The sequence below is a fragment of the Lacrimispora xylanolytica genome (genome assembly GCF_026723765.1).
Lineage (GTDB): Bacteria > Bacillota > Clostridia > Lachnospirales > Lachnospiraceae > Lacrimispora > Lacrimispora xylanolytica.
On sequence record NZ_CP113524.1, the window covers coordinates 1,953,086 to 2,183,771 of the forward strand.

The 230,686-nt window shown below is 41.4% G+C and carries 223 protein-coding genes, 5 tRNA genes, 2 other RNA genes, 3 pseudogenes, 2 riboswitches and 2 other annotated features (2 of these 237 cut by a window edge); of the genes and pseudogenes, 196 read left to right on the plus strand and 37 right to left on the minus strand.

Going from position 1 to position 230,686, the window contains the following annotated elements; translation table 11 throughout:
- From sigE to rsiV, 3 genes are all read left to right on the plus strand, one after another.
- On the plus strand, positions 1 to 6 hold the end of the coding sequence (gene sigE, locus OW255_RS09150) for an RNA polymerase sporulation sigma factor SigE (RefSeq protein ID WP_024836216.1). It extends 735 nt beyond the left edge of the window; 6 of the gene's 741 nt are visible here — the last part of the coding sequence; its start codon lies beyond the left edge, outside the window; its stop codon occupies positions 4 to 6.
- A 111-nt stretch (positions 7 to 117) separates the two neighbouring features.
- Positions 118 to 597, plus strand: a complete 480-nt coding sequence (locus OW255_RS09155) for an RNA polymerase sigma factor (RefSeq protein WP_268116402.1) — start codon at positions 118 to 120, stop codon at positions 595 to 597.
- Between the two features lie 16 nt (positions 598 to 613).
- Positions 614 to 1,480, plus strand: coding sequence for an anti-sigma-V factor RsiV (gene rsiV, locus OW255_RS09160; protein WP_268116403.1), 867 nt, complete (start codon positions 614 to 616; stop codon positions 1,478 to 1,480).
- A gap of 56 nt (positions 1,481 to 1,536) precedes the next feature.
- On the opposite strand, the gene sigG is transcribed toward rsiV, so the two are convergent.
- Entirely contained in the window at positions 1,537 to 2,313 is a 777-nt protein-coding gene (gene sigG, locus OW255_RS09165; protein ID WP_024836213.1) for an RNA polymerase sporulation sigma factor SigG, read from the minus strand.
- A gap of 99 nt (positions 2,314 to 2,412) precedes the next feature.
- Entirely contained in the window at positions 2,413 to 3,189 is a 777-nt protein-coding gene (locus tag OW255_RS09170) for a type III pantothenate kinase (RefSeq protein ID WP_268116404.1), read from the minus strand.
- A gap of 84 nt (positions 3,190 to 3,273) precedes the next feature.
- Here OW255_RS09170 and coaBC point away from each other — a divergent pair, with 84 nt between their 5' ends.
- The 19 genes from coaBC to nrdG all read left to right on the plus strand — a co-directional run bounded on the left by coaBC (position 3,274) and on the right by nrdG (position 23,465).
- Positions 3,274 to 4,461, plus strand: a complete 1,188-nt coding sequence (gene coaBC / locus OW255_RS09175) for a bifunctional phosphopantothenoylcysteine decarboxylase/phosphopantothenate--cysteine ligase CoaBC (RefSeq protein ID WP_268116405.1) — start codon at positions 3,274 to 3,276, stop codon at positions 4,459 to 4,461.
- A gap of 95 nt (positions 4,462 to 4,556) precedes the next feature.
- A complete protein-coding gene (locus tag OW255_RS09180) occupies positions 4,557 to 6,146 on the plus strand; it encodes a peptide chain release factor 3 (RefSeq protein ID WP_268116406.1) in 1,590 nt (529 codons plus the stop codon).
- A 24-nt stretch (positions 6,147 to 6,170) separates the two neighbouring features.
- Positions 6,171 to 6,623 carry a GatB/YqeY domain-containing protein gene (locus OW255_RS09185; protein WP_024836210.1) on the plus strand — a complete coding sequence of 151 codons (453 nt, stop codon included), beginning with the start codon at positions 6,171 to 6,173 and terminating at the stop codon, positions 6,621 to 6,623.
- Between the two features lie 16 nt (positions 6,624 to 6,639).
- Positions 6,640 to 8,043 carry a Sapep family Mn(2+)-dependent dipeptidase gene (locus OW255_RS09190; RefSeq protein WP_268116407.1) on the plus strand — a complete coding sequence of 468 codons (1,404 nt, stop codon included), beginning with the start codon at positions 6,640 to 6,642 and terminating at the stop codon, positions 8,041 to 8,043.
- 338 nt (positions 8,044 to 8,381) lie between these two features.
- Positions 8,382 to 9,398 carry a methionine ABC transporter ATP-binding protein gene (locus OW255_RS09195; protein ID WP_268116408.1) on the plus strand — a complete coding sequence of 339 codons (1,017 nt, stop codon included), beginning with the start codon at positions 8,382 to 8,384 and terminating at the stop codon, positions 9,396 to 9,398.
- Complete coding sequence (locus OW255_RS09200) at positions 9,395 to 10,060, plus strand: methionine ABC transporter permease (RefSeq protein WP_024836207.1); 666 nt, start codon at positions 9,395 to 9,397, stop codon at positions 10,058 to 10,060. Before OW255_RS09195 ends, OW255_RS09200 begins: the two co-directional genes overlap by 4 nt.
- Before the next feature lie 46 nt (positions 10,061 to 10,106).
- Positions 10,107 to 11,003, plus strand: coding sequence for a MetQ/NlpA family ABC transporter substrate-binding protein (locus OW255_RS09205; RefSeq protein WP_024836206.1), 897 nt, complete (start codon positions 10,107 to 10,109; stop codon positions 11,001 to 11,003).
- A 150-nt stretch (positions 11,004 to 11,153) separates the two neighbouring features.
- On the plus strand, positions 11,154 to 11,549 hold the full coding sequence (locus OW255_RS09210; RefSeq protein ID WP_024836205.1) for a DUF4190 domain-containing protein: 396 nt from the start codon (positions 11,154 to 11,156) through the stop codon (positions 11,547 to 11,549).
- The gene (locus OW255_RS09215; RefSeq protein WP_268116409.1) at positions 11,549 to 12,367 is read left to right on the plus strand and encodes a DUF975 family protein; all 819 of its coding nucleotides are present in this window, start codon (positions 11,549 to 11,551) and stop codon (positions 12,365 to 12,367) included. The genes OW255_RS09210 and OW255_RS09215 overlap by 1 nt, the downstream gene beginning before the upstream one ends.
- Before the next feature lie 71 nt (positions 12,368 to 12,438).
- The gene (locus OW255_RS09220) at positions 12,439 to 12,699 is read left to right on the plus strand and encodes a PRC-barrel domain-containing protein (RefSeq protein ID WP_024836203.1); all 261 of its coding nucleotides are present in this window, start codon (positions 12,439 to 12,441) and stop codon (positions 12,697 to 12,699) included.
- An 83-nt stretch (positions 12,700 to 12,782) separates the two neighbouring features.
- Entirely contained in the window at positions 12,783 to 13,235 is a 453-nt protein-coding gene (gene nrdR, locus OW255_RS09225; protein ID WP_024836202.1) for a transcriptional regulator NrdR, read from the plus strand.
- A 7-nt stretch (positions 13,236 to 13,242) separates the two neighbouring features.
- Complete coding sequence (locus OW255_RS09230) at positions 13,243 to 13,752, plus strand: YqeG family HAD IIIA-type phosphatase (protein WP_024836201.1); 510 nt, start codon at positions 13,243 to 13,245, stop codon at positions 13,750 to 13,752.
- 119 nt (positions 13,753 to 13,871) lie between these two features.
- Positions 13,872 to 14,300, plus strand: coding sequence for a type II 3-dehydroquinate dehydratase (gene aroQ / locus OW255_RS09235; RefSeq protein ID WP_024836200.1), 429 nt, complete (start codon positions 13,872 to 13,874; stop codon positions 14,298 to 14,300).
- A gap of 112 nt (positions 14,301 to 14,412) precedes the next feature.
- Positions 14,413 to 14,970, plus strand: a complete 558-nt coding sequence (gene efp, locus OW255_RS09240; RefSeq protein WP_024836199.1) for an elongation factor P — start codon at positions 14,413 to 14,415, stop codon at positions 14,968 to 14,970.
- 145 nt (positions 14,971 to 15,115) lie between these two features.
- On the plus strand, positions 15,116 to 16,885 hold the full coding sequence (gene argS, locus OW255_RS09245; protein WP_268116410.1) for an arginine--tRNA ligase: 1,770 nt from the start codon (positions 15,116 to 15,118) through the stop codon (positions 16,883 to 16,885).
- Positions 16,886 to 16,908: 23 nt separating this feature from the next.
- The gene (locus OW255_RS09250; RefSeq protein ID WP_024836197.1) at positions 16,909 to 20,058 is read left to right on the plus strand and encodes a DEAD/DEAH box helicase; all 3,150 of its coding nucleotides are present in this window, start codon (positions 16,909 to 16,911) and stop codon (positions 20,056 to 20,058) included.
- Between the two features lie 14 nt (positions 20,059 to 20,072).
- Positions 20,073 to 20,693, plus strand: a complete 621-nt coding sequence (locus tag OW255_RS09255; RefSeq protein ID WP_268116411.1) for a flavodoxin family protein — start codon at positions 20,073 to 20,075, stop codon at positions 20,691 to 20,693.
- A 113-nt stretch (positions 20,694 to 20,806) separates the two neighbouring features.
- Positions 20,807 to 22,936, plus strand: coding sequence for an anaerobic ribonucleoside-triphosphate reductase (nrdD, locus tag OW255_RS09260; protein ID WP_035317977.1), 2,130 nt, complete (start codon positions 20,807 to 20,809; stop codon positions 22,934 to 22,936).
- 10 nt (positions 22,937 to 22,946) lie between these two features.
- On the plus strand, positions 22,947 to 23,465 hold the full coding sequence (gene nrdG / locus OW255_RS09265; protein WP_268116412.1) for an anaerobic ribonucleoside-triphosphate reductase activating protein: 519 nt from the start codon (positions 22,947 to 22,949) through the stop codon (positions 23,463 to 23,465).
- A gap of 67 nt (positions 23,466 to 23,532) precedes the next feature.
- Here the strand turns inward: nrdG and OW255_RS09270 are convergent, their stop codons facing one another.
- A complete protein-coding gene (locus OW255_RS09270; RefSeq protein WP_024836193.1) occupies positions 23,533 to 24,960 on the minus strand; it encodes an MATE family efflux transporter in 1,428 nt (475 codons plus the stop codon).
- 184 nt (positions 24,961 to 25,144) lie between these two features.
- On the opposite strand from OW255_RS09270, the gene OW255_RS09275 reads away from it, so the two are divergent.
- The 8 genes from OW255_RS09275 (at position 25,145) to OW255_RS09310 (ending at position 34,364) form a co-directional block, all read left to right on the plus strand.
- Positions 25,145 to 25,825: a YoaK family protein gene (locus tag OW255_RS09275; protein WP_024836192.1), complete on the plus strand. Its 681-nt coding sequence runs from the start codon at positions 25,145 to 25,147 to the stop codon at positions 25,823 to 25,825.
- Between the two features lie 95 nt (positions 25,826 to 25,920).
- Complete coding sequence (locus OW255_RS09280; protein WP_024836191.1) at positions 25,921 to 26,490, plus strand: TetR/AcrR family transcriptional regulator C-terminal domain-containing protein; 570 nt, start codon at positions 25,921 to 25,923, stop codon at positions 26,488 to 26,490.
- Positions 26,491 to 26,653: 163 nt separating this feature from the next.
- Positions 26,654 to 27,802 carry a lactaldehyde reductase gene (fucO, locus tag OW255_RS09285; protein ID WP_024836190.1) on the plus strand — a complete coding sequence of 383 codons (1,149 nt, stop codon included), beginning with the start codon at positions 26,654 to 26,656 and terminating at the stop codon, positions 27,800 to 27,802.
- A 185-nt stretch (positions 27,803 to 27,987) separates the two neighbouring features.
- A complete protein-coding gene (locus tag OW255_RS09290; protein WP_268116413.1) occupies positions 27,988 to 29,388 on the plus strand; it encodes an MATE family efflux transporter in 1,401 nt (466 codons plus the stop codon).
- A gap of 164 nt (positions 29,389 to 29,552) precedes the next feature.
- The gene (locus OW255_RS09295; RefSeq protein WP_268116414.1) at positions 29,553 to 30,623 is read left to right on the plus strand and encodes a branched-chain amino acid aminotransferase; all 1,071 of its coding nucleotides are present in this window, start codon (positions 29,553 to 29,555) and stop codon (positions 30,621 to 30,623) included.
- A 77-nt stretch (positions 30,624 to 30,700) separates the two neighbouring features.
- Positions 30,701 to 31,612, plus strand: coding sequence for an AEC family transporter (locus OW255_RS09300; RefSeq protein ID WP_268116415.1), 912 nt, complete (start codon positions 30,701 to 30,703; stop codon positions 31,610 to 31,612).
- 67 nt (positions 31,613 to 31,679) lie between these two features.
- Positions 31,680 to 31,895: a binding site (T-box leader), on the plus strand.
- Positions 31,896 to 31,967: 72 nt separating this feature from the next.
- A complete protein-coding gene (thrS, locus tag OW255_RS09305) occupies positions 31,968 to 33,929 on the plus strand; it encodes a threonine--tRNA ligase (RefSeq protein WP_268116416.1) in 1,962 nt (653 codons plus the stop codon).
- A 120-nt stretch (positions 33,930 to 34,049) separates the two neighbouring features.
- Complete coding sequence (locus OW255_RS09310) at positions 34,050 to 34,364, plus strand: DUF1540 domain-containing protein (protein WP_024836185.1); 315 nt, start codon at positions 34,050 to 34,052, stop codon at positions 34,362 to 34,364.
- A gap of 43 nt (positions 34,365 to 34,407) precedes the next feature.
- Here the strand turns inward: OW255_RS09310 and OW255_RS09315 are convergent, their stop codons facing one another.
- On the minus strand, positions 34,408 to 34,821 hold the full coding sequence (locus tag OW255_RS09315; RefSeq protein ID WP_268116417.1) for an EamA family transporter: 414 nt from the start codon (positions 34,819 to 34,821) through the stop codon (positions 34,408 to 34,410).
- 375 nt (positions 34,822 to 35,196) lie between these two features.
- On the opposite strand from OW255_RS09315, the gene infC reads away from it, so the two are divergent.
- Genes infC through rplT form a run of 3 tightly spaced genes read left to right on the plus strand, consistent with a single transcriptional unit; the run spans position 35,197 to position 36,302 of the window.
- Positions 35,197 to 35,691, plus strand: a complete 495-nt coding sequence (infC, locus tag OW255_RS09320; RefSeq protein WP_024836183.1) for a translation initiation factor IF-3 — start codon at positions 35,197 to 35,199, stop codon at positions 35,689 to 35,691.
- A gap of 27 nt (positions 35,692 to 35,718) precedes the next feature.
- Positions 35,719 to 35,916 (plus strand): 50S ribosomal protein L35, encoded by a 198-nt coding sequence (gene rpmI, locus OW255_RS09325; protein ID WP_024836182.1) that lies wholly within the window; start codon positions 35,719 to 35,721, stop codon positions 35,914 to 35,916.
- 29 nt (positions 35,917 to 35,945) lie between these two features.
- Positions 35,946 to 36,302, plus strand: coding sequence for a 50S ribosomal protein L20 (gene rplT / locus OW255_RS09330; protein WP_024836181.1), 357 nt, complete (start codon positions 35,946 to 35,948; stop codon positions 36,300 to 36,302).
- Positions 36,303 to 36,600: 298 nt separating this feature from the next.
- On the opposite strand, the gene OW255_RS09335 is transcribed toward rplT, so the two are convergent.
- Both OW255_RS09335 and OW255_RS09340 read right to left on the minus strand, forming a co-directional pair.
- Positions 36,601 to 37,158 carry an SOS response-associated peptidase gene (locus OW255_RS09335; protein WP_268116418.1) on the minus strand — a complete coding sequence of 186 codons (558 nt, stop codon included), beginning with the start codon at positions 37,156 to 37,158 and terminating at the stop codon, positions 36,601 to 36,603.
- Positions 37,159 to 37,356: 198 nt separating this feature from the next.
- Positions 37,357 to 37,677 (minus strand): DMT family transporter, encoded by a 321-nt coding sequence (locus OW255_RS09340; RefSeq protein ID WP_268116419.1) that lies wholly within the window; start codon positions 37,675 to 37,677, stop codon positions 37,357 to 37,359.
- Between the two features lie 323 nt (positions 37,678 to 38,000).
- Here OW255_RS09340 and OW255_RS09345 point away from each other — a divergent pair, with 323 nt between their 5' ends.
- Entirely contained in the window at positions 38,001 to 38,900 is a 900-nt protein-coding gene (locus OW255_RS09345) for an SDR family oxidoreductase (RefSeq protein ID WP_268116420.1), read from the plus strand.
- 154 nt (positions 38,901 to 39,054) lie between these two features.
- Here OW255_RS09345 and OW255_RS09350 read toward each other — a convergent pair whose 3' ends face one another.
- A complete protein-coding gene (locus tag OW255_RS09350; RefSeq protein WP_024836175.1) occupies positions 39,055 to 39,357 on the minus strand; it encodes a hypothetical protein in 303 nt (100 codons plus the stop codon).
- A 246-nt stretch (positions 39,358 to 39,603) separates the two neighbouring features.
- Here OW255_RS09350 and OW255_RS09355 point away from each other — a divergent pair, with 246 nt between their 5' ends.
- A complete protein-coding gene (locus OW255_RS09355) occupies positions 39,604 to 39,831 on the plus strand; it encodes a hypothetical protein (protein WP_268116421.1) in 228 nt (75 codons plus the stop codon).
- A gap of 149 nt (positions 39,832 to 39,980) precedes the next feature.
- On the opposite strand, the gene OW255_RS09360 is transcribed toward OW255_RS09355, so the two are convergent.
- Positions 39,981 to 40,053, minus strand: a tRNA-Asn gene (locus OW255_RS09360).
- A gap of 52 nt (positions 40,054 to 40,105) precedes the next feature.
- A tRNA-Leu gene (locus OW255_RS09365) sits at positions 40,106 to 40,189 on the minus strand.
- Between the two features lie 158 nt (positions 40,190 to 40,347).
- On the opposite strand from OW255_RS09365, the gene OW255_RS09370 reads away from it, so the two are divergent.
- From OW255_RS09370 to OW255_RS09380, 3 genes are all read left to right on the plus strand, one after another.
- Positions 40,348 to 40,431 (plus strand) — tRNA-Leu (locus tag OW255_RS09370).
- A gap of 47 nt (positions 40,432 to 40,478) precedes the next feature.
- Positions 40,479 to 40,562: transfer RNA gene (locus OW255_RS09375), tRNA-Leu, on the plus strand.
- Between the two features lie 142 nt (positions 40,563 to 40,704).
- Positions 40,705 to 40,788 (plus strand) — tRNA-Leu (locus tag OW255_RS09380).
- 41 nt (positions 40,789 to 40,829) lie between these two features.
- On the opposite strand, the gene OW255_RS09385 is transcribed toward OW255_RS09380, so the two are convergent.
- Positions 40,830 to 42,470 (minus strand): sensor domain-containing diguanylate cyclase, encoded by a 1,641-nt coding sequence (locus OW255_RS09385; protein ID WP_024836173.1) that lies wholly within the window; start codon positions 42,468 to 42,470, stop codon positions 40,830 to 40,832.
- 182 nt (positions 42,471 to 42,652) lie between these two features.
- Complete coding sequence (locus tag OW255_RS09390) at positions 42,653 to 43,870, minus strand: 6-phosphofructokinase (RefSeq protein ID WP_268116422.1); 1,218 nt, start codon at positions 43,868 to 43,870, stop codon at positions 42,653 to 42,655.
- Positions 43,871 to 44,026: 156 nt separating this feature from the next.
- Between OW255_RS09390 and OW255_RS09395 the strand changes: the two genes are divergently transcribed.
- Both OW255_RS09395 and OW255_RS09400 read left to right on the plus strand, forming a co-directional pair.
- Positions 44,027 to 44,185 carry a hypothetical protein gene (locus OW255_RS09395; protein WP_155857725.1) on the plus strand — a complete coding sequence of 53 codons (159 nt, stop codon included), beginning with the start codon at positions 44,027 to 44,029 and terminating at the stop codon, positions 44,183 to 44,185.
- A gap of 614 nt (positions 44,186 to 44,799) precedes the next feature.
- The gene (locus OW255_RS09400) at positions 44,800 to 45,099 is read left to right on the plus strand and encodes a beta barrel domain-containing protein (RefSeq protein ID WP_268116423.1); all 300 of its coding nucleotides are present in this window, start codon (positions 44,800 to 44,802) and stop codon (positions 45,097 to 45,099) included.
- 147 nt (positions 45,100 to 45,246) lie between these two features.
- Here OW255_RS09400 and OW255_RS09405 read toward each other — a convergent pair whose 3' ends face one another.
- Together OW255_RS09405 and OW255_RS09410 are read right to left on the minus strand one after the other, a co-directional pair.
- Positions 45,247 to 45,465 (minus strand): heavy metal transporter, encoded by a 219-nt coding sequence (locus OW255_RS09405; RefSeq protein ID WP_024836170.1) that lies wholly within the window; start codon positions 45,463 to 45,465, stop codon positions 45,247 to 45,249.
- A 54-nt stretch (positions 45,466 to 45,519) separates the two neighbouring features.
- Positions 45,520 to 45,672, minus strand: a complete 153-nt coding sequence (locus OW255_RS09410) for a CPC_1213 family protein (RefSeq protein WP_197029651.1) — start codon at positions 45,670 to 45,672, stop codon at positions 45,520 to 45,522.
- A 336-nt stretch (positions 45,673 to 46,008) separates the two neighbouring features.
- Between OW255_RS09410 and OW255_RS09415 the strand changes: the two genes are divergently transcribed.
- Together OW255_RS09415 and OW255_RS09420 are read left to right on the plus strand one after the other, a co-directional pair.
- Positions 46,009 to 46,620 (plus strand): DJ-1/PfpI family protein, encoded by a 612-nt coding sequence (locus OW255_RS09415; protein WP_024836169.1) that lies wholly within the window; start codon positions 46,009 to 46,011, stop codon positions 46,618 to 46,620.
- A 79-nt stretch (positions 46,621 to 46,699) separates the two neighbouring features.
- Complete coding sequence (locus OW255_RS09420; RefSeq protein WP_024836168.1) at positions 46,700 to 47,221, plus strand: GNAT family N-acetyltransferase; 522 nt, start codon at positions 46,700 to 46,702, stop codon at positions 47,219 to 47,221.
- 116 nt (positions 47,222 to 47,337) lie between these two features.
- Here the strand turns inward: OW255_RS09420 and OW255_RS09425 are convergent, their stop codons facing one another.
- Positions 47,338 to 47,835, minus strand: a complete 498-nt coding sequence (locus OW255_RS09425; protein WP_024836167.1) for an Rrf2 family transcriptional regulator — start codon at positions 47,833 to 47,835, stop codon at positions 47,338 to 47,340.
- A 171-nt stretch (positions 47,836 to 48,006) separates the two neighbouring features.
- On the opposite strand from OW255_RS09425, the gene OW255_RS09430 reads away from it, so the two are divergent.
- From OW255_RS09430 to OW255_RS09480, 11 genes are all read left to right on the plus strand, one after another.
- On the plus strand, positions 48,007 to 48,378 hold the full coding sequence (locus OW255_RS09430; RefSeq protein WP_024836166.1) for a pyridoxamine 5'-phosphate oxidase family protein: 372 nt from the start codon (positions 48,007 to 48,009) through the stop codon (positions 48,376 to 48,378).
- A 14-nt stretch (positions 48,379 to 48,392) separates the two neighbouring features.
- Entirely contained in the window at positions 48,393 to 48,569 is a 177-nt protein-coding gene (locus OW255_RS09435; protein WP_081752290.1) for an indolepyruvate ferredoxin oxidoreductase subunit alpha, read from the plus strand.
- A 203-nt stretch (positions 48,570 to 48,772) separates the two neighbouring features.
- Positions 48,773 to 49,096, plus strand: coding sequence for a glutaredoxin (locus OW255_RS09440; protein WP_024836165.1), 324 nt, complete (start codon positions 48,773 to 48,775; stop codon positions 49,094 to 49,096).
- A 566-nt stretch (positions 49,097 to 49,662) separates the two neighbouring features.
- A complete protein-coding gene (locus OW255_RS09445) occupies positions 49,663 to 50,025 on the plus strand; it encodes a hypothetical protein (protein ID WP_024836164.1) in 363 nt (120 codons plus the stop codon).
- A gap of 24 nt (positions 50,026 to 50,049) precedes the next feature.
- The gene (locus tag OW255_RS09450; RefSeq protein ID WP_268116424.1) at positions 50,050 to 50,511 is read left to right on the plus strand and encodes a VOC family protein; all 462 of its coding nucleotides are present in this window, start codon (positions 50,050 to 50,052) and stop codon (positions 50,509 to 50,511) included.
- Positions 50,512 to 50,536: 25 nt separating this feature from the next.
- The gene (locus OW255_RS09455; protein ID WP_024836162.1) at positions 50,537 to 50,926 is read left to right on the plus strand and encodes a hypothetical protein; all 390 of its coding nucleotides are present in this window, start codon (positions 50,537 to 50,539) and stop codon (positions 50,924 to 50,926) included.
- Positions 50,927 to 50,961: 35 nt separating this feature from the next.
- Entirely contained in the window at positions 50,962 to 51,729 is a 768-nt protein-coding gene (locus tag OW255_RS09460; protein ID WP_024836161.1) for a GNAT family N-acetyltransferase, read from the plus strand.
- Between the two features lie 165 nt (positions 51,730 to 51,894).
- Positions 51,895 to 52,338, plus strand: a complete 444-nt coding sequence (locus tag OW255_RS09465) for a GNAT family N-acetyltransferase (protein WP_268116425.1) — start codon at positions 51,895 to 51,897, stop codon at positions 52,336 to 52,338.
- 29 nt (positions 52,339 to 52,367) lie between these two features.
- Positions 52,368 to 52,790 (plus strand): GNAT family N-acetyltransferase, encoded by a 423-nt coding sequence (locus OW255_RS09470; protein ID WP_268116426.1) that lies wholly within the window; start codon positions 52,368 to 52,370, stop codon positions 52,788 to 52,790.
- A gap of 72 nt (positions 52,791 to 52,862) precedes the next feature.
- A complete protein-coding gene (locus tag OW255_RS09475) occupies positions 52,863 to 53,456 on the plus strand; it encodes a DUF1349 domain-containing protein (protein ID WP_268116427.1) in 594 nt (197 codons plus the stop codon).
- A gap of 95 nt (positions 53,457 to 53,551) precedes the next feature.
- The gene (locus tag OW255_RS09480; RefSeq protein WP_268116428.1) at positions 53,552 to 53,755 is read left to right on the plus strand and encodes a holin; all 204 of its coding nucleotides are present in this window, start codon (positions 53,552 to 53,554) and stop codon (positions 53,753 to 53,755) included.
- 66 nt (positions 53,756 to 53,821) lie between these two features.
- Here OW255_RS09480 and OW255_RS09485 read toward each other — a convergent pair whose 3' ends face one another.
- Both OW255_RS09485 and OW255_RS09490 read right to left on the minus strand, forming a co-directional pair.
- Complete coding sequence (locus tag OW255_RS09485) at positions 53,822 to 54,133, minus strand: hypothetical protein (RefSeq protein ID WP_026890762.1); 312 nt, start codon at positions 54,131 to 54,133, stop codon at positions 53,822 to 53,824.
- A 12-nt stretch (positions 54,134 to 54,145) separates the two neighbouring features.
- On the minus strand, positions 54,146 to 55,408 hold the full coding sequence (locus OW255_RS09490; RefSeq protein ID WP_268116429.1) for a Y-family DNA polymerase: 1,263 nt from the start codon (positions 55,406 to 55,408) through the stop codon (positions 54,146 to 54,148).
- Between the two features lie 258 nt (positions 55,409 to 55,666).
- On the opposite strand from OW255_RS09490, the gene OW255_RS09495 reads away from it, so the two are divergent.
- The 15 genes and pseudogenes from OW255_RS09495 (at position 55,667) to OW255_RS09565 (ending at position 73,115) form a co-directional block, all read left to right on the plus strand.
- Positions 55,667 to 56,662 carry a LacI family DNA-binding transcriptional regulator gene (locus OW255_RS09495; RefSeq protein ID WP_268116430.1) on the plus strand — a complete coding sequence of 332 codons (996 nt, stop codon included), beginning with the start codon at positions 55,667 to 55,669 and terminating at the stop codon, positions 56,660 to 56,662.
- 129 nt (positions 56,663 to 56,791) lie between these two features.
- The gene (gene malQ, locus OW255_RS09500; protein WP_268116431.1) at positions 56,792 to 58,243 is read left to right on the plus strand and encodes a 4-alpha-glucanotransferase; all 1,452 of its coding nucleotides are present in this window, start codon (positions 56,792 to 56,794) and stop codon (positions 58,241 to 58,243) included.
- A gap of 112 nt (positions 58,244 to 58,355) precedes the next feature.
- Complete coding sequence (locus OW255_RS09505) at positions 58,356 to 60,605, plus strand: glycogen/starch/alpha-glucan phosphorylase (protein WP_268116432.1); 2,250 nt, start codon at positions 58,356 to 58,358, stop codon at positions 60,603 to 60,605.
- A 109-nt stretch (positions 60,606 to 60,714) separates the two neighbouring features.
- On the plus strand, positions 60,715 to 61,995 hold the full coding sequence (locus OW255_RS09510) for an extracellular solute-binding protein (RefSeq protein ID WP_268116433.1): 1,281 nt from the start codon (positions 60,715 to 60,717) through the stop codon (positions 61,993 to 61,995).
- 46 nt (positions 61,996 to 62,041) lie between these two features.
- Positions 62,042 to 63,436 (plus strand): carbohydrate ABC transporter permease, encoded by a 1,395-nt coding sequence (locus tag OW255_RS09515; RefSeq protein WP_268116434.1) that lies wholly within the window; start codon positions 62,042 to 62,044, stop codon positions 63,434 to 63,436.
- Entirely contained in the window at positions 63,436 to 64,308 is an 873-nt protein-coding gene (locus OW255_RS09520) for a sugar ABC transporter permease (protein ID WP_268116435.1), read from the plus strand. The genes OW255_RS09515 and OW255_RS09520 overlap by 1 nt, the downstream gene beginning before the upstream one ends.
- Positions 64,309 to 64,348: 40 nt before the next feature.
- Entirely contained in the window at positions 64,349 to 66,337 is a 1,989-nt protein-coding gene (locus OW255_RS09525) for an amylo-alpha-1,6-glucosidase (protein ID WP_268116436.1), read from the plus strand.
- A gap of 20 nt (positions 66,338 to 66,357) precedes the next feature.
- Complete coding sequence (locus OW255_RS09530) at positions 66,358 to 67,977, plus strand: glycoside hydrolase family 13 protein (protein ID WP_268116437.1); 1,620 nt, start codon at positions 66,358 to 66,360, stop codon at positions 67,975 to 67,977.
- Between the two features lie 49 nt (positions 67,978 to 68,026).
- The gene (locus tag OW255_RS09535; RefSeq protein WP_268116438.1) at positions 68,027 to 69,700 is read left to right on the plus strand and encodes a glycoside hydrolase family 13 protein; all 1,674 of its coding nucleotides are present in this window, start codon (positions 68,027 to 68,029) and stop codon (positions 69,698 to 69,700) included.
- A gap of 156 nt (positions 69,701 to 69,856) precedes the next feature.
- A pseudogene (locus tag OW255_RS20975) lies at positions 69,857 to 69,952 on the plus strand (rubredoxin-like domain-containing protein); the annotation flags it as partial.
- 432 nt (positions 69,953 to 70,384) lie between these two features.
- A complete protein-coding gene (locus OW255_RS09545) occupies positions 70,385 to 70,783 on the plus strand; it encodes a VOC family protein (RefSeq protein ID WP_268116440.1) in 399 nt (132 codons plus the stop codon).
- Between the two features lie 83 nt (positions 70,784 to 70,866).
- Complete coding sequence (locus OW255_RS09550; protein ID WP_024836144.1) at positions 70,867 to 71,586, plus strand: GntR family transcriptional regulator; 720 nt, start codon at positions 70,867 to 70,869, stop codon at positions 71,584 to 71,586.
- 15 nt (positions 71,587 to 71,601) lie between these two features.
- Positions 71,602 to 72,435 carry a sulfite exporter TauE/SafE family protein gene (locus OW255_RS09555; protein ID WP_268116441.1) on the plus strand — a complete coding sequence of 278 codons (834 nt, stop codon included), beginning with the start codon at positions 71,602 to 71,604 and terminating at the stop codon, positions 72,433 to 72,435.
- Positions 72,432 to 72,803, plus strand: coding sequence for a DUF1634 domain-containing protein (locus tag OW255_RS09560; protein WP_268116442.1), 372 nt, complete (start codon positions 72,432 to 72,434; stop codon positions 72,801 to 72,803). The genes OW255_RS09555 and OW255_RS09560 overlap by 4 nt, the downstream gene beginning before the upstream one ends.
- A 72-nt stretch (positions 72,804 to 72,875) precedes the next feature.
- The gene (locus OW255_RS09565; RefSeq protein WP_026890755.1) at positions 72,876 to 73,115 is read left to right on the plus strand and encodes a CDGSH iron-sulfur domain-containing protein; all 240 of its coding nucleotides are present in this window, start codon (positions 72,876 to 72,878) and stop codon (positions 73,113 to 73,115) included.
- Positions 73,116 to 73,187: 72 nt separating this feature from the next.
- Here the strand turns inward: OW255_RS09565 and OW255_RS09570 are convergent, their stop codons facing one another.
- Positions 73,188 to 74,117: a ketopantoate reductase family protein gene (locus tag OW255_RS09570; RefSeq protein WP_268116443.1), complete on the minus strand. Its 930-nt coding sequence runs from the start codon at positions 74,115 to 74,117 to the stop codon at positions 73,188 to 73,190.
- Between the two features lie 143 nt (positions 74,118 to 74,260).
- On the opposite strand from OW255_RS09570, the gene OW255_RS09575 reads away from it, so the two are divergent.
- The 3 genes from OW255_RS09575 to mscL all read left to right on the plus strand — a co-directional run bounded on the left by OW255_RS09575 (position 74,261) and on the right by mscL (position 76,378).
- Complete coding sequence (locus OW255_RS09575) at positions 74,261 to 75,154, plus strand: LysR family transcriptional regulator (RefSeq protein ID WP_024836139.1); 894 nt, start codon at positions 74,261 to 74,263, stop codon at positions 75,152 to 75,154.
- 109 nt (positions 75,155 to 75,263) lie between these two features.
- Positions 75,264 to 75,674 carry a GNAT family N-acetyltransferase gene (locus tag OW255_RS09580; RefSeq protein ID WP_024836138.1) on the plus strand — a complete coding sequence of 137 codons (411 nt, stop codon included), beginning with the start codon at positions 75,264 to 75,266 and terminating at the stop codon, positions 75,672 to 75,674.
- Positions 75,675 to 75,802: 128 nt separating this feature from the next.
- Positions 75,803 to 76,378 carry a large conductance mechanosensitive channel protein MscL gene (gene mscL / locus OW255_RS09585; protein ID WP_268116444.1) on the plus strand — a complete coding sequence of 192 codons (576 nt, stop codon included), beginning with the start codon at positions 75,803 to 75,805 and terminating at the stop codon, positions 76,376 to 76,378.
- Positions 76,379 to 76,452: 74 nt separating this feature from the next.
- Here mscL and OW255_RS09590 read toward each other — a convergent pair whose 3' ends face one another.
- A complete protein-coding gene (locus OW255_RS09590; RefSeq protein ID WP_024836136.1) occupies positions 76,453 to 78,129 on the minus strand; it encodes a S8 family peptidase in 1,677 nt (558 codons plus the stop codon).
- 170 nt (positions 78,130 to 78,299) lie between these two features.
- Here OW255_RS09590 and OW255_RS09595 point away from each other — a divergent pair, with 170 nt between their 5' ends.
- The 8 genes from OW255_RS09595 to hslO all read left to right on the plus strand — a co-directional run bounded on the left by OW255_RS09595 (position 78,300) and on the right by hslO (position 84,362).
- Complete coding sequence (locus tag OW255_RS09595; RefSeq protein WP_024836135.1) at positions 78,300 to 79,973, plus strand: S8 family peptidase; 1,674 nt, start codon at positions 78,300 to 78,302, stop codon at positions 79,971 to 79,973.
- 310 nt (positions 79,974 to 80,283) lie between these two features.
- Positions 80,284 to 80,514 (plus strand): hypothetical protein, encoded by a 231-nt coding sequence (locus OW255_RS09600; RefSeq protein WP_268116445.1) that lies wholly within the window; start codon positions 80,284 to 80,286, stop codon positions 80,512 to 80,514.
- A gap of 236 nt (positions 80,515 to 80,750) precedes the next feature.
- Positions 80,751 to 80,987: a hypothetical protein gene (locus OW255_RS09605; protein ID WP_268116446.1), complete on the plus strand. Its 237-nt coding sequence runs from the start codon at positions 80,751 to 80,753 to the stop codon at positions 80,985 to 80,987.
- A gap of 228 nt (positions 80,988 to 81,215) precedes the next feature.
- Positions 81,216 to 81,419 carry a DUF4160 domain-containing protein gene (locus OW255_RS20980; RefSeq protein WP_334308257.1) on the plus strand — a complete coding sequence of 68 codons (204 nt, stop codon included), beginning with the start codon at positions 81,216 to 81,218 and terminating at the stop codon, positions 81,417 to 81,419.
- A gap of 11 nt (positions 81,420 to 81,430) precedes the next feature.
- Positions 81,431 to 81,715, plus strand: a complete 285-nt coding sequence (locus OW255_RS09615) for a DUF2442 domain-containing protein (protein WP_268116447.1) — start codon at positions 81,431 to 81,433, stop codon at positions 81,713 to 81,715.
- A 387-nt stretch (positions 81,716 to 82,102) separates the two neighbouring features.
- Entirely contained in the window at positions 82,103 to 82,612 is a 510-nt protein-coding gene (locus OW255_RS09620; protein ID WP_268116448.1) for an SEC-C metal-binding domain-containing protein, read from the plus strand.
- 108 nt (positions 82,613 to 82,720) lie between these two features.
- Positions 82,721 to 83,479 (plus strand): class I SAM-dependent DNA methyltransferase, encoded by a 759-nt coding sequence (locus tag OW255_RS09625; RefSeq protein WP_024836129.1) that lies wholly within the window; start codon positions 82,721 to 82,723, stop codon positions 83,477 to 83,479.
- A 1-nt stretch (position 83,480) separates the two neighbouring features.
- A complete protein-coding gene (hslO, locus tag OW255_RS09630; RefSeq protein ID WP_268116449.1) occupies positions 83,481 to 84,362 on the plus strand; it encodes an Hsp33 family molecular chaperone HslO in 882 nt (293 codons plus the stop codon).
- Between the two features lie 123 nt (positions 84,363 to 84,485).
- Here the strand turns inward: hslO and OW255_RS09635 are convergent, their stop codons facing one another.
- Positions 84,486 to 84,683: a cold-shock protein gene (locus OW255_RS09635; protein ID WP_024836127.1), complete on the minus strand. Its 198-nt coding sequence runs from the start codon at positions 84,681 to 84,683 to the stop codon at positions 84,486 to 84,488.
- A 213-nt stretch (positions 84,684 to 84,896) separates the two neighbouring features.
- Between OW255_RS09635 and OW255_RS09640 the strand changes: the two genes are divergently transcribed.
- On the plus strand, positions 84,897 to 85,442 hold the full coding sequence (locus tag OW255_RS09640) for a DUF5662 family protein (protein ID WP_268116450.1): 546 nt from the start codon (positions 84,897 to 84,899) through the stop codon (positions 85,440 to 85,442).
- A gap of 200 nt (positions 85,443 to 85,642) precedes the next feature.
- On the plus strand, positions 85,643 to 86,452 hold the full coding sequence (locus tag OW255_RS09645) for an AraC family transcriptional regulator (RefSeq protein ID WP_268116451.1): 810 nt from the start codon (positions 85,643 to 85,645) through the stop codon (positions 86,450 to 86,452).
- A 1-nt stretch (position 86,453) separates the two neighbouring features.
- Here the strand turns inward: OW255_RS09645 and OW255_RS09650 are convergent, their stop codons facing one another.
- On the minus strand, positions 86,454 to 87,548 hold the full coding sequence (locus OW255_RS09650; protein ID WP_268116452.1) for a ribonuclease H-like domain-containing protein: 1,095 nt from the start codon (positions 87,546 to 87,548) through the stop codon (positions 86,454 to 86,456).
- A 162-nt stretch (positions 87,549 to 87,710) separates the two neighbouring features.
- Between OW255_RS09650 and ruvA the strand changes: the two genes are divergently transcribed.
- The 7 genes from ruvA (at position 87,711) to OW255_RS09685 (ending at position 95,347) form a co-directional block, all read left to right on the plus strand.
- Entirely contained in the window at positions 87,711 to 88,316 is a 606-nt protein-coding gene (gene ruvA, locus OW255_RS09655) for a Holliday junction branch migration protein RuvA (RefSeq protein ID WP_268116594.1), read from the plus strand.
- A gap of 20 nt (positions 88,317 to 88,336) precedes the next feature.
- A complete protein-coding gene (gene ruvB / locus OW255_RS09660; RefSeq protein WP_268116453.1) occupies positions 88,337 to 89,335 on the plus strand; it encodes a Holliday junction branch migration DNA helicase RuvB in 999 nt (332 codons plus the stop codon).
- Between the two features lie 81 nt (positions 89,336 to 89,416).
- Positions 89,417 to 89,764 carry a cell division protein ZapA gene (locus OW255_RS09665; RefSeq protein WP_268116454.1) on the plus strand — a complete coding sequence of 116 codons (348 nt, stop codon included), beginning with the start codon at positions 89,417 to 89,419 and terminating at the stop codon, positions 89,762 to 89,764.
- 120 nt (positions 89,765 to 89,884) lie between these two features.
- Complete coding sequence (locus OW255_RS09670; RefSeq protein WP_268116595.1) at positions 89,885 to 92,017, plus strand: U32 family peptidase; 2,133 nt, start codon at positions 89,885 to 89,887, stop codon at positions 92,015 to 92,017.
- A gap of 7 nt (positions 92,018 to 92,024) precedes the next feature.
- Positions 92,025 to 93,344 carry an FtsW/RodA/SpoVE family cell cycle protein gene (locus tag OW255_RS09675; RefSeq protein WP_268116455.1) on the plus strand — a complete coding sequence of 440 codons (1,320 nt, stop codon included), beginning with the start codon at positions 92,025 to 92,027 and terminating at the stop codon, positions 93,342 to 93,344.
- Positions 93,334 to 94,758: a peptidoglycan D,D-transpeptidase FtsI family protein gene (locus OW255_RS09680; RefSeq protein ID WP_268116456.1), complete on the plus strand. Its 1,425-nt coding sequence runs from the start codon at positions 93,334 to 93,336 to the stop codon at positions 94,756 to 94,758. The genes OW255_RS09675 and OW255_RS09680 overlap by 11 nt, the downstream gene beginning before the upstream one ends.
- Before the next feature lie 136 nt (positions 94,759 to 94,894).
- Entirely contained in the window at positions 94,895 to 95,347 is a 453-nt protein-coding gene (locus OW255_RS09685; RefSeq protein ID WP_002603763.1) for an NUDIX hydrolase, read from the plus strand.
- A gap of 70 nt (positions 95,348 to 95,417) precedes the next feature.
- On the opposite strand, the gene OW255_RS09690 is transcribed toward OW255_RS09685, so the two are convergent.
- Positions 95,418 to 96,239: a chemotaxis protein CheW gene (locus OW255_RS09690; RefSeq protein WP_268116457.1), complete on the minus strand. Its 822-nt coding sequence runs from the start codon at positions 96,237 to 96,239 to the stop codon at positions 95,418 to 95,420.
- Between the two features lie 183 nt (positions 96,240 to 96,422).
- Between OW255_RS09690 and OW255_RS09695 the strand changes: the two genes are divergently transcribed.
- From OW255_RS09695 to cysK, 5 genes are all read left to right on the plus strand, one after another.
- Positions 96,423 to 96,920 carry a macro domain-containing protein gene (locus tag OW255_RS09695; protein WP_024836116.1) on the plus strand — a complete coding sequence of 166 codons (498 nt, stop codon included), beginning with the start codon at positions 96,423 to 96,425 and terminating at the stop codon, positions 96,918 to 96,920.
- Between the two features lie 24 nt (positions 96,921 to 96,944).
- Positions 96,945 to 97,178 (plus strand): hypothetical protein, encoded by a 234-nt coding sequence (locus OW255_RS09700; protein WP_268116458.1) that lies wholly within the window; start codon positions 96,945 to 96,947, stop codon positions 97,176 to 97,178.
- 34 nt (positions 97,179 to 97,212) lie between these two features.
- Entirely contained in the window at positions 97,213 to 98,289 is a 1,077-nt protein-coding gene (locus OW255_RS09705) for a 5'-3' exonuclease (protein ID WP_268116459.1), read from the plus strand.
- A gap of 80 nt (positions 98,290 to 98,369) precedes the next feature.
- Positions 98,370 to 99,866: a carboxypeptidase M32 gene (locus OW255_RS09710; protein WP_268116460.1), complete on the plus strand. Its 1,497-nt coding sequence runs from the start codon at positions 98,370 to 98,372 to the stop codon at positions 99,864 to 99,866.
- A gap of 38 nt (positions 99,867 to 99,904) precedes the next feature.
- Positions 99,905 to 100,834: a cysteine synthase A gene (gene cysK / locus OW255_RS09715; protein WP_268116461.1), complete on the plus strand. Its 930-nt coding sequence runs from the start codon at positions 99,905 to 99,907 to the stop codon at positions 100,832 to 100,834.
- A 53-nt stretch (positions 100,835 to 100,887) separates the two neighbouring features.
- Here cysK and OW255_RS09720 read toward each other — a convergent pair whose 3' ends face one another.
- The gene (locus OW255_RS09720; RefSeq protein WP_268116462.1) at positions 100,888 to 101,724 is read right to left on the minus strand and encodes a YihY/virulence factor BrkB family protein; all 837 of its coding nucleotides are present in this window, start codon (positions 101,722 to 101,724) and stop codon (positions 100,888 to 100,890) included.
- A gap of 190 nt (positions 101,725 to 101,914) precedes the next feature.
- Between OW255_RS09720 and OW255_RS09725 the strand changes: the two genes are divergently transcribed.
- Complete coding sequence (locus OW255_RS09725; protein WP_268116463.1) at positions 101,915 to 102,808, plus strand: SPL family radical SAM protein; 894 nt, start codon at positions 101,915 to 101,917, stop codon at positions 102,806 to 102,808.
- Here the strand turns inward: OW255_RS09725 and OW255_RS09730 are convergent.
- Entirely contained in the window at positions 102,805 to 103,689 is an 885-nt protein-coding gene (locus tag OW255_RS09730; RefSeq protein WP_268116464.1) for a LysR family transcriptional regulator, read from the minus strand. The genes OW255_RS09725 and OW255_RS09730 overlap by 4 nt on opposite strands.
- A 122-nt stretch (positions 103,690 to 103,811) precedes the next feature.
- Here OW255_RS09730 and OW255_RS09735 point away from each other — a divergent pair, with 122 nt between their 5' ends.
- The 9 genes from OW255_RS09735 to OW255_RS09775 all read left to right on the plus strand — a co-directional run bounded on the left by OW255_RS09735 (position 103,812) and on the right by OW255_RS09775 (position 111,951).
- Positions 103,812 to 105,542: an ABC transporter ATP-binding protein gene (locus OW255_RS09735; protein ID WP_024836108.1), complete on the plus strand. Its 1,731-nt coding sequence runs from the start codon at positions 103,812 to 103,814 to the stop codon at positions 105,540 to 105,542.
- A 1-nt stretch (position 105,543) separates the two neighbouring features.
- Entirely contained in the window at positions 105,544 to 107,292 is a 1,749-nt protein-coding gene (locus OW255_RS09740; protein WP_024836107.1) for an ABC transporter ATP-binding protein, read from the plus strand.
- Between the two features lie 144 nt (positions 107,293 to 107,436).
- Positions 107,437 to 108,225 carry a LytR/AlgR family response regulator transcription factor gene (locus OW255_RS09745; protein ID WP_268116465.1) on the plus strand — a complete coding sequence of 263 codons (789 nt, stop codon included), beginning with the start codon at positions 107,437 to 107,439 and terminating at the stop codon, positions 108,223 to 108,225.
- Positions 108,215 to 109,531, plus strand: coding sequence for a sensor histidine kinase (locus tag OW255_RS09750; protein WP_024836105.1), 1,317 nt, complete (start codon positions 108,215 to 108,217; stop codon positions 109,529 to 109,531). The genes OW255_RS09745 and OW255_RS09750 overlap by 11 nt, the downstream gene beginning before the upstream one ends.
- Before the next feature lie 102 nt (positions 109,532 to 109,633).
- Positions 109,634 to 109,795 carry a cyclic lactone autoinducer peptide gene (locus tag OW255_RS09755; RefSeq protein WP_081752288.1) on the plus strand — a complete coding sequence of 54 codons (162 nt, stop codon included), beginning with the start codon at positions 109,634 to 109,636 and terminating at the stop codon, positions 109,793 to 109,795.
- Complete coding sequence (locus tag OW255_RS09760) at positions 109,795 to 110,376, plus strand: accessory gene regulator ArgB-like protein (RefSeq protein WP_024836104.1); 582 nt, start codon at positions 109,795 to 109,797, stop codon at positions 110,374 to 110,376. Before OW255_RS09755 ends, OW255_RS09760 begins: the two co-directional genes overlap by 1 nt.
- Positions 110,377 to 110,628: 252 nt before the next feature.
- Complete coding sequence (locus OW255_RS09765; protein ID WP_024836103.1) at positions 110,629 to 111,099, plus strand: hypothetical protein; 471 nt, start codon at positions 110,629 to 110,631, stop codon at positions 111,097 to 111,099.
- 22 nt (positions 111,100 to 111,121) lie between these two features.
- Positions 111,122 to 111,712, plus strand: a complete 591-nt coding sequence (locus tag OW255_RS09770; protein WP_024836102.1) for a hypothetical protein — start codon at positions 111,122 to 111,124, stop codon at positions 111,710 to 111,712.
- 44 nt (positions 111,713 to 111,756) lie between these two features.
- A complete protein-coding gene (locus OW255_RS09775) occupies positions 111,757 to 111,951 on the plus strand; it encodes a hypothetical protein (protein ID WP_155857724.1) in 195 nt (64 codons plus the stop codon).
- Between the two features lie 167 nt (positions 111,952 to 112,118).
- On the opposite strand, the gene OW255_RS09780 is transcribed toward OW255_RS09775, so the two are convergent.
- The gene (locus OW255_RS09780) at positions 112,119 to 112,358 is read right to left on the minus strand and encodes a transcriptional regulator (RefSeq protein WP_442913791.1); all 240 of its coding nucleotides are present in this window, start codon (positions 112,356 to 112,358) and stop codon (positions 112,119 to 112,121) included.
- Between the two features lie 457 nt (positions 112,359 to 112,815).
- Between OW255_RS09780 and OW255_RS09785 the strand changes: the two genes are divergently transcribed.
- The 19 genes from OW255_RS09785 (at position 112,816) to OW255_RS09875 (ending at position 137,732) form a co-directional block, all read left to right on the plus strand.
- A complete protein-coding gene (locus OW255_RS09785; RefSeq protein WP_268116466.1) occupies positions 112,816 to 114,888 on the plus strand; it encodes a methyl-accepting chemotaxis protein in 2,073 nt (690 codons plus the stop codon).
- Between the two features lie 120 nt (positions 114,889 to 115,008).
- Positions 115,009 to 115,256: a binding site (T-box leader), on the plus strand.
- Positions 115,257 to 115,331: 75 nt separating this feature from the next.
- A complete protein-coding gene (gene pheS, locus OW255_RS09790) occupies positions 115,332 to 116,351 on the plus strand; it encodes a phenylalanine--tRNA ligase subunit alpha (RefSeq protein WP_024836098.1) in 1,020 nt (339 codons plus the stop codon).
- A gap of 22 nt (positions 116,352 to 116,373) precedes the next feature.
- On the plus strand, positions 116,374 to 118,794 hold the full coding sequence (pheT, locus tag OW255_RS09795; protein WP_268116467.1) for a phenylalanine--tRNA ligase subunit beta: 2,421 nt from the start codon (positions 116,374 to 116,376) through the stop codon (positions 118,792 to 118,794).
- A 133-nt stretch (positions 118,795 to 118,927) separates the two neighbouring features.
- Positions 118,928 to 120,112, plus strand: a complete 1,185-nt coding sequence (locus tag OW255_RS09800; RefSeq protein ID WP_268116468.1) for a phosphopyruvate hydratase family protein — start codon at positions 118,928 to 118,930, stop codon at positions 120,110 to 120,112.
- 75 nt (positions 120,113 to 120,187) lie between these two features.
- Entirely contained in the window at positions 120,188 to 120,421 is a 234-nt protein-coding gene (gene secG, locus OW255_RS09805) for a preprotein translocase subunit SecG (protein ID WP_024836095.1), read from the plus strand.
- 153 nt (positions 120,422 to 120,574) lie between these two features.
- Positions 120,575 to 122,674 (plus strand): ribonuclease R, encoded by a 2,100-nt coding sequence (gene rnr, locus OW255_RS09810; RefSeq protein ID WP_334308258.1) that lies wholly within the window; start codon positions 120,575 to 120,577, stop codon positions 122,672 to 122,674.
- 156 nt (positions 122,675 to 122,830) lie between these two features.
- Complete coding sequence (locus OW255_RS09815) at positions 122,831 to 123,991, plus strand: PucR family transcriptional regulator (RefSeq protein ID WP_268116470.1); 1,161 nt, start codon at positions 122,831 to 122,833, stop codon at positions 123,989 to 123,991.
- A gap of 263 nt (positions 123,992 to 124,254) precedes the next feature.
- The gene (locus OW255_RS09820; RefSeq protein ID WP_268116471.1) at positions 124,255 to 125,589 is read left to right on the plus strand and encodes an aminotransferase class III-fold pyridoxal phosphate-dependent enzyme; all 1,335 of its coding nucleotides are present in this window, start codon (positions 124,255 to 124,257) and stop codon (positions 125,587 to 125,589) included.
- 14 nt (positions 125,590 to 125,603) lie between these two features.
- Positions 125,604 to 126,755 (plus strand): iron-containing alcohol dehydrogenase, encoded by a 1,152-nt coding sequence (locus OW255_RS09825; protein WP_268116472.1) that lies wholly within the window; start codon positions 125,604 to 125,606, stop codon positions 126,753 to 126,755.
- Between the two features lie 88 nt (positions 126,756 to 126,843).
- A complete protein-coding gene (locus tag OW255_RS09830) occupies positions 126,844 to 127,671 on the plus strand; it encodes an ABC transporter ATP-binding protein (protein ID WP_024836091.1) in 828 nt (275 codons plus the stop codon).
- Positions 127,672 to 127,673: 2 nt separating this feature from the next.
- Complete coding sequence (locus tag OW255_RS09835) at positions 127,674 to 128,486, plus strand: ABC transporter permease (protein ID WP_268116473.1); 813 nt, start codon at positions 127,674 to 127,676, stop codon at positions 128,484 to 128,486.
- A gap of 11 nt (positions 128,487 to 128,497) precedes the next feature.
- Positions 128,498 to 129,307 carry an ABC transporter permease gene (locus OW255_RS09840; RefSeq protein ID WP_268116474.1) on the plus strand — a complete coding sequence of 270 codons (810 nt, stop codon included), beginning with the start codon at positions 128,498 to 128,500 and terminating at the stop codon, positions 129,305 to 129,307.
- Between the two features lie 26 nt (positions 129,308 to 129,333).
- Entirely contained in the window at positions 129,334 to 130,512 is a 1,179-nt protein-coding gene (locus OW255_RS09845) for an ABC transporter substrate-binding protein (RefSeq protein WP_268116475.1), read from the plus strand.
- Between the two features lie 58 nt (positions 130,513 to 130,570).
- Entirely contained in the window at positions 130,571 to 131,950 is a 1,380-nt protein-coding gene (hydA, locus tag OW255_RS09850; RefSeq protein ID WP_268116476.1) for a dihydropyrimidinase, read from the plus strand.
- Positions 131,951 to 131,954: 4 nt separating this feature from the next.
- Positions 131,955 to 133,475 (plus strand): NAD-dependent dihydropyrimidine dehydrogenase subunit PreA, encoded by a 1,521-nt coding sequence (preA, locus tag OW255_RS09855; protein ID WP_268116477.1) that lies wholly within the window; start codon positions 131,955 to 131,957, stop codon positions 133,473 to 133,475.
- A gap of 22 nt (positions 133,476 to 133,497) precedes the next feature.
- Positions 133,498 to 134,724 (plus strand): Zn-dependent hydrolase, encoded by a 1,227-nt coding sequence (locus tag OW255_RS09860; protein ID WP_268116478.1) that lies wholly within the window; start codon positions 133,498 to 133,500, stop codon positions 134,722 to 134,724.
- Between the two features lie 143 nt (positions 134,725 to 134,867).
- A complete protein-coding gene (gene smpB / locus OW255_RS09865) occupies positions 134,868 to 135,332 on the plus strand; it encodes an SsrA-binding protein SmpB (protein WP_024836084.1) in 465 nt (154 codons plus the stop codon).
- A 314-nt stretch (positions 135,333 to 135,646) separates the two neighbouring features.
- Complete coding sequence (locus tag OW255_RS09870; protein WP_268116479.1) at positions 135,647 to 136,813, plus strand: trans-sulfuration enzyme family protein; 1,167 nt, start codon at positions 135,647 to 135,649, stop codon at positions 136,811 to 136,813.
- Position 136,814: 1 nt separating this feature from the next.
- The gene (locus OW255_RS09875; protein WP_268116480.1) at positions 136,815 to 137,732 is read left to right on the plus strand and encodes a PLP-dependent cysteine synthase family protein; all 918 of its coding nucleotides are present in this window, start codon (positions 136,815 to 136,817) and stop codon (positions 137,730 to 137,732) included.
- Positions 137,733 to 137,785: 53 nt separating this feature from the next.
- Here OW255_RS09875 and OW255_RS09880 read toward each other — a convergent pair whose 3' ends face one another.
- Positions 137,786 to 139,027 (minus strand): MFS transporter, encoded by a 1,242-nt coding sequence (locus OW255_RS09880; protein ID WP_268116481.1) that lies wholly within the window; start codon positions 139,025 to 139,027, stop codon positions 137,786 to 137,788.
- Positions 139,028 to 139,198: 171 nt separating this feature from the next.
- On the opposite strand from OW255_RS09880, the gene OW255_RS09885 reads away from it, so the two are divergent.
- From OW255_RS09885 to ilvC, 4 genes are all read left to right on the plus strand, one after another.
- Entirely contained in the window at positions 139,199 to 141,184 is a 1,986-nt protein-coding gene (locus OW255_RS09885; RefSeq protein WP_268116482.1) for a BMP family ABC transporter substrate-binding protein, read from the plus strand.
- Entirely contained in the window at positions 141,162 to 141,791 is a 630-nt protein-coding gene (locus tag OW255_RS09890; RefSeq protein WP_024836079.1) for a metallophosphoesterase family protein, read from the plus strand. Before OW255_RS09885 ends, OW255_RS09890 begins: the two co-directional genes overlap by 23 nt.
- A gap of 137 nt (positions 141,792 to 141,928) precedes the next feature.
- The gene (gene ilvN, locus OW255_RS09895) at positions 141,929 to 142,429 is read left to right on the plus strand and encodes an acetolactate synthase small subunit (protein ID WP_024836078.1); all 501 of its coding nucleotides are present in this window, start codon (positions 141,929 to 141,931) and stop codon (positions 142,427 to 142,429) included.
- A gap of 105 nt (positions 142,430 to 142,534) precedes the next feature.
- On the plus strand, positions 142,535 to 143,545 hold the full coding sequence (ilvC, locus tag OW255_RS09900; protein WP_024836077.1) for a ketol-acid reductoisomerase: 1,011 nt from the start codon (positions 142,535 to 142,537) through the stop codon (positions 143,543 to 143,545).
- A 77-nt stretch (positions 143,546 to 143,622) separates the two neighbouring features.
- On the opposite strand, the gene OW255_RS09905 is transcribed toward ilvC, so the two are convergent.
- The gene (locus OW255_RS09905) at positions 143,623 to 144,528 is read right to left on the minus strand and encodes a LysR family transcriptional regulator (protein WP_024836076.1); all 906 of its coding nucleotides are present in this window, start codon (positions 144,526 to 144,528) and stop codon (positions 143,623 to 143,625) included.
- Positions 144,529 to 144,675: 147 nt separating this feature from the next.
- Here OW255_RS09905 and leuC point away from each other — a divergent pair, with 147 nt between their 5' ends.
- The 5 genes from leuC (at position 144,676) to OW255_RS09930 (ending at position 148,816) form a co-directional block, all read left to right on the plus strand.
- On the plus strand, positions 144,676 to 145,941 hold the full coding sequence (gene leuC / locus OW255_RS09910; RefSeq protein ID WP_268116483.1) for a 3-isopropylmalate dehydratase large subunit: 1,266 nt from the start codon (positions 144,676 to 144,678) through the stop codon (positions 145,939 to 145,941).
- Between the two features lie 13 nt (positions 145,942 to 145,954).
- On the plus strand, positions 145,955 to 146,443 hold the full coding sequence (gene leuD, locus OW255_RS09915) for a 3-isopropylmalate dehydratase small subunit (RefSeq protein WP_026890697.1): 489 nt from the start codon (positions 145,955 to 145,957) through the stop codon (positions 146,441 to 146,443).
- 134 nt (positions 146,444 to 146,577) lie between these two features.
- Positions 146,578 to 147,051 carry a Cys-tRNA(Pro) deacylase gene (ybaK, locus tag OW255_RS09920; RefSeq protein ID WP_268116484.1) on the plus strand — a complete coding sequence of 158 codons (474 nt, stop codon included), beginning with the start codon at positions 146,578 to 146,580 and terminating at the stop codon, positions 147,049 to 147,051.
- A gap of 308 nt (positions 147,052 to 147,359) precedes the next feature.
- Positions 147,360 to 148,247, plus strand: a complete 888-nt coding sequence (locus tag OW255_RS09925; RefSeq protein WP_268116485.1) for a cell wall hydrolase — start codon at positions 147,360 to 147,362, stop codon at positions 148,245 to 148,247.
- A 104-nt stretch (positions 148,248 to 148,351) separates the two neighbouring features.
- Complete coding sequence (locus tag OW255_RS09930; protein WP_024836071.1) at positions 148,352 to 148,816, plus strand: NanQ anomerase/TabA/YiaL family protein; 465 nt, start codon at positions 148,352 to 148,354, stop codon at positions 148,814 to 148,816.
- Between the two features lie 47 nt (positions 148,817 to 148,863).
- Here OW255_RS09930 and OW255_RS09935 read toward each other — a convergent pair whose 3' ends face one another.
- Complete coding sequence (locus OW255_RS09935; RefSeq protein ID WP_268116486.1) at positions 148,864 to 149,829, minus strand: pectinesterase family protein; 966 nt, start codon at positions 149,827 to 149,829, stop codon at positions 148,864 to 148,866.
- A gap of 144 nt (positions 149,830 to 149,973) precedes the next feature.
- On the opposite strand from OW255_RS09935, the gene OW255_RS09940 reads away from it, so the two are divergent.
- The 22 genes from OW255_RS09940 to OW255_RS10045 all read left to right on the plus strand — a co-directional run bounded on the left by OW255_RS09940 (position 149,974) and on the right by OW255_RS10045 (position 173,666).
- Positions 149,974 to 151,668 (plus strand): phosphoenolpyruvate carboxykinase (ATP), encoded by a 1,695-nt coding sequence (locus OW255_RS09940; protein WP_268116487.1) that lies wholly within the window; start codon positions 149,974 to 149,976, stop codon positions 151,666 to 151,668.
- 12 nt (positions 151,669 to 151,680) lie between these two features.
- Entirely contained in the window at positions 151,681 to 152,325 is a 645-nt protein-coding gene (locus tag OW255_RS09945) for an HAD family hydrolase (protein ID WP_268116488.1), read from the plus strand.
- A gap of 61 nt (positions 152,326 to 152,386) precedes the next feature.
- The gene (locus tag OW255_RS09950; protein ID WP_268116489.1) at positions 152,387 to 153,157 is read left to right on the plus strand and encodes a GNAT family N-acetyltransferase; all 771 of its coding nucleotides are present in this window, start codon (positions 152,387 to 152,389) and stop codon (positions 153,155 to 153,157) included.
- A gap of 34 nt (positions 153,158 to 153,191) precedes the next feature.
- Positions 153,192 to 153,446, plus strand: a complete 255-nt coding sequence (locus OW255_RS09955) for an HPr family phosphocarrier protein (RefSeq protein WP_026890689.1) — start codon at positions 153,192 to 153,194, stop codon at positions 153,444 to 153,446.
- Positions 153,447 to 153,521: 75 nt separating this feature from the next.
- A non-coding RNA gene (ssrS, locus tag OW255_RS09960) (6S RNA) lies at positions 153,522 to 153,700 on the plus strand.
- Between the two features lie 89 nt (positions 153,701 to 153,789).
- Positions 153,790 to 156,066: a SpoIID/LytB domain-containing protein gene (locus OW255_RS09965; protein WP_268116490.1), complete on the plus strand. Its 2,277-nt coding sequence runs from the start codon at positions 153,790 to 153,792 to the stop codon at positions 156,064 to 156,066.
- A gap of 48 nt (positions 156,067 to 156,114) precedes the next feature.
- Positions 156,115 to 157,818, plus strand: coding sequence for a S8 family peptidase (locus tag OW255_RS09970; protein WP_268116491.1), 1,704 nt, complete (start codon positions 156,115 to 156,117; stop codon positions 157,816 to 157,818).
- A gap of 72 nt (positions 157,819 to 157,890) precedes the next feature.
- A complete protein-coding gene (locus tag OW255_RS09975) occupies positions 157,891 to 158,721 on the plus strand; it encodes an AraC family transcriptional regulator (RefSeq protein ID WP_268116492.1) in 831 nt (276 codons plus the stop codon).
- Between the two features lie 89 nt (positions 158,722 to 158,810).
- Positions 158,811 to 159,821 (plus strand): deoxyguanosinetriphosphate triphosphohydrolase, encoded by a 1,011-nt coding sequence (locus tag OW255_RS09980; protein WP_268116493.1) that lies wholly within the window; start codon positions 158,811 to 158,813, stop codon positions 159,819 to 159,821.
- Between the two features lie 36 nt (positions 159,822 to 159,857).
- Positions 159,858 to 161,630, plus strand: coding sequence for a DNA primase (gene dnaG / locus OW255_RS09985; RefSeq protein WP_268116494.1), 1,773 nt, complete (start codon positions 159,858 to 159,860; stop codon positions 161,628 to 161,630).
- A gap of 129 nt (positions 161,631 to 161,759) precedes the next feature.
- Positions 161,760 to 162,875, plus strand: a complete 1,116-nt coding sequence (rpoD, locus tag OW255_RS09990) for an RNA polymerase sigma factor RpoD (RefSeq protein WP_268116596.1) — start codon at positions 161,760 to 161,762, stop codon at positions 162,873 to 162,875.
- Between the two features lie 21 nt (positions 162,876 to 162,896).
- Positions 162,897 to 163,598 (plus strand): tRNA (adenine(22)-N(1))-methyltransferase, encoded by a 702-nt coding sequence (locus OW255_RS09995; RefSeq protein ID WP_268116495.1) that lies wholly within the window; start codon positions 162,897 to 162,899, stop codon positions 163,596 to 163,598.
- Positions 163,585 to 164,382, plus strand: a complete 798-nt coding sequence (locus OW255_RS10000) for a Nif3-like dinuclear metal center hexameric protein (RefSeq protein WP_268116496.1) — start codon at positions 163,585 to 163,587, stop codon at positions 164,380 to 164,382. Before OW255_RS09995 ends, OW255_RS10000 begins: the two co-directional genes overlap by 14 nt.
- Before the next feature lie 11 nt (positions 164,383 to 164,393).
- Positions 164,394 to 166,055 (plus strand): nucleoside kinase, encoded by a 1,662-nt coding sequence (locus OW255_RS10005; RefSeq protein ID WP_024836058.1) that lies wholly within the window; start codon positions 164,394 to 164,396, stop codon positions 166,053 to 166,055.
- A 47-nt stretch (positions 166,056 to 166,102) separates the two neighbouring features.
- Positions 166,103 to 166,450, plus strand: an RNA gene (gene rnpB, locus OW255_RS10010) — RNase P RNA component class A.
- Between the two features lie 199 nt (positions 166,451 to 166,649).
- Positions 166,650 to 167,690, plus strand: a complete 1,041-nt coding sequence (locus tag OW255_RS10015; protein WP_268116497.1) for a LacI family DNA-binding transcriptional regulator — start codon at positions 166,650 to 166,652, stop codon at positions 167,688 to 167,690.
- A 440-nt stretch (positions 167,691 to 168,130) separates the two neighbouring features.
- A complete protein-coding gene (locus OW255_RS10020; RefSeq protein ID WP_024836056.1) occupies positions 168,131 to 169,504 on the plus strand; it encodes an ABC transporter substrate-binding protein in 1,374 nt (457 codons plus the stop codon).
- A gap of 79 nt (positions 169,505 to 169,583) precedes the next feature.
- Complete coding sequence (locus OW255_RS10025; RefSeq protein ID WP_268116498.1) at positions 169,584 to 170,468, plus strand: carbohydrate ABC transporter permease; 885 nt, start codon at positions 169,584 to 169,586, stop codon at positions 170,466 to 170,468.
- A 1-nt stretch (position 170,469) separates the two neighbouring features.
- Positions 170,470 to 171,339, plus strand: a complete 870-nt coding sequence (locus OW255_RS10030) for a carbohydrate ABC transporter permease (protein WP_024836054.1) — start codon at positions 170,470 to 170,472, stop codon at positions 171,337 to 171,339.
- A gap of 12 nt (positions 171,340 to 171,351) precedes the next feature.
- Positions 171,352 to 172,323 (plus strand): family 43 glycosylhydrolase, encoded by a 972-nt coding sequence (locus tag OW255_RS10035; RefSeq protein WP_268116499.1) that lies wholly within the window; start codon positions 171,352 to 171,354, stop codon positions 172,321 to 172,323.
- 125 nt (positions 172,324 to 172,448) lie between these two features.
- A complete protein-coding gene (locus tag OW255_RS10040) occupies positions 172,449 to 173,117 on the plus strand; it encodes an exonuclease domain-containing protein (RefSeq protein ID WP_268116500.1) in 669 nt (222 codons plus the stop codon).
- A gap of 30 nt (positions 173,118 to 173,147) precedes the next feature.
- Positions 173,148 to 173,666, plus strand: a complete 519-nt coding sequence (locus OW255_RS10045; protein ID WP_024836051.1) for a GNAT family N-acetyltransferase — start codon at positions 173,148 to 173,150, stop codon at positions 173,664 to 173,666.
- A 74-nt stretch (positions 173,667 to 173,740) separates the two neighbouring features.
- On the opposite strand, the gene OW255_RS10050 is transcribed toward OW255_RS10045, so the two are convergent.
- Together OW255_RS10050 and pyrB are read right to left on the minus strand one after the other, a co-directional pair.
- Positions 173,741 to 174,166 carry an aspartate carbamoyltransferase regulatory subunit gene (locus tag OW255_RS10050; protein WP_024836050.1) on the minus strand — a complete coding sequence of 142 codons (426 nt, stop codon included), beginning with the start codon at positions 174,164 to 174,166 and terminating at the stop codon, positions 173,741 to 173,743.
- Positions 174,160 to 175,083 (minus strand): aspartate carbamoyltransferase, encoded by a 924-nt coding sequence (gene pyrB / locus OW255_RS10055; protein WP_026890671.1) that lies wholly within the window; start codon positions 175,081 to 175,083, stop codon positions 174,160 to 174,162. Before pyrB ends, OW255_RS10050 begins: the two co-directional genes overlap by 7 nt.
- Before the next feature lie 261 nt (positions 175,084 to 175,344).
- Here pyrB and OW255_RS10060 point away from each other — a divergent pair, with 261 nt between their 5' ends.
- From OW255_RS10060 to OW255_RS10095, 8 genes and pseudogenes are all read left to right on the plus strand, one after another.
- The gene (locus OW255_RS10060) at positions 175,345 to 176,064 is read left to right on the plus strand and encodes an ABC transporter ATP-binding protein (protein ID WP_035317963.1); all 720 of its coding nucleotides are present in this window, start codon (positions 175,345 to 175,347) and stop codon (positions 176,062 to 176,064) included.
- Complete coding sequence (locus OW255_RS10065) at positions 176,051 to 177,880, plus strand: COG1361 S-layer family protein (protein ID WP_268116501.1); 1,830 nt, start codon at positions 176,051 to 176,053, stop codon at positions 177,878 to 177,880. Before OW255_RS10060 ends, OW255_RS10065 begins: the two co-directional genes overlap by 14 nt.
- Positions 177,870 to 179,225 (plus strand): ABC transporter permease, encoded by a 1,356-nt coding sequence (locus tag OW255_RS10070; protein ID WP_268116502.1) that lies wholly within the window; start codon positions 177,870 to 177,872, stop codon positions 179,223 to 179,225. The genes OW255_RS10065 and OW255_RS10070 overlap by 11 nt, the downstream gene beginning before the upstream one ends.
- A gap of 52 nt (positions 179,226 to 179,277) precedes the next feature.
- Positions 179,278 to 179,360: riboswitch (ZMP/ZTP riboswitch) on the plus strand.
- A 53-nt stretch (positions 179,361 to 179,413) separates the two neighbouring features.
- On the plus strand, positions 179,414 to 180,127 hold the full coding sequence (locus OW255_RS10075) for an IMP cyclohydrolase (RefSeq protein ID WP_268116503.1): 714 nt from the start codon (positions 179,414 to 179,416) through the stop codon (positions 180,125 to 180,127).
- Positions 180,128 to 180,141: 14 nt separating this feature from the next.
- Entirely contained in the window at positions 180,142 to 181,320 is a 1,179-nt protein-coding gene (locus OW255_RS10080; RefSeq protein WP_024836044.1) for a phosphoribosylaminoimidazolecarboxamide formyltransferase, read from the plus strand.
- A 174-nt stretch (positions 181,321 to 181,494) separates the two neighbouring features.
- A pseudogene (locus tag OW255_RS10085) lies at positions 181,495 to 181,770 on the plus strand (sigma-70 family RNA polymerase sigma factor); the annotation flags it as partial.
- Positions 181,771 to 181,885: 115 nt separating this feature from the next.
- Positions 181,886 to 183,175, plus strand: coding sequence for a glycoside hydrolase family 27 protein (locus tag OW255_RS10090; RefSeq protein WP_268116504.1), 1,290 nt, complete (start codon positions 181,886 to 181,888; stop codon positions 183,173 to 183,175).
- A gap of 184 nt (positions 183,176 to 183,359) precedes the next feature.
- Positions 183,360 to 184,037, plus strand: a complete 678-nt coding sequence (locus OW255_RS10095; protein ID WP_268116505.1) for a cytochrome b5 domain-containing protein — start codon at positions 183,360 to 183,362, stop codon at positions 184,035 to 184,037.
- A gap of 62 nt (positions 184,038 to 184,099) precedes the next feature.
- Here the strand turns inward: OW255_RS10095 and OW255_RS10100 are convergent, their stop codons facing one another.
- Positions 184,100 to 184,273: a hypothetical protein gene (locus OW255_RS10100; RefSeq protein ID WP_155857723.1), complete on the minus strand. Its 174-nt coding sequence runs from the start codon at positions 184,271 to 184,273 to the stop codon at positions 184,100 to 184,102.
- A gap of 109 nt (positions 184,274 to 184,382) precedes the next feature.
- Between OW255_RS10100 and OW255_RS10105 the strand changes: the two genes are divergently transcribed.
- The 13 genes and pseudogenes from OW255_RS10105 (at position 184,383) to OW255_RS10165 (ending at position 198,118) form a co-directional block, all read left to right on the plus strand.
- Positions 184,383 to 186,053 (plus strand): recombinase family protein, encoded by a 1,671-nt coding sequence (locus tag OW255_RS10105; RefSeq protein ID WP_268116506.1) that lies wholly within the window; start codon positions 184,383 to 184,385, stop codon positions 186,051 to 186,053.
- Positions 186,049 to 186,381 (plus strand): annotated as a pseudogene (locus tag OW255_RS10110) (sigma factor-like helix-turn-helix DNA-binding protein); the annotation flags it as partial. The gene OW255_RS10105 and the pseudogene OW255_RS10110, both read left to right, overlap by 5 nt.
- Before the next feature lie 277 nt (positions 186,382 to 186,658).
- Positions 186,659 to 187,333, plus strand: coding sequence for a polysaccharide deacetylase family protein (locus OW255_RS10115; protein WP_268116507.1), 675 nt, complete (start codon positions 186,659 to 186,661; stop codon positions 187,331 to 187,333).
- Positions 187,334 to 187,414: 81 nt separating this feature from the next.
- The gene (locus tag OW255_RS10120; RefSeq protein ID WP_268116508.1) at positions 187,415 to 189,202 is read left to right on the plus strand and encodes a WD40/YVTN/BNR-like repeat-containing protein; all 1,788 of its coding nucleotides are present in this window, start codon (positions 187,415 to 187,417) and stop codon (positions 189,200 to 189,202) included.
- A gap of 254 nt (positions 189,203 to 189,456) precedes the next feature.
- Positions 189,457 to 189,696 carry a DUF6870 family protein gene (locus OW255_RS10125; protein ID WP_268116509.1) on the plus strand — a complete coding sequence of 80 codons (240 nt, stop codon included), beginning with the start codon at positions 189,457 to 189,459 and terminating at the stop codon, positions 189,694 to 189,696.
- Positions 189,697 to 189,831: 135 nt separating this feature from the next.
- A complete protein-coding gene (locus OW255_RS10130; RefSeq protein WP_268116510.1) occupies positions 189,832 to 191,466 on the plus strand; it encodes a recombinase family protein in 1,635 nt (544 codons plus the stop codon).
- Positions 191,450 to 193,042 carry a recombinase family protein gene (locus OW255_RS10135; protein WP_268116511.1) on the plus strand — a complete coding sequence of 531 codons (1,593 nt, stop codon included), beginning with the start codon at positions 191,450 to 191,452 and terminating at the stop codon, positions 193,040 to 193,042. The genes OW255_RS10130 and OW255_RS10135 overlap by 17 nt, the downstream gene beginning before the upstream one ends.
- A 16-nt stretch (positions 193,043 to 193,058) precedes the next feature.
- Complete coding sequence (locus tag OW255_RS10140; RefSeq protein WP_268116512.1) at positions 193,059 to 194,615, plus strand: recombinase family protein; 1,557 nt, start codon at positions 193,059 to 193,061, stop codon at positions 194,613 to 194,615.
- Positions 194,616 to 194,798: 183 nt separating this feature from the next.
- The gene (gene lepB, locus OW255_RS10145) at positions 194,799 to 195,371 is read left to right on the plus strand and encodes a signal peptidase I (protein ID WP_268116513.1); all 573 of its coding nucleotides are present in this window, start codon (positions 194,799 to 194,801) and stop codon (positions 195,369 to 195,371) included.
- A gap of 62 nt (positions 195,372 to 195,433) precedes the next feature.
- The gene (locus OW255_RS10150) at positions 195,434 to 196,054 is read left to right on the plus strand and encodes a manganese efflux pump (RefSeq protein WP_024836031.1); all 621 of its coding nucleotides are present in this window, start codon (positions 195,434 to 195,436) and stop codon (positions 196,052 to 196,054) included.
- An 84-nt stretch (positions 196,055 to 196,138) separates the two neighbouring features.
- Complete coding sequence (gene fliB, locus OW255_RS10155; RefSeq protein ID WP_268116514.1) at positions 196,139 to 197,299, plus strand: flagellin lysine-N-methylase; 1,161 nt, start codon at positions 196,139 to 196,141, stop codon at positions 197,297 to 197,299.
- Between the two features lie 11 nt (positions 197,300 to 197,310).
- On the plus strand, positions 197,311 to 197,733 hold the full coding sequence (locus tag OW255_RS10160) for a DUF2752 domain-containing protein (RefSeq protein ID WP_024836029.1): 423 nt from the start codon (positions 197,311 to 197,313) through the stop codon (positions 197,731 to 197,733).
- Positions 197,734 to 197,827: 94 nt separating this feature from the next.
- Entirely contained in the window at positions 197,828 to 198,118 is a 291-nt protein-coding gene (locus tag OW255_RS10165; RefSeq protein ID WP_268116515.1) for a hypothetical protein, read from the plus strand.
- Between the two features lie 35 nt (positions 198,119 to 198,153).
- Here OW255_RS10165 and OW255_RS10170 read toward each other — a convergent pair whose 3' ends face one another.
- The gene (locus OW255_RS10170) at positions 198,154 to 198,846 is read right to left on the minus strand and encodes an LrgB family protein (protein WP_024836027.1); all 693 of its coding nucleotides are present in this window, start codon (positions 198,844 to 198,846) and stop codon (positions 198,154 to 198,156) included.
- A complete protein-coding gene (locus tag OW255_RS10175) occupies positions 198,839 to 199,210 on the minus strand; it encodes a CidA/LrgA family protein (protein WP_268116516.1) in 372 nt (123 codons plus the stop codon). The genes OW255_RS10170 and OW255_RS10175 overlap by 8 nt, the downstream gene beginning before the upstream one ends.
- A gap of 154 nt (positions 199,211 to 199,364) precedes the next feature.
- Positions 199,365 to 199,462, plus strand: a riboswitch (THF riboswitch).
- A 63-nt stretch (positions 199,463 to 199,525) separates the two neighbouring features.
- Between OW255_RS10175 and OW255_RS10180 the strand changes: the two genes are divergently transcribed.
- From OW255_RS10180 to OW255_RS10190, 3 genes are all read left to right on the plus strand, one after another.
- Positions 199,526 to 200,098: a folate family ECF transporter S component gene (locus OW255_RS10180; protein WP_024836025.1), complete on the plus strand. Its 573-nt coding sequence runs from the start codon at positions 199,526 to 199,528 to the stop codon at positions 200,096 to 200,098.
- A 218-nt stretch (positions 200,099 to 200,316) separates the two neighbouring features.
- Positions 200,317 to 201,156, plus strand: a complete 840-nt coding sequence (locus OW255_RS10185; protein WP_268116517.1) for an Mrp/NBP35 family ATP-binding protein — start codon at positions 200,317 to 200,319, stop codon at positions 201,154 to 201,156.
- 28 nt (positions 201,157 to 201,184) lie between these two features.
- The gene (locus tag OW255_RS10190) at positions 201,185 to 201,895 is read left to right on the plus strand and encodes a GTP pyrophosphokinase (RefSeq protein ID WP_024836023.1); all 711 of its coding nucleotides are present in this window, start codon (positions 201,185 to 201,187) and stop codon (positions 201,893 to 201,895) included.
- Positions 201,896 to 201,967: 72 nt separating this feature from the next.
- Here OW255_RS10190 and OW255_RS10195 read toward each other — a convergent pair whose 3' ends face one another.
- Together OW255_RS10195 and OW255_RS10200 are read right to left on the minus strand one after the other, a co-directional pair.
- Positions 201,968 to 203,212 carry a sensor histidine kinase gene (locus OW255_RS10195; RefSeq protein ID WP_268116518.1) on the minus strand — a complete coding sequence of 415 codons (1,245 nt, stop codon included), beginning with the start codon at positions 203,210 to 203,212 and terminating at the stop codon, positions 201,968 to 201,970.
- The gene (locus OW255_RS10200) at positions 203,209 to 203,883 is read right to left on the minus strand and encodes a response regulator transcription factor (RefSeq protein ID WP_024836021.1); all 675 of its coding nucleotides are present in this window, start codon (positions 203,881 to 203,883) and stop codon (positions 203,209 to 203,211) included. The genes OW255_RS10195 and OW255_RS10200 overlap by 4 nt, the downstream gene beginning before the upstream one ends.
- Positions 203,884 to 204,112: 229 nt before the next feature.
- Here OW255_RS10200 and OW255_RS10205 point away from each other — a divergent pair, with 229 nt between their 5' ends.
- The 9 genes from OW255_RS10205 (at position 204,113) to OW255_RS10245 (ending at position 214,751) form a co-directional block, all read left to right on the plus strand.
- The gene (locus tag OW255_RS10205) at positions 204,113 to 205,204 is read left to right on the plus strand and encodes an S-layer homology domain-containing protein (RefSeq protein ID WP_268116519.1); all 1,092 of its coding nucleotides are present in this window, start codon (positions 204,113 to 204,115) and stop codon (positions 205,202 to 205,204) included.
- A 14-nt stretch (positions 205,205 to 205,218) separates the two neighbouring features.
- Positions 205,219 to 206,928, plus strand: a complete 1,710-nt coding sequence (locus tag OW255_RS10210; protein WP_268116520.1) for an HlyD family efflux transporter periplasmic adaptor subunit — start codon at positions 205,219 to 205,221, stop codon at positions 206,926 to 206,928.
- Positions 206,929 to 206,952: 24 nt separating this feature from the next.
- Entirely contained in the window at positions 206,953 to 207,660 is a 708-nt protein-coding gene (locus OW255_RS10215; protein ID WP_024836018.1) for an ABC transporter ATP-binding protein, read from the plus strand.
- Positions 207,644 to 208,822: an ABC transporter permease gene (locus OW255_RS10220; RefSeq protein ID WP_024836017.1), complete on the plus strand. Its 1,179-nt coding sequence runs from the start codon at positions 207,644 to 207,646 to the stop codon at positions 208,820 to 208,822. The genes OW255_RS10215 and OW255_RS10220 overlap by 17 nt, the downstream gene beginning before the upstream one ends.
- 127 nt (positions 208,823 to 208,949) lie before the next feature.
- Positions 208,950 to 209,942: a dipeptidase gene (locus tag OW255_RS10225; RefSeq protein WP_268116521.1), complete on the plus strand. Its 993-nt coding sequence runs from the start codon at positions 208,950 to 208,952 to the stop codon at positions 209,940 to 209,942.
- Positions 209,943 to 210,039: 97 nt separating this feature from the next.
- The gene (locus OW255_RS10230; protein ID WP_268116522.1) at positions 210,040 to 211,701 is read left to right on the plus strand and encodes a Na/Pi cotransporter family protein; all 1,662 of its coding nucleotides are present in this window, start codon (positions 210,040 to 210,042) and stop codon (positions 211,699 to 211,701) included.
- 17 nt (positions 211,702 to 211,718) lie between these two features.
- Entirely contained in the window at positions 211,719 to 212,408 is a 690-nt protein-coding gene (locus OW255_RS10235) for a response regulator transcription factor (RefSeq protein ID WP_024836014.1), read from the plus strand.
- 18 nt (positions 212,409 to 212,426) lie between these two features.
- Complete coding sequence (locus OW255_RS10240; RefSeq protein ID WP_024836013.1) at positions 212,427 to 213,827, plus strand: sensor histidine kinase; 1,401 nt, start codon at positions 212,427 to 212,429, stop codon at positions 213,825 to 213,827.
- A 36-nt stretch (positions 213,828 to 213,863) separates the two neighbouring features.
- Positions 213,864 to 214,751 (plus strand): DegV family protein, encoded by an 888-nt coding sequence (locus tag OW255_RS10245; RefSeq protein ID WP_268116523.1) that lies wholly within the window; start codon positions 213,864 to 213,866, stop codon positions 214,749 to 214,751.
- A 4-nt stretch (positions 214,752 to 214,755) separates the two neighbouring features.
- Here the strand turns inward: OW255_RS10245 and OW255_RS10250 are convergent, their stop codons facing one another.
- The gene (locus tag OW255_RS10250) at positions 214,756 to 215,106 is read right to left on the minus strand and encodes a NusG domain II-containing protein (RefSeq protein ID WP_024836011.1); all 351 of its coding nucleotides are present in this window, start codon (positions 215,104 to 215,106) and stop codon (positions 214,756 to 214,758) included.
- A gap of 177 nt (positions 215,107 to 215,283) precedes the next feature.
- Here OW255_RS10250 and OW255_RS10255 point away from each other — a divergent pair, with 177 nt between their 5' ends.
- The 8 genes from OW255_RS10255 (at position 215,284) to OW255_RS10290 (ending at position 225,004) form a co-directional block, all read left to right on the plus strand.
- Positions 215,284 to 216,840, plus strand: a complete 1,557-nt coding sequence (locus tag OW255_RS10255) for an FMN-binding protein (RefSeq protein ID WP_268116524.1) — start codon at positions 215,284 to 215,286, stop codon at positions 216,838 to 216,840.
- Between the two features lie 96 nt (positions 216,841 to 216,936).
- Complete coding sequence (locus OW255_RS10260) at positions 216,937 to 217,452, plus strand: Gx transporter family protein (protein ID WP_024836009.1); 516 nt, start codon at positions 216,937 to 216,939, stop codon at positions 217,450 to 217,452.
- Between the two features lie 85 nt (positions 217,453 to 217,537).
- Positions 217,538 to 219,055, plus strand: a complete 1,518-nt coding sequence (galT, locus tag OW255_RS10265) for a UDP-glucose--hexose-1-phosphate uridylyltransferase (protein WP_268116525.1) — start codon at positions 217,538 to 217,540, stop codon at positions 219,053 to 219,055.
- Positions 219,056 to 219,205: 150 nt separating this feature from the next.
- Complete coding sequence (locus tag OW255_RS10270) at positions 219,206 to 220,069, plus strand: YitT family protein (protein WP_024836007.1); 864 nt, start codon at positions 219,206 to 219,208, stop codon at positions 220,067 to 220,069.
- Positions 220,070 to 220,283: 214 nt separating this feature from the next.
- Entirely contained in the window at positions 220,284 to 221,318 is a 1,035-nt protein-coding gene (locus tag OW255_RS10275) for an ABC transporter substrate-binding protein (RefSeq protein ID WP_268116526.1), read from the plus strand.
- A gap of 149 nt (positions 221,319 to 221,467) precedes the next feature.
- Positions 221,468 to 222,382, plus strand: coding sequence for an ABC transporter permease (locus OW255_RS10280; protein WP_024836005.1), 915 nt, complete (start codon positions 221,468 to 221,470; stop codon positions 222,380 to 222,382).
- Positions 222,383 to 222,384: 2 nt separating this feature from the next.
- On the plus strand, positions 222,385 to 223,182 hold the full coding sequence (locus tag OW255_RS10285) for an ABC transporter ATP-binding protein (protein ID WP_024836004.1): 798 nt from the start codon (positions 222,385 to 222,387) through the stop codon (positions 223,180 to 223,182).
- A 226-nt stretch (positions 223,183 to 223,408) separates the two neighbouring features.
- On the plus strand, positions 223,409 to 225,004 hold the full coding sequence (locus tag OW255_RS10290; protein WP_268116527.1) for a C40 family peptidase: 1,596 nt from the start codon (positions 223,409 to 223,411) through the stop codon (positions 225,002 to 225,004).
- Between the two features lie 74 nt (positions 225,005 to 225,078).
- On the opposite strand, the gene OW255_RS10295 is transcribed toward OW255_RS10290, so the two are convergent.
- Both OW255_RS10295 and OW255_RS10300 read right to left on the minus strand, forming a co-directional pair.
- Complete coding sequence (locus tag OW255_RS10295) at positions 225,079 to 227,391, minus strand: hydratase (protein ID WP_024836002.1); 2,313 nt, start codon at positions 227,389 to 227,391, stop codon at positions 225,079 to 225,081.
- Positions 227,392 to 227,393: 2 nt separating this feature from the next.
- Positions 227,394 to 228,725, minus strand: coding sequence for a citrate synthase (locus OW255_RS10300; RefSeq protein WP_024836001.1), 1,332 nt, complete (start codon positions 228,723 to 228,725; stop codon positions 227,394 to 227,396).
- A 385-nt stretch (positions 228,726 to 229,110) separates the two neighbouring features.
- Between OW255_RS10300 and OW255_RS10305 the strand changes: the two genes are divergently transcribed.
- Together OW255_RS10305 and OW255_RS10310 are read left to right on the plus strand one after the other, a co-directional pair.
- Complete coding sequence (locus OW255_RS10305) at positions 229,111 to 229,836, plus strand: ClpP family protease (protein WP_197029679.1); 726 nt, start codon at positions 229,111 to 229,113, stop codon at positions 229,834 to 229,836.
- Positions 229,837 to 229,897: 61 nt separating this feature from the next.
- Positions 229,898 to 230,686 carry the 5' end (the start) of an FtsK/SpoIIIE family DNA translocase gene (locus OW255_RS10310; RefSeq protein ID WP_024835999.1) on the plus strand. 1,941 nt of this gene lie beyond the right edge of the window, so 789 of the gene's 2,730 nt are visible here — the first part of the coding sequence; the start codon lies at positions 229,898 to 229,900; its stop codon lies off the right edge, out of view.

Sequence of the window (230,686 nt, forward strand, 5' to 3'; positions counted from 1 at the left end):
GAATAATGATATAATATAGTGGGAAAGGCTCATAGGAGTCTTTCCTATTTTTGTGTGGATTGAAACTTTTTGATGAGAATATCGTCTAATAGATAGAACCTTATATAGGAGGGAAAAATGAAACAAAAGATGGAAGACGAAGCAGAGAGAATGCTTATTGACAATTATGATAAGTATTACCGGCTTGCATACAGCTATGTAAAGAATGAACAGGATGCCTTGGATATTGTTCAGGAAAGTGCCTACCGGGTGATTAGGGATCTGGACAAACTAAAGGAAAGAAAATATTTATCTACCTGGATCTATCGGATTGTCATTAATACGGCCATTGACACCTTAAGAAAAAAGAAACGGGAAACAGTAAGCTATGAGGACATAGAAATTGTTCATGAAGACCAGTACAAAGAAGAGGATCCACTTGAAATTCTAAACGTGCTGGAGGATAAGGACCGTGCACTGGTCATCTTAAAATACTTAGAGGACTGGAAATTGGAAGAAATCTCAGAGGCACTTGATATGAACGTAAGTACGGTAAAGAGCCGGCTATATCGTGCACTAAAGAAGCTTAAGGTAATACTGGAACCGGAAATGGTTTAAGAGAGGAGCCGCTACAATGGAACATAAGGATAAAAATACATTATTAAATCTAAAAGACAGCTATCATCAAATTCCTGTGCCAGATCAGGCACGTAATGCTGTATTGGAAGGAATTCAAAAAGGAAAAAAAGAAAAGAGGAATACAATTATGATGAAAATTACAAAAAGATCAGCTCTATCCGCAGCCGCCGCAGTTTCTATGATTGCTATTATGGCTAACGCCAGCCCTGTTACCGCCAACGCCATGGAAAACATCCCTGTCATCTCCGCCATTGCTAAAGTCGTAACGTTCCGCACTTTTTCTGATAACCAGAATAATTACGAAGCCCAAATTGATATTCCTAAGGTTTCTATCAATGAAAAAGATAATACCAGGGTAAACCGTTCCATAGAAGACTATGCGAATCAGCTGATAAAAGAATATGAAACCCAGGTCACTCAGGATATTGCAGGAAATGGTCATTATTCCGTGACTTCTGGATATGAAGTGGTAACGGATAACAGCAAATATTTAAGCCTGAGAATTAACACCACGGTTATTATGGCAAGTGGGGCAGAATACGTAAAAATCTTTACCATTGACAAAGGGACAGGAGAAGTGGTTTCTTTAAATCATTTATTTCGCGGAGATAACAAGATTTTAGAACATATCAGTGATAATATTAAGAGCCAGATGGCAGAGCAGATGGCAGCCGATGATTCAAAAGTCTATTATTATAACTCAGAAGAGCCAACCGAAGATTTTAAGGGATTAAAAGGAGAAGAAAGTTATTACTTTAATGAGAAAGGCGAGATTGTTATCGTTTTTGATGAATATGAAGTGGCACCGGGATATATGGGCGTCGTAGAATTTACCATACCCAAGTCAGTGACTGGATATTAATAATATGTAGGATAAGCCTGCCTTTGTCTCAAAGGTGGGCTTATGCTATGGAGGAATCAAGAAAGGTAATTTTTCATAGTCTTCAGTGCATTCTTTTCCAGACGGCTGACCTGGGCCTGGCTGATATGAATTTCTTCTGCCACCTCTGTCTGAGTCTTGCCTTCGAAAAATCTCATATCAATGATATGACGCTCCCGTTCCGGAAGCCGTCTCATTGCCTCGTTTAAGGAAATATCCTCAACCCAGTTCTCTTCCAGATTCTTCTTATCGCTGATCTGATCCATGACGAAAAGAGGGTCCCCACCGTCAGAATAAACAGGTTCATAAAGGCTCACAGGGCTTTGAATGGCATCGAGAGCATAGGTGATGTCTTCCTTGCTGACACCGATTTCCTCTGCAATTTCCATAAGGGTGGGTTCCTTTAAGTTTCTTTTCATCAAGTTTTCTTTTGCATAAATTGCTTTATAAGCGGTATCACGCAGAGAACGGCTGACACGGATCGAGTTATTATCTCGAAGATAACGCCGCACTTCCCCCAGAATCATGGGAACGGCATAGGTGGAAAACCGGACATTCTGTGTAATATCAAAATTGTCGATGGCTTTAATCAGGCCGATGCATCCAATCTGGAATAAATCGTCCACATTTTCGCTGCTGCCGGAAAATCGCTGTATGACACTGAGAACCAGTCTTAAGTTTCCTTTGATGTAATCTTCCCGGGCTTTTTTATCCCCTTCAAGTATACGCTTGAACAGAACTTCCTTCTCCTCGTTGGTGAGAAGAGGCAGTTTGGAAGTATTGACGCCGCAAATTTCTACTTTATATCCAGACATATCTTTCCCTCCGCATCATCTTTATTCTCTAAAGAAATGATGTACTCATTCGAGGGCTTTTATACGACTGCCGGATTAATTTTTATTTCCAGTTTTTGGTCACAGCGTTTCCTGATTATTTTTTTCATAAAGGATCAATAATCCTTTTAATAAAAGCGCGTCATCATAATGAATTTCATGACGGCATAACGGAACCACTGCAGATGCAAGTCCGCCGGTAGCTACGATACTGGCAGATGCATTTAATTCTTCCTCCATACGATCAATCACTCCGTCAATCATGGCAGCATTGCCGTAAAGAATCCCATTTCTCATACAGTCAATGGTGTTCTTACCGATAATCTTGGTAGGATTATTCAGACCGATGTATGGAAGCTGGGCAGCCCGGCTGCTTAAGGAATCAAGAGAGACACGAAGTCCTGGAAAAATAATGCCGCCGGTATAATTGCCTGCCTGGTCAATGACTGACATGGTGGTTGCAGTACCCATATCAATAATAATGATAGGAGATGGGTAATCCTTTAGTGCGGCAACTGCATCAACGATTAAATCACTGCCTACTGTTTTTGGATTGTCCATTTTTATATTAAGCCCTGTCTTCATTCCAGGACCAACTAAGAGCGGTGTTTTACCAGTTATCTTTTTGACCGCAGAAATCACCACTTCAGTAAGAGGCGGCACGACGGAGGAAACGATGGCACCTTCTATCTCAGAAAGAGAGTAGTGGTGAATTTCCATAATATCTTTTATGTTGACTGCATATTCCAGCTCAGTTTTTCCATGATTGGTAGTGACACGTTCTACAAAGTAAGTTCTGGTATTGTCGATACCTCCTATGACGATATTACTGTTTCCCAAATCAATGGCTAAAATCATAGAGGGAACTCCTTTCCAACTTTTTTTTCTTATGCTATACTGTAGAGTATCACATTTTAAGTCGAAACACAACGGGAGGCGCTTATGCTAAAAGGAAAAAATATCATACTGGGAGTAACAGGAAGCATCGCAGCCTATAAAATTGCATCACTTGCCAGTATGCTGATGAAACAGGGCTGCAACGTACACGTCATGATGTCACAGAATGCAACGAATTTTATAAACCCCATTACCTTTGAAACTTTAACAGGCAACAAATGCCTGGTAAATACCTTTGACCGGAATTTTCAGTATAGCGTGGAGCACGTTTCTCTGGCAAAGCTTGCGGATGTCGTCATGGTGGCACCAGCCAGTGCCAATGTGATTTCAAAGATTGCTCATGGTATGGCTGATGATATGCTTACCACCACTGTCCTTGCATGTAAGTGTAAAAAAATCATAGCACCAGCCATGAATACCAACATGTACGAAAATCCCATAGTACAGGACAACCTAAAACTCTGCGCTTCTTACGGCATGGAAATTATTGATCCAGCAGTAGGCTACTTAGCCTGCGGAGATACGGGAGCCGGAAAGATGCCGGAGCCGGAGGTGCTTTATGAATACATTGAAAAAGAAGTTACCTGTAACAAGGATTTATCCGGTAAAAAGATTCTTGTAACCGCAGGACCTACCATTGAAGCCATAGATCCTGTTCGATTTATTTCTAATCATTCTACCGGGAAGATGGGATATGCGGTTGCAAAAGCGGCGTATTTAAGAGGAACTGAGGTGACTTTGGTCACTGGAAGAACAGAGACGAAAAAGCCGCTCTTTGCAAAGGTCATTGAAGTGGAAAGTGCAAAAGAAATGTTTAATGCCGTAAAAGCCTGCCATATGGAGCAAGATGCCATCATAAAGGCAGCAGCGGTAGCAGATTACCGGCCAAAAACAGTAGGAACCGAAAAAACGAAAAAGACAGATGGAGATATGACTGTTGAACTGGAACGGACGGATGACATCTTATTGTGGCTTGGACAGCACCGAAGGGAAGGCCAGTTCCTCTGTGGTTTCTCCATGGAAACTCAGAATATGCTGGAGAATTCCAGGAAAAAGCTTGATAAGAAAAATATTGATATGATTGTAGCCAATAATTTAAAAATGGCAGGAGCTGGATTTGGCACCGATACGAATATTGTGACCCTGATCACCAGGGAGCGTGACCAGGAGTTAGAGATGATGACTAAGGATGAGGTGGCCCACCGCATTCTGGATGAGATATTCTGCCGTTAAAATAAGGTTTCTTCTATAAGAGTGAATCTTGACTTATGACTGGAATCATACTACAATAGACAAGACTTAGACGTATAATTGGAGGAACTATTTTTGTGAATATAGCGGAAGAAATAAAAAAGAGAAGAACATTTGCCATTATTTCCCACCCGGATGCCGGTAAGACCACACTGACAGAGAAGTTTTTGCTCTATGGAGGTGCGATTAATCTTGCTGGTACCGTTAAAGGAAGAAAGGGCGCAAAACATGCAGTCTCTGACTGGATGGAGATTGAAAAAGAGAGAGGTATTTCCGTCACCTCTTCCGTGCTGCAGTTTAATTACGACGGATTCTGCATTAACATTTTGGACACGCCTGGCCACCAGGATTTCTCAGAGGATACCTACCGTACTCTAATGGCGGCAGACTCTGCGGTCATGGTCATTGACGGTTCCAAAGGTGTTGAGGCACAGACCATAAAGCTGTTTAAGGTTTGTGTCATGAGACATATCCCTATTTTTACCTTTGTAAATAAGATGGACCGGGAAGCAAGAGATCCCTTTGAGCTTATGGACGAAATCGAAAACGTACTTGGTATCCGTACCTGTCCGGTCAACTGGCCCATTGGATGCGGCAGAGATTTTAAAGGCGTTTATGACCGTTATAAAGAAACCATCACAACCTTTAAGGCAACCTCGAATGGACAAAAAGAAGTGGAATCCACGGAAGTTACCTTAGGAGATGAGCGAGTGGATGCATTGATTGGTGAATCCTTCCATCGTCAGCTCATGGATGAAATTGAACTGTTAGACGGTGCCAGTGACGAGCTTGATATGGAACGGGTAAGCAGAGGTGATTTATCTCCGGTTTTCTTTGGTTCCGCACTTACAAACTTTGGTGTTGAGACATTTTTACAGCATTTCCTTCAGATGACAACTTCTCCTCTTCCAAGGCTTACGACAACTGGAGTTGTAGATCCCTTTGAAGAGGATTTCTCCGCTTTTGTTTTCAAGATTCAGGCCAATATGAACAAAGCCCACCGGGACCGTATTGCTTTTATGAGAATCGTTTCCGGCAAATTCGATGCCGGTATGGAAGTGAATCATGTTCAGGGCAATAAAAAACTTCGTCTGTCCCAGCCACAGCAGATGATGGCGCAGGACAGAAAAATCGTGGAAGAGGCGTATGCAGGCGATATTATCGGTGTCTTTGACCCCGGTATTTTCTCCATTGGAGATACTCTTTGCAAATCCGGTCAAAAGTTTGAATACGAAGGAATTCCTACCTTTGCCCCGGAGCATTTTGCCAGAGTGCGCCAGATGGATACCATGAAGCGAAAACAGTTCATCAAAGGTGTAAACCAGATCGCTCAGGAAGGTGCCATTCAGATCTTCCAGGAGTTTAACACAGGTATGGAAGAAATCATCGTAGGCGTAGTAGGAGAGCTTCAGTTCGAGGTACTTACCTATCGTCTGGAAAATGAATATAACGTGGAAGTAAGACTTGAGAAGCTTCCATATGAATATATCCGTTGGATCGAGAATAAAAATGAAATCGATGTGGCAAAGATACAGGGCACATCCGATATGAAACGAATCAAGGATTTAAAAGACAATCCACTGCTTCTTTTTGTAAACAGCTGGAGTGTTCAAATGGTACTCGAACGTAACCCAGGACTTAAGCTTTCTGAGTTTGGCCATAACTAATAAAATATTTAAGGAGGAAGTACGATGAGTAAGATTGATGAAGTAAGAGCAGCCATGGTTGAGGCAATGAAGGCAAAAGATAAGCCGAGAAAAGATGCTTTATCCATGCTTTTGTCAGCACTGAAAAATTTTGAGATTGATAAAAAGGATCATTCCCCTATCACAGAAGAAGAGGCAAATGCAGTTGTGAAGAAGGAAATCAAGCAGACCCAGGAAACCTATGAACTGGCACCTGCTGATCGGGATGACATCAGAGAAGAAGCTGCCATTCGTATCTCCATATTTAAAGAATTTGCTCCGGAGGATATGGGAGAAGATCAGATCAAAGAGATCATTCTTTCTGTTCTTGCTGAGCTTAGCATTGAAACCCCTTCACCAGCGGATAAGGGTAAGATCATGAAAGTCCTGATGCCTCTGGTAAAAGGAAAAGCTGACGGCAAGGTCGTAAATGAAGTTCTGGCAGCAATGATGAAATAAGAAAAGGGGTGTTTTTATGTATAAGAAGGAAATCGAAGAATATATAGAGGCCCATAAGCAGGAGATGCTTGACGATATCTGCACCCTGTGCCGGATCAACAGCGAAAAGATGCCTTATAAAGAAGGAATGCCTTTCGGCCCGGGAGCCTTTGAAGCCCTGACAGAAGCTTTGTCCATATCGGAATCCTATGGCTTTTCCATTAATAATTACGACAATTATGTTGGAACTGTGGATCTAAACGACAAGGAGACTCAGCTTGATATCCTGGCTCATCTTGATGTAGTTCCGGCCGGAGAAGGCTGGAAGGAAACAGAGCCATTTAATCCAATCGTTAAGAATGGAAAGCTCTTTGGCCGTGGCTCTTCTGATGATAAGGGACCTGCAGTCGCTGCTCTTTATGCCCTTAGAGCGGTAAAGGATTTAAACATCCCTCTCAGTAAAAATGTACGTTTGATTCTTGGTACAGACGAGGAATGCGGAAGCTCTGATATTGCTCACTATTATTCTGTGGAAAAAGAAGCGCCAATGACATTTTCACCAGATGGGGCTTTCCCAGTGGTGAATACAGAAAAAGGCGGTCTGGCTGGTCACTTTACGGCAGAATGGGAGGCATCGGGTGAACTTCCTAAGATTGTTAAGCTGGAAGCAGGACTTAAAGTCAATGTGGTTCCCGGTAAGGTATTTGCTACTGTTGCTGGAGTGGAAGAAGCACTGTTAAAGAAATTTGCGGATGAAACTCAGGTAACGACAGGAATTCGTTATGAGATAGAGATGATGGGAGACCAAGGTATCATAACCGCTATTGGAGAAGGCGCTCATGCATCGACTCCGGAAGAGGGGAACAACGCTTTGACCGGACTTCTCTATTACCTGTTAAAACTTCCCCTTGCAGAATGCCCACAGGTAACCATGCTTCGCAGACTTCATGATTTGATTCCTCATGGAGATACCAGTGGAAAGTCACTTGGAATCGCTATGGGAGATGAAATCTCTGGAGATTTAACGCTGGCATTCAGTTTGCTGAAAGTAACAGACACTGGACTGGAAGGAACCTTTGACAGCCGTTGTCCTATCTGCTCCAACGAAGAAAATGTTCTTCAGGTAGTAAAGAAGAATATGGAAGATAAGGGCTTTACTCTTCATAATGACTCCATGAGACCTCCTCACCATGTTGATGGAAACTCAGAGTTTGTAAAAACACTGTTACAGGTTTACGAAACATACACCGGCAGAAAAGGGGAATGCATCTCCATGGGCGGCGGTACTTATGTCCATGATCTGAAAAATGGAGTTGCGTTTGGAGCTTCCATGCCGGAAACAGACAACCGTATGCACGGAGCAGATGAATTTGCCGTTGTGGAGGAGCTTGTAGTAAGCGCCAAAATATTCGCACAGGTAATTGTAGATCTTTGCTCCTAATATAAAGTACTTTTGCCAATATTTCAAAAATAGTATTGACAAATAGCAAAAGAAAGCGTAAAATACGCCTCAGAAGTAATTCCTACTTTTACTATAGGAATCAGGGAAGGAGTAGCTGCCATGAATCATTCAGAAGCTATGCAGATGAATATGGATCGGATGAACGACATGTGTATGATGATGTGTTGTATGTCAGAGTGCGTAAAAAACCGATAATGATTTTCATTTGTATGGATTGTGATTGAATTCGCAAGAAGCAGCTAACGCGGAGATTATCAGGTCGCAAGTCTGTGCAGGACTTGCGGCCTTTTTATATCTAAAAGAAAGGAAATACACACATGCAGTCAGCAGAACCAATTATAGAGCTGGTAGGGCTTGGAAAAGAATTTCATACTTCCAGCGGTCCTATAAAGGCATTGGATGATATCAATCTCTCCATCGGACGGGGGGAGATTTTTGGAATAATCGGTTTAAGCGGAGCCGGAAAGAGTACCTTAGTCCGCTGTATTAACTATTTAGAAGTACCCACTTCAGGTACTGTACTTTTTGAAAATAAAAGTCTTACAGCCATGCGGCCAAGAGAGCAGCGTCTGGCAAGACAGTCCATGGGAATGATCTTTCAGCAGTTTAACTTACTGGCCCAGAGGAATGTCCTTCAAAATGTCTGCTTTCCCCTGGAAATAGCCGGAGTATCAAAGAAGGAAGCGGTAGACAGAGCCATGGAGCTTCTTCATATGGTCGGATTAAGTGATCGGTCAAAGGCATACCCATCTCAGCTTTCCGGTGGTCAGAAGCAGAGAGTTGCCATTGCAAGGGCCTTAGCAACGAAACCAAAGATTCTTCTTTGCGATGAAGCCACCAGTGCTCTTGATCCCAATACGACTAAATCCATTCTCGGTCTTTTAAAAGAAATCAACAAGACACTAGGAGTAACGGTGGTTGTTATCACCCATGAGATGTCAGTCATTGAAGCCATATGTGACCGAGTGGCAATCATTGACCAAAGCCACATTGCAGAGTCAGGCTGTGTCGCTGATATCTTCTCCGAGCCAAAGTCTAAGATTGGACGACAGTTGATCTTAGGAGAGGCAGCGGAACGTGTCGTTCAATTTGGAGAATCCAAAAGAGTCAGAATTACCTTTGACGGAAGATCTTCCTTTGAACCAGTTCTTTCTAATTTAATCCTGGCCTGCAAGGTTCCTGTAAATATCATACATGCGGAAACAAAGGATATTAACGGAACTGCCATGGGTCAGATGGTGATCCAGCTTCCGGAAGATGAATTAGATCAGAACCGTATCTTAAATTACTTAAAAACAGCTAAAATAACTCATGAGGAGGTGAAGGATCTATGATATTTGATGCGGCTACTTTAAGCATGCTTAAATTAGGAATTTGGGAAACACTATACATGACCTTTACCTCATCCTTTTTTGCATATTTAATCGGAATCCCTTTGGGAATCATACTTATTGTAACGGATAAAGACGGAATCTTTCCAATTCCCTGGTTTCAGAGAATCCTGGGTCTTATTATAAACCTTCTTCGTTCCGTACCATTTATTATTTTGCTGATCATGGTTCTTCCTATTACAAAGATGGTAGTAGGAACCACCCTGGGTGCAAGTGCAGTTATTCCGCCCCTTGTCATCGCTTCCGCTCCTTACGTTGCAAGAGTCGTGGAATCTTCCTTTAAAGAAGTAGATGCAGGCGTCATTGAAGCTGCAAAATCCATGGGTGCCTCACCATTACAGATTATATGGAAGGTTTTATTACCCGAAGCCAAACCGTCTTTATTGGTGGGGGCGGCCTTATCCATAACAACGATTCTCGGTTATTCCGCCATGTCAGGCTTTGTAGGCGGTGGTGGTTTAGGAGATATTGCAATCAAATACGGCTATTACCGTTATCAGACAGCAATGATGTTCGCAACCGTTGCCATTCTTGTTATCATCGTACAGATTATTCAGGAAGCTGGTATGAAGCTTTCCAGAGTCAGCGACAAAAGGATTAAGTAGTAACCGCCACAGGCGTTACCATATAAAGATCAAGGAGGAAGAAATTATGAAAAAATCATTTTACGTTCTTACCGCAGCCGTACTTTTAGCAGGTGCATTAACTGCTTGCTCTTCTGGCAAGGGATCTACTGCTACAACAGCAGCAGAGTCTAAGACAGAAGCAGCTTCTTCAGAGACAACAAAAGCAGGCGATGAAACAAAAGCAGCAGGCGATTTAGAGAAAATTGTTGTCGGTGCAACTCCTGCTCCACACGCAGAAATCTTAAATGCAGCAAAAGATATTTTAAAAGAAAAAGGTTATGAGCTGGTAGTAAAAGAGTATACCGATTACGTGCAGCCAAACCTGGCACTGGATTCCGGTGATCTGGATGCTAACTATTTTCAGCATCAGCCTTATTTAGATCAGTTCAACGAACAGAATAAGACCAATCTTGTCAGTGCAGCAGCGATTCACTATGAGCCTTTTGGTATTTATGCAGGTAAGACGAAATCCCTGGAAGAGCTGAAAGAAGGGGCACAGATTGCAGTTCCTAACGATGTTTCCAATGAAGCAAGAGCACTTCTTCTTTTGGCAGACAATGGTCTCATCGAACTTAAGGAAGGCGTAGAACTGGAAGCAACTAAGAATGATATTGTTAAAAATGAAAAGAACTTTAAGATCATTGAAGTAGAAGCAGCTCAGCTTCCACGTTCTCTTGGAGATGTTGATGTTGCAGTTATTAACGGAAACTATGCCATTGAGGCTGGTTTAAAGGTATCAGAAGCTTTAGCAGTAGAAGATGCAAAATCAGTGGCAGCAACTCGTTACAGCAATATCGTAGCAGTTCGTTCCGGCGATGAGAGCAACGAAAAGACAAAAGCGCTTGTAGAAGCACTTACAAGTGAAGAGGTAAAGAAATTCATCAATGATAAGTATGATGGAGCAGTTGTTCCTTCATTCTAAGTGTAATTATTAAAAAGAAACGAGACGCCATGAATCGGCAGCTATCTGGTTCATGGCGTTTTTTATATATAGTATGCAAATAATTGAATTTACAGATTCCTTTAATTATTGTATAATCTATATAAGATTACAAAAGGGAGTTGAAACTATATGGATCAAGAGAATCAAAAAGATTATAACAATGAACCATCAGTGGAACAAAGGGAGGATACATATCCTGATACCTTAAAGACAGAAGAACCCAGCTGGAATGCACAGAATGTCGCCCCTCAGCAAGTAAGGGCTTCTCAAAGCACCATGGCACTTGCCTCATTGGTTATGGGAATACTGAGTCTTGTCACATGCTGCTGTATTTATGGTGGCTTCATATTCGCAAGCCTTGGTATCTTGTTTGCGTTGTTATCCAGGACAGAAGACAAAATGGAAGGATATGCGAAGGCAGGTCTTATTACTTCAATCATTTCCTTTGTCCTCATGTTCTTATTACTTATGGTATATTTAGTATTAATGGCTGGAGGATATATTGACAGAGGAGGTGTATTTTAATGAAGACCACATCTGCGGAGCTTAAATTACGGGCTAGAAGAAAATTAAAAGGAAAATACCCCATAAGTATAGGGGCAGGCCTGATCATTGGAGCTATTTTATCTGTTCTTTTTACTGTGTTTATTATTTTCTCTGTTATTTTCGGCGCAACAAGTGAAAGGCTTTTTTACGATGGATTAGACTCTGGAATAGGATTTGCATTATTTCAGATTTTTACAATCCTTTTCGGTATCATATATACAGCAGTTATGGCTTTGCTAATGCCTGGTTACATAAAGATGTTTCTTAACATAACTACGGACCAGAAATATGGCATATCTGATCTGGCCTTTGCATTGAAAAATAAACCTTTGAAATTTTTAGGCATTCATCTATTGTTATTTCTTATAGGAATTATCTTAGGGATACCTTTCATGGTCGTATTTGTTGTTTCAATGATTACAGATTTTATTCCGATCATGATTGTGCTTCTATTCCTTATGTATATTGCACTTTTAGTTGGCTGCATCATGACCACTATTTATTTTTCCCAGTGCTTATTTATCCTGATTGAATCAACGGATAAAGGAGTGCTTCAATGCTTACGGGAAAGTGTAGAACTTATGAAGGGGAACAAAGGACGCTTTTTCTACATCATGTTAAGCTTTACCGGAATGATGTTGCTTGGATATGCTTCTATGGGAATTGGATTATTATGGATCATGCCTTATATTCAATGTACATTTACGGAGTTTTACCTTGACATTAAGGCAGATAAAACAGAGAGTGTACCTGTAAGTCAGGTGGATCATTCCTACGAATCCATGCAGAATTACTAAAATCATTTCTAAACCGTGTCACCTGGTTTTTGTGCGCATAGAATACACTAAGCATTGTAGGAGGTGTATCTATGCGCATTTGTGATCTTAAGGCAAAAGAAGTGATAAATATCTGTGACTGCAGACGACTGGGGTATGTGGGCGATGTGGATTTTGATATGGATACGGGGTGTCTCCTGGCGATCATTGTCCCAGGCCCAGGCTGCTTTTGCGGCTTTTTGGTAAGAGAAAAAGAGTATATCATTCCCTTCTGCGATATCAGACAGGTAGGACCGGATATTATCCTTGTAAATGTGGATCTGGATAAAGCAACGGAAAAATGCGGGATATAGTAGAAGATGGGCTTGTCAATCTGCGGAATGTAAGTTATGATATACATAATATAATACAGTCCGTAAGATAGGAGGATAGAGGCGTGAAATGTCCATTTTGCAACGAGGCAGATACTAAGGTCATTGATTCAAGACCAGCGGATGACAACAGTTCCATCAGGCGGCGCAGACAGTGCGAGAAATGCGGGAAGCGCTTTACAACTTATGAGAAGCTTGAGACCATGCCTCTCATGGTAATTAAGAAGGATCGTTCCAGAGAGGTCTATGACCGTTCGAAGATAGAGTCAGGGATTTTGCATTCCTGCCATAAGAGGCCTGTGTCATCCCAGCAGATTGATTCCATGGTCGATGAAGTGGAGCTGCAAGTTTTTAACCGGGAAGAAAAAGAAGTGGAAAGCACCGTCATTGGTGAGCTTGTGATGAAGAAGTTGCAGGAGGTCGATGAGGTGGCTTATGTACGATTTGCTTCTGTATATCGGGAATTTAAAGATGTGAATACGTTTATAGAAGAAATAGGAAAATTGTTAAAGAAGTAGGAGAGTTATGTTTAATACATTTTATCCGGACGAAGATGTGGTATCCGCATACGACATTCCTTATGAGCGCTTATATAAAAGCGGAATCCGTGGTGTGATTTTTGATATTGACAATACTTTGGTCCCTCATGGTGCACCAGCAGATGAAAGGGCAAAAAAGCTTTTTGCCCGTTTAAATGAAATCGGGCTTAAGTCTTGTCTCCTTTCCAACAACAAAGAACCAAGAGTTGCTTCCTTTGCACGTGCATCAGGAAGCACCGACTATATCTTTAAAGGAAACAAGCCTGGCATCGCTGGCTATCACAGGGCCATGAACGTAATGGGTACCAATAAGGAAACCACTATTTTTGTCGGAGATCAGCTGTTCACAGATGTTTTTGGTGCAAAAAGAGCAGGCATCTACAGTATACTGGTAAGACCCATCAATCCCAAGGAAGAAATTCAGATTGTGTTAAAGAGGTATTTGGAAGCCGTAGTCTTATTTTTTTACCATAGAGATAAGAAGAAAGTCATGTAACCATTGAAAAAAAGTCTTCTTCCGGGCTAAAAGGCAGCTTTTCGGATATAATAGAAATTGAGAATTCGCAAATGTCTGCCATTATTTTGACCGGTAGGAGGAAAGGCAGAAGAAAATCTATGAAAATTCTTGTTTTAAACGGGCCTAATATTAACTTTTTAGGGATTCGGGAAAAAGGAATCTATGGAAGTGAAGATTACAATTCCCTGGTTACCTCCCTGGAAGGGAAGGCAAAAGAGGAAGGTCATGAGCTGGAAGTCTACCAAAGTAACTATGAAGGCGGGCTCATTGACAAGATTCAGGAGGCGTATCATAACGGTACAGAGGGTATTATCATCAATCCGGGTGCGTTTACACATTATAGCTATGCACTGCGGGATGCCTTAGGATCTGTAGAGATTCCCAAAATCGAAGTTCATATATCCAATGTCCATAAAAGAGAAGAGTTCCGTCATTTGTCCGTTACAGCACCAGTGTGTACGGGACAAGTTGTCGGTCTTGGACTGAAAGGATATGCTTTGGCCATGGACTTTTTAACGGGAAGATAAGCTCTTTCTGGGGAGAAAATGGAGATATTTGCAAAAAAACGGTTGAAAATGCGTTTGTTATAGTATAGAATATAAAAGGTTAAGAAGAGAAATTCAAGGAGGAATATCATTTATGATATCAGCGGGTGATTTTAGAAACGGTATCACATTGGAGATCGATGGTACTGTTTATCAGATTATTGAGTTCCAGCACGTAAAACCTGGAAAGGGTGCTGCTTTCGTAAGAACAAAAATTAGAGATGTGGTAAACGGAGGCATCAACGAACGCACATTCCGCCCGACAGAAAAGTTTCCACAGGCAAGAATCGACAGAGTAGATATGCAGTATCTGTATGCTGATGGAGATCTTCATAATTTTATGGATACAAGTACTTACGAGCAGGTTGCATTAAGCAATGAAGTAATTGGTGATGCACTTAAGTTCGTAAAAGAGAATGAGACGGTTAAGGTATGTTCCTATAATGGTAAGGTATATTCCGTAGAGCCTCCGTTATTTGTTGAGTTAGTAATCACAGATACAGAACCAGGCTTTAAGGGTGATACCGCACAGGGCGCTACAAAACCAGCTACCGTTGAGACCGGAGCAATTGTGTATGTTCCTCTGTTTGTTGAGCAGGGTGATAAAATTAAGATTGATACACGTTCAGGTGAATATCTGTCCAGAGTTTAATCCGTATGAAAAAGGACCGGCATGCCCGGTCTTTTTTGCTATTATAACCCTTGGTACTTAGAAAAGAATTTGATTTTTAACCTTGTTTGTAATATAATTAATATTTAGCTTAGAAATTTCTGGATATAAAGGAGACTAGCAACCAATGAATAAGATTCTTGATTTGATTACGGCAGAGATGAAGGCTGCATTTGCAGATTGCGGATACGAGGAAGCCTATGCAAAGGTGACGCTGTCGAACCGCCCGGACCTTTGCGAATACCAGTGCAACGGAGCGATGGCAGCGGCCAAGGCGTTTAAAAAGAAACCTTTTGATATAGCGTCAGAAGTGGTGGCAAAGCTTGCTGGAAACAGAGTATTTGCTGCAGTAGAAGCAGTTATGCCGGGATTTATCAATTTAAAGCTTGACTCCAGCTATCTGGCAGAATATATGAATGGCATGGCTAAGGCAGACCAGTGCGGCTTAGATAAGACAGTAAATCCTTTGACCATTGTAGTGGATTACGGCGGTGCCAACGTGGCTAAGCCTCTTCACGTAGGTCATCTGCGCTCTGCAATTATTGGCGAGACCATTAAAAGAAACGGACGCTTACTGGGCCATAAGGTCATTGGTGACGTTCATCTCGGAGACTGGGGTCTTCAGATGGGACTTATCATTGAAGAATTAAGAGACAGAAAGCCGGAGCTGTCTTATTTTGATGATACTTTTGAAGGGGAATATCCAGCGGAAGCACCATTTACCATCAGCGAGCTGGAGGAAATCTATCCAGCTGCTAGTGCGAAGTCTAAGGCAGACGAGGCATTCAGCAAAAGAGCCCATGATGCTACGTTAAAGCTTCAGAATGGCTATCGTCCTTACCGTGCCATCTGGCAGCATATCATTGCTGTTTCAGTTGCTGATTTAAAGAAGAATTATGGCAATCTTAAGGTTTCCTTTGACTTGTGGAAAGGGGAGAGCCATGCAGAGCCCTACATTCCCGGATTGATTCAGGAACTGGTGGAGAAAGGGCTGGCATATGAAAGCCAGGGCGCTCTTGTAGTTGATGTCACAGAAGAGGGAGATTCCAAGGAACTGCCGCCATGTATCGTAAGAAAATCTGACGGAGCTGCACTTTACTCCACATCAGATCTTGGAACCATTATTGAAAGGGAAAAAGACATTAAGCCTGACTGGTATATTTACATTACCGATAAGCGTCAGGAGCTGCATTTTGTTCAGGTCTTCCGCGTAGCCAAGAAGGCTGGATTTGTTTCAGAAGATAAAAAGATGTCTCACCTTCCTTTTGGTACGATGAATGGCAAGGACGGAAAGCCATTTAAAACAAGAGACGGCGGTGTTATGCGACTTGAGAATCTGATTTCAGACATCTGCCAGGCTGCGTATGAAAAGATAACAGAAAACCGGACGGTTTCAGAGGAAGAAGGGAGAGAAACATCAAAGATTATCGGACTTGCTGCCTTAAAGTATGGAGATCTCTCCAACCAGGCTTCCAAGGATTATATTTTTGATATGGATCGTTTCGTATCCTTTGAAGGAAATACCGGTCCATACATTCTTTATACCATTGTCCGAATTAAATCCATTCTGGCTAGATACCAGAGCCAGGAAGAGAAGTACGAAGGAGAAGCGAAGATCCTTCCTGCAGTATCAGGTTCAGAAAAGGATTTGATGCTTCAGCTTTCCCGGTATAACGAGATCATGGAAACAAGCTTTACAGAGCTTGCTCCCCACAAGATATGCCAGTATATCTATGAATTAGCCAATGCTTTTAATCGGTTCTATCATGAGACCAAGATTATTTCCGAAGAAAACAAAGAGCGTCAGGCATCCTGGATATGCTTAATCAGTCTTACCAAAGATGTGTTAAATGAATGCATCGATGTTCTGGGTATTGAAGCACCAGAGCGTATGTAAACAGCGAACGGATGTGAGGAGCTATGAAAGTATCACATATAACGACTAACGCTTTCTGGAAGGGTGAATCAGGCGTCAAAGCAGTTGTAGAGGATCAGGGAAGAGAATATAAGGCAAGTCTCCATATCAAGGGTAGTCAGGCAATTGACTACTCTTGTTCCTGTGCCCAGGGAAATTCCTACCGGGGCATGTGCCCGCACTGTCAGGCCTTATTCCAGGCGTATAAGGAACAGGAATCAGAAAACCAGGGAAGGATTGTAACCACCTCCCAACAGGCAAGAGCGATGATTCGGGAATACACCAACCGGGAGGTTGCCCGCATTATGAGCGAAGGAGAGGGAGAGCAGGTAAAGCTTTTTGTTGCAATGATGGCTGGCCGCAGAGAGATAAAGCTTGAATTTAAACTGGGTAAAGACCGTCTGTATGTACTAAAGGACCTATCTGCATTTGTACGGGCGGTAGCCAACGGTACTTATGTGGAATATGGAAAAAACCTATCCTTTCATCACAGCGTTCAGGCATTTCAAAAAGAAAGTCAGCCGCTCCTTGAATTTGTTATGGAGGTAGTGAATACCTACTTAGAGCATCATGAACAGTTTCAGAAGGCATCCTTTACCACAAGTCCTGTGATGCGTTTTCTTACCTTAAGCCGTACCAGCATGGACCGCTTTTTCGGACTGATGAAGGGAAACCTTTTAGAAATTGAGGATCATAAGGGCCATAGCCGCCAGGTGGCGGTCACGGATAAGTCTCCGGAGCTTACGGTGACCGTAAGAAGGAGAGGCAGGGAAGGAGTGCTTGTTTCCATTCCCAAGGATTTGATGGTATTAGAAGGGGAGCGGTATTTGTATTTTGCAGATACCAAATATCTGTACTGCTGTGACCAGGAATGCAGTGAGGCACTTCTCATCTTCTTTAAACAGATGACAGAAGGGTTTGGCTCTGCCTATGAAATTGAGGTAAATAATAAAGATATGCCACTCTTCTATGAGCGGGTCTTAAAGAGAATCGCGGCATACTGTACCATTGATTCTGGAAACATAAATCTGGAGACCTTTAAGCCGGAAGAGCTTAAGGCACGTTTTGATTTTGATTCCGATGGTCCAAACAGCCTGATATTAAAGCCAACTCTGTCTTATGGAGATTATTCCTTTCAACCCGTGGAAGATGAACGTCTTCCCCGCACGGTATGCAGAGATGTCCCGGGGGAATTCAGGATCAGCCAGCTGATCACCAAATATTTTAAATACAAGGAATATGACTCCTCCTTTCCTGCCATACGAAATGACGAGGAGGCAGTTTACAGTCTTCTGACGGTGGGAATCCCGGAATTTATGGCGTTTGGAGAGGTCTATTTTTCAGAGCCATTTAAAAAGTTAAAGATACTTCCTCCTCCTAAGATATCGGTGGGGATTAAGAGTATAGGAAACTGGCTGGAGCTTAACGTTGACACGGAAGGGCTGTCAGGTTCAGAGCTAAACAAGCTTCTGGCTGAATATAGTAGAAAGAAGAAGTACTATCGTCTAAAGAGCGGAGAATTTATCAATCTGGATGACAATGGTCTTCTTTCTGTTGCAAGACTGGTCCAGGATATGTCTGTTTCTGTTTCAGAGCTTGAGAGCAGAACGTTTCGTCTGCCGGCCTACAGAGCCCTTTATCTGGATGGCATTCTAAAAGAGGGCAGCGGTATTACTCTATACCGGGATCAGCTTTATAAAGCTGTAGTCCGGGGGATGAAGTCTGTGGAAGACAGTGACTTTGAAATACCAGGATGCCTGGACCATATTTTGCGAGGATACCAAAAGACGGGATACCGTTGGCTAAAAACCCTGGATCATTATGGGTTTGGCGGCATTCTTGCAGATGACATGGGCCTTGGTAAGACCATTCAGGTCATAGCTTTGCTTCTTGATGAAAAGGAAAAGGAAGGGTCTGCCCGTTCCCTCATTGTTTGTCCGGCCTCTCTGGTGTACAACTGGGAAAATGAAATACACACATTTGGACCAGGTCTTAAGGTTCTGACAGTAACAGGAACGGCGGCTGAAAGAGAAGAGCTGTTAGCCCACTCCCATGAATATGATGTACTCATTACCTCTTATGATCTTTTAAAACGGGATGCCGTTCTTTATGAGGGCAAATCCTTTCGCTTTCAGATTATTGATGAAGCTCAGTATATTAAGAATGCTTCCACTCAGAGTGCCAAGGCGGTAAAAGGCATTGAGGCCCGCGGTCGGTTTGCACTAACAGGAACACCAATTGAAAACAGACTGTCGGAGCTTTGGAGTATTTTTGATTATCTTATGCCAGGCTTCTTATTCAGTTATCAAAGGTTTAAGAAAGAGTATGAGCTCCCTATTGTCAGGGATCAGGATGGGCAGGCACTGAAAAACCTTCATCGCCTCATTGGGCCATTTATCCTTCGAAGATTAAAAAAGGATGTACTAAAGGAGCTGCCGGATAAGCTGGAAACCGTAGTCTATTCCGCCTTTGATAAAAAACAAAAGGAGATCTACACCGCCAATGCGTACCAGCTTAAAAAAGAGCTGGAAAACATGGAGGGCAGACAGGGAAGAGACAACATACAGATTCTTGCCCAGCTTACAAGACTAAGACAGATCTGCTGCGATCCTCATCTTTGTTATGGCGATTACAGCGGAGAATCGGCCAAGCTTGAAACCTGCATTGACCTTGTGAGAAATGGAGTGGAAGGAGGCCATAAGATCCTTCTGTTCTCTCAGTTCACATCCATGCTTGAGGTCATAAGCCAGAGGCTTAAAAACGAGGGAATCCCTTATTATATTCTTACCGGGGCAACGCCTAAGGAGGAACGAATCCGAATGGTCAGCTCCTTTAAAGATGATGAGGTGCCTTTATTCCTCATTTCCTTAAAAGCAGGCGGAACAGGACTTAATCTGACAGCGGCAGATATGGTAATACACTTTGATCCCTGGTGGAACGTAGCGGCCCAGAATCAGGCCACAGACCGGGCACACCGAATGGGACAGGAAAAGCAGGTGTCAGTATTTAAGCTGATTACGAAAGGTACGATTGAGGAAAATATATTAAAGCTGCAGGAATCTAAAAAGGATCTTGCAGAACAGATTATTACAGAGGGTACCATTTCCCTGAGCAATTTAAGCAGGGATGATTTATTGGGTCTATTAAAAGAATGAAAGGATGGAGAGTCATGAACGTATTGCTGATTAATGGAAGTCCACACAAAGCAGGCTGTACAAACCGGGCACTGATGGAGGTGTCAGAATCTTTGAATAAAGAGGGAATTAAAACAGAAATCCTTCATATCGGAACAAAAGCCATTCACGGCTGCATCGCATGCGGAAAATGTGCCCAGACGGGCCGGTGCATCTTCGGGGATGACCTGGTAAATGAAATCCTTGGCAAAGTGGAAGAAATGGATGGGCTGATTGTTGGATCACCGGTTTATTATGCTTCTGCCAATGGCTCCTTATTTTCCTTGCTGGACCGTCTCTTTTTTGCAGGAAGAAAATTTGCTTTTAAGCCGGCAGCAGCAGTTGTCTCCGCCCGCAGGGCCGGCACTACGGCTACCTTCGATGCGCTGAATAAATATTTTACCATATCCCAGATGCCTGTGGTCTCATCCCGTTATTGGAACATGGTACACGGAAGAACACCTGAGGATGTGGAGCAGGATAAGGAAGGACTCCAGGTCATGAGAGACCTTGGAAAAAATATGGCGTGGCTATTAAAATCCATAGAGGCTGGAAAAGCAGCAGGAATCAGCCTTCCCGTACAAGAAGAAAAAATTTGGACAAATTTTGTTGATTAAAAGACTTAAAATCCTCTTTACTTTTTTCTCTTGTGGTGTATAATAAAAAAGCACTAGATGTTGTGCTTGAGAAATTGTGTATACAAAATATAGAAGAGGTAAAGGTGACAGGAATGATTAAGGTTCAAAAGCGTGATGGCAGAATGGCGGAATATGATAGGGCGAAAATCATAAAGGCAATCCAAAAGGCAAATGCAGAAGTAGAGCCCTCTGAGCAGGCTAGCGATGAGATGATCGATTCCATTTTGGATTTTGTGGAAGACCATGCAGAGGATGTAGTCAATGTTGAGACCATTCAGGATATGATCGAAAGCATCCTTGTAAAAAGAAACAAATACACCCTTTCCAAGAAGTATATCATATACCGTTACCAAAGAGCGCTGCTTAGAAAGGCCAATACCACGGATGAGTCTATCTTAAAGCTGATCAAAAACGAGAACAAAGAGCTTGCAGAAGAAAATTCCAATAAGAATACCATTCTGGCATCGACTCAGAGAGACTACATAGCAGGCGAAGTATCCAGGGACTTAACAAAAAGGATGCTGCTTCCTGAGAGAATTTCTCTTGCGCATGAGCAGGGAGCCATTCATTTTCATGATGCGGATTATTTCGTACAGCCCATTTTTAACTGCTGTCTGATTAACATTGGTGACATGCTGGATAACGGAACCGTAATGAACGAAAAGATGATTGAAAGCCCTAAGAGCTTTCAGGTTGCATGTACAGTCATGACTCAGATCATTGCCGCAGTTGCCAGCAACCAGTACGGTGGTCAGTCTGTAGACATCCGTCATCTTGGAAAATATTTAAGAAAAAGCAACGATAAATTCCGAAAACAGATCAAAGAAGAATTTGGAGATTCTGTTTCAAAAGAAATCGTAGAGAAGATGGCAGCTATTCGTCTGAGAGATGAACTTAGATCCGGCGTACAGACCATTCAGTATCAGATCAACACCTTGATGACGACCAATGGACAGGCGCCATTTGTTACGCTGTTTTTATGCCTGGACGATCAGGATGAGTATATCGAAGAAAATGCATTGATCGTAGAAGAGGTTCTGCGTCAAAGGCTTGAAGGAATTAAGAATGAAGCAGGAGTCTATGTGACCCCGGCTTTCCCAAAGCTCATCTATGTTCTTGATGAAAACAACTGCTTAAAAGGCGGCAGATACGATTACATTACAAAGCTTGCGGTAAGATGCTCTTCCAAGCGCATGTACCCGGATTATATCTCTGCAAAGAAGATGAGAGAATATTATGAAGGAAATGTATTCAGCTGTATGGGGTGCAGAAGCTTTTTGTCTCCATGGAAAGATGAAAACGGCAATTATAAATTTGAAGGACGATTCAATCAGGGTGTTGTGAGTCTTAATTTACCTCAGCTCGGCATACTGGCTAAGGGTGACGAGGAGATGTTCTGGAAGCTGTTAGAGGACCGCTTATCTCTGGCTTATGAAGCGCTTATGTACAGACATAAATCATTGGAAGGAACCCTCTCAGACGTAAGCCCCATTCACTGGCAGTATGGAGCCATTGCAAGGCTTAAAAAAGGAGAAACCATTGACCGCCTCTTAAAAGACGGTTACTCCACCATTTCCCTTGGGTATATCGGTCTTTATGAAACTACCAGATTGATGAAGGGACAGAGCCATACCACAAAAGAGGGAGAAGATTTTGCCCTTCGTGTTATGAACCATATGCGTGAGACTGTGGATCGTTGGAAGGAAGAGACCGGACTTGGCTTTGGCCTCTACGGAACACCAGCAGAATCTCTCTGCTACCGTTTTGCTAAAATTGACCGGGAACGGTTTGGAATCATCCCGGATGTAACGGATAAAGGCTACTATACCAACTCTTATCACGTAGATGTCAGAGAGAATATTGATGCCTTTACAAAGTTTACCTTTGAAAGCCAGTTCCAGAAGATATCATCCGGCGGTTCCATCTCTTATGTGGAAGTGCCTAACATGAGTCATAATCTGGAGGCTATGGAGGAAGTGGTCAAGTTCATCTATGATAATATTCAGTATGCGGAATTCAATACCAAGTCTGATTACTGCCAGGAGTGCGGGTTTGATGGAGAAATCATCATTAACGATGATATGGAATGGGAATGCCCTCAATGTCATAACAAGGACAAAAACCGCATGAATGTTACCAGAAGAACCTGTGGCTATCTTGGAGAGAACTTCTGGAATACTGGTAAGACCAAGGAAATCAAATCAAGAGTTCTTCATCTGTAGGAGGCCGGTCATGAAATATGCCACCATAAAGCCTACGGATGTTGCTAACGGGCCAGGAGTGAGAGTTTCCCTGTTTGTAAGCGGCTGTACCCATTACTGTGAGGGGTGCTTTAACTCTGAGGCCTGGGATTTCCAGTATGGAGAAGAATTTACAGAAGAGACAATAGAAACCATTTTGAATTACCTAAATTATGATTATATCTCTGGACTCACCCTGCTTGGGGGAGAACCTATGCACCCCAATAATCAGAAATCTCTGATTCCCCTTGTGGAACGGGTGAAGGAGCGCTATCCACAAAAGTCTGTCTGGTGTTACACTGGATATGATTTTGAACGGGATATTACAGGTGATATGTTACTTCGCCTGCCAGAGACAAGCAGACTTCTTGCCTGCTTTGATGTTATGGTAGATGGGAAATTCCAGATGGAAAACAAGGACTTAAAGCTTCGGTTTAAAGGCTCCTCAAACCAAAGAATCATTAAGGTACCTGAGTCTCTTTTAACAGGGAACATCGTAATGTGGGATTAAATGACAGGACGTGCTGCCACGGGCCAATTGGCCCGGACTGCACGTCCTGTTTTTATATAGAATAAGTTTAATGATCCATTAAGGTCTTTCTGTTGAAAGAAAAGTGGGAGAAGGTTACGTTATATTGCCTGCAGATTCTTCGTATTTCGATGATTCCGATGATAAGTGCCATTAATCCAGTGGCCGTATTGCTAAAAGCCATAACAAATCCCAGGCTGACACTTCCAAGGTCTGTAAAGTTCTGTAATATAAAAAGGACTGGCACCCGGAAAATAAATACCCTGCAGAAATTAATGGTGAGTGTGATTTTTGTCTTTCCAAAACCATATAAAAGGGCAAGGACGGAGGAATTAATTCCAAGAGGAATGGCACCGTAAGCCTCATACCGGTAAATTGAAGAAATCATGTTGCTAAATTCCACATTATCTCCAGCAAACAAGCCGCTGATCTGCTTTAAAAACAACAGGGAAAGAGACATGAGTACAGCACCCAGCATAATATTGATCAGCAGAATGCAGCCAAAAGCCTTGATTGCACGTTTCGGTTTTCCGGCACCCATGCTCTGGCTGATAATAGCAGAGCCTCCTTCCTGAAAACCCATCTGAGGCATGGTGGTAATGCCGCCAATGTTGTTGGAGATACCCAGGGCGCCTACGGTTAGAGCACTATATATGGTACTCATGGAATTAATAATGACCTTACCAAAGGAAAAGGCCATTTTCTCAATGATTACTGGAATCGATAGGACAATCATAGGTCTTGTAACCGCACGCTTTAAGCTGATACTGTGGAGGGAAAAGCCAAAGGCATTGTCCTTCTGATTGAGATTCACCATGGCGGCCGCCAAAAGAAAGCATTGGGATATAATGGTCGCAGTAGAAATCATATTGATTCCCCCGTGGAGAACGTATACAAACAATGCTGTAAGGGACAGTTTGATCGCAATAACGCCCATGTTTAAATGCAGGATTCGTTTGGAATTTCCCCGGGCCCTTTCAATGGCTATATAGACATTGTTGAAAAAGCTGATGACCATTCCAATAAGCTCCAGGCGAAAATACTGAGTCCCTTCTGATATAAAGCTTTCAGGAGTCTTTGCCAGCTTTAGAAACTGGGGAGCAGCAGGAATCAGAAAGAGAAGAATGGCCGCGCCCAAAATGCCGCACATGGCAAAGAGGCTGCTGACCCGTTTCTTTACCAGATCAAAGTCACCGGCCCCGTAAGCTTCGCTGATTTTTAAGCTGGAACCAATGGCAAGGCCGCCTCCCAAAGCGGAAAGGGTTAAGTTGATCTGAGATAAATATGCAACCGCCGAGACGGAATTGGCGCTGATATGGGCTGCCATCATGGCATCAAAGATTTTAAACAGCTGATTTAAGCTCTGGTATAAGGCCAGAGGGGCACCCACGTACAGGACGACTTTCCACATATTATCGTGTAATGCAAAATTACGGAATTTCTCATCCTTGGCGGATAAGTTTGCTTTGGGTGACATGATTTTTCTCCTTTTGTGCAATCTAATCTTATGTATGAATAAGCATATAGCATATAAAAAACAAAAGATACGAATAAAATGCTATATTTGTTTAAAACTACAGGAAATTTGTCATTTTAGAAATCCAAGTTTCTATTAAATAGGAATTGTGGTATATTAAACTTCTGAAAGGCTGGTGATACTAATGATTAAAGACTGGGTCAGGGGGCAGGTGTCAGAATCCGTTCCCACCGCATTGCTTCTTACGCTTTCCGGCGGCTTTCAGGATGCTTACACCTATTATTTCAGAGATAAGGTCTTTGCCAATGCGCAGACCGGTAATATTGTAATTCTAGGATATCATGTTATGGAAGGAGACTGGAACACAGCATTTCGATATCTTCTTCCGGTTCTTGCTTTTGTGGCTGGAATCTATGTATCGGAAATAATACGGGAGATTTTTAAGGAATATAAGTTGCTGCACTGGCGGCAGGTTGTTGTATTATTTGAAATATTCCTGCTGTTTTTAGTAGGCTTTTTCCCTCATTCCATGGATACCGCTGCCAATGTAACGATTTCCTTTGTCTGTGCCATGCAGGTGGAGACATTTCGTAAAATTAAAGGTAATGCCTATGCAAGCACCATGTGCATCGGTAATTTAAGGAGTGCCACCGAGATGCTGTTCCATTACCGCCATACAAAGAATAGAGACAGCCTGGAAAAAAGCATTCGCTATTATGTGATTATCATATTTTTCGCCATAGGAGCGGCGGCAGGCTGTTATCTCACTCCATTCTTTGCTGAAAAAACCATATGGTTTTCCTGTGGTCTGTTGATTGCAGCATTTCTTATCATGTTCATAGAAGAAAAAGGTGAAGCGGCTTAAGGGATTTTAGCCGTCAATACGTCTCCTTTCTTGTTCACAAACCACCCTCTTTATGGTAAAATAAAACATAACAGTTAGAGGACGGGAGCGGGGTTATGGTGGAGAATCTTAATAAAGGTGAGAAAACCAAATATCGTTTGGCAGATTCCGTAAAGGAGTGTATGAAGACCAGACATGTGGATAAGATCACAGTCCAGAATATTGTGGATGGCTGCGGGATGACAAGACAGACCTTCTATCGGAATTTTAAGGACAAGTATGATTTGATCAACTGGTATTTTGATAAGCTGGTGTTGCAATCCTTTGCTCAAATTGGAGTAGAAAAAACGGTTTGCGAAAGTCTTCGGGAAAAATTTGAATTTATTAAAAAAGAAAAGGTTTTCTTTACAGAGGCGTTTCGCTCTGATGATTATAACTCCTTAAAGGAGCATGATTTTGAGCTGATTATGGGCTTTTATACGGAACTGGTGGTAAGAAAGAAAAGAGAGCCCCTTTCCGAAGACATCCAGTTTCAACTAGAGATGTACTGCCGTGGGTCGGTCTATATGACAGTTAAGTGGGTATTATCCGGAATGAAGCAGAGTCCGAAAGAGATGGCCGAGAGCCTTACCGAGGCCATGCCTCCTGGTTTGGCTACCGTTTTCTTAGAAGCAGGACTGATTTAATATGTAGAAAATATACATAAAAAAAGTTACAATCCCAATAAAGTGTAACATATGTTACAAAAGTCAGGGTTTGTAACTTTTTTTTCTCTCCTTATTTTGTTAAAGTTATAACAGAAATAACCGTGTTATGAAAACGGCAAGTAATGGAAAAGGAGAGATAATTATGGCAAACAGAATCGTGTTAAATGAGACATCCTATCACGGAGCCGGAGCAATTATGGAGATTCCGGGGGAGGTAAAAAGACGGGGCTTTAAAAAGGCGTTTGTATCCTCTGATCCGGATTTAATCAAATTCCAGGTTACGTCAAAGGTTACGAAGATACTGGAAGACAACGGTTTGGATTTTGAAATATTTTCTGATATTAAGCCCAATCCCACCATTGAGAATGTAATAAATGGAGTGGAGGCCTTTAAAAAATCGGGGGCTGACTATATCATTGCCATTGGCGGAGGCTCCTCTATGGATACCTCAAAAGCCATTGGAATCATAATTGCCAATCCTGAATTCTCTGATGTAAGAAGCTTAGAAGGGGTCGCACCTACGAAAAATCCCAGCGTTCCAATTATTGCGGTACCGACCACAGCAGGTACGGCAGCAGAAGTTACCATCAACTATGTCATTACGGATGTAGAGAAAAAGCGTAAATTTGTTTGTGTAGATCCTCATGATATTCCAGTGGTTGCAGTGGTCGACCCTGATATGATGGCCACCATGCCAAAGGGACTCACAGCAGCCACCGGTATGGATGCCCTGACTCATGCCATTGAGGGCTACATCACAAAAGGGGCTAATCCCATTACAGATATGTTTAATATAAAAGCGGTTGAGCTTATTGCAAAGAGCTTACGGGGAGCGGTGGATAATTCTCCTGAGGGTCGAGAGGGTATGGCACTTGGCCAGTACATCACTGGTATGGGCTTTTCCAACTGCGGTCTTGGAATCGTACATTCCATGGCCCATGCACTTGGTGCCGTTTACGATACTCCCCACGGCGTTGGAAACGCCATCTTGCTGCCGACGGTTATGGCTTTTAATGCCAGTGAGACCGGAGAAAAATATCGGGATATCGCAAGGGCAATGGGAGTGGAGAATACAGAACAGATGACTGCTAAGGAGTACCGTGATGCAGCAGTTGAGGCGGTAAGAAAGCTTTCTGCTGATGTAGGAATACCTGCTGACTTAAAAGAAATTGTAAAGGAAGAGGATGTAAATTTCCTGGCAGAATCAGCAGTAGCAGATGCCTGTGCTCCCGGCAATCCAAGAGAAGCAAGTCTTGAGGATATTATTGGCCTCTATCAATCACTGATGTAACAGCGGACACAGCCGCCCATCGAAATAACAAAAAATCCCGGTGAAGGCATGAAAGCCAATCGGGATTTTTTTGGTATTTACTGCTAATTATAAATAATTATTAAGGTAAAATGCATGCAAAATAGATAAACGGATGATATGATAAAGGCAAAAAAAGCTGTGTGAAAAAAGAAAGGCAATGGAATATGACTGATACCAAGAATGACTTTACAAAAGGGAATATAGTGGGGAACATTTTAAAGCTGGCACTTCCGATGACACTGGCCCAGCTTATTAATGTTCTTTACAGTATCATTGACAGAATTTTTATAGGAAGAATTCCTGAAAATGCAACACTGGCACTCACTGGCCTGGGACTTTGCCTGCCGATTACCTCCATCGTAATGGCTTTTGCAAATCTGTTCGGCATGGGAGGTGCTCCCTTGTGTTCCATAGAACGAGGAAGGGGCAATGATGAGGAAGCGGAAAAAATTATGGGAAATTCCTTTGTGCTCATGCTGTTCTTTGGTGTTGTACTCACCATTCTTGGTCTGATTTTTAAAAAGCCTTTGCTTTATATGTTTGGAGCCAGTGACGCCACCTATCCTTATGCAGCTCAGTTTGCCGAAATTTATCTTTTGGGAACCATATTTGTGATGGTAGGACTTGGATTAAACAGCTTTATTAATTCACAGGGATTTGGAACCATCGGAATGATGACGGTTCTTATGGGAGCCATCGTCAATATTATCTTAGATCCCATCTTCATCTTTACCTTAGATATGGGAGTCAGGGGAGCGGCACTTGCGACTGTGATTGCCCAATTCCTTTCCGCAGTCTGGACCGTTAGATTCCTCACAGGTAAAAAGGCCATATTAAAACTGAAGTTTTCCTGCTTCCGGTTAAAGAAGCACAGGGTAAAGAGCATCGTTGGCCTTGGCATGTCCGGGTTTACCATGAATGTTACCAACAGTGTGGTGCAGGTCATGTACAATGCATCTTTACAGATGTACGGTGGAGACTTATATGTAGGCGTAATGACCATTATCAATTCCGTTCGTGAAGTAATCTCTATGCCGGTCAGGGGCCTTACCAACAGTGGTCAGCCGGTTATGGGCTATAACTATGGGGCAGAAGAATACGGAAGAGTCAAAAAAGCCATTATATTTACTTCCGTAGTCCCTATTATTTACACCACCGCCATGTGGGGAGTCGTTCATGGGTTCCCGGAATTTTTCATCCGGATATTCAACCAGGACCCTGAACTCATTCGTGCAGGAGTTCCCGCCATGCGGATTTATTATTTCGGCTTCTTTTTTATGTCGCTTCAGTTTGCCGGCCAGTCTATATTTGTGGCACTTGGCAAGGCAAGACAAGCTGTGTTCTTTTCCATTTTCAGAAAGCTCATTATTGTAGCTCCGTTAATTATTTTTCTGCCCATTATTTTTTCCAACGGAACTTCCGGTGTTTTTATGGCAGAACCAGTGTCCAATGTAATTGGAGGCGGAGCCTGCTTTATAACCATGCTTCTTACGGTCTGGAGAGAGCTTAACCGGAAAATGAAAGAAAAGGAAAAATTAAAAGAAAAAGAAATAGCTGCTGGTTAATGCCAGGATATGATTTTACTTATATAACTTAAGGTTATACTTTGGATTCCATTTCGGTAGAGCATATGTTTTGAAAAATCTTGACAGTCTGCATTTTTTGGAACATAATGATAAACAATTATAAAACTGACAGATATGCCGGATTGGGAAAGGAAGATAGTAACATGCAGAATATCAGAATCGAAAAAACAACTTGCCCGAAGGAAAAACCAGGCAATGACAACCCATTGACATTTGGTACCATTTTTACAGACCACATGTTTGAGATGGATTACGAAGAAGGGAAAGGCTGGTATGATCCAAGAATCGTTCCATATCATAAGCTGGAGCTGGAGCCTTCCTGTATGGTATTTCATTACGGACAGGAGATGTTTGAGGGCTTAAAGGCCTATAAGACCGAAGATGGAAGAGTGTTGCTGTTCCGACCGGATAAGAACATTGAACGTGCTAACCGCAGCAACAATAGACTTTGTATCCCAGAGATTCCGGAGGACATATTTTTAGAGGCCTTAAAGGCAGTGGTAGATGTGGATCAGGACTGGATTCCAACGAAACCAGGTACTTCTCTTTATATCAGACCATTTGTTATCGCCACAGATCCATTTTTAGGGGTAAGACCATCTCATTCCTACAAGTTTATGATCATCTTGTCTCCGGTAGGTGCTTACTATGCAAGTGGCTTAAACCCTGTTAAAATCTGGATTGAGGATGAATATGTAAGAGCGGTTAAGGGTGGTATTGGTGAGGCAAAGACCGGCGGGAATTATGTGGCATCTCTTGCTTCCCAGGTAAAAGCTCATGATGAAGGATATTCCCAGGTGCTCTGGTTGGATGGCCTTCACCGCAAATACATTGAAGAAGTAGGAGCTATGAACATATTCTTTAAAATAAACGGTGTGGTAATTACTCCTGAATTAAATGGGAGCATCCTTCCTGGTGTAACCAGAGATTCCGTTATCTCTCTCTGCAAGGAGTGGAGCGTTCCGGTTGAGGAAAGACAGATATCAATCGATGAAATCCTTGAAGCTGCAAAAAAGGGTACCCTGGAAGAATGCTTTGGAACCGGTACTGCAGCTGTTATATCACCTGTTGGTGAGCTTCGCTTTGAAAACGACAGAATGGCAATCGGCGAAGGTAAAATTGGGGAACTCACTCAAAAGTTCTATGATACCATTACCGGGATTCAGCTTGGAATATTAAGCGGTCCTGAGGGGTGGAGTGTTGAAGTAAAATAAATCCATGAAAACTATCCGGTGGGGCGATTGCACCACCGGAATCTTTTGGGGAAATACTTGCATAGAGGAAGTTGCGTATGGCGGCAGTAATAACAAAAGCGGTTGCATTTGTAACAATTATCATCATAGGCTATCTGCTTAAGAGAGCAGGATTTTTTGAAGCCAAGGATTTTTATCTGGTTTCCAGAATCGTAATAAAGATTACCCTTCCGGCAGCCATTATCTCTAATTTCAGTAAGATAACAATGGAAAAATCACTGCTGTTTATCTGTATCATAGGCATCCTTTGTAATTTGATGACCATTGCAGCAGGCTATATTATGAATTTGCGAAGGAGTAAGGAAGAGAAAGCCTTTGCCATGCTCAATATGTCAGGGTATAATGTGGGGAATTTTACCATGCCATTTGTACAAAGCTTTCTAAGTCCTGTTGGGTTTGCGGTCACAAGTCTTTTCGATGCAGGAAACTCTGTTATGTGTACCGGACTTACCTACTCTATGGCTGGTATGGTAATCGGCGAAGACGGAAAACCTTCTATACGCAATATGGCAAAAAAACTGTTTTCCTCGGCGCCGTTTGATACTTATGTCATGATGACGGTTTTAAGCATATTAAATATTAAGCTCCCAGCTGTGATTATCAGTCTGGCTGATACGGCAGGAGGAGCCAATGCTTTTCTGGCTCTTTTGATGCTTGGCATTGGATTTGAAATACGAATGGAAAAAGAGAAGATGGCACAGATTATCAAAATACTTGGAGCCAGGTATCTTTTTGCTATTTTAGTGTCGGTGGCATTTTACTTAATAGCCCCATTTGATATTGAGATCCGCCGGGCTCTAGCTATTGTGAGCCTTGGTCCTGTATCATCGGTAGCCCCTGCTTTTACCGGAGCATTAAAGGGTGATGTGGGAACGGCCAGCGCCATTAATTCCTTGTCTATTGTAGTCAGTATCATCGCAATCACAATTGCTCTAATTGTTCTGTTATAAGAAATTTTTTCATGTAGCTTGACAAAATGCTTAACCGTGCTATAATCAAAACATAGAAAGCTATATAGAAAACGCGTGGATAAGAACAGTATCATTGCAGGAACGTCCAGAGAGAAGCACATAAGGTGAAAGTGCTTTACCGGAATGCTATGAGAAAACCATCTTGGAGCGTCCCTTAATCGGGAACGGTGATTCCGTTATCATCAAATGAAGTGGTTTGGACATTTTTGTCCGCTCAATTTAGGGTGGAACCGCGATTTATTTTGATTAAATCGTCCCTTTCTGTATGGAAACGTATGGAAAGGGACTTTTTTATTTATTAGAAATTTTATTAAAGCAAAGGAGTGTAGGGCAAATGAAGATTACATTAAAAGATGGATCAATCAAAGAATATGAACATGAAATGTCAGTGATCGAAATCGCGTCTGATATCAGCGAAGGTCTGGCTAGAAACGCCTGTGCAGGCGAAATAGATGGAGAGGTTGTAGATTTAAGAACTGTAGTGACAACCGACTGTAACTTAAACATTTTAACCGTAAACGACCCAGCAGGTCTTTCTGCTTACCGTCATACAGCAAGTCACATATTGGCTCAGGCAGTAAAGAGACTTTATCCGGAGGCAAAGCTTGCCATTGGGCCATCCATAGAGAATGGTTTTTACTACGATTTTGATATTCCTTCTTTTTCAAGAGAAGATCTTGATAAGATAGAAGCTGAGATGAAGAAGATCATTAAAGAAGGGGAAAAGATTGAACGCTATACTCTTCCCAGAGAAGAAGCAATCAAGTTCATGGAAGAAAAAGGCGAGCCATATAAGGTGGAGCTGATAAAGGACCTTCCCGAAGGCGAGGAGATATCCTTCTACCGCCAGGGTGATTTTACAGATTTGTGTGCGGGCCCTCACCTGATGAGCACAAAACCAATCAAGGCCTTTAAGCTTACATCTTCCTCAGGCGCTTACTGGAGAGGCAGCGAAAAGAATGCCATGCTGACACGTGTATACGGAACTGCATTCTCAAAGAAAGAAGAGTTAAATGAATACCTGGAGTATTTAGCGAATATCAAAAATCGCGATCACAATAAACTGGGAAGAGATCTGGAACTGTTCTCCACAGTGGATGTAATCGGTCAGGGCCTTCCGCTCTTAATGCCTAAGGGTGCTAAGATCATCCAGACATTACAAAGATGGATTGAAGATGAAGAAGAGAAACGCGGCTACATGAGGACAAAAACACCTCTCATGGCAAAAAAAGATTTATATATCATTTCTGACCACTGGGATCACTATAAGGAAGGCATGTTCGTATTAGGTGACGAGGAGAAGGATGATGAAGTATTCGCACTTCGCCCTATGACATGTCCATTCCAGTATTATGTATACAAGCAGAGCCAGAAATCCTATCGTGATCTGCCTTGCAGATATGGCGAGACTTCCACTCTGTTCCGTAATGAGGATTCCGGTGAGATGCATGGTCTGACTCGTGTTCGTCAGTTTACAATCTCAGAAGGCCATTTGATTGTGCGTCCGGATCAGATAGAAGAAGAGTTCAAAGGCTGTGTGGATTTGGCAAAATACTGTCTGACAACTCTTGGACTTGAAGGAGATGTAACTTACCGGATGTCAAAATGGGATCCGGAAAAAGCAGACCATTATCTTGGTAATACTGAAATGTGGGATGAAGTTCAAGATATGATGCGTAAGATTCTGGATCATATCGGAATTGAGTATACAGAAGCAGTAGGAGAAGCTGCATTCTATGGTCCAAAGCTTGATATCCAGGCTAAGAACGTGTACGGTAAGGAAGATACCATGATTACCATTCAGCTTGATATGTTCCTTGCGGAGCGTTTTGATATGAGCTTTGTGGATAAGGATGGAACAAAGAAACGTCCGTTTATCATTCACAGAACTTCTATTGGATGCTATGAGAGAACTCTTGCATGGCTCATTGAAAAATATGAGGCTGCATTCCCAACATGGTTATGTCCGGAGCAGGTACGTGTACTTCCTATCTCTGAGAAATATCATGAGTATGCACAAAAGGTGGTTGCTCAGTTAAAGGATAACGGCATTCTGGCAACAGTTGATGAGCGTGCGGAAAAGATCGGTTATAAGATTCGTGAGGCCCGTTTATCAAAGCTTCCTTATATGCTGGTGGTAGGCCAGAAGGAAGAAGAAGAGGTAGTGGTTTCTGTTCGCAGCCGGTTTAATGGTGACGAGGGCCAGCGTCCGCTTGCCGATTTCATAGATGACATCAGCCGCGAAATCCGTACAAAGGAAATTAAAAAAGTAAATGTAACAGAAGAAGCGAAATAATTGATTTGTTTTAAAAATGACATGGGGAAGGACGATATTCGTGAGAATATTATCCTTCCCCATGGTGCATACTACTTCCTGAAATATAATCTCAATAAGAATGCCAGGAGGTAATGTGCTATGACGAAATTAGACTGCAATGTAACAAGTTGTCTCCATAACTCTGATAATTTCTGTTGCAAATCTGCTATTATTGTAGAAGGAAATCAGGCAAAGGATACCTACGATACCTGCTGCGGCAGCTTTGACGAAAATAAAGATGGTTCTTTCCGCAACCTGTTTAAAACACCGGAAAGCCGTCTGGAAGTGGACTGCGAAGCTGTAAACTGTGTTTACAACGAAGGCCGCCACTGTTCTGCAGAGCATATCGGCATTGCAGGCGATGGTGCAAGTCAGGCAGAGCATACCGAGTGTGCCACATTTAAAACACGTTAAACGAAAATGAAAAGATGCGCAGGTATTGGCCTGGCGCATCTTTTTATAATAGCATAACAAAGGTTCCCGCTGTGATGAGCAGGATACCGATCAGCTTATATACAGTAATTTGCTCGTGAAGAATGACAAATGCCAAAAGCATGGTGAGAACTATGCTGAATTTATCGATGGGAACTACCTTCGTGGCTTCGCCAATCTGAAGCGCCTTGTAATAGCAGATCCAGGATGCCCCAGTTGCAAGTCCGGATAATATAAGGAATATCCAGCTCTTTTTACTTATTTCAGAAATTCCACTCATGCCGCCGGTGAGAAAAACAATGCCCCAGGCCATGATTAATACCACGAAGGTTCTAATCGCAGTGGCCAGGTTGGAATTGACATTTTCGATCCCAAGCTTTGCCAGAATGGAAGTGAGCGCGGCAAAGATAGAAGAAAGGATTGCAAAAATAAACCACATAATATATCTCCTTTTCATTCATATTATAATGCACATCTCATGTACGTTACCATAAATTGTAACGTTATATATAGAAGAATACAAGTGGAATTTTCCTGAGAAATGGTAATTGAAAAAATAGATTGACAAAAAGATTGTTTTATTGTATCATAATATAAGTTGTGGAAACAACAGACAGGAAAGTAGGTATCCGCCTCACCACGGCACGAGTAAGTGTCCCTGGTTCATAGCCTTTGATACATAGGTGTACTGTGTAGAGACTTTGGTGGTGGATAGCGTTTGTCTATCTACTTTTTTTATGCCTATGGGCGAGCAATGTGGATTCCGACCAATACACACACTATATGATGGAGGTGCACGACAATTAGCGATTTAATGATTAATGAACAGATCCGGGATAAAGAGATTCTGTTGATTGGTGAAAACGGAGAAAAGTTAGGGATTATGGCTACCAAAGACGCGATGCAGCTTGCAAAGGAAGCAGAGCTTGACTTGGTAAAAATTGCTCCGACTGCGAAACCACCGGTTTGTAAGATTATTGACTACGGTAAATATCGTTACGAGCTGGCAAGAAAAGAAAAAGAAGCTAAAAAGAAGCAGAAGGTAATCGAAATAAAAGAAGTTCGTTTATCTCCTAACATCGACACGAATGATTTGAACACGAAGATGGGAGCCGCAAGAAAGTTCCTGGAAAAAGGAGATAAAGTTAAGGTAACCTTACGTTTCAGAGGTCGTGAGATGGCGCATATGTCTAAGTCTAAATACATTCTGGATGATTTTGCAGAAAAGCTGGCTGATATAGCGACCATTGACAAGCCGTCAAAGGTGGAAGGAAGAAGCATGGTTATGTTTTTAACCGCAAAACGCTAAAAGAACATTATCAAGGAGGAAAATACAATGCCTAAATTAAAAACAAGCAAAGCAGCAGCAAAACGCTTCAAAGTTACAGGAACAGGAAAGCTTGTAAGAAATAAAGCTTACAAATCCCACATCTTAACTAAGAAATCAACTAAGAGAAAAAGAAACCTTAGAAAAGATATTGTTACAGATGCAACTAACGCAAAAGTAATGAAAAAGATTTTACCATATTTATAAGATTTTAAGTTAAGAAGGAGGAAAAACCGATGGCAAGAATTAAAGGCGGTATGAACGCTAAGAAAAAACATAATAGAGTGTTAAAGATGGCTAAAGGCTACAGAGGCGCTCGTTCCAAACAGTATAGAGTAGCAAAGCAGTCCGTAATGAGAGCATTAACAAGCTCCTACGCAGGCAGAAAACAGAGAAAGAGACAGTTCAGACAGTTATGGATTGCTCGTATCAATGCAGCAGCTCGTATCAATGGAGTATCCTACAGCGTATTTATGCACGGATTAAAGTTAGCTGGTGTTGACTTGAACAGAAAAGTTCTGGCTGACATGGCTGTTAACGATGCAGCTGGCTTTGCTAAATTAGCAGAACTTGCAAAATCTAAAGTGGCTTAATTATATATAAAGATAGAGCGACCCCAAAGACTTCGTGTTTGCGGGGTTTTTTGTTACCCTTAGATGGGGTAAATGAGTAGATTTAAGTTAGTAATATACGCGTAATATACACGCGGATTACTATCTTACAGGAACTTTGTTCGTTTCTTCAAAAGCATTCTGCATGAAGTAAAATGTTGCATGCAAAAAGAACTACCAGCATTATACTGATAGCTGGTAGTTTCTTTGTCTTAACGAGTTATATTATTGTTTTTGCCTAATTTTAAACCTATTATTAAAGGCGTATTGCATGTCGTAATTATACCATCTCATAACTAACCTCATTCACAGCCCGATTCATAGTGCCTACCGGATCGTGGCCATTCAGCCATTCGTCATGGCGTTCTTCCGGCAATATAACCGGCATCCTATCGTGTATAAATGAAATTCCAGACCAGGCAGGGCGGGTTAATACCACATAAGAGGGAAGACCTGTCTTATAGTCGATTTTAGATAGACCAGCCATCCATACTGGCTTCTTATTGGGATTCATCAACACATATTTTATTTTTTTTGTACCACGTTTCTCCCATTCAAAATACCAGCTGGCAGGGATCAGGCAACGGCCTTCCATCATTGGATTTCGAAACATACTCTTCTCAGCAGCGGTTTCGCTTCGGGCATTTATAATTTCACCCTTACCATCAAATTTTGGAAATCCCCAGCGCATGGCCGTCATGACTCCGGTTGGTGATAAAACAGGAGCTACATTAGTAGGATAGATTTCCCCTGTCTTAATTGCTGTATTTCTCTCCACCTCGGCTATAATGGAGCGAAATTCCGCATTATCTATTTCGATATAATATCTTCCGCACATAGGAATCAACCGCCTTTCTATATGAATATAATAAACAATTCTTTTTATCTTTTTTTTGAATTAATAATTCAATGTTTAAAAAATCCATGGTAATAGTATCTGCATTTAATTACATTAAATAAGTAGATATGTTACATTATTTTTCCTATTCATAGTACCATAATGAATTAGTAATCTACAATATATATAATAAAATTACTAATGAGCCGATGTAAATTTAAGACCTATAATACCTACAATTAACATGATAACGAAACAGCCCCGCGCCAATGTCATAGACTCGTTGAATATAAGTACTCCTACAATGGTTGCACCAATAGCGCCTATTCCTGTCCAGATTGCATAAGCAGTACCCAGTGGAAGCACCTTAGTCGCCTGGGATAGAAAGTAAAAACTGATGATCATTCCTGCAATGGTACCAACGGTAAAGATAGGTTTACTGAATCCCTCGGACAGCTTTAGAAATGTGGCCCATACAACCTCAAAAATCCCTGCAATAAATAAAAAACCCCATGCCATTTTAATATCCTCCTTTAAATGAAAAAAACACTCAAATCTCATGTCTCCTATGGCCTAACGACATGATAATTGAATGCTCACTTTGCTGCCCGGCGGCAGCGTATCATTATTTATTTGCTTCATTATAATTTATCCCGTGGGATTTGTCAAAGGGTATTTATGAAAAGTTAATTGTCCCATAAAGTTTGTTTTCAAAATTTGGAAAAAAGAAAATGGATTCTATAGTTATAAATACATATAAACTTTTTTGGAAAACTGTAACCGCCCTATGGATTTATCAATATATAAATAATAAAAGAAATCAGTTAGATAGGAGAGAGGGTTTGTCTAAATTCTATCCGTATTTAGGTTATGAAGAAGTTTGCCAGCAAGTCCCCATTCAGTTTCCTCCCCAGCACCAGCCGGCGCAGCCGGGATTAGAAACTCTTATGGATCCTCCCCCGGTATTTGATGATCCGAATTATATTGGCACAGGAAAGCTTATGGACAAAGTGGCTTTAGTTACTGGCGGGGACAGTGGAATAGGAAGAGCGGTATCCATTGCATTTGCAAAAGAAGGAGCTGATGTTTGTATTGTTTATTATGATGAACACGAAGATGCACAAATAACAAAAGCCTATATCGAAGCTCAAGGCCGAAAATGTCTTTTGATATCAGGAGATATCAGGGATGAATCGTTTTGCAGGAGCTCCATAGAAAAAACTGTTTCCGCTTTGGGAGGTCTGGATATTCTGGTTAATAATGCGGGAGTCCAGTTTCCCCAAAATGGTATTGAGAATATACCTATAGAACAGATGCTATTTACATTTGAAGTAAACTTCTTTGGAATCTTTATGATGACGAAGTTTGCCGTGCCTTATCTTACAAAGGGTAGTACCATAATCAGCACAGCTTCTGTCCTGGCCTACACGGGAAATGATCAGATGATTGATTATTCCAGCACGAAAGGAGCGATTGTCAGCTTTACCCGGTCTATGGCCCGTTCCCTGGTATCAAAAGGAATTCGGGTAAATGCAGTTGCACCTGGTCCGATCTGGACGCCTCTTCAGCCAGCGAGCCAGCCGGCAGATCGTATCCCTACCTTTGGATCTAATACCCCAATGAGAAGAGCCGGGCAGCCGGTGGAGCTTGCCCCAACCTATGTTTATCTGGCAAGCAATGATTCTTCTTATGTGACAGGTCAGGTTCTTCATGTAGACGGAGGAGCCAGTATGCAGTCTTAATGCCAGGACATTGAACCATTTTTTACTGTGAAAGATAGGATTAATATCAAGCAAAATGCTCCTCCCTGGAATTAACATTTACCTGAAAAGGAATGTTAGTTGCAGAGAAGAGCAAGAGCTGCCAAATAATCCTTTATGGACCTTTGCTTCTTTCTTAACGGGAGCAGGTAAACATATCAATCCGGTTTAAGGAAATTCCGGCATATGACCAGCCAAATCTTCTGTCCCAACGGAAGCCAGAAACACTGTTACGCCAAACTTGAATGGGGAAGAACCAGAATTCCTGACCATTGCGCATCCAGATATAGGTAAAACGACCAATACAGTAACGAATAGAACCTGCATCTACCATTCTGGTTCCTGAGCGCATCTGCGCCGGTTTCTGGGGTGGTCTGGAAGGAGGTGGGCCCATTGGCATGGGACCGCCGAAATTATTATTAGGGGGTAATGGGGGCATAATATTACATCCTTTTTTGTTATTTATATTAATAATATATGAAGAAGGACGAAAGCAGTTAATGAAAAATAAAATTCATTTTCTCGTATTTTATGGCCTGGAAGGCGTGGGCTCACATCTTGTCTGTGCTTCTCATACAATAAGGTATAAATATAAGAAAAGAGGTGTACTATATGGGCTGTTTTTGGGGTTCTTGTAACAACAATTGGAATCGCCATTGCTGCAATAACTGGAACAATGATTGTAATGGATCAAATGATGATTGTGAAGAAGAGAAAAGAAGAGCTTATTGGAGAGGTTATTGGGATGGTTACCGCCATTGCGGATGCAGATGGGATAATAATAATGATGATGACGACTGTGGATGCTAATATGAAAAGAAGCGGAAGATCTACAGGAGATAGAGACCTTCCGCCCAATAATACGGGTGCTCGCAAACACCTAAGTACTACCTTGTTAGGTATGTACGTTTAATATTATTCAATATTAAAAGAAAATATACCAATCGTCATAAATTATAAAGAGCTGCTGTAACAAGAAATAATGGTGTCGTCGACACCAAAGTTTCTTTTACAGCAGCTCTTTTATAAAATAAAAAATCACACCAAAGGTGTGATTTAAAACTCCCCGAGTAGGACTTGAACCTACGACCCAACGGTTAACAGCCGTTTGCTCTACCGACTGAGCTATCGAGGAATACTTTATTATTATACCCCAAAATTGAGATATGTCAATAAAAAAATAAAAATGCGGGAGATGGGACTTGAACCCACACGATCATACAACCACAAGATCCTTAGTCTTGCCTGTCTGCCAATTCCAGCACTCCCGCGCAACGAAAGTAATCTTATCATGCTTTTTAATTATTGTCAATGTTTTTTGAAAAATATATACAAAAAACAATTTGAAAAAAAATGGAAAAAAGATATTGACATAATAGTGCTTGTATACTATAATAGCTATTGTTGTTGCGAGAGATAACAACGAAATGCAGAAGTGGCGGAATTGGCAGACGCGCACGGTTCAGGTCCGTGTGGTAGCAATACCTTGAGGGTTCAAGTCCCTTCTTCTGCATGAAACCTTACAGAATGTCATGGCTGTTTGGTTTTATAAAATGACGTGCGGGAGTGCTGGAATTGGCAGACAGGCAAGACTAAGGATCTTGTGGTTGTATGATCGTGTGGGTTCAAGTCCCATCTCCCGCATTAATAAAAAGAATCCTTAACAAGGGGTTCTTTTTTTATCCCTATGAGAGAGCATTTAAAAATATAAAAAGTGCTTGATTATTTACTGGAAGTATAGTAATATAATTGTACGAATTGGTTCTCCAATTTATACAATTGATGAGCAGAAGTGGCGGAATTGGCAGACGCGCACGGTTCAGGTCCGTGTGGTAGCAATACCTTGAGGGTTCAAGTCCCTTCTTCTGCATTGAATGCTCCTAAATATAAGAGTGCTGAAAACTTCTGTTTTCAGCACTCTTTCATATTCATACCAGGTTCATAAACCGTATATTGATTGCGGCCGTGTTTTTTTGCGTGATATAGAGCGATATCCGCTTTTTCATACAATTCTTCGAAACTGGTTCCATCCTCTGGAAATGCGGCGGTTCCAAGACTTCCCGATATATGGATTTCCGGTTCCAAGGCACTTGTTATTAAATTGCAGAGATTTTCCAGTTTTGTATATATGTCAATGCTGTATGATACATCCTTTAACAATATAATAAATTCATCTCCTCCCATGCGTCCGAATATATCCTCTCGTCTTAAGGCGGACTTTAATCTGGAAGCTGCTCTATGAAGGGCTTTATCACCAAACTGATGCCCGTAGCTGTCATTTAACTGCTTGAAACGGTCTATATCCAGCATAATGAGAATATGATGAGTAGGGCAGCTTTTCAGTATATGGCGTATGGATCTTATGGCAGTTGCCCGATTTAACAGCCCCGTAAGGGAATCAAGCTCTGAAAGTTCCTGTAGGGAGATGGCTTCCCGTTTGGAGTCATCAATATCCTTGATAAGGATAAATGCCTTAATGGAGTCGTTATAAGGATCACAGACGATCTGTACAGTAGCATTGGCCCAGAAGATACTGCCGTCTGGCTTTACTCTCCGGTGCTCCATATGGAGAGAACGGTTCCCTCTGTAATAATGATGAAGCAGCTGGTCTTTGTTGAAAAATTTCAGATACGCTTCCTTGTCTTCTTCGTAAATAAAATGTTCTGCAACGTATCCCATAATGTCAGAAAACGTATTGGAGGCGTAATCCGGCATATTGCATTTCAACTCTCCGATGATTTCCTCAAACAGGTCAAACTTTATATTGTATTCATAGTAGCCGATACAATTTTTTTTCTGCTCTTCCATGTATTCCATCCATCGTTGATAGGCCAGTTCTTTCTCATATTCATCCGTGATATCCTGATAGGATATAATGCTGCGGACAGGAGACTGTGATTCCCCATATACAAGGGAATAGCGGGTGGAGAACCAGCGGTAATCCCCTCCTGTTTTTAAGCGCACAATGCACTTTCCTTCCCCAGCTCCGTTTTCCATGGTTTGAAAGAACTGTAGAAAATCCTCAATGCTTTCTTTATGTACGATGTCATTTTCAATGAGAAATTCAGGAGATAGAGACTGGGTATAAGGGAATGGAAAATTCCTTGAAAATTCCGGGGTGGGAGAAATGCTTCTGGAAGAAATATCGTAGATGCTGACGAGACAACTGGAATGCTGAGTTGCAAGGCGATATTGTTCTTCTCTGAGCCGCAGCCGTTCCTGGGACTTTTTTATGTCTGTCATGTCGGTAACACAACAGTATAAAAATCCATCCTCTGAGATGTAATTGGCATCCATGGAAAGCCAGGTGCATGTCTCTGCATTTCTGGCTCTGAATTCCAAAACAAACCGATTAATCGTAGTTTTAAGGTGGCTTTGTATTTCATTTACAATTGCTTCGTAATCCGCTTCGCAGACAAGATCATTTAAACATGCGTGCAGACAGAACCAGTCCCTGACCGTCTGGTTACAATAGAAAATTGAAAAAGGCTCCTGGGCTTTTAGCTTCAGTAAGCCGCAGGGAATGCGGTCTAAAAAATATTCTTCGTTCATCGTTCACTTTCTCCCATAAGTGCTTTTTAATATAGAATTGGTCTTATATAAAATATATGAGACATGTTGTAAAAAAATGCAATAATATATTACAAATAAACAAAAAATGTTTTATTTCCAGCTGGGAGTGAAACCGAAAAAAGGATAGCCCGAAAGCTATCCTTTTTAAATGCATGACTATTTTATTTTCTATATAAATAGACCGGACGGCCGCCTTCCATCTTTCTCTCAGGCTCACCCTGAATAAGAGGAAGTGCATAGGCCAAAAAGTCGTCTGTAACATCAGTACCATTTTTGCTAATCCATTCATTTGGAAATAGTTTTTCCTTGTTACAAACTTCGTTTACATCCACGGTAACGCATTCCATGGTATAAGGGGAATCAGCAGTACGCTTAAAAGCGATCATCATTCCTGTTATACCCTCTAATGCAGTTTTTACTCCTTTAATCCCTGCTTGAACAGATTCTTCTATATCAACAGCAGATGCCAGCATTCCACTGCATCTTTGGCTGACATTCAGCTCTATGGAACGTACCTTTACACCGAAACGGTCCCGGACAAAGTTCTCCAGCATCTTACCGCTTCCTGTTAGCATTTTGTGGCCGAAGGTATCCAAACGGGCTTCATCTGCGTATTCACAAATGAATTTACCGTTGGAATCGGAGAGTCCTTCTGATACACAGATAATAATTGAACTTCTTTTTTGCAGAGCAGAATCCACGTCTGATGCGAACTGTTCGAAATCAAAATCTGATTCAGGAAGGTAGATAAGTACAGGATTGTCACCTTCAAACTTTCTTGCCATGGCACTGGCTGCAGTAAGCCATCCAGCATGACGTCCCATCAGCTCTATAATGGTAACGGATTTCTGCTGGTAAACGGAAGCGTCTAAAACAATTTCACGAACGGTATCTGCTACATATTTGGCCGCACTGCCATATCCAGGAGTGTGGTCTGTGAGAACCAGGTCGTTATCAATGGTTTTGGGGATTCCGATAAAGCGGATGTCGCTCTGATGATGGGCTGCATAGCGGGAAAGCTTGCTCACCGTATCCATGGAATCATTTCCACCGATGTAAAAGAAATATCCGATATCCATAACCCGGAACTTTTCAAACAGAGCCGGATAAAATGGAGAAGAAAGATCATCCGGAAGCTTATAGCGGCATGAGCCCAAATAAGCAGCAGGTGTTAATTTTAGTAGCTCCAGTTCCTCTGCGGTCAAGTCATTTGATAAATCCATATAATTCCCGGACATAAAGCCTTCAATGCCGTTGATCATGCCGTAAACTCTGTCGATTTCATCGTGAGCCATTCCTTCTTTAATTATCCCGTAAAGACTTGCATTAATCACAGCGGTAGGGCCGCCGGACTGTCCTACGATTGCGTTTTTCTTCATGTAATATATCCTCCAGATTTGCGTATGCTTTAGGCACGTCTCCTATTCTATAATAGAACGTGTATCTTTGCAACGGTCATTTCCCTATATTTTACCCCTTTTTCGGTCCGGGAGGCGTAAAACCTGTAAGTACTATTGATTTTGGGAGGATGGGAAATGGAGGAAGTAGTAAGAAATGCCCATAAAAAGGGAGGAGCCGGTGAAATGTGGGTTTCACCGGCGAGTTATGAAAAAAAGTTTTTTGTTCAAACAAGTTTTGGGGTTGCTCTTGTTTATGTTTTAAGTATAGAGGAGAGATATGAAAAAAGTTTGTAGAAGTTGTAAATAAACTTTGTACGGCTTGTGAAAAAAGTGTGAATGGAAAATGGTGGGATTTTACAAGTACTGTTAGCGGAGAGATGCATCAGCGGTTGAGATATGATCAGAATTAACTCAAACATTATATGCAGTTTGTTATTGAAATGACTAATGTGTTTCGATTAGTTGTCAGAGTTATCATTCATCTACTTGGATAATAAACTACTCCTTTATCTGCGGTTTAAGCAATTCTTAAATAGCACGATTCTAAATGATTAATAGGTTGCTATATTGCAAGATTACCGTAGGAACAGAGATGGTAGAATGGAAAACCGAAAAGGATGGGGCTGATACTCAAATCTGCAACCGGCGTGTCCGGCATTACATAACCTTCCGGCAGAGCAGGTCTGAGGGGGAAAGGGAAGTATAGGAATTGGTATCTAAACTTATGGAATTGCCCAAATAGACGAGACGGAAGAAGATGGCTTTATTTATATTTATTACTCTGACGCGCTGGAAGTTGAGGCGGATGATAATGAGGGAACAATTAGCTATTAAACCCGAATTTAACGGAGGGAACAAAAATTGACAGTAAAAGAATTTGATGTAGGTCAGACGGTTTTATTCTCAACATGCATGAAGGCAGAAATCGTGAGCCAGAGATCAGAGAAGTAAAGGTAAAAGCAGTAGGTCGCAAATATGTAACCATTGGCAATGGAGATAGGTACGAATCAGAAGAATCCAATCCTTTTGGTTTGATTCAAAATATTGATTATGGTAATAAAGGATTACTTTACCCATCAAGAACAGACGCAAATAATTACATTGAAAAAAGTAGGCTTTCAGTGTGGATCAGCAATATATCGTGGATTAAAAGCAGGAATTATACTTTAGAACAGTTGCGAAAAGTAAAGGAAATTTTTGTCGATTGATTTAGGATTTAGCGGAGGTGGGTTGAAAAATGAAAGACGTAATGTTTAAAGGCAAAGAACAGTTAGAGTAATACAATGTCGATTTAAGTTCACTGTAAAAAAAGAATAGGGGCATTTATCTCCCTATTCTAATTTTACAAACTCAATTTATTCATTTGATTGGTTCAAAATATTGCATCCGACATTTTCGATACAAGATCTAATAGAATTTTCATCCGTTGATGGATTGTATCCAATTTCAATTGAACCCCTTGCAGCATCAATATTGACCATGGAAATTCCTTCAACTTTATCTAATGCATTTTTGAGCTGAGTTTTAATTTCCGAATTCTGTATGCCTGATATATCAAAATGGATTCTGTTCATACAACAATTGCTCCTTTACAGTTTGATTTATTATTACGAAATATTATTAAAAGTCTAAGATTCTTTATCTTTTGAATTATCTGTCTTTAGCCCAAATACGGCACGTGCGCTTTCTGCTTGTGGATTGTGATTAATATGTTTTGAATGAAAAGTACCATCTTCTTTTTTGTGATTTTTAGTACTTTTTTTAGAATTGTCTCTGCTCATAATTTACCTCCTTTTCTCAAGTGTTATTTTAGTATACCGTTTTTCTATAAAACTCATTCTATAAAATGTTGTCAAACAAACCAGAAAATTGAAAGTACATGTTATTTGGTATGAAAGAGTCAATTAATTAAAATGGTAAAAGTATTTGATAGCGCTGTCATTACTTAATAAATGATAACCCATACATTGAACAAAGCAATTAAACTGAAATTTAACGTAATACGAACATTGAAAATTAAATATTGATAGTTAGCAAAATGTGTAGTAGTCTATTCATAAAGATTATTTATATAGTAGACCGCATTCATTACACGCATGGAGATTGGTGGAATAGATATGAAAAAGCATTGGAACGTTGGTATACTTCTTTTTAATGAAGTTGAAGTTCTGGATTTTGCTGGTCCATTTGAAGTTTTTTCAATTGCTTCATATTCAAATTGTCAACAAAAGCCTTTTACAGTAAAGACTGTCGCCCAAACAACAGATTTAATCAGCGCCCGAAATGGTCTAAAAGTTCAACCCGATTTTGATTTTAATAATAGTCCTTCATTTGATATTTTAATTATACCCGGCGGGTATGGAGCAGAGGAAATAGAAATTCACAATGAAATTCTTAAAAATTGGATTAAGATCAGAGCGGAGGAATGTGATATTATCGCATCTGTGTGTACCGGATCTTTTTTATTGGCTGAGACTGGATTATTAGATGGGAAAAGAGCAACCACACACTGGCTGGATATAGATAGACTAGAAAGTGAGTACACGAAAATAAAGGTTCAGCGAGGAGTTAAATATGTTGATGAAAGTAATATAATCACGTCTGGTGGTATTTCAGCCGGAATTGATATGTCTTTTTATCTTCTAAATAGACTTGTCGGAAAGGAAATTGCGATTGCGACAGCTAAAAGAATGGAGTATGATATTAACCTACATAAAATAAAACACTAACTTTCAGTATTATGCTGGTGGATTATAATGTTACTTGTGGTCAATAGAGCAATATTGAAAAGATAATTGGAGGTCCCCATTGGAAACGGTTTCAGTTAAGCTATTGTCTTTAGATGATACAAATAAATTATTTGATTTTGAGGTAGAGAATCGTCTTTACTTTGAAGCTATTGGTTTATCCCGTAGTGAAGCTTATTACGATTACGTATCGTTTGAAGAGATTGTAAAAGATTTAGTAAAAGAACAAGATTTGGGTGTTCATTTTATGTATTTGATAACGAATGAACAGGATGAAGTTGTTGGCAGAATCAACCTTACGGATATTATAAAAGGGCCTTTAAATAAAGCTGAGTTAGGATATCGTATCGGTGAAAAACATCAAGGAAAAGGATATGCAACTTCAGCTGCCAAAGTAATTATTAGCAAGGCCAAAATGGTACACAATTTACATCGAATTGAGGCAGGAACTTCTCCTCAAAATATAGGTTCTCAGATTGTTTTGATTAAAAATGGTTTTCAATTTGTGGGAAAGTATACTCAGTATATTATGACTAAAGAAGGATGGACCGATAGCTTACTATTTGAAAAAATAATAGATTAAGATATTAAATTTGTAGTAATAAAAGTTTATTTCGTTTGCCTTATAATGATGATATGATAAATGCGCCAGTCTTCGGACTGGCGCATTTTTGCAGGTTGGCGATACCTGATTTGGAGCTATTCTTTATTGAACCACAAAATAGTAGCTTCTTTTGCTTCTTTCGTTAAAATATTTGAGTAAACCTCTTCGTGCAGCCATGCCAATGTTTTTTGCTCCAGGTATTTTTTCATTTCGTTCTCCGCTTCATTCATTACGACTTTGATCAGGCAAGGACATTTGGTGTATGAATCTGGGAGATTATTTTTATCTACAAGTATACTGTTCTGCCTGATTTCTGCACATTGAAAGAATGACTCATTTCCTTCTACAGCTTCGACGATATCCCAGAAAGTAATCTCTTTTGGATCCCGGGCCAAGGCATAGCCGCCTTTTACGCCCGGTACGGATTTGATTAGGCCGTTTTTGCTTAATCTGGCATAGACCTTTGATAAATAACTTTCGGATATCCCTTGAAAGGTAGCCAAATCTCTGATACCTACTGATTTATCTTTATCTACATTTATCATATAAAGCAAACAATGCAATGCATATTCAACCCCGACTGAAAATTTCATTCTTTCTCTCTCCTTACAAGTATTAGTAATATCATAATAGAAGAGTCCTGTGAATTCAAGTTTTATATTTTTTAAATAAAAAGAGTTGACATTTTCCTGTTATAGAATTATTATAATTAAAGACAACATATATCGACGATAATATAAGTCTATAAAAGGAGGATATAACAGATGTTTCCAGAAAAATTATTAGAAGTAGTAAAACATGAAGGTGTAGTTTCAATTGTAAGCTGTGCAAATAACGAAGCTCACGTGGCAAATACATGGAATTCTTATTTAGAATTGGTAGATTCCAATAAGGTTTTAATACCGGCTGCCGCAATGATTAAAACAGAAGAGAACACCAAGCTAAATTCTAAGGTTACACTTACTCTTGGAAGTAAAGAAGTAATGGGATATCATCACATGGGAACCGGATTTGTCTTAGAGGGAACAGCCAGGTTTTTAAAAGAAGGGGAGAATTATGATTTGATGTATAAAAAATTCCCATTCTTAACGAGGGTACTGGAAGTTACCGTTGAGTCCTGTAAGCAAACCATATAATTGGGGAACATTTCATGTCCAGAAGAATTGATGATGAGCAATGTATCGGCTGCGGACAATGCCAGAGAGTGTGTCTTGTTGGATGTATTTACCAGGACACAGGAAGAAAAAGAAAAGTTAATGAGACTGAATGTGTGGATTGTGGTGCCTGCCAGATGATATGTCCTAAAAAATGTATTGTTTCTATATGATTGATTCTTTTGAGTCATCAAACGCAGCTAAAAATATGTAACGTTAATGATTATAAGCGGAAGCGGACATAATAAGCGTGTGAATGTAATGGTATTTATACATTTGACAGAGTTTATTGACGTAATGAAAAAGTAAGCTTATAATGAAATTGGTAACATTAACAAGAACTGGCATATCACTACATGCAGAATGTGAGGTAACTATGAAGATAACCATGTACGGAGCAGAGATTTGTCCTGATTGCGTGAAAGCCAAAAAGAATTTAACTGCGCTGAATCATATTGACTTAGAATATAAGAATATCATAGGCGACACGGCTACTTTAAAAGAATTTTTAGCTTACCGCGATCATGATGCCATTTTTCAGGAAATTAAGGAATCTGGAAGGATTGGAATTCCATTTTTTATACTGGATAATGGAGAAAAGACATTTGATATTGGTGAGTATATAGATTTGCCTGATGAAACGGAAGACACAGAAATTCCTGCTTTTTCCTGCTCTATTGACAAAAAAGGACAGTGTTAGTACTGTACAACTAAGCGCTTGGCTTCGGCCTGGCGCTTTTTTTATATAATTACCGCTTATGATTGAGAGAATATAAATGCAGTACAAGCGATTCCTTTTTACTGTGATAGAAGATTAAATACTTCCATAAGATAAGGAATGATTATAAAAGACATGCACTTAAATGAAATAGAATTATATAATAATTTGTAAACTTAATAATTCTAGAAATGCTGATCAATTAGTAACACAATGAAAATGATTTTAATTATAATAAGTAAATGAAGGTATGATGTCGGACTGGTTTAATCGGTGAAACGTAGAATTGATGACGAATTTATCATAGTATCCTATATTTAAAATATAATATTGATAGTTACCATATTTGTTGATAAAATGGTCCTTAGACAACCATTTAATAACAAAATCTCTACATAATGGCGATTGTATCACAGATATCTTTGGAACGAATTCTCCTCGACTTGTTCAATAAGTCCCCAATTTCCTTGATTATATAAAATATTATCTCTGAACCGCACTCAATGAATGCTATAAACAAAAATTTAATATAGAAAAGGAGTCAAACTATGTCAGATTGGACACAAATCCGACCAATTGTTAAGGAGTTGCTGGAAAATGAAAGGAATTCCAACAGTGGAAAGTATAATGGGGAACGATGCTTTATTACTGCGTATCAGCTTGCCGTATTAGTCGCTAAGGAAAATCCGAATCTAAAAGGGAATTTGCCCATTGGCGGCAAGGGCGTTGGCCCGGATAGCTTTTCCAGACAGATAGCCTGGCATTTATCCCAGGAAATAGACGGAGAGTATTTTGAGGGAAAACTTGAAATTGGTTTTTTCAGCCAGCGTGGACTTGACGAGTTTTCCTTTGATGAGGGGCATAAGCCATCATTAAATGAGTTCTCCATGTTTCGGTTACGAGAGGCTTAAATACCATAGTGAAAGGAACGGAATATGTTTCGATATGTACATACGAATTTAATAGCAAAAGACCCGGACAAACTGATTTTATTTTATAAAAAAGTTCTCCATTGCCGGAGCATTGACGAGAAAAGAGACTTAAAAGGGGATTGGGTGGACCGGCTCACTAGTTTGAAGGATTCTCATATCAAAGGGGAACATCTGCTGTTACCTGGTTATGGAGATGACCACCCTACCCTTGAAATATTTTCTTATGATGCACTTAAGGAGTCTGTGGCTCCAGAAATCAATCGTCCCGGGTTCGGCCATCTTGCATTTGAAGTGGCTGACGTGGAAATGACCTTGTCCGAAATTATCCGCGCAGGGGGTGGAACTCTGGGAGAGGTAGTTACAGCAGATTACCCTGACGGTGTGGAGGCAGTTCTTGTTTATGCGAGAGATCCGGAAGGCAATATTATTGAACTGCAAAGCTGGAGAAAGAAAAGAGAACTGTAGAAAAAGAAAGTCAGGAGCTTGATTCATGGAAAAATACGAACTTGGTTTAAAGAAGAAATCATTTTCTCTTTTTTATCGTGGCGGAGAAATTTGGTGTGAGCATCTGGATGCGCTCTATGGCGAAAAAGAGCTTTTAAAGCAAAAGTTTCATCAGGATTTATTGGTAATCGGAAGGCCATCTACCAGCTCTTTTATTATTGTTATTTTAGATGAGTCAGAGGTTGATAACGAGCTATTAGAGATGATTGTTGGGAGCCTGGCTGGTTTAGAGAAGCCGCTTCGTAAAGTGGTATTTGTAGGATTAACATCAAAGATGAAAAGCTATATGAAAAAAAGAAAGACAGATACCAGATTTGTCATGACCTGCATGGATGACTTGGAAAAAGCGAAAGAATGGCTGCTTGAGAGAAAATGATACAGGTGTATAAAAGGACATAATGAAAGGTTATTATGAAAAACGAAGAAATTCTTGAAATAGCAATGCACCAGTCTGCAATTGACAGCAATTGCAGCAGGAATGATTTTATGAGGTCAGAGAACAAGGTTGTACTTTCCGCACAAAACGCCAATGCCAGAAGATATTTAAAATTACCGTTTTCCTGCGATCTGACCTCTTATGGAAATAATGTTGTGGCTTCTGTATCAGAAGAGCTGAAAGAGATTGTAAAAGAGTATATAGAAAAGTATGGTGCTCCCCATTGCTTTGAAACACCAAATCTGCATATTTTAATGGAAAAGCTAAAGCCATTTGATTGTAATGTTTGTTTTATGGCGGAATATTTTTTGCCTGATATGAATTCCCTAAACTCTATTTCCTGTGGGTATGAAACAAAGGTTATGAATCCAGATGAATTCTCAGCATATTATCTATCAAATTGGAGCAATGCTTTATCTGAAAGAAACAAAGAACGAGATAAGCTGGCGGTGGGTGCATTTCACAAGGGCAGACTCATTGGACTTGCAGCCTGTTCCGCAGATTGTGATACCATGTGGCAGATAGGAATTGACGTACTTCCTGAATATAGAAATCAGGGGATTGGTGCCAGTCTTACAAGTAAACTTGCCATTCAGATATTGGAACGAGATATCGTACCTTTTTATTGCTGTGCTTGGTCCAATATAAAGTCGGTAAGGAACGCAATAAAAAGCGGATTTCGCCCTGCCTGGGTGCAGGTGACTGTGAAAGAGAATGGTTTTATTGCGGGAATGAATCGATAAATATTTCCTTGATTTGATTCTATTAACACAGCTACTTAGCCTATGCTGAGAATCAACAGGACGGCTATGAATCTAAATCAAATGTTAGAGAAAAGGTCCAGGGAATAATTGTATTTTTGGAGGAGAAAAATGGACATAAAATACCGTATACCTGTTTTGGAGGATATGGAAAAGGTCAGTGCCCAAATCGCAGTTAGTTATGTTTCCGCTTACAAGGGGCTTATGGATGAAACCTATCTATCCTCCTTAAAAACGGATCATTGGGTGCCGATTTTGCAGGAGAGTGTGAAGGCGGGTGACACTTGTCTTATTGCAGAATCCGCTGGATTAATGATTGGAAGTAGTGTATTTGGCACTGCTTATGATGGGAATGAGCGCTTTGCACAATGGCATGCGTTTTACTTGCTGCCCGAATTCATTGGTTTTGGCATTGGCCACTGGTTCTTTGAAAAGCTTGAAAGAGAGATGATCATGATGGGGTGTAAATATTGTATTCTGGAAGTTTTATCATCTAATAGCCGGGCAATTAAATTTTATCTCTCTCACGGCTTTCATAAATTGGAAACTTTTGATATTGAGGAAAACGGGATGACATTAACCTGTGATTAAATGAGAAAGAACCTATAAAGGAGCTGACGATGACATACGAGATAAGGGAAAATGCTCTGACGGAAAAAGATTTTAACAGACTAAGAGTATCAGCTGGCTGGGGACAACTGTCGGCGAAACAGGGAGAAGAGGCGTTGAAAAACTCTCTGCTTACAATAGCAGTGATGGATGAAGGCCAGGTGATTGGTATGGGACGACTTGTAGGCGATGGAGTATGTATCTGCTATGTCCAGGATCTTGTCATACTTCCCCAATATCAGGGAAAAGGCATTGGGAAAGCCATTATGGAACGATTGATTGCCTATGCAAAAGAGCACGGAGTTTCTGGAACTCATCTTACCTTGGGGCTCTTTGCAGCCAAAGGAAAAGAGGTGTTCTACCAAAAGCTGGGATTTTTCACTCGGCCTAATGAGAACCGGGGTCCTGGAATGGAATTATCCCTGGAGCTTTAGAAGATATATGATAATAATATAATAAAATCTGTGTGAATGAATAAAAAAACTACGATTTTAGGGGGGGTACATATGGATTTAAAATTTGAAAAAGAAGCTCTGTTTTGGATTAACGAGCCAAAGAACTACACAATTAAGGAGACTGAAATTGTAATTGATACGGAGCCAGGAACTGATTTCTGGCAAAGAACGTATTATGGTTTTCAAAATGATAATGCACCAGCATTATTGATAAAAACCAGTGAGCAGTATTTTTCATTTTTAGTGAGAACTGAATTTGACAGCAGGCACCGGTTTGACCAATGCGGTGTCATTGTATATCAAAACAGCGAGAACTGGATTAAGGCTTCCATTGAATATGAAAATGAAACATTTCAAAGATTGGGAAGCGTTGTTACAAATCTGGGATATTCCGATTGGGCAACGACAGACATTCCTGCATCTCAGAAGTATATGTATTACCGGCTGAGCAGGAGAAAACAGGATTTTTGCATGGAAAATTCCTACGATGGAGTAAATTATAAGCAGATGCGCATCGCCCATCTGTTTGAAGGTGACAATGAGATCCAGCTGGGGATCTATGCATGCAGTCCGGAGCATTCAACCTTTAAAGCTGTCTTTACTGAAATTGCTTTTACAGAATGTCAATGGAAAGAGCATAAATAATCAGACACTTTAATCATTTCTTGGTGCTAGTCCTCTGATCTATGGCATATTTTATATTAGAGCATAAAATATCTATAGAGAAGGAGGACAAGTAAATGGACAAGGAATATTGGAAGAGATGGATCAGGGCTGCGGGAATCCGGGCGATTAAAACAATGGCTCAGACAGCCGTAGCCGCCATTGGAACAACCGCGTTGATGTCAGGTGTTGACTGGGTACTGGTAGGCTCCACAGCCGCCCTTGCCGGTATTATGTCCCTGCTCACATCCATTGCGGGACTGCCGGAGTTAAAAGTATAGTATTAAAAAAACAGCCCTTTTGACCTGGGTAAATTCCAGGTTCAAGGGGCTGTTTTCTTGCAGGGGTTAAATTACCATGACCCATTTGCAGGCTTCCATATAAAAAATCAGTTTAAATCTGCATAAGATGCCTCCGATTACGGCTTCACAATCGTATTCCTTTGATGGGATGCCGGAATAATTTTTATCTTCGGTACACTTGATATTTAAAGAAGAGACTGTTTGTATCATTCCGTCCTCACCTTCGAATTTGAAGCTTAAGGGGATAGGGCTGCAGGTAGAAGTAAACCATGCTTTGCAGGCAATGTGATACAGCTTTCCCCGAACTGCACCGCTGTCAATATTTTTTACATTGGTTCCGATCCCGAATTTACCCATATATCTGACCTCTTACATAATAATTTCATTGTTATAATTCACGGTTCTTTTTTCCCGGCTGATTCCTCCGCTCATGTGATCAATAGACCTGGTTTGTACGAAACTGGCTCTTTTGATGCTGTCTGAGCCAAAACGTTTTCTGATCTCGTCAATGGCTTTGTCCAGCCGTTCCAGCTTTTCATAATCCGTTGTATCAAATATGTTTAGCTGGCGGTTGGACTCGCTGGTTACCCGGCTGGTGTGAATGCCTAAGTGGCGTATGGGGACCTTATCCCACATTTCATCAAAGATCTGGCAGGAAGCTTCAAAAATTTCCTTTGTTATATTGGTGGGAGCAGAAAGGGTCTTCTGGTGTCCCAGGTATTCAAAGTTGTAATTTTTAATTCCTACGGATACAACGCCGATTTTTATTCCATCCTCTCTCAGTCTTGCGGATAAGGTCTCTGCCAGAGATAAAAGGACTAATTTGGCTGTATTGGAATCGGTGACATCAAAGGAAATAGTAGTGCTGTTTCCGTATCCCTTGTTAGGCGGTGGGACTGGTTCCACGGCGGAAAAGTCGATCCCATTGGCAAAGGACCAGATAACCTCTCCATGCTTGCCGAAATGATTTTTAAGAATCGTGGGGTCTGTCTGAGCCAGCTCTCCAATGGTCTTGATTCCCAGATTGTGAAGCTTTGAAAAGGTAGCCCGGCCAACGAAAAACAGTTCTGACACGGATAAGGGCCACATCTTAGTCTGGATTTCATGCTTCCATAGTGTATGCACCCGGTAAGGCTTTTTAAAATCCGATGCCATCTTAGCCAGAATTTTGTTGTTGGAGACCCCGATATTTACGGTAAATCCCAATTCCCTGTAAATCCGTTCTTTCATATCCTCAGCAGCTTCCTCTGGTGTTCCAAACAAGGCATCCGTGCCAGTCATATCAACAAAGGCCTCATCGATGGAGTACTGTTCCACCATGGGAGAGTACTGCTTCAAAAGAAGGAGAAAGGCTTCCGAAGATTTTTGATACAGGTTATAATTAGGAGGAACCATAGTGAGGCCGGGACATTTTCTAAGTGCCTCCCAGACGGCCTCTCCGGTTTTAATGTTGTATTTTTTCGCTGGTATGCTTTTTGCCAGAATGATACCGTGTCTTTTTTCTGTGTCTCCGCAGACAGCGGATGGTATTTCCCGCAAATCCAGCTTTCCGCCAAGATGATGAAGCCGGTACACGGCCTCCCAGCTTAAAAATGCCGAATTTACATCAATGTGAAAGATTACTTTATCCATATGACCACCTCTGTTTTTATTATATTCGAATATATGTTCGAATAATAGAGGAAAATTATAGAAAAAATAAAATAAAGAAATAACTTTCATCCATGTCGAGGTTAGTACCATACTTGCTTTCATAGAACCGTATGGTCAGAAAGAAGGGGATGGGGACCAAAAGAAGCGAGATGAACAATATCAAAAAAGGCATTGACAAGAAGAATAAATAATTGTATATTAAGAAAAAGGAAACCGTTTTCCGTAGGAGGCAATTTGATGGTATCTATAAACGATGTGGCGAAAAAGGCAGGAGTAGCAAAATCTACAGTATCTAAGGTTTTAAATAATTATTCTCTGGTGAGCGAAGAGACCAGATTAAAGGTGGAGAAAGCTGTTGAAGAGTTAGGATATGTGCCGAACTCAATTGCCATATCCCTTTCTAAAAAGGAATTTAACCGAGTGGGACTGATTGTTGATATTCGGCATAATAGCCAGTTTGTAGAAGAAATCAATATGCAGCACTTAACAGGAGCTTTTGAAAAAGCAAAAGAATATCGTATAGAAGTGGTGACATTTTTTAGTTCTCAGTTTGAAGAGATGGACTGGAAAGAGGTTACTAATTTTTTGAAATCCCAAAGAATTAATTGTTTAATTATATATAATTTATCTATAGAGAATAAGAACATATATAAGATTATTGAGAAGCAAGAGTTTTTTTGTGTTTTAGTTGATTCTCCAATCACCAATGCAAGAACTTCATCTGTATCTATCGACCACTTTCAGGCGCAGTATGATGTGGCAAAGAAAACTTTTGATGAGAATGACTATATTAATAACGTACTTTATATTGCAGGCGGTGCAGGCGGATACATAACGGACCGAAGGTTAGAGGCCATGAAAAAGCTGCAGGAAGAGTATCATTTTGAACTTATTATAAAGTACGGTGATTTTAATGAATATAAAGCAAGAGAGATTACACAAAAATATGCTTCCAAGATTAATGTGGTTGTATGTGCATCAGACTTAATGGCCATCGGTGCGGTGTTTGCATTGACAGAGATGGATTTATTCCGTCCCGTATGCGGTTTTGATGGCATTCGATTAATGGGATATACCCAAATTGCGATGAATACAGTGAAACAGGATTTTAACAGAAAGTCTAAGCAGGCTTTTGATGAACTCAAGAAATTGCTTAATGGAGAAACAGGAAGACATGTTCTGATACCCTATGAGGTATGTAAAATTAACTATATGGATGTTATTCAAAAATAAGGATAATATCCATATAATTTTTTTGAAAGTACGGAAACCGTTTTCCGTACGAATTGCAACCACATTGTATTTTACAACCAAAAGGAATCTATATGCAAAAAAATAAGTAGAAAAAGGAGAATCTGATATATGAGAGAAGCAGGGATGCTTTTGCCTTTATCGTCACTGCCATCCGATCATGGAGTTGGGGATATGGGCAAGTATAGTTATGAATTAATAGATTTATTAGAAAAAAGTGGATTTCATATATGGCAGATACTGCCGTTAAATCCCTTGGGGTATGGTAATTCGCCCTATCAGCCCTACTCTTCCTTTGCGGGGGATGAGATTTATATCAGCTTGGAAGAGTTGTTTTTAGAAGGATTACTAAAGAAAGAACCGCCCAAGTTTATGGAGCACAGCTCTTGTGTGGATTATGAAAAGGTAAGGGCATTCAAAGGTCTTTATTTAAAGGAGGCATTTGATCACTTCGTACCGACGAAAGAGTATAAGGATTTTGCCGCTCAGGAATGGGTGTACTTATATGCAGTATTTCTTACCTTAAAGAAGCAGAATCACCTAAGATGTTGGAATGAATGGAGCCTGGAACAAAAAGAATGGATCAAAGATAAGAGGTATGATATCTCTGTTTACAGCAATGAAATTAATTATGAGATGTTTGTCCAGTACCAATTCTATAAACAATGGATGAAATTAAAGGGCTATGCCAACAATCACGGCATCAAGATTATGGGGGATATTCCGTTTTATGTAGGAATCGATTCTTTGGATGTATGGATGAATCAAAAATGCTTCTTACTGGATTCAGACGGAAGGCCTGTATTTATCGCAGGGGTACCACCGGATTACTTTAGTGAAACAGGGCAAAGATGGGGAAATCCGGTTTATGATTGGGAGTACTTAAAGGAAACCAACTACAGCTTTTGGATTGATCGTATTGCATATAACAGTAAACTGTTTAATTACATCCGAATTGATCATTTCAGGGCATTTGATACCTATTGGATGATTCCTGCCGCCTGCGATACTGCAGTTGAAGGAAATTGGGCTGAGGCACCTGGTTATGAAGTGTTGGATTTGATTAAAGAAAAATTTCCCCGGCTCGAAATCATTGCAGAAGATCTGGGAAATTTAAGGAAAGAGGTTCATGTATTAAAGAATCATTATCAGCTAAAGGGAATGAAAATTGTACAGTTTACATTTGATCCGATGGAAGATAACAATGACTTTGAAGATGTACGTAATATGGTGATCTATACAGGAAGTCATGATAATCAAACAATTCGTGGCTGGTATGATTCACAGGTGAAAGAAACACAGGCTGCAATCAGAAAAGCGCTAGAGAAGCTTGGTTATAAGGATAAGGCCATTTCAAAGAGCTTTATTAAATTGACCCTTGACAGTATTGCAGACATCGCCATTGTTCCCATGCAGGATGTGATTGACTTAGGAAACAAAGGAAGAATCAATACGCCGGGTACACTGGGTTCCCCTAATTGGGAATGGAAGTTAAAAAGCTATGACGAGTTCAAAAAGGAAATTAGTAACATCAAAGAGCTGATTCAAAACAGTAATCGGTAAGCGTATTTGCTGCTTAGGAAGTAAGGAACGGTGTGAAGTAAGAACTAGAGCACCTAATTTTGTACTTGCAGCTGGAGTCTGGCAAGTATTAGTGAAAGGTATGGTAGTTAGAATGTTAGGAAAATCAGTACAAGATCAATACGGGAAAAAGCTTCAAGAATGCAGCAATGAAGAAATCTACATGGCACTTTTGAAAATGACAAAAAGCATGGCAAATGAAAAGAAAGGGAAAGAGAGTAAGAAGAAGGTCTACTACATATCTGCTGAATTTTTGATTGGTAAGTTATTATCCAATAACTTAATCAACTTGGGAATTTACGATGAGGTAAGAGAGGAGTTGGCTCAGAATGGTAAATCAATTACAGAAATCGAAGATGTAGAGCTAGAACCGTCTTTGGGAAACGGTGGCTTGGGAAGATTAGCAGCTTGTTTTCTGGATTCCATTGCCAGTCTGGGATTAAACGGTGACGGTATCGGTTTGAATTACCACTTAGGGTTATTCCGCCAGTTATTTAAAGAGAATCTGCAAAAAGAAACCACCAATCCATGGCTTACCAAACATAGTTGGTTAACGAAGAGAGACATTTCTTATACGGTTCCCTTCAAAGATTTTTCAGTCACTTCAACGCTGTATGATATTGCAGTAACTGGTTACGAGAATCGTACCAATCACCTTCATCTGTTTGACCTTGATACAGTGGATGAATCCATAGTAGGGACTGGGATTTCCTTTGACAAAGAGGATATCAGGCGAAATCTCACTCTGTTTTTATACCCGGATGACAGTGATGAGAAAGGAGAATTGCTCAGAATCTACCAACAATACTTTATGGTAAGCAATGGAGCTCAGATGATTATTGAAGAATGTGAGAAGAAAGGAAGTTCATTAAAGGATTTAAACGAATATGCGGTAATTCAAATCAATGATACCCATCCCACCATGATTATTCCTGAACTGATCCGTTTACTGATACAAAAGGGAATTGATATGGAGGAAGCAATTGAGATTGTTTCGAAGACCTGTGCTTACACCAATCATACAATCTTAGCAGAGGCCTTAGAAAAATGGCCGATTAGATATTTAGAGAAAGTAGTGCCTCATCTGCTTCCGATTATTGAAGTACTGGATCAAAGGGTCAGAAGTAAATTTGATGATCCGTCCGTATATATCATCGACAAAGAGGAGTGCGTGCACATGGCTCACATCGATATCCATTACGGTTTTAGTGTAAATGGCGTTGCAGCCCTGCACACGGAAATCTTAAAAGAAAATGAACTCAATAATTTTTATAAAATATATCCACAGAAATTCAATAACAAAACCAATGGTATTACGTTCAGGCGCTGGCTCATGCATTGCAATTATCCATTGACCTCCTATATCAGCGAATTGATTGGTGACGGATTTAAAAAGGATGCAGGACAATTGGAGAAGCTGTTGGCGTTTAGAGAAGACAGCAAAGTATTAAATACATTGCTTCAGATAAAAAATGAGAACAAGAAGGTACTAAAAGAATACTTAATGCAGACACAGGGAATTCCGATTAATGAGAATTCCATCTTTGATATTCAAATCAAGCGTTTACATGAATATAAAAGACAGCAAATGAATGCATTGTATATTATTTATAAATATTTGGAGATCAAAAAGGGCAATAAGCCAAAAACACCGATTACAATCATATTTGGTGCAAAAGCAGCTCCTGCTTATATCATAGCCAAAGATATTATCCATCTGATTTTATGTTTGCAGGACTTGATTTCTAAGGATCCGGAAGTAAATCCTTATCTAAACGTAGTCATGGTTGAAAACTACAATGTTACGTTAGCAGAAAAGCTGATTCCTGCATGCGAGATATCGGAACAGATATCTTTGGCCTCCAAGGAAGCCAGCGGTACGGGGAATATGAAGTTCATGTTAAACGGAGCAATTACCCTGGGAACAATGGATGGTGCCAATGTTGAAATCGCAGATTTGGTGGGGGAAGATAATATTTATATCTTTGGAAAATCCAGTGAAGAGGTCATTGCTCATTACGATAAACAAGATTATGTATCAAAGGATTTTTATGAAAATGATGCATTGATTCATAAACTGGTTGACTTTATTGTAAGCGATACCCTAATGCAGGTCGGCAGGAAAGAGAATCTGGAACGTTTACATCATGAGTTTATTTCAAAGGATTGGTTCATGTCCTTACTGGATTTGAGAGAATACATCTCGAAAAAGGAAGAAATCATTGAAGATTATGAAGACAGTGTCAAATGGTCAAAAATGATGTTGGAAAACATCGGCCGCGCTGGATATTTCTCCTCCGATAGAACAATCAGGGGCTATAATCAGGACATTTGGAAGTTATAAGCTTTATAATTTAATGATATTGGTTGTGAATCAATGAAGAAAACTGTTGATTTATGATAGAAACTATGAATGATGAAAATCAAAATTATTTATTAAGGGGAGGTATTTTATGAAGAGAAGTTTTTTTGCCTTACTTATGGTCGCTGCAATGGTAGTATCTTCTTCTGCCTGCAGTAATAATGTTACAAGCAATGGTACAACTCCGGGACCTATGAAGTCAGATACAACCAAAACGGGAGAAGCAGAACCTGTAACATTAAAAATTTGGGCCCCCGAAAATCAAATTCAAACAGGAACCCTGGATTCTATGACAAAATCTTTTCAAGCATTACATCCTGAGTGGAATATTACATTTAATGTTGAAACACAAGGGGAAGATACTTTAAAAGATGAAATATTAAAGGATGTATCAGCTGCCGGTGATGTATTCTTCTTTGCAAGTGACCAGTTAAATGAGTTAATCAATGCAGGAGCTATTGCGAGACTTGGCGGAAGCACAGAAGAAATGGTTAGGTCCACAATGGGTGAATCTGTTGTAAAAACAGTAACAAAAGACGATGCAATCTATGGGATTCCTTTTACTCATAACACATTCATTATGTATTATGATAAATCGTTGTTAAACGCAGAAGACATAAAATCCGTTGAAGGAATTATGGCGAAAGATACAGGCGATAAAGTCTATAATTTCTGCTTTGACCCTGCTGGCGGATGGAAATTAGGCGCCTGGTACTACGGAGCAGGCTTAACAATCTATGGTGAAAGCCAGACCGATTTTGCAGCTGGTGCTAACTGGAATAATCCGACTGGTGTTGCTGTAACAAATTACTTGATTGACTTAATAAATAACCCTAAAACAGCATTTGCAGATGATGTTTCTTTGTCCGAATTAACAGCAGACCACAGAATCGGTGCTTGGTTTGACGGATCCTGGAACTATAATCTTTATAAGGAGGCTTTAGGCGATGATTTAGGTTTGGCAGTTATCCCAACTTTCAATCCAGACGGAAAGAATTATCAGTTAAAAGGCTTCTATGGTTCCAAAGCAATTGGTGTTAACTCTCAGTCAAAAAATCCTGCTGTAGCAGTAGCATTTGCAGCTTATCTCGGGAGTGAAGAGATGCAGTTAGAACGATTTGAAAAAAATGGTCAGGTACCTACCAATCTTAAGGCTGGACAATCTGAAGAATTACAGGCGGATGAAGTGGCAAAGGTTATCGTAGATGAAGTGAATACAGCATCTGTTATGCAGCCTACATCCGTAGAATTTACCTCAAAATACTGGTCTAATGCGGTTGGCATTGCAACTGAAATTAAAACTGGTGAGCTAAACAAAGAGAATGTACAGAAAAAATTAGATACATTTGTAGCTACATTAAAGGTAGAATAAAAAACTATTGACAGAAAGTCATGGATAGTTTAGAGAGGATTGGATCATGGCCCGCAAAAAGGTAAAGAAGTCAAATATTAACACATCGCTTCGTGATATAGGGGGAATTGCTTCTTTTATTCAAGGAAATGGGATAACAAAATTATCCGCCCTAATATTTGGTTTAGGTAATTTAGTGCATAAACAAATGATTCGTGGCTTGCTTATGTTTTTTTTAGAAATTGTTTATATATATTATATGAGCACAGTTGGTTTCAATTCCATTGCAGACTTTATAACATTAGGAACCAGTGTTCAGGCAGAGGTTTTTAATGAAGCGAAGCAGATTTATGAATATGTACCAGGGGATAATTCCATGTTATGTCTGCTTTATGGTGTTGTAACAATATTTCTGACTCTAGGTTTTGTGATTTTTGCAATGACATCTGTAAAAAGTGCTTATGTAACACAGAAAAAAATAGAATACGGCAAAGCAATTCCCTCCTTCAAAGATGATTTGGCATCTTTGAAGGAGCAGAACCTACATAAATCCCTTTTGTTTTTGCCGATATCAGGTATCTTATGTTTCACGATTGTTCCCCTTGTTTTTATGATATTAATTGCATTTACGAACTACGATAAAAACCATCAGACACCGGGAAATCTCTTCGACTGGGTTGGGATTAAAAACTTTTCAGCAATGTTTGCCCAAAACGGTTCATTATCTGGCACATTCTGGCCGGTACTTAACTGGACTATTATATGGGCAGTATGTGCTACATTTTCCTGTTACATTTTTGGAATGTTGTTAGCAATTGTAATCAATCGGGAAGGTACCAGATATAAAAAGTTTTGGAGATTTATCTTTATCATGTCCATCGCAGTGCCTCAGTTTGTATCGCTACTTACCATGAGAACAATCTTCAATACAAACGGTCCGGTGAATGCAATGCTGCGTAATATCGGTATCATTGGACCGACAGAGGCAATTCCGTTTTTTACTGATTCGACACTGGCTAAGATTACAATTATCTGTATTAATGTCTGGATTGGTGTCCCGTTTTCCATGTTAACGACAACTGGTATTTTGCAAAATATACCCAAAGATTTATATGAGGCTGCAAAGGTGGATGGTGCCAATGCAATTGTCTCATTTTTCAAAATAACATTACCCTATATGCTGTTTATCACAACACCATATTTAATTACCTCCTTTGTCGGAAATATTAATAATTTTAACGTAATCTTTTTATTATCAGGTGGCGGACCAGAATCACTGGAATACTATTATGCTGGTAAGACAGATCTGCTAGTAACCTGGTTATATAAATTGACCATTACGAATAAAGATTACAATTTAGGTGCTGTTATCGGCATTGTAGTCTTTATGATACTGGCAATATTATCTTTATTAACTTATCGCCACACAGGTTCCTATAAAGATGAGGAGGCGTTCCAATAATGAATAGAAAAATAAAATCATTAAAAAGAAGACGATTCATTCAAAATACTATTGTTCATGTGTTTTTGGGAATTCTGGGATTTATATGGGTACTGCCGATTTTTTTTGTTATCCTGACCTCTTTTCGTGCAGAAGGAGGATCTTATAAGAGTTATATATTCCCAAGAGGATATACACTGAATAATTATAAGAAATTATTTGATTCGGCAAGCAATTTAAACTATGAAAGATGGTTTTTCAACACATTAATCGTAGCAATATGTTCTTGCTTATTATCCACATTTTTTGTTTTATGTGTTGCTTATGTAACATCCAGACTAAGATTCAAAATGCGTAAAAAGATGATGAATATTGCCTTAATACTTGGTATGTTTCCGGGTTTCATGTCAATGTATGCGGTTTACTATATATTAAAGGGATTTGGATTTTTAGAGTCAGGTCCTATGAAGTTAGTCGCTCTGATTATGGTATATTCAGGCAGTTCGGGACTGGGATATCTGGTTGTTAAGGGGTTTTTTGATACCATTCCAAAAACGATTGATGAAGCTGCCTTTATTGATGGTGCAACTAAGTGGGAGGTATTTCGTAAAATTACAATTCCTCTATCCAGACCGGCTATTGTTACAACACTTTTAACTTCTTTTATGGGACCTTGGGTTGACTATATTTTTGCCAAAGTAATATTGGGACAGGACAGACAGTATTACACCATTGCGATTGGCTTATGGACCATGCTGGAGAAAGAATTTGTGGAATATTATTATACCCAGTTTTTTGCAGGCTGTGTATTAATCTCAATTCCAATTGCATTTATCTTTTTGTTTTCACAAAAATTCTATGTAGAGGGAGTATCAGGTGCTGTTAAGGGATAAATATGAACGGCAAAAACATTAAAATAAACTGGAGGACAAAATGAAATTTATTTACGGAAAGCATGATTGGAAGACCATGGATAAAGGACAGGAGAATTCTTATTTACTTACCAATGGTTTGGGGGGATACTCCTCGCTATCTGGAATTGGTTCTAACACCAGAAATGATCATGCTTTACTAATGGCTTGCATGGTAGCTCCAAATCATAGATATCACATGATTACACGAATGGAAGAACAACTTTCGGTATGTAATAAAAAGTATAATATATCCAGCCAGGAATTTGTTAATCATACAAAAAATCAGACAGGTTACCGCTATTTAAATCAATTCAGTTTTGAAGATTATCCCATCTGGATTTATCAAGTGGAAGGTGTTGAGATTAAAAAGCAATTAGTTTTGGTACATAGAGAAAATTCTGTAGTACTGCAATACGAGATGACAAATTACATGGACACTGAAGTGATTTTAACAGTTACACCCCATATGCAATTTGTATCCAAGGGAGAAACCTTAAATAGCAATCAGGAATTCGAAATCAAGGATAACGTGATTAAAAGTAATGGGCTGATGTTATATTGTAAAACCAATGGCAGTTTGACAGAACATGGGACAAAATATGAAAAAGATCTATACTTTGGCTATGATGCACGAGACGGGAGGGAGGCAATCGGTGTTTCGGCACATAATCACAGCATTACAATTTCCGTCAGCCCTGGATCTGACGGAGTGTTGAATCTTATTTATAGTACAGAACCTATGAATGAAAAAAAAGAAATATCAGATTATTTTAGTCAGGAAGAAGAGCGGCAGAAGCTTCTAATCACACAATCTGGTGTGAAAGATGAGTTGGCAAAACATCTGGTAAAAAGTGCGGATCAATTCCTGGTGGAACGTGATTCTACAAGAGGGAAAACGTTAATGGCAGGATATCCCTTCTTTGCAGATTGGGGCAGGGATACAATGATTTCCATGATTGGCTGTTGTATTGCTACCAGGCGTTTTGAGGAAGCCAAAAGTATTTTTTATACCTTTATGCATTATGAGGATAAGGGGCTGATGCCGAATATGTTTCCGGAAGGAGGACATGACCCCTTATATAATACGGTAGATGCCTCCCTTTTGTTCATCGGCGCAGTGTACGAATATTATCTGGTAAGTAATGATTTGAAATTCGTAAAAGAAGCATATCCCGTTATGGAAGACATCATTGAATGGTATCAGAGGGGAACTGATTACCATATCAAGATGGATTATGATGGCTTAATCATGGCAGGCAGCGGATTAGAGCAGGTAACCTGGATGGATGTTCGTTTTGGTGATATCCTTCCTACCCCCAGACACGGGAAGCCGGTGGAAATTAATGCCTATTGGTTTAATGATTTAAAGATCATGGGTTATTTTGCAAGGCTTTTAAAAATGCCGGAGAGATCATATGAGGAACTTTCTGATTTGGTGCGGAAGAGCTTTCAGGAAAAGTTTTGGAATGAGAAAGAGCATTGCTTAAAGGATCTGGTGTCAGGCGAAGCAGCGGATGATCAGATTCGTTGTAATCAGATATGGGCAGTGTCACAGCCCTTTTCTATACTTGATCGTGAATCGGAAATCAAAGTGGTCAATAAAGTGTATGAAACACTCTATACCCCTTATGGATTAAGAAGCTTAAGCAAGTTTGATAAGGATTTTAAGGCTCATTATGGAGGTTCTCTTTTTAACCGGGATATGGCATATCACCAGGGAACGGTTTGGGCATTCCCTCTGGGCGCATATTATCTGGCATACTTAAAGGTTAACGATTACGGCGAGAAAGCACGCATCAAAGTAAAGGAACAGTTATCTGTCTTAGAGGCTTGTATGAGAGAAGGGTGTATTGGACAGATTGCGGAAATCTATGATGGTGATAATCCTACGGTTTCACAAGGGTGTTTTGCACAGGCATGGAGCGTAAGTGAACTGCTTCGTGTATTTGTTAAACTGGAACAGAAAGAAAGCCAGGAGCAGCCACTTCTACAAAGTCCTGGTACATAATGAAAGGTGTGGTGTTTGGTATGAATAAAAAATGGTGGCATCGTTCGGTAGTATATCAAATATACCCCAGAAGTTTTTATGATTCCAATGGGGATGGAATCGGTGACTTGAGGGGAGTGATTGAAAAGTTGGATTATCTCTCCGACTTGGGCATAGATGTTATCTGGCTTAGCCCGGTGTTTCGTTCTCCCAATGTTGATAACGGTTATGATATCAGCGACTATAGAAGTATTATGGAAGAATTTGGTACACTTAAGGATATGGAGGAGCTTTTGGATAAGGCAAATCAAAAAAATATCAAGATTCTTATGGATTTAGTGGCTAACCATACCTCCGATGAGCATCAATGGTTTATGGAATCCAGAAAGTCCAAGGACAATCCTTATAGAGGTTATTATATCTGGAGAGACGCAGTTGACGGTAAAGAGCCCAATGATTTAGGTTCAGCGTTCTCCGGCAGTGCATGGGAATGGGATGAAATTACCGGTCAATATTACTTGCATTTATTCAGTAAGAAGCAGCCCGACTTAAACTGGGAGAATCCAAAGGTCAGACAAGAAGTATATGATTTTATGAATTTTTGGATTGAGAAAGGCATTGGTGGCTTTCGAATGGATGTGATTGAGCTGATCGGAAAAGAGGTAGACAAAAAAATCACGAACAACGGTCCAATGCTTCATCCTTATATAAAAGAAATGAACCTGAACACTTTTGGTAATAAAGATTTATTAACCGTTGGTGAGTGCTGGGGGGCAACGCCGGAGATAGCGAAACAGTATTCCAATTCTGACGGCAGTGAGCTCAGTATGGTATTTCAATTTGAACATATATCGCTGGATCAGATTCCGGGCAAGGATAAATGGGATTTGAAAGTGCTTGATTTAGTGGATTTAAAGCGGGTATTAAGTAAGTGGCAGACCTGCTTGGATAACAATGGCTGGAACAGCTTATTCTGGAATAATCATGACCTTCCAAGAATTGTATCCAGGTGGGGGAACGATCAGGAATACAGAGTAGAGAGCGCCAAGATGCTGGCAACGCTCTTACATGGTATGAAGGGGACGCCTTATATCTACCAGGGAGAAGAACTGGGTATGACCAATGTTAGATTTTCTGATATCTCTGATTATAAGGATATTGAAACCCTCAATATGTACCTGCAACGTCTGAATCAGGGATATTCTCATGAAGAGATTATGGAATCCATCTATGCGAGGGGCAGAGACAATGCAAGAACGCCTATGCAGTGGTCGGATGAATTAAACGGAGGTTTTAGTGCGGGGACACCGTGGATTGCGGTAAATCCCAATTATAAGAATATTAATGCAAAAAATCAGGTAAATGATGAAAATTCTGTTTTTACCCATTACAAGAAACTGATTCGTTTGAGAAGAGAAAACGACGTAGTTGTTTATGGTGATTTTGAGTTGCTCTTTCCGGAAGATGAAAATATTTTTGCATATACCAGGACACTGGGCCAGTATAAACTTGTGGTGATATGTAACTTCTATGGAAAAAAGGTATCTTATGAGCTGCCTTATGAGCTAACTGGTGAAAAGGAATGGGAATTGTCTAACTATGATGAGCCTCAGGAGAATTTACTGAGGCCATATGAAGGAATTATGTATCTTTTGGCATAAGAAGAACAGGACATAAATTTATCAATGCTTTGACAGACTGGAGGCTTTTATGAAAAACATGACACAAACCCATGCCTGGTGGGAAAGGGCAGTAGCTTATCAGATTTATCCCAGAAGTTTTCAGGATAGCAATGGGGATGGGATTGGTGATTTACAGGGGATTATAAGAAGATTATCCTATCTTGCGGAGCTGGGGATCGACTTAATCTGGATCTGCCCGATCTACCCATCGCCCAACGATGACAATGGCTATGATATCAGTGATTATCAGGATATTCAAAGAGAATACGGCACGATGAAGGATTTTGACGAGCTCTTGGAAAAAGCCCACAACCATGGGATACGGGTAATTTTAGATTTAGTGGTAAATCATACATCCTCAGCACATTCGTGGTTCGTCGAGTCTAGAAGCTCAAAAGATAGCCATAAGAGGGATTGGTATATTTGGCGGGACTCCAGGAACGGGGCGGAACCGAGTAACTGGGAGAGCATCTTTGGAGGTTCTGCATGGGAATACGATGAAAACACAAAACAGTATTTTTTACATACGTTTGGCAGAACTATGCCTGATATTAACTGGGAGAACAGCGGCGTTAAAAAAGCTGTATATGACATGATTTGCTGGTGGCTGGATAAGGGGATTGATGGCTTTCGGGTGGACGCCATTACCCACATCCATAAGCCGGATTTGACGGATATGCCAAACCTCAATGGAGAAAAGTATGTTTCTTCTTTTGATAAGCATATGAACCAGCCGGGAATCCTAGATTTATTGAGGGAATTAAAAGAAAATACCTTTGCAAAATACGATATTTTCACCGTAGCAGAAGCCAATGGGGTTCACATAGAAGAGGTCAAGGAATGGATCTCCCAGGGGAAGGGGGTCTTTGATTCATTGTTCCAATTCGATCATTTGAACTTATGGAATTTAGAGACGAAGTCTGGAAAAATCTCGCTAATTAAGCTTAAGAAAGCGTTGACCAAATGGCAGCAGGCAACCCAGGATGTTGGAAATGTTGGTCTAGTAATGGAAAATCATGATTTGGTCAGAAGTATCAGCAGGTTCGGCTCCCCTGACCGTTACTTTACAGAAAGTGGCAAGTGTCTGGCATTAATGTATTTTATGCAAAAAGGAATAGCCTTCATCTATCAGGGACAAGAAATCGGCATGACAAATGCAGATTATGAGTCTCCGTCGGATTTTCGGGATAAACCCTCTTTAACCCGTTATCAGGCAAGGATAAAAAAGGGAATGAGTCCAGAGGACTCCTTTCAGATTCTTAAGAATACAACTAGGGATAATTCCAGAACACCGATTCAGTGGGATGATACGTCAAACGGCGGATTCAGTGAAGGTACCCCATGGTTGAAAGTAAATCAAAATCACACTTGGTTAAATGTACAGGCTCAGCTTCAGGATGAGGATTCAATATTAAACTTCTACAAGAAAATAATTCGTATCAGAAAAGAAATTCCTGCATTACACTACGGGACCTATACTTTACTCATGGAGGAAAGTGAAAGTATTTATGCGTACACCAGGGAATATGAAGGAGAAGGATACTTAATTACCTGCAATTTATCGGAAGAAAAGAGTGACCTGGAGGTTCCCTATACATTATCTGGAAGTCAGATAATAATCGGCAATTACAAGGAAACGGAAAGGGACTCAATTACCCTGCAGCCTTATGAATGCAGACTCTATAAACTAGGCGCATTATGACTGTAATACCCGTCAGGAATCCTAAGGCTCCAAACTGAAGGAAATAAAGATTCTGGAAAATAATACATTCCAGAGATTGACAAATGTCCCATTGTAAGTAATACTAATATTGATCGGAAGATGATCAATATTTTTCAATTAAGGAGGCATGTTTTTATGAAGTTATTCAGATGTACAGTATGCGGTTATGTTTATGAAGGAGAAACTGCTCCGGAGAAATGTCCTAAATGTATGGTAGGTGCAGACAAGTTTGAACTGATCAGCGAGGAAGATGCAGAAAAAATCTACCGTTCTGACCGCACCAATGCCATCCATATGGAAATCATTACATTGGCAGAAAAAATCATTGCTTTGAGCAAGGAAGGAATCGAGGATAATCTTGATCCTAAATGTGTATCTGCATTTACTCAGGCAAAAGATGAAGCATGGGTAATCAAGCAGAGATGCAAAACAGAGCTTGCCGGACATATGAAGTTAGGAAAGTATTAATGACAGCAAAGAGACGTCTTAGGGCGTCTCTTTTTGTATACTGTGAGATTGTTACAGTACATAAAAAAAGCCTTGTCGGACAGAATGTATATGACGCGCTTAAGGAAGATTCCTACTAACATGACATATAGTTGTCCTGATTGAGATTGTATAATGGGTTTTACAAAGGAACAAGACAAATAGATGGAGGAAGAAATGATGAAACTAAAGCTGGAAGGATTTGGAATCTTCGTAAAAGATATGGGAACTATGATTCGATTTTACAGGGATGTACTGGGGTTTGAGATAAAGGAAGAGGAAGATACCAGTAATGTATATCTTGAAAAGGATGGTACCTTGTTTTTATTGTACGGCAGAAAAGATTTTGAAACTATGACTGGTAAAACTTTTGATTATGCAGATAAAATCAATGGTCACTATGAAATTGCTCTTGGAGTTGAAAATTATGCAGCAGTTGATCTGGCATTTTCGGAGGTAACGAAAAAGGGAGCAATTCCGGTAATGGAGCCTGCAACAGAACCTTGGGGGCAGCGCACCTGCTACATTGCTGATCCTGAGGGAAATGTTATTGAAATAGGATCCTTTCAACCATAACAAAGAAATTTGCTAAAAGCTCTTGACGGGAGAAAATCCCGTGCTATAATTACTTGTATACACAAGTAAACAGGAGGTAAATCATGGTTGAAAAAGACAGCGGATTTCCTTATTATATCCAGATATATCAGAAACTTCGGGAAAGGATCCTTATAAAGGAGTATCTTCCAGGGGAGCCTATTCCTTCAGAAAATGAACTGGTGAAGGAATTTGGGGTGACCAGGGCAACGGTAAGGAATGCGGTAAAAAAACTTCAGAGCGAGGGTCTTATTGCAACAGAAAAAGGAAAAGGTTCCTATGTAAATCACCCAAAGATTGAACAGAGCCTGTTTAAGTTTTACAGCTTTGGAAGAGATCATGAGGAACTTGATAAAGATTCCGTGCTGTTAGGAATTAAGGAGAGCCACGATGTTGAGGCACAGAGGGCACTTGTACTTTCGGGTGACCAGCACATAAAGCAGATCACCCGTATCCGTAGGATGGATGGAGTGCCAGTCATCATTGAAAATTCTTATCTGCCAGCAGATCTTGTCCCTGACATTGAGTCCTATGATGTGGAACGACTTTCAATTTATGATTTGCTGGAACATACTTATGGACATGGGATACAAAGAGCAAAGGAATATCTTGAGACCTGTATCACCGATCCGGCAATCTCAGAACTTTTAGAGGTGCAGGAAGGGCTGTCTGCGTTTTTAATTAAGCGGATTACTTATGACAGGAAGGGCAGACCCATTGAGTTTCGTGTATCTGTCATTAGAAGCGATAAATTTACATTTTCAGTGGACTTACAATTAAGATAAAAAGGTGGCCAGATCATGATTTCCATAACAGTAATAATATTGCTCGTATCAGTATTTGCAGGCTTTATAGGTTCTCTTTTGGGGCTGGGAGGAGGTATCATCATTACTCCGGCCCTTACGCTTTTGCTCGGCATTGATATCAAGTATGCCATTGGGGCAAGCATTGTATCCGTAATCGCAACTTCCAGCGGCTCTGCCATTGCTTACTTAAAGGATAAGATTACCAATGTACGTGCAGGGATGTTTCTGGAGATTGCAACTACCATAGGAGCGCTGACCGGGGCATTTTTTGCAGGGGTAGTCAGTACCAGGTACTTATACTTAATCTTTGGATTCCTTTTGCTGTATTCGGCAGGGAATATGTTCAAAAAGAGAAATCAGGAGCTTCCACAGGAATTTCCCGTCAATCCGCTGGCGGATAAGCTGAAACTAAATGGAAGCTATTGGGACAGGGCCCTTTCCCGGCAGGTGGATTATCATGTGACCGGAGTTTACGGTGGTTTTGGCATGATGTATGCTGCCGGTGTGATATCAGGGCTTTTGGGAATTGGAAGCGGAATCTTCAAAGTGATGGCAATGGATTCCTTTATGAAGCTGCCCATGAAGGTATCCACAGCAACCAGTAATTTTATGATAGGAGTGACAGCCGCCGCCAGTGCCGGGATATATTTGACCAGAGGAAATATTGATCCTAAGATCGCGGCACCGGTTGCGCTTGGAGTTCTTCTGGGTGCAGCAGTGGGAACGAAGCTTATGCAAAGGCTGAAAAGCACAACCCTGCGGCTGGTCTTTATTCCGGTTTTACTGTATGTATCCATTGAGATGATCATGAAAGGCATAAGACTATGAGTAAGAATGCAGGAAATAAGAATGGAATTGAAGATACGGAAATTGTAATCAGTAAGACATTAAGAGCTGGAGTTGCCTTAAGCGGAGCAATCACTTGCCTTGGCCTGATGCTGTTTCTAGTGACAGGAAACAGTGGGTATCCGGGGGAAAGCTTTCCTACCTCAGTGGCTGAAATTCTCCGGGGACTGGAGAATTTAAAACCCTATGCTGTCATGTTAAGCGGATTATTTCTCCTGATCCTTACTCCGGTTTTAAGGGTAGGAGTATCGATTATAACATTTGTAAAAGAAAAGGATTATATGTATGCCGCAATTACTGCAACCGTATTTATCATACTTATTATCAGCTTTCTCCTGGGAAAAGAATGAGAATGGAAAATAATTGATTTTTTTTATCAAGAGGTGTACACTGGATGCAGAAAATGAAAGGAGATAATTACAATGAGTGAACCAGTGATTGCACAGAAATTTCCTTATTCTGTAGATGTAGAAGAAGGCAAAACATATTATTGGTGTTCCTGTGGAAGAAGTGGAAGTCAGCCGTTCTGCGATGGATCTCATCAGGGGACTGATTTTAGCCCGCTTCCATTTACCGCTGAAAAGACAGAGACTGTCCATCTATGCGGATGTAAGATGACCAAGAATCCACCATTTTGTGATGGAGCCCACCATTCTCTATAAGAAAAAACAATAAGTAATACATAAGCCGGAGCCACTGGGAGTGAGCTCCGGCCTGTTTTTATAGAAATACTCTTATTGATTGGAATACATCACTTCCATACCGTGAATCTGAGTTACCAGCATATGGTTGCATGGAGTATTGATGCTGTATTCATCTCCAAGCTTTGCAACGACTCCATTAATCCGGTCAATTTCTGTAATTCGTTTATTTTGGCGGTCCTGATACATGCTTGCATATCCTTCGGCATCATTTTCACATACGCTCTGGACGATTTTAAGGGCATCTCTGCGGTCAAAATAGGTGCCGTCTGCTTCTGCGACCATCACGCATTCGTAAACAATTTTCTTACACAAATCCCAAAGATGTGAATTGGTATAAATTTCTCCGATCCGGCACTGCATCAAGGTGCTCAGTGCATTGATTCCGCAATTGACCATAAGCTTTTGCCATAACACTTTTTGGATATCTTCCATAATATTTACATACAGGCCGCTTTCCTCTAAGGCAGCGGCAACTTTTTTTACATCTCTTAGGGAAGATTCAGAGGGAAAGTCAGGGCCGATATTTGTGGGGCCGCATCCGGAATGGTAGAACTTACCAAGTCCCATGGAAACACTGTTATGGCTGCTGGTTCCTACGATAATCCGTTCCTTTGGAACGAACTGAGCAATATCCCGGTTATTGCCTGCTCCGTTTTGCAGTGTCATAACAATGGTGTGGGGTCCTAAGAGCCCCGTATTTTCTTTCATGGCATCGTATGTATGGATTCCCTTTACAAAGACAATTAAAAGGTCCTGAAATCCAATATCTGTACCACTTAAGACCGCCTTTACGGAAAAGCTGGTCTCAGACTGGTCTTTTCCGATCTTTGTAATTCCGTCAGAATTTATCTTATCAACCTGCGGTTTATAACTGTCTAATAATGTAACATCATGAATAGGGGCAAGATAGCTGGCATAAAGACTTCCCATAGCGCCGGCCCCAAGAATTGCAATTTTCATTTAGTCCCTCCGGCTCTTGATTAAAATACTAACCAATAGTATCATGAATAATTAATGATATATAATACTAAATCTTCAATGGTATCATGAGTAAATTTCATGTATAATATGACCATAGCAGCTAAGATAAAGAGGGTGAAAAAATGGATGTTAATAAATATATGTTATTCGTGCGTGCGGTTGAAACCGGTAATTTATCAAAGGCAGCCGCTCAGTTAAGCTACTCACAGACAGCCGCCAGCCACATGATCTCTTCCATGGAAGAGGAACTGGGAATCAAGCTTTTATACAGGGGAAGAAGCGGAGTGTCCCTTACGGAGGAGGGGGAGCGAATCTATCCACTGGCAAAGGAGCTTACAGAGAAGGAGGAAGCCATAAGGATTATGGCAGGAGAAGAGAAAATCCATCACGGCAGAATCCGGATAGGAGTCATCACAAGTGTGGCAGTAAAATGGATGCCACAGATTATCATGGAATTTAGAAAACAGTATCCTTTTGTAGAACTGTATATGAACGATGCGATCAATTATGAAATCATGAAGGACTGGTTCTCCAAGGATGTCATAGACTGCGCCATTACAGCAGAATCAAACGGAAAGGAGAATGAGATTCCATTGGTTGAGGACCCTTACTATGTAATTATGTCTCCGGACCATCCCTTAAGACAGTATGAAACCATTACGCCTCAATTATTAAAGGGTGAGACCTTTGTGGTTCCCAGTGAGGGGACCAGCTATCTGGTTGGAAAGATATTAAGGCAGGCAAAGGGAAAGCTGATGGAGCATAATGGGTTTTTAAGTGACCAGGCGGCCATTGCCATGGTGTCCGGTGGATGCGGCATAAGCATTTTGCCAAAGCTGGTTCTTGATTCCTATGGCACAGAAGGCTATATCAGAAGAATTCTTGATCCTAAAGTTCACCGTGTCATATATTTTTGTATTTCATCCAGAAAAATACTTCATCCCACCATTCGATGCTTTTCTGCCTTTGCCAGGGAATGGATAGGAAATCACGCAGAAAATGTGATAAAAAGCTGATAGAAGGGAAAATAAAGTCCTGAAAATCTATTGACATAATTTGCCAGGAACCGTTAAAATAATTGTATTTCACACAGGGATTTTCACAGACAGTATAGGAGGAAATAATATGGAGCTGACCGCATGTACGTTTGATGATATACCAGTTCTGGCAAAGCTGAACAAAGAGCTTTATGAGGATGAGAACAATGATAACATACCTGCAATGGAGATTTTGGAAGAACGGTTAAGGCTTTCCATGGAGCAGGGATCAAAAGCGTTCTTTTTCATGATGGATGGTGAAGTTTCCGGATATGCTTTGGTAAAGACACAGACAACGCCCTATTATCTTTCTCATTTTTTTATCTGTAAGGATATGAGAAGAAAGCATCTTGGTACGACTGCATTTCAACAGCTTTTAGAGGAACTAAATACAGAAACCATGGATCTTGATGTTTTCTGCTGGAATCAGAGAGGACAGGGCTTTTGGAAGAGTCTTGGATTCGAAGAGAGATGTATCATTATGAGGAAAAGCAAATAAAAATCGAAGCGTTGGAAAAATCAGGGTTTCATCATGAATAATTTATTCTGGGACTAAGCATGATAGAAAAAGACAGCCTTGTTTTTGCAGGAAAGGCTGTTTGAGATTCTGAGAGAGGAGTCAAGGATATGAGCGATAAAAAATCTATGGTAAATGAGTTTAAGGACTTTATTTTACGCGGCAATGTGGTGGATCTGGCTGTGGGTGTTATTATTGGTGCTGCTTTCCAGTCCATAGTAACCTCTCTGGTCAGGGATATTATTTCGCCGTTAATTGGTGTGATTACTGGAGGAGTGGACTTTACCAATAAGTTCCTGCTTCTTTATACTCCGGCAAATGGAGCCGACGTTTCAACACTGGAGGCAGCAGGTGCTCAGGGACCTGTCATTGCATATGGTGCTTTTATAACCTCTGTCATTAATTTCCTGATTATGGCAGTTGTGATTTTCTTTATGGTTAAGTCCATCAATTCCTTAAGGGGAAAAGCCCAACAGGCGGTGGCGCTTAAGATGAAAGGGAAATCCGGAGGAAGTCAGTCAACTTCAACCTCTTCCTCGTCAACCACATCTAACTCTGCTTCTGACCCATCATCAGAGGAGAAGCAGTGTTCTTACTGTTATAAAAAGATTCATATCAATGCAATCCGGTGCCCGTACTGTACCAGTCAGCTTGAAGAATCAAGTGAAAGCTCCGGTCAGAGTTAATATGAGACGCAAAAAAAAGATGACTTCCATTATGAAAATCATCTTTTTTTATTGACTTAAATAGATGGTTACTATTACATATCATCTGAAAGACGGGACAAAAGCTTAAATACATCAATGGTGCCATATCCCCAGATGTTGTTGGGGTAGCTGTAGGCAGGATTCCGGCTTGCAGTTCTGATGAGCATAAGGCTTGCCTGCTCTCCTGTAACATAAGTAAAGTTTCCTTTTCCCTGGGTCCATTCAAAAATCATAGCCAGGGAGCCTGCAGCATAGGCAGCAGCAGCGCCGGTACCGGTAAGAGTTCCGTAGGATCCTCCTGGCAGTGCGCAGGAAATCTGGTAACCTGGGGCTGCCACATCGGGCTTGACCAAACCGCTTCTGGTATATCCTCTGCTGGATTCATTAAGAATATTTCCGCTTAACTGGTTATAAGCCGTTACCGTAAGAGGATGCCATGCATTTCCCGGGGCGGTTATGGTGGTATCAGGATTGGGGAAGAGAAAAAATGTGTCATTAGAAATCAAATCCCCGGAAGGCAGCCAGGAATGAATGGAAAAGGGTTCATTATCGGTGCTTTGGACATGTATGTACCAGATTCCGGGGAGAGGGTCCGCAAAGCGGAGTAATATAAGCTGATCGCCGGTTCCTCTTTCAAATGCCATATTGTTAATCCAGACCACACTGGTGCTGGATTTAAATGTAAATTTCTCACAGGTATAAAAAGAAGGATGAACCAGGGAAATGGTCTCTCTATCAGGTGAAGAGACTTCAATGGCAAGACGTCCGGGAAGATTGGGCCAGATTTCCATAGAAAACATCCGATCCTGGGCTCCTACATTTAATTGAAAATCCTTTGTGTAAGGAGGATACATGCTGGTACCAAAATAATGCCTGTTGCTGTTACCTTCATTTCCCGCGGAAATAGCAACACTGATATCTGGGATACGGACAATGCTTTCCAGGTAAAGGCTTAAAATTCCCCGTCCATCGTGACTTCCCTGATTGCTTCCGAGAGCAATGCAGATGACAAGAGGGCGCTTTAGCCTTTGAGCTACGGAAATCAGATACCTGACACCCAATATAATATCGGATTCCTGGTAGCACAGCTTATCCTCAGGTACGGAAAATATCATTTTAAGATTCTGTTTGGCTTCCTTTAACTTAACAACAATTAGTTCTGAATTTGGAACGATTCCTGAAAAAGAACGATCTTCCGTAGGGGAGCCGGCTACAATACTTGCAATGGCAGTTCCATGCCCGTTCTCATCGGTCGTGGGGGCCAAAATCTTAGGGTCTGCAGAGAGAAGGGCATTATTAAGTAAGACTTTTGAATATTCTGTTCCAAAAGTAAAGCCATCCGGAACTACCCCATCCTGATGAGTCTGATCCCAGATGGATATGATTCGGGTCGTCTTATCTTTGTTTCGAAAGGCAGGATGCTGGTAGTCGATACCAGTATCAACAAGACCAATCAAAATGCCCTGACCAAGTAATGTAAAGTGCTCAGTCTGCTGAGTGTTACAGATGACCTGGGGAGCAGAATCAATGACGGAAGTAGGGGTAAAAAGGGCAGAAAACAGAGAGTATGGATATTCTCCCAGATCACAGGGCTGCTTGTCACTTTTGCTGACATGAAGCAGAGAAAATTCATCATTCAGCCATGTGATATTATCGCCGCTTCTAAAGTCTGGAATCAATGTATTACTAATAGCTAAATCATAGTAATTGTTATCCAATATTTTACTCATAGCTTCAGCCCCCCGCATCTTTCTTCTAAGCATATGATATATTTTATGCTGTGTGTATTCCGATATGATTAATGTTTTCCAGGCTGTCACCATATTCTTGCATTCATAATAGATACTGGTCTGCATAAAATATATCATATGTGCCATAGTGGCAGACGGGAGGCCTGATGATGCAAAAAATAGTGGATGAAAACTATTATGATCTGATTATCAGTAATGTTATGATTCCATACTATGACACCGGGGACAATATTACAAACATGAATTTGAGGCATTCTCTGGCACATATTCCTGTTGATTCCCAGAATCCCTGTAACTTAGGTACCTACCCATACAATGCATTTCCTTCTGTACTTACCTTAAGCTCAACCATCAGTTTGGAAAAATCCGGAGTTGGAACGGTTCAGAGGAATCCTTATCTCGCTCTATTTGGAAGAGGAATTCTTGTTGCAGTCATTGACACAGGGATTGATTATCGGCATCAATCATTTTTGTATAATGACGGAACCACCCGCATTATTTCCTTGTGGGATCAGACCATTCAGGAGGGACCGCCTCCGGAGGGCTTTACCTATGGGACTGAATATACCAGAGAACATATTAATGTAGCGCTCAGGTCAGAAGACCCCTTATCTATTGTTCCTTCTGTTGATAACAATGGACATGGAACTGCAATTGCCAGTGTAATAGCGGGAAAGCCAAATCAGGATCAATCCTTTAGCGGCGTTGTGCCAGAAGCAGAGCTGCTGATTGTGAAGCTAAAGCCTGCAAAGAATAATTTGAAAAGAATCTTTTTTGTACCGGAAGATGCCGAATGCTATCAGGAATCAGATTTGATTATTGGCATAAATTATGTGATTTCCGTTGCCATCCGGCTGAACCGGCCAGTGGCAATTTGCATTGCAATGGGAACAAATCAGTCAAGCCATGATGGAAGAGGTGCTACCAGCTATTATACAAACTTCCTGGCACAGCAGCCGCAGACTGGAATCACCATAACAACTGGAAATGAAGCCAATAAGCGCAGACATTATTTTAAGAATACAACCACGGAACCTTTTAACGATGCATTTGAGTTAAGTGTAACAGAAAGCGATAAGCTGTTTGCCATTGAGTTATGGCCTTTTGCTCCTGCAAGGCTTTCTGTTCAGATAACCTCGCCCAATCAGGAAACGACCGGAGTGGTGCTCCCGTCTTTGGGAGAGTGCAGAGAATTTATTTTTCCTAACAGTCAAAGCGGCGTATGGATCAATAACTATATATTTGAGGAAGAAACAGGAGATCAGCTCATACTAATGCGTTTTCAAAACCCCATTCAGGGAATCTGGAATATACGTGTGGAAAATCTGGATAACGAAGCTTTTTCCTTTCACGCATGGCTTCCGTCCGGCGACTTAATCTCAGAAGAGACCTTTTTTGTCAATTCGAATCCGGATACTACAATCACCTCTCCAGGAAATGCGACATACCCTTTGACAGTAACTGCTTACAATCAATTCAATGACAGCATTTTGCCGGAATCGGGAAGAGGATTTACAAGAACAGGATATGTAAAACCAGACATATCTGCACCAGGATTTCAGCTTACATGCGCAGTTCCTGGAAATAGTTACGGTACTATAACCGGAAGCGGCTGTGCAGCAGCTCATGCAGCAGGAATCGTTGCCATGGTCTTTGAATGGGCAGTACCCAGAGGGAATTATACCAATATCACAGGAAATGATGTAAACCGGCTTATTATCCGTGGGGCCCAGCGAAACAGTGCATTTACCTATCCCAATAATATCTGGGGTTACGGACAGATAGAGGTAAACCGCTTGTTTGAGGGGCTCACCAATATTTGAAAATGTAAATTAAGGACATACCATAAAAGTTTATATTTATTTGAATAATATTTCAGAAATGGACAATAATAAAAATATACCAAAGATGAGTGAATACTTATCCTCCCCTTTTTAATGAGAGAAGTCAAAAAAACTAGTGTTTATGGGCTTCTCTCGTTTTTTATTTTCTGTTTCTATGGAAAGGTGTTGCCCGGATAAAAAATAACTTACATTAACGATGTCGCTTCTTGATTTTTAATTACATGTTTGATATATTTAAATTGTACTTATAATAGAACATACATAAATTATATTAAGGAGGCAGCAAACAATGGCAAGAGGAGTTCGTAAGACACCAACAGAAAAGCTCAATGAGGAACTCGTTAAAACGAAAGAAGAAATACAGAGCCATAAAAATGCTATTAAAACACTTGAAATAAGATGTAAGGAATTAGAAGAAAAACTAAAACTACATGAATTAAATGAATTGTCAAATGTACTTGAAGAGAATAATATTTCAATTTCTGAGTTAAAGGTGCTGATTGCAAATAAAGGTAAATAATAAATAGATACAGACTATGATAAGCTGGAAGCATATTTTATGTTTCTGGCTTATTTAAAATCAAGAATAAAACAGAACATATGTTTGCATTTTGAGTTAGGTTATGATATAATTAATAACATCAGTAGGAAGCAAAATATCTTAATCGTGATACCGGATTAAAACCACGCTATGTTTGTGGTTTTAATTTTAACCACACAAAGAACATACGTTCCAAAAGAAAGGAGACTAAGCATATGATGATTACTAGAAATAATTTAAATGAAGTCTTATTTGAAAATCATGATGCAAGGTTGCTGATAGAATATGTTGTTACGCATACGCAAGCAACTTTGTATTATTACCATGGTATAGAGTTAACCGTAGAGAATGCCCTAAAATTATATAACCGAGCCATAAGAGCAGAAGAGCTAGTATGCAGTATGCCGTTGAATCCTTATGATAATCGAATAAAAGAGGTTTTATGCTCATGATATTTATAGAGATTAAATTGCTCTTTCAGTTCATAAAAGATAGGGAATATAAGAGTCGCCCTCTCATATGTCTTAAAGAATATTGGCTCATTGATAATTGAATAGGCTATATACAATCTTGCATATCACTTCCTGCTTATGTTATAATATCAAAAAGGACGGTGATAAAGAATGCCTGAAATATCATTATTCTATGGTATACGCATAACCATGTACTACAACGACCATATGCCACCACATTTTCATGCAGAATACAATGAGCATAAAGCATTGGTTGACATTATTAATATACAAGTTATAAAAGGTTCATTTCCCAATAAACAATTAAGATTAATCCTTGCGTGGTGTACCATTCATCAAGATGAATTAATGCAAAACTGGGAACTTACAAAAGACCAAAAACCGCTAAATAGAATCAATCCATTAATATAGGAGGTGGGAATATGCAAGATTATTTTCCGGTAGTTGTACAAGTAATACCACTAGACAACTATCATGTACAAGTATTTTTTGATAATGGGAAGATAGTTGAATACGATGCAACAAGTATTCTACAAGGTGATGTTTTTAGACCTCTGCGAGATATACAAACGTTCAAAGACACATGTACTGTATTAAATGATACTCTTGCATGGGATTTATCAGGGGATAGGAACCCATGTGAATGCATAGACCTTGACCCGTTCACACTTTATGAACTGGAATCCATTAATCACTTAATCGCATAAAGGTTATAAAAACAAAGAGTGTAAACCCTGTTGAGTTATGAACTGCCTCCAATTAAAATTATTGATAGCATATTTGGTAATTCTAATATGAATAAAAGGTACAATTATGGGAAAGATAAAAGAAGTATGTTGCTCAGCTGTTGCCCCATCATAAAAAACGTAGTATTTACGGGCTTCTCAGAGTTTTTAAGAGGAATATACTTATCCTCCCCTTTTTAATACCCCATTTGCAGCAAAGGCGTTGCAGGCGGGGTATTTTTTATCTCCTTACACCTGCCCTTGGAAAACAATCATTGGACAGCTTGCAAAATCGACAAAGATGTTATATACTGTTTGATGGAGAGTTACCAGAAATAAGAGATAAAGAGATAAAAGGATGGTTTAGTCATGACTATTTTAGAAAATTGGAGAAATCTGGCTTATGGTGAAGGGCTGGATGATAAAGGCAAAGAAGAATTATGGACCGAGTATTTCGTGATCGAAAAAGGAATCTATGAGCATATACTTTCAAAACCAGAGGAAGTGATTGAAGAAAGCGTTGAGGATCTTGCAAAAAGATACGGAACCAATGTTCAGACAATCACCGGATTTTTAGATGGAATCAACGACAGCTTAAAAGGCTATGAAAATCCAATTGAGACCATGGATGAAAAGACTGTAGTCAAGATCGAGATTGATCCTGAAAAGCTTTATTACAATATGGTAGAGGCAAAGGCAGAATGGCTGTATAATCTTCCTCAGTGGGAAACTATACTGACAGAAGAAAAGAAAAAAGAACTCTATAAGAAGCAGAAAGCTTCCGGAACCATTGTTAAGGGAGCAAAAATCGGAAGAAACGATCCATGTCCTTGCGGAAGCGGCAAGAAGTATAAAAAGTGCTGCGGAGCTAACCAGTAATAACGGCCGTTTCAACGAAAGCAGAAAATAAGAGACAGTTAGGCAGGTACCTCAAAAGGGGCTACCTGCTTTGTTTTTAAAGGAATCACTTGGGAAAGGAACCATTATATGGAAGCTTACGAAGGGTTTGCAGAGGTTTATGATCTGTTTATGGATAACATTCCCTACAAAGACTGGTGTGAATACGTTGCCGGACTATTAAAAGATTATGGAATCAATGACGGACTTGTTCTGGATTTAGGCTGTGGAACCGGAAGCCTCACCGAGCTTTTATCAGAGCGTGGCTATGATATGATTGGTGTTGACAGCTCTGAGGACATGCTGCAGATCGCCATGGATAAAAGGGCAGAGTCTGGAAACGATATTCTATATCTTATGCAGGATATGAGGGAATTCGAGCTTTACGGTACGGTTCGGGCAGTGATAAGCATTTGCGACTGCATGAATTATATCCTGGAGCAGGAGGAATTGACCCAGGTATTCAAGCTGGTAAATAATTATCTTGATCCTGGCGGGATCTTTGTTTTTGATCTGAATACAGTATATAAATATGAAGCGCTTATGGGAGACTCTACGATTGCAGAGGACCGGGAGGAATGCAGCTTTATCTGGGATAATTTCTATGATAAGGAAACCGGAATCAACGAATATGGGCTTTCTCTGTTTATCAGGCAGGAGGACGATTTATACCGGAAGCATACAGAATATCATTACCAGAGAGCTTATACCATGGATGAGATCAAACAGGCAATTAAGGATTCCGGTATGGAATTTTTGGAAGCTTACGATGCCTTTACCAGAATGCCAGTAAAGGAAAACAGTGAACGGATTTATATTGTAGCAAGGGAACATGGAAAGGAGATATAATATGTCTGATTATATAGTAAGAGCGACGGCAGGAGATCATCAGATCCGTGCATTTGCAGCAACGACCAGAGAGATGGTGGAAGAGGCAAGAAAAGCTCACAATACAAGTCCCGTGGCGACAGCTGCTTTGGGAAGACTTTTGACAGCCGGAAGCATGATGGGAATCATGATGAAAGGGGAAGACGATATCCTGACAATAAAGATTCAGGGAAGCGGTCCTATCGAGGGGCTTACCGTCACTTCTGATTCCAAAGGAAATGTAAAAGGCTATGTGTTTAATCCGGATGTCATGTTACCGCCAAATCAGGCAGGAAAGCTTGATGTAGGAGGCGCTGTAGGAGAAGGTGTGCTTAGTGTTATTAAGGACATTGGCTTAAAGGAGCCGTATTTGGGACAGACCATACTGGTAGGAGGAGAGATTGCTGAGGATCTTACTTACTATTATGCAACCTCTGAGCAGACTCCGTCTTCCGTTGCTTTGGGTGTCCTGATGAATAAGGAAAATACAGTAAGACAGGCAGGAGGCTTTATTATTCAGCTTCTTCCCGGAGCATCTGATGAGATGATAGACAATCTTGAAAAGAAGCTTGGAGAAATCACTTCCATTACCACTCTTCTTGATGAGGGGCAAACTCCGGAGATGATTTTAGAGCACATTTTAGGAGAGTTTGGTGTGGATATCATGGAACGGATTCCTACGAGATTCCACTGCAACTGTGATAAATCAAGAGTGGAAAAGGCTTTGATCAGCATTGGAAGAAAAGAGCTTCAGGAAATGATTGATGATGGAAAAAATATCGATGTGAATTGCCATTTCTGCAATAAGAACTATGAATTTACAGTGGAAGATTTAAAAGATCTGTACGAAAAAGCGACCAGATAAATGCTCCCCATCTTGAGGGAGCAACAAAAAGAGCCATCCTTAAGGATGGCTCTAGTCGTAATCATGCGAAACAATATAACTTCTTCCTTTATGTTGAAAAAAGGTACACTGATGAGTCAATGATTATAATTTGATAACGTTAGTAGCCTGTGGCCCTTTCGCTCCGTCAACTACATCAAACTCAACAGCTGCGCCTTCTTCTAAAGACTTGAAGCCATCCATGCTAAGACCTGAGTAGTGAACAAAAACATCGTTACCCTGTTCGTCGGAAATGAATCCGTAACCTTTTTGGTTATTAAACCACTTAACTGTACCTTTCACTATGATACCTCCAAAATGAATTAAAAATTGTACTGCTACAGGATATCTGTAACTTCCCTAAGAATAGCATAAAACGGGGAAAGTGTCAAACATTTTCCACCTTAAAAAACAAGAAATCTCAAAAATAAAATTAGAGTAAAAATAAGTAGAAAAAGCGTTGAAAATTGTGGTAAAATGGGGAAAGGTTGCGACATAGGATGAGAGGGAAAGACAATGAAAATGAGTAATTTTTGGGGACATTTTTGTACCATAACTTCGCATAAAATAAGAGTCATGAAAAACTGCTTTCGCGTAGGACTTTTCAGGCAGGGACTTCTTCATGATTTATCCAAATACAGCCCGCAGGAATTCTTTGCAGGAGTAAAATATTATCAGGGAAACCGAAGTCCCAATGCGGCGGAACGAGAGGAAAAAGGATATTCCGAAGCATGGCTTCACCATAAGGGACGCAATAAACATCACGACGAATATTGGATTGATTTTTCCAGTGATCCCTCCAAAGGACTGGTAGGCCATAAGATGCCCCTAAAGTATGTAATAGAGATGGTGATGGACCGGATTGCCGCCTGCAAAACCTACAAGGGAAAGAACTATACAAACGGAGCAGCCTGGGATTATTATATGCTGACAAAACCTTACACCGTCATTCACCCTGAAACAGACCAGCTTCTTGAGACCATTCTTCTTATGCTAAAAGAGGAAGGAGAAGAAAAAGCCTTTGCTTATATGAGGGCACTGTTAAAAAAGGGAACTTATTAGCAGGAAAAAAGAAGATATGGAGCATGCTGCAAGAGGAAAGAGAAAGAGTGCTTACAGGCATAATCATAACTTCTTTTCCTCTATATTATAACGTAATATAAGAAGGAAAACTACGAATTATCTGTCAGAATCCATAGATTCTACAGATAATTTGTTCATTTACACAATGGGAAGGTTATTTAACAGGAGCATAAAGGAATATGGAATTTATTATTAGCAGGACAAAGCGTTCCTTTGAATTTAACATGGCAGCCAGTCACTGGCATCCATGTTATGAGCTGTTCTATCTGGTATCAGGACATTGTAGAATCATTATCAATCATACACTTTATTACATTGAGCCTGGGGATCTGATACTGATTGCTCCAGGCGAAATCCACCGGACGACCCATTACTCCAGTCCAGTCAATGAACGGATTACTTTAAGCTTTGACAGAGAATATTTGGAGCCCTTTATAAAACAATGTGGGAATGAATTGGCGGATTATGTGTTTCGAAGTTCCAAGGTTTCCATACCGGCAGGCAGACAAGCCTTTGCAGAAGAACTAATCAAGAAGATGGAATATGAGGCGGCAGGTCAGGATGGGTATTCCCGTTTTATGATGCATAATTACCTGTACGAATTCCTTGTTTTCTTATCAAGATGCCAGGAGACGAAACCGGAGCCAGTAAAGCTTGGAGTAGCAGAGAAAGCCATCGAAGAAGCGGCAGAATATATTTACAATCATTATTCCAGCCAGATCACACTGGAAGAGGTGGCAGACAGAATCCATATGAGCCCCGCTTATTTTTCCAGAAAATTCAAGGCAGTCACTGGATTTGGATATAAGGAATATCTGACAAATATCAGAATTCGGGAGGCTTCGGAGCTTCTTTTGAACACCTCCAAATCCATCACAGAGATTGCTGTGGAATGCGGATTTGGAGATGGAAATTACTTTGGAGATGCATTTAAGAAGATAAAAGGCGTTGCACCAAGAGCTTATAGAAACATGCAGGGGATGATATAATCTACCGGCCAAGGACATCTAATACGTGGCTGATATAAAGGCTTGACTTTTGTTCATCCTGAAACAAATTCATGTGGAAAGGAACGTAGGTAATCTTATCTTTGTGCTCCATCTGAAGACATGGGGACCATAAGGGAGAAAATTGAGGAAGATATAGACCAGTCTGGCGGGTATAGCAGGTTTTGGCAGTTGCCTTTTTTCTGGCCTCTTTATCAACGTACTCGGCAACACTTTTATGTATGGCTTTATCCTCGTAAATCAGATAATAGTAATTTTTATAATCCGGGTAAAAATACTTTAGTTCTCCTTCAAATAAGTCCACGGTAATACTTAGAAGTTCTCCTTCTGCCTCCAGACTAAATACAGAATTGGATCTTTGAAAGCCTGTTGGGACAGAAAACCCATTTTTACAGACCAGCTTAAGGGACTGATGCTCCCGTCCAAAGATATCCGGCTGGCTTATAAGCTCCTGATTCTCCAGATGAAATTTATGTTCCAGAAAATCCGGATAGCTTAATATGGGAAGAATCAGGGGCATGCCCTTTAAATCATCCTCATTATGAAGAATCAGCAGATCAAATAAAAATGATTCATGGGTCATTAAATAATCTTTGTATACCTCAATCAACTGTCCCCCGGAATATAGGTCCTCTCGCTGAATCTTTAAAAAAGCTTCGATTGCTTTCTGCTTCATGCTTGTCAGCCCAAGGAGTTCCCGGTAAGGGCGTATCTTCCTATAAATATCAAAGCTGTCTACGTGAGAAAAATCATAGGGCAGTCCGTAGGCTCGGCAGCGCTTTAACAGATATGGCAGATCAAAGCCATCTCCATTAAAATGAATCACTTTGGAAAAGCCTTTTAAAAACTCAAAAAAGGTGTGAAGGAGCTCCTGCTCCGCTTCCAGAGTATCAGCGAACCACTGAACTAAATTCCAGCAGCCTTTCTCATAATAGACGCAGCCAATCAAATATAGGGTGGAGTATTCTCCGGAAAAACCGGTTGTTTCTATATCAAAGAACAGAAGCTCCTCTTTCCTGCCGATTCTCTCAAGCGGATAAGTCTCCTGAAATTCTATGGTTTTATGTAGGGTAATCATAAATGATGCCGTCCTTTCTTTCACCAATATTATAGCGGAATGCCGCCTGTCCGTCAACGAAAACAGAATATTTGTTCGATGATACCCTTGCATAACAACAGACCTTATGCTATGATAAAAACATTAATTACGAATACAGGAGCCAAAAGGAGACAGACAGATTTGATATCTTATGTAAAAGGACCGCTTGTGGAGTTGTTTGAGGATACGGTAGTGATAGAATGCGGGAACATGGGCTACGAAGTACACGTTCCAGTATCCGTACTTCAAAAACTACCTGGAATCGGCAAAGAAGTTAAGCTTTATACATATTTTCAGGTAAGAGAGGATGCGATGTGCTTATACGGCTTTTTAAGCCGCCAGGATCTGCAGATGTTCAAACAGCTCATAAGCGTCAACGGAATTGGGCCCAAGGGAGCCTTAGGAGTACTCTCAGCACTGTCTCCTGATGATTTAAGAAGAGCCATTGTATGCGGAGATGCCAAGGCAATTTCCAAGGCACCAGGTGTGGGAGCAAAGACAGCTCAGAGAATTATCCTTGATTTAAAGGACAAGGTGGATATGGCAGATGTGCTACCGGTGTTTGCTGAAACCATCAATGATTCTGCATCTCTTGGCGAAGTGGCCGGGGAAGCCATAGAAGCCCTTACTGCTCTTGGCTATACGGCGTCGGAAGCGGGACGGGCTGTGAAAAAAGTGGAACTAACAGAATCCATGACAGCAGAAGATGTGCTTAAGGCATCCTTAAAACATTTGGCTTTTCTATAAAATGACGGGTAAAGTATAAGATGGAACGAAGAATTATAACCACAGAGATAACGGAAGAAGACAAGCAGATCGAGCCGAACTTAAGGCCTGGGAGTCTGAATGAATATATTGGACAGGAAAAAATCCGAAACAATCTGAAAGTGTATATTGAGGCCGCCAAAGCCAGAGGGGAATCTTTGGATCACGTGTTATTCTACGGACCTCCTGGTCTTGGTAAGACCACTCTTTCCGGCATCATTGCCAATGAGATGGGGGTGAATATGAAGGTGACCTCAGGTCCGGCCATTGAAAAGCCAGGAGAGATTGCAGCTATTTTAAATAATCTCCAGGAAGGCGATGTGCTGTTCGTAGATGAGATTCACCGGCTGAACCGGCAGGTGGAAGAGGTTCTATACCCGGCTATGGAGGACTTTGCCATTGATATTATGCTGGGAAAAGATTCTGCAGCAAGATCCATAAGACTGGATCTGCCAAGATTTACTCTGGTAGGAGCAACCACAAGAGCGGGACTTTTAACAGCACCGCTGCGGGACCGTTTCGGTGTGGTTCAAAAGCTGGAGTTTTATACCCCTCAGGAGTTAAAGGTCATAGTCTGCCGTTCTGCCAGAGTTCTTAATGTTGAAATTGAGGAAGAGGGAGCAGCAGAGATCGCCAAACGTTCCAGAGGGACTCCCAGACTTGCAAACCGCCTTTTAAAGAGAGTCCGTGATTTTGCCCAGGTGAAATATGATGGTGTGATTACCAAAGAGGTGGCTGATTTTGCCCTCGATATCCTGGATGTGGATAAGTTTGGACTGGATTACAATGACCGCGCCATCTTAACCACAATGATTGAGAAGTTTTCAGGAGGCCCGGTGGGCCTTGATACACTTGCAGCGGCTTTAGGGGAAGATGCAGGCACGCTGGAAGATGTATACGAACCCTACCTTTTAATGAATGGGTTTTTAAACCGTACCTCAAGGGGACGGGTGGCAACGGAACGGGCTTATGAGCATCTTGGAATCTCTCTGGAACCATGACCTGCCTGAATTTTAGAACTTTCCTAACTTTATAAAGTGTGATATAGTAAAGAAAGAGCAAATGATAACAGGAGAAAAAACATGGATTCCAAACACAATACAGAAGTTTTAATAGATGGCAAAATTTATACATTAGCCGGAAGTGAAGAAGAGGGATACATTCAGCGCCTGGCAAGTTATATCAATGAGATGATCCTGACCCTAAAACGCCAGGAGGGATTTACAAAGCAAAGTGCAGAGTACCAGAATGTCATGATAGAGCTTAATATGGCGGATGATTATTTTAAAGCCAGAGAGCAGATTGCCAGATTGGAACAGCAAAAGGCAGAGATGGAGAAGGAGACCTACAGCTTAAAGCATGAGCTGGTGGCGACTCAGATGAAGCTTGAAGCAGCAAAGCACGAACTTTCAGAGGCAAAGAAGGAATAATTACGAGGGGATGTTTTATGGCGCTGCCATGACATCCTCTCTTTCATCAATAGAGGCAAACAGGAGGCATATGTGAAAAAAGCAGTTGAGATCCTAGCTCCGGCAGGATCGTTTGAAAGCATGAAAGCAGCAGTTGCAGCAGGGGCTGATGCTGTATATATGGGGGGAAGCCGGTTTGGAGCGAGAGCGTTTGCGCAGAATCCGGAAGAGGACAAGCTATTAGAGGCAATAGACTATGTGCATCTTCACGGAAGAAAGCTCTATCTAACGGTCAATACACTCATGAAGGAACAGGAGATGGGAGATTTATTTGATTATCTTCTTCCTTATTACAGACAGGGACTTGATGCTGCGATTGTTCAGGATATGGGGGTATTTTCTTTTATTAAGGAGAATTTCCCGGATCTTGCCATTCATGCAAGCACACAGATGAGCACTACAGGAGCATATGGCGCCGGTATCTTAAAAGATTTGGGAGCCGAGAGAGTGGTCACTGCCAGGGAGATATCTCTGCGGGAAATCAAACAGATTCATGACAATGTGGATGTTGAGATTGAAAGCTTTGTTCATGGGGCTCTTTGCTACTGCTATTCGGGGCAATGTCTTTTCAGCAGTTTAATTGGTGGGCGAAGCGGCAACAGAGGAAGATGCGCCCAGACCTGTCGTCTGCCTTATGAGGTAAAAAAAGGCGGAAAGGTCATTGGAAAAAAAGAAGATCGTTACGTTTTAAGCCTTAAGGATTTAAGCACCCTCGATATTATTCCGGATATGATTGAAGCGGGTGTTTATTCCATGAAAATTGAAGGCAGAATGAAGAGCCCCAGGTATACAGCTGGAGTCGTAAGCATTTACCGTAAATATACAGACCTGTATTTGAGCCAGGGACGGGAAGGATACCACATCAAAGAGGAAGACCGTAAGGCGCTTTTGGACTTATTTGACCGGGGCGGCCAGACTGATGGATATTACAAAAAGCATAATGGAAGGGACATGGTGGTATGGAAAGAAAAACCGTCCTTCCGGGAAGGCAATCAGGCATTGTTTGATTTCCTGGATGAAAATTATGTGGAAAAGCAGGTCAAAGAAGCGGTTCATGGACAGGCCTTTTTAGAAGAAGGACAGGCTGCATGTCTTTTACTGGAAGCCTGCGGACATGAAGTTACGGTTACTGGTGATTTGGTTCAAAAGGCACAGAATCAGCCGATGACAGAGGAAAAGATAAAAAAACAGCTTGATAAGACAGGAAATACGCCTTTTTATTTTGAGAACCTTGAGATTCATGTGACAGGAAATTGCTTTCTTCCTGTTCAGTCCTTAAATGATCTTCGAAGAAGAGGTCTTGAGGAGATAGAAAAAGCGATATTAAGCCAGTATAGAAGGGAAGACCGGAAAGAGGCTGTAAAACAAGAAGGAACAACGAAGGCTGATCTTAAGTCAGGAGAAGATTGTAAGCTGACAGTATCCCTGGAACGGCCGGATTGTCTGGAAACCGCTGCCAATAGTCCGCGGGTAAGCCGCATCTATATCGATGCTGCGGAGTTTGAACCAGAACGCTGGAAGTCTTATGTGGAGCTGTGTCATAAGAACGGGAAAGAATGCATGCTTACTATGCCTCATATTTTCAGGACAAGAGCAGAGCAGTTCTTAGATAAGTATAAAAAAGAGCTTAAAGAGGCTTCTTTTGACGGTTTTCTCATCCGTTCCCTGGAAGAGGTCGCATATTTAAAGCAAAAAGACATGGGCGGAAAGCTGATTTTTGATTTTGGTATGTATGGGATGAACAGCCGGGCTCAGGAGTTGTATTCGGATTTAGGAGCCGATGAGCTTACCTGGCCGGTAGAATTAAACAACCGGGAACTGGGAAAGCTAAGTGTTCCGGGAGAACTTCTGGTATACGGGCGATTACCCATGATGGTAACGGCACAGTGTATCCATCAGGGTGTGGAGCAATGTGATAAAATTCCAGGAGTTCTTATGATGAAGGATCGTATGGGAAAAGAATTTCCCGTTAGAAACCATTGTACCTTCTGCTATAATACGATTTATAATTCCGCTCCAGTATCTCTCCATGGCTTTGACGAGGGAATTAAGTCACTGGCTCCGTCCTCTTTGAGACTTCAGTTTACAACCGAGGATAAGGAGCAGACAAAAGCAGTGATCCAGTATTATTTGGGAGAATTTTATCAGGGAGAGAAACGAGAACTTCCTTTTGAAGAATTTACACGAGGTCATTTTAAGCGCGGCGTAGAGTAGGTGATATATGATTAATCTAATAATCGATGTGTCAAGATATCTGATGATACTATTGATCGCACTGTATACATTTTTAAACTTTCATATTTTTTCCGCAAAGGACGAACGCAAAAAAAAGAAAATCTGCAGGCGCCAGAATTTCTCCATGTTTCTGATTCATTTGCTGGCTTATGTTATCACTTGGTTTGAAACAAAGGACGAGAGAATACTGGTATTTTATCTGGCTCAGGTTTTGTTCTTTTTGCTATATCTATTTTTGTATCGGTTGTTTTACAGAAATGTATCCAGGCTTTTGGTAAACAATATGTGCATGCTTCTGGCTGTGGGCTTTATCATGCTCACAAGGCTTTCCTTTGACCGGGCGATGAAGCAGTTTGTAATTGTCGTGGCGGCAGCTGTGATCACCTGGATTATACCATTTGTCATCGACCGGGTATGGCAGCTAAGTCGGATTCCCTGGATTTACGGCATCGGAGGTATTATTCTTCTGGGAATTGTATGCATCGCAGGTACCAGCAGCTTTGGAGCCCAGCTCTCACTTGGGGTGGGAGATTTTTCCATTCAGCCCTCAGAGTTTGTAAAAATAAGCTATGTATTTTTTATTGCCACTATGTTTTACCGGTCTACCGATTTTAAGACCGTGATGACTGTGTCAGCAGTAGCTTCTATTCATGTTTTGATTCTTGTCATTTCAAAGGATCTGGGAAGTGCCCTGATTTTCTTTGTGGCATATGTGTTCATGCTTTTTGTTGCCACTGGAAAATGGCTCTACCTTCTGGCTGGAATCGGAGGCGGTTCTGTGGCCTCCCTGCTGGCCTATCAGATATTTGGCCACGTTCGGACAAGAGTCATGGCATGGCTGAATCCCTGGTCTGACATAGCGGGAAAAGGTTATCAGATTACCCAGTCTCTGTTTGCAATTGGAACCGGTGGCTGGTTCGGTATGGGGCTTTATCGGGGAATGCCAAGAAAAATTCCTGTAGTGGAAAAGGATTTTATATTCTCTGCCATATCCGAAGAACTGGGAGCTGTATTTGCCTTATGCATCCTGTTAATCTGTCTTGGATGCTTTTTGCAGTTTATGATGATCGCCAGTAAGATGCAGGCAGTGTTTTATAAGCTGATTGCATTTGGGCTGGGAACCATCTATATTTTCCAGGTGTTTTTGACTGTAGGTGGAGTGACAAAGTTTATCCCCTCTACAGGTGTGACACTGCCCCTAGTCAGCTATGGAGGAAGCTCCATTTTAAGTACATTTATTATCTTTGGTATCATCCAGGGACTTTATATTTTGAAACGCAATGAAGAGGAAGAAGATGAAGAGTAATCCAAATCCAAAAGCAAATCGTCATATGCTCATACTCACCTATGGAATTGTTCTCCTGTTTGCAGGGCTTTCTGCTTATTATGGTTACTTTCTTTTTGCGAAAAGTGATGCTGTGATTAACAATTCCTATAATGCAAGACTTGACAGCTTTGCCGACCGGGTGGTCAGAGGTGAGATACGAAGCAGTGATGGAAGGGTACTTGCCCAGACCAATGTAGATGGGGAAGGAAATGAATCCAGATTTTATCCTTATGATTCTCTCTTTTCTCATGTGGTGGGATATTCCACCAATGGAAAGACAGGACTTGAGGCTCTTTCTAACTTTTACCTGCTTACCAGCCATGTAAATATGCTGGAACAGGTCTTTAATGAATTGTCTTCTGTGAAGAACAAGGGAGATAATGTAGTCACTACCCTTGATTTAGATATCCAGAAGGCTGCTTATGATGCACTGGGTAAGAGAAACGGAGCTGTGGTCGTCATGGAGCCGGATACAGGAAAGATTCTGGCCATGGTATCAAAGCCGGATTATAATCCCAATACACTGCTTGCAGACTGGAATCATCTGGTAGCGGAAGAGAATACCTCTGGTCAGCTGTTAAACCGTGCCACCCAGGGGCTGTATCCGCCTGGATCTACCTTTAAGGTGGTGACAGCTCTGGAATACATGAGGGAGAATCCGTCTAACTACGGAGATTATACCTTTGATTGTAACGGCGTATATAAAAATGGAGAATATTCCATTAAGTGTTACCATGGAACAGCACATGGACACCAGAATCTGATTCAGGCATTTGCCAATTCCTGTAACGGTGCTTTTTCAAACCTGGGTCTTTCCCTGAATTTAAATAGCTTAAAGAATACCTCGGAACAACTATTGTTTAATAAAGAACTGCCTCTGTCCATTCCCTACAGTAAAAGCTCTTATTCTATGGAAAGCGGAGCTGAAACCTGGCAGATTCTTCAGACATCCATCGGTCAGGGCCAGACCCAGATCACTCCCATTCACAATGCCATGATGACTGCCGCCATAGCAAACGGTGGTACGCTTATGAAGCCATATTTGATTGACCGTGTAGAAAGCGTGGGAGGAGATGTTGTAAAGAAGTTCATGCCTCAGTCCTACGGAAACCTAATGACCGCAGAGGAATCGGCGGCATTGACCGAATATATGAAGGCCGTGGTGACAGACGGAACCGGCTCTGCCCTTCGTACCAAATCCTATACGGTAGCAGGAAAAACAGGTTCTGCAGAATTTGAAAAAGCGAAAGAAACACACGCGTGGTTCATCGGATTTGCTCCGGTGGAGCACCCAAAAGTAGTGATCAGCGTAATCGTAGAAGAAGGCGGTTCCGGCGGACAGGCAGCCGCACCCATTGCCAGAGCTCTTTTTGACTTATATTTTTCCAGATGATGCAAGATATGATATATGGTTTTGAAGATTACAGACTTGCATAAGAGGTGAAAAAGAGGTATACTATAGCCAGTCTGTGAGACACACCAAAATCGGAAATTTTTATAGATGTCCGGTTCACTCTGGAGGAATTGCAATGATAGAAGCAACGAGTTGTGGCGGTGTGGTTATTTTTCGAGGTAAAATTCTGGTTTTATATAAGAATTACAAAAACAAGTATGAAGGTTGGGTTTTGCCAAAGGGAACAGTAGAAGCGGGTGAAGAGTATAAAGAGACAGCGCTCCGTGAAGTGAAGGAAGAGACAGGGGTTAGTGCGTCTATTATCAAGTACATCGGCAAGAGCCAGTACTCTTTTAACACACCCCAGGATATGGTGGAGAAGGATGTACACTGGTATCTGATGATGGCCGACAGCTATTACAGTAAACCACAGCGGGAAGAATACTTTATTGATTCAGGATATTACAAGTTCCATGAAGCGTATCATCTTCTGAAATTTTCCAATGAAAAGCAGATTCTGGAGAAGGCTTATAATGAATATCTGGATCTGAAGAAGAGTAACCTTTGGGGCAATAAAAAATATTTCTGAACGGAATGCAAAGAGCCGGAGAAGTCGTTATGACTTTTTCGGCTCTTTGCAAATATATAAGAGATATTCATTAGAACGTTGTTTCCAGTTCTTCTAACTTCGTAATGAGACTCTTGGTACTCAGTTCGAAAATCAGCCCTTCCCGTTTGCTGCTTTCCATAACATTGTTAATAAAAGAGGAGCGGTTAATCATTGGATCCTGCTTTCTATCTGCAATTATCTCAAGATCCTCAACTGCGACTATTTCATCCACTACGATTCCCCAGCTGGTATTGTCAAGAATAAGAACCATCTCTTTAAAGAGGGATGACCGGAAAACTTCCTTTGACTGATCCAATAGTGCTAAGATCTCGGGCATGTAAGTTTCTTTTGCCATCTTTAATATTTGATCTAATTGAAGCTTAAGTTCTTCCCCTTCAAGGTTTTTCATGCAGTCTTCTGCTTCAAACGCGGAATGGTGAAGTTTTTCATGAGGCTCTTCCATCTTACGAAGATGAGACATTACAGATTGGTTATCCGTAGTAAATCGGTCGTACCATCTGCCAAGAGCACATTGATGGGAGTCTTTGGCAAGCGTAAATACACCACCTTCTGTTATGTAGCGCTCAAATTCACGAACCCAGTTGATATGATCCTGTTTTCTTGCATCAATCATCTCTTCAAATTCACTGTATTCGCTGAAAATGGATTTCATCCCAAAGGTGATTCGCAAATCCAGCATCTGGATGACCTGGTCTCTGTATTTGAACATGCCGGTTACATTGGCGGGTGCAGCAGGTATCGTATTGTACTCTGGAAGCTGTACAATCGTAGATACATATCTGCTGTCAATACAGTAAAGAGACCCAGATAGTTTAAATATGATGTATGGACATTTGATCTCATTTTCCATTATAATAGCACCTTACCTTTTTCTTTTGTATTAATACTTCTTTATTATAGAACGTATTGTCATATAGTTCAATCTCTTTTACGGAAAATTATATATTAAAACTTTCTGATAAGACTATGAATAACTGGAAAATCAGGGTATAATGTTACTGGATATTGGATCTCATTGTTTGGAGGGAAAAGAATGATAAAGTACTACGAAGGAGATATTTTTACTTCTGATGCAGATGTGATCTGCCATCAGGTAAATTGTCGGGGGGTATTCGAAAAAGGACTGAATGGGCAGATAAAAAAATTGTTTCCAGAGGTAGAGAAAACTTATAAGATATTAACAAAACAGTGGCAGGAACAGGCGGGAGGAAGAACCGCGGAGCTTCTTGGCCGCGTTTCGGCTCAGCTGGTGGAAAAGGACGACCGGTGGTTTCTCATTGCTAATCTTTATGGACAAGATGATTATGGAAAAAACGGTCTCTATACGGATTATAAAGCTCTGGAAAAAGCGTTTCAGGAGATTCGTGATTTCCTGGACGTAAGAAAGAAACAGGAGAAAGTAGCGTTTCCATATAAGATTGGATGCGGCAATGCCGGAGGCGACTGGGAAACAGTGAAAGGGATCCTGGAGCAGGTCTTTGAAGGCTATGAAGGTGAAGTTCAGATTTGGAATCATGAAACAGTGAAATAAAGGTTTTATCCGGGAGGAAAGAACATGGCAAAAGTAAGCTCTTTGAGCCGCAGCATTAATACCTTTTACGTAGAGTGGAGTGCGCTCAATCATTACTTATCATCCTACGAATGTGATGTGAATGGAGTTCCCTATATTGGTTTTTCAGACCCTCGTGTGCAAAAGCTTTGGAAGGGACTGTCTGGTCAGGAGCGAAAGGAAATTATGAAACGTCTGGGTGCCAGAAATGAAACAGATTTACAGCAATATTTTACCTGATCATAAATAACATCAGGAAAGAATGGAGAATTACATGTCAGAAAGAAAATTTGTAGTAATTGACGGCTCTTCCATGCTGTCCACCTGCTATTATGCAGTCTTGCCAAGAGAAATCATGTTTGCAAAGACGGAAGAAGAAAAGCAGAGACATTATGACAAGATCCTTCACGCGAAAGATGGCACTTATACCAACGCCATTTTTGGTATGCTTAAGATGATAGTCTCTCTGATGAAAAAACAGCAGCCGGACCATATCGCTTTTGTATTTGATAAAACCAGGGATACCTTCCGCAGGGAGATGTATTCGGAATACAAAGGAACAAGAGGAGTGACACCAGAGCCACTGAAACATCAATTTGCGCTGATGGAGCAGATTCTAGAGGAGGTGGGATTTCAGGTACTTTGCTGCGACCGGTATGAAGCAGATGATTATGCTGGAAGCCTGGTCATGAAATTCAGGGAAGAGATTCCAATGGTCGTTCTTACGAAGGACCACGATTACCTTCAGCTGGTAAGTGACGAGTACAATGTCCGTGCCTGGATGGTGCAGTCACGCCAGGAAAAAGCGGATGAACTTTATAAAAAGTATTATTCCTTCTATCGTATAAAAAAAGAGGATGTAAATCTCCCGGAGAAGGTATTTGAATATACGTCTGATACTGTCTTCTACGAAGAAGGAGTGAGACCAGAGCAGATTGCGGATTTAAAAGGCATTCAGGGAGATTCATCAGATAATATTCCCGGAGTGAAAGGTGTCAGCAGTGCAGCTCCCTTGCTTCTTCGTGAATATGGAACGGTAGAGGAAATTTACCGGGCGATTCATGAAGTGGAAGAAGATAAAAAGCGCTTGAAAGAATTACAGGATTTTTGGAAAAATGAGCTGAAAATCTCACGCTCTCCATATAAAGCCCTGACTAAGACCAGCGAGGAAGAATTATGCGGGGAAAAGGCGGCTCTCATGTCAAAAGCATTAGCAACGATGAAAACCGACATTCCCATTGAGCTTTCCCTTGCCTCATTTTCTTCCGATTTCTATGAAGAAGATAAGGTCCGTCAGTGGTTGGCGAAGCTTGATATCAAAGAGGCTTCCATTTTTGGAACAGGAATGTAAAGTCTTAAAAAGTATTTTTTCTGACCCTTTGGACACACTCATAAAGAATATGCCTTATATCTATGAAGGAGAACGTAATTATGAAAAAAACTTATGAAGTGTTATCTTCTCTCCTAGAGAGAACCATGGCGTTACAAACAGCACTTGTACTTTTTGAGTGGGATAATGAAACTTTGGCACCAGAAGATGCCAGTTCTTATACCAATCGGGTGATTGGTGTTTTATCTGAAGAATATTATCGTATCATCACAGGGGATGAGATGGGAAAAGCCATTGAAGCCTGTGAAAAAGAAGAAGGCCTTTCCGATGTGGAGCAGGCTATCGTAAAAGGGGCGAGAGAAGCAAGAGAGGATTTGATCTGTGTCCCCTCTGAGGAATACAGGGAGAATGCTCAGCTGGTGGCAGATGCAGTCAGAGTCTGGACAAAAGCCAAAAAAAGCGAAGATTTTGATTCCTTTGCACCTACCCTTGAAAAAGTCATTTCCTTTAAAAAGAAATTTGCTTCCTATCGTAAAAAAGACGACCAGAAGCTTTACGATGTAATGCTGAATGAACATGAGAAGGATTTTAATTCAGAGCTTCTTGATGAATTCTTCAGTCAGCTGAAAGAAGGAATTGTACCCCTTTTAAAAGAAATTAAAGAAAATGGAAAAGAAATTGATAACTCCTTCCTGGTTGGTGGATATCCAGTAGAGAAACAGAAGGAGATGGCAGAATTTCTTGCTGAATATGTTGGATTTGATTTTCATAAGGGGGTTCTGTCTGAAAGCGCCCATCCATTTACCACAAACCTTCACAACCACGATGTAAGAATTACTACCAGCTATCATGATAAGATGGACAGTTCCATGTTCTCTGTGATTCATGAAGCCGGCCATGGCCTTTATGAGCTGGGAATCAGAGATGATATCACCCAGACGCCGGTAGGACAGGGAACCTCTATGGGAGTCCATGAATCCCAGTCCAGATTCTTTGAAAACATCATCGGCCGGAAGGAAGCGTTCTGGGAGCCAATCTATGGAAAGCTGGTAGAGTTATACCCGGATAAACTGAAAAAGATTCCGCTTGAGCAGTTCGTGGAAGCGATTAACAAAGTAGAGCCAAGCTTTATCCGTACAGAGGCTGACGAGCTTACCTATAGTCTCCATATTATGATTCGTTATGAAATTGAAAAGATGATTGTGGAAGAGGATATTGATTTAGAGAAGCTTCCAGAGTTGTGGGCGGATAAATACGAGGAATATTTAGGAGTCAGACCGGAAAATCCATCCGAAGGAATTCTTCAGGACATCCATTGGTCTCAGGGAATGTTCGGATATTTCCCATCTTATGCCCTGGGAAATGCGTTTGGTGCACAGCTTTACTACCATATGCAAAAGGAAATGGATTTTGATGAATTACTTAGAACTGAGAGGATAGATGTAATCCGCAATTATTTGAAGGAGAACGTACACCAGTTCGGTAAGATGAAAACCAGCCGTGAGATTTTAAAGGATGTAACAGGGGAAGACTTTAATCCTGAATATTTCATACGGTATCTGAAGGAAAAATACAGCAAGCTGTACGAACTGTCATAAGTTCTTATCAGTCAGGTATTAAAAAGGAGGGGGATATCATGGAAAATATTAAAAAAAGTGCATTGGAACTAATCGGTAACACTCCATTGGTTGAATTTTGTAATTTCCAAAAGAATCATGAGCTTTCGGCGGTCTTACTTGCTAAGCTGGAGTATTTTAATCCTGCCGGCAGCGTCAAAGACCGGGCGGCTTTCTTTATGATTGATGATGCTGAGAAGAATGGAATTTTAAAGCCAGGAGCAACGATCATCGAACCCACATCAGGCAATACCGGAATTGGAATCGCAAGCATTGCGGCTGCTAAAGGCTATCGTGCCATCCTAACCATGCCTGAGACGATGAGCGTAGAGCGAAGAAATTTATTAAAAGCATACGGTGCAGAAATTGTACTGACAGAAGGAACCAAGGGAATGAAGGGTGCCATTGCAAAAGCAGAGGAATTACAAAAAGAAATTCCAAACTCTGTGATACTGGGGCAGTTTGACAATCAGTCCAATGTCAAAGCCCATCGGGAAACAACTGGCCCGGAGATCTGGCGGGATACCGATGGTAAGGTGGACATTTTTGTTGCTGGTATTGGGACTGGCGGAACCATAACGGGAGCTGGAGAATATTTAAAGAGCCAGAATCCAGAGATTAGAATCGTGGGAGTTGAGCCAGCAGGATCTCCAGTGCTTTCCGGCGGTAATCCAGGTCCTCACGGCATTCAGGGAATCGGGGCAGGATTCGTTCCTTCTATATTAAATACAGAGATTTATGATGAGATTATAACTGTGGAAAATTCAGATGCCTATGCGACTGGAAAAGATATTGCTAAGATGGAGGGAATCCTGGTGGGAATCTCCTCTGCAGCTGCGGTATGGGCAGCTGCCAGACTGGCAAAGCAGCCTGAGAATGCAGGAAAGAGAATCGTTGTGATATTACCTGATACAGGTGACCGGTACTTATCAACGCCTCTATTCAGTTAATTGAATCGAGCAAAATTAAAACCAGGGTGGCGGTTGTTCGACCCTGGTTTTTCTTACGAATTTTTTTGGTCTTCCCGATACTCCGAATAAAAATAATTTATTTCTGCACCAAAGAAGAGAATGCATATACAAGTATAAAGCCACAGCATTAAAAGTACAATCGCTGTAAGTCCTCCATATGTTACGGAAAAGTTTCCGAAATTATTAAAATAGATAGAAAAAATAAATGAGAACGATATCCAGCCTACAGTGGAAAAAACCGCTCCAGGGAACTGTCTTAAAAAATGTTGTTTTTTAGACGGTACATAGGTATAGACCAGCGCAAAGCATACGGTCAGAATAAGAATCAGCATGGACCGGAAGGTGATAATATATTGAGTGATCTCGCCAATTACGGGAAAGTGACGGTATAGAAAACTTTGAATGGAATTACCAAGCACCAAGAGTACCAGGGATAAGATGCAGATAATCATAAATACAATGGTATATCCAGTGCATATAATACGGGTCATAAGATATCCTCTTTTTTTCTGCTGTCCAAACACCCGGTTTAGCCCTTTTTCAATGCTTAACATTCCCCGGGATGATGACCATAAGGCGGCTAAAGCTGAGACAGAAAGTACAGCTACCGGAGTGGCGGTATATAAATCATCAATTACATTTACAATTACGCTGTTCATTTCCAGTGTGTTTGGTACCACGGTAATCACCAGCTGCAGGAGATTGGCTTTTGTAATGGGAGGTATGAACTGAACCAAGGCTAGTAAAAGCATTAAAAAGGGAAATGCAGCGATGATGGAAAAGAAGGAAGCCTGGGCAGCGTACACGGTCATTTCATCTCTGTTATATTTATCATTTATTTCCTTACAGCGCAAAAGAAAACGAACCATAAAATCTCCTTTCAAAGAAACCCGTATCAGAGTTACTTGTATAAGCATATTAGCATGGGACAAAAAAAATATCAAGGCACCTCTTTTTAAAGTATTTCAAAGGATTTTAATTCATGGAATTGACAAAAGATGCCTGTACTTATAGAATGAATGAAATATGTTTTTTATGATCAGAGAGAGGAAAAAACTCATGGAATACGTTCCTGCAAAAACAATCGTGACGAAAACCAAGAGCAGCGCAGATTGGTTTGGAATCGATTACAATATGAATATTTACAGAGGCTGTTGTCATGGCTGTATCTATTGCGACAGCCGGTCTGACTGCTACGGAATCGACCAGTTTGACAAGGTTCGGGTGAAAGAAGATGCCCTTCGGATTATACGGGACGAATTGAGACGAAAGGTAAAAAAGGGGGTCGTTGGTACCGGTGCTATGAGCGACCCTTATAATCCTTTTGAAAAGGAATCAGAGCTTACGAGGCATGCCCTGGAGTTAATTGATGCATTTGGTTTCGGAGCAGCAGTGGCAACCAAAAGTGCGTTGTTGAAACGGGATATGGACGTGCTTTTAGGAATTAAGGAGCATTCTCCCGTTATTTGTAAAGTCACGGTGACTACAACGGACAATCATCTGGCAAAAAAGATAGAGCCCCATGTATCGCTGCCCTCTGAACGCCTGGAGCTGATAGAGGCCTTAAGAAATAATGGTATCTTTACCGGAATTCTAATGATGCCCATCCTTCCGCTTTTGGAAGACAATGAAGAAAATATACGATCCATTGTAAATGCGGCTCATGCGACCGGGGCAAATTTCATCTATCCATCCTTTGGTGTAACCCTTCGCAACAATCAGCGGGAGTGGTTTTTTGATCGCATTAAGGAGCAGTTTCCGGAACAGGACCTGGTTGCCAGCTATATCAGACGTTACGGAAACAGCTATGGGTGTACAAGCCCCCATGTAAAAAAACTCTGGGCTATTTTTACAAAGGAGTGCGAACGGTTTGGTATTTTATATAAGATGCCTGATATCATTCATTCTTATAAAAAGAATTACGAGATCACCCAGCTAAGCCTTTTTGACTAACTGGAAATCTCCTTGCCAAAGCAAGTAACAAATTCCCTGGCTATGTTTGAGACATAGCCATTTTTTTTATATACAGCTGCAATTCTCGTAACCGTATCCGGAGAGTCAATTTCACGAAGTGCCAGGTTAGAAAACTTTTCCGCCTGACAGATGGACCTTGGCACAAGAGCGATGCCAAGACCAGATTCGGCCCATTGCAGGCAGGTCCTTGCATCGTCATTGCGGCAAAAAATGTGTGGTTCTACACCAATATTTTGAAATGCCGTGGAAATTATGGCATCAAAGCGGCGGTAATAAATAAGCGGCTTTCCGGACAAATCTGTTAATATAATCTTTTCAGCTGGAATTTCCGAGAAAAAGGCAGGGATTCCAGCTGCCATAAGCGGTTCATTCTTTCCGTATTCGCATGCAAAGCCCTCCGAATGGAAGGGAGTTCTGATAATGGCACATTCAATGATTCCATTTCTCATTTTTTCCATTAATTCATAGGTGTTCCCCTCAGTGATCTCAAACTTCACATTGGGATGAGAGCTGCAGAAAGTCTTTAAAAAATCCTGCAATATAATTCCGGAGGATGAAATGGTCCCCAATTTTAAAGTCCCCTTTGCAGAGGAAGGAAAATTCATTAGTTCCTTCGTAACATCTTCCATCATATTAAGGATGTCCTTTGCACGGGAATAGAGAAAGCTTCCCGCTTCCGTCAGTTCTGTCTTTCTTGAACCACGTTCAAACAGTTTAATGCCAAGGTCCTCTTCAAGAAGCATGATCTGCTTGCTAAGTGGTGGCTGGGAAAGTCCCAGTTTTTTTGCCGCATCGGTAAAACTTCCTGTTTCAGCGATGGTTATAAAATAATATAACTGTTTTGAATTAAGTGGATACATTTGGCACATCCTTTAATTTATAATATATTACTATTTGTACTTGTATTATTATACCAAACTGATATAATAATACAATATAGTATTCCAAAAAAATATAAGTTTTCAAAAGCGGAGGATTTAATATGAAGGAACTCCTGAAGTATCTCAAAAAATATAAGCTGGAAAGTACTCTGGGGCCGTTGTTTAAGCTTCTGGAAGCAAGCTTTGAGCTCTTGGTGCCTTTGGTCATGGCAAAAGTCATTGATGTGGGCATAAAGACTCAGGATTCATCTTACATTCTGAAAATGGGAGGTCTTTTGGTACTGCTTGGTATCATTGGTCTTGTTTGCTCCATAACGGCCCAGTATTTTGCTGCAAAGGCAGCAGCAGGCTTTGGTACGGTATTAAGAAATGATTTATTTGCCCATATCAATAAGCTTTCTTATCGTGAAATTGATACCATTGGAACCGCTACTCTGATCACAAGAATGACCAGTGATGCCAATCAGATTCAATCAGGTATCAATATGTTTCTCCGATTATTCTTACGATCGCCTTTTGTAGTATTTGGTGCCATGGTCATGGCATTTACTATTAATTTTCAGGCAGCCTTGATTTTTGTTATTACCATACCCATATTATCGGTGGTCATATTCGGGATTATGTATTTAAGTATGCCCCTCTATAAAAAAGTTCAAAAGCAGCTGGATCAGGTTCTTCTCACCGCAAGGGAAAATTTGCTGGGTGTCCGGGTCATCAGAGCTTTTAACCGGCAAAGGGACGAAATCAGCCGCTTTGATGAGGAAAACAGCCTGTTTGTGAAGTTTCAGGTCCATGTAGGAAAGATATCTGCTTTGATGAACCCGTTTACTTACGTGATCATTAATATAGCTATTATTATTCTTATACACGCAGGAGCTGGCAAAGTTGAGCAGGGCATCATAAGCCAGGGACAGGTAGTGGCTCTTGTCAATTACATGTCTCAGATTTTGGTAGAGCTTGTTAAGCTGGCAAATCTCATTATTACCATCTCAAAGGCACTTGCCTGTGCAAACCGTGTAACAGCCGTATTTAATAAGAAGCCCGGTATTGTGGAGACCGTTCATACAGATGTAATAGAAAAGCCAGAAGAAGCTATGGTTTCCTTTAATTCCATGAACTTTACCTATGAGGGAGCCAAAGCACCGGCACTCAATCATATTTCCTTCCAGGCAGGTAAGGGTGAGACCATTGGAATCATCGGAGGTACTGGATCGGGAAAAACGACTTTAGTGAATCTCATTCCAAGATTTTATGATGTTTCGGAGGGAGAAGTGAAAATCAGCGGAACTGATGTGAGAGAGTATCCGCTGGGGCAGCTAAGAGAGCTGGTGGGTGTTGTTCCGCAGAAATCGGTCCTGTTTAAAGGCTCTATTCGTGAAAATATGCAGTGGGGCAAAAAAGATGCAACGGATGAAGAGATATATCGTGCCCTTACCATTGCCCAGGCAAGAGAATTTGTAGAAGAAAAGGGAGAAGGTCTGGATTTCATGATTCAGGCTGGAGGTAAAAATTTGTCAGGGGGCCAAAGACAAAGGCTTACCATTGCCAGAGCACTGGTTAAAAGTCCACAGATTCTAATAATGGATGACAGTGCATCAGCACTGGACTTTGCTACGGATGCAAAGCTTAGGAAAGCAATAAAAGAGGGTACCAGGGATATGACGGTATTTATCGTATCGCAGCGTGCAGCAACCATAAAAAATGCGGATAAAATAGTAGTCCTTGACGATGGAGTTATGGCTGGTTTTGGATCCCATAAAGAACTACTTGATTCCTGCGATGTTTACCGTGAAATCTGCTTATCACAGTTATCAGAAAAGGAGGCGCAGTAATATGGGAATTAAAAAACATGGTTCTACCATAAAACGTGTGCTGGATTGCATCAGCCGGTATAAATGGGGCGTCATAGCTTCTTTATTCTGTGCCCTGCTTACCGTATTATTGACTCTTTACATTCCGATTCTTATCGGTCGTGCCATCGACTGTATTGTTGGAGCTGGAGATGTAGATTTTCAAGGTATGTGGGTAATTCTTAAACAGATGGGAATTGTAATACTCTTAACCGCAATTGCCCAGTGGTTAATGAGCCATATCAATAACTGGATCACTTACCGGGTTGTCAAAGACATTAGAACTCAGGCATTTAATAAGCTGGAGATACTACCTCTCAAATATATAGATTCCCATTCTCATGGGGATATTATCAGCAGAATTATTGCGGACATTGATCAGTTCTCAGATGGTCTGCTGATGGGATTTACCCAGCTATTTACCGGTGTCCTTACCATAATTGGAACGCTGATTTTTATGTTCTACATCAATCCTGTCATTGCTGCAGTTGTAGTTTTAGTCACTCCTGTATCCCTATTCGTGGCCAGCTTCATCGCCAAGAAAACATATCATCTGTTTCAAATGCAGTCAAGGACCAGGGGGGAGCTTACCTCTCTTGTTGAGGAGATGATGGGAAATCAAAAGGTAGTTCAGGCCTTTGGACATGAAAAAGAAGCCCAGGAGAAGTTTGAGAGCATTAATGAAGAACTTCGGGTATGGGGATTAAAAGCCACCTTTTTCTCGTCTATTACCAATCCATCCACTCGATTTGTAAACAGTCTTGTTTATGCCTGCGTAGGAATATCCGGTGCATTTGCCGCCATTAACGGTCTTTTGACGGTTGGACAGCTGACCAGCTTTTTAAACTATGCCAATCAGTACACAAAGCCATTCAATGAAATATCGGGAGTTATCACGGAGCTTCAGAATGCACTGGCATCTGCAGCCAGAGTATTTGAGCTGATTGATGAAAAACCACAGGTGCCGGATGATCCGGAAGCAAAAGTTCTTATCAATGCAACTGGCGAGATACATCTTAATCACGTTGATTTCTCTTACAATCCTAAGGTTACTCTGATCCAGGATATGAATCTCCTGGTGAAACCAGGACAGAGAGTAGCCATTGTAGGACCTACCGGCTGTGGTAAAAGTACCGTTATTAATCTGCTCATGCGTTTTTACGATGTAGATTCCGGTTCCATTCAGGTGGATGGTACGGATATCAGACACCTGACCAGAGAAAGCCTGAGGTCAAACTACGGCATGGTACTTCAGGAAACCTGGCTGAAATCAGGAACTATTCGGGAAAATATTGCATATGGAAAACCGGATGCCTCTGATGAAGAGATTATACTGGCATCCAAGGAAGCTCATTCCCACAGTTTTATCGAGCGTATGCCCAATGGATATGATACTGTGATCTCTGAAGATGGTGGAAATTTATCTCAGGGACAAAAGCAGCTTTTATGCATTGCCAGGGTCATGCTGTGCCTTCCGCCTATGCTTATTCTTGATGAAGCGACCTCCTCCATTGATACAAGAACTGAGATAAAGATTCAGAAGGCATTTGCAAAAATGATGGAGGGAAGAACCAGCTTTATCGTTGCCCACCGTTTATCTACCATCAGGGAAGCGGATGTGATTTTAGTCATGAAGGATGGTCATATCATTGAACAGGGAACCCATGAAGACCTGCTATCTCAAAATGGTTTTTATGCCCAGCTTTACAACAGCCAATTCGCTGTGTCATAACAAAGAATAGGTAATAAAAAATGAAAAGATGCCAAAAAGCGGGTAATGATGTTGCTTTTTGGCGTCTTTTCTTATATTATTCTTATGAATAGGGAAATTTTTCCCGATAGATTAAATAAAATGTTTTTACAAAGGGGAAGAAATATGTTTGAAATTGCTATATGTGATGACAATGCGCAGGATCGTCAACGGTTATCTGAGAGGATTGATAAAAACATCCCGGAGGCGGAGAAGATTCGCATTCATGAATATGACAGTGGCCTGTTGCTTTTGGAGGCCATAAAAGGCATCCGGTTTTCCATCATATTCCTTGATGTTCAGATGAAAGGAATCGATGGTGAGGAAACTGCAATCCGTATCAGAGAACTGGATAACAATGTAATCCTTGTCTTTTACACTGGTTTCGTAGAACCATCTCCACGGAGCTTTGAAGTACAGCCATATCGTTATATCATGAAAAATATGACTGAGAAGATTATGGATCGGTATATCAAGGACGCTCTGGACAAAATGATTGAATTTGGTCAGGCCCCTTTCCTTACGGCGAATATGAACAGGGAAAGGCTGTTTTTAAGAGCAGATGATATTGTGTACATTGAAAAATATAAGAAGAATACAAGAGTACATATTTCTGAAAGTTCGTATCGTATCTATGGTATAAAACCCAATGAAAAGGGTGATACACCTGATATCCGTATTCCGGAGAAATTAGAAAAGATCTATGAAAAATTAAAAGATCATGGTTTTGGTTATCCTCATGACAGTTATATCGTCAATTTGAAGTATTTGGTTTACTGTACCAGTAAAATTTTAAAGTTAAAAGATATAGACAACACATTTCAGATAGCTAGAAGTAAAACTCAGGAATTCAATAAGCTGAAAGAAGACTTTATGCTATCAAAATACAGGGAAGGCGTATATAATGGAGAATGATTTGTTTTCAGCTAGCAGACTGTTTTTCTGTGCGGCTGATATTTATATGTTATATCGCTTTTTTAGTACTATGTTTAAAAAGAAGCGGACTTCAAAAGTTACAATTGTTTTGACTATAACTTTTACTATATTGATGTTTCTGGAAAATAGCCTTGGTCTTAGCTGGTTAAATTTAATGACAGTACCCATAATCTATTACGTTTATGTAATACTTATGTTTAGGGTATCTTTAACGAATGCAGTAGCATATACGATTATATTTTATGCCATTTTTGCTTGCGGAAAAGAAGTGTCCTTTGAAATATTATATCGTTTATTAACGAACATTCTACCTTTTTATGTGCCGCCTTGGTTTACTTCTGGAGGTATCTATTTTCTTTTAGTGGAATATTTCGTTGGTTTTATGTTTCTGGTTTATATAGAAAAGTATACAAGAAAACTTGAAATAAGTGATAATGATAGTTTTGCTTGGTATTTACTTATTGTTCCAATATTTTCATTGATTATATCAGTGAACTTTATATATTTAGATTTTCCTAAAGAGCGGTACATGCAAATATTTATGTGTGTTGGTGCGTTCCTTTTATTCTTTACAAATGCTGCAATTTATATTGTTCTTGAAAAGTACAAAGATGTGTTAAATAAAGTTAAAATAGCTGAATTGTCCTTAGTTAAACAAGATATGGAGAATGAGCACTTTCAGAAAATCTTAAAGATTAATGAACGATATCAATGTTATATGCACGACATTAATTCATATTTTAACAGTTTTAGATTGCTTGCTTTAAATGGAGATAACGAAAAGATAATTAACATTATTGATGAGTTAAAGGGAAACATTAAAAAAGAAACTGAAATAGTAATATATAATGGGAACCCAGTATTAAATGCTATATTATCTGAAAGAGTAATTAAAGCAAAAGAGGTTAGTGTTGAGTTATCAATTTTTGTGGAGAAATTTCTTAAAATAGATTTTATTTCAGATGCAGATTTAATATCTATGATGGGTAACCTGATTGATAATGCGATCGAAGCTGCTGAAAAGTGTAATAAAGGAAATCGTTTAGTAGATGTAAAGCTATTCATGGGTACCAATTATTTTCTTGTTCTACATATAGAAAATAGTTATTCCATAATGGCTTTAAAAGAAGGGAATCGACTACTATCCACAAAATCAGATCCAAAGCATCATGGATTAGGAATTGGTATAGTTAATTCGCTTGCAGAAAAATATGGAGGCTCTTTGAACCTGGAAGAAAGAGAAAATAAGTTTATAACAACACTTACTATATCATGCTTTAGTTAGTATTTAGCAAATTTTGGAATCTAACATGTATAATTTTGGCACATCACTTGAAATTAATACTTTCATAGTATATTATCAAAGAAAAAAAGGAGTGTTTGTGTTATGAAAAAGCTGATGAATAATGTAAGAGGAAAGTTTGCCCCAGTTAAAGTTATGAATTATTTTGCATTTGCTGTAGCTTTATATTCATTTAATGTTACTTGTATGTTTGCTCACCATCAGCCTAAAGTACCAGATGAAGCAAAAATGTTTAGGAAATTCTAATGATTAAGAGAATGTCAGAAAGTATCGTTAGTTGGCAGGTTAGTAGAAGTATTTTAACCAATGAACAGAGTTCTTTATATCAGTATGCTTATGAAGTAATGCTGAATCTGTCAGTCAATATAATGATAGCTATTTTGGTTGCCGTTGCATTCAAGGTACCTATGCAGGTAGCTGTATTTCTTATCAGTTATATTCCATTAAGGTCATATTGCGGCGGTTATCATGCCAGGACAAATGGGGTATGTACTATCGTTTCTACTATTTTAATCTTACTTGTCTGTTTTGTTGAAAAAGGGTTGACTGGGGAGTTGGCCGCGATAATAGTACCAATGTGTTTTGTGGTTTCAGGATTATTAATATACAAATATGCTCCTGTCCCCGATATAAATAAGCCTTTGGACGAAGTTGAAATAGTATATTATCGAAAAAAAAGCAGATTAGTATGGTTAATTGAAGCTGTTATCGGAGCAGCATTTTGGTATTTTGGATTAAGAGCTGGCGTTGTGATTGCTATCAGTCATGTCATCTTGTCTCTTATGTTGGTTTATGGGGTGTTTAAAAATAAAAAAGCTTGTGATTGATGTGTATCATGTATTAAAAATGGACAACCTCCAGGGCATATGCTCTGGAGGTTGTTTGTTGTATTGCCGTGTGAATAAGCCAAAACCCCCTATTCTCTTGATTTCCTATATAGTAAGTGTGTTTTAAAAGCCATGCAAATTTCGGAACTGAAAGCGTATAATTTTGGCACTAGTGTTGAAAAAAAAATCTCCAGATGTAGAATGTAATTATGTATGAGAAAGAGAGCGGGGGAATGAAAGGATGACTAGAAGGTGAGCACAAAAAGGGTAAACGAAAGCTATTATCAATATAGAGCTAGCTGTTATGTTCGAAGAGATGATGGAACAGAAAAAATAAAACGGTATCAGCTGGATACAGATATTCACTATGGGGATCTTTATTTTTGGAATCGATATTATTATATACGAAAAAGTCAGAACATGTTATACAGCCTGGCTGCACAGGATACCAGGAACGTGAAGTGCAAGATTTTACAGGAAAATCTGGTTCTCATACCCCGGTTTACCTATAATACGGACCAAAAGAAAAATAAATCAGGTAACATGGTAAAAAAACTATTGCTGAATATAGAAATGCTTATTCTACTTTTTCTTAATACGATTAAATCTTCCGTTGCTGCAGAAGAACATGGTATTTGTGCAAAAAGATCAGAATTAGATATCTTCTCAGAAACCAGAAGTGAGACGGAGACAAAGAAGAAGCTGCTGAAGGAAGAGGGATAGAATCTTTACGGAGGATAAAAATATGTTAGATGATGAAAAGGTACTGGCTGACAGGCATCTTGAATGGATCAACCGCTTTACCAGTATTGAAACAGGGATCTATGTGAACGGTGAGCTGATTCAGTTTCAGGAGACCATGTTATTTAATAATGAGCTGGGAGTTTCTATTCCCAGTGCATTCCGGGATATGACACCGGAGATGGCCAAAAAAAAGTACTTTTCAGAACAGCGGCCTGAAGTTATTAAGACTAATGAAGATGGATCCGTTAATCTTTGCTTTAACATGATAGATAAAAGTGTAAAGGAAGATCAGCTGGAAGCTGTTATACATGAATTTTATCGGGTTTTAAAACGGTTCCAGCCAATGAGTGTATGTCTGGATACCGGCTCAGAACCAAAAGAAGAGACGCCCAGCGCATGGATGGAATTTATAAGCAGCGCTCTTAATGAAAACATCTATAATGTTCTTACCGTATACCCGGCTGGGGAGAGATTACTTATGATTATGTTTAACTGCCCCTTTGAAAAACGGAACTCATGGTCCAATTGCTTATCGCTTATTCGGAAAAGCGTAGTGCTTTATGGAGACAAGAAGAAAATGGAAATCGGTTAGCCTATAATAGGAGACTTATTTTTATGCTATACACAGGAGGCTGTATGGATAGAAAAATAGAAAAAAAGCAAAACTTTCAGGATTTATACGGTTACTTTTGCGGGATGCTTTCCAGAGGTGACACGGATGAATTATATGGGCGTATACTGGGAGCAGTACCTGACTTGGGCTGTGTAACCGGGAGCATCAACCTGTTGAAGCCGTCGGGCACCAATACGTCAGATCGGACGTTTGTCTGAACTAACAAAAAAGAAGATTGACAGAAAGAATAAGAGGTGTATTATGGGTTTACTTGATATTTTACTGGGAAATGCACTGGTCTTAGTTAGCCTTATTTTGGGAGCACGGATTTATACAAATGAAAAACCCCTGCATGAGCAGGGGAGTTCGGTTACCAAATAAGTATTTAAGACTGTAGCCTGTTGATCATGGTAAGAATCAGTAAAAGGTCTCCGTCTGAAAGTGTTTTAAGCTTATCCACCGCTTCTCTGATCAGAGGGGGATTTGAAATATCGTCATCAAAAAAATCCCTTGGAGTAACACTCAGGTAATCGCAGATTGCCAGGAATTCAGTCATGGAAGGAAGACTTCTGCCGCTGGAAATGCTTTGAATATAGCTTCTGCTGTGTCCTAATTCAATACTCATCTTGTGTTCGGCTACTCCCTTTTTTATCCTCAATTCAGTTATTCGTTTGTTTATATAATCCTGCTCCATGTCTCTCACCTCTCCCTATATATTGTATGATATTATAATCGATAAAATACACGATTAAAGTATGTAAAATAAATATATTGCATATTGTGAATACGAATAGTATAATGAATGACGATTAAAATTATGCATTTACCGGGCGCAAGAAAGGAGATGTTGCAGGTTATATACATAAAGTTATTGATTTTTATAGTAACGCCTGCGTAACCCGCTGGGAATATCTTAAGCAGATGTAACTAATTCTACTAGTTCTATACGGGGAGCATAATGAAGTGTTATTGTTATGATAATATGCAAACGAAAATTTTACCTTAACAAAGTGTTATTTTTTCGAAAATCATGTCGAAAATTGTAAGGTAGAGCCAAAAACCGAATCACGGGAGAGAAAAGTATGAAGAAAAAAATAGGAATAAGAAGCATCGGAATTAAGATGCTGCTTGGAATTTTACCTGTTGTTGTTTTAGCATTGGCGTTGTTAGCCAGAATCAGTGAATCCACAAGCCGGGACCTGATTACGGAGCAAAGCAACTCTACGATGCAGTCTGAACTGAAAGCAAATGTCAACAGCATTAATGATTATTTGAATATGGTTGAAACGACTGCCATGAACATTGCACAGGTGGTGGGTTCCTCCTATCAGACAACAGAGATTAACACCTATGGAGATGCTATCACAAAGATTGTGCAGAGCAACGATTTAATCCTTGGAAGCGGTATCTGGTTTGAACCAAATACATATGATGCCCAACAGAAATATATGGGACCTTATTGGTATAAATCTGGGGACAAGGTAGAGTTAAGCTACGAGTATAACGATGCAAGTTATGACTATTTTAATCAGGAATACTATAAGCTTGCAAAAAGCGGAATTAAAAAACCGGTTATAACAGATCCCTATTTTGATCCTACACTGAATACGACTATGGCATCCTGTACGGCGCCTATTTATGATACCAACGGCAAATTTATTGGTGCTGTGACCGTTGATATGCAGTTAAGTGATATTAATGAGCTCATTCAGTCCATTAAGGTAGGAAAGAATGGTACTGCTATGCTGACTTCCGCCAGCGGAGTCTATTTAAGTGGAGCTGATCAGGAAAAGATAACAAAAGGAGTCAATATTTCTCAGGATGAGAATGGATCTCTCGCAGCGGCAGGCAATTCCATGATTTCCAGTGACAAAGGCAAGGTTACCTTTGTAGATGGGAGAGAGACTTATAACCTGTATTACGATAAGGTACCTGATATTGGTTGGATTATTATGATTAAGATGCCTCAGTCTGAACTGGATCAGCCGATTGTTGCACTGAATGCTAAGCTTATGCAGGTAAGCGGAATTGCAATCATCTGCTGTATTCTTGCTGTCTTATTCCAGGTTGCAGTAATTGCTTCTGGTTTAAATAGAGTAAAACGGTTTGCAGGCTCTCTTGCAGAAGGTGATTTTACCATAAAGCCACTTAAATCAAAAAGCAAAGATGAACTGGGCCAGATGAGCAGTTCCCTTAATAACATGTTTACCAGCAATAAAGCAGTCATTGAACAGATTTCTGAACAGGCAGGCGGTATCACAGATTCAAGCGTGCGGTTGAATACTGTATCCAATGATCTTCTGCAGCAGTTTAGCGAAGTTAAGGTCTATATGGGAGATGTGGATAAAGCTATGATGTCTTCCAGTGCTGCAACCGAGGAATTGAACGCTTCCATGGCTGAGGTGAATACTTCTGTCACTGTACTTGCCGGAGAGACCGGAAAGAGCAGTAAGATGGCAGGAGAGATCATGGAGCGTGCCCGGGTGATCGAGAAGAACAGCCGTGAAGCTTATGAAAGTGCTGCTGAAATCTCCAAGCAGAGAGAAGAAGAACTTCTTATGGCAGTAGAGAATGCAAAGGTAGTGGAAAAGATCGGAGATATGGCAAGAGTTATTTCCAACACCGCATCTCAGATTAATTTATTATCTTTAAACGCTTCCATTGAGGCAGTCAGAGCCGGAGAACAGGGCAGAGGTTTTGCTGTTGTAGCAAGAGAAATTGGAACTCTTGCAAAGAATACATCTGAAATCGTAAAAGAAATTGAGGGAACCATTACTGAGGTACAAAAAGCATTTGGCATGATGTTAAATGGATCAGAGTCCATGCTCACATTCTTAAAGGATACAGTAACTCCGGATTATAATAACTTTGTGGATGTAGGGCAGCAGTATGGAAGAGATGCAGTATCCATAGAAGAGATTTCTAATGAGATAGCGGAAATGGCTGAAAACATCAGTCAGGTTATGCAGGAAGTCCGCGATGCCATCCAGAACGTTTCAGAGTCTGTACAGACTACAGCCGGTAACAGCAGTATGGTGCTTTCTACCATTGAAAAAGCATACGATGTTGTAACGGATATGTCAAAGATGTCTCAGAAACAGGAGCGTATTGCAGAAGAACTTAATACAGTTGTGTCCGGTTTCAAATTAAAATAATGATGCTTGGCCTCCGGTATATCAGTGCCGGAGGCTGATATAGATGCATGAATCTGATAAAATGTCCTTGACATTTCAGCTTACTGTTATTACAATGATAGAAACTATAAAGTTAAATATGAAAATGCTATGATGGTGTCAGTAGATACTTATTTTCTTCCAGAGAGAAGGGGCCACCGGCTGTAAGCCCTTTTAAGTTCAGATAAGAAATCGAATTTCTCACCGAAGCAGCATGGCTGAATCCGGTGCTTTTTACAGTTATAAGTTCCGGTGGGTAGGTTATGACGTTTGATACACGTTACGTATTCCGAGAGCCTGTGAAAATCACAGGAATTAGGGTGGTACCGCGAATATAGTTCGTCCCTTTTAGGGGCGGGCTTTTTTTAGTTGTTTGACCTTCGGGTTATAACAAAATTCAATGAGGAAAGAAGGAGAGCATGATCATGAGAGATCAATTAGAAAAGATCAAGCAGGAAGCATTAAAGCAGATAGAAGCTTCGGATGCGTTGGAAAAGCTGAATGATATTAAAGTTGCTTACCTTGGAAAAAAGGGTGAACTGACCAACGTTTTAAAAAGTATGAAGGATATTGCTCCAGAAGACAGGCCAAAGGTAGGTCAGCTTGTTAATGATGCCCGCGCTGTTATTGAAGGCAAGTTAGAGGAAACCATTGCGGTTCTTCAAAAAAAGGTGAGAGAGGAACAGCTTAAAAAAGAGGTCATCGACGTTACGCTTCCAGCAAAACGGAGTAAAGTCGGTCATTCCCATCCTAACACCATTGCACTGGAAGAAGTAGAACGAATCTTCGTAGGCATGGGATACGAGGTCATGGAGGGACCGGAAGTTGAGTACGATTCCTACAATTTCGAAAAGCTGAATATTCCTAAGAATCATCCCGCAAGAGATGAGCAGGATACCTTTTACATCAGTGATAGCATTTTATTAAGAAGCCAGACTTCACCAGTTCAGATTCGTGCCATGGAGGAAGGAAAGATGCCTATCCGTATGCTGGCACCAGGTAGAGTATTCCGCTCTGATGAAGTAGATGCTACCCACTCCCCATCCTTCCACCAGGTCGAAGGTCTTGTCATCGATAAGAATATTACATTTGCAGATTTAAAAGGAACTCTTGCAGAGTTTGCGAAAGAGCTGTTTGGACCGGAGACTAAGGTAAAATTCCGTCCCCATCATTTCCCATTTACAGAACCGAGTGCTGAGGTTGATGTAACCTGCTTTAAGTGCGGTGGTAGCGGTTGCCGTTTCTGTAAGGGCTCAGGCTGGATTGAGATCTTAGGCTGTGGAATGGTGCATCCAAATGTTCTTTCCATGAGCGGCATTGACCCCAACGAGTACTCCGGTTTCGCATTCGGTATGGGACTTGAGCGAATCGCCCTCTTAAAGTACGAGATTGATGATATGAGATTGCTGTACGAAAATGATATCAGATTTTTAAAGCAGTTCTAGGAACAGAAAGGGAGAGAAATCAATGAATACACCATTATCATGGATTAAAGCATACGTTCCGGATCTGGATGTGACACCTCAGGATTATACAGATGCCATGACACTTACCGGAACCAAGGTTGAAGGGTTTGAACGTCTGGACAAAAACTTAGAGAAAATCGTAGTTGGGCATATTTTATCCATCGAGCGCCATCCGGATGCAGATAAATTAATCGTCTGTCAGGTAAATGTAGGTACAGAGACGGTTCAGATCGTAACCGGAGCGTCCAATGTGAAGGTTGGAGATAAAGTTCCAGTCGTTTTAGACGGAGGAAAGGTGGCAGGAGGCCATGATGGCGGCACCCTTCCGGAAGACGGAATTAAGATAAAAAAAGGTAAATTAAGAGGAATTGAGTCTTGTGGAATGATGTGTTCCATCGAGGAGCTTGGTGGCACCAGCGAGATGTATCCGGATGCGCCAGAAAGCGGAATCTATATCTTGCCGGAAGATTCAACTCCTGGTGATGACGCTGTGGAGCTTTTGGGATTTCATGATACCGTGTTTGAATATGAAATCACTTCAAACCGGGTGGACTGTTACAGTGTGATTGGAATTGCAAGAGAGGCAGCGGCTACCTTCCGTAAGGCGTTCGTACCTCCTGTAGTCACTGCAACGGGAAACAGTGAAGATATCAATGATTATTTAAAGGTATCTGTAAAGGATAAGGACCTTTGCCTCCGTTATTGTGCAAGAATGGTAAAGAATATTAAAATCGCTCCATCTCCTGTTTGGATGCAGAGGCGCCTTGCAGCCTGCGGAATCCGCCCCATCAATAATATTGTGGATATTACCAATTACGTCATGGAAGAGTACGGTCAGCCAATGCATGCCTTTGATTATGAGCTTATTGCTGGTCATGAAATCATTGTGGCTCGTGCTAAGGATGGAGATACCTTCCAGACATTAGATGGTCAGGAAAGAAAGCTTGACAGCTCCATTCTGATGATCAATGATGGTGAAAAGGCAGTTGGAATTGCAGGTATTATGGGAGGAGATAACTCCAAAATTACGGATGACGTAAAAACCATGGTATTTGAAGCCGCTTGTTTTGATGGCACCAATATCCGTCTTTCCTCTAAAAAAGTGGGACTTAGAACGGACGCATCCGGTAAATTTGAAAAAGGACTTGATCCCAATAATGCCATCGAGGCAATGAACCGGGCTTGTCAGCTGATTGAGGAATTAGGTGCTGGTGAGGTCGTGGGAGGAATCATTGATATCTATCCGGAAAAGAGAGAAGGAAAAAGAATTCCTTTTGAACCGGAAAAGATGAATCGTCTCTTAGGAACAGACATTTCAAAAGAAACCATGCTGGACTATTATAAGATGCTTGAACTGGAGTACGATGCTTCCACTTCTGAAATCCTTATTCCTACCTTCCGTCAGGACTTAGAGTGCATGGCAGATCTTGCAGAAGAAGTAGCCAGATTCTTCGGATATGATAAGATTCCAGTCTCTCTGCCAAATGGTGAGGCTACGACAGGAAAGCTTTCCTATAAATTAAGAGTCGAGGAAATCGCCAGAGAGGTGGCTGAATTCTGTGGATTCTCTCAAGGAATGACATATTCCTTTGAAAGTCCTAAGGTTTTTGATAAGCTTCTGCTTCCAAAAGACAGCCCTCTTCGTTTGACCGTTAATATCTTAAATCCCCTTGGTGAGGACTTTAGTGTGATGAGGACGTCACCTCTTCACGGAATGTTAAATTCCCTGTCCACCAACTACAACCGAAGAAATAAAAGTGTACGTCTCTATGAGCTGGCTAACATTTATCTTCCAAAGGCACTTCCATTAACAGAATTGCCGGATGAAAGAATGCAGCTTACCTTTGGATTCTACGGAGAAGGTGACTTCTTTGATATGAAGGGCGTTGTAGAAGAACTATTTGAGAAAACAGGAATGCATAAGAAGCCTCATTATAACCCGGCAGGTGATAAACCTTTCCTTCATCCAGGAAGATATGCAGATATCATTTATGATGGAACGACCATCGGATATATCGGTGAGGTTCATCCGGAGGTAGCGGATAATTATAAGATTGGTGAACGTGCTTATGTGGCAGTCATTGATATGCCATCTATGATTCCATTTACAAACTTCGACCGCAAGTACGTAGGAATTGCAAAATACCCGGCAGTTACCAGAGACATTAGTATGGTGGTGCCAAAAGATATCCTGGTAGGACAGATTGAAGAGGTAATCGAACAGCGGGGCGGAAAGAATCTGGAAAGCTACGAACTGTTCGACATTTACGAAGGTGCTCAGATTTTGGCAGGTTTCAAATCTGTGGCTTATTCTATCACATTCCGGTCTGCAGATCATACACTGGAAGATCAGGAGGTTTCTGCAGTCATGAAAAAGATCCTGAATGGATTGCAGGGACTGGGGATTGAACTTCGTGCATAAAAAGTTATAATAAAGAAAAAGGTGCCAGTTGAAATCCGATGACTGGCATCTTTTTTTACCCCCTGCTTGCATGAGTACATGTTTTCCGGTCAATCCTTACGATATGAATGTTTGAAAACAGGGAGGCAATAGGATGCTAGGGGATCTTGATATTATAAAAGTAATGGGAAGAAAGGTTTACGACTCATGGGGAAATCCAGCCCTTGAAGCAGAAGTAGTCTTGGAAAATGGAGCTCAGGGAAGAGCAATAGTACCCATATATGGAAAAGAAGATGTTAAGAAAGAACTGGAATTTTTAATGGACCAGTTATCGGAGTGCATCTTGTTTGAAGATGCGGGCGATCAGGGAGAAATTGATCGGCTTCTTATGAAAGAACACAGAGAAAACGGTGAACATGGTGTTGGCGGCTGCGGAGTGCTTGGTTTATCCATGGCAGTAGCAAGAGCAGCAGGTGCTGGACTCTTTCTTCCTCTATACCGATACTTGGGAGGAACCTCTGCACCAGTGATGCCGGTGCCAATGCTTAGCATGATCAGCGGGGGAGATGGGGAAAAAGGAATTGATTTTCAGGATATAACCGTAATTCCTAAGAATATGAAATCTTATGGAGAAGGACTTCGTATAGGAACCGAAATTTATCATACATTGAAACAACTGCTTTTGATCAATGGTTATGATACCTCTACCGGTAATGGAGGAGGATTTATTGCTGATATGAGAAGCGCGGAAGAAGCTCTTCATTATGTAATGGAAGCCATAAAGCTTGCTGGCTATATGCCCGGAATCGATGCCGGGATTGGTATCTATGCAGCCGCAGACCGGCTTTATAAGAAAGAAGACGGCACCTATAACTTTGAAAAAGAAAGCAGACATCAGGGACTCATGATTCATAGAAACCAGAAGGATATGATGGATTATTTCTTAAGACTGACCGATGGATTTCCAGTCATCTCTATTATTAATGGAGTTTGGAAAGAGGATGTAGAAGGGCGGGAGATGATTATGGGCATGCTTGGCCATCGAGTGCTTCTTACTTTCCCGGATTCTGAAACGTCCAATGCCCATATGATTGAGCTAAAACAGGCTGGAACAGTGACAGCGGCACTTTTTAAGGTGGAACAGGCAAAGATGGCAGGGCATAAGGTTATCATTGCGAATGATTTTGTGGAAACTGAAGAATCCTTTGCGGCTGATCTGGCAGCAGCAGTAGGGGCAGATTATGTTAAATGCGGAGCTCCCTGCCGGGGGGAATGCACGTCAAAATACAACGAATTGCTGCGTATTGAAGAGTTCTATTCCAGCAGGCAAAACCTATAAAAATGCAAAAGTAGCTTGTATTTACTGAAAAATTATGGTATGATAACTGTTGTTTGACTATAGGAGGTGGGAAACATGATCAGGATTATATTATCAATCATCTTTGTTATCATATGCATCGCTTTATCAGCGATTATCCTGTTACAGGAAGGAAAGAGTCAGGGCCTGGGTTCCATCGGTGGTATGGCAGATACTTACTGGGGAAAAAACAAGGGACGTTCCATGGAAGGTAATCTGGAAAAATTTACGAAGTACGCAGCCGTTCTTTTTTTCATTTTATCCTTAGTATTGAATCTGAATATACTGTAAAGATTAAACACTCTTGTATACGATAACAAGGGTGTTTTTTTCACTTTATGGATAAAGTAAAGATAATAGAGAAAAATGTATTACAAAGGCAAAATTATTGAATGAGAAGTGAGGTAGAAGATGACAGGTGAGCAATTAACACAGCGAAAAGATATGCTTTTAAAGCTGTTTGAAGACCCTGCCTATGTTCCGATGAAGATAAAGGAGATTGCCATACTCCTGGATGTTCCAAAGGGCCAGAGGGAGGATTTAAAGGAAGTGCTGGATGTCCTTGTTTCAGAAGGTAAAATCGGCATTACACAAAAAGGAAAATATGGAAAGCCGGACATTGGTTCCATAGCCGGAGTTTTTTTCGGCCATCCCAAAGGCTTTGGGTTTGTTGCAGTTGAGGGAATGGAACAGGATGTATTTATTCCCGAGGAGAAGGCGGGTGGAGCGCTCCATGGAGACACCGTACTTATTTCCGTGGAATCAGAGCCTTCCAATGGAAAACGGTCAGAAGGCCGTGTTTTAAAGGTAGTTAACCATGCTAACAGTGAAATTGTTGGTTTTTATCAGAAAAACAAGAACTTCGGGTTTGTGATACCGGATAACCAGAAGCTTTCCAAGGATATATTTGTTCCTCAGGGAAAAGATATGGGAGCGGTAAACGGCCATAAGGTTGTTGTAAAGGTAACAGATTTTGGTGGTCCGGGGAGAAAGCCGGAAGGAGTCATTACGGAAATTCTTGGGCATGTCAATGATCCGGGAACTGATATTCTTTCCATTGTCCGTGCTTACGGTCTTGCAGAGGAGTTCCCTGACAGTGTTATGAAGCAGGTGGCAGCCGTTCCTGATGAGATTGATGGAAAGGACATGCAGGGTCGTCTGGATTTAAGAGAACTTCAGACGGTGACCATAGACGGGGAAGATGCCAAGGATCTTGATGACGCAATTACCATATCTAAAAAGGGTGATGTGTATACCCTTGGAGTCCATATTGCGGATGTGACCAACTATGTAACAGAACACAGCCCTCTTGATGAAGAAGCCCTAAAAAGAGCGACCAGCGTCTATCTTGTTGATCGGGTCATTCCTATGCTGCCTCATAAGCTTTCAAACGGAATCTGCTCTTTAAATCAGGGAGAAGACCGTCTGGCCTTAAGCTGTATGATGGATATTGATGGAAACGGAGATGTTACTGGTCACAGAATTGCTGAAACTGTAATTAAAGTAGACCGGAGAATGACATATACAGCAGTTAATGCCATTGTAACAGACCGTGACGAGGCTGTGATGAAGGAATATGAAGAATTTGTACCAATGTTCTTCTTAATGAAGGAGCTGGCAGATATTCTCAGGGAAAAAAGGAAAAAAAGAGGCTCCATTGACTTTGATTTCCCAGAGACAAAGGTCATTCTTGATGAAAGAGGAAAACCTATAGAGATCAAGCCTTATGACCGAAATGCAGCAACTAAGATCATTGAAGACTTTATGCTGATGGCAAATGAGACTGTAGCGGAAGATTATTTCTGGCAGGAGATTCCCTTCCTTTACCGGACACATGATAATCCAGATCCGGAAAAGATGAAGAGTCTTGCGACTCTCATTAATAACTTTGGTTATTCCATCCGCTTGCATAATGGAGAGGTCTATCCAAAAGAAGTACAGAAGCTTTTGGCAAACGCTGAGGATACACCAGAGGAGGCGCTCATCAGCCGTCTTGCCTTACGGTCCATGAAGCAGGCGAAGTACACGGTTGGTAACACAGGACATTTCGGTCTGGCAGCCAAGTATTATACTCATTTTACTTCACCCATTCGAAGATATCCTGACCTACAGATCCACCGGATCATCAAAGAAAACTTAAGGTCTGGGTTAAGTGAGAAGCGAATCAAGCATTACGACAAGATATTAAGTCAGGTCTCGGTTCAGTCTTCTACGATGGAACGGAGAGCCGATGAGGCAGAGAGAGAAACCATAAAGCTTAAGAAATGCGAATATATGTCAAAATATATTGGGGAAGAATTCGATGGTGTTATTTCCGGTGTAACCAACTGGGGACTTTATGTAGAGCTTCCTAATACCGTTGAAGGTATGATTCATGTAAACCAGCTTCAGGATGATTATTATCATTTTGTCGAGGAACATTATGAGCTGGTAGGAGAGATGACAAGAAAGACATATAAGCTGGGGCAGCCCATTCGTGTTGTTGTGGAGGGGACTGATAAGCTTTTACGTACCATTGATTTTGTTCCGGCAAAAAAATTATAAATAGGATTTATGACAGGGATTTAATTTTGCAAGGTCAGAATTATATCCCTGTTTTTGTCATGAAATCTTTACTTAAGAAATAAAAATGATGTCAGAAAGGCCTTGATTTGCCTGAAAAATCCGGTATAATAGGGAAAACCAGATAGGAGGGCTTCTATGGCAATTGTCGTAAAAAAACTAGTAAAGAACGCTTATTTCTTATATAAGATGGAATTAGTTGCCGGAAGAAATGGGATGAATAATCTGGTTCAGTGGGTTCACATCATTGAAGATGATGCTGTAAGCCCGTTTTTACATGGATATGAACTGGTATTTACCGCCGGAATCTTAAATCAATCGGACCACTGGCTTCTTGACTTTGCAAAAAAGCTGAATCAGTCAGGAGTCAGTGCCTTTGTAGTTAATTTAGGGCCTCATACCAGAGAAATACCAAAGGAAGTGGCTGCATATTGTGATGAGGTGAATATGCCGTTATTTACCATACCATGGGAAACCCGTATGGTTGATATGACCAGGGATTTCTGCCGCCGGATCATGCAAAATGACAATGTGGAAAACACCATGTCAACGACCATTAAGAATATTATTTTTAATGTGGGTGATCTGGAATCCCAGATACTTCAGATGGAACGCTATGGCTATAAACGAAGTGATACCTTTTGCTTTATCAGTCTTCTGGCGGATAAAAAAGATTCTGCAGAATACGAAGAATATATGGATCGGCTCACCATATATGCAGAAAAAACAGCTAGAAAGATTCATGAATTATTTATTTCCTTTACTTATAAAGAAAATCTTGTGTTTGTTCTGGTTGCCTACACTGATGAGGAAATAGAATCTTTTGTCAAAGACTTTTTTGATTATGTAAAACGAGACAACAATGAAGCTCTGGTTCACATGGGAATCAGCTCAAACCAGCCAGGAATCTATAATCAGGAACAGAATTTTGAACGGTCTATTTCTGCCATGGAAATGGCGGCAAGGCAGAAGGAAAGTGTACTTTATTATGACCAAATGAGTATTTATAAAATCCTTTATGCGGTAAAGGAGAAGTCTGTATTAAGAAACTTCTACAGTGAATCCATTGGTCTTTTAGAGAAATACGACAGAGAAAATAACACAGATTTAGTGACTTTATTAAAAACATATCTGGAAAATAACGGAAGCCTCCAATTGGTTTCAGAAAAAATGTACATTCATCGTAACACAGTGACTAACCAGTTAAAAAGAATTGAGACGATTACGGGCTTTAATCCCATGGAATTAGAAGATAAGGTAAAATTGTATCTTGGCTTTTATATTCAGGATATCATTTGATACCAATGCAAAATGCTCGTTTTGCCTTACAAAACAGCCTTTTTCAACCCATTGACAGAATCTTGATTGTGCAGATGCACAATTATCTTTGTTCAACTGCTGGTTGCAATCCAGGTTTGACTGTGCTTATAATACTACCATGTCAAACACGGAAGGAAATACAAAGAAAAACCACAGCGTATTTACTTCTCAAAAAATAATGAATGCAGCGACGATGCTACAAAAGCCATCGGTCCGCTGCTTTTTTTGTAGGAGGAATTAGAATGAAAGGTGAAGAAATTAAAAGTACCTTAATGGAATACAACTTACAGTCCTGGAGCAAGCAAAAAAGCATTAATCCGATTTCAGTTGAAAAGGCAGAAGGGATTTATTTTTGGGATTACGATGGTAACCGCTATAGTGACATGTCATCTCAGCTTGTAAATATGAATCTTGGTTTTGGCAATCCGGCCATCAGCCAGGCAATTAAGAATCAGGTGGATCAGTACTGTTTCGTTGGCCCCTCCTACGGTGCCGAGTCAAGAGCCATTCTTGCAAAGAAGATCATCGGTCTTATGCCTGATAATATGGGAAAGGTCTTCTTTACCAATGCAGGAGCAGAATCCAATGAAAATGCAGTAAAAATTGCAAGAATGTTTACAGGAAAACATAAGATTTTCAGCCGGTATAGAAGCTACCACGGATCTTCCTTTGGAGCTGGTAATTTAACAGGAGAGCCGAGAAGATATACCTTAGAGCCAGGCGTTCCAGGTTTTGTAAAATTTTTTGACCCCTATGTCTACAGAGAAGGAATTGAATTTGATTCAGAAGAATTGGCTTCCTCCTATTACTTAAAGAAACTGGAAGAGCAAATTCAGTATGAGGGCCCGGACAGCGTAGCCGCAATCGTCATGGAGACCATTACCGGATCTAACGGAATCTTAATTCCGCCTAAGGGTTATATGCCTGGGGTACGTGCACTTTGTGATAAGTATGGAATCTTAATGATCTGCGATGAGGTCATGACTGGATGGTGCAGGACCGGAAAGATGTTTGCCTTTGAACACTTTGAAGTTAAGCCGGATATCGTGACCTTTGCTAAAGGAGTTACCTGCGGATATGTTCCTCTTGGAGGCGTGGTGGTAAGCAAAGAAATTGCAGCCTATTTTGATGATAACCTCTTATCCTGCGGACTTACATACAGCGGTCACCCTCTATCTTGTGCAGCGGGCGTTGCATGTGTAAATTATTATGAAGAAGCAGATATTTTAACCAACGTAAATAAGGTGGGCCAGGTATTAGGTGAAGTGCTGGAAGAGTTGAAGCAGCACCATAAAAGTGTAGGAGATGTTCGCTACATTGGCTTATTCTCAGCAGTGGAACTGGTGAAGGATAAGGAGACGAAGGAGCCGCTGGTGCCATACGGAAAAGATCCAAAGGGCATCATGGGAAAAATTACTGGGCTTTTAAAAGAACGGAAGTTTATGACTTACACCCATGAGAATATGGTATTAGTTGCCCCTCCCCTTATCATTACAGAGGAGCAGCTGAGAGAAGAACTGAAGAAATTAGATGAGGTACTAACGATTGTTGATCAGGAACTTTTAACTTATGCTTAGAAAAGGGGTGGACTATGGCAACTAAATTTATGTTACCAGGGCAGACAATGTTAGGCGCAGATGCATTGGAACACAGTGAAGATGCAATCAAAAGTCTGGGAAAGAAAGCGTTTATCGTAACTGGAAAAGTAGTAACAAAGACGGGAACAGTTTCTATACTGACAGGATATCTTGACCGATGGAACATAGAACACACCATATTTAATGACATAACCGGCGAGCCAACGGATGAGATGATTCTCGCCGGAGTAACGGCTTATAAGGATTCCAATTGTGATTTCATCATTGGAATCGGAGGTGGAAGTCCTTTAGACAGCGCCAAGGCGATTGGAGCCATGACAGCGTTAGACGGAGACATCTCTGATTATATGGGACAGGAGCTAAAAGGCAAATTCCCTCCATTGGTACTCATACCCACCACAGCTGGAACCGGCTCGGAAACAACCAAATTCACTGTTATTAAGGATACAAAAAAAGGAATCAAGATGCTGTTAAAAGGCGATGATCTACTGCCTGAAATCGCCATTATTGATCCTGAGTTTACCGTGACAGCACCTAAAAGCATTACGGCTGCCACCGGCATGGATGCCCTGACTCATGCAGTGGAATCTTATATATCCAAAAAGGCAAATGCCCTTACCGATACGTATGCATTATCTGCAATTAAGCGTATTTTTCAGTATCTTCCTCTTGCCTATGAGGACGGAACGAATTTAAAAGCAAGAGAGGAGATGGCAATAGCCGCATTCGAAGCCGGTGTCTGCATTAATAATGCTTCGGTAACCATTGTTCATGGCATGAGCCGGCCCATTGGAGCGCTTTTTCACATACCTCATGGAATCTCCAATGCAATGATTATCTCAGAGTGCCTTTCTTATGTGGCAGATGGCTGTTACGACCGGTTTGCTGCTATGGCCAGGGTAATTGGCGCGGCTAAGGAAGAAACGGACGAAAAAGAAGCCAGCAAAGCATTTTTTGCGGAACTGAATAAGCTTTGCGCGAAATGCCACATTCCTGCCATAAAGGAATATGGAATTAAAAAGGAAGACTTTGAAGCTGCCTTTGATAAGATGGCGAGTGATGCCATGGCAAGCGGAAGTCCTTCCAATACAAGAAAAGAGATAGGGAAAGAAGATTTGTTGAACATATACAGTAGATTGTTTTAAATCATGATACTTCCTACTTATCGTAATTAACTTACAAGGGTGTAAGGCGAAAGCTTTACACCCTTGTCTGCATAACAGGAGGACTTAAATGGTGAACGTAGAAAATATAGAGGAAGAATTTAAAGAAAGAGACCCAGCCCTTCCCAGAGAAACTGAGATTAAGATTGAAAACCTGAGCGTGAAATTTCCTGACAAAGATGGAGGAGAGCCGATTGTCGCTTTATCCAACGTGAATCTGGAAATCAAGCAAGGTGAATTTATCTCTCTTTTAGGGCCATCGGGATGTGGAAAAACAACCTTACTTCGGACAATTGCCGATTTACAGGAAAAGACGTCAGGGACTATTTCCGTTCGGGGCCTGTCACCAAGAGAGATCCGCCTGCAGAAAAAATATGGTATTGTATTTCAGTCCCCGGTACTTTATGAATGGCGGACGGTACGAAGAAATGTATGTATGCCTATGGAGCTTCTTGGAATGCCCAAAAAGGACCGGACGAAGCGGGTAACTAAAATGCTTGAGCTGGTGGGGCTGATGGAATTTGGACAGAAATACCCTCATGAATTAAGCGGAGGCATGCAGCAAAGAGTCAATATCGCAAGAGCCCTGGCAATTCGTCCGGAGATACTTTTAATGGATGAACCATTTTCAGCCCTTGATGAATTCACGAAGGAAAAACTGCACGAAGATCTTTTGCGCATCTGGCAAAAGACCAATAAAACCATATTATTTGTGACCCATAATATTCAGGAGGCCGTTTATTTATCAGACCGGGTTGTTGTTTTATCTCCACATCCAGGCCGTGTATCTGCCATTGTGGATATTGACCTTCCAAGACCAAGACCCATAGAAATGAAGGAAACCCAGGAGTTTAATGCCTTGGTATCTAAGGTAAGAAACAGCTTTGAGGGGGTATGATTATGATACGGATGAAAAAAATACTCTCCTCCAAATATATGGTGACCCTGGTTTGGGTTATAGGTTTAATCATTGTTTGGGAGATTGGGGCTACGGTCATTGAAGGAACCAAACGGTCTCCGGAGAATGTGCTGCCTCATCTTCATCAGATCCTGGCTTCTGTTTTTACCACCAATAAGGTGAATGGAACTCAGACCGCATTTCAGATCGTGTTAAGCAATGCGGGAATTACTCTTCTTAGGGCAGGAATCGGGTTTGTCATAGGTGCTGGCTTAGGATTTGTTCTGGCACTGGTCATGAATCTCTTTCTGCCGGTTGAAAAAATATTATTTCCATATCTGATGATGATTCAGATGATTCCTATCCTTGGTATGGCGCCTATCGTCCTTGCCATTACAAAGGACATTAATAAAAGCCGTATCATCATAGCAGCCATACTGACCTTTTATCCCGTTGCCACCAATACCCTGGCAGGTTTTAAATCAGTTGAAAAGGAAAAACACGAACTCATGTATTCTCTTGCAGCCAGTAAATTTGAGATATATCGAAAGCTGCTCATCCCATCGTCTCTGCCTTATTTCTTTACAGGGCTTAAGATATCGGCACCAATGGCGATTACTGCGGCAATTCTGGTAGATACGTTACAGGGCGGAGCAGGTCTTGGAACCGCACTTTCTCAATCCTTAAAGCATGCAACTACCATATATATTTTCTGGCAGATCGTATTTTTAAGCGCCATGATTGGAATCCTCAGCTTTTATCTCATGGTTTTACTGGAGCAGGCGATATCACCTTATAAGAGAAAGAAAAAGTAGAGGGAGATAACATGAAGAAAAAAAGATATCTGAAATGGGAGAAACAGTCCCTCACAACTGTTTTATATCCAGTCATATTTGGTATCCTTTTGCTGATTCTATGGCAGACACAGCTGTTGCACAAGATGATAGGAGCTGATACCTTTGCACTGCCTCTTCCGGGAAGGATTTTAAATATTATTCTGGATAACGGGCCAGCCATTAGAAGGAATGTAACAGCCACTGTCATTGTTGCGGCAGGAGGATTATTCTTTGGCTCTGTCTTTGGATATTTACTTGGAATCATTGCTACTGTGTTTCCCAAATGGGGAGCAGGGGGCTTAAGCATTGCATCTGCCATCAGTGCAGTTCCAATCATTGCAATTGCTCCCATACTTAATAATCTGACAAAGGATTTCAGCGATGATGCCAATATAAGAAGCATGTTTGCAAAGACCATCGTGGTTACAATCACCTGTACTGTGGCAATGAGCATCAACGCATACAGGGGATTAAATGAATTAAAGCCTTACAGTCTGGATTTAATGAAAAGCTATGCAGCAGGAAAATTAACGGTCTTTCTAAAGCTAAGAATTCCAAATAGCGTACCTTATATATTTGTTGCCTTACGTGTCAGCGTTCCAGCCAGTATTATCAGCGCCCTGGTCAGTGAGTATTTTGCTGAATTTATTATAGGAGTTGGCAGACAGATCAGGGAAAATATTGTGCTCGCCCAATATGCAACGGCCTGGGCTTATATCGTAGTAGCATGTGCCATTGGAATTATTATGTACGGCATACTGCTTTGTGCGGAAGGAGCTTTGCTGAGAGGAAGAAAATAAAAACTAGTTTAGAGGAGGAATTAATTATGAGAAGACGAAAAGGAAAGTTAACCGCAGCAGCATTAACCATTGCACTTACCACAGCAGCATTGACCGCTTGCGGAGGCAGCACTGGTAAAGAAACGACTCAAACAACATCAGCTTCAGAAAGTACCACAGCAAAAGCAGAAGAGACAACAGAAGCAAAAGGCGCTGAGAGTTCAGGCAAATATTATGCGGCTGATGCCACTGCAAAAGATATTGTGGAGGATGCAGCAAAAAAAGGCAAGGTGGGAAACTGGGGACTTGGCAATGAATACGAGGTTCAGGCTCTCTTAAGCAAATACGGCCAGGAGACCGGATTTTTAAGTCAGGCATTTGATATGGATGGCTTTGACGATGATTCCATTTTATTAGCGTCAGCCATGACCTACAATGAGCTTGGACTGGTGGAGAATTCCTATCAGGGAGGATATGGATATGGAGATTCCGTTAAATTCATTGATATGAATGACGAAGGCGTAGCAATGCTTGAGGATAATATTTTTACCACGAAGGAATTTGCCAAGGCAAATCCAAATACCGTAAAAGCATTTGTCCGCGCCTCTATGAAGGGCTGGGAATATGCCTGTGCCAATCCAGAGGAAGCAGCAAAAATCGTATTTGAAGCAGGCTCCTCCGTATCCAGCGATCATCAGGCTTATATGGCCGAAGAAGTAAAGAAATTAGTGGAAACAGATACAAAAGGAAACAAGGTAGTTGATCTTGGAAAGTTAGATGATGAGGCATTGCAGCAGACGCTTGACCTGGCTAAAAAATACATCAAATTAAACGACAGTGCTGCAGCAGAAAAATTACAGACGTTAACCTTAGACGATTTCCGTGATGCATCTTACTGGACAGATGCCATGAGTGATGCAACACTTGGAGCACCGGAGAAAACGGATGTATCCATTCAGTTAAAATGGCTTCCACAGGCCCAGTTCATGGGATATTATGTGGCAGCAGCAAAAGGCTATTATAAGGATGCAGGATTAAATGTGACCATCACACCAGGCGGTGGTGATATCGGAGAAACAACAGCCGTTAATTCCGGTCAGGTAGATTTTGGTGTGACATGGGATGCAAACCTGATTGCAGCAAATGCAGGCGGTATGAATCTGGTGGCAGTATCTCAGGTTTATCAAAGATCAGGCTTAGTACTGGTGTATAAGGTAAACAAATAATAAGCAGCTATCATCGTGGGTGCCTTTGCACCCACGAATCCGTTAAGGAGGTAACGTGATGGATTTATTAATTAAGAATGGAACAATTGTAACATCGGAAGAAACCTATACAGGTGATATTGCAGTGAAAGACGGAAAAATCGTAAGCATAGGAACCGATTTAAAGGTAGATGCAAAAAAGGTTGTTGATGCCACAGGAAAGCTTGTTTTACCAGGAGCCATTGATGTACATACGCACCTGGCAATGCCCTTTGGAGGCACGGTTTCAGCAGACGGCTACTTATCAGGAACAAGAGCAGCAGCCTGCGGCGGAGTTACCACGGTCTTTGATTATCCGATTCAGAGAAAAGGAAAAGGGATTGTGGAAACAGTTCAGGAAAGAAAGGATATGTGCGATGCTGAGGCTTGTGTCGATTACGCATTTCACTGTTGTATCACCGATTTAAACGGCGGCGCCATTTTGGATGAATTTGAAGATGCGGTGGATTATGGCGTGACCAGTTTTAAATGTTTCCTTGTTTATAAGAAGGAAGGCATGATGGTAGATGACGGAACCCTGGTTCGCATTCTTAAAAGGGCTAAGGAAGCAGGAGCCATAACTAATATTCACGCAGAGAATCCGGATGTGATCGATTTTAATATTGAGCAGTTTAAGGCAGAAGGAAAAACATCTCCGTGGTATCATTATTTAAGCAGACCGGAGTTTGTAGAGGCAGAAGCTGACAAACGGGCCGTACACTGGGCAAAATCTGTGGATGCACCTCTTTATATCGTTCATATGGCGGATAAGGAAGGGCTGGAGGCTGCTGTTGCAGCAAAAAGAGAAGGTCATAACATCTTCATTGAAACCTGTCCTCAGTATCTGGAATTTACATGTGACGTTTATAAAAGGGAAGATGGAAGGAACTTTGTCTGCTCCCCGCCGATGAAGGACCAGGAGAGCCAGGATGCCCTGTGGAAAGCCATTATGGATGGAAGCATTGATACGGTAGCGACCGACCATTGCCCGTTCCAGAGTTACGAAAAAGACTGGGGAAAAGATGATTTTACAAAGATTCCCAACGGCTGTGCAGGAATTGAGAATCTATATCCTTATATGCTTTCAAAAGCCAACGAAGGGAAGATAAGCTTTAACCGTGCAGTAGAATTATGTGCTTCCAATCCGGCTAAGATTTTTGGCTGTACGCAAAAGGGTTCTCTGACCATTGGAAAGGATGCCGATATTGTCATTTATGACAAGGAAAAAGAGCTGACCATTTCCGTTGACAATATGCATTCAGATTATGATCACACCATATGGGAAGGGATTAAAGTACAGGGGTATCCGGTTCAGACTTATGTGAGAGGAACCTTAGTATACGATGAAGGAGAATTTGTAGGGACTCCAGGTTTTGGAGCCTTTGTAAAACGTGAACCGCAAAAATATGGCTTGGAGTGATCGTATGGATAAATTATTATACAAAGAAACTTCCTTGTTAGAGGAAGCAGGCGGTTGCCTTTTGTGTCATGAGGCGCCTTGTACCAAGGCTTGCCCGTATGAGCTGGAGATTGATAAAGTGATACGCAGCTATCGCTTTGAAAATATTTTTGGTGCCATAAACCGTCTGCCGGAAGCTCTTCCTTGCAGCAGCTGTGTAGATAAGCCTTGTCTGTCGGCCTGTCTAAAAGGAAAAATCAATGCACCAGTTCCCATTCCTGATATGTTTGAAAAGCTCACCTCCTATGAAAAGGTGGAGAAAGAGGAAGTAGACTTATCCATTGACTTCTGCGGTATTCCGTGTGAAAATCCTTTCTTCCTGTCCTCCTCCGTTGTGGGAAGCAATTATGAGATGGTGGCTAAGGCCTTTGATATGGGCTGGGCAGGGGTGGCATTTAAAACCATAGGAACCTTTGTTCCTAAGGAGGTTTCCCCAAGATTTGATGCACTGAGAAAAGAAGCCCTTCCTTTTGTAGGCTTTAAAAATATAGAGCAGATATCCGACCACACTTTAGAAGAAAATCTGGCATTTATCAGAGATTTAAAGCGGGATTATCCCACGAAAATATTTGTTGCTTCCATTATGGGGCAGACAGAAGAAGAGTGGACGTACCTTGCCAAAATCGTGACGGAAGCCGGTGCAGATATTATTGAATGCAATTTTTCCTGTCCTCACATGGCTTCCAATGGATTAGGCTCTGATGTAGGTCAGAATCCGGAATTGGTGGCCGCTTACACTAAGGCAGTAAAAAAAGGAACCCATCTTCCTGTTCTGGCTAAAATGACGCCCAATATTGGTAACATGGAAATCCCTGCCCTTGCTGCTGTAGAGGCAGGAGCCGATGGAATTGCGGCCATTAATACCATTAAGAGTATTATGAACGTAGATACAGATTCCTTTGTATCCGGCCCCTTTGTTTCCGGCAAAACAAGCGTGGGAGGTTACTCTGGTAAGGCAGTTAAACCCATTGCCCTTCGCTTTATCCATACCATGAAGACTCATCCGGGACTGACCCATACACCGATAAGCGGTATGGGTGGAATTGAATCCTGGAAAGATGCTTTTGAATTTATGGCACTTGGCTGTGAAAATATACAGGTCACGACCTCAGTCATGCAGTATGGCTATCGTATCATTGATGACATGATCGAAGGGATGAAATATTACTTAAGCACTCATGGCTATAAAAGCGTAAAAGAAATCGTTGGGAAGGCGCTTGTTCATACCATACCTGCAGATGAGCTGGAACGGGATTCCATTTGTTATCCCAAGTTTGACCGGAATCAGTGCGTGGGCTGCGGACGGTGTTATATCTCCTGTTATGATGGTGGTCATCAGGCCTTAAGACAGGATAAGGATACGAAAAAGCCGATTATGGACGGCAAAAAATGTGTAGGCTGCCATCTCTGCTTGCTGGTGTGTCCGGTAGGTGCAATTTCAGCCGGAACCAGAGTAAAAAAGCGGGAGAACCAACCAGCGAATTAAGAGAAAAGAGGAGGTAAGCAGAATGATTCAATGCGATTATGAGAGAATGGAAGATAAGATAAAAACCTTTGGACGGTTCGGTGATACGGGAAAAGGAGGAATTACCAGATTTTCCTTATCCGAAGAGGCGATAGCTGCAAGAACTGAATTTGTAAAACGAATGGAGGCAATTGGGGCCACAGTTACCACAGACGATATGGCTAATATGTATGCCACCATTTCCGGCACAGAGGATTTGCCTGCCATTTTCTCTGGCTCTCATATGGACTCGGTGCGTCAGGGGGGAAATTATGATGGGATTTTAGGCGTCTTAACCGCTATGGAGGTGGCTGAGACCATCGTAAAAGAAAAAATACCCCACAGACACCCTATTACAGTCATTGTGTGGACCAACGAAGAAGGGGCAAGATTTGAACCGGCCATGATGTCTTCCGGTGTGATCTGCGGAAAGTTTGATAAAGATACCATGTTTGCTTCCAAAGCAAAGGATATTCCAGAACTGACCTTTGGAGAGGCTTTGGAAAAAAGCGGATTTAAAGGAAAAGAAGAAAACCGTATGGACCCGTTAAAAACAAAGGCTTTGGTAGAGCTTCATATCGAACAGGGCCCTGTATTGGAAGCAGAAGGAATTGACATCGGTGTAGTGGAAGGTGTTTGCGGCATGATTAATTATGAATTTACCTTTACCGGTCAGGCAGGCCACGCAGGAACGACTCCTATGAAGTACCGCAAGGATGCCCTATATGCAGCCGTAAAGACCATTCAGTATCTTCATGATGAGCTGGATCAGCTGGATAGTAAGCTTGTTTATACCACAGGTAAAATTTCTGCTCACCCTAACATCCATACCATTATTCCCGATGAGGTAAGAATCACCCTGGATGCCAGACATCAGGACCCGGAAGTAATCAAGCAGGTGCTTGCAGTGATTAAGAAGATCCCAAGTGTTGTAGAGCAGTGCAAGGTAAGCTACGAGGAAGCCTGGTCCAGAAAGACCGTAAGCTTTACCTCTGAGCTGGTAGATTATGTGGAAAAAAGCGCTCAGGAATGCGGGTATTCCAACCGGAGAATCTACAGCGGTCCAGGGCACGATGCACAGTTTGCCATTGACATCGTTCCCACCACCATGATATTTGTGCCCAGTGTGGGGGGCCATAGCCATTGTGAAATCGAATACACTCCTGTGGAAAACTGTTTAAAAGGAGCAAATGTACTTTTAAATACCATACTTCATATTGACAGACAGTAAGTCATCATAGAGTTCTTTCTGGTAAATACTATCACAGGTATTTACCAGAAAGAACTTTATTTTTTGTGATTGTTACTTAGACCTTTACTAAAAATAAACAATGTAGTATCATAAACGTAGCGTATTTATGGAGGTCAATGAAATTGGGAGAACGAATTAAACTAATAGCCAACAATAAAAAAGCCTATCACGACTATTTTATTGATGAAAAATATGAAGCAGGGATTGAACTGGCAGGAACAGAGGTTAAATCCATGCGCATGGGAAAGTGCAGCGTAAAGGAATCTTTTGTTAGAATAGACAAAGGGGAAGTGTTTGTTTACGGGATGAACATCAGCCCTTATGAAAAAGGAAATATCTTTAACAAGGACCCTCTGCGTGTCAGAAAGCTGCTGCTTCATCGGGCTGAAATTTCAAAATTAGATGGGAAGATGGCGACTAAGGGATATACCCTTGTTCCTCTCCAGGTTTATTTTAAAGGCAGTCTGGTAAAGGTGGAGATCGGCCTTGCCAGAGGTAAAAAGCTTTATGACAAAAGAGATGATATAGCAAAGAAGGACCAGCGCAGAGAGCTGGAACGTGATTTTAAAGTAAAGAATCTATCGTAGATAATTGCCCGTGCAGAAGATGGCCTATGGCCTTTTTGTATGGCACCGCCAGAAAACTTATTGCCGAATTTGTATACAGAAAACGAACCATGTTTTTATGGTTACTGTATACAGATTCGGCAATTTTTTTGTTGCCAAAGCCAAAAGAAGGTTACGGGCATTTTCCCTTTCGTTATAGGTAAAATATATAGCTGGTTATAGATTATATCAACAAACTCAGTAATATACATATTATAACAATAAACATATAAAACCTATATAAATGTATGTAAATGCACGGCAAACCTTTAAATATAAAAAATGGAGGGAACACAATGGGCAAAAAAAGTTATAAGCATATTTATACGGCATTCATCCATGGAGGTATCTATGGAGATGAAAGAACCGGAGCTGTGAATGTACCGATTTACCAGACTTCAACCTACGAACAGATACACCTTGGACAGCATACCGGGTATGAATATTCAAGAACTGGCAATCCAACAAGAGAAGCGCTGGAAGCATTGATTGCGGAGCTGGAGGGAGGAGTGGCTGGTTTTGCATTCGCTTCCGGTATGGCAGCCATTTCTGCGGTATTAACCTTATTTCATTCCGGCGATAAAGTAATAATTTCAAGCAATGTTTATGGAGGAACCTTCCGGGTACTGGACAAAATCTTTAAAAATTTTGACATTCATTACTCCATTGAGGATACTACAGATTTGGAAGCTCTGGAAAAGAGTATCACAAAGGAGGTTAAGGCAATCTTTATTGAGAGTCCGGCCAATCCCCTTTTGACAATTACAGATTTAAAAGCAGTTGCCGATTTAGCAAAAAACCATGGTATTCTATCCATTGTGGATAATACCTTTATGACTCCTTATTTACAAAGACCGATCCAGCTCGGTATGGATATTGTAGTCCATAGTGGGACCAAGTATTTAGGAGGCCACAGTGACTTAATTGCAGGCCTTGTTGTTGTGAATCAAAAAGAATTAGCGGATAAACTTGCATTTATTCAAAATGCGACAGGAGGTATTTTGCAGCCCTTTGATTCCTTTCTACTAATACGTGGTATCAAAACATTAGGGGTTCGTCTTGACAGACACGTAGAGAATGCTTCCAAAATTGCAGATTATCTTTTAAAACATCCCGCGGTTAAAAAGATTTATTATCCGGGCCTTAAAGATTTTCCTGGTTATGAAATCAATAAAAAGCAGGCAAAAAATGGAGGTGCCATGCTTTCCTTTGAATTAAAAGAGGAATATGATATTCGGAAATTCTATGATGGATTAGAGCTGATCGCACTTGCAGAAAGCCTTGGAGGTGTTGAATCATTGGTATGTCATCCCGCCAGCATGACACATGCCTCGATTCCATATAAGGTGCGCCAGAAGGTAGGAATTACGGAAGGTTTGATTCGTTTATCCGTGGGAATTGAACATGTAGATGAAATAATTGATGATTTAGAAACTGCCATAGAAGCAGCCAGGGAGAACTAGTATGAAATATTATGAATCCATGCAAGAATTAATAGGTAACACTCCATTGGTTCAGATAAATCATCTTATAAGTAAAGAAGGAATCCATCTATTTGGCAAGCTTGAATTATACAATCCCAGTGGAAGTGTGAAAGATAGAATCGGACAGTACATGATTGCTGATGCAGAAAAAAACGGATTCCTAAAGCCGGGGTCTACAATCATTGAAGCGACTGCAGGCAATACGGGACTTGGCATTGCCTTTTCCGCTTTAAACAAAGGCTATCGCATTATTTTTGTGGTACCTACAAAGTTTTCTCTCGAAAAACAACAATTAATGAAGGCGTTTGGTGCTGAGATTGTAAATACGCCCCGTGAACTGGGGATGCTTGGGGCTGTTGCCAAGTCAGAAGAACTAAAAGCCCAGATCCCCGGCTCGGTATCCTTTGAGCAATTTAAAAACATGAGCAATCCGCTGGCGCATTACGAGACAACAGGACCAGAAATCTATGATGCCTTGGATGGAAAAATTGATTATGTCGTCCTTGGTGCAGGAAGCGGAGGAACCTTTACCGGTGTTTTAAAATATCTAAAAGAGAAGAATCCAGACATAAAGGGTGTTTTGGCAGATCCCATTGGCTCTACCATGGGAGGCGGTGAGCATGGGGATTATAATATTGAAGGAATCGGCAATGATTTTATTGCAGACACCATGGATATGAAGTTGGTGGATGAGGTAATCAAAGTATCGGATCAGGAAGCATTTGAAATGTCCAGAGAATTAACCAGAAAGGAAGGAATTATTGCAGGTACTTCCTCTGGCGCTGCTCTGGCGGCGGTGCAAAAGCTTGTGGAAAGGATTGATAAGGGAAATATTGTCGTGATTTTTCCAGACCGGGGAGACCGGTATTTCAGTGCGAAACTATATGAATATGAATAAGGATAACACAGACGTAACAAAACCTATATAAACAGCAAAGAAAAGGAGGCCCTTTATGCAGGACCTCCTGTATTTTTTTGCTTGTCTGGTTCTTTGATGCTGATACAGATAATAAGAAATCCCACTGCAGTGACCACAGTTCCTGTAAGCAGCATAGCGGTGACGCCATAGGAATCCAGCAGCTTGCCCCCTGTGAGATTGGCAAGAGTTCCTGCAACCCCTATATTGGCAACCCCAAGCATGGATTGACCTTTTACCCGGTTCTCCTTTTCAATCAGATCATTGACAAAGTAAATTGAAGCCGGTGTAAACAGTGCAAACGCAATCATCTGAAAGACCATGGAACAATGCACCATATAAACATTAGGCGCCAGCAGTATGGCAAAGCTCTTTATGGCAAAAAACAAGGCAGATAGCTTAATCAGGGTAGAAACCTTAATTTTCTTTACAATATAAATAAAAAAGGCCATTGCGGGAAGCTCCAAAAATGCGGCGATAGACAGGGAAACTCCCATATCAGAACCACTTCCGCCTACATGTTCCATAATATTAATCAAATAAGTATTAATAAGCACATGAGAATAAAATATCATGGCAACTCCACATAGCATGAGAAGAAAAAGCTTGTGGTCCAGAAAAAAGGTTAAGATACCGGAAGCTTCCTTTTCTTCTTCCAGGAAGATATCATCACGAAGGCCCCTCACATCTTTTTGTTCCTGGTATTTTACCGGCAGTTTGTCGTGAAAGAGATAAGTGGACAAGATTACGAGTACATAGCAAACTAAAAATACTGGCAAAATAATATCAGCACCGAATTGATCTACTAAAGAGCCAAGAAAAAAAGACATAACAGCAAAGGATATAGAACCCATGCCTCGTGCCAGCCCGTAATTCATTGGAACCCCTTGATTCATATATTCCATAGCCAGGGAATTAAACAATGGGTTAACGGTAAACTCCACTGCATTCACAAGTATGTAGATTACGGATATAAGCAGGAAAGAACCGGGCAGGATATATAGAAGCAGACTTAATCCAAAAACCAGAAACATCAGTGCCAGCAGCAGATGCCTTAAGGTCACTCTTTTTGACTTATCCGCAAAGGAAGCGGTCAGAGGCTGTAAAATCAGGGACAAAATTGCTGCAAATGACAGGATAAACCCGATCTGGGTATTGTCGAAATCCTTAGCATGCAGGTAAACGGCTGCAAAGCTGTTAATAGCACATTGGCTGATCCAATAGCTGGACTGGATGAAACCGAATTTTAGCGTAAGCTTTCTGGCAATGGCTTCCATGAGTACCTCGTAGTAGTATATTTTATTTTGTCGTAACTGTATCAAGTATACTAAAGCAGGAATAAAACGTCAAACAAAAAACAAAAGAAATGGACTTACTTGCATTTTTAAGATTTTCCATATAAAATGGAAGAAAGATTGGAAAATTTATGGTGAGAAAAGGAGAAGCGGATGGCTCTATATGATTATGTGGGGGCAGTAAGAAGGGGACGAAAGCAGTACCAGGCTTCTGTATCGAAAGGAGAGTATCCCTATCTTCCGGTTCTTGATGACATTTTATCCTATACAGATATCGTGTCAGAAGTAAACCTGGGGATTATGGATATCCCACTTGAAAAAATAGTAGGAACTAAGACAAAGGGGCGCACTACGGCCTTTGCCAATAATTTTATGCCCCTTTTATCAGAAAAATCAGAGTTCGGAGCGAAATGGGCCTATTTATATGATCATCAGATTCAGGAAGGAATCCATGATCCCATTGTTGTGTATGAATTTATGAACCAGTATTATGTTCAGGAGGGCAACAAAAGAGTCAGTGTTTTAAAATATGTAGGCGCGTTCAGTATCGCAGCATCTGTGATTCGTATGATACCAAAAAGAACGGATGATCTGGATAACCGCCTGTATTATGAATTCCTGGATTTTTACCAGGTGTCTTTTAACTGCGATATCTGGTTCAGTAAAGAAGGCAGCTATGACAGGCTCATTAAGGCCATGAATAAAAATCCTGATGAGCAGTGGAGCGAGGATGAAAGAATTGTCTTTAAGTCGGCATACGATCGATTTTCCAAGGCATTTCACGCATTCGGCGGTGATGATTATGATATGACATGTTCCGATGCCTTTCTCGTGTATGTGGAATTGTTTGGCTATCGGACCATAAAGGACCGGGTGGAACGTCAGATTAAAATGGATCTGGTAAAGATTAAGGATGAGCTTCTTTTAGCCTCCAGAGGCAATAAGATTGCTCTTTTAGAACAGCCGGAAGAAATGGATGATAAGGTAGACAACAATCCACTTAAATTCATTAACTGGCTGCTGCCTGTACAGAACATTGAGCCTGAGATGCTTAAAATCGCATTTATTCATGCAAAAACCTCTGAAACCTCCAGCTGGACCTATGGGCATGAGCTGGGAAGAATGTATCTGGAGCAGGCCTTTGAAGAAAAAATCGAGACTATGTCATTTTTCCATGGGGACACAGAAGGCGAGGCGAGACGAGCCATGGAACAGGCCCTTTTGGCTGGCTGCAATATGATCTTTACCACGGCTTCTCAGATGATCAATGATTCCGTAAAGACTGCCATTGACCATCCGGAAGTGAAGATCTTTAACTGTTCCGTTAATATGTCTTATTCCTCCATCTGTACCTATTTTGGAAGAATGTATGAATCCAAATTCCTTATGGGGGCATTGGCTGCTTCCATGTCTCAGGGAGATAAGCTTGGTTATATCGCGGATTATCCGGTATACGGAACCCTTGCAAACATCAATGCGTTTGCTTTGGGGGCCAGAATGATCAATCCCTATGCCGTGGTGTATTTGGAATGGTCCAGGGTGAAAGACAGAGACGCTCATGCGGAGCTGGAGAGCGAAGGGATTACCTTTATATCAGGAGACGATATGATTACCCCCAATGCTCCTTCCAGAGAATACGGACTTTACCAGAAGCTGGGAGACGGCACCCTTAGGAATCTGGCCACACCAATCTGTCACTGGGGAAAGTTCTATGAGAAGATTATTAATATTACCTGCCATGGAGCCTCAGACCGGAAAGAGCTGAAAGGAAAACAGGCCATTAATTACTGGTGGGGAATGTCCGCAGATGTAATTGATGTGATCTGTTCTCATAATCTGCCTCATGGAACCCAGCGGCTCATCAACTTTTTAAAGAATTCCATTCGGGCAGGAAGTTTTCAGCCTTTTGTAGGAACCATTTATTCTCAGGATGGCAAGATACAGTGTGAGGAAGGAGAAAGCCTTACTCCGGAAGAGATCACAACCATGAACTGGCTGACAGAGAATATTGTTGGTAAAATTCCTGACTATGAAGAACTTACCGATGAAGCACGGTCACTGGTACGCCTCCAGGGGCAGACAATATACGACAATGGGGAGATGGAGGAACAGGAGAGTGAAGATTCTGGTATTGGCTGATCAAGAGTCTAAGTCACTGTACGAATTTTTTACACCGGATAAGATAAAGGATATAGATTTAATCATATCCTGCGGAGATTTAAGGGCGGAATATCTTTCTTTTTTCGCCACTTTTTCCAGAGCTCCGGTATATTATGTCCGTGGGAATCATGATTGCAGGTATTTGCAGTGCCCTCCGGAGGGCTGTATCTGCATTGAGGATGATATCGTGACCTACAAAGGGATACGGATCATGGGGCTTGGTGGATCCATGGAATACATTCCAGATGCCCCCAATCAGTTTACGGAACGGAAGATGGAGCAGAGGATCAAGCGTATGTGGTGGAAGCTTAAAAAGAATAAGGGGTTTGATATTTTGGTCACCCATGCTCCGGCATATGAACTTAATGATTTGCCGGATCTTCCTCACAAGGGCTTTTCCTGCTTTAAAGATTTAATGGACAAATATTCGCCTCAGTATTTCCTTCATGGCCATGTTCATGCAAATTACGGAAATTCTTTCAAGCGAAAGGACCAATATGGCAGCACCACAGTGATTAATGCCTATGAATATGTTATTTTAGATTATCCATGTTCTGGGGAATCTGCCATAGAATCGTGTAATTAGCAGCGTATTGCTGCCATGTTTTTGACACTTTGCCGTGATATAACTTTAAATTATAATACACATTCCTTTTATTTAATTGACAAACAGTATTTAGGTTGCTATGATTAAAATCATTAAACAAAAAGGCAGGGATAAGGATGGAAAGAATAGTACTATCATTATTAGTTGATAATACCTCCGGCGTTTTAAGCCGTGTGGCCGGCTTATTCAGCCGGCGCGGTTATAACATTGAAAGCCTGACGGTTGGTGTAACTGCGGATGAAAGATATTCACGAATGACAGTCGTGTCCATCGGTGATCAGGAAATTCTCGATCAGATCGAAAAGCAGCTGAGAAAGCTGGAGGATGTAAGAGATATTAAAGAGCTAAAGCCTGGAAACTCTGTGTTTCGAGAACTGATTCTAGTCAAGGTGAAGGCCAATTCCGCACAGCGCCAGGCAGTAAGCGCCATCGCAGATATTTTCAGAGCCACTATTGTTGATGTTGGAAGAGATTCTCTGACTGTCATGCTGACTGGCGATCAGTCAAAGCTTGATGCTCTCATCAATCTTCTTGAGGATTATGAGATTTTAGAGCTTGCGCGTACAGGTCTCACTGGATTATCCAGAGGATCAGACGATATTCGTTATCTGCCATAACTAAAATCAGCTAGCTAGAGGTATTGCCAAAGGCGGACAGAGAGTCGTCGGCATGGTTCCTTTAACAAATAAATTACGAGTCAATCAATGAGGAGGAAATAAAAGATGGCAAAGATTTACTATCAGGAAGACTGCAATTTATCCTTACTGGAGGGTAAGACCATTGCAGTGATTGGATACGGCAGCCAGGGTCATGCCCATGCACTTAATTTAAAGGAGTCCGGCTGTGAAGTCATTGTTGGACTTTACGAGGGAAGTAATTCCTGGGCAAAAGCAGAAGCTCAGGGTTTAACTGTTTATTCCGCAGCAGAGGCTGCAAAGAAAGCTGATATCATCATGATCCTCATTAATGATGAGAAGCAGGGAGCTCTTTATAAGGAATCCATTGAGCCAAACTTAAAAGATGGCGACATGTTAATGTTTGCCCATGGCTTTGCCGTGCACTTCGGACAGATCAATCCTCCAAAGAATGTTGATGTAACCATGATCGCGCCAAAGGCACCTGGTCATACCGTACGTAACGAATATCTGGTAGGAAGAGGAACCCCTTGTCTGGTTGCTGTTCATCAGGATTACACCGGTAAGGCAAAAGATAAGGCCCTTGCATATGCACTGGCACTGGGCGGCGCAAGAGCTGGTGTTTTAGAGACAACCTTTAAAGATGAGACAGAAACAGACCTTTTTGGTGAGCAGGCAGTGCTTTGTGGCGGTGTATGTGCACTGATGAAAGCTGGATTTGAGACATTAGTAGAAGCTGGATATGCTCCTGAAAATGCTTATTTTGAGTGTATTCATGAGATGAAGCTGATCGTTGACTTGATTTTCGAAAGCGGCTTTGCAGGAATGAGATATTCCATCTCCAATACAGCTGAGTATGGCGATTATATCACAGGACCAAAGATCATTACGGATGAAACAAAGAAGGCAATGAAGAAGGTACTTACTGATATTCAGGACGGAACCTTTGCAAAAGACTGGTTATTAGAGAATCAGGTTGGCGGCACTCATTTTCATGCTATGAGAAACAAAGAAGCTGCACACAAGTTAGAGCAGGTAGGCGGAGAGCTTCGTAAGCTTTACAGCTGGAACGATGGCGGAAAGATGATTGATAATTAATCAGATAAATAAGATGAGCTTTGAGTGGTAATTACCATTCAAAGCTCATTTTTTGTAAAAAAATGTTGCTGTTTCTTCTATATAAAAGTGTTCCTCATACTAATCTTCATTGCTTCAAAGAATTTTTCCATAGCTGTTGACATACCGTACGGATTGTATGCGAATCCAACGGTCCTTTTCTTGATATTATTCTCCATAGGAACCAGGACCAGATCTCCCTGATCCAGTTCTTTCTGAACAAAGTCCTTAATGACACAGCCGATTCCCATACCTATCTTGGCGAACTCAATGAGCAGATCCATGGTAGTGACCTCCAATAGCTGATTGGGGACGATCTGGTTCTCGTTTAAATACTCATCAATATATTTCCTTGTCATATTGTTCTTATCTAATAAAAGGATATTACCCGTTTGAAACAGGTCTGCATCCTGTCCTTCTCTTAAGTATAAGTTATTTAAATATGATTTCGTTGCAACAAAGGTATCCTGGATCTCCATAACAGGGTTAAAAAGTAAAGGACGCCGGTTGGAAGGCTCTGCAATGAGACCGAGATCAATTCTCTGCTGCTCCAGCATATTCACGGTATGTGCTGTAGACTGACTTTCAATTGTAATCTTAATATGAGGATATTTCTCGATAAATCCTTTTAAATATGGAAGTAAAATGTATTTACACAGGGTATTGCTCACACCGATTCTCAAATGGCCTATATGAAAATCCTTGATGCGTTTTAGCTCCTGTTCTCCCTGTGCCAATGCTTCAAAGGCGGCTTTTGTATGATTGTATAAAAGCTTCCCCTCATCCGTAAGCTGGACACCTCTTGAATTTCTGGTAAAGAGAGAAACTCCCAGGCTTCCTTCCAGCTTGCTGATGGATTTGCTGATGGCAGGCTGGCTAATAAACAGTTCTTTTGCCGCTCTTGATATATTTCCGGCTTTCGCAACTTCATAAAAAATCTTATACTGGGATAAGTTCTGCTCCATGCTTAAGTTTCCTCTCATCCTATAACTAGTCATTATATTAAATATTCATATTATGTATTTCTATTATATCAATAAGTATGCTAGAATGTAAAGCAGTAAAATGATAGAGGTTCTTAGGGAAAATGGACCAACAGGAGGATGCAGACTATGGGAATGACGATGACCCAGAAAATTCTGGCAGCTCACGCGGGGCTTGATGAAGTCAGGGCTGGACAGTTAATTGAAGCTGATTTGGATCTGGTACTGGGGAATGATATTACATCACCGGTTGCCATAAAAGAGATGGAGAAATTTAACAAGGAAACAATTTTCAATAAGGACAAAATTGCCCTGGTAATGGACCATTTTGCTCCAAATAAAGACATAAAGTCTGCGGAAAATTGTAAATGCTGTCGTGATTTTGCTGCCCGTCATGAAATCTCCAATTATTTCGATGTGGGGGAGATGGGAATTGAACATGCTCTTCTTCCTGAAAAAGGACTGGTGGTTGCGGGAGATGCAGTCATTGGTGCGGATTCCCATACCTGTACCTATGGGGCACTCGGTGCATTTTCCACTGGAGTGGGAAGTACTGACATGGCGGCAGGTATGGTTACTGGAAAAGCTTGGTTTAAGGTGCCCTCTGCCATTAAGTTTGAGCTCATTGGAAAACCAAATAAGTGGGTCAGCGGAAAAGATGTAATCCTCCATATCATAGGTATGATTGGAGTGGATGGAGCGCTTTATAAATCCATGGAGTTTACTGGAGATGGAATTAAAAACCTGACCATGGATGACCGCTTTACCATCTGCAATATGGCCATTGAGGCTGGCGGAAAGAATGGAATCATTCCAGTGGATGAATTAGCCATCCAGTACATGAAGGATCATTCCAAACGCGATTTTAAGATCTTTGAGGCGGATGAGGATGCGGAATACGAGAAAGTTTATACCATTGATTTAGGTAAGCTTGAGCCAACGATTTCATTCCCTCACCTTCCGGAAAATACAAGGACTATCGGAACGTTCGATGAGGTAAAGGTGGATCAGGCCGTGATTGGCTCCTGTACCAACGGAAGGCTTGATGATATGCGAATTGCAGCCGCTGTTTTAAAAGGCAGAAAGGTTGCCAAAAATGTACGCTGTATCGTAATTCCTGCAACTCAGGAGATTTATTTACAGTCCATGAGAGAAGGATTATTAGAAATCTTCATAGAAGCCGGAGCCATTGTCAGTACCCCTACCTGCGGTCCTTGTCTTGGAGGCTATATGGGAATTCTCGCAAAGGGAGAACGATGTATTTCCACTACCAACCGAAACTTTGTGGGACGTATGGGCCATGTAGAGTCAGAAGTATATTTAGCCAGTCCTGCTGTAGCGGCCGCCAGCGCAGTCACTGGACATATATCAGCACCGGAAGAATTGGGATTATAGGAGGAAGTGTGACATGAATGCAAGTGGATCTGTTTTTAAATATGGTGATAATGTGGATACGGATGTCATCATCCCGGCAAGGTATTTAAATATAACGGATGGGTATGAGCTGGCAAAGCACTGTATGGAAGACATTGACAAGGATTTTGTTTCCAAGGTAAAAAAAGGAGATATCATTGTAGCCAATAAAAACTTTGGCTGTGGTTCTTCCAGGGAGCATGCCCCTCTTGTCATCAAATGTGCAGGAGTGAGCTGTGTCATTGCTGAGACCTTTGCCAGGATTTTCTATCGGAATGCCATTAACATCGGTCTTCCTATTATAGAATGTCCAGAGGCTGCCAAGGCCATTCAGGCAGGAGATCATGTATCGGTGAATTTCGACACAGGAATCATAACCAATGAATCGACAGGAGAATCCTATCAGGGAGAGGCATTTCCACCCTTTATGCAGGAAATTATTTCAGCAGGTGGGTTGTTTCCTTATATTAATAAGAAGAAATAAGGAAATTTCCATGGGAAATGGGTCCGTAATTGTCAGATACTGCATTTGGCGATTCCGGATCCATTTTGCATGAAACGTTGAAATTATCAAGCTTGCGTATTATAATTAGAAAAAAATACAGGGAGTGGAATTCAATGGTAAAGACGAATGCAATGCGAATGCTTGATAAGGCAGGTATTTCTTACAGCACAAAGGAATATGAAGTGGATGAAAATGATCTCTCTGGAAGCCATGTGGCAGATCTTATGGGAGTCGATCATGGAAGTATCTTTAAGACTCTTGTATTAAAAGGAGAAAAAACAGGATATTTGGTCTGCTGTATTCCGGTTGATGGAGAGCTGGATTTAAAAAAAGTGGCAAAAGCAGCTGGGGATAAGAAAGCGGAGATGATTCCCATGAAGGATCTTCAGGGAATTACAGGATATATCAGAGGAGGCTGCTCTCCGGTAGGAATGAAAAAGCTGTTTCCGACATTTATTGATGAATCAGCCCTTAAATATCCACAAATCGCAGTAAGCGGAGGGGTGAGAGGCCAGCAGATCATCATCGATCCTCAGAGTCTGGTAGACTTTATCAGGGGTAAATTTGTCAATCTCATGCATATTTAGTTTACATAAAACAAAAATGAGGTGGACTGGCTTTTGTTGGAAAAATGAATAATTAACATAAATGTAACACTATTGTAAAAGATTGATGGAAATATAACATAAAAAAATGAGTCAAAACCAGCGTTACATAGTGCAATAAAACCAAAAAATAAAAAAGCAGGAAATATCAAAAGTTAAAATATCACAAAAATGTTAAATCCCCATTGACTTTTTTAACATGCTTCTTCTATAATTACGGCTGTCACCCGGTAACGGTTGTGGAATGTGTTCACAGCCAAGGCAAGTGAGATAAGAGAAGAGGAGTATGTATGCTTACACTACGCTCTATCCTTCAGCAGATTTGTCAATTCTTCAGAGGCATGGCCGTTAAGGTCACAAAAAGAATGTATCGTTCTTCCGCAGTTTTTATGACGGGAGCTGCAGTGATTACTGTCGTTGCGTTTACCTCAACAGGATTTGGCAGCGGTGGCAGAAATGCCCTGACCGCATTTGCAGAAACGCCAGCACCAAAAGATGCTGCTGAAGAAGAACATGTTGAAGATGAGGAAACAGTTGCTAAAGCAAATGTACAAATTACGCTTACCGACGCCAAGATACAGGCACAGCAGTTAGCCGGTAATCTACTGGTCAAACAGGTCATTGAAAAACAGGAGCTTGAAAAAGACTCTCTGGCCCAGATAAAGCTTATCAATACTCAGATAGCGATGGAGAATGAGGCGAAACGGCAAGCGGAAGAAGCAGCTAAGAAGGCAGAAGAAGAAAGAAAAGCAGCAGAGGAAGCAGCCAGAAAGGCCGAAGAAGAAAAAGCGGCCCATGCCACAGCTGTCAATCAGGACGATTATCAGGTACTACTTAAAATCGTTCAGGCAGAAGCAGGAGTATGCGATGATAAGGGCAAGATTCTTGTAGCAAATGTTATTTTAAACCGTGTAAAAAGCGGTAAATTCCCGGATACAGTAAGAGGAGTGGTTTATTCCCCTTCCCAGTTTTCCCCTGTATCAAACGGAAGCATCAATACCGTAAAGGTGACGGAGAACACCAAAGCGTGCGTTGACCGCGCTCTGTCCGGAGAAGATTATTCTGATGGAGCTTTATACTTTATGAACCGGAGAGGTTCAAGAAGCGGAGCTGTCCGCTGGTTTGACTCCCGGCTGACCTATTTGTTCCAGCATGGAAACCATGAATTTTTTAAATAAAAGCATTGTGAAATAATCTACTTTTGGTGTATACTATACTTATCTGCAGGTTCCCATGGAGGACTGCTGTCAAATGATACTATACGCTAAAGGAGAGTACGACTATGATTTTTGACTCAGCAAAGAACCTTGATTTTTACAAAAACCTTGGGGTGGAAGGAAGATACGCAAAAGCAGTGGATTTTCTTAAGAACACCGATTTGGAGAACCTGGCGCCAGGTAAATATGAAATAGACGGCAAGAACGTTTTTGCCAATGTAGTAGAGTATACAACAATTCCTTGGGAAGAAGCGAAGTATGAAACACACCGTGATTATTCTGATATTCAATACGTAATATCCGGTACTGAGACCATGACATATGCTCCAATCGACGAACTGAATATAAAGGTACCTTATAACGAAGAAAAAGATGTTGTATTTTACGACAATGAAAATCCAGGCTTAAAGGTAGTAGTAAAAGCTGGAGAATATATGATTTTTAATCCTTGGGATGGTCATAAGCCTAAGGCTGCAGCCGGAGAACCGGCACCAATTAAAAAAGTTATTGTTAAAATCAAAGAGAATTAATAGGTTAGGGGATTCGTACCCGCTGCTGCGGACGAATCCCCTGTTTTTTATGGTCTCCAGTGATCTGCGCCGCATAGTACGGCATCTTTCGTATACTTCATCAGTTCTTCTTCAGTCAGACGGAAAATCCAGTCCGGACGCTTTTCCATGACGGCTCCAGGCCCATAGCTGCCGTATTCGGCATAAAAAGCGTGTTTGTGAGCTGCCTCTTTGTTCCAGTCATCCCAGCCCTCTTTGCAGATATGATCATCCATAAAGCAGTTGATGAGAACGGTTTTTGCGTATTCTCTCCAGGGGCGGCCTAAATAGGCATTGTTTGGAGGACAGTTGCTCTCAAACCGGCAGTCTGTCATAACATATCCATATTCCTGACCTTCTGGGGTAGAAGCGGCAGTTACATAGCTGCTGATTTCTTTCCCTGTGTATTTAGAGAAGAAGGTGCATTCTTCAAAATAAGCCGTTGCGCTGCCAAAGATGAAATCCACATCTCCCTCAATGTAACAGTCCTTGTAATAATGGCGTCCATTGATTCTGGGAGCATGCTGCTTTGGTCCTATAAATCCATTGACTTCAATTTCCTTAGGAGGAAGCGGGCCAGTAAATAAGGTATCCTGATTGCCCAGAAGCCGGCAATTTTCAAATACAAGACGGTCGCCGTCTGCATATAAGGCAAGTGCCTGTCCTACTTCTGTTCCAATTCCTGCACTGTTTTCAAATGTAATGTTTTTTGCAGTGAAATCATGGGTATCAATGAGGCAGGAATACGTACGGAAGGTTCCCCGTTTCATTCCATCGTCCATCATCATTTTTGCGTAAAGATCGTAGGAGAGAATCGTTGTCTCCGGGTCTTCACCTTGAAACGTAACGTGTGGAATTGTAACTGTAATCTGCTCTTTATAAAAGCCCTTGTGAATAAATAATATCTGTTCGGATGAGTTATCCTTTGGCAATGAACTCAGGGCTTCCATGATGCTTTTAAAATCTCCGGTGCCGTCCTGTGCAATGTGAATCATATCGAACCTTCTTTCCTTTTGTGTACAAAATGCAAAACATACACTAAATATACCCAATTTGAGGGGTTTTTGCAAGAGAAATGATTGACTTTACAGAAAGCTAATGAGATAATGGGGAAAAATTTTATTCAGGGAGGAATTCCAATGTCATCAAAGGCAAATTATTCAGCGGAGGAAATCAGAAAGGATAAGCCAGGTTTTTCGGCTACCCGGTCCATCATTGAAACCCCGTTTTATGGCAATAACGTAATTAAAATCCAGACGTTGAAGGAAGCGTATGAGCTGGCAAAAAATTCCCCAGGGACGATCGTTACAGACCTCCCTATTTATCGGGGACAGGAATTCGGACTGGATAAGGACGCAAAAGTCCTTCTTTTTAATGACGGGGCAGTTACCGGCAGGTACTCCACGGCCAGAAAGATTGCCAATGAGCCTTCTGTCGATTGTGCTGCTCTTGACAAAATCTTAATGGATGCGGTTTATGAAACGCGCCATAAAACTCTTTATCATGCAGAGGTCTTTGTAGGCCTTGATCCTGAGTTTATGGTAAAAGCCCATCTGTTAATTCCTAAGGGTGAAGAAAATATCATGTACAACTGGATGTTAAACTTCCAGTACATTTCAGATGAATATGTAAGAATGTATCGTGCCTCCAAACCAGTAGGCAATGGAAATGAGCCGGATATTTATCTTTTCTCAGATCCTCAGTGGAGCGGCTTAGACAGGCCAGGTGTTGATTTATCCTGCTTAAGTGATCCCAAATGCTTATGTTACTTTAATACGGATCACAACTGTGCAGCCATTCTTGGCATGAGATATTTTGGGGAGCACAAAAAGGGAACTCTGACCATGGCATGGGCACTCGCTAATCGAAATGGGTATGCTTCCTGCCACGGAGGCCAGAAAAAGTACACCTTACAGGATGGCTCTAAATACGTTGCTTCTGTTTTTGGATTGTCAGGCTCCGGAAAATCCACTCTTACCCATGCAAGGCATGACGGTAAGTATGAGGTTACAGTACTTCACGATGATGCTTTTATTATCAATACAGATACCTGTGTTTCCGTGGCACTGGAACCGACGTATTTTGATAAGACTCAGGATTATCCGGCGGGCTGTGAAGACAATAAGTATCTCCTTACCGCTCAGAACTGCGGCTGTACCCTTGATATGAACGGCAAGATCCAGCTTGTTACCGAGGATATTAGAAACGGTAACGGACGTGCCATTAAATCAAGGCTGTGGTCTCCTAACCGGGTGGACAAGATAGAAGAGCCGGTAAACGCTATCTTCTGGATTATGAAGGATCCTACGATTCCACCAGTTGTAAAATTAAAGGGAGCATCCCTTGCTTCTGTTATGGGAGCCACTCTGGCAACCAAACGGTCCACAGCGGAACGCTTGGCTCCGGGTGTAGATCCTGACGCACTTGTAGTCGTACCATATGCCAATCCATTCAGAACCTATCCTCTGGCAAATGATTATGCCAAGTTTAAGAAGCTGGTGGAAGAAAAGAACGTAGATTGCTATATCATCAATACCGGAGATTTTATGGGCAAAAAAGTGAAACCTCAGGATACTCTTGGAATTATTGAAGCGATTCTCGATGGAAGGGCAGATTTCCACCAGTGGGGACCTTTAAGTGATATTCAGATTTTTGAATGGGAAGGCTTTGAACCGGATCTTTCGGACGAGGGCTACAGAACTCAGCTTAAGGCAAGAATGGAAGAGCGTTTACGGTTTGTTGCCAACACCGCTGTCTTAAAAGAAGGATATGATAAATTGCCTGAGGATGCTCTGAAAGCCATTGAAAAGGTGGTAGAAGAACTTGGAATGTAAGGGAGAAAATCCATGGATAAAAAGTATCTGCTGTTTGATTTAGACGGTACGCTGACAGACCCGAAAGAGGGAATTACAAAATCGGTTCAATATGCCCTTTATAAATTTGGTATTACGATTGAGGACCGGGATGAACTTTGCCCATTTATAGGACCGCCTTTAAAAGACAGTTTTATGGAATTTTATAACTTTTCAGAAGAAGATGCCAAAAAGGCCGTAATTCTTTACCGGGAGTATTTCACAGACAAAGGAATGCTCGATAATAAAGTATATGAAGGAGCCGAGGAAGTTTTAAAATCTCTTGTGGACAGGGGAAAGAAACTCTACGTGGCATCTTCAAAGCCAGAAGTCTTTGTAAGACAGATCATGAAACACTTTGGTCTTGATATTTATTTTACTTTTATGGGAGGAAGCGACTTAAATGGCACCAGGGATAAAAAAGCGGATGTCATCCGTTATGTCATGAAAGAATGTGGTCTGAAAGACCCGGAACGTGTAGTTATGATTGGTGACAGAAAGCATGATATTCTTGGTGCCAGGGAAGTTTCCATTGATTCGGTAGGCGTATTATACGGCTATGGAAGCAGACAGGAATTAGAGGAAGCAGGAGCTTTAAAAATAGCAGAGACAATTTTTGATTTGCAGAATCTTTTATAGTGTGCTATACTAGGTCTCTAACAGGGGACAGTCCTTTTTGAAATCGGGAAGGAGGATCTTTATGATAGAACTAGGAAAAGAAAAAAGACAGATCATCAGACATTTGTGCAGTACGGCGGACAGCGTTTTGCCCCGGGGTGCTGCAGAAGGACGGATGGGCCGGGTTTGGGTTCCTGAACTTAATAATCCATCGTTTTGCCTGATACTTCTGGGGAATTTCGTTTATCTGTTCGGCATATGTCCGAAGGGTGAAGTTGCCATGGAACTGAAAAAGCATTTGCTGTTACAGTGCAGACATGGATTTATTACGCCTGCCGATGCGCGTTGGGAAGAATGGCTGGAGGAAACCTTTTTTGGTGAATTCAGAATCTCATCCCGCTACGCCATGAGAAAGGACCGGAACCATTTTTCCGAGACTGATTTAAATCATTTTTTACAAATTCCACATGCTGGAATCCGCATAAAAAAGATGGATAAGAGTTTATACCATTTAGCCCTGAAAGAAGAATGGAGCCGTGAATTTTGTTCCAACTTTGAAACACCGGAAGAATTCTTAAAGAATGGGCTTGGATTTGTTGCTTTAGATGGAAATACTCTTGTTTCTGGCTGTTCCGCTTATGGAATCAGCGAAGGCATGATTCAGGTCACAGTTGCGACCAGAAAAGAATACCAGCGAAGAGGTCTTGCATTATCATGCAGCGCGGCTTTTATTCTTTCCTGTCTGGAACAGGGGATTAATCCGAGCTGGGATGCAGATAATATACCATCGACCTGTCTTGCGGAAAAATTAGGATACATGTTTGAAAAAGAATATAAAGTATACAGGCTTTAAATTTTACGTACTGTAATCAGGAGGAATACTTAGGATGAGAAAGGTGGAAATCGGTTTTTGGGGGGTTGAATCCATTCTTGAGTTTGTAACAATTGCCGGAAAGTTTAAGGAGCGTATGCAGCTGGTTTGCGGTGACAGTATTGTCAATGCAAAATCCCTGCTGTCTGTACTTTCTCTGGCAACTGTGGAAGGGTTGGAGTTAATGATCCAGGAAGATTCCTGTGATTCTCTGTTAAAGCATCTGGAACTGTACGTGGAGCATGGCAGGCTGATTGGCGGCAAATGTTAAGAAGCTGACAGTAAAAGGAACTTGTAAATCAGGTCAAAGTGGTGTATACTAAATACCATAGAAGCATGATGAATGTGATTCCTGGAATGCGCGACACTCTTACCTTTTTTGAACCTACATTATGACTCATGGGATTCCAATATTTTCAGGTGGATGTCAGGCCTCCTTAGCAGTGGAAGGCAGAAACCTGAGTGAGGTTGCCCACCTAGCATCGCTAGGCGTCAATAAGTAAGAACCGGCATTTTGGGGTTACAAAAGAAAAAAGCAGCGAGAAATCGCTGCTTTAACTTTATTTATAAATATGGTAAAGTATAGAAAAATAAAAAAGAGTTAAGAGGAGCACATGAATAAAAAGACATTTATTGGATTTGTTGTGGGAATTCCTCTTTTGGTTTTGTTGCTCATAGTGATTATTCTGGTGAACGAACCAGAGCCAGGAGGGATATCCAGAGGACTTGCTTATAAGTCAGCGGCTCTTCTTCTGACGGACAGGGAAAGCTGTGAGAAAGCTCTGGCAGATCAAAAGCAGGAATATTTTTCGGAGGCAGAAAAAAACAACTGGTATGTAAAATACATGAGCTATCTCTATGGGGGAGGCTATTTAAATCCCAGTGAGGTGCCTGCGAAAAAAGAGATAGCGGAAGGCTTTTTGACCTATAAAGATGCGGAGGAACTGGCTGAGGCCCTGGTACCTGGTTCAGGGAAAGATGTTAAAGTGGGGAAGAAAAAAGGGAATAAGCAGATATCTGCGGATGCCTGGTGGAACCTATACGATGAGCTTAAAAAGTCCCTTGACAAGGAAGGAAATATAAAGGAAGTTGATGTTCTGCTTTATGGAACTCCAACCAATGTGAATGGGTCACTTCCTTGGACTGCATACACCAGTCAGGGAAATTTTCAATTTGAAGGCATCAGCCTTGATTCGTACATAGATTGGGAGCTGAAACTCCTTGTAAGAGGCAATGAAATCATTGCCATGAAGGAAGCAGTTACCGATACAGTTACTTATAAGAATGCATGGTTAACGACCGGAGATGGCAAAACTTTTATTGTTCACTTAGGGATGGTGGAGCGAAGCTTTCCTCTGGAAGCCTCCTTGGGAGAGGCAGATAATTTTGCCAATAATGTGGCTGATGTCACCTTGAAAAAAGGAAACCTTCAGAAGGTTACCTTAAAAAAGAAGAAGATATCCGGTAAGGTTCTGGCGGTAAAGGACGATTCCATTGAAGTGGAAGGATATGGAAGCTTAAAGCTGGATAAAGACTTTAAGGTTTACCGCTTATATGGCCAATTTGAGGAAAAAACTCTGGCTGATATTTTGGTGGGATATGATATTCAGGATTTTGTAGTTGCTCATGGCAAGATCTGCGCTGCCTTACTGGTAAGAGAGTTTGATGCAAAAAGTATCCGGGTCCTCTTGATGAATACTAATTTCCAGTCCATTTTTCACTCTTCCGTTACCCTGTCTGCGGTAAGTGGTCTGACACTTACTTATGGAGAGGAAAAGGTGGAGATTCCTGCAAAAGCAGAGGTCGTAATTGATACCTCTGATGAAAGACTGAAAGATGGAAGAATTGTTGCAGCGCCTTTGGAAAAAGGAGATGCAGTTACGGTTAATTCCATATCCAGATCCTATGGGACGCCAGCCTATGACGGCACCATTGAGATACGAAAAGAAGGAGATGGGCTGCTTCTCATTAATGAGACTTACTTAGAGGATTATTTAACCAAGGTAGTTCCCAGTGAGATGCCTGACAGCTATGAGAAAGAAGCTCTAAAGGCTCAGGCTGTCTGTGCAAGAACTTATGCATACCGGCAGATTCAAAGCAATACCTACAGCAAATACGGTGCTCACGTAGATGACAGTACCAGATTCCAGGTATATAACAATCTGCCTACAGCAGCTAAGACTCAGGAAGCAGTGCGTGAGACTTATGGTAAGCTATTATTCTACGGAGATACTCCCATTGAAGCATTTTACTTCTCCACTTCCTGCGGACACACCACAGATGGCAGCGTGTGGGGAGGAAATCCATCTCAGTTCCCATACTTAGATGGAACGCTGATGCAGGATAATAAGGGTGTGCTTAATTTATCGACCAACTCAGATTTTGATGCATTTATAAAGAATAAAGATTATCCAGCCTATGATTCTTCTTATCCAATGTACCGATGGGATACCACGGTTACCAACCGACAGTTAGAGGAAGAGATTACAGAAGTCGGTTCTATTCTAAACATTACGGTTACGGAAAGAGGCGTCGGGGGAATCGCTAAGAAAATCAGGGTGGAAGGTTCTGACGGCGTAATGACCATCAGTGGCGAAGGTCAGGTAAGAGCCAAGATGGGTAACAAGTACATGGTCCTTAATAAAAAAGACGGCAGCGTTATGAAGAATTTTGATTCCCTGCCAAGTGCTTATATTGCAATTGAGAATCAGGGCGTGGATGATAAAAATATTACTACCTTCCATATCTATGGCGGCGGCTTTGGTCACGGAGTCGGAATGAGCCAGAATGGTGCTCAGGCAATGGCTAAAGAAGGAAAGAGCTTTGAAGATATATTAAAATTCTTCTATAACGGAGTCGAAGTACGGGAAGCAGATCAAACCAAGTCATGAGAATGACTTGGTTAGCGTAAGATAGTAGAAAAAGCGCAGGATCATCATATGCAAGATCAAAAATTGGAAAACCTGCTGAATCTTGCCTTAAGTGCCACCCCCGAGGAACGGGCAAAGTCAGGAAATTTAAACGTTGGATATAATCCTGAAGAAAATTCCTGGGATGTGATTGTAAAGCATTCCGGAGATATCAGTAATCTGTCCGCCCTGGGGATAAGGGTAGAACAGATGGTAAATGAATACGCCATATTAAGGGTTCCCGAATCCTTAATTGACCGTTTAAGTGAATTGCCTCAAATTGAATACGTGGAAAAACCAAAGAGGCTGTTTTTTGCCATTAATCAGGCAAAATCGGCCTCTTGCGTCAATTTGGTCCAACAGGGAAGCAATAATTTAGACGGCCGAGGAGTCCTGGTAGCCATTATTGATTCTGGGATTGATTATTACCACGCCGATTTTAGAAATCCCGACGGGACATCGAGAATTCTTTTGCTTTGGGATCAGAGTTTGGATCGGGTTTTTACGAAAGAAGAAATTGATGCAGCTCTGGCTACGGGAAGCCGGGCCGGTGCAAGAGCTTTAGTCCCCTCAGTGGATATCAGTGGACATGGGACCGCAGTCGCTTCCATTGCAGCTGGAAATGGAAGAGAGAACAGAGGCCAATACCGGGGAATTGCATATGAAAGTCCATTGATAGTGGTAAAGCTTGGAGTTCCCCAGGAAGGCGGATTTCCAAGAACCACGGAGCTTATGAGAGCTGTTAATTTTGTGGTGAAGGAAGCGGTAGACAGGCAGATGCCTGTGGCAATTAATTTAAGCTTTGGAAATACATACGGTTCCCACGATGGGACCAGCCTTTTGGAAACCTTTCTCGATGATATTTCTAATTATGGAAGAACAGTCATTGTTGTAGGTACAGGAAATGAAGGGGTCGCAGGCGGTCACATATCCGGAGTGCTCACCATGTCAAATCCGGAGGAGGTGGAGTTAAGTGTAGGGTCGTATCAGCAAAGCTTCAGCGTTCAGCTTTGGAAATCCTATGCCGATATTTTTGATATCAGCATTGTCACACCGTCAGGAGAAGTAATCGGGCCAATCAGCAGCAGGCTCGGACCTCAGACCATAAACTACAGGAATACTCAGATTCTACTATACTACGGAAAACCTGGACCTTACAGTGTTGCCCAGGAGATATACTTAGATTTCCTGCCCCTTGATTCTTATATAGACAGCGGTATCTGGAAGTTTCGGTTAACCCCCAGACAAATTGTAGAGGGTAAATATGATTTGTGGCTTCCCTCAGCTGGAGTTCTTAACGAATCTACACGTTTTTTAAGGCCAACTCCTGAAACCACTCTGACCATTCCGTCGACTGCAAACAAGGTAATTTCAGTTGGGGCCTATGATGATACGTATCAGTCTTATGCCGATTTTTCTGGAAGAGGGTTTACCAGAAGAACTAACTTGGTAAAACCGGATCTGGCTGCTCCTGGGGTGGGAATCATAGCAGCCAAAGCAGGGGGAGGCTATGAAGCGGTCACTGGTACTTCTTTTGCAACACCGTTCGTAACAGGGAGTTCAGCTCTCCTCATGCAATGGGGAATAGTCGATGGCAGAGATCCTTTCCTATTTGGGGAAAAAGTGAAGGCATACTTAATTCGGGGGACGAGAAAGCTGCCTGGAATCTCCCAGTACCCAAACCCTGAGCTGGGGTACGGAGTGTTATGTGTCAGCGACAGCCTGCCGGTATAGCTCATTTAAAACCATTGGAAATTAGATGAAAATGATTTATAATAAAAACAGATCATTTTCGGGAGGTATCTAATGGAAGTCAGATATGAACTTGTCATCCCCAACGACGACCTGCCTTTCCGGCTGTTTATCTTTGAGGGCAGGGAGGGGAAGTATAAAGTAACAAAGCATTGGCATCATTCCGTGGAAATTTTTCTGGTGCAGGAAGGAAAGATTGATTTTTACATCAATAACAGCCATTTATCCCTTGCCAGACAGGATTTTGTACTGGTAAATTCCAATGAGGTCCATTCCATCGAATGTCCGGATCCAAATGTAACAATCGTGCTGCAAATTCCGGGAGGTACGTTCAAAGAATATCTGGGCGAAGATGGTTATATTAATTTTGAAAAGAAAGACGATGTTCAAAATAAACGATTAGCGGATCTTGTCACCTCTATGTTTTCCATTTATGAAAAACAGGATTACGGCTATAGCTTAAAGGTGAAAAGTCAGTTTTATGAGCTTCTCTATCTTTTGATCACGGAGTTTAAAACAGAATCAATGGATAAAGAGGTACTCCGCCAAAAGAAGCAGCTGGATAAACTATCAGACGTCACCCAGTATATGAGGGATAATTACGACCAGGAATTAAAGCTTGAAGAGGTCGCGGAACGGTTTGGTTTCAGTTCCACTTATTTATCCAGAATCTTTCAGAAATATGCGCAGGTCAATTACAGGACCTATTTGATTGACCTGCGTGTGAAATATGCGGTCAGGGAGCTGGTTGGAACGGATCACGAGATTGGAGAAATCGCCATGAATCATGGGTTTCCGGACAGCAGATCCTTTTCCAAGGCCTTTAAAAAAAGGTATGGATGTCTCCCCAGCACCTACCGGAAGCACACATTGGCGAATCGATAATGGGAATTGCAAATATTTTAATATAGGGTGTTAAAATTACAGAAAATATGATATAATGTACCATAACTTTGGGCGAAGGATGTGATTGAATGAATATCAGGGAATCCACAGAACAATGGGAAGAAGCATACTTAAGCCCTTATGCCTCCTTAAGTAAGAATACAAGGGGCAGAGAGCGTATGGAAGACTCCTGTGATATCCGGACTGCGTATCAAAGAGACAGGGACCGGATCATCCACTGTAAGGCATTTCGCAGATTAAAGCATAAAACCCAGGTATTCCTGGCGCCGGAAGGCGATCATTACCGCACAAGACTGACCCATACTCTGGAGGTATCTCAAATTGCCCGGACCATAGCCAAGTCACTTCGTATGAATGAGGATCTGACAGAGGCGATTGCACTGGGTCATGATTTGGGACATACTCCTTTTGGACATTCCGGAGAAGCGGTCCTTAACCGGATATGCTCCGAAGGTTTTGAGCATTATAAGCAGAGTGTCAGGGTTGTGGAATTTTTAGAAAAAGACGGTATGGGTCTTAATCTTACCTGGGAGGTAAGAGATGGCATCTTAAACCACCGTACCAGTGGACGGCCATCCACACTGGAAGGTGGTATCGTGCGCCTGTCCGATAAGATTGCCTATATCAATCATGATATTGATGATGCCATTCGGGCAAAGATGTTTGTGGAAGAGGATCTGCCGGAGCGTTTTACAGGAATCCTTGGACACAGTGTACGGGAACGACTGAATAATCTGATCCATGATATTATTGGAAACAGCTTTGGAAAGCAGGAGATTATCATGTCGCCTCATATGGAAGAGGCCATGCAGGGACTTCGTACCTGGATGTTCAACAATGTCTATAAAAACGAGATACCAAAGGCAGAAGAAGGAAAGGCTCAGCAACTGATTGAGATGCTGTTTGGATACTATATGGATAACCCGGATAAGCTTCCGGATGAATACCGAAATTTTATGGAGAAGCAGGGCGTGAGCAAGGAGCGGGCTGTCTGCGATTATATAGCAGGCATGAGCGACAGCTATTCCATTGTCAAATTCGAAGAACTGTTTGTCCCGAAAGCATGGAAAGCCATTTAGGAAACAGAACGATTTAGGAAGGAGGATGAAGGCTTCATGCGATATTCGGAGGATGCAATTGAAGAGGTCCGAATGAAGAATGACATCGTAGATGTGATTTCGGGATATGTCAAGCTGCAAAAAAAAGGAAGCAATTACTTTGGACTATGTCCATTTCACAATGAAAAGTCGCCTTCCTTTTCCGTGTCACCTGGAAAACAGATGTACTACTGCTTTGGCTGCGGTGCAGGCGGCAATGCCATTACATTTGTGATGGAATATGAAAATTACTCTTTTTCCGAGGCGCTGAAGGTCTTGGCTGATCGGGCGGGAGTAAAGCTTCCTGTTCAGGAATACAGCAAGGAAGCCAGGGCACAGGAAGATTTAAGAGCAACTCTTTTGGAGATCAATAAGCTGGCTGCCAGTTATTTTTACTATCAGCTGAAAAACCCTCAGGGAGAACTTGGATATAAGTATTTAAGAGACAGAGAGCTAAGCGATGATACCATAGTTCGTTTTGGTCTTGGATATTCCAATAAGACCAGCGATGATCTGTACCGATTTCTAAAAGGGAAAGGGTATGATGATGCAATTTTAAAGCAGACCGGCCTTGTGACCATAGAAGAGCGTGGAACCTACGACAAATTCTGGAACCGTGTCATGTTTCCTATTATGGATGTGAACAACCGTGTCATCGGATTTGGCGGCCGTGTCATGGGCACTGGAGAACCCAAATATTTAAATTCACCTGAGACAAAGCTCTTTGATAAGAGCCGAAATTTATACGGACTGAATTATGCCAGGCTATCCAGGGAAAAATACATATTAATCTGCGAGGGATATATGGATGTGATTGCCATGCACCAGGCCGGGTTTACCAATGCGGTAGCTTCCCTTGGTACGGCGTTCACCCTCCAGCATGCTCAGCTTTTAAAACGGTATACGGATAAAGTAATTCTTACCTATGACAGTGACGGGGCTGGTATTAAAGCGGCACTTAGGGCGATTCCTATTTTGAAAGAAGTTGGAATGTCCATACGTGTGCTGAATATGCAGCCTTATAAAGACCCGGACGATTTTATTAAGAATTTGGGAGCAGATGCATTTCAGGAGAGAATCAAGGAAGCAAGAAATAGTTTTCTCTATGAAATTGATGTGCTGAAAAAGGATTATAAGATGGATGATCCGGAGCAGAAGACTGCCTTTTACAATCAGGTAGCCAAAAAATTGCTTGAGTTTCCTGAAGCTCTGGAGCGGGAGAATTATTTAGAAGCAGTTTCCAGAGAATTTTTTATAAATTACGAAGATTTAAAGCGTCTGGTCAATCGTCTGGGAGCATCGTTAGGGACAGCCGGGACTGCATCAAGGGGAGAAGAGGAAAAAGGGTTTAAAGGCCAGAAGAAAAAAGATAAGGAAGATGGTGTGAAACAGTCACAGAGACTGCTTCTTACCTGGCTGATTGAAAATCCGGTACTATTTGATAAGATTCATGGGGTAATTACTCCGGAAGATTTTATAGAAGAACTGTATTATAATGTGGCACGGATGGTTTTTGACGGACACGCTGCCGGAACATTGAATCCGGCTGAGATTTTAAATCATTTCATTAACGATGATGATCAATACCGGGCAGTCGCAGGTCTATTTCATGCGAGCTTAAATGAGTCCCTGAATAATGAAGAACAGAAAAAGGCGTTTTCGGAAACGATTATGAAGGTGAAAAAGAACAGTCTGGATTACGCCAGCCGGCATGCAGAAGGAATAGAAGAACTGCAAAGAATTATAAAGGAACAGGCTGCGTTAAAGGACTTGAATATTTCGCTGGATTAGGGTGTACACTATAGGCAGGCTGTGGAAGGATGGAATAACATGGACGAAAATGTGAAGAAGACAGCAGATAAGATGGTGGGATCAGGAAAGACGGAAGAGGAACAAATCGCAGAGAAAAAAGCCGAAGAGATGGCTGCGGCATTTGAGGAGAAATTAAACCAGCTTCTTCTCCTGGCAAGAAAAAAACGGAATGTACTGGAAAACCAGGAAATTCTGGACTTTTTTGCCGACGAAAAGCTGGATTCCGATAAGTTGGATCAGATTTTTGATTTTTTAGAATCCAATAAGGTCGATGTACTTCAAATTGGGGTGGAGGACTTAGATCTGGACGAAGACCTTTTTATCGAAGAAGATATTGAGGACGAAGAAGAGATAGATATGGAAAGCATTGACCTTTCTGTCCCGGAAGGTGTCAGCGTAGAAGATCCGGTACGTATGTATTTAAAGGAGATCGGAAAAGTCCCTCTTCTTTCCAGCGAAGATGAAATAGAGCTTGCCAAAAATATTGAACTCGGGGATGATTTTGCAAAGCAAAGCCTGACAGAAGCCAATCTAAGATTGGTAGTCAGCATAGCAAAACGTTATGTTGGCAGAGGCATGCAGTTTCTTGATCTGATTCAGGAAGGCAACCTTGGATTAATTAAGGCGGTTGAAAAGTTTGATTACCGCAAGGGCTATAAGTTCAGCACCTATGCCACATGGTGGATCAGACAGGCCATCACAAGGGCAATTGCCGATCAGGCACGTACCATTCGTATTCCGGTTCATATGGTGGAAACCATCAACCGGCTGGTCCGGGTATCCAGGCAGCTTTTACAGGAGCTTGGGCGGGAGCCTGTTCCGGAAGAAATTGCGGCAAGGGCTGATATGCAGGTAGACCGGGTGCGGGAAATCATGAAGGTTTCTCAGGAGCCGGTTTCCTTAGAGACTCCTATCGGTGAGGAAGAGGACAGCCATTTAGGCGACTTCATTCAGGATGACCAGGTGGCAGTTCCTGCGGATGCCGCTACGTTCACCATGCTTCATGAGCAGCTGATGGAGGTTCTTGATACCCTGACAGAACGAGAGCAGAAGGTATTAAAGCTTCGATTTGGCCTTGATGACGGCCGTCCCAGAACCTTGGAAGAGGTGGGAAAAGAATTTAATGTTACAAGAGAAAGAATCAGACAGATAGAAGCCAAAGCACTTCGTAAACTGCGCCATCCCAGCAGAAGCAAAAAGCTTAAGGACTATCTGGACGATTAAGACATAAGATGGAGTTTTTGCATGAAATTATCAAAACGTTTGGAAACCATTGCTTCTTTTATACCAGAAGGAAGTAAAGTGGCTGATATTGGAACGGACCACGGATATATACCCATTCATTTGGTACAGGAAGGAAAAGCAACCCATGCCATTGCGATGGATGTGAGGACAGGCCCTCTTTGCAGGGCCCAGTCTCATATCGCGGAAGCTGGCCTTTCAGATATGATTGAAGTCCGTTTAAGCGACGGACTTTTAAAGTTGGAAAAAGACGAAGCGGACTGTGTTGTCATTGCCGGAATGGGCGGAGAATTGATGATACATATTCTGGAGGAAGGCCGCCGCTTATGGGATCATATCCCTAACTGGGTCTTATCCCCCCAATCAGAGCTTCAAAAGATGCGCCGGTTCCTTTTGGAACAGGCATTTTTCATCGAGCAGGAGACTATGATAAAGGAAGACGGTAAGTATTATGTGGTTATGCGGGCTGTAAGAAAGGAGCTTCATAACAACCATGACGGACGTGAGATTTCATACCGTTATGGAAAAAGCCTTCTGGAATCTAAGGACCCTGTTCTGACAGAATACTTAAAGAAAGAAGAGATCCAATTAGAGGAAATCTTAAAGGGACTTTTAAAAGGCGAAAGTGAATCCGCTGAAAAGAGAATGAGGGAGCTTAAGACAGAGCTATCCTGGAATAAGGAGGCACAAGATGCGATGCGATGAACTCATAAAACAACTGGAACAGCTTGCACCGGTAAGCTGTGCCTGTGACTGGGATAATGTAGGACTTTTGGCGGGAAGAAGCGATAAAGAGATAAAAAAAGTGTATCTGGCATTGGATGCCACAGATGAAGTGGTGGAAGAAGCAATCAACTGGGGAGCAGATATGCTCATCACCCATCATCCTCTTATTTTTAAGCCCTTAAAAAAGATTAATGACATGGACTTTATTGGAAGGCGTGTTCTAAGCCTTTTACGTAATGATATATCCTACTATGCCATGCACACAAACTTTGACTCCGCGCCAGGGTGTATGGCAGATGCGGCAGCCCGGAAACTGGAGCTGACTGAGACTAAGGTATTGCAGCCGGAAGGGATGCTAGAAGAAGTTTCTTATGGAATCGGCAAGACTGGGTACTTAAAAGAGAAGCTTACGATACGGGAGCTGGCCGATCTTGTAAAAGAACGGTTTGATCTTCCGTTTCTTACCATATATGGAGAGCATGCACCGGGAGGAACCATCGACTTTATCGGCATTAGTCCCGGATCAGGGGAGAGCATGATTAAATCTGCCTTAAATGCCGGAGTCCAGGTGCTCATTACCGGTGACATCGGACATCACAGCGGCATTGATGCTGCGGCCAATCATTTGGCTGTTATTGATGCAGGACATTACGGCCTGGAGTATCTTTTCCTTGATTTTATGGAAGATTACTTAAAACGAGAAGCAGGCGGAATGCTGACGATAAAAAAAGCAGTAGTGGTATTTCCTCAGACATTGGTATAAGGAGGTATAATATGGCAATTGTAACGATTCATGGAGCAGCAAAGGAATACCCCAAGGGAACCACATATCAGGAGATCGCAAGGGAGTTTCAGCCCCAGTACGAAAGTGATATTTTACTTGTCAGCATTAATGGCAAATTAAGAGAGCTTCATAAAACCGTACAGTTTGACTGCAATTTAAATTTCTTTACTGGTAATGACCAGCCTGGAATTCAGACCTACCACAGAAGTGCGATTTTTCTTATGTTGAAAGCATTTTACGATATTGTAGGTGCTGAAAAAATTGAAAAAGTTACAGTGGACTTTTCTCTTGGGAATGGCTATTACATTGAACCCCACGGAGATATGGCTCTTTCGCAGAGCTTAATCGACCGTGTAAAAATTCGAATGCAGGAATACGTAAGCCAGGAAATTCCCATTATGAAACGGAGTGTGAATACAGACGATGCCATTGAGCTGTTTCATAAGCATCGTATGTACGATAAAGAGCGCCTATTTCGTTACCGCCGGGTTTCCAGGGTCAATATCTACAGCATAGGCGGATTTGAGGATTATTTCTACGGTTATATGGTTCAGAATACAGGCTATATCAAGTATTTTGATCTGGTATTATTTGATGAGGGATTTATGCTTATGCTGCCTCAAAAGGATAATCCCAAAGAAGTTCCGGCCTTTGAGCCGGAGAAAAAGAAAAAGCTTTTTCAGGTTTTAAAGGAAAGTGTGAAATGGGGCAAATGCCTGGATGTATCCCATGTAGGATCATTGAATGAAAAGATTGCGGCAGGGAAGCTCAATGAACTGATTCTGATTCAGGAAGCGCTGCAGGAGAAGAAGATCGCAGAGATAGCAGCCAAAATCGGAGCAGACCGGAGCAAAAAGTTTGTTATGATTGCAGGTCCTTCTTCCTCTGGAAAAACCAGCTTCTCCCATCGTCTGTCTATACAGCTGAAGGCACAGGGCATGAATCCTCACCCCATCGCGGCCGACGACTATTTTGTGAATCGGGTGAACAGTCCGAAAAATCCTGACGGAAGCTACAATTTTGAGGTACTGGAAAGCCTTGATGTGGAACAGTTTAACAAGGATATGACAGCACTCCTTGCCGGGGAAACGGTAGAGATGCCAAGATATCAGTTTAAAACAGGGGAAAGGGAGTACCGGGGAGATTATCTTACCTTGGGAAAGGACGATATTCTGGTCATAGAAGGCATCCACTGTCTCAATGACAAACTATCCTATACCTTACCTCAGGAAAGTAAATTCCGTATTTATGTCAGTGCCCTTACCCAGCTTAACATTGATGAGCATAACCGGATTCCAACCACAGACTGCCGGCTGATTCGTCGTATGGTCCGGGATGCCAGAACAAGAGGTGCATCTGCCCAGGATACCATACGGATGTGGCCTACGGTAAGGAATGGAGAGGAGTCTTATATCTTCCCCTTCCAGGAATCAGCGGATATGATGTTTAACTCTGCTACGGTCTATGAGCTTGCGGTATTAAAGCAGTTTGCAGAGCCGCTTTTATTTGGCATTCCAAGAGAATCTCCGGAATATATGGAGGCAAAACGTTTGTTGAAATTCCTGGATTATTTTCTGGGAGTCAACAGCGAAGACATTCCCCGTAATTCCATTGTACGGGAATTCATAGGCGGAAGCTGCTTCAGGGTATAAGGTAAGACTTTACAAATGCTTTTATTTATGGTAGACTAGTGTAGTTTTGAGTAAGACAAATGGTCGCAGCTGCAAAGCCGAAAGGCTGCAGGTGAGGAAAGTCCGGGCTTCACAGGGCAGGATGCCAGATAACGTCTGGCGGAGGCGACTCTAGGGACAGTGCAACAGAAATATACCGCCGCATTTATGCGGTAAGGGTGGAAAGGTGGTGTAAGAGACCACCGCTCTCCTGGTAACAGGAGGGGTCCATGTAAACCCCATCCGAAGCAAGACCGAACAGGGAGCGCAAGGCGGCCCGTCTGCTCCCGGGTAGGTCGCTTGAGCCTGCTGGCGACGGCAGGCCTAGATAGATGGCCATTCAACGACATAACCCGGCTTATCGTCTTACTCAAAACATATAACAGCAGTTGATTAAATGGAATAGAATAAAAGTATCTAACGTAAGCACGACTCTTTGGGCCGTGCTTTTTTGCAAATTTAAAACTTTGCCCTCACCACCAGAATCCAGGTAAAACGTTTAATATTTCTTCTCTTCCTATTGACAATCCGGTGAAAATTTGAGTTAATTGTTACAAAAGGAACTGGAGGCAGACGATGGCAACAATAAAAGAACTGGCAAAAAGCTGCGGTGTTTCAGTCGCCACGGTATCAAATATTTTAAACAACAAGCCTGGTGCAAGTGAAACAACAAGAAAACTGGTTTTGGAAATGGCAGAAAAGTTAAATTATACTCCCAATATAGTGGCTAAAAATCTAAAGATGCAGAAGACCAGAAGCATTGGAGTCATAGCTGAGGATATGACAATTTTCAGCATTCCGGATATCATTGACGGGATCACGGATTATTGTCAGGAACAGGATTATCAGATCCTTCTGACTAATTTAAGGCTGTTTAAAAAATACAATGATACGTATTACAATCGTGAGGATTATTTTGATCTTGTAAGACTTGAAATTAAAAAGCTGATGGAAAAACAGGTGGAAGGTATCATATATGTTGCAGCTCATGAGAGAATCATTCGCTGCATTCCAGATACTCTACCCATACCCGCGATTATGGCTTATGGCTATTCTAAAAGTGACAAGATACCATCCATCGTCGTAGATGATGTCCATGGGGCTGCAAAAATACTGGAGTATATGGTAAGTAACGGACATAAACGGATTGGCGTCATAACTGGGAAGCCTGACAGTCTCCATGCCCAGGCCAGACTGGTCGGATATCAGAAGATACTGTTTGAGAATGGAATTTTATATGACCCAAGCCTTGTGATGGAAGGAGACTGGACCCGTATATCCGGCTACCGGTGCGCCAGCCAGCTGCTGGATAAGGGAGTGTCAGCTATTTTCTGCATGAATGATTTGATGGCAGGAGGAGTTTACGACCGGGTGGATGAGATGGGACTGAAAGCGGGAATTGATGTATCCATTGCAGGATATGATGGCAGGGAATTGTCTGGCTATTACAGACCGCCGCTGACAACGGTAAGCCTTCCTCTTCATGATATTGGACATAAGGCCAGTGAGCTGATGATTGATCTTATCAACGGAACGGTTATAGATGCAGGACCAGAGAATGTATGTTACGTAGGCTGTGAACTACAGGTGCGCAAATCTGTAAAAGACATAACATGATAATAAAAGATAGAACGTTTCTTGCAAAAACTGCTATTGAAACGTTTTATTTTTTTGCCAAAAACGAGACATGCTATCCAGAGTTCGACGAAAGAAGCCCTTTAAAGGTAAGAAAACAACAAAATCAGACATAAAACTATGGCAAATGTTACATGGTTAAACGATTAATAATTTGGATTAATTATGCAAAAATACTTTACAGAATAATTGGTATGTGATAATATGCAAATATATCCAGTAAAAACATCTTTCTATAAGCATTTAAAGTGGCTATATTAATGAATAGCCAATAATTTTTACTAATCATATTAAACGTTTAATATGATTAAAAAGCGGAAAAGAGATGAAGGAGAAAAAGAACGGTATACCTTGAAATGACGATGAATGCGGAGGGAAAGATTGTTTAGAAAGAAGCAGGATCACGAAAAGGAGGATTCGAAATGAAAAAACGGGGATTAGCAGCATTGTTATGTGCAGTATTGGCAGCCACTACGATTGCAGGTTGTAGTTCTGCAACGGGGAATTCGGCATCTACGGAAAAAGGAGTTTCATCTGCGGGGAAAAAAGCCATGGAAGTAGGGGGAGATAATGTAACCACATTAAATGTATGGACGTTTATTGAACTTCATCAGGATTTCTATGTCGCGATGGCGGAGAAGTGGAATGAAGCTCATCCAGATAAAAAGGTGAAGCTGGTCTTAAGCAACATGCCTTATGATGACATGCATAACAAATTGTCTCTTGCACTGGAATCAGGGGAAGGGGCTCCTGATATTGTGGATATCGAGCTTGGAAAGTTCCCGGCATATATGGTTGGGAAAATAGGGCTAATGGAGCTGAATGATGTGATTGCACCTTATAAGGACAATATTGTTAAGTCCAGATTAGATATTTACTCCAAGGATGGAAAAGAATATGGCCTGCCAACCCATGTAGGAACTACCGTAGCATTTTATAATGAAAAACTGCTTAATGATGCGGGCATCAACTATAAGGATATTAAGACCTGGGATCAGTTTAAGGAAGCTGGTGTAAAATACCATGAAGCCACCGGTAAGTACTTCGCCTGTGTCGAGACTTCTGCCCAGTGGATGGTAAATCTGATGCTGGCCCAGAAGGGTGGGGATTACATTGATAAGGATGGTAAGCTTAATATTGCAAGCAAAGAAATGGAAGAAGTATTGGAATACATAAAAGGAATGCAGGAAACGGGTGCATTTGCAACGATTCCTGGAGGACAGCCGGATAATGAAGAGGCATATCCTTTCTATAATTCCGGAGATTATGCGGTTCAGATCATGCCTTTCTGGCAGACATCAAGATTTGTAAATTACATGACTGATATCAAGAAGCAAGTAGCCATTGCACCCGTACCTGTCTTTAGTGAGAGCGATGGTGAGGTTGCCACAATCGGCGGTGGTGGAACTGGTACTGCAATTATTAAAAGCGGAAAGAACGCTCAGCTTGCTGCAGAGGTTATGGCTTTTATTAAGCTTTCCGAAGAATCCAACAAGGAAGTCTGGAATGTGTTAGGCTTTGACCCTGTTAATACGGCTGTATGGAATGACACCTCCCTGACACAGAACCCTGATAACAAATTCATTCAGTACTTTACAAATTATCCATTTGATACACTTATAAAAACCAAGGACAGCATAGGGATCCTGCAGGCTTATACGGATGAAAAGTATCCATCCATTAATAACGAATTCTGCAATGTCACTTTAAACAGTATTTTTGAAGATGGTATGGATGTGAAGGAAGCACTTCTTCAGTCACAGCAGACCCTTGACAATGAATTCAAAGAAAAGTGATAACTAAGCCGGGCTGCGGGTGGTCAAGTGCCCTTTCGCAGCCTGTTACTTTTGTCCAACGAAAAATGGGGTAAGATAAATGAAAAAATTCTTTTATTCTAAAAAAATAGCTCCCTATGTGTTTATATGTCCTTTTGTAATCACTGTGCTGCTGTTCTGGCTGGTACCCATAGGTAACGGCGTGCTTTTAAGCTTTCAGGATGTGCTGAAAGAGCAATGGGTTGGATTTGACAATTATTCCAGGCTCCTTACGGATACCATATTTTTAAAAGCATTATGGAACAGCTTTAAATATATGGTGGGAACCTTGCTTCTTCTCATTCCATTTCCCTTATTATTTGCCTCATTGCTCAATAGTAAGCTGATGAAAAAAGCAGACATATTCAAATCCATCTATTTCATTCCGGCTTTGACCTCTGTGGTGGTGGCTGGTACTATTTTCCGGCTGATGTATGGGGAAGCTTCCACGTCATTATTTAACCAGGTCCTGGGATACTTCGGTATAGGGCCCATAAAGTGGCTCAAAGGAGCGGGAACCAGTTTCTTCGCCCTTCTTTTACTGGCATGCTGGAGATGGACCGGGGTAAATATTCTTTATTTTCTTGCCGGTCTTCAAAGCATTCCCTCTGAACTATATGAGGCAGCCTCCATTGATGGCGCTTCCAAGTGGCAGCAGTTTAAAAAAATATCCATGCCTCTGGTGAAACCAACTACGGTTTATGTACTTACTATCAGCATTTACGCAGGCTTATCCATGTTTATTGAGAGCAGCATGTTGTTTAAGGGCAATAACTCCCCCAATAACATAGGACTGACGATTGTTGGTTATCTCTACCGGCAGGGAGTGGAGAAAAGGGCTTTAGGCTATGCCTGTGCAGTGGGATTCATTCTTTTGTTCGTTGTTATGGCGGTCAATATCGTACAGTTAAAGATTACGGGAACCTTTGAAGAGGGGAGAGAATGATATGAACAAACAAGGCAGTGAAAAATTACATAGCAGCAGGGGACGGAAACGTTATGCTTCCGTAGCGCTTATCATTTTATTTTCCATTCTGGCTCTTCTTATCATTCTCCCTATCTGGGTGATGTTTGTAGCCAGCTTTAAACCGGGCAGTGATCTTTTGCAGTATGGTCTTAATCTCGATATCAATGTTTCCAGAATGAATCTTGATAATTACATTCTGTTATTTACCGGGCAGCATGAATACTGGAAATGGTTTTTTAACAGCATTTGCCTCACAATAATAACTGTTTTAAGTACTCTGATCATCAGTGCCTTTGTAGGCTATGGCTTTGCTGCTTATGAGTTCAAGGGAAAAAAGTTCTTGTTTCTCCTTGTGCTTTTAATTCTTTCCATTCCTCTGGAGGTAGTAATGCTTCCGCTATACAAGCAGATGTCTGCCTGGAAGATGATGGACAGCTTTACAGCCGTGGTCCTTCCATTCGTTGCCCATGCCTCGACTATATTCTTCTTTCGTCAGTATTTGGTCAGCATTCCCCAGTCCCTGTTAGAAGCCGGAAGAATCGATGGAGCTACGGAGTATGGAATCTTTTTCCGGCTGATCATCCCTCTTATGAAGCCGGCCTTTTCTGCTATGGCAATCTTAAATGGAATGAATGCGTGGAATAATTATCTGTGGCCGCTTTTGGTAATCCGCTCTTCTGAAAAGTATCCTTTGACATTAGGACTTAATACACTCATAAATCCGTATGGAGATAACTACAGCCTTCTGGTGGTTGGCTCTGTGTTTTCCGTAATACCAATATTTATACTCTTTGTGGCATTCCAGAAATACTTTATAGAAGGAATGATGGCAGGAGCCGTGAAAGGATAAAGGTAATTTTAAATGGACAAAAATAATTACAGAAAGACCCTCTATAATGAACCGTTTATACGCAATCGGGCAGATCCTTACATATACCGCCATGTGGATGGCACCTGCTATTTTACTGCTTCCGTCCCTGAGTATGACAGAATTATACTTCGCCGTTCCAGTACTTTGTTAGGTCTGAAGGACGAAAGGGAAATTACGGTCTGGGAAAAACACAAAAAGGGAATCATGGGAGCACATATCTGGGCACCTGAGATTCATTATATCAATGGAGGCTGGTATATTTATTTTGCAGCAGGGGAAACAGAAAATATCTGGGAAATCCGTCCCTATGTTCTGGAGTGCCTGGATGAAGATCCCATAACCGGAGAGTGGAAGGAACTTGGGATGATGGAGCCCTTTGATGAATATACCTTCCGGGACTTTTCCCTGGACATGACAGTATTTGAGCACAAGGGTGCCTGGTACTGTGTCTGGGCGGAAAAGGTCAGTTCAGGGAAAAAGATATCAAATCTCTATATTGCGGGAATGGAGTCGCCGTGTAAACTGTCTACAGAGCAGGTGACCTTGTCCGCCCCTGATTACGATTGGGAGAGGGTAGGCTTTTGGGTCAATGAAGGGCCTGGAGTATTAAAGCATGAGGATAAGATTTATATTACGTATTCCGCAAGCGCAACCGGAGAATGTTACTGCATGGGAATGCTTAGCATTAAGGCCGATGAAAATCTTATGGATAAAAATGCGTGGAAAAAGGAACGGACGCCTGTATTTCAAACGGATAGAGAAAATGGAATCTTTGGTCCTGGTCATAATACCTTTGTAAAGGATGATGATGGAAACAGAGATATTATGGTTTATCATGCCAGACAGTACGATGAGATTACAGGTGACCCCCTTTATGATCCCAACCGTCATACTTATTTAATGGAAGTTGGCTGGAATCAGGGAAAGCCGGTATTTGATGTTGAGCATAATATGAAGCCGTAATAAATGATTAACTTTATTCATAAAGAAAGATTTTTGCCTGTAAGCTTGATGAAAGACAGGAGTGACGTTATAATAGAAGCGTTACATAGACCATAGATATATATTGATACAGAACGGAGGAAACTATGGCTGTCAGACAGATAACAGGCAGACGCTTGAACCAGTATGCAAAAGACTACGTGGTATTTGATTTGGAGACCACTGGGATCAGTGCGCAAGAAGATTCTATTATAGAAATATCAGCAATCAAGGTAAGAGATCATAATCCAGTGGAGGAATTTACTGCTCTTATAAATCCAGGCACTCATATACCAGTGGGAGCGACGAATGTTAACGGCATTACAGATGACTTGGTAAAGGATGCGCCGAAGCTTACAGAGGTGCTTCCCAATTTCCTTTCTTTTATTGAAGGGGACGTTTTAGTAGGACATAACATCCAGTCCTTTGACCTTCCGTTTATTTACCGGGCAGCAGAGGAACTCCTTGAAAAAGAGGTTCCCAATGATTATATCGATACGTTACATATGGCCAGGGAATGTCTTCCTATGTTAAGGAGATATCGATTGGTGGATATCTCAGAATATTTTCAGATTGAAACCAAAGGAGCCCATCGTGCGTTAAATGACTGCATTATGAATCAGCAGTGCTATGAACAAATGGGAAGGCTTATAAAAGAGACCACAGTAGAAATCTGTCCACAGTGTGGTGGCGAATTAAGGCGACGAAGCGGAAGATTTGGAGATTTCTATGGTTGTACCAATTATCCAAGCTGCCGCTTTACAAGAAACGTATAATCAAGGTTTGGTTTTGGAAAGGTATGGCGAATGGAATTTTCTATCGAAAGGGCTTATTTAAATGAGTCTCAGGTTCTGGCTGAAATCATCGAATCTGCTTTTCGGGAGATAGAAAGAAAAGAGTGGTTCGTTGCAGATGACTCAGAAAGCATTTGGCGTCTGCTTCAGGAAGAAAAAGGGATAGCCTATAAGGCTGTGGAAAAAAGTACGGGAGCTGTGGCTGGAGTTTTAATTGCAGCTATGTATGGAATGGGAGAAGAAAACCTTGGTCATGATATCGGCCTGCCAAAAGAGGAATTAAAAACAGTGGCTCATATGGAGTCTGTAGCAGTTCTTCCCGAATATCGGGGATATGGGCTTCAATATTTCCTCATGCAGGAGGCGCAGAAGGAACTGATCGTACGAGGGTTCCGTTATTTCATGTGCACCATTCACCCGGATAACATCTACAGTAAGTCCAATGCAGTACGCCAGGGCTATGAGGTTGTTATGACGAAAGAAAAATACGGTGGTTACATAAGAGATATTCTTTTGAAAAAACTGGGTTAAATAAGAAGATGTGTTACAAAAAGCAAGCCCCCGGCGAAGCACCTTAAATATAAGATGCTCTTCGGGGGTGTTTTTTATTTTGTATATTTTTCTTCACAGTACATGCATCGATAGGTTTCTTTTCCTTCATCAGCAAGATAGAAAATATGAGGCAGTCCCTGTTCAATAGAAGTAATACAACGCGGGTTCTTGCATGGTATCACATTGGTGATTTTTTGAGGCAGGCTTAAAGATTTCTTTTCAGCGATCTGGTTATCCCGGATAATGTTAACGGTAATATTATGATCAATGTATCCAAGGATATCTAAATCAATATGGTTTAATCCGCCTTCTATTTTAATAATATCTTTTTTTCCCATCTTATTACTTTTGGCGTTCTTTATAATGGCTACCTGACAGTCCAGCTTGTCCAGACCAAGATGATAGTAAATCTCCAGACTTTTCCCTGCTTCAATATGATCCAGTACAATTCCTTCTTTTAATCCGCTGATATTTAACATGATTTTTCTACCTCCAGTAAAGTCATAATCAGAGCCATTCGCACGTATACGCCGTACTGTGCCTGTTTGAAATAAGCGGCTCTTGGATCCTCGTCTATTTCCACAGAAATTTCATTGACTCTGGGAAGGGGGTGAAGAACATACATATCTTCTTTTGCCAGCTTCATTTTCTTCTTGTCCAGGATATAGCAGTCTTTTAAACGAATGTAATCCTCTTCATTAAAGAAACGTTCCTTCTGGACACGGGTCATGTAGAGAATGTCAAGGTCTGGCATGGCATCGTCAAGGCTGTCCATTTCCATAAATTCAATGTTGTTGGCCCGAAGCACATCTTCCCGGATGTATTCAGGTACACGAAGTTCTGGGGGAGAAATTAAGATAAATTTGATGTTCTCATATCGAACCAGAGCGTTGATGAGAGAGTGGACGGTACGGCCAAATTTAAGATCGCCGCAAAGCCCAATGGTTAAATCATGAAGGCGGCCCTTTAAAGAGCGAATGGAAAGCAGATCGGTAAGTGTTTGAGTGGGATGCTGATGGCCACCATCTCCGGCGTTAATCACTGGTATTCCGGAATGAGTAGCTGCCACTAAGGGAGCACCTTCCTTTGGATGTCTCATGGCACAGATGTCTGCGTAACAGGAGATGACTCGAATGGTATCGGAAACACTCTCGCCTTTTGCGGCAGAACTGGAATCAGCAGAAGAAAAGCCCAGTACACTACCCCCCAGATTCAGCATAGCAGCTTCGAAACTTAAACGGGTTCTTGTACTTGGCTCATAGAATAATGTAGCTAATTTTTTTCCATCGCATACGTGGGAATATTTTGGAAGATTATCTTCGATGTCTTTTGCCAGATCTAAAAGTTGTCCGGTTTCTTCCACACTAAAATCTAACGGGTTAAGTAAATGTCTCATAAGAATCTCCTTTATCCACTGAGTTATGGTTTCAAATTCTATCCCATTATATAGTATTCATTGGAATATTTCCACACTTTTTTGCGATTTATGGTATAATCTTTTTTAGTCGAATTTCTAGAATAATTTTCCATATTTGGTGTAAGGAATATGTAAGGAAGATTAAGAAAATATAGTAAGACCAGAAATGGTTACTTGTTGTATAATGTGTATGCAAAAGAAAGTCAGGAGGTAACTGTATTGGCTGAAAATAAGACGCCTATGATTGAAGTGAAAAATCTATACAAGGTGTATAAGGTAGGAGATACCAAGGTTTATGCGCTGAACGGTGTCGATTTTACGATATATAAAGGTGAGTTTTGTGCCATCGTGGGGCCATCTGGTTCCGGCAAATCCACTCTTCTTAATATGATGGCAGGACTTGAAAAGCCCTCTAAGGGAGAGATTGTCATCGGTGGGAATCACATTGAAAAGCTTTCAGAAAATAAGTTGGTTGCATTTCGAAGAAAGCATGTTGGATTTATCTTTCAGTCTTATAATCTGATTAAAACCATGAATGCAACAGAGAACGTTGCCCTTCCCCTTTCCTTTCGGGGAGTTCCAAAGAAGATCAGAAACGAAAAGGCTTTAAAATATATAAAACTGGTGGGGCTTGAAAAGCAAAAGAAGCATATGGCAAATGAGATGTCTGGAGGACAGCAGCAGCGAGTCGGCATTGCCAGGGCACTAGCCATGGATCCTAAAATCATCTTTGCAGATGAGCCCACTGGAAACCTGGATTCAAAGACAACGAAGGAGATTCTGGGACTCATGCAAAAGATTGTACGGGAACAGAATCAGACCCTTATTATGGTTACTCATGATAATTACATAGCAAAATTTGCAGACAGACAATTCCACATTGTAGATGGAAAAATATTTAAAATAGAGGAGCAGCATCATGAAGATACTGAGGAGGAAATCAGAGATGAAGAAGTTTAAAAGGGGGGCAGTGTTACTTCTTGCGGTTCTTATGATGATTGCATCGGTACCTGGCGCAGTGTTTGCACAGTACGATGTCAGTCAGAATACGTACATAGATGCAAAGACCACTCCTTCCGGAAAGACAGGAGAAAGGACTACCTTAAATCTGATCTTTACCAATAAATCAAGTCAGGATTTAAAAGGTGTCACGATTATGTTTGACAAAGGTGTGGCTCAGGAAGAATTTGAAGCCACCTCAGATGCGGCAGATGAGACGACCACTGTCAGCATCGGTTCCATGTTCCCATTTGAGATTACCTCAAGTACTTTTGACGGAAAGCTCTTAGGAACGGTGAAACAGGGCGATTCCAAAAGCTTTTCCCTTTCTGGAAGAGTAAGACGTGATTTGTCTGAAGGCTATTATACCGTACCTCTTTTAGTGAAAGCGGATGGGAATGAATTCAGACGTGAAAAAGTAAATATCTGGATTACAAAATCCACTGGTACCACAGCGTCAGGCAGTAACCAGGGTACGATACAGTTTGAGCTGGGAGAGAACCAGAGTACTCCATTTGGAGTCTATCCCGATGTTATGAATTACAATATGAATGTCCGCAATGCTTCCGATATTACAGCCTTCGATGTGAATATCCGTATGAAAGTAGATCAGGACAGCACTAAATTTCCTTTTGACATAAATGACGGAAACTATACAAAGCATTACGACCGGATCGGTGGGGGGCAGAATATTGAAATCCCTTACAGCATGAGTATTCGCAAAGACGTTTACAGCGGCTATTATCCCATAGCCTTTGTGATTGAGTACCGTGACAGTACAGAGGGAGATATTCAAAAGGCCGAGGGAACGTTCTTTGTTAAGGTTCAAAACAAGGAAAAGGAAAGCGATACGAAGGAATTTAATGCCAATGACCGTTCCAAGGCAAGGCTGATTGTAGATGGATTCCAGACCAACCCGGAAACCGTATATGCCGGTGATGAATTTGAGCTTACCCTTCATATGAAAAACGCATCAGAAAACGTTGCAGCCAGCAATATTCTTTTTAGCCTGGAATCAGAAAAGGTAACGGAAAGTGCGGTATTTACCACGGATTCCAGTTCTCCCTCTGTAGTCGTTAACTCTCTTGGAGCAGGTCAGGTAACTGATGTCAAGGTAAAGCTTCGGGCAGGTGCCTGGGTGGACCAAAGGACCTATGCCATAACCATAACCGAGAAATACGACAGCCCTGAGTTTAAGAATGCAGAAGAAAAAGTGGTTGTAAATATTCCTGTCAGACAGACACCACGTCTCAATACAGGAACCATAGAGGTTTCCCCGGATTCTGTTAATGTAGGATCAGAGACCAATGTCATGTTCCCAATTAATAATACCGGTAAGGTTCTTTTATATAATGTTATGGTGAATTTCGTCGGAGATTCTATCCAGCAGACCAGCAGCTATGTAGGAAATATAAAACCGGGTGAGACCGGGAATGTGGATGCTATGATCTCAGCCATTGCTCCAACGGCTGACGATGGAAGAATCAAGGTTCTCATTACCTATGAAGATGAAAATGGAGCTGTTAGTGAGCCTTTAGAGAAAGAAATAACCTTAATGGTATCAGACGCTCAGGAAACTGATTTTGGAGAAGAAGATCCAGGCGCACTGCCAACGGATATGGAACCTCAAGGATTTGCCAAGTACCGGAATGTAATCGTTGCTTCTGTGATTGTAGTCCTGGCCGTAGGGATTATCGGCGGAGTGATTGTATTCAAAAGGCTGAAAAAGAAAAAAGAAGCGGAAGCGTTAGATGAGGAAACAAATCATGAGATTTAGTGATTTGCTCTCCATGAGTGCAAATAATTTAAGACGGAGAAAACTAAGGACATTTTTGACGGTTTTGGGAGTCTGGATCGGAACGGCTTCCATTGTAGTTATGGTCTCCTTAGGAATCGGTTTTAATCAGCTAACCATGGACCAGATTGCTTCTTACGGCAGCCTTACGGAAATATCCGTATATTCCGGTGAACGGATGAATCAGGACAGCAAGGATTCCAAATACATGACTGATGATGTGATCCGGCAATTTGAAAAAATTGAACACGTGAAAGCGGTTTCCCCGCTATTGCAGGTAAACGTACTGATGAAGCAGGGAGCTTATGAATCCAATACTACCATTACAGGTGTCACCCAGGAATATATGAAGGATATTCCTCTGAAAGAAGGGCAGATCCCGGAAGCAGGTGATAATGAGCTAAAGATGGTGGTGGGAAATATGGTCATAAGAGACTTTTATAATCCCAAAAGCTCTAACCGTATGTTTGGTGATACCAGTAACCTTCCGGATATTGATTTTATGAACCGGCCCATGTTTGTAATCTTTGATATGGATGCTTACTACCAGGCTCAAAACGGAGGAACTGCTTCCGATGGGAAGACTCCTATAAAACCTCCAAAGAAATATCTGTTGCACACCAGCGGATTGGTGAAGGGCACGCCGGAAGAATATAATAACTACAGTTATAGTGTATATGTAGACATAGATACCTTAAAAACCCAGTTAAAACAAATTTTCAAGAAAAAACCCATACCAAATCAGCCAACCACAAAGAAAGGAAAGCCTTACAACTATTTTATCTATAATCAGTCTGTGATCCAGGTAGATGATATGAAGAATGTTGCTCTGGTTCAAAAGGCAGTCTCTGATATGGGATTTCAGGCAAACTCTAATATGGAGTGGCTGGAGCAGTCCCAAAAGCAGGCTAAGATGGTTCAGGCGCTTTTAGGCGGTATCGGTGCGGTTTCTCTGTTTGTTGCTGCTATCGGTATTGCAAATACCATGATGATGTCCATTTATGAAAGAACCAAGGAGATTGGTATTCTTAAGGTGTTGGGCTGTGATATGAATGTAATCAGAAACATGTTTCTATTAGAATCAGGTTTTATCGGCTTTTTCGGAGGTGTGGCAGGCATTGCCTTCAGCTATGGAATTTCTTTCCTGATCAATAAGTTTTTGGCCAGCCGGTTCATGCCGGATATGCCAGGTGATCTGTCACAAATTCCCATATGGTTATCCACAACTGCCATCGGCTTTGCTATTTTTGTAGGAATGGCGGCAGGCTTCTTCCCGGCATTAAGGGCCATGAAGCTCAGTCCCTTGGCAGCCATTCGGAATGAATAATGGATTGAAAAAAATACTTGCTTTTTAACCTTTTATAAGATATGATGATTTACAAGGTACGTGCGACTGACGGATCAGTGGAATTAACCACAGGGAGCACGATACAATTTGAAGCCGACCGTCTGGGCACCGCTATGGGATGCCCAGGCGGTTTTTTGCGTGTAAATGACGAAGGAGGAACAAATGCTATGAATTTGATTTCTTTAAAGGACGAATTAAAGAACAATTCTTATCCCGGAAGAGGGATCGTAATCGGAAAGACCCCGGATGGGACAAAGGCAGTGGCTGCTTATTTTATTATGGGAAGAAGTGAAAACAGCCGTAACCGGATATTTGCTCAGGAAGGACAGGGAATTCGTACTCAGGCATTTGATCCCTCTAAGCTGACAGACCCCAGTTTAATTATTTATGCTCCAGTAAGAGTTCTTGGAAATAAGACCATTGTAACAAACGGTGATCAGACAGATACCATTTACAATGGATTGGATCATAAGCTCAGCTTTGAGCAATCCCTTCGTTCCAGAGAATTTGAACCGGACAGCCCCAACTATACCCCTCGCATTTCAGGGATTATGCATTTAGAAGAAGGTGAATTTCACTATGACATGTCCATCTTAAAAAGTAATCATGGAGATCCCAGGGCCTGTAACCGCTATACCTTTTCTTATGAAAATCCGCTGGCTGGAGAGGCTCACTTTATTCATACCTACATGCAGGATGGAGAACCCCTTATAAGCTTTCAGGGGGAGCCAAAGCTGGTTGAAGTACTTGATGATATGGATGCATTTACAGAGCTTGTTTGGGATAGCCTAAATGAAGAGAATAAGGTATCCCTGTTTGTCAGATATATTGATATTAAAACAGGGGCGTTTGAGTCGAGAATCGTAAATAAAAACAAATAACAGGAGCGCAAAGGATGAACGAGCTGGAATTAAAATATGGTTGTAACCCGAATCAGAAACCATCCCGTATATTTATGCAGGACGGGAAAGAACTGCCGATTCAAGTTTTGAGCGGCCGCCCCGGATATATTAATTTCCTGGATGCTTTTAATGGCTGGCAATTGGTAAAAGAATTGAAAGAGGCCACCGGACTTCCGGCAGCAGCTTCCTTTAAGCATGTTTCTCCCGCTGGAGCTGCGGTAGGTCTTCCTCTTAATGATGTATTGTCAAAAATCTACTGGGTAGAAGATATGAAGGACTTATCTCCATTGGCCTGTGCCTATGCAAGAGCAAGAGGTGCTGACCGTATGTCTGCCTTTGGGGATTTTATTTCCTTATCTGATATTTGTGATGTGGATACTGCCAAAATCATTAAGCGGGAAGTATCCGATGGTGTTATTGCCCCTGGATTTGAGCCTGAGGCATTGGAAATTTTAAAGGCCAAAAAGAATGGTAATTATAACGTAATTCAGATCGATCCTGATTATGTACCAGAGCCTCTTGAAACGAAACAGGTGTATGGAGTTGTGTTTGAGCAGGGAAGAAATGAACTGAAAATAGATGGAGAGCTGTTAAAGGACGTTGTTACTAAGAATCAGGAGATTCCGGATTCCGGGAAAATGGATCTTATTATCTCTCTCATAACCTTAAAATACACCCAGTCAAACTCCGTTTGCTATGCAAAAGGGGGACAGGCCATTGGAATTGGGGCAGGGCAGCAGTCAAGAGTCCATTGTACCAGACTGGCAGGAAGCAAGGCTGATAACTGGTTTCTGCGACAGGCACCCCAGGTATTAGAGCTGCCATTTGTGGATGAGATCCGCCGGGCAGACAGAGACAATGCCATTGATATTTATATTGGTGAGGAATATATGGATGTCCTGGCTGACGGAAGATGGGAAAGTATTTTTAAAGTGAAGCCTCCTGTATTTTCCTCTGAGGAAAAAAGGGCCTGGCTGGATCAGCTTTCGGGGGTTTCGTTAGGCTCAGATGCATTTTTCCCATTTGGGGACAACATAGACCGGGCTTATAAAAGCGGGGTCAAGTATGTGGCCCAGCCTGGCGGTTCCGTTCGGGATGATCAGGTAATTGAAACATGCAACAAATATGGAATGGCAATGGCATTTACCAAAATCCGCCTGTTTCATCATTAGAATATTAAAAAAATCGGACAGAGACTCAGGCAGACCATAGAGTTCTCTTGCCCGATTTTTTTGATCTTTCCTTGATTATGAGGAAAAAGAAGTACCAGCCAATATTTATTGTAAAAGCACTTTCATGGAAAGGGCAGCATAAAATGAGAGTAAGTAAGTTTAAGGTGGCTTTCTTTGAAAACTTTTCCCAAACCTTTAACTGCACGAGAGGAACGAGAGTGTCTGGAACGATACCAGGAAGGGGATCAGGAGGCGAGAGCCACACTCATTGAGCGAAACATGCGTCTGGTTGCCCATGTGGCGAAAAAATATCAGAATACGGATTACGACATGGAAGATCTCCTATCCGTAGGAACGATCGGTCTGATTAAAGCCGTGAACACCTTCCATCCGGATAGAGGCTCAAGGCTGGCTACCTATGCAGCCAAATGTGTGGAAAATGATATCCTATCATAACGGCTCACAGGCATAGAAATTTCCAGTTTTTACCGATTATACTTGCAAGGCTTAACATGCTTGTTATAATGGAATTATGATTATGTAATGTATGGAGAAAGGGGATTATATGAAAAATCAGATCATGTTACAGACTCCTCCCATGGGTTGGAACAGCTACGATTATTATGATACGACCGTAAATGAGGATCAGATCAAGGCCAATGCAGACTATATGGCAGCACATTTAAAGGATTTTGGGTGGGAATACATTGTAGTGGATATTCAGTGGTATGCTTACGGGGCAGGAACCAGGAGGGACAAGTACCAGTACATACCCTTTGGGAAAGTGGAAATAGATGAATATTCCAGACTGATTCCCTGCTCAGAGCGTTTTCCATCATCAGCCGGGGGAAATGGGTTCGCCCCTCTGGCTCACTATATCCATAAGCTGGGACTTAAATTTGGCATTCATATCATGCGTGGAATTCCAAGAATTGCTGCACATACCCATGGAAAGCTTATGGGAACGGATAAGACGGCCAATGAAATAGCGGATCCCGGGTCTGTGTGTTCCTGGAATCCTGATATGTATGGTGTGATACCTGGCGTAGAAGGGGCTCAGGAATATTACGACTCCATCATAGAACTTTATGCCAGCTGGGGCGTGGACTTTATAAAATGCGATGATATATGCCGAATGGATGTCCCGTCAGCAAAGCAGGAAATAGTAATGCTTCATAAGGCCATCAAAAAGTGCGGCCGCCCTATGGTGTTAAGCCTTTCTCCAGGCCCTGCACTGATTCATGAATCATGGCATTACAGTACCTATGCAAACATGTGGCGTATTACCGATGATTTTTGGGATGATTGGAAATACCTTCTTCCCATGTTTGAGCGCTGTGAAATCTGGCAGAACCATGTGAGCGAAGGAAATTATCCAGATTGCGACATGCTGCCTGTTGGAATGATCGGCAAAGGATTTGGTCAGGAACGGCCTACGAGATTTACCAGAGAAGAACAGATTACCATGATGTCGCTTTGGTGCATGTTCCGGTCACCGCTTATGATTGGTGGAGAATTGACGCTCCTTGATGACTGGACCCTTAAGCTGTTGACGAATAAGGCGGTCTTAAAGCTTTTAACTGATTCAGAAGGTGCCAGGCAGTTATGGAGAGATGACCATCATTGTCTCTGGCTGAGTCATGATAAAACAGATGAGACACAATACCTTGCTGTCTTTAATCTTTCCAATGAAGAACGCCCCATCTTAATAGAAGCAGATATGGCAGGCCTTTCAAGCTTCTGCGGTCTTACCCTTACAGAGCTATGGACGGGTAAGAGTAAATCTTTAGAAGAAAAAGATATGTCCATTACTCTGCCCGGACATGGAGCTGCCATCTATCGATATCACCCATAATTTAGAATCATCCTTTTACTCCCTGTAAGAGGATGATTTTTTATTGAGAAAACAGAAAAATAGGGGGTTAAATTTGTACTTACCACATATATTGAATCAAGCAATGCTTAAAATTCCCCACTTGGTCAAGCAATAAACGATACATATAGTTATAATCCTGTATAATTTTTATGGAGGTGTTCATATGGAAATGGAACTGGTACTAGATTTTGTAGGCAAAGGCTTGAGAAAAATCAATTCAGATGTGGAGAAACTGCGTTCTGATCAGTTTAACCGTGAAGATATACTGGATACTCTAAGCAGTGAGATCGTTATGCTGGAAAGCCACATTCAATATTTTAATCAGCTTATCCAGCCAGTATATCAGGAGGAGAACAACGGAACTCAGCCTCAGGGGGGAAGTCAGCCCCAGGAAGGAAGTCAGCCCCAGAACGGAAGTCAGCCCCAGAACGGAAGTCAGCCCCAGGAAGGAAGTCAGCCCCAGGAAGGAAGTCAGCCCCAGGAAGGAAGTCAGCCCCAGAATGGGACCCAGCCCCCAAATGGCACCCAATCCCCTAATGGGACTCAGCCGCAGAACGGAGAGGAATCTGAAAATGGCACGGAACCAGAGGAAGGTACCCGGGAATTTACTTTGGAAGAACTGGCACAATACAACGGAAAAGATGGTCAGCCTGCTTATGTAGCGGTAAACGGAGTGGTATATAATGTTACTGACAATCCTTTATGGGCAGGAGGGAGCCACTTTTTTGGACTTACAGCAGGGAGAAATTTGACCAGTGAGTTTCAGATGTGTCATCCAGGAGCCATGGTATTAAGCGTGCTCCCGATTGTAGGCACTCTTGTGACACCTCAAATGAGCTGATAAGATATGAAAATGCCATCCTATCATACCCTTTTAAGAACCTGGGTATGATAGGCTTTTGCTTATCCTTTATTTGTATCAGGATTAATTTCCTTCCATATAGCTTGTTTCTGATAAATTGGACAAGAAAGCTGTTTTAAGCACTGTAAGACAGCCTGGCTGTGAACCATGGCTGCTTTTTTTTCCAGATCCTTTTGGTCTTCTTCTGTCTCAGGACGATAAACGATGATATTCATAATAAGTCTTCCGGAACGATAGTCTATATATTGTATGAGGTTCTGCGTGTCCGGTATGTGCCTGGAGTGGATTATGGAATGCAGAGTATTTTGTTAAGGGGTGTAATGAATGGAAAAAGTGAAAGATCAATTTGCAATATATTCAAGAAAATCAAAATTCACCGGAAAAGGGGAGAGTATCGGGAATCAGATTGAATTATGCAGGCAGTATCTGTGCAGCCATTATGGAGAAAGCTATGGGGAAAATGCCTATGTTTATGAAGATGAAGGTTTTTCTGGAGGAAACCTGGACCGGCCTCAGTTTAAAAAGATGATGCAGGAGGCAAAAAAGAAACGATTTACTGCAATTGTCTGTTATCGTCTTGATAGAATCAGCCGTAATATTGGCGATTTCGCAAATCTGATTGAGGAATTGAATGAGATGCATATTTCCTTTATTTCAATCAAGGAACAGTTTGACACCTCTTCCCCAATGGGAAGGGCCATGATGTATATAGCCTCTGTATTCTCCCAGCTGGAGAGAGAGACTATTGCAGAGAGGATCCGGGATAACATGCATGAACTGTCAAAAAGCGGAAGGTGGCTGGGCGGAACGACTCCGACTGGTTATAAGTCTCAAAGTGTTAAAACCCTTACAGAAGAGGGGAAGGTTAAAAAAGCATATCAGTTAAGGCTCGTTCCTGAGGAAGCCAAGCTTGTTCGCCTGATATATGAAACGTTTATGGAAACAGGATCTCTAACACAAACGGAAACGTATCTGATTCAAAATGGATATAAGACCAAATATAACCGGCTGTTCAGCCGCTTTGCCATTAAGGCAATTCTTAGGAATCCTGTTTATATGACAGCTGATATGGAGGCCTATGATTATCTGAAGAAAAAAAAGGTGGATTTATTTGCGGAAAAGGAAGAATTTAATGGCCAATTTGGTGTTATAGCATACAATCGTACCCTTCAAAAGCCTGGAAAAGCTCATGAGATGAGAGAGATGGATGAATGGATTGTCGCCGTTGGAAAGCATGAAGGCCTTATTCCTGGGGCCATGTGGGTCAAGGTTCAAAAGCAGCTTGACCGGAATAAATCTAAAAATTATAGAAAACCAAGGAGCAATGTGGCCCTGATGTCCGGCCTTTTATACTGCAGTGAATGCGGAGATTATATGAGGCCAAAGCTATCCGGCCGTTTCAATCAGGAGGGAGAACAAATTTATTCCTATTTGTGTACCATGAAGGAAAGAAGCCGAATGAAATGCTGCGGCATGAACAATCCAAACGGAAATCTTCTTGATCAGATGGTATTAGAGGAAATTAAAAAGATAGCTGAGAATAAGGAGGAATTGGCACTACAGTTAAATCAATATGAAAAACTTCTTGACGAGGGCCGTCAGGAATCAGAAGCAGATATATTGCGTCTGAATGAGGAAATTCTACATTTGGATGAAGAAATTTCCGGTCTTGTTGCCTCTTTGAAAAAAGCAGGAGGAACAGCGGCAGAAGAATATATAGTTGCCCAGATTGAAGAGCTTCATCAGAGGAAAGAGGAAATAAGCAGCCATTTAGAAAGGCTTAAGGTATCCTTAATCAACCAGGAGCTTTCCGACGGGGAGGCAGAGCTTGTTAAAAAAACATTATCTTCCTTTTCAAACACTCTGGACACCATGGATGTGGAGCAGAAGCGAATGGCAGTCCGGGCATTTATAAAGAGAGCCGTGTGGGATGGAAAAAACATACATTTATATTTTATAGGGTCAGAAGAGCCGTCAGGAGAGTCTAGCAAATGAAATCCTTATGCTCCTTCGTGCGAATAAAAAATATTCAAAAGAGGTTTCTTTGTATGAACCCATAGGCGTAGACAAGGATGGAGAGACTGTAAGTCTTGTAGATGTGATTGAAGTGGAAAATAAAGAGACACTGGAAACCATTATTTTAAAGCAGGATATCAAGGAATTGTATCAGGCTTTTGACAGTTGTTTAAAAGACAATGAAAAAACAATCATTGGCATGCGGTATGGGCTTCACGGAGGAAAGGAGTATACCCAGAGAGAAATTGCTGATCTCATGGGAATATCCCGATCTTACTCCGCTGTCATAATAGGGATAAAAAATTAATAATAATTATTTGGCAATAGAATCTAATAAAAAGAGAATAATTTGTATCATTTTGTAAAAACAAAGAATCAATCCTCTGATTATTTAAGGAAAACAGAAAAAACTTGCATAATAATTTTGTACATGTTAATATGAATGTGTAAATATTTACCAATTAACTGTGATGATGTTACATATCAGATATTTTGAGGGGAGATTTATATGCATTAGACTTAAACTAGTTAGATTCGCTCAGGTGTGATATCTAGCGTTGTCCAACTAATAAGGGGGATTTAGTATGAAACGAAACGTAAGATTTCTACTGACATCTGCATTGGTACTGACCGTAGGGTTATTAAAGTTTACCAACGTTTATGCCCAGGAGACGACATCAGCAAACATAGTTGATGTGAAAGCGGCAGCTTATGCCGGGAATGTATACCTTACCTTTGATGACGGCCCGAATAATGCAACTTCACAAACTTTAATATCCAATCTTAAGAAAGCTGGATGCTACCAGGCAACATTATTTGTCTGGGGAAACAAAATTGCCGGCAATCAGGCTGCATGGAATGCCTATGTAAACTCAGGCTTCAGCCTTCAAAATCACAGCTGGACTCATTCTCAGATGAGCAGCTGGAGCTATCAGCAGGTTTATAACGATTTCCAGAAATGCAACCAGGCCATTCAAAACGCTGGTAAGCCAAGGCCAACCAAGGTGAGATTACCCTATCTTTACAACAATAATACCATCACTCAGGCATGTTCCGCATTAGGCTTATCCATTGTTACTCCGACTGTCTATACAAGCGACTGGGAAGGCGCGAGTACACAGACAATTATCAACTCCTGTAATAATTTAAGGGCTGGCGGAAATCCTCTGATGCATGATGCCTATCAGACGACACTTCAGGCACTTCCGACAATCGTTAATAATTTAAAAAATCGTGGCTTCGGTTTTGCGCAGTATTAAGCTAGGATTGTACATAACTTATACACGCTGCCTGTTTTCTTGGGCAGCGTTTTTATTCACTACATGAAAAAAGGGGTAAATATGAAGAAAAAGCTTTGGCTGCCTTTATTGCTTCTTTTTCTGCTGATTGCTGTATCTTTTGTATATTTCAGGAAAGAAGCATCGAGGACATGGGAGCAGGCCAATGGTCCATATGGAGGATATATCTTATGCATGGCAGCTGAGAAGGAAAAGGTTTTTGCGGGAACGCAAGGAAGCGGTGTCTTTGTCTCCACCAATGAGGGGGCTGGCTGGAAAGCTGCGAATGATGGCTTAGACAGCGATCATGTATATTCCCTGGCCATTAGCGGGACAATGATATTTGCAGGAACCAGCGCGGGCATCTATTCCTCACCAATGGATGAGATACGCTGGCAAAGTGTAGATTCTAAGTATCAGGATGTTATGGTCTATTCCATTGCAGGAACAGATGAGAAGCTCTATGCAGGAACCAGCAAAGGCATTCTATATTCTGCAGATCATGGCATAAACTGGAAAGAGATGAACGAGGGTTTAACTTCAAGCAATGTAAATTCAATAGTCGTAAGTGGTACAGACTTATTTGCAGGAACAGAGGAAGGCGGTATCTACCGGTCTTCTGATCAAGGCGATCATTGGATACAGGTCAATAATGGCCTGACCAATCTGCAAGTCACTTCTCTTGCAGCAAGCAATTCTGCAATCTATGCCGGTACTCTTGGAGGAGGTATATTTATGTCTGATAACAATGGAGAGAGCTGGCAGTCCTTAGACATGGGAGAGACCAGTAAAAATGTCAATTCCTTATCCATAAAGGAAACCAATGTTTTTGCAGGAACAGAGGAAGGGATATTTCTTTTTGACGGCACTGGCTGGAAGGCGGTTAATAATGGTCTGACCAATCATTATGTATATACTTTGATTGCAGATGATTCCTGTATTTATGCCGGAACCAACGGAGGAGGAGTATTTGTCTCTCTTGATGATGGGGAAAGCTGGAATAAAATCAATGAAGGATTGATGAACACTCATATCAGTTCTTTTGCCTCTCATAACAAGGAAGTTTATGCCGGCACCAGCGGCGCAGGTGTCTTCGTTTCTCAGGATGGGGGACTGAACTGGAAGGAAGCTGGAGCAGGATTAACTAATCCCTTTGTTTTTTCTCTTGCGATTAATGATACAGGTATTTTCGCAGGCACAAACGGCGGTGGAATCTTTTTATCCACAGATCAGGGAAAAACCTGGAATGAGATGAATTCCGGGCTTACCAATAAGTTTGTCTATTCTATTGCAATCAATGGCAATGATATCTTTGCTGGTACCTTTGGAGGCGGCATATTCCGTTCCAGTGATAATGGAAACAGCTGGGAAAGTGTTAACCAGGATATCACCAATTATTATATTAGCTCTCTTGCGGTAAGCGGCAAGGAACTTTATGCCGGCACTTTTGGCAGCGGAGTGTTCCGGTCATTTGACAATGGAGAAAACTGGGAGGAGGTTAACAATGGAATCACCAATGCCCAGATCTTTTCACTGACCGGCAATGAGTCCTTTATTCTGGCAGCTACACCGGGGGATGGTGTATTTCTATCTACAAACAAAGGAGACAGCTGGAAGCCGGTCAATTCAGGTTTAACCAGTGGAAATATCAATGCCCTTGCTGTCAGTAAATCAGCTGTTCTTGCAGGCACTTATGGTGGCGGTATGTATCATTCTTTTGATGAAGGGAAAAACTGGAGTGATTTCAATGCCGGTCTGGAGTCCATAGATGTTTATTCTATTTTAATCGGAGATAATAATGTATTAGCCGGAACCAGCGGAAAAGGTGTCTGGACACGGTCTGATAAATAAGTTGAATCTGCTGTATATTCCTTTCGTCTTTAAAGCGACGGGAGAATATACAGCTTTTTTATTATATAGGAAAGAGCACTCCCTGCAGGATGCACATGACGCTTAAGAGGAAGATGTCACTAAAGTGACGGCGCGTCAGCACCAGAGTCTGATAAGTCAGACTCTTTCTTGTGTACAAGGAGCTTGTGATAGCATAGGACAATCCGGGAACTGCATACATTGAAACTGTAACTGAGATGAGAGGAAGAATGGAATTGCCCAGCAAAGAAATACCAGATGATTCAGAGTTTCGTAAAGAAGATCTTGTTGACATCAGTTCAGTTCAAATTGATACGAATCTGCCAAAGGAAGAACGAATCCAAAGCTTTTTAAAACAGATTAAAAATCCATACTTATTCCGTTATGGAGATATGGTAATTCATTCTGTTTTTTCAGAGACAGAGGTTACATTGGATGAGAGACTAAAACAATACTTTCGGATAGAAAGCAGGTAAAGGATTGGAATGAAAAAGCAAAAACAAGGTTTTACACAGGTGCGTGTTATGAGATTATATGATATAAAATACATAGGGATAATATGGAACCGCCTGGGTTTTTGCTGATACAGTGAATGCTTAGGAGGTTTTTTTGTGGAATCAATTCAGGAAAACAGAATATATCACGGCGCTATATATATCCGGTTATCCAAAGAAGATGGAGATAAACAGGAAAGCAATAGTGTTGGAAATCAACGGGAGTTGATTCTTTCATTTTTAAAAACGAAACCAGAAATAGTGGTATGCTCGGAACGCATCGATGATGGTTATAGTGGGGTATCCTTTGAACGGCCTGCGATCAAAGCGTTATTTGAAGACATAAAGGCAGGAATCATTGATTGTGTCATTGTAAAGGATTTATCCCGCTTCGGCAGAAATTATATAGAAACAGGAAGATACATAGAACAGGTCTTTCCTTTTTTAGGGGTCAGATTCATAGCCATTAATGACGGATTTGACAGCAAAATATCACAAAGTCAAACGGATGGAATTATAATTCCTTTTAAAAATCTAATGAACGATGCCTATAGCCGTGACATTTCCGTAAAAGTAAGGAGCCAGATAAAAGTCAGATATTCCCGGGGCGAATATATCGGTGCCTTTCCAGTTTATGGGTACGTCCGTTCAAAGGAGGATAAACATAAGCTGGTAATTGATGAGTTTGCAGCAATGACAGTGCGTGATATTTTTAAATGGAAAATCAAGGGGTACAGCAACCAGAAGATTGCAGAGCGTTTGAATGCAGCAGGAATATTATCACCTCTGGAATATAAGCGGATGCTAGGCTGGGCATTCAGTACAACCTTTAAGCTTAAGCCCGTAGCCAAATGGTCAGCCCAGGCCGTAAGCCGTATTTTGGAAAATGAGATATATACGGGCAACATGGTTCAGGGAAAGGAAAGCTCTCCTAATTATAAGGTGAAAAAGAAATTCAAAAAACCAAGATCAGAATGGGCAATTGTGGAAAACACCCATGATGGAATTATTACAAAAGAAGACTTTTTCCTTGTCAGACGAATCATTTCTACAGATACCAGAACAGCTCCGGAGCAAAAAGAACTATATCTTTTTTCCGGCATATTAACATGCGGGGAATGTGGAAAAAGCATGATACGAAGACCAGTAAAATCTGGTGGTAAGACATACATCTATTATATATGCAGAACAAACAAAATAGATAAAACAAGATGCAGCAACGCAAACAGGATTGGTGAGCTTCGACTTAAGGCCTGTGTTCAGGAGGTCATAAGGCAGGAAATTAATATCTTCAGTAAGGCAGACGACATCCTTACCTATATGGATACCCTTCCAGGGAAAGATAATGAGGTTACAAAGTATTGTAAGCGATTGGAAAAGAAACGAGAAGAGTATGAGTATTACCAGAACCTGATTATGGGGTTATATGATGATTATAAAAAAGAGATTTTAAACAGGGAAAATTATAATAGTATGAAATCCGTCTATGAAACAATCATAGACGAGATTTGCCAGACCATAGGAGTATTGGAAGAAGGTTTAAAAGAACTTTTAGAAAATAATAATTCCAAGAATCAATGGCTGGAAGAATTCAGAGACATAAAGAACATCACAGAGATCAATCGTTCTCTGCTTCTTTTTTTCGTAAAAGAGATTGTGGTATCAAATAAGAACTATATCCAGATTATTTTTAATTTTAGGAATGAAATTACGGTACCCATGGGAGTTGAAGGAGATGGCCAGAACAAATAGAAACAATCAGGAGGTTTTAAAAGAGACCGTTGAAAAAAACTTTTTAACAGCCATTTATGCCCGCCTTTCCATAGAGGACAATGGGATTGACAGTGATTCCATTGAAAATCAGGTGTACTATCTAGAAAAATATGTGAAGGAGCATAAAGAACTAAAGCTTATTTCCACTTACTGTGATAATGGATTGACAGGAACCAATTTTGACAGGCCAGGGTTTCATGCCATGCTTGATGATATCAAAAGCAGTAAGATTAATTGCGTGGTTGTGAAAGATCTGTCCCGGTTTGGAAGAAATTATATGGAGACAGGGAACTATCTGGAGAATATTTTCCCTTATTTAGGAGTGCGTTTTATATCTGTGAACGATTCTTACGACAGCCAGAAGGCAACGTCCAACGAAGGGCTCTCCCTTTCCCTTAAAAATGTGTACCATCATATTTATGCAAAAGACATTTCTAAAAAAGTCTGTACCTTACTTGATGTGAAGAAAAAGAAGGGACTGTTCTTGGGGAGATTTGCTCCTTACGGGTATAAAAAGTCAGACATGAATCCACGTCAGCTGGAGATAGAAGAAAAAACAGCTTCTGTGGTGAGGGAAATTTTTTTCCTTAGAATGAGTGGGCTGGGGGCTGTAAAAATAGCCAGAAAGTTAAATGACAATGGTATTCCATGCCAGACAAGAAGACTTTATCATATGGGATTATTAAAAGGGACCAGCGGTGAAGCCAATGCACTCTGGTCTGGCTCTTCTATTGTAAGTATTCTTGAAAATCCCGTTTACTGTGGCTGTATGGTGGAGCGTAAAACGGAGCAGTCCTATTACAAAGGCGGCAGAAAGCAAATGATTCCCAAAGACCAATGGAATTATATTGAAAATACCCATGAACCTATTATTGATTGGGAATTGTTTGCAAAAGTCCAGGCTTTATTGGAAGAATCAAGGCAAAGCAGAAAAAATAAAGGAGGAAACCACCGGGAAGATACAGAAAATCCCTTAAAGGGCCTTATTGTATGTGGTTGTTGTCAGGGGAAAATGATACGGGACAGCGGATATTTTAATCAGGATGGAAACTTAATACATCATCGCTTCATCTGCCGGAGAAAGTATTTAAAACAGCTGGGATGCGAGGCAGAAAGTGTACTGGAAGCAGATCTTTTGTCTATGGTGACTGAATCTGTCACAAAGCAGTTAAACGTTCTTGTCAGCCCAGGGTGCCATGAACAGTCTAATATAGTATTTGATACAACCAGGAAGCTGGAACAGAACCAGGCAGCGTTTCTGGGAAGAGATATCAAAGAATTGGAACAGTATCAGAATTATAAACGAGGGCTGTTATCCAAAGAGGAATACGTCAGTATACAAAGAAAATGGGAGGAAGAAAAAGAGATACTTGAGAAAGAGAAGGTAAGGCTAAAGAATCAACAGGCAGAGGAGAAACAAAAGGAGGCGGAACGGATTAAGGCAGATGAAACAAGAGATATGTGGAAATATCTTATCGATAGAATTGTAGTCTGTCAACACTGGGTGGAAATACATTATACCTTCTGTTCCGAATACGATCAGCCCCTTGCTTAAAGGAAAAAGCTGGAAGGTGGTGGTGGAAATAGACGGCCAGAATAACATAGCAATTTATATGCGTATTTCTGATGAGGACGAAGAATTGGAAACTGGTGGGGAAAGCAACAGCATAGCCGGACAGAGAATGCTTCTTATGGATTTTATAAGGAACCGGATAGAATTAAGAGATTATAACGTAATAGAGTTTGTGGATGACGGATACAGCGGAACGAATTTTGACCGTCCAGCGGTTTTGACCTTGCTTGAGATGGCAAAAAGGAAAGAAGTCTGCTGTATCATTGTAAAAGACTTTTCCAGGTTTGGGCGGAATTATTTGGAGGTGGGAAACTATCTGGAACAGATTTTCCCCTTTTTAGGAATTCGGTTTTTCTCTGTGAACGATGGTTTTGACAGCTTTTACAGCGCAGGTGCTGCCGGCGCTCTGGACGTGGGCTTTAAAAATATTATTTATGAGGCATACAGTAAGGATCTTTCCGTAAAAATCAAAACGGTACGAAAATCAAAAGCAGAACAGGGAAAATTTGTGACAGCCTTTGCACCATACGGTTATAAAAAAGAGGAAGGGAATAGAAACCGGCTTATCATAGACCCAGAGTGTGCTCCCATTGTAAGGCGTATCTTTACGCTGTATTTATCAGGTGTAACAAAGACGGAAATTACCAGACGGTTAAATGAGGAGGGGATACCAAGTCCCATGACCATAAGAAAGAGACGCAGAGAACCTTTAAACAGATCAGTCAGCAGTAATTCCTTTCTATGGACAGTAGGAACCGTATCTCATATATTAAGAGATCAAAGGTATACGGGAGATGCTGTTTATGGAAAAGTCAGACCAGAGTCTGTAGGAAGCAAAAAGGAGATTAAGGTTCCTAAGGAACAGTGGATTCTTGTTCCTGATGCCCATGAGGGAATCATTTCCCATGAGGAATATAAGGCCGCGGAAAAGAGGATAAAACATTACAAAAAGAAAGAGAAAGGAATCGGAACGGAAAGCTTATTTGCCAAAAAGATAAGATGCAAAGCATGCAGTCATACATTGACCAAAATAGAAAAGGGCAATAAAATCGGCTATTGCTGTAAAATGGGCAGAAATCTATATAACAGCACATGCTATCAGGGGAGAATTGAGGAACAGCAGCTAAAGAACGTGATTATGAGCAGCTTGCAGAAGTTTGCTTTTATGACCAGTCAACCTCTTAATGAGCAGACAAGGAAAAAACCTGTTACAAGAAACCACATGACTGAAATTAAGACCCTTCAATGTAAGCTTAGTAAACTGGAAGGAAAAAAGTTTTCTCTTTATGAAGCCTACAAAAAGGAGAAGCTTTCCCAATTAACTTTTCAGGAAAAGCTAATTGAACTGGAACATTCCGTTACCATTTTACAAAATCAATACCAAACGCTTATGGAGAATCCGGTGTTGGAAGAGGAGGAGCAATTCAGCGGCTGTTTTCCACTTGATACGTGTAACAGGGCAATGATTGACGGATTGATAGAGAATATTACCGTAGAAAGGAATGGAACTGTTATTATCAGATGGAGATTTATGGAACCATTTATTTGTCCCTAATGAAACAGACGAATATGTATCCAGACTAGAGAAAAAGGCATTGGAACGGCTACGGGCGGAATTGAAAAGGTATAGTATTTAGTGAATGAAGCAGGGGCAACTCCAAGTCCCTGCTTTTAAGCTTGAACCAATTGGTTTATTTTGATACAATATAGGAATAAAATAGTAAAGGACAAGCTTTGTATGAATGAAGAGAAGAATCAAGAGGACATGGAAAAAGGGAAGATAAACTGGAAAAAAGAGATATTTGACTGGGTCAAGATAATTCTGATGGCTTCTGCCATTGCATTTTTTCTGAATACATTTATCATTGCCAACAGCAGGGTACCCAGCGGCTCCATGGAGCGGACGATTATGACGGGAGACCGCCTGTTTGGATCTCGGCTTGCCTATAAGTTTGGAGAAGATCCTCAAAGGGGTGATATCGTCATATTCGATCATGAGACTGGGCCTGGATCGCAGGAGACGCGTCTGGTGAAACGAATTATCGGACTTCCTGGCGAGACTGTGGATGTCCGGGAGAATAAAATATATATCAATGGCTCAGAGACTCCTCTTAGAGAGCCATATCTGCCGGAACCAATGGAGACAAAAGACTTTCATTTTGAAGTGCCCAAGGGCTGCTATCTGATGTTTGGGGATAACAGGAATAACTCAGCAGATGCCAGATATTGGCCGGATCCTTATGTACCAGAGAATAAAATTCTGGCAAAAGTACTCGTCCGGTATTACCCAGGGTTTAAGACGATTGAGTAGTAAGGGTTCCAAAACCTTTCATGATGAATATATTAAAAGAAAAAAGGTAAGTTCAATGGCGTATGCGTGATATATTCATTTTAGTACTCGCTCTTTCTACGGACAGCTTTGTTGCCAGCCTTGCCTATGGGGCAAACCGGCTTCGTATTTCCTTTGCCAAGGTAATCGCGGTAAATTTGATATGCAGCGGATGCCTGGGAGCAGCTCTTATGTTTGGCAGCGTGCTGAATGGATTGGTTCCGGAAGCGTTTGCAAAAGGACTTGGCTTTACTTGTCTGTTTTTTCTGGGGGCTATGAAGCTTCTTGATTTTGCCATCAAGAAATATATTAACAGCCATGTAAATGTCAGGAAGGATTTAACGTTTTCTATTTCTGGTCTGAGTATTATCATAAATATTTATGGAAATCCCTTGGCAGCAGACTGGGATCAATCGAAATCCTTATCCTGGAAGGAAACAGTCATGTTTTCCCTGGCCATGTCAATTGACAGTCTGGTGGCTGGAGGATTATCTGGATTTCTCATGATGCCTCCGGGCCTGACGGCATTCATTTCGCTGCTTGTTGGAATTGTAGTAATGTATATCGGTCTCTTTTTGGGACATGAGCTATCGGCTCGAAAAGACTGGGATCTTTCCTGGGTCAGCGGACTTTTGTTTTTATTTCTCGCCTTTGGAAAGCTTTGAATGATAGAAAATGAGGTTTGGCTCTTTCAGAGTTAGACCTCATTTTCACTGGGAAAAACGTTATATCGTATAGGAGAAAAATTCATGCTGTATACAATACCTCATTATTATCATAAATTTCATTGTGTGGCAGGAGATTGTACGGATACCTGCTGTGCTGGCTGGTCAATCATGATTGATGATAAGTCAAAAAAACGCTACTGGAGACAAAAGGGTGGGTTTGGACAGCGCTTAAAAAAGTCCATAGACTGGAAAAACAGCTCTTTTAAGCAGTGCGGCAAACGATGTGCTTTCTTAAACCGGGAAAATCTTTGTGATTTATACATGGAAGCTGGACCGGATATGCTATGTAAGACCTGCAGGGAATATCCAAGGCATACGGAGGAATTCGAGGGGATCAGGGAGATTTCCCTATCCATGTCCTGTGAGGAGGCTGCAAGAATCATACTTGGCACAAAAGAGCCGGTTACCTTCCTGACAAAAGAGGATGAAAAAGAAGAAGTTTATCCTGAGTTTGACTTTCTGCTCTTTACCAAGCTGACAGATGCCAGGGACCTCATAATTTCCTTTCTACAAGACAGGAGATTTATCTCCAGCCATCGAATGGCATTGGTATTGGGATTTGCCCATGATCTGCAAAGCAGGATCAGGTCTGGCCATATGTATGAAATTGACGGGTTGCTATCACGGTATCGGAATGAATCCCTTCATTCGATTGCTGAAAAAAAGCTTCTTGGCAGGAAAGCACAGGCTGAAAGCCGTTTTCTGAAGATGAAGGAGCTGTTTTCCATTTTTCAAGAATTAGAAGTTCTGGATGCGGACTGGCCCCGGTATATCAGCACAATAAAAAAGCTGTTATTTGAAAAAGGGATAGCCTCTTATGAAGAGAATCGCAGTGCGTTTTATCAGTACTTAAAGGAAAATCCGGAGAGAGAAGAGCAGTGGGAAATCTGGTGCGAACAGCTTTTGGTTTATTTTGTATTCACCTATTTTTGCGGCTCAGTTTATGATGGACAACCTTATGGAAAGATAAAGCTTGCAGTGGTATGCACTCTGTTGATTCAGGAGATGGCTCAGGCAACCTTTAAAATGAGGGAAGGAAGATTGGATTTTTCTGAATTTGTTCATCTTACCCATCGATTTTCCCGGGAAGTGGAGCATTCCGATTTAAACCTTAATGCATTAGACCGGATATTTATAAGCGATCAGAGATTTGGGCTTTCATCCCTTCTTTCTGTTTTATAGGGGGAATTGTAATGAGTACGAAAGATAAAAAGAATCAGTTATACATCTTGTTTTTGTTGGTTTGTTTTGTTATTTATTGCGTAATATTGTACGCTTTAACCGGGGGACTGTGTGCATTCCGGGGGTTACTGGGGATTCCCTGTCCTGGATGTGGAGGGTCAAGAGCCATTCTATCTCTGGCAAAAGGAAATATAAAACAATGTATGGAGCTTAATCCCGCTGCTCCTTTTGTATTTCTTTGCATCGTAAATGAAATACGTGTAACCTATTTGAAAAAAGGTAATAAAAAGCTGGCTGGAATTCTGCTTTCCGCCAGTATCATAGGTTCTCTGATTTTGTATGTCGTCCGTATGAAACTTTATTTTCCTTACCGGGAGCCATATGTATTCTATCCTAATAGCCTGCTAATGCGAATTTTAGAAAGTCTGCATTAAAAATACAGCTAAAATATACAATTCCAATTTATTGAATTATATGTTATAATGTGGAATGTCATATTAATGTCAGATTTTACCAAGGAGGATTTGTATGGAAAACGATTACAATGTAAGTAATGAGGGAAACCAGTATTCAACTCAGATGGACCCGAACAAAAGCGTAATGACAATGGGAGATTGGATAGTCACATTGTTGATTACATTAATCCCATGTGTTAATATTGTCATGATGCTAGTTTGGGCTTTTGGCAATGGAAATGAGAATCGCAAGAATTTCTGCAGAGCAAATTTGATTGTGCAGATAATTCTGTCAGTACTCGGATTTATTTTATATTTTACTTTGTTTGCCAGCCTGATGGCAGCAGGTTATTCCAATTTTTAAAAGAGGTCGCAAGACCTCTTTTTTTATACAAAAATTTAATATAAGTTAGCAAAAAACGATGCAAACACCACCGTACAAAGCCCGGATGTGGCGATGGCAAGGCTGCTCATTGCCCCTTCTATTTCCCCTAGTTCCAGCGCCTTAGTAGTTCCAATGGCGTGGGCAGAGGATCCGATGGCAATACCTACTGCAACCGGTTCCGTGATATGGAATATCTTACATACAGTTTCGGCAATGATACTTCCAAGAATTCCTGTGATGATGATACTGGCAACGGTAATCGTAACAAATCCTTTCATCTCCTCAGAAATTCCCATAGCGATAGCAGTTGTAATGGATTTTGGTAAAAATGTCACGTACTCCTGATGATTAAGCCCAAATACCATAGCAAGAAGCAGTACTGTAACCATGGTAGTGATGACCCCAGTCAAGGTTCCGGCTAAAATAGCCTTGGAATGTTTCTTAAGCAGTTCCATCTGTCGATATAAGGGAATGGCGAGACAGATAGTAGCTGGGGTAAGAAGATAGCTGATATATTTTGCACTCTGGTTATATACCTCATATTCAATATTAAATATAGAGAGAAGAGCCATAACGATCAGAATGGATATTAACAGTGGGTTAAAAAGAGGGGATTTAAACCTTCTTTTTAGTTGGATTCCTAATTCATAACCCAGAAGGCTGATAACAGCCCCAAAAAATAAAAAACCATTGATTGTATTACTCATGATCATCATCCTTTCCTTTTTTATCAACCCGGATAAAAAACTGAGTGACTCTTCCGGTGATCACCATAACCAGGATAGTTGATACCAGGGTGATAACAATAAAAGGAACCAGCATAGAACCAAGAACCCCCCAGGAATCCAACAGTCCTACCGCCGCCGGTATAAACATAACTGGCATGATTTCAATCAGAAACATGCTGGCATCCTCTACCGCATTTAAAGGTATGAGTTTTGTTTTTAACCCAATTAGCATAAGTAGCAAACCATAAATGCTGGCAGGAATGGGAAGAGAGATAAAAAGATGGATAATCTCTCCAATCAAAGAGATAAAAAGAATGATGCTGAATTGCCTTAAGTACCTCATAACTACGCCTCCTGCGCTTTTTGTCGAAATTTCAGCTAAGGATTATCCTAAACTTTTTTTTAGCAGATGTCAAATGTATTTCGTGCACAAAAAAAATACTTGCATTCTTTAAAATCTGTGTTATACTTGTGACGTTAAAAATAAATATGAAAGTCGCAGAGTAGACTAGTGTGCGTTAAGTGCTGAGTGAACAGGGAGTTGTCATTCGGACGAAAAGATTTTCTTGCGGTACACGAGTCGCATCCCGCTGCATCAGAAGATAAGTATTTTATATCTCCGGTTGTAGTCTGAGGTCTGCAAAGGAGGTATTTTTTTATGAAAAAATTCGTCACTTTGTTTACCGATTCTTACAAAGAGCTAAAGCATGTAAGAACCATCACCACTGCCGCCATGTTTGGCGCCCTGGCAATTATTCTTGGTATGTTCTCCATTGATTTTGGAAATTATATCAGAATTGGTTTTGCTTCCATACCCAATGGAATCATTTCCTACTTGTTTGGCCCGATTGTAGGCGGTCTGTTTTCAGGAAGTATGGATGTATTAAAGTACTTGTTAAAGCCCAATGGACCATTTTTCCCGGGCCTTACTATGGTGACTTTATTATCCGGTTTTATGTATGGCTGTTTTTACTATAAAAAGGCAATGACCTTAAAAAGGGTTCTCATCTCAAAGTTTATTGTGATGCTAATCTGCAATGTGATATTAAACACCATCTGCTTATCCATACTGTATGGAAAAGGATTTATGGTCATTCTCCCTGCAAGGGCATTGAAAAATCTTGTGATGTGGCCCATTGACTCCATGATTTTTTATACCCTGGTAAAAGCACTTGATACCATGGGAGTGTTTCAAATCATACAAAAAACAAAGGCAACCAGAGCTAAATAATAAAAAAAGACCTGTTCTTTCCATTAAGAAAGTTCGGGTCTTTTTTACCATTGTTTTCATAAAGCTTGTATAAAATCCATGGACAGAAGCTCTCTTTCATACTATAATCTAAAATATCCGTATCTTATATTTACGGATAAGGGGACAGTTATGATAATTTCAGACGGTAGTCGATGGACTGCCCTCTATCGATAAACTTTTTCATAGGAGGAATTGACATGAGCGATTTAGATTGTACACATAATTGCAATAGTTGCGGCGAAAGCTGTCCAAGCAGGCAGGAAGGGCCTAAAAGCTTTCTTGAGCCGTTAAATCCTGCCAGCACAGTAAAAAAAGTAATTGGTATCGTCAGCGGAAAAGGTGGAGTCGGCAAATCACTGGTAACCACCATGATGGCAGTACGCATGAGTTCCAAGGGCTATAAAACAGCCATCCTTGATGCAGATATCACAGGACCTTCCATTCCAAAAGCATTTGGTATCACGGATTCTGGAGTGGGGATGACACCGAATGGGCTTATGATTCCAGCCACCACATCCACTGGTATTGAGGTGATGTCTGCCAATCTTGTTCTGGATCATGAGACAGATCCGGTCATCTGGAGAGGACCGGTCATTGCAGGAGCAGTAAAGCAGTTCTGGCAGGAAGCTCTTTGGGAAAATATCGATTATATGTTTGTAGATATGCCTCCTGGAACCGGAGATGTTCCTCTGACCGTATTCCAGTCCCTGCCTGTGGATGGAATTCTTATTGTCACGTCTCCACAGGAGCTGGTTTCCATGATTGTTGCAAAAGCAGTCAATATGGCAAAGAAGATGAATGTACCGATTCTGGGACTGGTCGAGAACATGAGCTACTTAAATTGTCCGGATTGCGGGAAAAAGATTTCAGTCTTTGGAGAGAGTCACATTGATGAAGTAGGTAAAACCCATGACCTCCCCATTTTAGCGAAAATCCCCATTGATCCTAAAATCGCATCTGCTGTGGATAGCGGAACGGTAGAATACTTAGAGGCACCATGGCTTGATGAAGCTGTTTTAGCGGCTGAGAAGGCTTAAGATTGTTTCTTAACATTGAGGTGTAAAAATGAATATAAGCATGAACCCTAATAGCGAATTGAATCAGTCAATTGTAAATGTACCGAATCTCGTTCAGGTTCCAGATCCATTGATTAAGCAGGCTTACCAGTTTCAGGAAGCTATGATGATGTATACCTGTGCCATCCGGGAGTTGAAAACAAAATTAGAGGTTTTAAATGACGAATTATCTGTGAGAAACTCCAGAAACCCCATTGAGCTTGTGAAATCCAGAGTGAAGAAACCCATCAGCATTGTGGAAAAGCTTCAGCGCAGAGGTCTTCCTGTCTCACTGGAATCCATGATGGAAAATTTAGATGATGTGGCAGGAATCCGGGTCATCTGTTCCTTTCTTGATGACATTTACGCAGTGGCAGAGATGCTGACAAGACAGGATGACGTCCATATCATAGCGATTAAGGATTATATCCGTCACCCCAAAGCCAACGGCTATCGTAGTTACCATATGATTGTGGAAATTCCAGTATTTTTCTCGGACCAGAAAAAGTGGATGCGGGTAGAGGTTCAAATACGTACCATTGCCATGGATTTTTGGGCAAGCCTTGACCATCAGCTTAAGTATAAAAAAGAGGTGGAAGCTAATTCTGAAGAGATTAGTACGGAGCTTCGGGAATGTGCAGAGGTGATAGCAAATACGGATGAGCGGATGTTAAATATTAGAAAAAAGATTGAAGCTCAAGAGATTGCCATAAGTAAATAAACATAGAAAAGACCCTGAGACAGCAAACTGGCTATTAGCCATGGTTGTCTCTGGGTCTTTTATTTTCCTGTTTTACAGCTTTAGTGGCAGGGTCACCGTAAATATGGTTCCTTCAGGCTGACTGCTTGTCACGCTGATCTTCCCTTTATGAGAATCTATTATCGTTTTTGCAATGGAAAGCCCAAGACCATATCCTCCCTCTTTTCTTACTCTTGATTTATCTGTCCGGTAAAAGCGTTCAAAGATATGCTGCTGTTCCTCCGGTGGAATGATCTCGCCAGAATTACAAACGGTTAAAACAGCCAGGTGGCTTGCGCTTTTTAGTCCGATAGAAACAGTACCACCTTTTCCTGCATATTTACAGGCATTATCAAGAAGTATGGTAACAACCTGCTTAAGCTGGGATTCATACCCGGAAAGAATGATGTCAGGTTCAATTTCGTTCACCAGTTCCACCTTGTTTTCAAAGGCAATGGATTCAAAGATAAGAGTGCTTTTTAAAACCAGGTCGCTGAAATCAATGGACGAAAGTTCTGACTTCCTTTCATTGCCTGCCCCAGCGTCGGAACGGGCGAGAAACAGGAGGTTTTCCACCAGCTGCTTCATACTGGCAGCTTCTTCCTTTGTGTTGCTCAGCCATTTATTCTGTTCCCTGACCGTAGACTGCGGGTGAGTAGATATAATATCCAGATTTGCCAGAATCACCGTCAGAGGAGTTTTTAACTCATGGGAGGCGTCTGCAACAAACTGATTCTGCTGATGCCAGGCAGCCTCAACAGGTTTTAGGGCAAGGCGGGAGAGATACAGACTCAGCATGAGAAAAAGGAATACGGCCCCCGTAAAAAGCATGATACAGTTGACCGTAAGAGTCTTGATGTTATTAATCTCGTAGCTTTGATCTGCAAAAATGATTTTTGTTCCTTCCGGAGTTTCTGCCTTTAGAAAACGAAGGGAATAGTCTGGAAGAACTCCTTTCGTAAGCTCCGTAGAATCAGCCATTTGAATTAAGGTAGAGGCAAGCTCTGTTGTAACGGTAATGTTGTTTCGTTCTATGGTCCTTATGGTGTGATCGGAATTTAAAGTAACGACAAACGAGGGAATAGGAGGAGGCGGGGGTTGCTTTTTGTGCCTCCCAGGTTCCAGTTTAAATGGCGGTGAGAACCGATCCTTTTCTATGGATTGGAACATAGCCATCTCTGTCTGCCGGACCAGGCGGTTGGAAGCAGAAAAGTAAAAGAGTCCTATGACAGCCAAAAGAATACTTGCTACGCAAGTCATATTAATGATGATAAATTTCCATCTTAATTTTCGTATCATTTGGGCCCCTCCAATCGATAGCCCACTTTTCGTATGGTATTTATCTCCACTTGAGAGCCAACAAAGGAGAGTTTTTTACGTAAAAATGAGATGTAGGCTTCTACGTTATTATCTTCAGCATCAGAATCATTGCCCCATACTCTGGTTATTAAAGTGTCCTTTGAGATAATCTTACCAGAATTGCTCATAAGTAATTTTAAAACCTCAAACTCCTTAAAAGCCAAATGAATGGATTTTTCTCTACAGCATAAATCATTGGAGGATAAATCAAGGGAAAGATCTCCAAATACCATTTCATCAAGAAATACATCTCCCTGCCGACGAGAGAGGGCCCTGATCCGAGCCAGAAGCTCTTCTGGTATAAAGGGCTTCGTTAAGTAATCGTCGGCTCCTTTATCAAGACCTTTGACCTTATCGCTGGTATCATCCCGTGCGGTCAGAAGAAGAACTGGTGTTTTGATTCTGGATTCTCTTAGCTTTTGTACAATCTGAAAGCCGTTCATTCCTGGCAGCATGACATCCAGTATAATCACATCGTACTCATTTGTGAGGCCATAATAAAGGCCGTCAGTTCCATCGTTAACAATATCTGTATGATAATTTTGTTCCTTCATGATCTGTCCCAATGCGTCAGCAAGCCTGATTTCATCCTCCACAATCAATACTTTCATTCGTTTCCCTTCTTTCCATCATGATATAGACTGAAACCTATTATAAACAATCCTTTGATTTTAAGCAAATGAACCTTTTCATTATAAAAAAGAAAGCTGAAATTATACTGAAATATCTTCCTATGGTAATATTATGCCATTTCAGGTTAATTTCAGTTAACAGTCACATTTCTGACATAGGAGTCTGTTAAAATTGGAAAGAGTTTCAGACTGGAAAGGAGAATTTTACATGCACGGACAAAAAATGGCAGCCGCCCTGGCTGTTGTAATGGCAGCAACGGCAGTCAACCCCATGATTACCCATGCTTCCGCAGGTTTTGATTTAAGAAAAAAGGTGGTTGGATTATCCGGCATCATGAATACAGGAAATATAAATATGAAGGTAACGCGAGGGGAATTTGCCAGTATGCTTGTGAATGCTTCTTCCTACCGGAGCACAGTTAGCAGCACCAGCAATACCTCTGTGTTCGCAGATGTGCCAAGGGATTATGAATATGCGTCTTCCATACGGATTGCAGCAGAACAGGGATTTATGAATGGATATCTGGGGGGCAACTTTAAACCTGAGGAATACGTTACTCTTCAGGAAGCGGTAAAAGGAGTACTGGGCCTTTTGGAATACAAAAACACTGATTTTACAGGAGATCAGACGGGATCTAGAATGTCTAAGTATCATTTTCTTGAGCTGGATGATGGATTGAATAAAGAAGCGGCTGAGCTCATGACAAAGGAAGACTGTGTGAATCTGTTTTACAATCTGCTTAAAACCGATACAAAATCAGGAACCATGTTTGGTAAGAGTCTGGACTGCGAGTTGACTTCAGATGGTGAAATCAATCCATTTTCTATGGTGGATAACAGCACGAAGGGACCAAAAGTGGTTACCAGTAAAAGCAGGCTGAACTCTTATCTGCCATTTCAGCTCAGTGATGCCAATATATATCTGGATGGAGATCCAGTGAAAAACTCCAGTGAGGCAATTACCACTGCCTTTGACAGCACGGACGGTGTATTGGTCTATTATCATACACTTTCTAAAACGGTATGGCTGTATACCGTGGGGAATGAAAATGAAAACGGCCGTTCCGCTGTGTTAGGAGAAATCACCAATGTGGTTTACAATTCCACAGATTTAATGACACCCACCGCAATTATTCTTGATGATGGCAATACTTATGTACTTACCAGCACGGAGATGCAGTTTGTATTTTCTTCCTATGGAGATCTTCGGGTAGGAGATTCCGTAAATCTGGTATACACACTGTCCGAGGATGCAGAAGGAAATCAGACCAGAACAGTGATTGACTATATTGAAGATTGACAGGAGAAAACAGAATGAAAAATAAGAAAAAATTTCTGATCCTTCTGATCGTGGTACTTTTGGCTTTTGGCGGAATCGTTGGCTTCCTCATGATGAATAAGTCAAAGAGTGCATCTGCTAAGGCCAAGAGCGTTCAGACCGCAACGGTTTCCAAGCGAGATATTACATCTGAACTTTCTTCCTCAGGGACGATTTCTCCTAAAGATACGTATGACATTACTTCGCTGGCGGAAGGGGAAGTGACAGCCGCCGAGTTTGAGGAAGGGGATGTGGTGGAAAAGGGGCAGGTGCTTTACCGGATCGATACCTCCTCCATGGAATCTCAGATATCATCTGCCAATAATTCTCTGGAGCGTTCCCAGGAAAGCTATCAGAATGCACTGGAGGATTATAATACAGCGTTGTCTGATTATAGCGGAAATACGTATAAAGCTACAGAAAACGGATTTATCAAAACCCTGTCCATCAAAGATGGAGACAAAGTGAGTAATGGTACAGAAATAGCCGCAATCTATGATGACAAAACAATGAAATTAAAGGTTCCATTTCTTTCGGCAGAAGCAGCTCAGATTGTGTCTGGCAACGGAGCAATCCTGACCCTTACCGATACGGGAGAGCAGATTAATGGGGTGGTTTCCTCGGTCAACAATATGGATGTTACTTTAACAGGCGGACGTATTGTAAGGTATATTACCATAGAGGTTGCAAATCCCGGGGGCATTACCTCGGAAACAGCTGCAACGGCTCTCGTCGGCGATTTTGTAAGCAGTATGGAAGCGGCCTTTGAGCCGAAGCTGGAAACTACCATGAAGGCAGATATATCCTCCACAGTTGAAATACAGAAGATGCTTGTAAAGGAAGGCGACTACGTAACAAAAGGAACCCCAATATTCTCCATAGAAAGCAAATCTGCTGATAAATTACTGCGAACCTATAAGGATTCCCTGGACAAAGCTCAGGAAAGTCTGGAATCCGCAAAAAGCAAGCTTGAAAGCACTCAGGATACTTATGATAACTATACCGTTACCGCACCCATTTCAGGAAAGGTCATTAAAAAAACAGTAAAGGTTGGAGATAAAATATCAAAGAGCACCACCGGGAACACAGTACTTGCAGTTATTTATGATATGTCCAATTATACGTTTGAGATGTTAGTGGATGAACTTGATGTGAAATCGGTAAAAGCAGGCCAAAGCGTCAATATTACTGCGGATGCAGTATCCGGTAAGACATTTTCCGGAACTGTGACAAATGTCAGTCTGCAAAGCTCTACCTCTAACGGTGTTACGAATTATCCTGTTACCGTTACGTTAAACGATGGGCTTGACGAACTTCTTCCAGGTATGAATGTAGATGGTGTAATTATTCTTGATGAGGCAAAGGATGTCATTGCCATTCCTGCTGATTCCCTGATGAGAGGCAATACCGTCTATGTAAAAGATGATTCTGTGAAAGAAAAGATTGGAAACGTACCTGCCGGTTTCCGCAGTGTGGAAGTTAGCGCAGGCCTGATCAGTAAAGATTATGTTGAAATAAAAAGTGGTCTCACAGAGGGAGAGGAAGTATACGTAGCACAATCCTCTGTTGAAAAGACTTCAAATAACATGATGCCAGGCGGAATGGGCGGAATGGGCGGTATTACAGGCGGCGGCGGGCCCGGTGGAGGCAGAACCGGCGGTGGCGGAACCGGTGGAGGTGGTGGCAATCGTAACAGCGGGCGATAAATAGAGTGAGCAGGAGACATAAATATGGCGGAACCTTTGATTGAATTAAAAGATATATATAAGATTTATCAATTGGGCGGTGAGGAAGTCCGTGCAAGTGACGGAGTTACGCTGACCATTTGCAGAGGAGAATTTGTAGCCATTGTAGGAAAATCAGGAAGCGGTAAATCCACTCTTATGAACATCATTGGTGCCCTTGATGTACCAAGCTCTGGCTCCTATTATCTGGGAGGCGAAGATGTGGGAAATATGGGAGATCATCAGCTTGCCAAGGTGCGCAATAAGATGATTGGATTTATATTTCAGCAATACAATCTGCTTCCCAAATTAAATCTCTTAGAGAACGTGGAACTTCCTCTCCTTTATTCCGGAATTTCTGCGGATGAGAGAAAACAAAAGGCGATGGAATCTTTAAAAAGAGTGGGGCTTGAGGAAAAATGGAGAAACTTTCCCAATCAGCTTTCCGGCGGTCAGCAGCAAAGGGTATCCATTGCCCGTGCTCTTGCTGGAAATCCTTCCCTTATTTTGGCAGATGAGCCTACAGGTGCTCTTGATTCCAAGACCAGCAGGGATGTACTGGACTTTTTAAAGCAGCTTAACGAGGAAGGCAATACAATTGTTATCATTACCCACGACAGCACCATAGCCATGGAGGCAGAACGGGTAGTAAGGGTACACGATGGAAAGATTAATTTTGATGGAGACGTAAATGAATATTCTGCAATCCTTTAAAATGGCCATAAAAAGCATATGGGGAAACAAACTGCGTTCCTTTCTTACCATGCTGGGAATCATTATAGGAGTGGCCTCTGTTATCATACTGGTCAGCCTGGTAAACGGCCAAATGAATTATATGACAGAACAGTTCTCCAGTATGGGAACAAACCAGATTAATGTAAATGTATCAAATCTTTCCTCAAGATCCGTAACTGTGGATGAAATGTATGAGTTTTATGAAAAGAATCAGGATCTCTTTTCTCAGATGACTCCTAAGATTTCCATCTCCGGTACCATTAAAAACGGGACGGAAACCCTGACGGATACTACGGTGACCGGCGTCAGTGAGCAGTATCTGGATATGAAGGATCAAACGCTGGAATCCGGAAGGTTTCTTCAGTTTTCCGACATTTTGTCACGGCAAAAGGTGGTTGTGGCAGGCTATTACGTAGCCTGGGATTTGTTTGGAGGTGTGGATAAGGCCATTGGGGAAACCTTAAAAATTGATGGTGTCAGCTACAAGATCGTAGGAGTCATTTCAAGACAGAATGAGGATGAGCTGGAAGCTGGTGGCTCCGATGATGTTTTATATCTTCCTTACAGCAGTGCAGTCAGGCAGACCAATAGTGCCAATGTAAACAGCTATGTGTTTGCCACTGCAGATACAGACCATACAACCCAGGCTAAAAATGCAATCAATTCATTTTTGATGGGTATCTTTAAAGACGATGATTTGTTTCGGGTGTCTGCGATGAGCGAACTTTTGGATTCGTTAAATTCTATTATGTCCATGATGTCCATGATGCTTGGAGGAATTGCAGGAATCTCTCTGTTAGTAGCCGGAGTCGGAGTTATGAATATTATGCTGGTATCCGTCACAGAACGAACAAGAGAAATTGGAATCCGAAAGGCCCTTGGTGCTCAAAAACGAAATATTATGCAGCAGTTTGTTATAGAAGCGGCGGTGACCAGTTCTCTGGGAGGTGTCATCGGAATCGTGGTTGGTTCCATAGCCACCACAGTGATCAGCAGCTTTATGGGCCTTAATGCGACCCCGACCCCAGGGGCTGTCTTAATATCCTTCAGCGTTTCTGTGGGGATCGGTCTTGTCTTTGGATATATGCCTGCAAACCGGGCGGCAAAGTTAAATCCAATTGACGCCTTGCGCAGTGAATAAGAAGTGAATATTTTCTTGCAAATACAGCATAAGAATGATACTATTTGCATAGTAACAAAAGGAGTAACTCATCATGGGTTACTCCTTAAATACATTTAAAATATAGAGAGCAGGGAAGGCAGAAATCATGAAGGTTATTGATATGCATTGCGATACAATTTCAGAATTGTACTATCGAAGAGAAGCTGGAAAGGCTTACTCACTGTTGAAAAATGATTGCCACATTGATTTAGAGCGGATGAAAAAGGGAGACTACTGCTTGCAGAATTTTGCGCTGTTTACAGAATTAACGAGGCATGAACGTCCCTTTGAATACTGTATGAAACTGGTGGACCTTTTTTATACGGAGATTGCAAAGCATGAAGATTTGATTGGTGTAGTCACCTGTTATGAGGATATTGAAAGAAATAGAAAGGAAGGAAAAATGTCGGCTCTCCTCACCATAGAAGAGGGCGGCGTCTGCCAGGGAGAGATTGCATTTTTAAGAAATTTCTACCGTCTTGGTGTTCGTATGATGACGCTCACCTGGAACCATAAGAATGAATTGGCAAGTCCTAACCGCATCTGGCAGGAACATGGAGAAGCCTTTTTTGAACCGGATACGGAACATGGTCTGACGGAAAAAGGGATAGAATTTGTAAATGAGATGGAGGCTCTTGGCATAATCGTGGATATCTCTCATTTATCAGATGCCGGCATCGAAGATGTATTCCGCTATACGAAAAAGTCGTTTGTGGCAAGTCATTCCAACGCAAGAACGGTAGCTTCCAATCCCAGAAATTTAACGGACGATATGATACGCCGGCTTTCTGAGCGGGGAGGCGTTGCTGGTCTTAATTACTGCGCTGCTTTTTTATATGACTGGAAAAAGGGAGATACCGTCTTAAGCCGTGTGGAACATATGATTGCCCATATCAAGCACATGAAGCAGGTTGGAGGCATCCAGTGCATCGGACTGGGATCTGATTTTGATGGTATTGGTGGAGAATTGGAGATGAAGTCTCCGGAAGATCTGCCCATACTGGAAGCTGCCATGAAGAAAGCAGGCTTTACAGAGAGTGAAATTGAAGCTGTATTTTACAAAAACGTACTTCGGGTTTATGAGGAAATTTTACACTAAAGAAAAATTTACAAATATTTTACCTTTCAGCGCATGATACTTTACATAGATTTGATATAGTACTTACAAGACATGCCGTAAGATCAGGGGGAATACTATGTCGATGGATGATATACAGATGTTAATTAAATTCCTTGGAGGACTAGGAATCTTTCTTTATGGAATCGACCGAATGGGAGATGGGCTTCAAAAAACGGCTGGACACAAAATGCAGCAGCTTTTAGGAGCCCTGACTGATAATCCGGTCATGGGAATTTTACTGGGGACCGGGATTACCGCCATAATTCTCAGCAGCAATGCTACCACCATTATGGTGGTGGGGTTTGTCAATGCCGGGATATTAAACCTGTCTCAGGCAGTGGGAATCATTATGGGAGCCAATGTGGGAACGACCGTCACCAGCTGGATCGTATCCATGAATGAATGGGGAGAGCTGTTAAAGCCAGAGCTTTTTTCTCCCATTCTGATCGTATCAGGAGCCATGATCCGCTATCTGTCCAGAAACGGAAAAGCAAAACAGGCTGGTGAAATTCTGGTGGGATTCGGACTTCTTTTCATTGGTCTTGGTTTTATGTCAGAAGCCGCTTCTGCCTATCGCACCAATAAAGAACTTTTGGAACTTTTTACTAATTTGGGCAGGCATCCTTTCCTTGGCATCGTGGCAGGACTTTTTGTTACGGTACTGCTTCAGAGCTCTACCGTATCTGTAGGTGTTTTACAGGTCCTGGCCCTAAACGGGATGATCAGCTGGCAAACCGCTGTTTTTATTAATTTAGGACAAAATATTGGTTCCTGTGCGGCTGCACTAAGGTCTAGCATTGGAGCAAACAGTACGGCGAAAAGGGCGGCGGTCATTCATCTCCTTTTTAATACCATTGGTGCCGTTATTTTTGGGACAGCCATGGTTTTGATATTCCGGCTGAATACGCAGCTTGCGGATTCTCCTGTCACCAGTGTTGGGATCTCCATTTTTCATACGGTTTTTAATGTAAGCAATACCATTCTCCTGTTTCCATTTGCCGGATTTCTGGTCAAAGCCTCTGGTATTCTTATCCGAGAAGGAACATCAGCCAGTGGATGCTCTTTGGATTCCAAGGATGAGATGAAGCGCCATCTTGACAACCGGATTCTTGACACACCTTCCTTTGCCATTGAGAGCGTGACTCATGAAGTAGTAAATATGGGGTATGCGGCTCTTGAAAACTTTGATATGGCAGCACGTGTCCTTTTGACGGATGATGGAAGCCATGCCTACCAGGTGAAAAAAATGGAACAAAAAATTGATGATTATGAAAAAATCATCACAGACTATCTAATAAAGATCAGCAACCAGTCTTTGAATGAAGAACAGCACCTGATTGTTAAAAATCTTTTTTATACGGTCAGTGATTTTGAACGTATCAGCGATCATTGTGAAAATCTTTCAGAACTGGCGCTGGAAAAGAACAAAAGAAACATTGTGTTTTCTAAAGAGGGGGATAAGGAGCTTAAGGAGATGTTTCAATCCGTCCGGTCTTCTTTGGAGCACGCCATAAAAGCAAGAGCCTCTTCCGATATGTCTGAGGTCCGTGCTGTTGTCCGAAGCGAAGAGCTTGTGGACAACCTGGAGGAAGAATTCAGGGAGCGCCATATCCTTCGACTGGCGTCGAAAGCCTGTAAACCAGAAAACGGGGTCATATATTTAGATGCTTTAAACAATTTGGAACGCATATCAGACCATGCGCATAATATTGCAGGTTTTGTCAGAGATGAAATGTAAGGAAAGGGAGATTTCGTATGGAACAGATCTATGTAATTGAAGACGATGATAATATCAGAGATTTAATTAAAATTGCCCTGGAGGGATTTGGATATGAGGTGGCAGCCTTTGAGATGGCCGAGGACTGCTTAAAGCAGATTGAATCAGACAAACCAGCGCTTGCTGTGTTTGACTGGATGCTGCCAGGCATGGATGGCTTAACTGCCATACGAAAGATCAGGAAAATCGAATCCTTAAAAGATCTTCCTATCTTAGTGCTCACTGCAAAGGACAGAGAATTTGATAAGGTGGCCGGTCTTGACGGCGGTGCAGATGACTATATGACAAAGCCCTTTGGTGTGATGGAACTGGCAGCCAGAATCCGCAGTCTTTTAAGACGGTCCACAAGGTCCAATGCAGCAGAGGATGAACTGGAGCTTTACTGCTTAAGCCTCAATAAAAAAACGAGAGAGGTTTACTGCGAAGGAACAAAGGTGGAACTTACATTAAAGGAATTTGAGCTTTTACAGTATTTAATGGAAAACCATAATAAGGTAGTGACCAGAGATGAACTCTTAAATCAAATCTGGGGATACGATTATGACGGTGAGACAAGGACTCTTGATATGCACATTAGAACCTTAAGGCAGAAGCTGGGAGAAAAGGGAAGTGCATGCATTAAAACGGTCCGCGGAGTCGGATACCGGTTTATTCGTACAGAAGAGTAAAAATAAGCGGAGGGGTTCATGAGAAAAGCAATCTTTGCAAAATTTCTGCAGGTAATTTTAGTGGTTTTGTTTTTAAGTACCTTCATTTTCTATATTGCTTCCAGCAGTGCCCTTTTAAAGAACTCAAGAAAAGACATGCTCTATACTCTGGGTGCGATCGATAAGGTGCTGGATTACAATGGAGATTTTTTGGGTGAAGTAGAAAAATTGAAAACCGCCTTAGATGAAAAGCAGGGTCGTTTCACCATCATTCAAAAAGACGGAGTAGTCGTTGCTGATACGGGAGATGTACCTGTAAGCACTCTGGATAATCATTCCGACCGGGAAGAGATAAAAGAAGCGATAGAAGAAGGAATCGGTTATTCCAGACGTTATTCTGAGACCTTAAAAGAAAATATGCTCTATGTAGCCATACGTTCCAGTGAATCAGATTACATCCTTCGTATGGCCACACCATATACGGGCATGAAGGAATACTTAATGCTTCTCCTTCCTGCGGTATGGCTTACCTTCCTGGTTGCTATCATGTATTCCGCTTTTTCAGCAGACAGCTTTGCAGAATCCATTACAAAACCTTTGAAAGAGATATCTCAGGAGATGCTTAAGGTAAAGGGGGATTATACAGATCTATCCTTTGAAACGTACCAGTATCCGGAAATTAATATCATAGCGGATACAACCACAAAGATGTCAAAGAATGTAAAGGATTACTTGAATCAGATAGAGATGGAAAAGCAGATCCGTCAGGAATTTTTCAGCAATGCTTCCCATGAATTAAAGACTCCCATAACCTCTGTTCAGGGATATGCGGAGCTTTTGGAGAGTGGAATTATTCAGGACGAGGAGCAAAAAAAAGAGTTCCTTAATCGAATCAAAAAGGAAGCTGCCAATATGAACAATTTAATCAACGATATTCTGATGATATCAAAGCTTGAAACAAAGGATGCAGAAGTACTGAAAAGTGATGTACGTCTCTCCATTGTCCTTAATGATATTTTAGATTCTTTAAAGCCCTTAGCTGCCTCTCATGAAGTCCTCATTCATCTGGATTGTAAGCCCATCTGCATCTATGCTAACAGCCAGCAAATGAAAGAGCTTTTTGGCAATTTGATTACCAATGCGGTAAAATACAATAAGCCTGGAGGGGAAGTCTGGGTCAGGGTAAGAGAGGAAGACCGGAATTTAATTGTACAGGTCAAGGATAATGGTATGGGGATTCCTAAGGATTCACTTAGCCGGATCTTTGAACGTTTTTACCGGGTAGATAAAGGCAGGAGCAAAAAACAGGGAGGTACCGGTCTCGGTCTCTCTATTGTTAAGCATATTGTAAACTTCTATCATGGCACTATCAATGTGACCTCAGAGCTTGATGTGGGGACAGAATTTACAGTAAAGATTCCAATTCATGGAAAAGTGTGATAAAATAGATACAAACAATGCCAGGAGGTGTTATTTGTGGGGAAATTTATTTTAACCTGTTGTTCTACTGCAGATATGAGCAGGGAATACTTTGACCGCCGTCATATTCCTTTCGTCTGCTTTCATTATACCATGGATGGAATTACCTATCCCGATGATTTAGGAAGAAGCATTCCATTTGATCAGTTTTATAACCGAATATCAAAAGGCTCAACTCCAGTTACCTCTCAGGTGAATGTGGATGAATACTGTGATTTTTTTGAACCATTTTTAAAGGAAGGCAAGGATATTTTGCACCTTACCCTATCTTCCGGAATTTCAGGAACTTATAATTCAGCCTGTGTGGCACGGGAAGAGATGAGAGCAAAGTATCCGGACAGAACCATTGTCGTAATGGATACCCTTGGAGCTTCTTCCGGCTATGGCCTTTTGGTGGATGCAACAGCTGATTTAAGGGACAAGGATGTGTCTTTAGAAGATGCGGTTCGATGGGTAGAAGAGAATCGTTTGAGGGTTCATCACTGGTTCTTTTCCACAGATCTTACCAGCTTTAAGAGAGGCGGAAGAATTTCTGCCACCTCTGCTATGTTAGGTACTGTTCTAAATATCTGTCCTCTCATGAATATCAACGATAAGGGCTGCTTGATACCGGTCCAGAAGATCCGGACGAAGAAAAAGGCCATACAGGAGATTGTCCGTATGATGGAGCTTCATGCGGACGGCGGCATCAATTACAGCGGCAAGTGTTTTATGTCCCATTCTGCATGTGAAAAGGATGCAAAAGAAGTGGCACTGCTCATTGAGGACCGTTTTTTACATTTATCAGGACCAGTTGTGATAAACAACGTAGGGACTGTGATCGGGGCTCATACAGGCCCAGGTACGGTAGCATTATTTTACTTTGGAGATAAAAGAGAAGGCTGAAAGACTATTCTCCTATGATCCTGGCAATCATATGGTTGGGTAAGCAGACCACATTTTCACCTGTGTGCTGAATCCAGCCTTTGTGGATGCAGACCTTATCCGGACAGGAAGCTTCTGTTACGCTTACCTTTTTATCCTTTACCACGACCCGGTTCGTTCCGCCGTTGAATCCGTGAACCAAAATCTCTCCATCCTCATTTAAATTGAGGGTCTGAATCACATTACCGTCAACCGTTATTTCCACCTTTCCCGCCGGAGCCCTAAAAAGAATCTGGTTGAAAAGGAGGAGAAGGCAGGATACGATTAAAATTCCTGCAATAAGAATCATTTCTTTTTTATATTTTTTTATAATCATATTGTTTTTTCCTTTTACTCAGTTAAGTATGATGATTTCCCAGAACATGGAAATTCATAATCTTATTATATCACATAATTTCAGCTCTTACCAAAGATAAATAATCAATAAACTAATTGATAAAAGCTTATAAACTATGTTAAAATATAATCAAACCTTATCAGGCAGGAGGAAGATATGAAAAAGTTTAACGCAAATGCAAAAAGGAATGGATTAATCGGTCTTGGAGTTATGATCGTACTGGCAGGTGCCACTGTGTTTGGTTCAGAACCTCTTTACAAAGCGGTTGACAGCATGTCAGGAACCAGTTTATACACTCCAGGTACGTATACGGGATCTGCCCGGGGATATGGCGGTGACGTTACCGTTGATGTAGTAGTAACAGCCAAAAAGATGCAGTCAATTAATGTAAAGGGCGACAAGGAAACACTTTTAGATATGGTGCTTCCAGGCCTTACAGATACCATACTTTCCAAGCAATCGACGGAGGTGGATGCTGTAAGTGGAGCGACCTTAAGCAGCAATGCCATTAAAAAGGCTGTGGATCAGGCCCTTGCCCAGGCAAAAGGAGAAACACCTGAATCAAGCTTAGCTTATCAGGAAGAAACTGTCCCTCAGAAGGAATCCAGTTTAAAAGACGGAACCTATTCCTATGAAGCGCCGGAGTTTGATGAGAATGGTTTTAAAGACCAGGTGAATATGACCATCAAAGACAATACGATTACAAGCCTGACCTGGGACTGTATTACGAAAGATGGTAACAAAAAGAGCAAACTATCTATGGATGGAAATTATAAGATGACGGATAACGGTCCGGAATGGTATGAACAGGCCAAGGCGGTGACTGATTATGTAATTGCTCACCAGTCTGTGGAAGGTCTTACCAATGCAGATGGCTATACGGATACTGTGGCATCAGTCAGCATTAATCTCCATGGATTTGTAAACGGCGTAAAGGACTGCTTAAGCCAGGCTGCCGGCGAGGCTCCCAATGCAAAGTCTTCCTTAAAGAACGGGACCTATTCCTATGAAGCACCGGAGTTTGATGACAATGGATTTAAGGATCAGGTGAATATGACTGTTTCAGACAATACCATTACAAGCCTGACCTGGGATTGTGTTAAGGAGGACGGAACAAAGAAAAGCCGTTTGTCTATGGATGGAAAATACAAGATGACGGAGAATGGTCCGGAATGGCATGAGCAGGCAAAAGCTGTTACTGATTATGTGCTGGGGCATCAGTCTGTCAATGGTCTGATCAATGAAGAAGGCTATACCGATACGGTAGCTTCCGTCAGCATTAACTTATATGGATTTGTAAATGGTGTAAAGGACTGCTTAAGCCAGGCATCTGGTGAGGCGGCAGAAAATAAAGCCTCTCTAAAGGACGGAACCTTTTCCTATGAAGCACCAGAGTTTGATAAGAATGGCTTTAAGGATCAGGTGAACATGACAATAAAGGATAATACCATTACAAGCCTGACCTGGGATTGTGTCGCAAAGGACGGTTCCAAAAAAAGTAAACTGTCTATGGATGGTAGCTATAAGATGACAGATAACGGCCCCAAGTGGCATGAGCAGGCCACAGCAGTGGCGGATTATGTCCTGCAGCATCAGTCCTTAGAGGGACTGATCAATGCAAGTGGTTATACGGATACCGTAGCCTCCGTCAGCATTAATCTGTATGGATTTGTCAATGGAGTCAAGGATTGTCTGACACAGGCTTCCAAATAATAAGATAGTAATGATATCCCGGAGAAAGGCTTAGCAAGATAAGACTGTTCTCCGGGATTTTACATATTATTTCAGGAAATAAAAGGAGAGTTTATTATGAATGGGAAAGGATCGGCACAAAGAGCATCTCTTTATGGAATGCTGATTGCTCTTGCCTTTGTTCTTAGCTATATAGAGACCCTGATTCCCATCTCACTTGGAATACAGGGGGTAAAGCTGGGACTGGCAAATCTTGTAACAATGACAGGTCTTTATACCATCGGCATAAAGGGGACTGTGGTGATCTCGCTGATTCGTATTCTTCTAGTGGGATTTACCTTCAGCAATCTATTTGCAGTATTCTACAGCCTGGGAGGTCTGGCACTTAGCCTTCTTGCTATGGCTGTTTGTAAAAAATTCCGTTTGTTCGGGACGGTGGGAGTCAGTATTATGGGCGGTGTGGCTCATAACATTGGCCAGCTCCTTGTGGCAGCCTTTGTTGTCAGGCAGGCAGGCGTATTTTATTACCTTCCCGTACTCCTTGTGGCAGGCACATTGGCAGGCCTTGTCATTGGCATATTAGGAAATATGATGATAGAGAGAATCCGCTATTACCTAAAAAAATTGCAGTAAATTCAAAATAAATTCTATTGTTTTGCATGGTGGGAAACGATATAATTGTGAAATAAGGCAAAAGAAAACCAGGAGGAGCATCAGGATGATTAACATGGCAATTAAAAAGCTTATACAGTATGGACGTAATAAAGGCCTGATCGAGGAAGCAGACTATTATTATGCGGTAAACCAGATTCTCGATGTGCTAAAGCTTTGTGAATATGAGGAACCGGATGGAGAAGTTGAGGATATCGATCTTGAGGCTGTTTTAAAAGAAATGCTGGATTATGCCTGTGAACAGGGACTTTTGGAGGAAGACAGTATTACCTATCGGGATTTGTTTGATACCAGGTTAATGAACTGCCTGATGCCAAGACCGAGTGAAGTGGAAAAAAAGTTCTGGGACCTGTATCACAATCAGTCGCCTCTTGCTGCTACCGGATATTATTATAAGCTGGCTCAGGATTCGGACTATATCAGAAGCTACCGGATCAAAAAAGATATGCGTTGGATTACTTCCACCAAATACGGAGATTTAGATATTACTGTAAATCTATCAAAACCGGAAAAAGATCCCAAAGCAATTGCAGCAGCTAAGCTTGCAAAGCAAAGCGGATATCCCAAATGTCTTCTCTGTATGGAGAATGAGGGATATACAGGAAGGACCAATCACCCTGCAAGGAATAACCACCGTATTATACGGCTAAATATGAACCAGAACCAGTGGGGGTTTCAGTATTCTCCCTACGTGTATTATAACGAACACTGTATAGTATTCAATGGACAGCACATTCCTATGAAGATAGAGCGTAATACGTTTGTAAAACTGTTTGACTTCGTAAAACAGTTCCCCCATTATTTTCTTGGCTCCAATGCAGATCTTCCAATCGTAGGCGGATCTATTCTTTCCCATGATCATTTCCAGGGTGGTAATTATGATTTTGCCATGGCAAAGGCGAACATAGAAGCAAGCTATGAGATCAAAGGCTATGAGGGAGTACAGGCTGGAATCGTAAGATGGCCCATGTCAGTATTAAGAACCAGAAGTGAAAATCCCGATGATTTGATTTCCCTTGGAGAAAAGGTACTTAACGCCTGGAGAACCTATACCGATGAAGAGTCCTTTGTTTTAGCCGAAACTGATGGACAGCCTCATAATACCATTACCCCCATTGCAAGAAAGAAAGATGGTATGTATGAATTGGATCTTGTTTTGAGAAATAATATAACAACTGAAGACTGCCCTCTTGGATTTTACCATCCTCATTCTGAACTTCACCATATTAAAAAAGAGAACATAGGCCTGATTGAAGTAATGGGACTTGCTGTACTTCCATCCAGACTAAAAGAGGAGCTGAATCTTTTAGCAGATTATATATTGACTGGAAAGGACATAAGCTCCAATGAGATCATAGTAAAGCATGATGATTGGGTAAAGAATTTTCTCCCAAACTATGATACCGTGACTGCAGATAATATTGAGGATATCTTGAAAAAAGAGGTTGGACTCGTGTTTGAACGGGTACTTGAAGATTCTGGCGTATACAAATGCTGCGAAGAAGGTCGGAGAGGATTTCACCGGTTTTTGACCAGTGTTGGGTTCGTACCTGTTTCACAATAGAAACATTGTGAGACTATCAGATAGATTGATGTTTGTAATTATTTTCCCTTTGAGTTATATTCTATTGGGAGTCAGAGGTAATAGCCTGACTCACTGAAAAAAATATACAGAACCGGACGGAATGATCCGGAGGGAGACATAGAAACGGTCATGAAGCAGATAGAAAATAAAATGCTGAGAACGCTTACGGAATATGGTATTATTACGTTTAGTATCTGGGTAATGGTAGTGGGAGTCTATTTTTTTAAATTCCCTAACAACTTTGCTTTTGGAGGGGTTACGGGCTTTGCTACTGTTATCAGCGCCTTGACCCACTGGTCAGCCAGCCAGTTCACCAATATAGTGAATGCGGTCTTGCTGGTACTGGGGTTTCTGTTTCTGGGACGTGGGTTTGGTATCAAGACAGTATATGCCACCCTTGTCATGTCATTATCCTTATATATTCTGGAACGTATCTGCCCTATGAAAGGGCCGCTTACGTCGGAACCGTTGTTAGAGCTTATTTTTGCTATCTTACTGCCCAGTGTGGGATCGGCCCTTCTATTTTACGTGGGTGCATCCAGTGGTGGGACTGATATTATAGCAATGATTTTAAAACGTTATACCAGCTTCAATATTGGCACCGTGCTTTTACTGGTAGACTTGACCGGTGTGATTATGGCTTATTTTGTATTTGGCCCTCAGACCGGACTGTTTTCTTCCCTTGGTCTTCTTGCAAAGTCCCTTGTCATTGATGATGTCATGGAAAACATGAACTTATGTAAATGCTTTAGTATCATCTGCGATGATCCGGCACCGATCTGCGATTATATCATCCATGGTCTTAACCGGAGTGCTACGGTCTATGAAGCACAGGGAGCATTCACTCACCATAAGAAAACGGTTATTTTAACAACCATGAAGCGGTCTCAGGCAATGAAGCTTAGAAACTATATCCGTACGGTAGAGCCATCGGCGTTTATCCTTATTTCCAATTCCAGTGAGATCATTGGAAAGGGATTTTTAACCAATTAGATGTTCGGACCGGAGCAGAAAACTGCTCCGGTTTTTTGTGCAATGAATCCAGTTTTAAGGGGGTATAATAGTGCATATTTTACGAAAATGCACTTTAGTGCTTTAAAATTACATAAATTTAAAGTAATGAAATTGACGCCGGGTATTTTTTGTAGTATGATACGAAATAAGTTCAAAACAGGACGAGATTTTTAGATGGTGAGGAGAGAAGTTTATGAAGAAAACAAAAAAAATACTGTCACTGATTCTTGCCGGTGCAATGATGATGTCCTTAACTGCCTGCGGTGGAAAAACCGAGGAAAGTAAAAGCTCATCTACTGAGACGACTACAGCCCAGGCGACAACAGAAGGTGCCGCGACCACAGGAGAAAAAACAGCCGATGGGAAGCAGTATAAGATCGGTGTGCTGCAGCTGGTTCAGCATACTGCCCTTGATGCAGCAAATAAGGGATTTATAAAAGCACTTGATGATGCAGGACTCAACTATGTTGCAGACCAGCAAAACGCCGCAGGCGATCAGTCCACCTGCCAGACCATTGCAAGCAAGCTGGTCAATGATGGAAGCGACTTAATTCTTTCCATTGCGACTCCAGCAGCACAGGCGGTAGCTGGAACAACCACTGATATCCCGGTACTGGTAACAGCTGTTACCGACCCAGCCGCTTCTGATCTGGTTGCAAGCAACGATGCCCCAGGCGGAAATGTCAGCGGTACTTCTGATCTGACTCCGGTCAAAGAACAGATTTCCTTATTAAAGAAGATTCTTCCTGATGCAAAAACAGTTGGAATTCTTTATGCTTCCTCAGAATCCAATTCTGAGATTCAGGCAAAGATGGCAAGAGAAGCCATTGAAGCAGAAGGTATGACTGCGGTAGATTACACGGTATCCAGTTCCAATGAAATTCAGACCGTTGTAACCTCCATGGTTGGAAAAGTAGACGCTATCTATGCACCAACGGATAATACCATAGCAGCGGGAATGACTACAGTTGCCATGGTCGCGAATGAAAACGGCCTTCCTACCATATGTGGTGAAGAGGGCATGGTAAAAGCAGGCGGCCTTGCTACGTATGGAATTGATTATTTTGAACTTGGATATTTAACCGGACAGCAGGCAGTTAAAATCTTAAAAGACGGAGACGACATTTCCAAAATGCCGATTGAATATCTCCCGGCAGACAAATGCAAGCTTTCTGTAAATGAAGAAACGGCGAAAGCCTTAGGAATTGATGTTTCCAATATTAAATAATAAAAAGAAGTTTCAGTGAGATATAAGCGGACCAGAAGTATCAGGTCCGCTTAACCCTCTCATAGATGCTTTACATAAAAGATGAAAATTACATCTTTTATGTAAGGCATTTATGCCTGTAAAAAGAAAATATGCGGAGGATTAAATAGATGAGTGGTTTAATGATATCCCTTCAGGATGCAGTGGTACAAGGCGTTTTATGGGGAATTATGGTGCTTGGTGTTTACATCACCTATAAGCTTTTGGATATTGCTGATTTGACCGTTGATGGCAGCTTTGCCCTGGGCGGCTGTGTATGTGCGGTTATGGTGCTGGTTTTTAAGATGGATCCCTGGATCGCATTATTGATTGCCGGAGTTGCAGGTATGGCAGCTGGTGCTATCACTGGACTCTTACATACCGTGTTTGAGATTCCAGCTATACTGGCAGGAATTTTGACTCAGATCGGACTTTGGTCCATCAACTTAAGGATTATGGGAGGAAAGAGCAATGTGCCTCTTTTAAAGACAGATACCATAGTCTCTAAATTCATTGATGCAACTGGAATCAACAAGCAGGCGGCTGCTCTGGTGATCGGAGTTGGTTTTGCCGTTGTTATGATCGTTCTCCTGTACTGGTTTTTCGGTACTGAGATTGGAAGCGCAATGCGTGCGACTGGTAACAATGAGGCAATGGTCCGTGCCCTGGGCGTCAATACCAACTGGACCAAGCTTCTTGCTCTGACCATAAGTAACGGACTTGTTGGTATTTCTGGAGGCCTCGTTTGCCAAAGCCAGAAATATGCGGACATCGGAATGGGAACCGGTGCCATAGTCATCGGTCTTGCCGCTATTGTCATCGGTGAAGTACTTATGGGGAAACTACGTTCCTTTGGAAGTAAATTGACCTCTGCCGTCGTGGGTGCCGTTATTTATTTTGTAATCCGTGCCGTAGTGTTAAGAATGGGTATGAATGCCAACGATATGAAGCTTTTATCCGCTGCTATCGTAGCCGTGGCGCTATGCGTCCCTGTGGTCATTCGGAAATGGCGGTTAAAAGCGGCCTATACAGAAGGAGGAGAATGATCATGCTGGATATAAAAAATGTAAAGAAAACATTTAATATAAATACAATCAATGAGAAAAAAGCCTTAAACGGTATCAATCTCCATTTAAATGAAGGCGATTTTGTCACTGTCATTGGAGGAAATGGTGCGGGGAAATCCACCACCTTAAATATGATTGCCGGTGTTTACCCCATAGATTCTGGAAGAATTGAAATAGATGGTGTTAATATTTCACGTTTCCCGGAGTATAAGCGTGCCAAGTACATTGGCAGAGTCTTTCAGGACCCTATGATGGGAACCGCTGCCGGAATGGAGATTCAGGAGAATATGGCCCTGGCTTATCGGAGAGGCAAAGGAAGAGGGCTTTCCTGGGGGATTAAGCAAAATGAAAAGTCCTTTTACCAGGAGGCCTTAAAAAAGCTTGGTCTTGGCCTTGAAAACCGTATGACCAATAAAGTTGGGCTGCTCTCCGGCGGACAGCGTCAGGCCCTTACTCTTTTAATGGCGACCTTACAAAAGCCTAAAATTCTTCTTCTTGATGAGCATACAGCAGCACTTGATCCCAAGACAGCAAAAAAGGTTCTTGAAATTACAGAGGAAATCGTGGAAGAGCAAAATCTTACGACTCTCATGATCACTCATAATATGAAGGATGCCATTCAGATTGGAAACCGGCTCATTATGATGCATGAAGGAAGAATCATTTTTGACATATCTGGTGAAGAAAAGAAAAATCTGGAAGTAGAAGATCTTCTTCGGAAATTCGAAGAGGCCAGCGGAGAAGAGTTCTCCAATGACCGTATGATTTTAGCAAATTAGCAGTAAAAGCATGGGATGGGAACCGCTTTCGGGCAGAGTACCATCCCATATTTTTACAAAAATTTAATAGATTTTTGAATTACGTATCATAATGTAACATAATCTTAATAAATTTTTGTGAGACAAATATCGCAAATCATGACAAAATATGCTATACTAAGGCGGATAAACTCATAGTCCAAATCGGTTGTCCGGTGAAAATATGACAATGGAGAGAAAGTACAGAATGGATAATAAAAACGACAATAAAGATTATGTGATCCGTTTGGATAAAGCAAGAAAGAGCCGCGGTAAGAATGATTATAAAAAGTATCTTATAGCAGGAGGTGCCGGTGTTTTACTGGTGGCTGGTGTCATTACAGCCGGAGCCTTCGCAAAGCGCAATGGAGGAGGTGCCGCAGCTGCAGCTCTGGCTACCGCTTCAGAGGCTGTGAATCAGGCAACTGCTAATAATGACGAAGCAGTAAAAGCATCGGAAGAAGCGATCAAACAGGCGGAAGAGATGAAGAAGGTGGTAGCTTCTTATAAAAATCTTGGAATTGTCAAGGCTTCCGGTTATTTAAACATCAGAAAGACTCCTGGTACCGATGGGGATGTTATTGGAAAGCTGCAGAGTGACGGTGCCTGTGATATTTTAGAAAAGACAGAAGATGGCTGGTATAAGATTACTTCTGGAGGAATCGAAGGCTATATTAATTCAGAGTATGTGCTGACAGGAGAGGAAGCAGTTAAAAAAGCAGAAAGTCTGGTAAAATTAAGAGCAGTTATTAAAGCGGACAGCATGAATATCAGAAAAGAAGCTTCCAAAAGCTCGGATCCGGTGGGGCAGGCTCTTGCCGATGAAAGATATGAGGTGCTTGATCAAACCGAAGGCTGGATAAAGATTTCAACCGGATATCTTTCCTCTGATTATGTAACATTAGAATACTCTTTAAATGAAGCGAGAAAACTGGATTTAAAAGCAATGGTCTTTAATTACTATAAGAATATCGGAATATCTGATGTAGATAATTATTTAAATGTGAGAGAAGAGCCTAACGAAAAAGGGAAGGTAATCGCTAAGATGCCAAGTAAAGCTGCCGGTGAGATTTTAGAGACAACGGCCGACGGCTGGTATAAGATCCAATCAGGAAGCATTACAGGCTATGTAAAATCAGATTATATTCTGACCGGGCAGGCGGCAAAGGATGAAGCCATGCAGGTTGCCCAGCTAATGGCCATTGTAAATACGGATATGCTGAATGCAAGATCAGAACCCAGTACGGATTCCAAGATCTGGACTCAGATATCCAACAACGAAAGATATCCTGTATTAAAGCAGGTAGACGGCTGGGTAGAGATTGAGCTGGAGGAAGACAGCAGTGCCTATGTGGCTACTGACTTTGTGGATGTACGTTACGCTCTTCCTCAGGCCATCAAATTCTCACCCCTTGAGGAAAAGGCCAATGCCCAATCCTCCTTAAGAACTCAGATTGTCAATTATGCGCTGCAGTTTTTAGGAAACCCATACGTATGGGGCGGAACCAGCCTGACAAAGGGAGCAGATTGTTCCGGCTTTACCATGTCCGTATATTCTAAGTTTGGTATCGGCCTGCCTCATTATTCCGGCTCACAGGCTGGAAAAGGGACTGCTGTAAAGTCATCAGAGATGAAGCCTGGAGATCTTCTGTTCTACGCCAACAGCAAAGGAACCATCAATCACGTTGCCATGTATATTGGTAACGGCCAGATTGTTCACGCGGCCAGCAGACGAAGCGGCATCAAGATCTCTACCTGGAATTACCGTTCACCAGTAAAGATCCGTAATATGGTAGGAGATTAAATAAAAATAATAACGTAACTCATAAGAAAGCCCAGATGACCGGATTCATATCCAGTCTTCTGGGCTTATATTATTTATCGGTTTTCTTTTTTGTCACGGTTATAATTGATTAAGCATCCGGATTTTACGATGGCCCGTTCTTCCGGAGTCATATCTGCAATGTGTAGATTGATCTCCTGAATGGGATTGCCCTCTTCATTGCGGATCACATAGGCCTTGATTTTTTCCATATCTCCATCGAGAGCAGTACGAATATCAGGCACATAGATAAAGTCACCTACTTCAAACGCCGGCTCCTCATCAAGAAGGAAGGGAAGCATTCCCCAGTTCATGACATTGGAACGATACCGCTTGGTTGCATATTCATTGGCAATATTGGCAAGACCGCCAAGAACTCTTTGACAGCTTGCCGCCTGCTCTCTGGCAGAACCATCACCTGGCTTAACCGCATAGAGTACACTTCCTATTTCAGTCTCAGAAGCCTTAAGCTCCGGCTGATCTAAGTAAAGGCGCAGTGCATGAAATGCTTTTTCTAATTCGCTGTCTGCTTTAAGTGGACATTCCCCATTTTTACGAGCTTTCTCCAGCTCATTGACCTGCTTGGATCTTCCTACATATTCCGGATCCCGGCGGGATAATGTATATTCCGCAAGGCCAAGCGGATTAGAGCGGAAAGAAGAGGTCTCACCAGATGGAATCAGTTCATCTGTGGTAGTAACCGGATCCATAATTTTTGAACATACTTTAAGGATAATATTATCGGTCAGAGAGCTCATGGCCGGCCAATCTTTAATATTAGGGCCATTGACCAGTTCAGCTTCTGCTTGAGGAGCATCGTATCCCTGATAAACTCTTCTTTCATAAGAAGAGGAATCAAATTCATATGCCGGCACTTCATAACCATCTACAACGCTTTCGGCAGAGGTGAGAAGTCCGCCGTTTGCTGCTGTGGCTGCGATGGATCTCGCATCCATAAGAGCAACACAAGAAATCTGACCATTTCCAGGCTTGGAGCCTTCCCGGTTAGGGAAGTTTCTTGTGGTATGACGTATGCTTAATGCATTATTGGATGGAGTATCACCTGCTCCGAAGCATGGGCCGCAGAATGCAGTACGGATGGTAGCACCTGCAGTCATTAGCTCTGTAATAGCACCTTTCTTCACCAGATCCATATAAACCGGCTGAGAAGACGGATAAACAGACAGATTAAATACATCGTTGCCGCAGTCTTTGCCGCTTAAAATATGGGCAGCCATCATAACGTTGGAGTAATTACCTCCCGCACATCCTGCAATCACTCCCTGCTGAACCATAAGCTTTCCGTCAACGATCTTATCCGTAAGAGAGAGCTTCACTCCTGATTTTCCGGTATACTGATCGGCTTCCTTTTCCACGGTTCTTAAGATATCTGCCAGATTGGCGTTAAGCTCATCAATTTCATAGGTATTGCTTGGATGGAATGGGAGAGCAATCATAGGTTTAATTGCGCTTAGATCCACGGTGACAACGCCATCATAATAAGCAACGTCAGCTGGATTTAATTCTTTATAATCATCGCCTCTGCCGTGAAGGGTCAAATAAGCTTTCGTATCTTCGTCAGTTCTCCACACAGAAGAAAGACAGGTGGTTTCTGTTGTCATTACATCCACGCCGTTTCTGTAATCCGTATCCATGGAAGAGACGCCAGGTCCTACAAATTCCATGATTTTATTCTTCACATAGCCGTTTTTAAATACCTTGCCGATAATGGCCAGTGCCACATCGTGAGGTCCTACGGCAGGAGATGGTTTGCCGGTAAGATAGATAGCGACCACTCCCGGATATGTAACGTCATAGGTATCCAGAAGAAGCTGTTTTACAAGCTCGCCTCCTCCTTCGCCGATTGCCATGGTTCCAAGGGCACCATATCTGGTATGGCTGTCAGAGCCAAGAATCATGCGGCCGCATCCTGCCATCATTTCACGCATATACTGGTGAATAACTGCAATATGCGGAGGTACAAAAATACCACCGTACTTTTTGGCGGCGGAAAGGCCAAAGACATGATCATCCTCATTAATAGTACCGCCTACCGCGCATAAGGAGTTATGGCAGTTGGTCAACACATAAGGTATCGGGAATTCCTTGAGTCCCGAAGCCCGGGCAGTCTGAACGATTCCTACAAAGGTAATATCGTGGGAAGCCATTGAGTCAAAACGAAGCTTTAAATGCTCCATATTGCCTGAGGTATTGTGGGCCTCTAAAATGGAGTAGGCAATGGTTCCTTTTGCTGCGTCTTCTTTGCTGACGGTGTTTCCCGTGAGAGCAGCGATTTTTGCGCTATCTTCCTCTGGAATGAGCTCCGTTCCATTTATAAGGTAAGCTCCGCCTTCATATAATTTTACCATAATTATCGTTCCTCTCTTTTTATGTAGGGATTTGTTTCACCCACGTATTTTGTTGCAGGACGCATGATTCTTCCGTCATACATTTTATTTTCAATATTGTGTGCCAGCCAGCCTGCCATGCGTGCACAGACGAATAAAGGAGTGTACATATCCTCTGGAATCTGCAGCATTTGATAGGCAAAGCCGCTGTAAAAGTCCACGTTGTTGGACAAGGATTTTCCGTTTCCAGCCAGACAGGCTTTGGCAACGGTTTCAAACTTCGTCAGGAATTCGTATTCATCCAATCGTTTTTTCTCTTTTGCAAGCTTTTCACAACAGTCTTTTAAAAGATCTGCTCTGGGGTCAGATACCGTGTAAACCGCATGGCCCAGGCCATAAACCAGACCAGAGTTATCGTAGAAATCCTTAGAAAGGATTCGTCCAATGACTTTTTTCATCTGATCCTCAGTGGCATGCAATCCAATTTCCTGTTCAATGGCAGACAACATTTCGCTGCACCGGATATTAGCGCCACCGTGTTTTGGTCCTTTTAGGGAACCGATGGATCCGGTAATGGCGGAATAAATATCAGTTCCAGTGGAAGAGATAACTACATTTGTAAAAGTGGAGTTATTTCCACCGCCGTGATCGGCATGAATCATAAGCATCACATCAAGAAGATTTGCTTCCTGCTCTGTAAAGCTTCCATCCCGCCGAAGGAGATGAAGGATATTTTCTGCCATGGAATATTCAGGGCGAGGATAATGGATAACCAGGCTTTCCCGGTCGTAATGATGGATCTTGCTTTGATATGCATATACAGCAAGGGTTGGCAGCTTTGCAAGGATATTAATTCCTTTTAAAAGTGTTTGATAAGGATCTGTATTATCGGGATCATTATCATAATCATAAAGAGCCAGAATGCTTTTTTGCAGACTGTTCATTAAATTGCTGGAAGGACTGCGGAGCATATTTCTCTCAAAAAATTCATTGGGAAGCGGATAATACTTTTGAAGAACAGAAGTAAATTCCTTTAACTCCTTATCGGAAGGGAGATAACCAAAGAGAAGCAGAAATGCGGTTTCTTCATAACCGTAGCGCCCATTTCCTTTTCCCGTTACCAGATCGCTGATTTCAATTCCCCTGTAGTATAGCTTACCTGGGATATTAAGCTTTTTTCCATCTTCAAACTCATAGCCTACAACGTCAGATACACGGGTAAGTCCTACAATGACACCGGTTCCATCTTCATTTCTAAGTCCTTTTTTTACATCGTGTATTTTGAACAAATTGTTAGGAATATCCGTATAATTGGAAGATTTTCCAAAAGTCTGTGCAATGAATAAGTTGTTCATGGGACGCTTCTCCTTTTTTCAGAATATTCAAAAGCTCCAGAGGCAATCCATTGATAGAAAAGCAGCGCATACAGATCCCTCCGGCGCTGCCTTCATTGGCAATGAAACGTAACTGGCTTTTTATTGTTTGATAGTTTAACATGGAAAAGTATCAAAGTCAACAACTTGTTACAATCACAATTGAAATGTTGTTAATCATAAAAACCTTAGACTGGCAATCTGACAGGATTACCCTGGTTTTTCAATTATAAGCATATTTTTTGCCATTTCTCCACATCATAAGAAAACTACCAAAAATAGAGCAAACAGGAGGTTTCCTAAAATGGCAGATAATCAGGAAAGAAACGATGGTAACAGCCAGGTACAAGATGAGAAGCAAAATGAAATGAGCGCTTCCAGTGATACGGGGAAAGAAAATCTCGATGAGAAAAAGAAAGAAAAAGATATAGAGCAGAAAGAAGATGAAAAGCTGGAGGAGTATGGGCAAATGACTCTTGATGACAACGCCCATAAGAGAAAAATTCATTTACTTTCCATTATAGGAGAGATAGAAGGTCATGAAAACCTCTCTGGCAACAGCAAAGCAACCAAATACGATCATATCCTTCCAAAGCTTGCGGAAATTGAGGACGATGATTCCGTAGAAGGGCTTCTGGTCCTTCTTAATACTTCAGGCGGAGACGTGGATGCAGGACTTGCCATTGCAGAGATGATTGCTTCCTTAAGCATCCCAACCGTATCCCTTGTACTGGGAGGAAGTCATTCCATTGGAGTTCCGCTGGCTGTAAGCACCACTTATTCCTTTATTGTTCCCACAGGAACCATGATGGTACATCCGGTCCGTATGACAGGAATGGTAATTGGAGCTGCTCAGACCTATGAATATTTTGAAATGATTCAGGATCGTATTTTAAGCTTCGTATCCGGTCATGCAAAAATCGCTTATGATCAGGTGAAGCGGCTGATGTTAAATACAGAGATGCTGACCAGAGACTTAGGAACCGTTCTGGTTGGAGAAGAAACTGTAAAAGAAGGCTTGATCGATGAAGTAGGCGGAATCAAGGATGCCCTAAGAAAATTATATGAGTTGATCGAAACTGGTTCCCGTTAATCGTTGCAATTCTCCCGATTTTTTTGTATACTGTTACCAATGGATAAAAGGGGGAAGTATTGTGCCTGAGACAACAAAGAAGAAGACAACAGAAAAAAAAGGGACAAGAGGAAAAGGCGGGAGATCAGGAAACAGCAGCCCCAGAAAAAAAGTAGTTCTTCCGGAGCCGGAATTTATCCACTCAGAAGTAGTTATCATGATGTCATTTGCGGCTGCCGCCATACTGTTTTTAAGTAATTTTGGATTATGTGGTGTGGTCGGTCAGTTTTTACGCAGTGTGCAGCTTGGTATTTTCGGAGGAATCGGATACATCGCACCGGTGCTTCTTTTTGCTGGGACTGCCTTTTACTTATCGAATCAGGGAAATCCAAGAGCGGCATTTAAGCTGGCGTCCTTTGTACTGGCGCTGGTTTCTTTGTGTGGTTTTTTACAGCTTTTATTTGGAGCCAAGCCTGGTGAGGGGACCACTCTCGTTGATATTTATCTGGAGTCCTCTGTGACCGGAGTGGGAGGCGGATTGATCGGCGGCCTTCTTTCCGAAGGACTCACTGCAATTATAGGTGTCGTAGGTGCCTACCTGGTAGTTATCGTACTCCTTATTATTTCCGGAGTCTGTATTACGGAAAAGTCCTTTGTCAACGTGGTAAAGAGCGGAAGCGGAAAAGCGTACCGCCATGCAAAAGAAAATATTGATATACGAAGAGAGATTCACGCAGAACGGCAGGAAGAGAGAAAAAGGCTTCGGGAAGAGCAAAAGCTTCGCGGGGTCAATTTGGATGCAACGAATCTGACAGATTTTCAGCCTCAGACTGGGACGAAGCCAGAAGCTGTGGATTTTGAAGCTGAATTA

What these genes read in the sequence shown, in the direction of transcription:
- OW255_RS10185 (WP_268116517.1), top strand. Translation starts at nt 200,317, where the DNA reads ATGAGCGATTTAGATTGTACACATAATTGCAATAGTTGCGGCGAAAGC.
- OW255_RS09605 (WP_268116446.1), top strand. Translation starts at nt 80,751, where the DNA reads ATGATGATTACTAGAAATAATTTAAATGAAGTCTTATTTGAAAATCAT.
- OW255_RS09750 (WP_024836105.1), top strand. Translation starts at nt 108,215, where the DNA reads ATGGAGAATGATTTGTTTTCAGCTAGCAGACTGTTTTTCTGTGCGGCT.
- OW255_RS09335 (WP_268116418.1), bottom strand. Translation starts at nt 37,158, where the DNA reads ATGTGCGGAAGATATTATATCGAAATAGATAATGCGGAATTTCGCTCC.
- OW255_RS09595 (WP_024836135.1), top strand. Translation starts at nt 78,300, where the DNA reads ATGCAAAAAATAGTGGATGAAAACTATTATGATCTGATTATCAGTAAT.
- OW255_RS09830 (WP_024836091.1), top strand. Translation starts at nt 126,844, where the DNA reads ATGGTGAACGTAGAAAATATAGAGGAAGAATTTAAAGAAAGAGACCCA.
- OW255_RS09705 (WP_268116459.1), top strand. Translation starts at nt 97,213, where the DNA reads ATGTCAGAAAGAAAATTTGTAGTAATTGACGGCTCTTCCATGCTGTCC.
- OW255_RS09600 (WP_268116445.1), top strand. Translation starts at nt 80,284, where the DNA reads ATGGCAAGAGGAGTTCGTAAGACACCAACAGAAAAGCTCAATGAGGAA.
- OW255_RS09640 (WP_268116450.1), top strand. Translation starts at nt 84,897, where the DNA reads ATGAAAATGAGTAATTTTTGGGGACATTTTTGTACCATAACTTCGCAT.
- OW255_RS09210 (WP_024836205.1), top strand. Translation starts at nt 11,154, where the DNA reads ATGGATCAAGAGAATCAAAAAGATTATAACAATGAACCATCAGTGGAA.
- OW255_RS09510 (WP_268116433.1), top strand. Translation starts at nt 60,715, where the DNA reads ATGAAGAGAAGTTTTTTTGCCTTACTTATGGTCGCTGCAATGGTAGTA.
- leuC (WP_268116483.1), top strand. Translation starts at nt 144,676, where the DNA reads ATGGGAATGACGATGACCCAGAAAATTCTGGCAGCTCACGCGGGGCTT.
- pheT (WP_268116467.1), top strand. Translation starts at nt 116,374, where the DNA reads ATGAATACACCATTATCATGGATTAAAGCATACGTTCCGGATCTGGAT.
- nrdG (WP_268116412.1), top strand. Translation starts at nt 22,947, where the DNA reads ATGAAATATGCCACCATAAAGCCTACGGATGTTGCTAACGGGCCAGGA.
- OW255_RS09710 (WP_268116460.1), top strand. Translation starts at nt 98,370, where the DNA reads ATGAAAAAAACTTATGAAGTGTTATCTTCTCTCCTAGAGAGAACCATG.
- OW255_RS09735 (WP_024836108.1), top strand. Translation starts at nt 103,812, where the DNA reads ATGAAGGAACTCCTGAAGTATCTCAAAAAATATAAGCTGGAAAGTACT.
- OW255_RS09400 (WP_268116423.1), top strand. Translation starts at nt 44,800, where the DNA reads ATGCATGAAGGCAGAAATCGTGAGCCAGAGATCAGAGAAGTAAAGGTA.
- OW255_RS09965 (WP_268116490.1), top strand. Translation starts at nt 153,790, where the DNA reads ATGAATAAAAAGACATTTATTGGATTTGTTGTGGGAATTCCTCTTTTG.
- pyrB (WP_026890671.1), bottom strand. Translation starts at nt 175,083, where the DNA reads ATGAGACATTTACTTAACCCGTTAGATTTTAGTGTGGAAGAAACCGGA.
- OW255_RS09190 (WP_268116407.1), top strand. Translation starts at nt 6,640, where the DNA reads ATGTATAAGAAGGAAATCGAAGAATATATAGAGGCCCATAAGCAGGAG.
- OW255_RS09460 (WP_024836161.1), top strand. Translation starts at nt 50,962, where the DNA reads ATGAAAAACGAAGAAATTCTTGAAATAGCAATGCACCAGTCTGCAATT.
- OW255_RS10190 (WP_024836023.1), top strand. Translation starts at nt 201,185, where the DNA reads ATGAATATAAGCATGAACCCTAATAGCGAATTGAATCAGTCAATTGTA.
- OW255_RS09545 (WP_268116440.1), top strand. Translation starts at nt 70,385, where the DNA reads ATGATGAAACTAAAGCTGGAAGGATTTGGAATCTTCGTAAAAGATATG.
- rpmI (WP_024836182.1), top strand. Translation starts at nt 35,719, where the DNA reads ATGCCTAAATTAAAAACAAGCAAAGCAGCAGCAAAACGCTTCAAAGTT.
- sigG (WP_024836213.1), bottom strand. Translation starts at nt 2,313, where the DNA reads ATGTCTGGATATAAAGTAGAAATTTGCGGCGTCAATACTTCCAAACTG.
- OW255_RS10150 (WP_024836031.1), top strand. Translation starts at nt 195,434, where the DNA reads ATGCGTGATATATTCATTTTAGTACTCGCTCTTTCTACGGACAGCTTT.
- OW255_RS09465 (WP_268116425.1), top strand. Translation starts at nt 51,895, where the DNA reads ATGGAAAAGGTCAGTGCCCAAATCGCAGTTAGTTATGTTTCCGCTTAC.
- OW255_RS10160 (WP_024836029.1), top strand. Translation starts at nt 197,311, where the DNA reads ATGAGTACGAAAGATAAAAAGAATCAGTTATACATCTTGTTTTTGTTG.
- OW255_RS10045 (WP_024836051.1), top strand. Translation starts at nt 173,148, where the DNA reads ATGGAATTTTCTATCGAAAGGGCTTATTTAAATGAGTCTCAGGTTCTG.
- OW255_RS10060 (WP_035317963.1), top strand. Translation starts at nt 175,345, where the DNA reads ATGATTGAAGTGAAAAATCTATACAAGGTGTATAAGGTAGGAGATACC.
- OW255_RS09845 (WP_268116475.1), top strand. Translation starts at nt 129,334, where the DNA reads ATGAGAAGACGAAAAGGAAAGTTAACCGCAGCAGCATTAACCATTGCA.
- OW255_RS09255 (WP_268116411.1), top strand. Translation starts at nt 20,073, where the DNA reads ATGAACGTATTGCTGATTAATGGAAGTCCACACAAAGCAGGCTGTACA.
- hslO (WP_268116449.1), top strand. Translation starts at nt 83,481, where the DNA reads ATGTCTGATTATATAGTAAGAGCGACGGCAGGAGATCATCAGATCCGT.
- rnr (WP_334308258.1), top strand. Translation starts at nt 120,575, where the DNA reads ATGCTTTTAAAGCTGTTTGAAGACCCTGCCTATGTTCCGATGAAGATA.
- galT (WP_268116525.1), top strand. Translation starts at nt 217,538, where the DNA reads ATGATTAACATGGCAATTAAAAAGCTTATACAGTATGGACGTAATAAA.
- OW255_RS10270 (WP_024836007.1), top strand. Translation starts at nt 219,206, where the DNA reads ATGAAGCAGATAGAAAATAAAATGCTGAGAACGCTTACGGAATATGGT.
- OW255_RS10000 (WP_268116496.1), top strand. Translation starts at nt 163,585, where the DNA reads ATGCGATGCGATGAACTCATAAAACAACTGGAACAGCTTGCACCGGTA.
- infC (WP_024836183.1), top strand. Translation starts at nt 35,197, where the DNA reads ATGATTAATGAACAGATCCGGGATAAAGAGATTCTGTTGATTGGTGAA.
- OW255_RS09505 (WP_268116432.1), top strand. Translation starts at nt 58,356, where the DNA reads ATGTTAGGAAAATCAGTACAAGATCAATACGGGAAAAAGCTTCAAGAA.
- OW255_RS10035 (WP_268116499.1), top strand. Translation starts at nt 171,352, where the DNA reads ATGGACAAAAATAATTACAGAAAGACCCTCTATAATGAACCGTTTATA.
- OW255_RS09930 (WP_024836071.1), top strand. Translation starts at nt 148,352, where the DNA reads ATGATTTTTGACTCAGCAAAGAACCTTGATTTTTACAAAAACCTTGGG.
- OW255_RS10295 (WP_024836002.1), bottom strand. Translation starts at nt 227,391, where the DNA reads ATGGTAAAATTATATGAAGGCGGAGCTTACCTTATAAATGGAACGGAG.
- OW255_RS09270 (WP_024836193.1), bottom strand. Translation starts at nt 24,960, where the DNA reads ATGTCACCCAAAGCAAACTTATCCGCCAAGGATGAGAAATTCCGTAAT.
- OW255_RS09740 (WP_024836107.1), top strand. Translation starts at nt 105,544, where the DNA reads ATGGGAATTAAAAAACATGGTTCTACCATAAAACGTGTGCTGGATTGC.
- OW255_RS09775 (WP_155857724.1), top strand. Translation starts at nt 111,757, where the DNA reads ATGGATAGAAAAATAGAAAAAAAGCAAAACTTTCAGGATTTATACGGT.
- dnaG (WP_268116494.1), top strand. Translation starts at nt 159,858, where the DNA reads ATGCGATATTCGGAGGATGCAATTGAAGAGGTCCGAATGAAGAATGAC.
- OW255_RS10165 (WP_268116515.1), top strand. Translation starts at nt 197,828, where the DNA reads ATGGAAAACGATTACAATGTAAGTAATGAGGGAAACCAGTATTCAACT.
- OW255_RS09275 (WP_024836192.1), top strand. Translation starts at nt 25,145, where the DNA reads ATGATTAAAGACTGGGTCAGGGGGCAGGTGTCAGAATCCGTTCCCACC.
- OW255_RS09820 (WP_268116471.1), top strand. Translation starts at nt 124,255, where the DNA reads ATGAAAGGTGAAGAAATTAAAAGTACCTTAATGGAATACAACTTACAG.
- OW255_RS09475 (WP_268116427.1), top strand. Translation starts at nt 52,863, where the DNA reads ATGGATTTAAAATTTGAAAAAGAAGCTCTGTTTTGGATTAACGAGCCA.
- OW255_RS09995 (WP_268116495.1), top strand. Translation starts at nt 162,897, where the DNA reads ATGAAATTATCAAAACGTTTGGAAACCATTGCTTCTTTTATACCAGAA.
- OW255_RS10090 (WP_268116504.1), top strand. Translation starts at nt 181,886, where the DNA reads ATGAAAAATCAGATCATGTTACAGACTCCTCCCATGGGTTGGAACAGC.
- efp (WP_024836199.1), top strand. Translation starts at nt 14,413, where the DNA reads ATGATATCAGCGGGTGATTTTAGAAACGGTATCACATTGGAGATCGAT.
- OW255_RS09290 (WP_268116413.1), top strand. Translation starts at nt 27,988, where the DNA reads ATGACTGATACCAAGAATGACTTTACAAAAGGGAATATAGTGGGGAAC.
- OW255_RS10195 (WP_268116518.1), bottom strand. Translation starts at nt 203,212, where the DNA reads ATGATACGAAAATTAAGATGGAAATTTATCATCATTAATATGACTTGC.
- OW255_RS10115 (WP_268116507.1), top strand. Translation starts at nt 186,659, where the DNA reads ATGAAACGAAACGTAAGATTTCTACTGACATCTGCATTGGTACTGACC.
- OW255_RS09690 (WP_268116457.1), bottom strand. Translation starts at nt 96,239, where the DNA reads ATGGAAAATGAGATCAAATGTCCATACATCATATTTAAACTATCTGGG.
- OW255_RS09445 (WP_024836164.1), top strand. Translation starts at nt 49,663, where the DNA reads ATGTCAGATTGGACACAAATCCGACCAATTGTTAAGGAGTTGCTGGAA.
- OW255_RS09695 (WP_024836116.1), top strand. Translation starts at nt 96,423, where the DNA reads ATGATAAAGTACTACGAAGGAGATATTTTTACTTCTGATGCAGATGTG.
- OW255_RS09185 (WP_024836210.1), top strand. Translation starts at nt 6,171, where the DNA reads ATGAGTAAGATTGATGAAGTAAGAGCAGCCATGGTTGAGGCAATGAAG.
- OW255_RS09620 (WP_268116448.1), top strand. Translation starts at nt 82,103, where the DNA reads ATGACTATTTTAGAAAATTGGAGAAATCTGGCTTATGGTGAAGGGCTG.
- OW255_RS10300 (WP_024836001.1), bottom strand. Translation starts at nt 228,725, where the DNA reads ATGAACAACTTATTCATTGCACAGACTTTTGGAAAATCTTCCAATTAT.
- preA (WP_268116477.1), top strand. Translation starts at nt 131,955, where the DNA reads ATGGATAAATTATTATACAAAGAAACTTCCTTGTTAGAGGAAGCAGGC.
- OW255_RS09785 (WP_268116466.1), top strand. Translation starts at nt 112,816, where the DNA reads ATGAAGAAAAAAATAGGAATAAGAAGCATCGGAATTAAGATGCTGCTT.
- OW255_RS10255 (WP_268116524.1), top strand. Translation starts at nt 215,284, where the DNA reads ATGAAAAAGTTTAACGCAAATGCAAAAAGGAATGGATTAATCGGTCTT.
- OW255_RS09780 (WP_442913791.1), bottom strand. Translation starts at nt 112,358, where the DNA reads ATGAGTATTGAATTAGGACACAGCAGAAGCTATATTCAAAGCATTTCC.
- OW255_RS09680 (WP_268116456.1), top strand. Translation starts at nt 93,334, where the DNA reads ATGAAGAGTAATCCAAATCCAAAAGCAAATCGTCATATGCTCATACTC.
- OW255_RS10290 (WP_268116527.1), top strand. Translation starts at nt 223,409, where the DNA reads ATGGATAATAAAAACGACAATAAAGATTATGTGATCCGTTTGGATAAA.
- fucO (WP_024836190.1), top strand. Translation starts at nt 26,654, where the DNA reads ATGGCAAACAGAATCGTGTTAAATGAGACATCCTATCACGGAGCCGGA.
- OW255_RS09560 (WP_268116442.1), top strand. Translation starts at nt 72,432, where the DNA reads ATGAGTAAGAATGCAGGAAATAAGAATGGAATTGAAGATACGGAAATT.
- OW255_RS09800 (WP_268116468.1), top strand. Translation starts at nt 118,928, where the DNA reads ATGCTAGGGGATCTTGATATTATAAAAGTAATGGGAAGAAAGGTTTAC.
- OW255_RS09575 (WP_024836139.1), top strand. Translation starts at nt 74,261, where the DNA reads ATGGATGTTAATAAATATATGTTATTCGTGCGTGCGGTTGAAACCGGT.
- ruvB (WP_268116453.1), top strand. Translation starts at nt 88,337, where the DNA reads ATGGAACGAAGAATTATAACCACAGAGATAACGGAAGAAGACAAGCAG.
- OW255_RS09815 (WP_268116470.1), top strand. Translation starts at nt 122,831, where the DNA reads ATGGCAATTGTCGTAAAAAAACTAGTAAAGAACGCTTATTTCTTATAT.
- OW255_RS09250 (WP_024836197.1), top strand. Translation starts at nt 16,909, where the DNA reads ATGAAAGTATCACATATAACGACTAACGCTTTCTGGAAGGGTGAATCA.
- OW255_RS10065 (WP_268116501.1), top strand. Translation starts at nt 176,051, where the DNA reads ATGAAGAAGTTTAAAAGGGGGGCAGTGTTACTTCTTGCGGTTCTTATG.
- fliB (WP_268116514.1), top strand. Translation starts at nt 196,139, where the DNA reads ATGCTGTATACAATACCTCATTATTATCATAAATTTCATTGTGTGGCA.
- OW255_RS09355 (WP_268116421.1), top strand. Translation starts at nt 39,604, where the DNA reads ATGGATCAAATGATGATTGTGAAGAAGAGAAAAGAAGAGCTTATTGGA.
- OW255_RS09770 (WP_024836102.1), top strand. Translation starts at nt 111,122, where the DNA reads ATGTTAGATGATGAAAAGGTACTGGCTGACAGGCATCTTGAATGGATC.
- argS (WP_268116410.1), top strand. Translation starts at nt 15,116, where the DNA reads ATGAATAAGATTCTTGATTTGATTACGGCAGAGATGAAGGCTGCATTT.
- OW255_RS10120 (WP_268116508.1), top strand. Translation starts at nt 187,415, where the DNA reads ATGAAGAAAAAGCTTTGGCTGCCTTTATTGCTTCTTTTTCTGCTGATT.
- OW255_RS10050 (WP_024836050.1), bottom strand. Translation starts at nt 174,166, where the DNA reads ATGTTAAATATCAGCGGATTAAAAGAAGGAATTGTACTGGATCATATT.
- OW255_RS09685 (WP_002603763.1), top strand. Translation starts at nt 94,895, where the DNA reads ATGATAGAAGCAACGAGTTGTGGCGGTGTGGTTATTTTTCGAGGTAAA.
- leuD (WP_026890697.1), top strand. Translation starts at nt 145,955, where the DNA reads ATGAATGCAAGTGGATCTGTTTTTAAATATGGTGATAATGTGGATACG.
- OW255_RS09480 (WP_268116428.1), top strand. Translation starts at nt 53,552, where the DNA reads ATGGACAAGGAATATTGGAAGAGATGGATCAGGGCTGCGGGAATCCGG.
- OW255_RS09435 (WP_081752290.1), top strand. Translation starts at nt 48,393, where the DNA reads ATGTCCAGAAGAATTGATGATGAGCAATGTATCGGCTGCGGACAATGC.
- OW255_RS10025 (WP_268116498.1), top strand. Translation starts at nt 169,584, where the DNA reads ATGAAAAAATTCTTTTATTCTAAAAAAATAGCTCCCTATGTGTTTATA.
- OW255_RS09230 (WP_024836201.1), top strand. Translation starts at nt 13,243, where the DNA reads ATGTTTAATACATTTTATCCGGACGAAGATGTGGTATCCGCATACGAC.
- malQ (WP_268116431.1), top strand. Translation starts at nt 56,792, where the DNA reads ATGAGAGAAGCAGGGATGCTTTTGCCTTTATCGTCACTGCCATCCGAT.
- OW255_RS09395 (WP_155857725.1), top strand. Translation starts at nt 44,027, where the DNA reads ATGGAGGAAGTAGTAAGAAATGCCCATAAAAAGGGAGGAGCCGGTGAA.
- OW255_RS09615 (WP_268116447.1), top strand. Translation starts at nt 81,431, where the DNA reads ATGCAAGATTATTTTCCGGTAGTTGTACAAGTAATACCACTAGACAAC.
- OW255_RS09215 (WP_268116409.1), top strand. Translation starts at nt 11,549, where the DNA reads ATGAAGACCACATCTGCGGAGCTTAAATTACGGGCTAGAAGAAAATTA.
- OW255_RS10235 (WP_024836014.1), top strand. Translation starts at nt 211,719, where the DNA reads ATGGAACAGATCTATGTAATTGAAGACGATGATAATATCAGAGATTTA.
- OW255_RS09390 (WP_268116422.1), bottom strand. Translation starts at nt 43,870, where the DNA reads ATGAAGAAAAACGCAATCGTAGGACAGTCCGGCGGCCCTACCGCTGTG.
- OW255_RS10225 (WP_268116521.1), top strand. Translation starts at nt 208,950, where the DNA reads ATGAAGGTTATTGATATGCATTGCGATACAATTTCAGAATTGTACTAT.
- OW255_RS09870 (WP_268116479.1), top strand. Translation starts at nt 135,647, where the DNA reads ATGGGCAAAAAAAGTTATAAGCATATTTATACGGCATTCATCCATGGA.
- rplT (WP_024836181.1), top strand. Translation starts at nt 35,946, where the DNA reads ATGGCAAGAATTAAAGGCGGTATGAACGCTAAGAAAAAACATAATAGA.
- OW255_RS09515 (WP_268116434.1), top strand. Translation starts at nt 62,042, where the DNA reads ATGGCCCGCAAAAAGGTAAAGAAGTCAAATATTAACACATCGCTTCGT.
- OW255_RS09840 (WP_268116474.1), top strand. Translation starts at nt 128,498, where the DNA reads ATGAAGAAAAAAAGATATCTGAAATGGGAGAAACAGTCCCTCACAACT.
- OW255_RS09730 (WP_268116464.1), bottom strand. Translation starts at nt 103,689, where the DNA reads ATGTATCCACTTAATTCAAAACAGTTATATTATTTTATAACCATCGCT.
- OW255_RS09665 (WP_268116454.1), top strand. Translation starts at nt 89,417, where the DNA reads ATGGATTCCAAACACAATACAGAAGTTTTAATAGATGGCAAAATTTAT.
- OW255_RS10175 (WP_268116516.1), bottom strand. Translation starts at nt 199,210, where the DNA reads ATGAGGTACTTAAGGCAATTCAGCATCATTCTTTTTATCTCTTTGATT.
- OW255_RS09950 (WP_268116489.1), top strand. Translation starts at nt 152,387, where the DNA reads ATGATAGAACTAGGAAAAGAAAAAAGACAGATCATCAGACATTTGTGC.
- OW255_RS09350 (WP_024836175.1), bottom strand. Translation starts at nt 39,357, where the DNA reads ATGCCCCCATTACCCCCTAATAATAATTTCGGCGGTCCCATGCCAATG.
- OW255_RS09205 (WP_024836206.1), top strand. Translation starts at nt 10,107, where the DNA reads ATGAAAAAATCATTTTACGTTCTTACCGCAGCCGTACTTTTAGCAGGT.
- lepB (WP_268116513.1), top strand. Translation starts at nt 194,799, where the DNA reads ATGAATGAAGAGAAGAATCAAGAGGACATGGAAAAAGGGAAGATAAAC.
- OW255_RS09455 (WP_024836162.1), top strand. Translation starts at nt 50,537, where the DNA reads ATGGAAAAATACGAACTTGGTTTAAAGAAGAAATCATTTTCTCTTTTT.
- OW255_RS10215 (WP_024836018.1), top strand. Translation starts at nt 206,953, where the DNA reads ATGGCGGAACCTTTGATTGAATTAAAAGATATATATAAGATTTATCAA.
- ilvN (WP_024836078.1), top strand. Translation starts at nt 141,929, where the DNA reads ATGGAAAGAATAGTACTATCATTATTAGTTGATAATACCTCCGGCGTT.
- OW255_RS09980 (WP_268116493.1), top strand. Translation starts at nt 158,811, where the DNA reads ATGAATATCAGGGAATCCACAGAACAATGGGAAGAAGCATACTTAAGC.
- OW255_RS09490 (WP_268116429.1), bottom strand. Translation starts at nt 55,408, where the DNA reads ATGGATAAAGTAATCTTTCACATTGATGTAAATTCGGCATTTTTAAGC.
- OW255_RS09875 (WP_268116480.1), top strand. Translation starts at nt 136,815, where the DNA reads ATGAAATATTATGAATCCATGCAAGAATTAATAGGTAACACTCCATTG.
- OW255_RS09590 (WP_024836136.1), bottom strand. Translation starts at nt 78,129, where the DNA reads ATGAGTAAAATATTGGATAACAATTACTATGATTTAGCTATTAGTAAT.
- OW255_RS10200 (WP_024836021.1), bottom strand. Translation starts at nt 203,883, where the DNA reads ATGAAAGTATTGATTGTGGAGGATGAAATCAGGCTTGCTGACGCATTG.
- OW255_RS10005 (WP_024836058.1), top strand. Translation starts at nt 164,394, where the DNA reads ATGGCAATTGTAACGATTCATGGAGCAGCAAAGGAATACCCCAAGGGA.
- OW255_RS09415 (WP_024836169.1), top strand. Translation starts at nt 46,009, where the DNA reads ATGAAAAAGCATTGGAACGTTGGTATACTTCTTTTTAATGAAGTTGAA.
- OW255_RS09760 (WP_024836104.1), top strand. Translation starts at nt 109,795, where the DNA reads ATGATTAAGAGAATGTCAGAAAGTATCGTTAGTTGGCAGGTTAGTAGA.
- OW255_RS10070 (WP_268116502.1), top strand. Translation starts at nt 177,870, where the DNA reads ATGAGATTTAGTGATTTGCTCTCCATGAGTGCAAATAATTTAAGACGG.
- mscL (WP_268116444.1), top strand. Translation starts at nt 75,803, where the DNA reads ATGAGCGATAAAAAATCTATGGTAAATGAGTTTAAGGACTTTATTTTA.
- OW255_RS09315 (WP_268116417.1), bottom strand. Translation starts at nt 34,821, where the DNA reads ATGTGGTTTATTTTTGCAATCCTTTCTTCTATCTTTGCCGCGCTCACT.
- OW255_RS09755 (WP_081752288.1), top strand. Translation starts at nt 109,634, where the DNA reads ATGAAAAAGCTGATGAATAATGTAAGAGGAAAGTTTGCCCCAGTTAAA.
- OW255_RS09170 (WP_268116404.1), bottom strand. Translation starts at nt 3,189, where the DNA reads ATGATTTTAGCCATTGATTTGGGAAACAGTAATATCGTCATAGGAGGT.
- cysK (WP_268116461.1), top strand. Translation starts at nt 99,905, where the DNA reads ATGGAAAATATTAAAAAAAGTGCATTGGAACTAATCGGTAACACTCCA.
- OW255_RS09880 (WP_268116481.1), bottom strand. Translation starts at nt 139,027, where the DNA reads ATGGAAGCCATTGCCAGAAAGCTTACGCTAAAATTCGGTTTCATCCAG.
- OW255_RS09425 (WP_024836167.1), bottom strand. Translation starts at nt 47,835, where the DNA reads ATGAAATTTTCAGTCGGGGTTGAATATGCATTGCATTGTTTGCTTTAT.
- OW255_RS09675 (WP_268116455.1), top strand. Translation starts at nt 92,025, where the DNA reads ATGATTAATCTAATAATCGATGTGTCAAGATATCTGATGATACTATTG.
- nrdD (WP_035317977.1), top strand. Translation starts at nt 20,807, where the DNA reads ATGATTAAGGTTCAAAAGCGTGATGGCAGAATGGCGGAATATGATAGG.
- OW255_RS09385 (WP_024836173.1), bottom strand. Translation starts at nt 42,470, where the DNA reads ATGAACGAAGAATATTTTTTAGACCGCATTCCCTGCGGCTTACTGAAG.
- OW255_RS10250 (WP_024836011.1), bottom strand. Translation starts at nt 215,106, where the DNA reads ATGATTATAAAAAAATATAAAAAAGAAATGATTCTTATTGCAGGAATT.
- pheS (WP_024836098.1), top strand. Translation starts at nt 115,332, where the DNA reads ATGAGAGATCAATTAGAAAAGATCAAGCAGGAAGCATTAAAGCAGATA.
- OW255_RS09405 (WP_024836170.1), bottom strand. Translation starts at nt 45,465, where the DNA reads ATGAACAGAATCCATTTTGATATATCAGGCATACAGAATTCGGAAATT.
- OW255_RS09720 (WP_268116462.1), bottom strand. Translation starts at nt 101,724, where the DNA reads ATGGTTCGTTTTCTTTTGCGCTGTAAGGAAATAAATGATAAATATAAC.
- OW255_RS09625 (WP_024836129.1), top strand. Translation starts at nt 82,721, where the DNA reads ATGGAAGCTTACGAAGGGTTTGCAGAGGTTTATGATCTGTTTATGGAT.
- OW255_RS10180 (WP_024836025.1), top strand. Translation starts at nt 199,526, where the DNA reads ATGAAAAAATTCGTCACTTTGTTTACCGATTCTTACAAAGAGCTAAAG.
- OW255_RS09650 (WP_268116452.1), bottom strand. Translation starts at nt 87,548, where the DNA reads ATGATTACCCTACATAAAACCATAGAATTTCAGGAGACTTATCCGCTT.
- OW255_RS10075 (WP_268116503.1), top strand. Translation starts at nt 179,414, where the DNA reads ATGAATTTGATTTCTTTAAAGGACGAATTAAAGAACAATTCTTATCCC.
- OW255_RS09745 (WP_268116465.1), top strand. Translation starts at nt 107,437, where the DNA reads ATGTTTGAAATTGCTATATGTGATGACAATGCGCAGGATCGTCAACGG.
- OW255_RS09525 (WP_268116436.1), top strand. Translation starts at nt 64,349, where the DNA reads ATGAAATTTATTTACGGAAAGCATGATTGGAAGACCATGGATAAAGGA.
- OW255_RS09450 (WP_268116424.1), top strand. Translation starts at nt 50,050, where the DNA reads ATGTTTCGATATGTACATACGAATTTAATAGCAAAAGACCCGGACAAA.
- OW255_RS09835 (WP_268116473.1), top strand. Translation starts at nt 127,674, where the DNA reads ATGATACGGATGAAAAAAATACTCTCCTCCAAATATATGGTGACCCTG.
- OW255_RS09310 (WP_024836185.1), top strand. Translation starts at nt 34,050, where the DNA reads ATGACGAAATTAGACTGCAATGTAACAAGTTGTCTCCATAACTCTGAT.
- OW255_RS09885 (WP_268116482.1), top strand. Translation starts at nt 139,199, where the DNA reads ATGGCTCTATATGATTATGTGGGGGCAGTAAGAAGGGGACGAAAGCAG.
- OW255_RS09550 (WP_024836144.1), top strand. Translation starts at nt 70,867, where the DNA reads ATGGTTGAAAAAGACAGCGGATTTCCTTATTATATCCAGATATATCAG.
- OW255_RS10040 (WP_268116500.1), top strand. Translation starts at nt 172,449, where the DNA reads ATGGCTGTCAGACAGATAACAGGCAGACGCTTGAACCAGTATGCAAAA.
- ybaK (WP_268116484.1), top strand. Translation starts at nt 146,578, where the DNA reads ATGGTAAAGACGAATGCAATGCGAATGCTTGATAAGGCAGGTATTTCT.
- OW255_RS09700 (WP_268116458.1), top strand. Translation starts at nt 96,945, where the DNA reads ATGGCAAAAGTAAGCTCTTTGAGCCGCAGCATTAATACCTTTTACGTA.
- OW255_RS09155 (WP_268116402.1), top strand. Translation starts at nt 118, where the DNA reads ATGAAACAAAAGATGGAAGACGAAGCAGAGAGAATGCTTATTGACAAT.
- OW255_RS10210 (WP_268116520.1), top strand. Translation starts at nt 205,219, where the DNA reads ATGAAAAATAAGAAAAAATTTCTGATCCTTCTGATCGTGGTACTTTTG.
- OW255_RS09535 (WP_268116438.1), top strand. Translation starts at nt 68,027, where the DNA reads ATGAAAAACATGACACAAACCCATGCCTGGTGGGAAAGGGCAGTAGCT.
- OW255_RS09935 (WP_268116486.1), bottom strand. Translation starts at nt 149,829, where the DNA reads ATGATTCACATTGCACAGGACGGCACCGGAGATTTTAAAAGCATCATG.
- OW255_RS09495 (WP_268116430.1), top strand. Translation starts at nt 55,667, where the DNA reads ATGGTATCTATAAACGATGTGGCGAAAAAGGCAGGAGTAGCAAAATCT.
- OW255_RS09440 (WP_024836165.1), top strand. Translation starts at nt 48,773, where the DNA reads ATGAAGATAACCATGTACGGAGCAGAGATTTGTCCTGATTGCGTGAAA.
- OW255_RS09200 (WP_024836207.1), top strand. Translation starts at nt 9,395, where the DNA reads ATGATATTTGATGCGGCTACTTTAAGCATGCTTAAATTAGGAATTTGG.
- rpoD (WP_268116596.1), top strand. Translation starts at nt 161,760, where the DNA reads ATGGCTGCGGCATTTGAGGAGAAATTAAACCAGCTTCTTCTCCTGGCA.
- OW255_RS09955 (WP_026890689.1), top strand. Translation starts at nt 153,192, where the DNA reads ATGAGAAAGGTGGAAATCGGTTTTTGGGGGGTTGAATCCATTCTTGAG.
- OW255_RS09485 (WP_026890762.1), bottom strand. Translation starts at nt 54,133, where the DNA reads ATGGGTAAATTCGGGATCGGAACCAATGTAAAAAATATTGACAGCGGT.
- OW255_RS10205 (WP_268116519.1), top strand. Translation starts at nt 204,113, where the DNA reads ATGCACGGACAAAAAATGGCAGCCGCCCTGGCTGTTGTAATGGCAGCA.
- OW255_RS09945 (WP_268116488.1), top strand. Translation starts at nt 151,681, where the DNA reads ATGGATAAAAAGTATCTGCTGTTTGATTTAGACGGTACGCTGACAGAC.
- OW255_RS09570 (WP_268116443.1), bottom strand. Translation starts at nt 74,117, where the DNA reads ATGAAAATTGCAATTCTTGGGGCCGGCGCTATGGGAAGTCTTTATGCC.
- OW255_RS09295 (WP_268116414.1), top strand. Translation starts at nt 29,553, where the DNA reads ATGCAGAATATCAGAATCGAAAAAACAACTTGCCCGAAGGAAAAACCA.
- OW255_RS10305 (WP_197029679.1), top strand. Translation starts at nt 229,111, where the DNA reads ATGAGCGCTTCCAGTGATACGGGGAAAGAAAATCTCGATGAGAAAAAG.
- OW255_RS10105 (WP_268116506.1), top strand. Translation starts at nt 184,383, where the DNA reads ATGGAAAAAGTGAAAGATCAATTTGCAATATATTCAAGAAAATCAAAA.
- OW255_RS09925 (WP_268116485.1), top strand. Translation starts at nt 147,360, where the DNA reads ATGCTTACACTACGCTCTATCCTTCAGCAGATTTGTCAATTCTTCAGA.
- secG (WP_024836095.1), top strand. Translation starts at nt 120,188, where the DNA reads ATGATCAGGATTATATTATCAATCATCTTTGTTATCATATGCATCGCT.
- aroQ (WP_024836200.1), top strand. Translation starts at nt 13,872, where the DNA reads ATGAAAATTCTTGTTTTAAACGGGCCTAATATTAACTTTTTAGGGATT.
- OW255_RS10020 (WP_024836056.1), top strand. Translation starts at nt 168,131, where the DNA reads ATGAAAAAACGGGGATTAGCAGCATTGTTATGTGCAGTATTGGCAGCC.
- OW255_RS09905 (WP_024836076.1), bottom strand. Translation starts at nt 144,528, where the DNA reads ATGGAGCAGAACTTATCCCAGTATAAGATTTTTTATGAAGTTGCGAAA.
- OW255_RS09975 (WP_268116492.1), top strand. Translation starts at nt 157,891, where the DNA reads ATGGAAGTCAGATATGAACTTGTCATCCCCAACGACGACCTGCCTTTC.
- OW255_RS09580 (WP_024836138.1), top strand. Translation starts at nt 75,264, where the DNA reads ATGGAGCTGACCGCATGTACGTTTGATGATATACCAGTTCTGGCAAAG.
- OW255_RS09410 (WP_197029651.1), bottom strand. Translation starts at nt 45,672, where the DNA reads ATGAGCAGAGACAATTCTAAAAAAAGTACTAAAAATCACAAAAAAGAA.
- OW255_RS10285 (WP_024836004.1), top strand. Translation starts at nt 222,385, where the DNA reads ATGCTGGATATAAAAAATGTAAAGAAAACATTTAATATAAATACAATC.
- OW255_RS10030 (WP_024836054.1), top strand. Translation starts at nt 170,470, where the DNA reads ATGAACAAACAAGGCAGTGAAAAATTACATAGCAGCAGGGGACGGAAA.
- OW255_RS10015 (WP_268116497.1), top strand. Translation starts at nt 166,650, where the DNA reads ATGGCAACAATAAAAGAACTGGCAAAAAGCTGCGGTGTTTCAGTCGCC.
- OW255_RS09430 (WP_024836166.1), top strand. Translation starts at nt 48,007, where the DNA reads ATGTTTCCAGAAAAATTATTAGAAGTAGTAAAACATGAAGGTGTAGTT.
- hydA (WP_268116476.1), top strand. Translation starts at nt 130,571, where the DNA reads ATGGATTTATTAATTAAGAATGGAACAATTGTAACATCGGAAGAAACC.
- OW255_RS09860 (WP_268116478.1), top strand. Translation starts at nt 133,498, where the DNA reads ATGATTCAATGCGATTATGAGAGAATGGAAGATAAGATAAAAACCTTT.
- OW255_RS10100 (WP_155857723.1), bottom strand. Translation starts at nt 184,273, where the DNA reads ATGAATATCATCGTTTATCGTCCTGAGACAGAAGAAGACCAAAAGGAT.
- OW255_RS09555 (WP_268116441.1), top strand. Translation starts at nt 71,602, where the DNA reads ATGATTTCCATAACAGTAATAATATTGCTCGTATCAGTATTTGCAGGC.
- OW255_RS09725 (WP_268116463.1), top strand. Translation starts at nt 101,915, where the DNA reads ATGGAATACGTTCCTGCAAAAACAATCGTGACGAAAACCAAGAGCAGC.
- ilvC (WP_024836077.1), top strand. Translation starts at nt 142,535, where the DNA reads ATGGCAAAGATTTACTATCAGGAAGACTGCAATTTATCCTTACTGGAG.
- OW255_RS09940 (WP_268116487.1), top strand. Translation starts at nt 149,974, where the DNA reads ATGTCATCAAAGGCAAATTATTCAGCGGAGGAAATCAGAAAGGATAAG.
- coaBC (WP_268116405.1), top strand. Translation starts at nt 3,274, where the DNA reads ATGCTAAAAGGAAAAAATATCATACTGGGAGTAACAGGAAGCATCGCA.
- OW255_RS10095 (WP_268116505.1), top strand. Translation starts at nt 183,360, where the DNA reads ATGGAAATGGAACTGGTACTAGATTTTGTAGGCAAAGGCTTGAGAAAA.
- OW255_RS10240 (WP_024836013.1), top strand. Translation starts at nt 212,427, where the DNA reads ATGAGAAAAGCAATCTTTGCAAAATTTCTGCAGGTAATTTTAGTGGTT.
- OW255_RS09530 (WP_268116437.1), top strand. Translation starts at nt 66,358, where the DNA reads ATGAATAAAAAATGGTGGCATCGTTCGGTAGTATATCAAATATACCCC.
- OW255_RS10080 (WP_024836044.1), top strand. Translation starts at nt 180,142, where the DNA reads ATGAACGAGCTGGAATTAAAATATGGTTGTAACCCGAATCAGAAACCA.
- OW255_RS10260 (WP_024836009.1), top strand. Translation starts at nt 216,937, where the DNA reads ATGAATGGGAAAGGATCGGCACAAAGAGCATCTCTTTATGGAATGCTG.
- OW255_RS20980 (WP_334308257.1), top strand. Translation starts at nt 81,216, where the DNA reads ATGCCACCACATTTTCATGCAGAATACAATGAGCATAAAGCATTGGTT.
- OW255_RS09300 (WP_268116415.1), top strand. Translation starts at nt 30,701, where the DNA reads ATGGCGGCAGTAATAACAAAAGCGGTTGCATTTGTAACAATTATCATC.
- OW255_RS09645 (WP_268116451.1), top strand. Translation starts at nt 85,643, where the DNA reads ATGGAATTTATTATTAGCAGGACAAAGCGTTCCTTTGAATTTAACATG.
- thrS (WP_268116416.1), top strand. Translation starts at nt 31,968, where the DNA reads ATGAAGATTACATTAAAAGATGGATCAATCAAAGAATATGAACATGAA.
- OW255_RS09280 (WP_024836191.1), top strand. Translation starts at nt 25,921, where the DNA reads ATGGTGGAGAATCTTAATAAAGGTGAGAAAACCAAATATCGTTTGGCA.
- OW255_RS09340 (WP_268116419.1), bottom strand. Translation starts at nt 37,677, where the DNA reads ATGGCATGGGGTTTTTTATTTATTGCAGGGATTTTTGAGGTTGTATGG.
- rsiV (WP_268116403.1), top strand. Translation starts at nt 614, where the DNA reads ATGGAACATAAGGATAAAAATACATTATTAAATCTAAAAGACAGCTAT.
- OW255_RS09565 (WP_026890755.1), top strand. Translation starts at nt 72,876, where the DNA reads ATGAGTGAACCAGTGATTGCACAGAAATTTCCTTATTCTGTAGATGTA.
- OW255_RS09970 (WP_268116491.1), top strand. Translation starts at nt 156,115, where the DNA reads ATGCAAGATCAAAAATTGGAAAACCTGCTGAATCTTGCCTTAAGTGCC.
- OW255_RS09195 (WP_268116408.1), top strand. Translation starts at nt 8,382, where the DNA reads ATGCAGTCAGCAGAACCAATTATAGAGCTGGTAGGGCTTGGAAAAGAA.
- OW255_RS10230 (WP_268116522.1), top strand. Translation starts at nt 210,040, where the DNA reads ATGTCGATGGATGATATACAGATGTTAATTAAATTCCTTGGAGGACTA.
- OW255_RS10170 (WP_024836027.1), bottom strand. Translation starts at nt 198,846, where the DNA reads ATGAGTAATACAATCAATGGTTTTTTATTTTTTGGGGCTGTTATCAGC.
- OW255_RS09825 (WP_268116472.1), top strand. Translation starts at nt 125,604, where the DNA reads ATGGCAACTAAATTTATGTTACCAGGGCAGACAATGTTAGGCGCAGAT.
- OW255_RS09220 (WP_024836203.1), top strand. Translation starts at nt 12,439, where the DNA reads ATGCGCATTTGTGATCTTAAGGCAAAAGAAGTGATAAATATCTGTGAC.
- OW255_RS10135 (WP_268116511.1), top strand. Translation starts at nt 191,450, where the DNA reads ATGGCCAGAACAAATAGAAACAATCAGGAGGTTTTAAAAGAGACCGTT.
- OW255_RS09470 (WP_268116426.1), top strand. Translation starts at nt 52,368, where the DNA reads ATGACATACGAGATAAGGGAAAATGCTCTGACGGAAAAAGATTTTAAC.
- OW255_RS09520 (WP_268116435.1), top strand. Translation starts at nt 63,436, where the DNA reads ATGAATAGAAAAATAAAATCATTAAAAAGAAGACGATTCATTCAAAAT.
- OW255_RS09670 (WP_268116595.1), top strand. Translation starts at nt 89,885, where the DNA reads ATGAAAGCAGCAGTTGCAGCAGGGGCTGATGCTGTATATATGGGGGGA.
- OW255_RS10275 (WP_268116526.1), top strand. Translation starts at nt 220,284, where the DNA reads ATGAAGAAAACAAAAAAAATACTGTCACTGATTCTTGCCGGTGCAATG.
- OW255_RS10280 (WP_024836005.1), top strand. Translation starts at nt 221,468, where the DNA reads ATGAGTGGTTTAATGATATCCCTTCAGGATGCAGTGGTACAAGGCGTT.